General features: G+C 72.3%; 201 protein-coding genes, 5 tRNA genes, 2 pseudogenes and 2 riboswitches (2 of these 210 only partly in view). Of the genes and pseudogenes, 148 read left to right on the top strand and 60 right to left on the bottom strand.

The features are described from left to right. A protein-coding gene (locus tag D1J63_RS10820) for a disulfide bond formation protein DsbA (RefSeq protein ID WP_277601460.1) crosses the window boundary here: on the top strand, positions 1–239 show its end. It extends 418 nt beyond the left edge of the window; only the last 239 of its 657 coding nucleotides appear in the window; its start codon lies beyond the left edge, outside the window; its stop codon occupies positions 237–239. 223 nt (positions 240–462) lie between these two features. Here D1J63_RS10820 and D1J63_RS10815 read toward each other — a convergent pair whose 3' ends face one another. The 4 genes from D1J63_RS10815 to D1J63_RS10800 all read right to left on the bottom strand — a co-directional run bounded on the left by D1J63_RS10815 (position 463) and on the right by D1J63_RS10800 (position 7,790). Next, complete coding sequence (locus D1J63_RS10815) at positions 463–1,725, bottom strand: MFS transporter (protein WP_125628725.1); 1,263 nt, start codon at positions 1,723–1,725, stop codon at positions 463–465. Continuing rightward, positions 1,718–3,013: an ATP-grasp domain-containing protein gene (locus D1J63_RS10810; protein ID WP_125628724.1), complete on the bottom strand. Its 1,296-nt coding sequence runs from the start codon at positions 3,011–3,013 to the stop codon at positions 1,718–1,720. Before D1J63_RS10810 ends, D1J63_RS10815 begins: the two co-directional genes overlap by 8 nt. A 203-nt stretch (positions 3,014–3,216) precedes the next feature. Further along, positions 3,217–3,753, bottom strand: a complete 537-nt coding sequence (locus D1J63_RS10805; protein WP_125628723.1) for an NADPH-dependent FMN reductase — start codon at positions 3,751–3,753, stop codon at positions 3,217–3,219. Continuing rightward, entirely contained in the window at positions 3,750–7,790 is a 4,041-nt protein-coding gene (locus tag D1J63_RS10800; RefSeq protein ID WP_164712790.1) for an ATP-grasp domain-containing protein, read from the bottom strand. The genes D1J63_RS10805 and D1J63_RS10800 overlap by 4 nt, the downstream gene beginning before the upstream one ends. A 336-nt stretch (positions 7,791–8,126) precedes the next feature. On the opposite strand from D1J63_RS10800, the gene D1J63_RS10795 reads away from it, so the two are divergent. The 9 genes from D1J63_RS10795 to trxB all read left to right on the top strand — a co-directional run bounded on the left by D1J63_RS10795 (position 8,127) and on the right by trxB (position 18,278). Further along, on the top strand, positions 8,127–10,010 hold the full coding sequence (locus tag D1J63_RS10795; RefSeq protein WP_125628721.1) for a WD40 repeat domain-containing protein: 1,884 nt from the start codon (positions 8,127–8,129) through the stop codon (positions 10,008–10,010). Then, entirely contained in the window at positions 10,007–10,639 is a 633-nt protein-coding gene (ribA, locus tag D1J63_RS10790) for a GTP cyclohydrolase II (RefSeq protein WP_102930097.1), read from the top strand. The genes D1J63_RS10795 and ribA overlap by 4 nt, the downstream gene beginning before the upstream one ends. Further along, entirely contained in the window at positions 10,636–11,604 is a 969-nt protein-coding gene (locus D1J63_RS10785) for an SUMF1/EgtB/PvdO family nonheme iron enzyme (RefSeq protein ID WP_125628720.1), read from the top strand. Before ribA ends, D1J63_RS10785 begins: the two co-directional genes overlap by 4 nt. Further along, positions 11,601–12,731, top strand: coding sequence for a pyridoxal-phosphate dependent enzyme (locus D1J63_RS10780; RefSeq protein WP_125628719.1), 1,131 nt, complete (start codon positions 11,601–11,603; stop codon positions 12,729–12,731). The genes D1J63_RS10785 and D1J63_RS10780 overlap by 4 nt, the downstream gene beginning before the upstream one ends. Further along, the gene (locus D1J63_RS10775) at positions 12,715–13,401 is read left to right on the top strand and encodes a class I SAM-dependent methyltransferase (protein ID WP_125628718.1); all 687 of its coding nucleotides are present in this window, start codon (positions 12,715–12,717) and stop codon (positions 13,399–13,401) included. Before D1J63_RS10780 ends, D1J63_RS10775 begins: the two co-directional genes overlap by 17 nt. An 11-nt stretch (positions 13,402–13,412) precedes the next feature. After that, entirely contained in the window at positions 13,413–14,357 is a 945-nt protein-coding gene (locus tag D1J63_RS10770) for a 2-oxoglutarate and iron-dependent oxygenase domain-containing protein (RefSeq protein WP_125628717.1), read from the top strand. Between the two features lie 548 nt (positions 14,358–14,905). Further along, on the top strand, positions 14,906–15,598 hold the full coding sequence (locus D1J63_RS37110; protein ID WP_240798781.1) for a serine O-acetyltransferase: 693 nt from the start codon (positions 14,906–14,908) through the stop codon (positions 15,596–15,598). Between the two features lie 149 nt (positions 15,599–15,747). Next, positions 15,748–17,274, top strand: coding sequence for an FAD-binding oxidoreductase (locus D1J63_RS10760; RefSeq protein WP_125628716.1), 1,527 nt, complete (start codon positions 15,748–15,750; stop codon positions 17,272–17,274). A 47-nt stretch (positions 17,275–17,321) separates the two neighbouring features. Then, complete coding sequence (gene trxB / locus D1J63_RS10755; RefSeq protein ID WP_241235543.1) at positions 17,322–18,278, top strand: thioredoxin-disulfide reductase; 957 nt, start codon at positions 17,322–17,324, stop codon at positions 18,276–18,278. A gap of 106 nt (positions 18,279–18,384) precedes the next feature. Here the strand turns inward: trxB and D1J63_RS10750 are convergent, their stop codons facing one another. From D1J63_RS10750 to gcvT, 4 genes are all read right to left on the bottom strand, one after another. After that, on the bottom strand, positions 18,385–19,752 hold the full coding sequence (locus tag D1J63_RS10750) for an L-serine ammonia-lyase (RefSeq protein WP_125628715.1): 1,368 nt from the start codon (positions 19,750–19,752) through the stop codon (positions 18,385–18,387). A gap of 100 nt (positions 19,753–19,852) precedes the next feature. After that, positions 19,853–21,115 carry a serine hydroxymethyltransferase gene (gene glyA, locus D1J63_RS10745; protein WP_125628714.1) on the bottom strand — a complete coding sequence of 421 codons (1,263 nt, stop codon included), beginning with the start codon at positions 21,113–21,115 and terminating at the stop codon, positions 19,853–19,855. A 14-nt stretch (positions 21,116–21,129) separates the two neighbouring features. Continuing rightward, positions 21,130–21,507, bottom strand: a complete 378-nt coding sequence (gene gcvH, locus D1J63_RS10740; protein ID WP_102928483.1) for a glycine cleavage system protein GcvH — start codon at positions 21,505–21,507, stop codon at positions 21,130–21,132. A gap of 159 nt (positions 21,508–21,666) precedes the next feature. Continuing rightward, positions 21,667–22,800: a glycine cleavage system aminomethyltransferase GcvT gene (gcvT, locus tag D1J63_RS10735; RefSeq protein ID WP_125628713.1), complete on the bottom strand. Its 1,134-nt coding sequence runs from the start codon at positions 22,798–22,800 to the stop codon at positions 21,667–21,669. Between the two features lie 154 nt (positions 22,801–22,954). Next, positions 22,955–23,048: riboswitch (glycine riboswitch) on the bottom strand. 176 nt (positions 23,049–23,224) lie between these two features. On the opposite strand from gcvT, the gene D1J63_RS10730 reads away from it, so the two are divergent. From D1J63_RS10730 to D1J63_RS10690, 9 genes are all read left to right on the top strand, one after another. Further along, positions 23,225–23,893 (top strand): AAA family ATPase, encoded by a 669-nt coding sequence (locus tag D1J63_RS10730; protein WP_125628712.1) that lies wholly within the window; start codon positions 23,225–23,227, stop codon positions 23,891–23,893. Between the two features lie 101 nt (positions 23,894–23,994). Next, positions 23,995–24,762: an enhanced serine sensitivity protein SseB gene (locus D1J63_RS10725; protein ID WP_125628711.1), complete on the top strand. Its 768-nt coding sequence runs from the start codon at positions 23,995–23,997 to the stop codon at positions 24,760–24,762. 194 nt (positions 24,763–24,956) lie between these two features. After that, on the top strand, positions 24,957–25,754 hold the full coding sequence (locus tag D1J63_RS10720; RefSeq protein ID WP_102932670.1) for an enhanced serine sensitivity protein SseB C-terminal domain-containing protein: 798 nt from the start codon (positions 24,957–24,959) through the stop codon (positions 25,752–25,754). A gap of 313 nt (positions 25,755–26,067) precedes the next feature. After that, a complete protein-coding gene (locus D1J63_RS10715; RefSeq protein WP_102932669.1) occupies positions 26,068–27,075 on the top strand; it encodes an ABC transporter permease in 1,008 nt (335 codons plus the stop codon). A 70-nt stretch (positions 27,076–27,145) separates the two neighbouring features. After that, positions 27,146–28,948 (top strand): ABC transporter substrate-binding protein, encoded by a 1,803-nt coding sequence (locus D1J63_RS10710; protein ID WP_125628710.1) that lies wholly within the window; start codon positions 27,146–27,148, stop codon positions 28,946–28,948. 108 nt (positions 28,949–29,056) lie between these two features. Continuing rightward, positions 29,057–30,055, top strand: coding sequence for an ABC transporter permease (locus D1J63_RS10705; protein WP_102932667.1), 999 nt, complete (start codon positions 29,057–29,059; stop codon positions 30,053–30,055). After that, the gene (locus D1J63_RS10700) at positions 30,052–31,149 is read left to right on the top strand and encodes an ABC transporter ATP-binding protein (RefSeq protein WP_102932666.1); all 1,098 of its coding nucleotides are present in this window, start codon (positions 30,052–30,054) and stop codon (positions 31,147–31,149) included. The genes D1J63_RS10705 and D1J63_RS10700 overlap by 4 nt, the downstream gene beginning before the upstream one ends. Positions 31,150–31,172: 23 nt before the next feature. Next, positions 31,173–32,603, top strand: coding sequence for a dipeptide ABC transporter ATP-binding protein (locus D1J63_RS10695; RefSeq protein ID WP_241235542.1), 1,431 nt, complete (start codon positions 31,173–31,175; stop codon positions 32,601–32,603). A gap of 78 nt (positions 32,604–32,681) precedes the next feature. Continuing rightward, positions 32,682–33,341 carry a trimeric intracellular cation channel family protein gene (locus D1J63_RS10690; RefSeq protein WP_125628708.1) on the top strand — a complete coding sequence of 220 codons (660 nt, stop codon included), beginning with the start codon at positions 32,682–32,684 and terminating at the stop codon, positions 33,339–33,341. 12 nt (positions 33,342–33,353) lie between these two features. Here the strand turns inward: D1J63_RS10690 and D1J63_RS10685 are convergent, their stop codons facing one another. Continuing rightward, the gene (locus D1J63_RS10685) at positions 33,354–34,565 is read right to left on the bottom strand and encodes an erythromycin esterase family protein (protein WP_125628707.1); all 1,212 of its coding nucleotides are present in this window, start codon (positions 34,563–34,565) and stop codon (positions 33,354–33,356) included. 58 nt (positions 34,566–34,623) lie between these two features. Here D1J63_RS10685 and D1J63_RS10680 point away from each other — a divergent pair, with 58 nt between their 5' ends. Next, positions 34,624–35,373: a TioE family transcriptional regulator gene (locus tag D1J63_RS10680; RefSeq protein ID WP_125628706.1), complete on the top strand. Its 750-nt coding sequence runs from the start codon at positions 34,624–34,626 to the stop codon at positions 35,371–35,373. 25 nt (positions 35,374–35,398) lie between these two features. Then, positions 35,399–36,259 (top strand): thioesterase family protein, encoded by an 861-nt coding sequence (locus tag D1J63_RS10675; RefSeq protein ID WP_125628705.1) that lies wholly within the window; start codon positions 35,399–35,401, stop codon positions 36,257–36,259. Positions 36,260–36,271: 12 nt separating this feature from the next. Here D1J63_RS10675 and D1J63_RS10670 read toward each other — a convergent pair whose 3' ends face one another. Beyond that, positions 36,272–36,898, bottom strand: a complete 627-nt coding sequence (locus D1J63_RS10670; protein ID WP_125628704.1) for a TetR family transcriptional regulator — start codon at positions 36,896–36,898, stop codon at positions 36,272–36,274. 135 nt (positions 36,899–37,033) lie between these two features. On the opposite strand from D1J63_RS10670, the gene D1J63_RS10665 reads away from it, so the two are divergent. The 3 genes from D1J63_RS10665 (at position 37,034) to D1J63_RS10655 (ending at position 38,789) form a co-directional block, all read left to right on the top strand. Continuing rightward, positions 37,034–37,201: a hypothetical protein gene (locus D1J63_RS10665; protein WP_102932660.1), complete on the top strand. Its 168-nt coding sequence runs from the start codon at positions 37,034–37,036 to the stop codon at positions 37,199–37,201. A 34-nt stretch (positions 37,202–37,235) separates the two neighbouring features. Further along, complete coding sequence (locus D1J63_RS10660) at positions 37,236–37,529, top strand: DUF4190 domain-containing protein (RefSeq protein WP_102932659.1); 294 nt, start codon at positions 37,236–37,238, stop codon at positions 37,527–37,529. 90 nt (positions 37,530–37,619) lie between these two features. Beyond that, complete coding sequence (locus D1J63_RS10655) at positions 37,620–38,789, top strand: cysteine desulfurase family protein (RefSeq protein ID WP_125628703.1); 1,170 nt, start codon at positions 37,620–37,622, stop codon at positions 38,787–38,789. A gap of 87 nt (positions 38,790–38,876) precedes the next feature. Here D1J63_RS10655 and D1J63_RS10650 read toward each other — a convergent pair whose 3' ends face one another. Then, on the bottom strand, positions 38,877–39,605 hold the full coding sequence (locus D1J63_RS10650) for an N-acetylmuramoyl-L-alanine amidase (RefSeq protein ID WP_125628702.1): 729 nt from the start codon (positions 39,603–39,605) through the stop codon (positions 38,877–38,879). A gap of 60 nt (positions 39,606–39,665) precedes the next feature. Here D1J63_RS10650 and mnmA point away from each other — a divergent pair, with 60 nt between their 5' ends. Further along, positions 39,666–40,796, top strand: a complete 1,131-nt coding sequence (gene mnmA, locus D1J63_RS10645; protein WP_125628701.1) for a tRNA 2-thiouridine(34) synthase MnmA — start codon at positions 39,666–39,668, stop codon at positions 40,794–40,796. Positions 40,797–40,833: 37 nt separating this feature from the next. Here the strand turns inward: mnmA and D1J63_RS10640 are convergent, their stop codons facing one another. Further along, on the bottom strand, positions 40,834–41,613 hold the full coding sequence (locus D1J63_RS10640; RefSeq protein WP_125628700.1) for an alpha/beta hydrolase: 780 nt from the start codon (positions 41,611–41,613) through the stop codon (positions 40,834–40,836). A gap of 37 nt (positions 41,614–41,650) precedes the next feature. Beyond that, a complete protein-coding gene (locus D1J63_RS10635; RefSeq protein WP_164712789.1) occupies positions 41,651–41,983 on the bottom strand; it encodes a DUF427 domain-containing protein in 333 nt (110 codons plus the stop codon). 91 nt (positions 41,984–42,074) lie between these two features. On the opposite strand from D1J63_RS10635, the gene D1J63_RS10630 reads away from it, so the two are divergent. The 5 genes from D1J63_RS10630 to rmdB all read left to right on the top strand — a co-directional run bounded on the left by D1J63_RS10630 (position 42,075) and on the right by rmdB (position 49,173). After that, positions 42,075–42,614: a TIGR00730 family Rossman fold protein gene (locus tag D1J63_RS10630; RefSeq protein ID WP_164712788.1), complete on the top strand. Its 540-nt coding sequence runs from the start codon at positions 42,075–42,077 to the stop codon at positions 42,612–42,614. 27 nt (positions 42,615–42,641) lie between these two features. Next, positions 42,642–43,331 carry an SDR family oxidoreductase gene (locus tag D1J63_RS10625; RefSeq protein ID WP_164712787.1) on the top strand — a complete coding sequence of 230 codons (690 nt, stop codon included), beginning with the start codon at positions 42,642–42,644 and terminating at the stop codon, positions 43,329–43,331. 139 nt (positions 43,332–43,470) lie between these two features. Then, complete coding sequence (locus tag D1J63_RS10620; protein WP_125628697.1) at positions 43,471–44,466, top strand: methionine synthase; 996 nt, start codon at positions 43,471–43,473, stop codon at positions 44,464–44,466. A 14-nt stretch (positions 44,467–44,480) separates the two neighbouring features. Further along, on the top strand, positions 44,481–46,688 hold the full coding sequence (ligA, locus tag D1J63_RS10615) for an NAD-dependent DNA ligase LigA (protein ID WP_125628696.1): 2,208 nt from the start codon (positions 44,481–44,483) through the stop codon (positions 46,686–46,688). 256 nt (positions 46,689–46,944) lie between these two features. Continuing rightward, on the top strand, positions 46,945–49,173 hold the full coding sequence (gene rmdB / locus D1J63_RS10610; protein ID WP_125628695.1) for a cyclic Di-GMP phosphodiesterase RmdB: 2,229 nt from the start codon (positions 46,945–46,947) through the stop codon (positions 49,171–49,173). Positions 49,174–49,981: 808 nt separating this feature from the next. Here rmdB and D1J63_RS10605 read toward each other — a convergent pair. Next, entirely contained in the window at positions 49,982–50,572 is a 591-nt protein-coding gene (locus tag D1J63_RS10605) for a TetR/AcrR family transcriptional regulator (protein ID WP_125628694.1), read from the bottom strand. Between the two features lie 85 nt (positions 50,573–50,657). On the opposite strand from D1J63_RS10605, the gene D1J63_RS10600 reads away from it, so the two are divergent. The 12 genes from D1J63_RS10600 (at position 50,658) to D1J63_RS10545 (ending at position 62,833) form a co-directional block, all read left to right on the top strand. Beyond that, entirely contained in the window at positions 50,658–51,029 is a 372-nt protein-coding gene (locus tag D1J63_RS10600) for a DUF4267 domain-containing protein (protein WP_125628693.1), read from the top strand. Between the two features lie 55 nt (positions 51,030–51,084). Beyond that, positions 51,085–51,603 carry a cupin domain-containing protein gene (locus tag D1J63_RS10595; protein WP_125628692.1) on the top strand — a complete coding sequence of 173 codons (519 nt, stop codon included), beginning with the start codon at positions 51,085–51,087 and terminating at the stop codon, positions 51,601–51,603. Positions 51,604–51,721: 118 nt separating this feature from the next. Beyond that, positions 51,722–52,018 carry an Asp-tRNA(Asn)/Glu-tRNA(Gln) amidotransferase subunit GatC gene (gatC, locus tag D1J63_RS10590; RefSeq protein ID WP_003973500.1) on the top strand — a complete coding sequence of 99 codons (297 nt, stop codon included), beginning with the start codon at positions 51,722–51,724 and terminating at the stop codon, positions 52,016–52,018. A gap of 3 nt (positions 52,019–52,021) precedes the next feature. Continuing rightward, entirely contained in the window at positions 52,022–53,515 is a 1,494-nt protein-coding gene (gatA, locus tag D1J63_RS10585) for an Asp-tRNA(Asn)/Glu-tRNA(Gln) amidotransferase subunit GatA (RefSeq protein WP_102932641.1), read from the top strand. Beyond that, positions 53,512–53,751, top strand: coding sequence for a hypothetical protein (locus D1J63_RS10580; protein WP_030188427.1), 240 nt, complete (start codon positions 53,512–53,514; stop codon positions 53,749–53,751). The genes gatA and D1J63_RS10580 overlap by 4 nt, the downstream gene beginning before the upstream one ends. Before the next feature lie 15 nt (positions 53,752–53,766). Beyond that, complete coding sequence (gatB, locus tag D1J63_RS10575; protein ID WP_102932642.1) at positions 53,767–55,281, top strand: Asp-tRNA(Asn)/Glu-tRNA(Gln) amidotransferase subunit GatB; 1,515 nt, start codon at positions 53,767–53,769, stop codon at positions 55,279–55,281. A 249-nt stretch (positions 55,282–55,530) separates the two neighbouring features. Further along, on the top strand, positions 55,531–57,783 hold the full coding sequence (locus D1J63_RS10570; protein ID WP_125628691.1) for an MMPL family transporter: 2,253 nt from the start codon (positions 55,531–55,533) through the stop codon (positions 57,781–57,783). Then, complete coding sequence (locus D1J63_RS10565; RefSeq protein ID WP_125628690.1) at positions 57,761–58,345, top strand: GNAT family protein; 585 nt, start codon at positions 57,761–57,763, stop codon at positions 58,343–58,345. Before D1J63_RS10570 ends, D1J63_RS10565 begins: the two co-directional genes overlap by 23 nt. A gap of 35 nt (positions 58,346–58,380) precedes the next feature. Then, positions 58,381–58,974, top strand: coding sequence for a hypothetical protein (locus D1J63_RS10560; RefSeq protein WP_125628689.1), 594 nt, complete (start codon positions 58,381–58,383; stop codon positions 58,972–58,974). Between the two features lie 195 nt (positions 58,975–59,169). Next, positions 59,170–59,355: a hypothetical protein gene (locus D1J63_RS10555; protein ID WP_102932646.1), complete on the top strand. Its 186-nt coding sequence runs from the start codon at positions 59,170–59,172 to the stop codon at positions 59,353–59,355. Between the two features lie 116 nt (positions 59,356–59,471). Next, positions 59,472–62,597: a LuxR family transcriptional regulator gene (locus D1J63_RS10550; protein WP_164712786.1), complete on the top strand. Its 3,126-nt coding sequence runs from the start codon at positions 59,472–59,474 to the stop codon at positions 62,595–62,597. A 38-nt stretch (positions 62,598–62,635) separates the two neighbouring features. Continuing rightward, positions 62,636–62,833, top strand: a complete 198-nt coding sequence (locus D1J63_RS10545; protein WP_102927874.1) for a DUF6191 domain-containing protein — start codon at positions 62,636–62,638, stop codon at positions 62,831–62,833. Between the two features lie 8 nt (positions 62,834–62,841). Here D1J63_RS10545 and D1J63_RS10540 read toward each other — a convergent pair whose 3' ends face one another. Together D1J63_RS10540 and D1J63_RS10535 are read right to left on the bottom strand one after the other, a co-directional pair. After that, entirely contained in the window at positions 62,842–64,050 is a 1,209-nt protein-coding gene (locus D1J63_RS10540; protein ID WP_125628687.1) for a PQQ-dependent sugar dehydrogenase, read from the bottom strand. Positions 64,051–64,178: 128 nt separating this feature from the next. Next, positions 64,179–65,177 carry an aldo/keto reductase gene (locus tag D1J63_RS10535; protein WP_125628686.1) on the bottom strand — a complete coding sequence of 333 codons (999 nt, stop codon included), beginning with the start codon at positions 65,175–65,177 and terminating at the stop codon, positions 64,179–64,181. Positions 65,178–65,251: 74 nt separating this feature from the next. Between D1J63_RS10535 and D1J63_RS10530 the strand changes: the two genes are divergently transcribed. From D1J63_RS10530 to serA, 6 genes are all read left to right on the top strand, one after another. Beyond that, positions 65,252–66,196, top strand: a complete 945-nt coding sequence (locus tag D1J63_RS10530) for a 2-hydroxyacid dehydrogenase (RefSeq protein ID WP_125628685.1) — start codon at positions 65,252–65,254, stop codon at positions 66,194–66,196. Positions 66,197–66,610: 414 nt separating this feature from the next. Then, positions 66,611–69,706, top strand: coding sequence for an EAL domain-containing protein (locus tag D1J63_RS10525; RefSeq protein ID WP_164712785.1), 3,096 nt, complete (start codon positions 66,611–66,613; stop codon positions 69,704–69,706). A 241-nt stretch (positions 69,707–69,947) separates the two neighbouring features. Then, positions 69,948–71,789, top strand: coding sequence for an acetolactate synthase large subunit (locus D1J63_RS10520; protein WP_125628683.1), 1,842 nt, complete (start codon positions 69,948–69,950; stop codon positions 71,787–71,789). Positions 71,790–71,810: 21 nt separating this feature from the next. Further along, positions 71,811–72,335: an acetolactate synthase small subunit gene (gene ilvN, locus D1J63_RS10515; RefSeq protein ID WP_003973483.1), complete on the top strand. Its 525-nt coding sequence runs from the start codon at positions 71,811–71,813 to the stop codon at positions 72,333–72,335. 159 nt (positions 72,336–72,494) lie between these two features. Beyond that, positions 72,495–73,493, top strand: a complete 999-nt coding sequence (ilvC, locus tag D1J63_RS10510; RefSeq protein WP_019329769.1) for a ketol-acid reductoisomerase — start codon at positions 72,495–72,497, stop codon at positions 73,491–73,493. Positions 73,494–73,755: 262 nt separating this feature from the next. Beyond that, positions 73,756–75,345 carry a phosphoglycerate dehydrogenase gene (gene serA / locus D1J63_RS10505; protein WP_125628682.1) on the top strand — a complete coding sequence of 530 codons (1,590 nt, stop codon included), beginning with the start codon at positions 73,756–73,758 and terminating at the stop codon, positions 75,343–75,345. Between the two features lie 54 nt (positions 75,346–75,399). On the opposite strand, the gene D1J63_RS10500 is transcribed toward serA, so the two are convergent. Beyond that, positions 75,400–76,947 (bottom strand): MFS transporter, encoded by a 1,548-nt coding sequence (locus tag D1J63_RS10500; protein WP_176153636.1) that lies wholly within the window; start codon positions 76,945–76,947, stop codon positions 75,400–75,402. Between the two features lie 84 nt (positions 76,948–77,031). On the opposite strand from D1J63_RS10500, the gene D1J63_RS10495 reads away from it, so the two are divergent. After that, positions 77,032–77,625 (top strand): TetR/AcrR family transcriptional regulator, encoded by a 594-nt coding sequence (locus D1J63_RS10495; protein WP_125628680.1) that lies wholly within the window; start codon positions 77,032–77,034, stop codon positions 77,623–77,625. Here D1J63_RS10495 and D1J63_RS10490 read toward each other — a convergent pair. Then, entirely contained in the window at positions 77,603–78,883 is a 1,281-nt protein-coding gene (locus D1J63_RS10490) for a helix-turn-helix domain-containing protein (protein WP_176153632.1), read from the bottom strand. The two genes, D1J63_RS10495 and D1J63_RS10490, sit on opposite strands and share 23 nt — an antisense overlap. 144 nt (positions 78,884–79,027) lie before the next feature. Between D1J63_RS10490 and D1J63_RS10485 the strand changes: the two genes are divergently transcribed. The 5 genes from D1J63_RS10485 to D1J63_RS10465 all read left to right on the top strand — a co-directional run bounded on the left by D1J63_RS10485 (position 79,028) and on the right by D1J63_RS10465 (position 84,555). After that, the gene (locus D1J63_RS10485) at positions 79,028–79,954 is read left to right on the top strand and encodes a proline dehydrogenase family protein (RefSeq protein ID WP_125628679.1); all 927 of its coding nucleotides are present in this window, start codon (positions 79,028–79,030) and stop codon (positions 79,952–79,954) included. 47 nt (positions 79,955–80,001) lie between these two features. Next, the gene (gene pruA, locus D1J63_RS10480; RefSeq protein WP_102929837.1) at positions 80,002–81,642 is read left to right on the top strand and encodes an L-glutamate gamma-semialdehyde dehydrogenase; all 1,641 of its coding nucleotides are present in this window, start codon (positions 80,002–80,004) and stop codon (positions 81,640–81,642) included. 308 nt (positions 81,643–81,950) lie between these two features. Further along, positions 81,951–82,082, top strand: a complete 132-nt coding sequence (locus D1J63_RS37545) for a hypothetical protein (protein ID WP_102929838.1) — start codon at positions 81,951–81,953, stop codon at positions 82,080–82,082. A 76-nt stretch (positions 82,083–82,158) separates the two neighbouring features. Continuing rightward, a complete protein-coding gene (locus D1J63_RS10470) occupies positions 82,159–83,202 on the top strand; it encodes a 3-isopropylmalate dehydrogenase (protein WP_125628678.1) in 1,044 nt (347 codons plus the stop codon). Between the two features lie 264 nt (positions 83,203–83,466). Further along, positions 83,467–84,555: a branched-chain amino acid aminotransferase gene (locus D1J63_RS10465; RefSeq protein WP_125628677.1), complete on the top strand. Its 1,089-nt coding sequence runs from the start codon at positions 83,467–83,469 to the stop codon at positions 84,553–84,555. A 77-nt stretch (positions 84,556–84,632) separates the two neighbouring features. Here the strand turns inward: D1J63_RS10465 and D1J63_RS10460 are convergent, their stop codons facing one another. Continuing rightward, positions 84,633–86,063: a cytosine permease gene (locus D1J63_RS10460; protein ID WP_125628676.1), complete on the bottom strand. Its 1,431-nt coding sequence runs from the start codon at positions 86,061–86,063 to the stop codon at positions 84,633–84,635. 172 nt (positions 86,064–86,235) lie between these two features. On the opposite strand from D1J63_RS10460, the gene ureA reads away from it, so the two are divergent. The 6 genes from ureA (at position 86,236) to D1J63_RS10430 (ending at position 93,716) form a co-directional block, all read left to right on the top strand. Then, positions 86,236–86,958: an urease subunit gamma gene (gene ureA / locus D1J63_RS10455; protein WP_125628675.1), complete on the top strand. Its 723-nt coding sequence runs from the start codon at positions 86,236–86,238 to the stop codon at positions 86,956–86,958. After that, complete coding sequence (locus D1J63_RS10450) at positions 86,955–88,667, top strand: urease subunit alpha (RefSeq protein ID WP_125628674.1); 1,713 nt, start codon at positions 86,955–86,957, stop codon at positions 88,665–88,667. The genes ureA and D1J63_RS10450 overlap by 4 nt, the downstream gene beginning before the upstream one ends. A gap of 68 nt (positions 88,668–88,735) precedes the next feature. Beyond that, the gene (locus tag D1J63_RS10445) at positions 88,736–89,755 is read left to right on the top strand and encodes an agmatine deiminase family protein (RefSeq protein WP_125628673.1); all 1,020 of its coding nucleotides are present in this window, start codon (positions 88,736–88,738) and stop codon (positions 89,753–89,755) included. A gap of 16 nt (positions 89,756–89,771) precedes the next feature. Next, on the top strand, positions 89,772–90,374 hold the full coding sequence (locus D1J63_RS10440; protein WP_102929845.1) for a TetR/AcrR family transcriptional regulator: 603 nt from the start codon (positions 89,772–89,774) through the stop codon (positions 90,372–90,374). Positions 90,375–90,682: 308 nt separating this feature from the next. After that, the gene (gene cimA, locus D1J63_RS10435) at positions 90,683–92,287 is read left to right on the top strand and encodes a citramalate synthase (protein WP_102929846.1); all 1,605 of its coding nucleotides are present in this window, start codon (positions 90,683–90,685) and stop codon (positions 92,285–92,287) included. Between the two features lie 64 nt (positions 92,288–92,351). Further along, positions 92,352–93,716, top strand: coding sequence for a hypothetical protein (locus tag D1J63_RS10430; protein WP_125628672.1), 1,365 nt, complete (start codon positions 92,352–92,354; stop codon positions 93,714–93,716). Positions 93,717–93,731: 15 nt separating this feature from the next. Here the strand turns inward: D1J63_RS10430 and D1J63_RS10425 are convergent, their stop codons facing one another. Beyond that, positions 93,732–94,682, bottom strand: a complete 951-nt coding sequence (locus tag D1J63_RS10425) for a DMT family transporter (protein WP_125628671.1) — start codon at positions 94,680–94,682, stop codon at positions 93,732–93,734. Positions 94,683–94,765: 83 nt separating this feature from the next. On the opposite strand from D1J63_RS10425, the gene D1J63_RS10420 reads away from it, so the two are divergent. Together D1J63_RS10420 and D1J63_RS10415 are read left to right on the top strand one after the other, a co-directional pair. After that, positions 94,766–95,386, top strand: a complete 621-nt coding sequence (locus D1J63_RS10420; protein WP_125628670.1) for a TetR/AcrR family transcriptional regulator — start codon at positions 94,766–94,768, stop codon at positions 95,384–95,386. Positions 95,387–95,390: 4 nt separating this feature from the next. Beyond that, positions 95,391–95,966, top strand: coding sequence for an isochorismatase family protein (locus tag D1J63_RS10415; protein ID WP_125628669.1), 576 nt, complete (start codon positions 95,391–95,393; stop codon positions 95,964–95,966). Here D1J63_RS10415 and D1J63_RS10410 read toward each other — a convergent pair. Beyond that, complete coding sequence (locus D1J63_RS10410) at positions 95,953–96,510, bottom strand: YceI family protein (protein WP_061442381.1); 558 nt, start codon at positions 96,508–96,510, stop codon at positions 95,953–95,955. The two genes, D1J63_RS10415 and D1J63_RS10410, sit on opposite strands and share 14 nt — an antisense overlap. Before the next feature lie 147 nt (positions 96,511–96,657). Between D1J63_RS10410 and D1J63_RS10405 the strand changes: the two genes are divergently transcribed. The 3 genes from D1J63_RS10405 to D1J63_RS10395 all read left to right on the top strand — a co-directional run bounded on the left by D1J63_RS10405 (position 96,658) and on the right by D1J63_RS10395 (position 101,022). Continuing rightward, positions 96,658–99,069: a polysaccharide lyase 8 family protein gene (locus D1J63_RS10405; protein ID WP_125635358.1), complete on the top strand. Its 2,412-nt coding sequence runs from the start codon at positions 96,658–96,660 to the stop codon at positions 99,067–99,069. Positions 99,070–99,223: 154 nt separating this feature from the next. Beyond that, positions 99,224–100,807 carry an acyl-CoA carboxylase subunit beta gene (locus D1J63_RS10400; RefSeq protein ID WP_125628668.1) on the top strand — a complete coding sequence of 528 codons (1,584 nt, stop codon included), beginning with the start codon at positions 99,224–99,226 and terminating at the stop codon, positions 100,805–100,807. Between the two features lie 17 nt (positions 100,808–100,824). Further along, positions 100,825–101,022, top strand: coding sequence for an acyl-CoA carboxylase epsilon subunit (locus D1J63_RS10395; protein WP_011030299.1), 198 nt, complete (start codon positions 100,825–100,827; stop codon positions 101,020–101,022). Between the two features lie 293 nt (positions 101,023–101,315). Here the strand turns inward: D1J63_RS10395 and D1J63_RS10390 are convergent, their stop codons facing one another. The 8 genes from D1J63_RS10390 to D1J63_RS10355 form a co-directional block, all read right to left on the bottom strand. Further along, positions 101,316–101,897 (bottom strand): ATP/GTP-binding protein, encoded by a 582-nt coding sequence (locus tag D1J63_RS10390; RefSeq protein WP_030216560.1) that lies wholly within the window; start codon positions 101,895–101,897, stop codon positions 101,316–101,318. Beyond that, positions 101,878–102,450: a DUF742 domain-containing protein gene (locus tag D1J63_RS10385; RefSeq protein WP_061442377.1), complete on the bottom strand. Its 573-nt coding sequence runs from the start codon at positions 102,448–102,450 to the stop codon at positions 101,878–101,880. Before D1J63_RS10385 ends, D1J63_RS10390 begins: the two co-directional genes overlap by 20 nt. A 93-nt stretch (positions 102,451–102,543) precedes the next feature. Beyond that, positions 102,544–102,957 (bottom strand): roadblock/LC7 domain-containing protein, encoded by a 414-nt coding sequence (locus D1J63_RS10380; protein ID WP_004983065.1) that lies wholly within the window; start codon positions 102,955–102,957, stop codon positions 102,544–102,546. Between the two features lie 10 nt (positions 102,958–102,967). Continuing rightward, entirely contained in the window at positions 102,968–106,201 is a 3,234-nt protein-coding gene (locus tag D1J63_RS10375) for a nitrate- and nitrite sensing domain-containing protein (protein ID WP_164712784.1), read from the bottom strand. A 402-nt stretch (positions 106,202–106,603) separates the two neighbouring features. Next, on the bottom strand, positions 106,604–107,179 hold the full coding sequence (locus D1J63_RS10370) for an ATP/GTP-binding protein (protein WP_055469383.1): 576 nt from the start codon (positions 107,177–107,179) through the stop codon (positions 106,604–106,606). Beyond that, positions 107,160–107,558 (bottom strand): DUF742 domain-containing protein, encoded by a 399-nt coding sequence (locus D1J63_RS10365; protein WP_007387727.1) that lies wholly within the window; start codon positions 107,556–107,558, stop codon positions 107,160–107,162. The genes D1J63_RS10370 and D1J63_RS10365 overlap by 20 nt, the downstream gene beginning before the upstream one ends. 111 nt (positions 107,559–107,669) lie before the next feature. Continuing rightward, complete coding sequence (locus D1J63_RS10360; protein ID WP_003973453.1) at positions 107,670–108,083, bottom strand: roadblock/LC7 domain-containing protein; 414 nt, start codon at positions 108,081–108,083, stop codon at positions 107,670–107,672. Positions 108,084–108,092: 9 nt separating this feature from the next. Then, the gene (locus tag D1J63_RS10355; protein ID WP_125628666.1) at positions 108,093–112,058 is read right to left on the bottom strand and encodes a nitrate- and nitrite sensing domain-containing protein; all 3,966 of its coding nucleotides are present in this window, start codon (positions 112,056–112,058) and stop codon (positions 108,093–108,095) included. Between the two features lie 601 nt (positions 112,059–112,659). Between D1J63_RS10355 and D1J63_RS10350 the strand changes: the two genes are divergently transcribed. The 3 genes from D1J63_RS10350 (at position 112,660) to gltX (ending at position 115,205) form a co-directional block, all read left to right on the top strand. After that, positions 112,660–112,848 carry a hypothetical protein gene (locus D1J63_RS10350; protein ID WP_164712657.1) on the top strand — a complete coding sequence of 63 codons (189 nt, stop codon included), beginning with the start codon at positions 112,660–112,662 and terminating at the stop codon, positions 112,846–112,848. Positions 112,849–112,951: 103 nt separating this feature from the next. Then, on the top strand, positions 112,952–113,728 hold the full coding sequence (locus D1J63_RS10345) for a fumarylacetoacetate hydrolase family protein (protein ID WP_102929128.1): 777 nt from the start codon (positions 112,952–112,954) through the stop codon (positions 113,726–113,728). After that, a complete protein-coding gene (gene gltX, locus D1J63_RS10340) occupies positions 113,721–115,205 on the top strand; it encodes a glutamate--tRNA ligase (protein WP_125628665.1) in 1,485 nt (494 codons plus the stop codon). Before D1J63_RS10345 ends, gltX begins: the two co-directional genes overlap by 8 nt. A 72-nt stretch (positions 115,206–115,277) precedes the next feature. Here the strand turns inward: gltX and D1J63_RS10335 are convergent, their stop codons facing one another. Continuing rightward, positions 115,278–115,562, bottom strand: coding sequence for a hypothetical protein (locus D1J63_RS10335; RefSeq protein WP_125628664.1), 285 nt, complete (start codon positions 115,560–115,562; stop codon positions 115,278–115,280). A gap of 107 nt (positions 115,563–115,669) precedes the next feature. Here D1J63_RS10335 and D1J63_RS10330 point away from each other — a divergent pair, with 107 nt between their 5' ends. The 6 genes from D1J63_RS10330 (at position 115,670) to D1J63_RS10305 (ending at position 117,007) form a co-directional block, all read left to right on the top strand. Beyond that, positions 115,670–116,404, top strand: a complete 735-nt coding sequence (locus tag D1J63_RS10330) for an HAD family hydrolase (RefSeq protein ID WP_125628663.1) — start codon at positions 115,670–115,672, stop codon at positions 116,402–116,404. Positions 116,405–116,496: 92 nt separating this feature from the next. Beyond that, positions 116,497–116,568: transfer RNA gene (locus D1J63_RS10325), tRNA-Gln, on the top strand. A gap of 22 nt (positions 116,569–116,590) precedes the next feature. Further along, positions 116,591–116,663, top strand: a tRNA-Glu gene (locus D1J63_RS10320). A gap of 62 nt (positions 116,664–116,725) precedes the next feature. Then, a tRNA-Glu gene (locus D1J63_RS10315) sits at positions 116,726–116,798 on the top strand. Between the two features lie 20 nt (positions 116,799–116,818). Then, positions 116,819–116,890: transfer RNA gene (locus D1J63_RS10310), tRNA-Gln, on the top strand. A 44-nt stretch (positions 116,891–116,934) separates the two neighbouring features. Further along, positions 116,935–117,007, top strand: a tRNA-Glu gene (locus D1J63_RS10305). A 61-nt stretch (positions 117,008–117,068) separates the two neighbouring features. Here the strand turns inward: D1J63_RS10305 and D1J63_RS10300 are convergent. Further along, a complete protein-coding gene (locus tag D1J63_RS10300; RefSeq protein WP_125628662.1) occupies positions 117,069–117,713 on the bottom strand; it encodes a MerR family transcriptional regulator in 645 nt (214 codons plus the stop codon). A gap of 81 nt (positions 117,714–117,794) precedes the next feature. On the opposite strand from D1J63_RS10300, the gene D1J63_RS10295 reads away from it, so the two are divergent. Continuing rightward, positions 117,795–118,367 carry a DUF4188 domain-containing protein gene (locus D1J63_RS10295; protein WP_125628661.1) on the top strand — a complete coding sequence of 191 codons (573 nt, stop codon included), beginning with the start codon at positions 117,795–117,797 and terminating at the stop codon, positions 118,365–118,367. Between the two features lie 66 nt (positions 118,368–118,433). Here D1J63_RS10295 and ndgR read toward each other — a convergent pair whose 3' ends face one another. Continuing rightward, the gene (gene ndgR, locus D1J63_RS10290) at positions 118,434–119,150 is read right to left on the bottom strand and encodes an IclR family transcriptional regulator NdgR (RefSeq protein WP_011030305.1); all 717 of its coding nucleotides are present in this window, start codon (positions 119,148–119,150) and stop codon (positions 118,434–118,436) included. Between the two features lie 197 nt (positions 119,151–119,347). Here ndgR and leuC point away from each other — a divergent pair, with 197 nt between their 5' ends. The 4 genes from leuC to D1J63_RS10270 all read left to right on the top strand — a co-directional run bounded on the left by leuC (position 119,348) and on the right by D1J63_RS10270 (position 122,684). After that, positions 119,348–120,778 (top strand): 3-isopropylmalate dehydratase large subunit, encoded by a 1,431-nt coding sequence (gene leuC, locus D1J63_RS10285; RefSeq protein ID WP_125628660.1) that lies wholly within the window; start codon positions 119,348–119,350, stop codon positions 120,776–120,778. A 5-nt stretch (positions 120,779–120,783) separates the two neighbouring features. Continuing rightward, a complete protein-coding gene (gene leuD, locus D1J63_RS10280; protein ID WP_102929122.1) occupies positions 120,784–121,377 on the top strand; it encodes a 3-isopropylmalate dehydratase small subunit in 594 nt (197 codons plus the stop codon). A gap of 283 nt (positions 121,378–121,660) precedes the next feature. Beyond that, the gene (locus D1J63_RS10275) at positions 121,661–121,891 is read left to right on the top strand and encodes a hypothetical protein (RefSeq protein WP_102929121.1); all 231 of its coding nucleotides are present in this window, start codon (positions 121,661–121,663) and stop codon (positions 121,889–121,891) included. A 136-nt stretch (positions 121,892–122,027) separates the two neighbouring features. After that, complete coding sequence (locus D1J63_RS10270) at positions 122,028–122,684, top strand: HU family DNA-binding protein (protein ID WP_087807049.1); 657 nt, start codon at positions 122,028–122,030, stop codon at positions 122,682–122,684. Between the two features lie 136 nt (positions 122,685–122,820). Here D1J63_RS10270 and D1J63_RS10265 read toward each other — a convergent pair whose 3' ends face one another. Together D1J63_RS10265 and cofC are read right to left on the bottom strand one after the other, a co-directional pair. Further along, positions 122,821–123,096, bottom strand: a complete 276-nt coding sequence (locus D1J63_RS10265; RefSeq protein WP_125628659.1) for a hypothetical protein — start codon at positions 123,094–123,096, stop codon at positions 122,821–122,823. 9 nt (positions 123,097–123,105) lie between these two features. Further along, positions 123,106–123,744, bottom strand: a complete 639-nt coding sequence (gene cofC, locus D1J63_RS10260) for a 2-phospho-L-lactate guanylyltransferase (protein ID WP_125628658.1) — start codon at positions 123,742–123,744, stop codon at positions 123,106–123,108. Positions 123,745–123,886: 142 nt separating this feature from the next. On the opposite strand from cofC, the gene D1J63_RS10255 reads away from it, so the two are divergent. The 3 genes from D1J63_RS10255 (at position 123,887) to D1J63_RS10245 (ending at position 126,941) form a co-directional block, all read left to right on the top strand. Further along, positions 123,887–124,672, top strand: coding sequence for a lysophospholipid acyltransferase family protein (locus D1J63_RS10255; RefSeq protein ID WP_125628657.1), 786 nt, complete (start codon positions 123,887–123,889; stop codon positions 124,670–124,672). Then, complete coding sequence (locus tag D1J63_RS10250; RefSeq protein WP_125628656.1) at positions 124,669–125,679, top strand: NAD(P)H-dependent glycerol-3-phosphate dehydrogenase; 1,011 nt, start codon at positions 124,669–124,671, stop codon at positions 125,677–125,679. The genes D1J63_RS10255 and D1J63_RS10250 overlap by 4 nt, the downstream gene beginning before the upstream one ends. Before the next feature lie 92 nt (positions 125,680–125,771). Next, positions 125,772–126,941 (top strand): D-alanine--D-alanine ligase family protein, encoded by a 1,170-nt coding sequence (locus tag D1J63_RS10245; protein WP_125628655.1) that lies wholly within the window; start codon positions 125,772–125,774, stop codon positions 126,939–126,941. Positions 126,942–127,119: 178 nt separating this feature from the next. Here the strand turns inward: D1J63_RS10245 and D1J63_RS10240 are convergent, their stop codons facing one another. Further along, positions 127,120–127,353 (bottom strand): Lrp/AsnC ligand binding domain-containing protein, encoded by a 234-nt coding sequence (locus tag D1J63_RS10240; protein WP_003973433.1) that lies wholly within the window; start codon positions 127,351–127,353, stop codon positions 127,120–127,122. Between the two features lie 238 nt (positions 127,354–127,591). On the opposite strand from D1J63_RS10240, the gene D1J63_RS10235 reads away from it, so the two are divergent. Then, complete coding sequence (locus D1J63_RS10235) at positions 127,592–128,560, top strand: thiamine-phosphate kinase (protein ID WP_061442361.1); 969 nt, start codon at positions 127,592–127,594, stop codon at positions 128,558–128,560. Further along, positions 128,557–129,357 (top strand): bifunctional hydroxymethylpyrimidine kinase/phosphomethylpyrimidine kinase, encoded by an 801-nt coding sequence (gene thiD / locus D1J63_RS10230; RefSeq protein WP_125628654.1) that lies wholly within the window; start codon positions 128,557–128,559, stop codon positions 129,355–129,357. The genes D1J63_RS10235 and thiD overlap by 4 nt, the downstream gene beginning before the upstream one ends. Here the strand turns inward: thiD and D1J63_RS10225 are convergent. The 3 genes from D1J63_RS10225 to rpmB all read right to left on the bottom strand — a co-directional run bounded on the left by D1J63_RS10225 (position 129,338) and on the right by rpmB (position 134,197). Further along, positions 129,338–130,540, bottom strand: coding sequence for an FAD-dependent monooxygenase (locus tag D1J63_RS10225; protein WP_125628653.1), 1,203 nt, complete (start codon positions 130,538–130,540; stop codon positions 129,338–129,340). The two genes, thiD and D1J63_RS10225, sit on opposite strands and share 20 nt — an antisense overlap. A gap of 325 nt (positions 130,541–130,865) precedes the next feature. After that, positions 130,866–133,898, bottom strand: a complete 3,033-nt coding sequence (locus tag D1J63_RS10220) for a BTAD domain-containing putative transcriptional regulator (protein WP_125628652.1) — start codon at positions 133,896–133,898, stop codon at positions 130,866–130,868. 113 nt (positions 133,899–134,011) lie between these two features. Further along, complete coding sequence (gene rpmB, locus D1J63_RS10215; RefSeq protein WP_003993230.1) at positions 134,012–134,197, bottom strand: 50S ribosomal protein L28; 186 nt, start codon at positions 134,195–134,197, stop codon at positions 134,012–134,014. A gap of 266 nt (positions 134,198–134,463) precedes the next feature. Here rpmB and D1J63_RS10210 point away from each other — a divergent pair, with 266 nt between their 5' ends. The 9 genes from D1J63_RS10210 (at position 134,464) to mutM (ending at position 143,660) form a co-directional block, all read left to right on the top strand. After that, a complete protein-coding gene (locus D1J63_RS10210) occupies positions 134,464–136,197 on the top strand; it encodes a DAK2 domain-containing protein (RefSeq protein ID WP_125628651.1) in 1,734 nt (577 codons plus the stop codon). Positions 136,198–136,258: 61 nt separating this feature from the next. Continuing rightward, on the top strand, positions 136,259–138,487 hold the full coding sequence (gene recG, locus D1J63_RS10205) for an ATP-dependent DNA helicase RecG (protein ID WP_125628650.1): 2,229 nt from the start codon (positions 136,259–136,261) through the stop codon (positions 138,485–138,487). A gap of 55 nt (positions 138,488–138,542) precedes the next feature. Next, complete coding sequence (rsmD, locus tag D1J63_RS10200) at positions 138,543–139,130, top strand: 16S rRNA (guanine(966)-N(2))-methyltransferase RsmD (protein ID WP_125628649.1); 588 nt, start codon at positions 138,543–138,545, stop codon at positions 139,128–139,130. 26 nt (positions 139,131–139,156) lie between these two features. Next, entirely contained in the window at positions 139,157–139,636 is a 480-nt protein-coding gene (gene coaD / locus D1J63_RS10195) for a pantetheine-phosphate adenylyltransferase (protein ID WP_102932899.1), read from the top strand. Between the two features lie 133 nt (positions 139,637–139,769). Beyond that, positions 139,770–140,885, top strand: coding sequence for an ATP synthase F0 subunit B (locus D1J63_RS10190; protein WP_125628648.1), 1,116 nt, complete (start codon positions 139,770–139,772; stop codon positions 140,883–140,885). 144 nt (positions 140,886–141,029) lie between these two features. Further along, the gene (locus tag D1J63_RS10185) at positions 141,030–141,683 is read left to right on the top strand and encodes a YceD family protein (protein ID WP_102932897.1); all 654 of its coding nucleotides are present in this window, start codon (positions 141,030–141,032) and stop codon (positions 141,681–141,683) included. 2 nt (positions 141,684–141,685) lie between these two features. Then, positions 141,686–141,859: a 50S ribosomal protein L32 gene (gene rpmF / locus D1J63_RS10180; protein WP_003951102.1), complete on the top strand. Its 174-nt coding sequence runs from the start codon at positions 141,686–141,688 to the stop codon at positions 141,857–141,859. A 7-nt stretch (positions 141,860–141,866) separates the two neighbouring features. Continuing rightward, positions 141,867–142,697, top strand: a complete 831-nt coding sequence (gene rnc / locus D1J63_RS10175; protein WP_161377550.1) for a ribonuclease III — start codon at positions 141,867–141,869, stop codon at positions 142,695–142,697. A gap of 102 nt (positions 142,698–142,799) precedes the next feature. Next, positions 142,800–143,660 (top strand): bifunctional DNA-formamidopyrimidine glycosylase/DNA-(apurinic or apyrimidinic site) lyase, encoded by an 861-nt coding sequence (mutM, locus tag D1J63_RS10170; protein ID WP_125628647.1) that lies wholly within the window; start codon positions 142,800–142,802, stop codon positions 143,658–143,660. Here mutM and D1J63_RS10165 read toward each other — a convergent pair. Then, complete coding sequence (locus D1J63_RS10165) at positions 143,650–144,054, bottom strand: helix-turn-helix domain-containing protein (RefSeq protein ID WP_061442352.1); 405 nt, start codon at positions 144,052–144,054, stop codon at positions 143,650–143,652. The two genes, mutM and D1J63_RS10165, sit on opposite strands and share 11 nt — an antisense overlap. An 83-nt stretch (positions 144,055–144,137) precedes the next feature. Beyond that, positions 144,138–145,349 (bottom strand): CAP domain-containing protein, encoded by a 1,212-nt coding sequence (locus tag D1J63_RS10160; protein ID WP_125628646.1) that lies wholly within the window; start codon positions 145,347–145,349, stop codon positions 144,138–144,140. A 183-nt stretch (positions 145,350–145,532) separates the two neighbouring features. On the opposite strand from D1J63_RS10160, the gene D1J63_RS10155 reads away from it, so the two are divergent. The 4 genes from D1J63_RS10155 to D1J63_RS10140 all read left to right on the top strand — a co-directional run bounded on the left by D1J63_RS10155 (position 145,533) and on the right by D1J63_RS10140 (position 151,880). Further along, on the top strand, positions 145,533–145,814 hold the full coding sequence (locus D1J63_RS10155) for an acylphosphatase (protein ID WP_007444898.1): 282 nt from the start codon (positions 145,533–145,535) through the stop codon (positions 145,812–145,814). Between the two features lie 378 nt (positions 145,815–146,192). After that, positions 146,193–146,405, top strand: coding sequence for a hypothetical protein (locus tag D1J63_RS10150; protein WP_003973418.1), 213 nt, complete (start codon positions 146,193–146,195; stop codon positions 146,403–146,405). 274 nt (positions 146,406–146,679) lie between these two features. Then, positions 146,680–150,243: a chromosome segregation protein SMC gene (smc, locus tag D1J63_RS10145; protein ID WP_125628645.1), complete on the top strand. Its 3,564-nt coding sequence runs from the start codon at positions 146,680–146,682 to the stop codon at positions 150,241–150,243. A 218-nt stretch (positions 150,244–150,461) separates the two neighbouring features. Next, positions 150,462–151,880, top strand: coding sequence for a sugar porter family MFS transporter (locus D1J63_RS10140; RefSeq protein ID WP_125628644.1), 1,419 nt, complete (start codon positions 150,462–150,464; stop codon positions 151,878–151,880). Positions 151,881–152,098: 218 nt separating this feature from the next. Here D1J63_RS10140 and D1J63_RS10135 read toward each other — a convergent pair whose 3' ends face one another. Next, positions 152,099–153,550, bottom strand: coding sequence for a cytosine permease (locus tag D1J63_RS10135; RefSeq protein WP_125628643.1), 1,452 nt, complete (start codon positions 153,548–153,550; stop codon positions 152,099–152,101). Between the two features lie 218 nt (positions 153,551–153,768). Between D1J63_RS10135 and ftsY the strand changes: the two genes are divergently transcribed. Then, positions 153,769–154,977 (top strand): signal recognition particle-docking protein FtsY, encoded by a 1,209-nt coding sequence (ftsY, locus tag D1J63_RS10130; RefSeq protein WP_164712782.1) that lies wholly within the window; start codon positions 153,769–153,771, stop codon positions 154,975–154,977. Positions 154,978–155,665: 688 nt separating this feature from the next. Here the strand turns inward: ftsY and D1J63_RS10125 are convergent. After that, on the bottom strand, positions 155,666–156,337 hold the full coding sequence (locus D1J63_RS10125; protein ID WP_102927702.1) for a bifunctional DNA primase/polymerase: 672 nt from the start codon (positions 156,335–156,337) through the stop codon (positions 155,666–155,668). 445 nt (positions 156,338–156,782) lie between these two features. Here D1J63_RS10125 and D1J63_RS10120 point away from each other — a divergent pair, with 445 nt between their 5' ends. The 5 genes from D1J63_RS10120 (at position 156,783) to ffh (ending at position 164,556) form a co-directional block, all read left to right on the top strand. Next, complete coding sequence (locus tag D1J63_RS10120; protein WP_125628642.1) at positions 156,783–158,282, top strand: hypothetical protein; 1,500 nt, start codon at positions 156,783–156,785, stop codon at positions 158,280–158,282. Positions 158,283–158,597: 315 nt separating this feature from the next. Continuing rightward, complete coding sequence (locus D1J63_RS10115) at positions 158,598–159,944, top strand: ammonium transporter (protein ID WP_125628641.1); 1,347 nt, start codon at positions 158,598–158,600, stop codon at positions 159,942–159,944. After that, entirely contained in the window at positions 159,941–160,279 is a 339-nt protein-coding gene (locus D1J63_RS10110; protein WP_003973409.1) for a P-II family nitrogen regulator, read from the top strand. Before D1J63_RS10115 ends, D1J63_RS10110 begins: the two co-directional genes overlap by 4 nt. A gap of 26 nt (positions 160,280–160,305) precedes the next feature. Further along, positions 160,306–162,843 carry a [protein-PII] uridylyltransferase gene (locus D1J63_RS10105; RefSeq protein ID WP_164712781.1) on the top strand — a complete coding sequence of 846 codons (2,538 nt, stop codon included), beginning with the start codon at positions 160,306–160,308 and terminating at the stop codon, positions 162,841–162,843. 162 nt (positions 162,844–163,005) lie between these two features. Then, complete coding sequence (gene ffh / locus D1J63_RS10100) at positions 163,006–164,556, top strand: signal recognition particle protein (RefSeq protein WP_125628640.1); 1,551 nt, start codon at positions 163,006–163,008, stop codon at positions 164,554–164,556. Between the two features lie 60 nt (positions 164,557–164,616). Here ffh and D1J63_RS10095 read toward each other — a convergent pair whose 3' ends face one another. Further along, on the bottom strand, positions 164,617–165,219 hold the full coding sequence (locus D1J63_RS10095; protein WP_125628639.1) for a hypothetical protein: 603 nt from the start codon (positions 165,217–165,219) through the stop codon (positions 164,617–164,619). Positions 165,220–165,401: 182 nt separating this feature from the next. Then, positions 165,402–166,307, bottom strand: a complete 906-nt coding sequence (locus D1J63_RS10090; RefSeq protein WP_125628638.1) for an SAM-dependent methyltransferase — start codon at positions 166,305–166,307, stop codon at positions 165,402–165,404. Between the two features lie 671 nt (positions 166,308–166,978). Between D1J63_RS10090 and D1J63_RS10085 the strand changes: the two genes are divergently transcribed. The 17 genes and pseudogenes from D1J63_RS10085 to D1J63_RS10005 all read left to right on the top strand — a co-directional run bounded on the left by D1J63_RS10085 (position 166,979) and on the right by D1J63_RS10005 (position 180,742). Continuing rightward, positions 166,979–167,575, top strand: a complete 597-nt coding sequence (locus D1J63_RS10085; protein ID WP_030188620.1) for a hypothetical protein — start codon at positions 166,979–166,981, stop codon at positions 167,573–167,575. Between the two features lie 259 nt (positions 167,576–167,834). Beyond that, entirely contained in the window at positions 167,835–168,254 is a 420-nt protein-coding gene (gene rpsP / locus D1J63_RS10080) for a 30S ribosomal protein S16 (protein ID WP_125628637.1), read from the top strand. A 2-nt stretch (positions 168,255–168,256) separates the two neighbouring features. Beyond that, positions 168,257–168,496, top strand: coding sequence for an RNA-binding protein (locus D1J63_RS10075; RefSeq protein WP_003973401.1), 240 nt, complete (start codon positions 168,257–168,259; stop codon positions 168,494–168,496). A gap of 113 nt (positions 168,497–168,609) precedes the next feature. Next, on the top strand, positions 168,610–169,191 hold the full coding sequence (rimM, locus tag D1J63_RS10070) for a ribosome maturation factor RimM (RefSeq protein WP_102930709.1): 582 nt from the start codon (positions 168,610–168,612) through the stop codon (positions 169,189–169,191). Next, a complete protein-coding gene (gene trmD / locus D1J63_RS10065; RefSeq protein WP_125628636.1) occupies positions 169,191–170,024 on the top strand; it encodes a tRNA (guanosine(37)-N1)-methyltransferase TrmD in 834 nt (277 codons plus the stop codon). Before rimM ends, trmD begins: the two co-directional genes overlap by 1 nt. Positions 170,025–170,160: 136 nt before the next feature. After that, entirely contained in the window at positions 170,161–170,511 is a 351-nt protein-coding gene (rplS, locus tag D1J63_RS10060; protein WP_007444857.1) for a 50S ribosomal protein L19, read from the top strand. Between the two features lie 45 nt (positions 170,512–170,556). Then, a complete protein-coding gene (lepB, locus tag D1J63_RS10055; protein WP_176153599.1) occupies positions 170,557–171,354 on the top strand; it encodes a signal peptidase I in 798 nt (265 codons plus the stop codon). Further along, a pseudogene (gene lepB, locus D1J63_RS10050) lies at positions 171,347–172,426 on the top strand (signal peptidase I); the annotation flags it as partial. The gene lepB (D1J63_RS10055) and the pseudogene lepB (D1J63_RS10050), both read left to right, overlap by 8 nt. Then, entirely contained in the window at positions 172,320–173,336 is a 1,017-nt protein-coding gene (gene lepB / locus D1J63_RS10045) for a signal peptidase I (protein WP_241235541.1), read from the top strand. The pseudogene lepB (D1J63_RS10050) and the gene lepB (D1J63_RS10045), both read left to right, overlap by 107 nt. Positions 173,337–173,440: 104 nt before the next feature. Next, on the top strand, positions 173,441–174,217 hold the full coding sequence (gene lepB / locus D1J63_RS10040; RefSeq protein ID WP_125628633.1) for a signal peptidase I: 777 nt from the start codon (positions 173,441–173,443) through the stop codon (positions 174,215–174,217). Next, positions 174,207–174,737 carry an NUDIX hydrolase gene (locus D1J63_RS10035; protein WP_125628632.1) on the top strand — a complete coding sequence of 177 codons (531 nt, stop codon included), beginning with the start codon at positions 174,207–174,209 and terminating at the stop codon, positions 174,735–174,737. The genes lepB (D1J63_RS10040) and D1J63_RS10035 overlap by 11 nt, the downstream gene beginning before the upstream one ends. Positions 174,738–174,793: 56 nt before the next feature. Beyond that, positions 174,794–175,102, top strand: a complete 309-nt coding sequence (locus D1J63_RS10030; RefSeq protein WP_003965949.1) for a DUF2469 domain-containing protein — start codon at positions 174,794–174,796, stop codon at positions 175,100–175,102. Between the two features lie 88 nt (positions 175,103–175,190). Continuing rightward, complete coding sequence (locus tag D1J63_RS10025) at positions 175,191–175,553, top strand: YraN family protein (RefSeq protein ID WP_164712779.1); 363 nt, start codon at positions 175,191–175,193, stop codon at positions 175,551–175,553. Continuing rightward, entirely contained in the window at positions 175,553–177,184 is a 1,632-nt protein-coding gene (locus tag D1J63_RS10020; protein ID WP_125628630.1) for a YifB family Mg chelatase-like AAA ATPase, read from the top strand. The genes D1J63_RS10025 and D1J63_RS10020 overlap by 1 nt, the downstream gene beginning before the upstream one ends. 620 nt (positions 177,185–177,804) lie before the next feature. Beyond that, entirely contained in the window at positions 177,805–178,935 is a 1,131-nt protein-coding gene (gene dprA, locus D1J63_RS10015) for a DNA-processing protein DprA (protein ID WP_125635354.1), read from the top strand. Between the two features lie 279 nt (positions 178,936–179,214). Further along, positions 179,215–180,057, top strand: a complete 843-nt coding sequence (gene whiG, locus D1J63_RS10010; protein WP_061442316.1) for an RNA polymerase sigma factor WhiG — start codon at positions 179,215–179,217, stop codon at positions 180,055–180,057. 127 nt (positions 180,058–180,184) lie between these two features. Further along, positions 180,185–180,742, top strand: coding sequence for a TetR/AcrR family transcriptional regulator (locus D1J63_RS10005; RefSeq protein ID WP_061442315.1), 558 nt, complete (start codon positions 180,185–180,187; stop codon positions 180,740–180,742). On the opposite strand, the gene D1J63_RS10000 is transcribed toward D1J63_RS10005, so the two are convergent. Beyond that, a complete protein-coding gene (locus D1J63_RS10000; RefSeq protein ID WP_315979016.1) occupies positions 180,696–181,466 on the bottom strand; it encodes a M23 family metallopeptidase in 771 nt (256 codons plus the stop codon). The genes D1J63_RS10005 and D1J63_RS10000 overlap by 47 nt on opposite strands. Before the next feature lie 270 nt (positions 181,467–181,736). Here D1J63_RS10000 and rpsB point away from each other — a divergent pair, with 270 nt between their 5' ends. The 10 genes from rpsB to D1J63_RS09950 all read left to right on the top strand — a co-directional run bounded on the left by rpsB (position 181,737) and on the right by D1J63_RS09950 (position 192,535). Further along, entirely contained in the window at positions 181,737–182,633 is an 897-nt protein-coding gene (gene rpsB / locus D1J63_RS09995) for a 30S ribosomal protein S2 (protein ID WP_031039588.1), read from the top strand. 95 nt (positions 182,634–182,728) lie between these two features. Beyond that, positions 182,729–183,565: a translation elongation factor Ts gene (gene tsf, locus D1J63_RS09990; RefSeq protein WP_102929473.1), complete on the top strand. Its 837-nt coding sequence runs from the start codon at positions 182,729–182,731 to the stop codon at positions 183,563–183,565. Between the two features lie 206 nt (positions 183,566–183,771). Further along, a complete protein-coding gene (pyrH, locus tag D1J63_RS09985; RefSeq protein WP_007444937.1) occupies positions 183,772–184,530 on the top strand; it encodes a UMP kinase in 759 nt (252 codons plus the stop codon). Between the two features lie 180 nt (positions 184,531–184,710). Continuing rightward, the gene (gene frr, locus D1J63_RS09980) at positions 184,711–185,268 is read left to right on the top strand and encodes a ribosome recycling factor (protein ID WP_102929476.1); all 558 of its coding nucleotides are present in this window, start codon (positions 184,711–184,713) and stop codon (positions 185,266–185,268) included. Further along, positions 185,268–186,443, top strand: coding sequence for a phosphatidate cytidylyltransferase (locus D1J63_RS09975; RefSeq protein WP_125628629.1), 1,176 nt, complete (start codon positions 185,268–185,270; stop codon positions 186,441–186,443). Before frr ends, D1J63_RS09975 begins: the two co-directional genes overlap by 1 nt. A gap of 112 nt (positions 186,444–186,555) precedes the next feature. After that, positions 186,556–187,662, top strand: a complete 1,107-nt coding sequence (rlmN, locus tag D1J63_RS09970) for a 23S rRNA (adenine(2503)-C(2))-methyltransferase RlmN (protein ID WP_102929471.1) — start codon at positions 186,556–186,558, stop codon at positions 187,660–187,662. 38 nt (positions 187,663–187,700) lie between these two features. Next, positions 187,701–187,806: riboswitch (TPP riboswitch) on the top strand. A gap of 79 nt (positions 187,807–187,885) precedes the next feature. Next, complete coding sequence (locus tag D1J63_RS09965; RefSeq protein WP_125628628.1) at positions 187,886–188,974, top strand: thiamine ABC transporter substrate-binding protein; 1,089 nt, start codon at positions 187,886–187,888, stop codon at positions 188,972–188,974. Further along, entirely contained in the window at positions 188,950–190,632 is a 1,683-nt protein-coding gene (locus D1J63_RS09960) for an iron ABC transporter permease (RefSeq protein ID WP_164712778.1), read from the top strand. The genes D1J63_RS09965 and D1J63_RS09960 overlap by 25 nt, the downstream gene beginning before the upstream one ends. Positions 190,633–190,678: 46 nt before the next feature. Beyond that, entirely contained in the window at positions 190,679–191,707 is a 1,029-nt protein-coding gene (locus tag D1J63_RS09955) for an ABC transporter ATP-binding protein (RefSeq protein WP_125635350.1), read from the top strand. A 27-nt stretch (positions 191,708–191,734) separates the two neighbouring features. Beyond that, positions 191,735–192,535 carry a maleylpyruvate isomerase family mycothiol-dependent enzyme gene (locus D1J63_RS09950; protein ID WP_125628626.1) on the top strand — a complete coding sequence of 267 codons (801 nt, stop codon included), beginning with the start codon at positions 191,735–191,737 and terminating at the stop codon, positions 192,533–192,535. A gap of 58 nt (positions 192,536–192,593) precedes the next feature. On the opposite strand, the gene D1J63_RS09945 is transcribed toward D1J63_RS09950, so the two are convergent. The 7 genes from D1J63_RS09945 to D1J63_RS09915 form a co-directional block, all read right to left on the bottom strand. Then, positions 192,594–193,304 (bottom strand): LAETG motif-containing sortase-dependent surface protein, encoded by a 711-nt coding sequence (locus D1J63_RS09945; protein WP_125628625.1) that lies wholly within the window; start codon positions 193,302–193,304, stop codon positions 192,594–192,596. A gap of 156 nt (positions 193,305–193,460) precedes the next feature. Beyond that, entirely contained in the window at positions 193,461–194,579 is a 1,119-nt protein-coding gene (locus D1J63_RS09940; RefSeq protein ID WP_164713167.1) for an LOG family protein, read from the bottom strand. 101 nt (positions 194,580–194,680) lie between these two features. Next, on the bottom strand, positions 194,681–195,088 hold the full coding sequence (locus D1J63_RS09935; RefSeq protein WP_102928791.1) for a VOC family protein: 408 nt from the start codon (positions 195,086–195,088) through the stop codon (positions 194,681–194,683). 149 nt (positions 195,089–195,237) lie between these two features. Beyond that, on the bottom strand, positions 195,238–196,845 hold the full coding sequence (locus D1J63_RS09930; protein ID WP_125628623.1) for a hypothetical protein: 1,608 nt from the start codon (positions 196,843–196,845) through the stop codon (positions 195,238–195,240). After that, the gene (locus D1J63_RS09925) at positions 196,827–197,603 is read right to left on the bottom strand and encodes an ATP-binding cassette domain-containing protein (RefSeq protein WP_125628622.1); all 777 of its coding nucleotides are present in this window, start codon (positions 197,601–197,603) and stop codon (positions 196,827–196,829) included. The genes D1J63_RS09930 and D1J63_RS09925 overlap by 19 nt, the downstream gene beginning before the upstream one ends. Before the next feature lie 218 nt (positions 197,604–197,821). Beyond that, complete coding sequence (locus D1J63_RS09920; protein ID WP_102931878.1) at positions 197,822–199,195, bottom strand: aspartate aminotransferase family protein; 1,374 nt, start codon at positions 199,193–199,195, stop codon at positions 197,822–197,824. A 2-nt stretch (positions 199,196–199,197) separates the two neighbouring features. Beyond that, positions 199,198–199,713, bottom strand: coding sequence for an Lrp/AsnC family transcriptional regulator (locus D1J63_RS09915; protein WP_007444925.1), 516 nt, complete (start codon positions 199,711–199,713; stop codon positions 199,198–199,200). Between the two features lie 165 nt (positions 199,714–199,878). Between D1J63_RS09915 and D1J63_RS09910 the strand changes: the two genes are divergently transcribed. The 3 genes from D1J63_RS09910 to D1J63_RS09900 all read left to right on the top strand — a co-directional run bounded on the left by D1J63_RS09910 (position 199,879) and on the right by D1J63_RS09900 (position 203,323). Further along, positions 199,879–201,318 carry a gamma-aminobutyraldehyde dehydrogenase gene (locus D1J63_RS09910; RefSeq protein WP_125628621.1) on the top strand — a complete coding sequence of 480 codons (1,440 nt, stop codon included), beginning with the start codon at positions 199,879–199,881 and terminating at the stop codon, positions 201,316–201,318. Between the two features lie 232 nt (positions 201,319–201,550). Next, complete coding sequence (locus D1J63_RS09905; RefSeq protein WP_125628620.1) at positions 201,551–202,750, top strand: extracellular solute-binding protein; 1,200 nt, start codon at positions 201,551–201,553, stop codon at positions 202,748–202,750. A gap of 12 nt (positions 202,751–202,762) precedes the next feature. Beyond that, positions 202,763–203,323 (top strand): HXXEE domain-containing protein, encoded by a 561-nt coding sequence (locus D1J63_RS09900; protein ID WP_125628619.1) that lies wholly within the window; start codon positions 202,763–202,765, stop codon positions 203,321–203,323. On the opposite strand, the gene D1J63_RS09895 is transcribed toward D1J63_RS09900, so the two are convergent. The 3 genes and pseudogenes from D1J63_RS09895 to D1J63_RS09885 form a co-directional block, all read right to left on the bottom strand. Next, complete coding sequence (locus tag D1J63_RS09895; RefSeq protein ID WP_125628618.1) at positions 203,301–204,461, bottom strand: serine hydrolase domain-containing protein; 1,161 nt, start codon at positions 204,459–204,461, stop codon at positions 203,301–203,303. The two genes, D1J63_RS09900 and D1J63_RS09895, sit on opposite strands and share 23 nt — an antisense overlap. A 153-nt stretch (positions 204,462–204,614) precedes the next feature. Beyond that, positions 204,615–205,328, bottom strand: a complete 714-nt coding sequence (locus tag D1J63_RS09890) for a glycerophosphodiester phosphodiesterase (protein ID WP_125628617.1) — start codon at positions 205,326–205,328, stop codon at positions 204,615–204,617. Positions 205,329–205,358: 30 nt separating this feature from the next. Beyond that, positions 205,359–206,520: pseudogene (locus tag D1J63_RS09885) on the bottom strand (adenosine deaminase). 57 nt (positions 206,521–206,577) lie between these two features. Here D1J63_RS09885 and D1J63_RS09880 point away from each other — a divergent pair. Then, complete coding sequence (locus D1J63_RS09880; RefSeq protein WP_125628615.1) at positions 206,578–207,243, top strand: DUF4190 domain-containing protein; 666 nt, start codon at positions 206,578–206,580, stop codon at positions 207,241–207,243. A gap of 58 nt (positions 207,244–207,301) precedes the next feature. Next, complete coding sequence (locus tag D1J63_RS09875; protein WP_125628614.1) at positions 207,302–207,751, top strand: DUF4190 domain-containing protein; 450 nt, start codon at positions 207,302–207,304, stop codon at positions 207,749–207,751. Positions 207,752–207,854: 103 nt separating this feature from the next. Here D1J63_RS09875 and D1J63_RS09870 read toward each other — a convergent pair whose 3' ends face one another. Then, positions 207,855–208,439, bottom strand: a complete 585-nt coding sequence (locus D1J63_RS09870; RefSeq protein WP_206436762.1) for an NADAR family protein — start codon at positions 208,437–208,439, stop codon at positions 207,855–207,857. Between the two features lie 202 nt (positions 208,440–208,641). On the opposite strand from D1J63_RS09870, the gene D1J63_RS09865 reads away from it, so the two are divergent. From D1J63_RS09865 to D1J63_RS09830, 8 genes are all read left to right on the top strand, one after another. After that, complete coding sequence (locus tag D1J63_RS09865; RefSeq protein WP_125628612.1) at positions 208,642–210,177, top strand: gamma-aminobutyraldehyde dehydrogenase; 1,536 nt, start codon at positions 208,642–208,644, stop codon at positions 210,175–210,177. Positions 210,178–210,241: 64 nt separating this feature from the next. Beyond that, positions 210,242–211,489: a spermidine/putrescine ABC transporter substrate-binding protein gene (locus D1J63_RS09860; RefSeq protein WP_125628611.1), complete on the top strand. Its 1,248-nt coding sequence runs from the start codon at positions 210,242–210,244 to the stop codon at positions 211,487–211,489. A 5-nt stretch (positions 211,490–211,494) separates the two neighbouring features. Then, complete coding sequence (locus D1J63_RS09855; RefSeq protein ID WP_125628610.1) at positions 211,495–212,688, top strand: ABC transporter ATP-binding protein; 1,194 nt, start codon at positions 211,495–211,497, stop codon at positions 212,686–212,688. Then, positions 212,688–213,617 (top strand): ABC transporter permease, encoded by a 930-nt coding sequence (locus tag D1J63_RS09850; RefSeq protein ID WP_125628609.1) that lies wholly within the window; start codon positions 212,688–212,690, stop codon positions 213,615–213,617. The genes D1J63_RS09855 and D1J63_RS09850 overlap by 1 nt, the downstream gene beginning before the upstream one ends. Further along, on the top strand, positions 213,618–214,445 hold the full coding sequence (locus D1J63_RS09845; RefSeq protein ID WP_125628608.1) for an ABC transporter permease: 828 nt from the start codon (positions 213,618–213,620) through the stop codon (positions 214,443–214,445). Between the two features lie 35 nt (positions 214,446–214,480). Beyond that, a complete protein-coding gene (locus D1J63_RS09840; RefSeq protein WP_125628607.1) occupies positions 214,481–215,908 on the top strand; it encodes an FAD-dependent oxidoreductase in 1,428 nt (475 codons plus the stop codon). 129 nt (positions 215,909–216,037) lie between these two features. Continuing rightward, positions 216,038–216,505, top strand: a complete 468-nt coding sequence (locus D1J63_RS09835) for a hypothetical protein (RefSeq protein ID WP_125628606.1) — start codon at positions 216,038–216,040, stop codon at positions 216,503–216,505. An 87-nt stretch (positions 216,506–216,592) separates the two neighbouring features. Further along, positions 216,593–218,425, top strand: coding sequence for a glycoside hydrolase family 18 protein (locus D1J63_RS09830; protein WP_125628605.1), 1,833 nt, complete (start codon positions 216,593–216,595; stop codon positions 218,423–218,425). Here D1J63_RS09830 and D1J63_RS09825 read toward each other — a convergent pair. After that, positions 218,364–219,089, bottom strand: a complete 726-nt coding sequence (locus tag D1J63_RS09825) for a phosphatase PAP2 family protein (RefSeq protein ID WP_164712777.1) — start codon at positions 219,087–219,089, stop codon at positions 218,364–218,366. The genes D1J63_RS09830 and D1J63_RS09825 overlap by 62 nt on opposite strands. A gap of 44 nt (positions 219,090–219,133) precedes the next feature. Here D1J63_RS09825 and D1J63_RS09820 point away from each other — a divergent pair, with 44 nt between their 5' ends. After that, positions 219,134–219,943: a tetratricopeptide repeat protein gene (locus tag D1J63_RS09820; protein WP_240798801.1), complete on the top strand. Its 810-nt coding sequence runs from the start codon at positions 219,134–219,136 to the stop codon at positions 219,941–219,943. 517 nt (positions 219,944–220,460) lie between these two features. Here the strand turns inward: D1J63_RS09820 and gabT are convergent. Next, the gene (gene gabT, locus D1J63_RS09810) at positions 220,461–221,795 is read right to left on the bottom strand and encodes a 4-aminobutyrate--2-oxoglutarate transaminase (RefSeq protein ID WP_125628603.1); all 1,335 of its coding nucleotides are present in this window, start codon (positions 221,793–221,795) and stop codon (positions 220,461–220,463) included. Between the two features lie 267 nt (positions 221,796–222,062). On the opposite strand from gabT, the gene D1J63_RS09805 reads away from it, so the two are divergent. From D1J63_RS09805 to D1J63_RS09795, 3 genes are all read left to right on the top strand, one after another. Next, positions 222,063–224,192 carry an ATP-binding protein gene (locus D1J63_RS09805; protein WP_125628602.1) on the top strand — a complete coding sequence of 710 codons (2,130 nt, stop codon included), beginning with the start codon at positions 222,063–222,065 and terminating at the stop codon, positions 224,190–224,192. 153 nt (positions 224,193–224,345) lie between these two features. Then, positions 224,346–225,995, top strand: a complete 1,650-nt coding sequence (locus tag D1J63_RS09800; protein ID WP_125628601.1) for a PucR family transcriptional regulator — start codon at positions 224,346–224,348, stop codon at positions 225,993–225,995. A gap of 143 nt (positions 225,996–226,138) precedes the next feature. Next, positions 226,139–227,584, top strand: coding sequence for an aldehyde dehydrogenase family protein (locus D1J63_RS09795; protein ID WP_102928002.1), 1,446 nt, complete (start codon positions 226,139–226,141; stop codon positions 227,582–227,584). Between the two features lie 22 nt (positions 227,585–227,606). Here the strand turns inward: D1J63_RS09795 and D1J63_RS09790 are convergent, their stop codons facing one another. Both D1J63_RS09790 and D1J63_RS09785 read right to left on the bottom strand, forming a co-directional pair. Beyond that, positions 227,607–228,821, bottom strand: a complete 1,215-nt coding sequence (locus D1J63_RS09790) for a glycosyltransferase family 4 protein (protein WP_125628600.1) — start codon at positions 228,819–228,821, stop codon at positions 227,607–227,609. After that, a complete protein-coding gene (locus D1J63_RS09785; RefSeq protein WP_125628599.1) occupies positions 228,818–229,948 on the bottom strand; it encodes a glycosyltransferase 87 family protein in 1,131 nt (376 codons plus the stop codon). The genes D1J63_RS09790 and D1J63_RS09785 overlap by 4 nt, the downstream gene beginning before the upstream one ends. 142 nt (positions 229,949–230,090) lie before the next feature. Between D1J63_RS09785 and D1J63_RS09780 the strand changes: the two genes are divergently transcribed. Continuing rightward, a protein-coding gene (locus tag D1J63_RS09780) for a histidine kinase (RefSeq protein ID WP_125628598.1) crosses the window boundary here: on the top strand, positions 230,091–230,686 show its start. 646 nt of this gene lie beyond the right edge of the window; 596 of the gene's 1,242 nt are visible here — the first part of the coding sequence; it begins with the start codon at positions 230,091–230,093; its stop codon lies off the right edge, out of view.

Raw genomic sequence — 230,686 nt, 5'->3', positions numbered from 1 at the left:
CGGACGTGCGCGCCTCCCACCAGGAGGGCATCGACCACGTGGGGGAGGAGGTGGGTACCCCCGTGATCGCGCTGCCCGGACCCGACGGCACCCGCAGGGCGTTCTTCGGCCCGGTCGTCAGCCCCGCCCCGCGCGGCGAGGCGGCCACCCGGCTCTGGGACGGCCTGCTGCTCCTGGCCGCCACACCGGGCTTCCACGAACTCAAGCGCACCCGCACCCAGGGGCCGGTCTTCGACTGAGCGGTGGCGGGTGGGCGTCCACCGCTCACCGCACATCGCCGACCGGCCGACCGGCGACGGTGGAACGCGGCCGACGCGGCTCGGAGCCTTCGCCCCGGGCACGGGCCCCGCGCCCAAGGCTTCGCAGCCGCAGCCGCCCCCCACGGCCCGCGCCGCCCCGACCCCGTACCGGGCGGCGCGGACCGCCTGACGCGCCCCGGCCTCCACTACCGGGGCGCGCGTCTCATGCGCCGGCCGGCGCTGCCGCGGCCGGCCGGCGTTCCGGCTCCGGCTCGGACGCGGGCGGCGCCGGAACCCGCAGGGCGACCAGGCCGAGGACGGCGAAGAACAGCGCCCACCCCGCCCAGGCCGTCCAGTTCCCGCCCACCCCCACGCCGATCAGCGGCGGGCCCACCACCGTGGTGGCGGCGAACCCCATGTTGAAGGCGGCGAGATGAGCGGTGCGCCGGCCCTTCGGGATGTGCAGCAGCGCCGCCCCCGTGGACCCGGCGACGATCAGCAACTCGCCCAGCGACAGCAGCACCGCCGCCGCGACCACCACGGCCAGGTCCGGCCACCTCCCGCCCAGCACGGTCAGCGGCACCACCGCCGCGCCGAGCCCGGCCAGCAGACCGCCGCGGCACATCAGACCCCGGGCCCGCTGCAACCGCTCCGACCCCCGGCTCAGCCGTACCTGGAGCGCCACGACCAGCACCGTGTTCAGCAACTGCACCACCGTCACGCTCCACGGCGGCGCCTCGGTGCGCTGCACGATCCAGAGCGGCAGGCCGATGCCCAGCAGCAGCGCCGACAGCGTGAACGCCCCGTACAGGGCGGTGATCCCGAGGAACGCCCGGTTGCGCAGGATCCCGGCGCGCCGGTCGCCGGCCCGGCGCTCGGGCGCCACCGCCTCGGCGGGGAAGCTCCGGCAGATCACCGCGCAGCACAGGAACAGCACCGCGGACCCCAGCAGCACCGCCCGGTACACCCATGCCTCCCCGGCGGCGATCGCGACGCCCGCGGGCAGCGCCCCGGCCGCCATCCCGGCGTTGCGCAGCGTCCGCAGCCGCGCCAGCGCCCCGACCGCCCGCCCGTCCGGGACCCGGCTGATCAGCCCCGACTCGATCAGCGGGCCGATGCCGCGGCTGAGCAGCCCGGCGACCGCGGCGGCCAGCAGCGCCTGCCCGAAGGAGGCGACCGCGGCCAGCGCCACGAAGGCCGCGCACCGGACCGCGAACAGCACGCCCAGCACGGCGCGCACCCCGAACCGTTCGGCGGCCCGCGCGATGGGCATGGCGCCCAGCAGCGAGGTCACCCCCGAGGTGCCCAGCACCACGCCGACCTGGTGGTTGGTCAGGCCGGCCGCCTGGTCGAGGAAGAGCACCGACAGCGAGAGGTACATGCCGAGCCCGACCGCGTCGAACAGCCCGACGGCGTACAGCCCGCGCGCGGTACCGCCCCTGGGCGCGGCGGACGGCGCGGACCCGGGGACGGCCGCCTCACTCACGGTCGGCTCCGGTGGGCGCGTCGAACCCCGGCACCAGCCGGATGTCCAGGGCCTCCTCGACCCGCCGGGTCACCGCGCGGGCGGTGGCCACGTCCGGCGCCTTCACCAGGAAGCTGACCAGGTGCAGCGTGCCGTGCCGGCTCACCCGCTGGCCGGGCGAGAAGCGCGGGGCGACGTAGACCAGTTCGGGGAACGCCTCCAGCACCCGTTCGACGGGCGTCTGCGCGGCGATCCGCCACACGCCGACGGGGATCGGCACGAACCGGAGCAGGGCGACGCCGTCGAACTCCGGCAGCGCGCTGGGCGCCAGCCCGAGCGCGCTGCGCCCGATCTGGGCGGCGTAGTCGTACCCGGCCGCCGCCTCGAACATCACCGGCAGCGGGCCGCCCGCCCGCGCGTTGACCTCTATGATCTTCGGTCCCTCGTCGGTCAGCGCGATCTCGGTGTGCACCGCGCCCGAGGTCAGTCCGATCGCCCGGATCGCCCGGTCGGCGACGTCGGTGACGGCCGCCCTCGTGGCGGGGGCCAGCCGGCTGGGCAGCACCACGCCCTCCTCGGCGTAACCGTGCTCCAGCGGCAGCCGGTCGGAGACGGCGAGGTGGTACGCCGTCCCGGAGACCAGCAGCGACTCCACGCTGCAGTAGGCGGCGTAACCGCTGTCGCCGTCCGCCTCCAGCTCCATCCGCTCCTCCAGCAGGTACGCCTCGTCGGACTGGAGGAAGGCGGTTTTCTCGGCGCGGGCCGCCGTGAACGCGTGGATCAGTTCGGCGTACGTGGAGACCCGCCGCACGTTCTGGCTGCCCGCACCCAGCGAGGGCTTGAACACGCCGGGCAGGCCGACCCGGGCGGCGGCCGCCGCCAGGTCGCGTTCGCTGGTGATCACCTCGAACCCGGGGGAGGGGACGCCGCTTTCGGCGAAGAGCAGGCGTTGGCGCGCCTTGGACTGGGCGACGGTCACCGCCTCGGGCGAGTTGCCCGGCAGGCCCAGCCGGGCGGCTATCTCGGCCTGCGGGCGCAGCAGCAGTTCGGAGTAGGTGACCACGCCGTCCAGCGGCAGCCGGCCGTGCAGCGCGGCGGCGGCCTCGACGGCGGCCGGCAGATCGGCCGCGTCCAGGAACTCGCCCCGCAGCCCGCGCTCCTCCCAGGAGGCCCGCACGGGATCGGAGGGGCGCCAGGCGGTGACGTACACGACGCTGACGGTGTCGGTCAGGGTGGACAGTGAGTCGATGGCCTCGTCGGGGGCGAGGCCGCCGATCCCGGCGAGGAGCAGGAGGTGCGGGGAAGCCATGGGAGGGGACCTTTCACGAAGGGGCCACCGAAGGGGCCGACGGACGAGCCGCCGAAGGAGCAGGACAGGGCGGACGCGGGGACGACGGGGTGACGGGTGACGGGGCGGAGATGGACGACGGGGCGGACGGGGACACGGGGGGACGCGGCGGACGGGGACACGGGGGGCGCGGCGGACGTGGTGACGGGGCGCGGTCGAGTGGGTCAGGACGAGTCCGGCGCACGCGCCGGGAAGGACAGGAGCTCGGCGGCGAGCGCGTCCAGCCGCGCGTCGAGGAAGTCCAGCGCGGGTCCGGACACCAGGTCGGCCGCGGTGGTGGCCACATGGGTCGGAGCGGCCCAGCCGCCCAGCGCCCGCACCACCGTGCGCAACTGGTCGCAGGCGGTGCCCGCGCCGCGCGGACCGCCGCCCGCGGCGATCAGACCGACCGGACGGCCGGCCAGCGCGTCACCGGTCAGGTGGTCCAGGGCGTTCTTCAACAGCGCGCTGTACGAGCCGTGGTAGACCGGCGTCGCCAGCACCGCCGCCTCGCACCGGGCGGCGAGCGCCCGCAGTTGCGCGGTCTGGCTGCCGGGCGGCGGCTCGTCGTACTCCTCCAGGCGGTGCGCCTCGGGGAACTCCACCGCCAGGTCGACCAGCCGGAACCGGGACCCGCCCCGCGTCAGCCGCTCGCCCGCCCGCAGCAGGATCTCGCGGGACACCGAGTCCTTCGCCGCGCTGCCGAGGATGCCGAGGATCACGACCCCGCCTCCCCCGCCGCCGGTCCGGTCACGATCCGCACCTCGCGCTCGGCCCGGTCCACCAGCGCCGCCAGCCCCTCTGGGGTGTCGTGCGCGAAGACGTGGGTGCTGATGCCGGTGCCGGAGAACGTCGACGCGGGGACGGCGTCCCCGACCCGCGCCCGCACCGTGCGGGCGTGTGCGTCACCGGCCACCGCCGAGTCGTCGTACTCCAGCAGCCGGCCGCCGCCGCAGTAGTGCACCGTCCACCCGGCGTACGGGGCGACCGGTTCGCGGCGGCCGGCGAGGGGGTTCTCGCCGGCGTCCGCGAGGATCTTCGCGTGGCGCAGGTCCACGCCGTCGGTGGCCAGGAAGGCCTCGACGACACCGCCGCCGCCCGGCCGGGCGGCCACTTCGCAGAAGGTGAGGCCGCCCGCGGTGAGGAATGCCTCCAGGTGCAGGACGCCCGAGCGCACCCGCCAGGCGTCCACGACCTGGGCGAGCAGCCGCCCGGCCGCCGCGCGCACCGCCGGGTCGGCGACCGTGGCCGACGACAGGGGCCGGCCGCGTCGCAGCGCCATGGTGTCGCGGACGTAGGCGGAGACGTTCCACACCGGTTCGCCGTCGTGCACGACCGCGTCGATGTGGCACATCGGCGCGTCCACGAACTCCTCGCACAGGAAGGCGCCCGGCACGAAGTGCGCGCCCAGCCAGCGTTCCAGCTCCGCCCGGGTGGACAGGACGGCGACGCCCTGCGAGCCGGAGGCGGCGCGCGGCTTGACGACGATCCGGCCGTGCCGGCCGAACAGGGTGGTCACGTCCTCGGCGGTGTGGGCGAGGAGCCCGTCCGCGTGGCGGATGCCGTGGCGTCGCGCCAGGCGCTTCATCACCGCCTTGTCGATGAACCGACTTACCGCCTCCGGGCCCTCGCCCGGCACGCCCAGCAGCCGACGCAGCCGGGCGGCCGGCTCCAGCAGCCGCTCCGAGAGCGCGGCGACCCGGTGCACGGGGTGGGCCGCCCGCACGGCCCGGGCGAGGTGGCCGAGGGCGAAGTCGTCGTACAGGTCGGTGCGGACGACCAGGTCGGCGGGCCCGGAGGCGTCCTGAGCCGAGGTCAGGACGGACAGCCGGAAACGGTCCGCGGGCAGCACCGGCGAGGAACCGTCGGCGCCGGTCCAGGCGTCCGCGCCGAGCCGGTCCAGCAGCAGCACGTGGGTGCGGTCGTGCGGCGCGGTGCGCAGGACCACGGAGTCCGCCAGCCGGTCCGCCGCGGCCCGCGCCGCGTCGTGCCCGTCGGCCACCACGGTGTGGCGCAGCCAGGTGCCGGGCCCGCCCGCCCCGGTGACGTGCCCGGCGCGGGTGAGGACCCGCGCCCGGAACACGTCGGACCGGGCGCCCAGTTCGGCGGCGGTGCTCGCCTCCACGACCCGCAGCGGCCCGGCGGGCAGCGCCAGGGCGTGCTGCGCGGCGACCCGGTCACGGACCCTGCCGCGCGGCACCCGGCCGAGCGCGGCCTCGGCGACCGCGGCGACCAGACCGCGGGTGTGCACGGCGTCGTGGAGATCGATGACGGCCTCGTCGAGCCCGGGAAGCAGGAGGGGCCCGGCCGAGCCGTGCCCGACGCGGCCGCCTTCCGGCCCACCGCCCGCCACACCACCGGCCTTCGCGCCCCGTCCCGTGCCCCGGTCCGCCACGCCACGGTCTGCCACGGCAGGGGCCCCAGTGCCCCGGTCCGCCACGCCACGGTCTGCCACGGCACGGGCCCCAGTGCCCCGGTCCGCCACGCCCCGGTCCGCCACGGCACGGCCCCCAGTGCCCCGGTCCGCCGTGGCGCCGGTCCCGGTGTCGCCGTCCGCCGTGCCGTGGTTGGCGGTGGGGCTGGTTGCGGTCTCGGTGTCCGCCGTGCCGTCGTCCGCTGTGGCGCCGGCCTGTGCTCCGCCCTTTGCCGTGCCGTCGTCCGTCGTGGCGCCGGTCCCTGTGACGCAGTCCTCCCCGCCGCCGGCCCCCGTGCGGCGGGTCTTCGTGCCGCCCGCCGCGTCCTCGTCCGGCGCGACTTCGGCCGCCGCAGCCTCGTCCGGCGCGACTTCGGCCGCCGCAGCCTCGTCCGGCGCGTCCTCGCCCGCCGCGTCCCCACTCCCCGCGTCGGGCGCCTCCCCCGCAGGGAAGAAGCACCGCACCACCCCGTCGAGGCCGGCCTCCCGTACGGCGCGTACGGCGCGTTCGGTCAGTGTCGCGCGGGTCCCGGCGTCGAGTGCCGTAGGGCAGAGCCGTACGCCCGGCTTTTCGTCGATCACCGTGAGCGCCCGTACCTCGTCCCGGTGGGCGGTGACCACGACCGTGTGTCCGGGCACCGGGGGTGCGCCCGGCCGGGCGCCGGGACCGGGGGCGCCGTCCCGCAACTGCCGGGCGTACGGCGTCGCGGAGAGCGTGAGGACGCCGCGCACCGGCTCGGCGGCGTGCACCGCGCGGGCAGCGGCCCGGATTCCGGGGCCCGTGTCGGCGGTGTGCCACTGCCCCTCGCAGTGGCGGGCCCACAGCGCCCGCGCCTCCGCCTCGCCCTCCGGGCCCGACGTCCACACCACGCTGACCCGCGAGGTCACCGCACCCACGGCCGTCAGCGTCGCCTCGACCGGGTCGTCCGCGCCCAGCAGCACCAGCAGGTGTTCCCCGCCCGTGAAGCCGGCCGCGGGGGAGCCCTCGGAGACGGCCGGTGAGACGGCCGGTGAGACGGCCGGTGCGGCGGCGGTCACGGGGTCGGCCGCCGGACCGGCGGCTCCCCGCACCCCCTCCGCGACACCGGCGTCCCCGGCCGCTCCCGGAGCCTCGGCGCCCGCCTCCGGTGCCAGCTCCAGCGAGGCGAGGAGTCGACCCGCGGCCTCGGCGGCGGTCCGCGCCGCGTCCTGCGCCGTGGCGCCCCGGGCCAGTACGTAGCCGATCCGGTCGTGATTGGTGCGCAGCGCTCGTACCCGGTCCCCGGGCGCGACGGCGAGGTGGGTCTCGATGACGTCGGGCCCGAGCACGTCCGCCGGTTTGCCGCCGCGCACCACGGCCGCCACCGGGCTGTACAACTGGTGCAGCGCGACGACCGACTCGGGCGGCCCCGCCTCCTCCACCGGCTCCCCGGTGGCCAGCGCCATCAGGTCCCGGGTGAGCGAACGGCCCAGCGCGTACGACATCTGCCGGGTCACCACGTGCCCGGCGATCCGGCCGTTGAACTCGATCAACTCGGGTCCGGTCGGCGTGAGCAGGAACTCGGCGTGGACGGCGGAGCGGCGCAGGCCCAGCGCGCGGACGGCGTCCAGCACGAAGGCGCGGGCCGCCGCGTCCTGGTCGAGGCGGGCCGGGAAGTGCCCGCCGAGTTCGGCGGTCTGCCCGGTCGGCGCCGGGAGCCGCTCCGCGAAACCGAGCAGCACCGTGCGCCCGTCCGCCACCAGCAGTTCGGCGCTGACGTGCCGCCCCACGGCGTACTCCTCGACCAGGGCGCGCGGCGGAGCGCCGTCGCGGCCCGCCGGCACCCGGAGCAGCTCCGCCAGCGCGCGGGCGGCGTCTTCCCGGCTCCAGGCGACGGTGACCCCCACCGACCAGCCGCCCGCGGTGGGTTTGACCACCACGGGCAGGCCGATCTCGTCGACCGCGGCCAGCCCCTCGGCCCGAGTGGCCGCGACCCGCCAGCGCAGCGAGCCCACCCCGTGTTCGGTGAGCCGGGCGCGGACCGCGGACTTGTCGGCCAGGATCCGCGCCGCCGCCACCGACTCGTGGGGCAGACCGAGGTCCCGGGCCAGTTCGGCCACGGCGAAGGGGTGCACCTCGTCGCGGCAGATCACCCCGTCGGGCCTGGTCGGTCCGAGCCGGCCGCGCAGCCGCTCGGCGAGCCGTCCGGCGGCGGGATTCGCCACCTCCACCAGGCGGGCGGCGCGCGACGCCAGCTCGAATCCGGGATTTCCCCGATAGGCATCGAGATTGCCGGTGACGAAACTGACCTCGACACCCGCGTCCGCCATCTCCGCGACCATGTCGAATCCGCGGACGGACGTGGTCTCCACCAGAACAATGTGCACGCCGCTCAGCTCCCCGGCCCGATAGGTCCTGCGTTCCGCGCCAGCCTCCGCCCGGCCGTCCACACCTCTCAAGGCACCCCGGGGGAATGGGTCAAGTAGCCGCCGTGCAACCGCCCGTGACGAGCCAGGACACCCTTTTTCCGGTCCCGTCAACACCGCTGCCGGTAATTCCGCGAGTTGCCACATTGCTGGCTCCGGCTCGCACCGGGCCGGGCCGCCCGCCTAATTTCGGCGCACATCGCATTCGTTCGGAACATGCCCGTGAACGATCTCCGGAAGATCGCGGAGAACCCAGAGAAACAACCCACAGACATCCCGAGAAAGGGACGAGACGGCGTGCGAACCATCGACCTTCCGGCCTACGGATCAGGCCATTCCGCCCCCCTCACCCACGTGGGATTCCGGCCCGACGGCAAACGGCTGGCCACCTCTTCGTACGACGGCTCGGTGATCGTCTGGGACACCGGCGACCGGGCCCGCCCCGTCCCGCTGGCCCGACTGCGCCACCGCCGCCTGGTCAACGCCTCGGCCTGGAACCCGGTCGACCCCGAGGTGCTCGCCACCGCCTCCGCCGACAAGACGGTGGCGGTCTGGCGGGTCACCGAGGAGGGCCGCACCACCCTGCGCACCGTGCTCGCCCGGCACACCGACGACATCAACTCCGTCGCCTGGCTGCCCGACGGCGAACGCCTCATCTGCGTCTCCGAGGACGGCCGCGCCACCCTGTGGTCCACCGCCGACGGCAGCTTCCTCGCCGAGGTCGGCTCCCACGAGGCGCACTGCATGATGGTCTCGGTCGGCCCGCACGGCCTGGTCGCCACCGTCGGCGAGGACGGCCTGGTCGCCGTCTCCGACCCCGACGGCACCACCGCCCCGGCCACCCGCCGCTACGACTCCTCCATCGAGGGCTGCGCATGGTCGCACTCCGGCCGCCTCCTCGCGGTCGCCCGCGACGACGGCGCCGTGGACCTGCTCACCGCCGGCCTCGACGTCGTACGCACCGTCCCGGTCTCCACCTCGGCGGCGCGCGCCGTCGCCTGGGCGGAGGACGACTCCTCGTTCGTCGTGGGCGCCTACGACGGCGGCCTGCACTGGTTCGACGTGGTCGGCACCCGGCTGCACCGGGTCGAGGACCGCCGGGTGTGGCCCCGCTCGGTCGCCGTCGCCCACGGCGTCGTCGCCGCCGGCTCCTTCTGGAACGGCCCCCACCTCTACGACCTGACCACCGCCCGGCCGATCGCCGCCCCCGAGGACGCCACCCACGGCCCCAACGCCCTGGTCCAGCACGGCGACGAACTCCTCGTCGGCACCGACTCCGGCCTCGTCGTCGCCGTCACCGCCGACGCCGCCGCCACGCCCTCCGTCCGGCTGATCGACCTCACCGACGGCCCGATCCTCTCCCTCGCCAGCGACGGCGACACCCTCTACGCGGGCACCTACTCCGGGCAGGTCCTGCGCCACGACGGGCACACCCTCACCACCGGCGCCCCGCTCGGCGCGCCCGTGCCCTCCCTCGCCGTCCACGACGGCGCCCTCGTCGCCGGCACCTACAACGGGGAGTTCGTCCTCCTCGACCCCGTCTCCCTCGCCGAACGCGAGCGGATCGCCGCCCACGACGGCTCCGTGAAGTCCCTCGCACCCGTCGACGGCGGCTTCCTGTCCGCCGCCACCGACCGCACCGTACGGGCCGGCGGGCCGCACGCCCGCGCCACCCTGTGGGAGCACGGCAACCTCGTCAACGCGGTCGCCGCCCTCGGCACCGAGGCCGCCGCCAGCGCCTCCCGCGACCACACCGTCAAGGCCGGCCGGCTCGTCCGCCTGCCCGACGGCACCTGGCGCGCGCGGGACGTGCAGACCCTCCTCGGCCCCGACGAGTCCGTGAAGTGCGTGGCCCTGCTGGGCGACGCCGACCGGCCCGTCGTCCTGGCCGGCTCCTACGACTTCGGTCTCTACGCCTGGCAGGTCGACTGGCACGACTCGGCCGCCACCCTCGCCTCGGGCCGGCTCTTCGCCGAGTTCGGGCAGGGCCTGTCCTGCATGCTCCGGCTCACCGACGGCACGGTCGCCGTGGCCGGCTGGGACGGCCGCCTCCTCCTGGTCGGCCTCGACGCCGACGGCCGCCCCGCCGTCCGGCGCTCCCTGCACCTGGAGGAACTGCTCCACACCCCCGCGGCGACCGCCCCGGCCGCCGCCGACGCGACGGAAGGCAGGGCCGCATGAACACCCTCACGCCCCCGGAACGCCCCGCCACCGTGCGGGCCCGCGTCCCGGTCACCCTCGACCGGGCGGCCGGACGCACCGCGGAACTCGTCACCTTCCACGACCTCCCCGACGCCCAGGAACACCTCGCCTGCGTCCTGCCGCACGCCCCGCACACCGTCCCCCTGGTCCGGCTGCACAGCGAGTGCCTGACCGGCGACGTGTTCGGCTCGGCGCGCTGCGACTGCGGCCCCCAGCTCGACGAGGCGCTCGCCGCGATGGCCGACCAGGGCGGCGTCCTGCTCTACCTGCGTCAGGAGGGCCGCGGCATCGGTCTCTTCAACAAGCTGGACACGTACGTCCTCCAGGACCAGGACATCGACACCTTCGCGGCCAACCGGATCATCGGCCGCGGCGAGGACGAGCGCGACTACGTGGCCGCCGCCGCCATGCTCCGCGCCCTCGGCCTGACCCGGATCCGGCTGCTCACCAACAACCCGGACAAGGTCGCCCAGTTGCGCGACCTCGGCATCCGGGTCGACGCCGTCCTGCCCACCTCCGTCCACCTGACCGAGCACAACGCCCGCTACCTCGCCGCCAAGGCCGACAGCGGGCACACCCTGACCCTGCTGGAAGAGGCGAGCGCATGAACCTGGACGACATCACCCGCTCCCCGCACTTCCAGGAGCACGCCGACCTCGCCGACCCCGCCCGGGTGCACCGGGCACCGGGCCCCGGGCAACCGGTGAGTGCCGACCGGCTGCGGCTGGCCGCCGCCGTGGAGGACCCCTCGCTGCCGCTGGCCGAACGGCTCGCCGCCGGCGGCATGCTGGGCCTGCTCGGCGACCCCCGCCTCACCCCCGTACCGGTCACCTGCTTCGTCCCCGGTGCCACCGTCCCCGTCGGCCTGCCCGCCGACGAGGTCGAGTACGTCGTCCGGCACTGGGCCGACAAGGGCGTCGAGGAGTCCTGGATCGTCAAGGAGACCCCCGAACACCCCGTCCGCCTCGGCGACTTCTGGATCGCCCGCTATCCGGTGACCAACGGCGAGTGGCGGGACTTCCTCGCCGACGCGGGCCTCGCCGACCGGCCCACCACCTGGTACCTCGGCGCCTATCCGTGGGACCGCTCCAACCACCCCGTGGCGGGCGTCCGCGCCGAGCACGCCGACGCCTACGCGAGCTGGCTGAGCGAGCGCACCGGGCACCCCTGGCGGCTGCCCACCGAGGCCGAGTGGGAGTACGCCGCCAAGGGCCCGGAAGGACGCCCCTACCCCTGGGAGGGCGGCTTCGACCCGGACGCCGCCAACACCCGCGAGTCGGGCGTGCACACCACCACCCCGGTCGGCGCCTTCCCCGACGGCCAGTCCCCGTTCGGCGCCCACGACATGGGCGGCAACGTGGAGGAGTTCACCGCCGACGACTACGCGCCCTACCCGGGCGGCGTCGCCGTCGACGACCACCTCACCCAGTCGATGGGCACCTACCGGGTCGCACGCGGCGGCGGCTTCGCCCGCTTCGGCGACCTGACCCGCACCCGCCGCCGCCACGGCGCGTTCCCCGGCCCGCTCTACCCCGTCGGCTTCCGCCTCGCCACCAGTGAGCGCCCCTCATGACCACCTCACCGCCCCTCCTCGCCCCGACGACTCCGACCACCGCGACGGCTGCGACGACCCCGGCCGCCGCGGCGGCCACCCCCGTCCCCGACCCGCGGTTCGCGCACATCCTGCGCGCCCTGGCCGCCCGACGGCCCGACCGCGCGGACATCGAGGCCCCGTTCGCGCCCCTGGAGCGGACCGCCCACCGGCTGCACCCCGGCCTCGCCGCGCTCCGGCCCGCCGTCGGCTCCACCCCGCTCGTGCCGGTGCCCAGCCGGGGCGGCCGCGGCACCGTCTGGCTCAAGGCCGAAGCCGCCAACCTCACCGGCACCGTCAAGGCCCGCACCGCCTACGCCCTGCTCTGCGGCGCCGTGGCACGGGCCGGCTCCGGCCGCGTCCGGCTGGCCGAGTACTCCGGCGGCTCCCTCGCCGTGGCCCTCGCCCACATGTGCGGGCTGCTCGGCCTCGACCTGCACCTGGCCGTCCCGCACGGCGCCCCCGAGCGGCTGGTGGCCGCGCTGCGCCGCGACGGCGCCCGGGTCACCCGCGCCCCCGAGGGCACCGGCTTCCTCGGCGCGATGGACGAGGCCGCCCGCATCGCCGAGGACGAGGGCCGCCGGCTGCTGCTCCAGCACAGCGCCCCCGAGGCGGTCGCCGTCCACCGCGAACGCACCGGCGCGGAGATCGTCGCCCGGCTCACCGGCGAAGGCGTACGGCCGCACGCGCTCGCCGCCTCCGTCGGCTCCGCCGGCACCCTCGTGGGCACCGCCCAGGCCCTGCGGCTGCGCAGGCCGGACATAGCAGCCCACGCCGTCTTCCCCGCCGAGGCGCCCTACGGCGACCCGCACGCCCCCACGGCCGCACCCCGGATGAACGGCACCGGCGGTCTCGGCCACGGCCTGCGCCAGCCCCTGCTCGCCCCCTACGAGGACGAGTTCGCTTTCGCGGAGGTCGGCCACCGGGAGGCGCTGGACGGCATGCGGCTGCTGCACCGCACCCAGCGGATCGCGGTCTCCGCCAGCGCCGCCGGCGCCTGGCTGACCGCCTCCCGCGCCCTGGACGAGGGCCCGCGCGGCCGGCACGCAGTGGCCGTCGCCGCGAGCCGCGGAACCGTGGAGGAGTGGACCGATGCCGCCGACCACTGACCTGGGCGCCGGCCCGGCCGGCCCCACCGACTACACCGCCTACCGGAACGTCGTCGCCGACTCCTTCAGCGCCTGGTACGGCGCGGGACGCGACTCCTGGACCGCCGCCGACACCAACGAGCGCGTCACCCGGTTCGCCTGCGACCAGAGCCCGGCTCCCGTGCCCGGCCTCCGGCGCCGGGTCCTGGACGTGGGCTGCGGCCGGGGCCACCAGAGCACCGCGTTCGCCGAACGTCTCGAAGCCGACACCACCGGCCTCGACCTGCTCGACGTGTGGGACGCCCCGCCGCCGGCCCGTGGCACCGTCCGCTTCCGCCGGACCGACTTCCTGGACCACGTCGACGAGCCGCTGGACCTCCTGGTCGACAACGGCTGTCTGCACCACCAGCGCCGGGAGGACTGGCCCGGCTGGGCGGCCCACGGGGCGGAACTGCTGCGGCCCGGCGGCACCCTCGTGGTCAGCGTCTTCCTCAGCCCCGACGGCGAGATCACGGCACTTCCCCTGCAGGACGGCCGGCTGAACTGGTGGCTCACCGAGCGCGCCGTCACCGACCTGTACACCGCGGCCGGACTCGCGCCGCTGGACCGCCTGGTGATCGACCGCGATTTCGCGTACCGGGGCCACCGGCTCGCCTACCTGGCGCTGTCCTTCCGCAAGCCCCACCCGTGAAGGGACCTCACATGCTCAAGGCGATAGACCTGGACCGGCCCGGCAGCCACACGCACCTGCGCGCCGCTCTGCACGACGGGTTCTTCCTGGTGCGCAACACCGTGCCGGAGAGCCTGCTGGACGAGGCGTACGACTTCCTGCACGCCTTCTTCGCCCTGGACGCCGACGCCAAGCGGTCCTGCCGCGTCCCGGGCACCAACGGCCAGTCCGGCTACATCCCGCCGCTGGTGGAGCACGCCGAGAAGGGCGCCGTACCGGACTGGAAGGAACTCTTCCACTGGGGCCGGCCCCTCCCCGCCCACCATCCGCTGCGGCAGCGCTTCCCCGACCGCTACCCCGACCCCTACTTCCCCGACCACCTGGTCCCCGGCATCGGTTCCGCCCTGCGCGAGCTGCACGCCCGCATGCTGCGTTTCCAGCACGACGTCGTCCGCACCCTCGCCGACGCGCTCGGCGCCCACCCCGACTACTTCACCGACCTGCTGGAGGACGGCCCGGTCGTCAACCGCGCCACCTGGTACCCGCCGATGGCCGAGGCGCCCACCGACCGTCACGTCTGGGCCGTCGAGCACCAGGACTTCGACCTGATCACCATGCTGCCCCGGGCCACCTCGGCGGGCCTTGAGGTGCTGGTCGACGGGGAGTGGCTGAAGGTCGAGGCACCGCCCGGCCACGCCGTCGTCAACGTCGGCATGGTCCTGGACCGCCTCACCAACGGGCTGGCCCGCGCGGCCGTCCACCGCGTCGTGGCGCCCCCCGGACAGCGGGAAGGGCGGTTGTCCATCGTGCAGTTCTGCCACCCGGCGCCCTGGACCACCCTCACCCCGCTGCGCGTCCCCGGCGCGGAGGAGGGCCCGCAGCGCTTCGCCACCCTGACCGCCGACGAGCTGTTCCAGCGCACGATGTACCGCATCCGCCGCCTGGACTCCGCCCCGACCCCGGTCCCGGCCCGATGAACGGCACGGACACACCGCGCCCCGCGTCCACCCCCCGGGCCTCGGCGACCGGTACGGATGTGCCCCGCCCCAGGGCGTCGGCGGCGGGTACGGACGTGCCCCGTCCCGCGCCCGCCCTGCGGGCTCCGGCGGAGGCGTCCCGTCCCGTGCCCGATCCCCGGGCGTCGGCGGTCGGTACCGACGTGTCCCGTCCCGCGGCCGATCCCCGGGGCTCGGCGGTGGGTACGGACGTGCCCCGTCCCGCGCCCGCCCTGCGGGCTCCGGCGGAGGCGTCCCGTCCCGTGCCCGATCCCCGGGCGTCGGCGGTCGGTACCGACGTGTCCCGTCCTGCGGCCGATCCCCGGGGCTCGGCGGTGGGTACGGACGTGCCCCGTCCCGCGCCCGGCCTGCGGGCTCCGGCGGAGGCGTCCCGTCCCGTGCCCGATCCCCGGGCGTCGGCGGTGGGCACGGACGTGTCCCGTCCCGCGGCCGATCCCCGGGGCTCGGCGGTGGGTGCGGATGTGCCCCTTCCCGCGGCCGATGCTCGAACCTGGGCGGTGGGTACGGGCGTGCCCCGTCCCGTGGCCGGTTCCCGGGTCCCGGAGGCCGGCACGGACACGCCCAGGCCCGCCCCGGGCCCCCCGGCGTTCTCCCGGCGCGTCGTGGTCACCGGCTCCCCGGCGCCCTCCCGGCCGACCGCGGTCACCGGCGCCCCGGGCCGCTCGGAGGGGAGCCCAGGCCGCCCGGGACCCGGCGGCGACGCGCCCCGCCCGTCGACCCTGCGTCTCATCCGGGAGGACCTGCACGCCGTCCTGGCCCGCGACCCTTCCTGCGCCGGACGGCGCGAGGCACTGCTGCACCCCGGCTGGCAGGGGCTGGCCCTGTACCGGCTGGCCCACCGCCGCCACGTCCGCGGACACCGGCTGCGCGCCGCCCTGCTGACCCGGCTGGCCCGGCTGCTGACCGGCATGGAGATCCACGCCGGTGCCCGCATCGGACGCCGCGCCTTCATCGACCACGGCTTCGGCGTCGTCATCGGCGAGACCGCCGTCGTCGGCGCCGACGTGACGCTGTACCACGGGGTCACCCTCGGCTCCCGGGGCTGGCTGCGCGACGGAGCCGGGCAGGGCCGTCGGCACCCCGTCGTCGGCGACCGGGTCGTGATCGGCACCGGCGCCTCCGTCCTCGGCCCGGTCACGGTCGCCGACGGCTGCCGCGTCGCCGCCCACGCCCTCGTCCTGCGCGACCTGACCGCCCCCTGACCCCCACCACGACCCGGCCACCGCCCACCTTCTGACCCGCACCACGACTGCACCCGCCCACCATCCGCCCCGTGACCCACCCCCTGACCCCACCACGACCGCACCACGACTCCACCCGCCCACCACCTTCGACGGAGAGGGAAAACCGCATGCTCACCCGACGCTCCCTGATACGCGCCTCCGCGGCCACCGGCGCCGCGGCCGCCCTGACCACGGGCACCGGCGGCCTCGTCCTCGCCGCCGGCACGGCCACCGTCCCCTGGGCCGCCCTGGCCGACGCCCTCACCGGCCGCCTGGTGCTGCCCGGCGACGCGGGCTACGACACCGCGAGACAGCTCCAGCTCGCCCAGTTCGACGCCGTCCACCCGCAGGGCGTCGCGTACTGCGCCACCGAGGCCGACGTCACCACCGCCATCCGCTTCGCCCAGGACAACGGCCTCGCCACCGCCGTCCGCAGCGGCGGCCACAGCGCCGCCGGCTACTCCACCACCCCCGGCCTGGTCATCGACGTCTCCCGGCTCTCCGCCGTCCGCGTCGACGGCGCCACCGTCCACCTCGGCCCCGGCACCCAGGGCATCGACGCCCTGAACGCCCTCGCGCCGTACGGCGTGCAGATCGCCGGCGGCACCTGTCCCACCGTCGCGATGGGCGGCTGGCTCCAGGGCGGCGGCTTCGGTTACACCTCCCGCAAGTACGGCATGGGATCCGACCGTCTCGTCTCCGCCCGGGTCGTCCTCGCGGACGGCCGCATCGTGCGGACGAGCGCGACCGAGCACCCCGACCTGTTCTGGGCGCTGCGCGGCGCCGGCGGCGGCAACCTCGGCATCGTCACCGCCTACGAGGTCACCCCCGTTCCGATCCCGTCCCTGACCCTGTTCAACCTCAACTTCCGTTACACGGACGCCCACTCGCTGATCCTGGCCTGGCAGGACTGGATGGCCTCCGCACCCCGCGAACTCGCCTGCGAACTGATGTTCCTGCACTCCACCGACGCCCCCGCCGGCACCGAACCGACCGTCGTCCTCACCGGCGCGTACCACGGACCGAAGAGCGATGCCGACCGGCTCCTCGACCGTCTCACGACCGCCGTCGGCCACCCGGGCACCAGCCGCGCCGTCGACGAACTTCCCTACACCCAGGCGATGATGCAGGTCTACGGCTGCGGGGACCGGACCGTCGCCGAGTGCCACCGGGTCGGCTTCACCCCCGAGGCCCAGCTGCCGCGCGAGTCCCACACCACCCAGCGCAACCTCTACTTCGCCCAGCCCTGGACCCCGGCCGCCGTCCGCAGTGCCCTGGACGCCCTCACCGCCGACCCCCGCCCCGGCCAGTTCCGCTTCCTCGGTCTGTTCCCCTACGGCGGCCGGATCAACGAGATCTCCCCGACCGCGACCGCCTTCGTCCACCGCGACGCGGTGTTCAACGCCGGCTTCTCGGTCACCCTGCCCACCGCCGATCCCGCCGCGGAGGCCCGCGAAGCCGCCCGCGTCTGGGTGGACACCGCCCACACCACCATGGACGCGTACTCCAACCACGAGTCGTACCAGAACTACATGGACCCGGCCCTCACCAACTGGCGGCAGGCGTACTACGGCCGCAACCTGCGCCGCCTGCGCGCGGTCAAGTGCGCCTACGACCCGGACCGCTTCTTCCGCTTCGCCCAGTCCGTCGACTGACCTCCCCGGCCCGGCCGCGCCGCGGCCCTCACCCCGAAGGACCCACCGTGACCCGCACGGACGACCCCCTGCACGACGTCATCGTCATAGGCTCCGGCCCGGCCGGCTACACCGCCGCCCTCTACACCGCCCGCGCCCAGCTCCGCCCCCTCGTCTTCGCCGGTTCCGTCCTCGTCGGCGGCGCCCTGACCACCACCACCGAGGTGGAGAACTTCCCCGGTTTCCCCGACGGCGTCCTCGGACCCGACCTGATGGACCACATGCGCGCCCAGGCCGAACGCTTCGGCGCGGACATCGTCGACGACGACATCACCGCCGTGGACCTGACCGGCGAGGTGAAGACCGTCACCGACACGGCCGGCGCCGTCCACCGCGCCCGCACCGTGATCGTCGCCACCGGCTCCCAGCACCGCAAGCTGCACCTGCCCGGCGAGGACGCGCTGGGCGGACGGGGCGTCTCCTCCTGCGCCACCTGCGACGGCTTCTTCTTCAAGGACCGGGACATCGCCGTCGTAGGCGGCGGCGACACCGCCATGGAGGAGGCCACCTTCCTCACCCGGTTCGCCCGGTCGGTGACGGTCGTGCACCGCCGGGACACGCTGCGCGCCTCCAAGGTCATGGCGAACCGCGCCGCCCAGGACCCGAAGATCCGCTTCGTCTGGGACAGCGAGGTCGCCGAGATCCACGGCGACGACCGCCTCACCGGCCTGACCCTGCGCTCCACCCGCACCGGCGAACTGCGCCCCCTGCCGGTCACCGGCCTGTTCGTGGCCATCGGCCACGACCCGCGCACCGAACTCGTCAAGGGACAGCTCGACCTGGACGACGACGGCTACATCAAGGTCGTGTCCCCCTCCACCCGCACCAGCCTCCCGGGCGTCTTCGCCGCCGGCGACGCGGTCGACCACGCCTACCGCCAGGCCATCACGGCCGCCGGCACCGGCTGCGCCGCCGCCCTCGACGCCGAGCGGCACCTCGCCGCACTGGACGCCGGCGAACGCTGAGCACACCAGGGGGCCGGGGCAACCGGTGTGCCTGCCGATCCCCACCCGGAGCACACCGGCCGGGTGGGGACCGTCGTCGCCGAACGCGCCGGCCGGGGCCCGTCTCCTAACACTCGATGATGTTCACCGCGAGCCCGCCCCGGGCCGTCTCCTTGTACTTGACCGACATGTCGGCGCCGGTGTCCTTCATGGTCTTGATGACCTTGTCGAGGGAGACCTTGTGGGAGCCGTCGCCGCGCATGGCCATGCGGGCCGCCGTGACCGCCTTGACCGCGGCCATGCCGTTGCGCTCGATGCAGGGGATCTGGACCAGGCCGCCGACCGGGTCGCAGGTGAGGCCGAGGTTGTGCTCCATGCCGATCTCGGCGGCGTTCTCCACCTGCTCCGGGGAGCCGCCGAGCACCTCGGCGAGGGCGCCGGCCGCCATCGAGCAGGCGGAGCCGACCTCGCCCTGGCAGCCGACCTCGGCGCCGGAGATGGAGGCGTTCTCCTTGAAGAGCATGCCGATGGCGCCGGCCGCGAGGAGGAAGCGGACCACGCCGTCCTCGTCGGCGCCGGGGACGAAGTTCACGTAGTAGTGCAGGACCGCGGGGATGATGCCGGCCGCGCCGTTGGTGGGGGCGGTGACGACCCGGCCGCCGGCCGCGTTCTCCTCGTTCACGGCCATCGCGTAGAGCGTGATCCACTCCATCGCCAGGGCCTGCGGGTCGCCCTCGGAGCGGAGCTTGCGCGCGGTGTTCGCGGCGCGGCGGCGGACCTTCAGGCCGCCCGGCAGGATGCCCTCGCGGGTCATGCCGCGCTCGACGCACGCCCGCATCACGCGCCAGATCTCCAGCAGGCCCTCGCGGATCTCGTCCTCGTCGCGCCAGGCTCGCTCGTTCTCCAGCATCAGGGCGGAGATGGACAGGCCGGTCTCGCGGGCCAGGCGCAGCAGCTCGTCGCCGGTGCGGAAGGGGTACTTCAGGACGGTGTCGTCCAGGACTATGCGGTCCGCGCCCACCGCGTCCTCGTCGACGACGAAGCCGCCGCCGACCGAGTAGTAGGTCTTGGTCAGCACCTCGGCGCCCTCGGCGTCGTACGCCCACAGCGTCATGCCGTTGGCGTGGTAGGGGAGGGCCTTGCGGCGGTGCAGGACCATGTCGTCGTCGTAGGAGAAGGCGATCTCGTGGTCGCCGAGGAGGCTGATGCGGCCGGAGGATTTGATCTTCTCGACGCGGTCGTCGGCCGTCTCGACGTCCACCGTGCGCGGCGAGTCGCCCTCCAGGCCGAGCAGCACCGCCTTGGGGGTGCCGTGGCCGTGGCCGGTGGCGCCGAGCGAGCCGTACAGCTCGGCGCGGACCGAGGCGACGGAGTCCAGCAGCTTCTCGTTGCGCAGGCGGCGGGCGAACATGCGGGCCGCGCGCATCGGGCCGACCGTGTGCGAGCTCGACGGGCCGATGCCGATCGAGAACAGGTCGAAGACCGAGATGGCCACGGGGACTCCTCAGAACGGGGGTGGTGCGGAGGGGGTGCCGAGGGGCGGGGCGCCCGGCCGCTTGTGGCGGATGCGGCGTCCCACCCCTCGGGTGCGGTGTCTACTTGTTCAGACCCGGGTACAGCGGGTGCTTGTCGGCCAGGGTCTTCACCCGGGCCTTGAGGGCCTCCGCGTCGTAGGACGGCTTCAGCGCCTCGGCGATCACGTCCGCGACCTCGGCGAAGTCCTCGGCGGTGAAGCCGCGGGTCGCCAGGGCCGGCGTACCGATGCGCAGACCGGAGGTCACCATCGGCGGACGCGGGTCGTTCGGGACGGCGTTGCGGTTGACCGTGATGCCGACCTCGTGGAGGCGGTCCTCGGCCTGCTGGCCGTCCAGCTCGGAGTCGCGCAGGTCCACCAGGACCAGGTGGACGTCCGTGCCGCCGGTCAGGACGGAGACGCCCGCCGCCTTCGCGTCGTCCCGCACCAGGCGCTCGGCCAGGATGCGGGCACCCTCCAGCGTACGGCCCTGGCGCTCCTTGAAGTCCTCGCTCGCGGCGACCTTGAAGGCGACGGCCTTGGCGGCCACCACGTGCTCCAGCGGGCCACCCTGCTGACCGGGGAAGACGGCGGAGTTGATCTTCTTGGCCAGCTCGGCCGTGGAGAGGATCACACCGCCGCGCGGGCCGCCCAGCGTCTTGTGCGTGGTCGTGGTGACGACGTGGGCGTGCGGCACCGGGTTCGGGTGCAGGCCCGCCGCGACCAGACCGGCGAAGTGCGCCATGTCGACCATCAGGTACGCGCCGACCTCGTCCGCGACCTTGCGGAACGCGGCGAAGTCCAGCTGGCGCGGGTACGCCGACCAGCCCGCCACGATCAGCTTCGGCCTGGTCTCCTTGGCCAGGCGCTCCACCTCGGCCATGTCGACCTGGCCGTCGTCGCCCACGTGGTAGGGGACGACGTTGTAGAGCTTGCCGGAGAAGTTGATCTTCATGCCGTGGGTCAGGTGCCCGCCGTGGGCGAGGTTCAGACCCATGATCGTGTCGCCGGGCTTGAGCAGCGCGAACATCGCGGCCGCGTTGGCCTGGGCGCCCGAGTGCGGCTGCACGTTGGCGTGCTCGGCGCCGAAGAGCGCCTTGACCCGGTCGATGGCGATCTGCTCGACCACGTCGACGTGCTCGCAGCCGCCGTAGTAGCGGCGGCCCGGGTAGCCCTCGGCGTACTTGTTGGTGAGGACCGAGCCCTGGGCCTCCATGACCGCGACCGGGGCGAAGTTCTCCGAGGCGATCATCTCGAGGGTGGACTGCTGGCGGTCCAGCTCGGCGTCGACGGCGGCGGCGACGTCCGGGTCCAGCTCGTGCAGGGGTGTGTTCAGAAGGGACATGCGATCGTGACTCCTCAGGCGCCGGCGAAGGCGGTGTACTCGTCGGCGGAGAGCAGGTCGGCCGGCTCGTCCGTGACCTTCACCTTGAACAGCCAGCCGCCCTCGAAGGGGGCGCTGTTCACCAGCGACGGGTCGTTGACGACGTCCTCGTTGACCTCGGCGATCTCGCCGGAGACGGGGGAGTACAGGTCGGAGACGGACTTGGTCGACTCCAGTTCGCCGCAGGTCTCGCCCGCGGTCACCGAGTCGCCGACCTCGGGAAGCTGCACGAAGACGACGTCACCGAGCGCGTTGGCCGCGTGCTCCGTGATGCCGACCGTCGAGACGCCGTCCTCGGCGCCCGACAGCCACTCGTGCTCCTTGCTGTAGCGCAGCTGCTGGGGGTTGCTCATGGCCTGAATTCTCCTGTACGCGAGGAAGTGGCTGGTGAAGGGGGTGGTGGGGCGGTACGTCACACGGGACCGGACCCCGGGGACACGGGCGGCCGACGCCGCCGGGGACACGGGCGGCCGGTGCCGCCGGAAACACCGGGGGCCGGTGCCGCCCAGTGTCTACTTCTGGCGCTTGTAGAACGGCAGCGCCACGACCTCGTACGGCTCGTGGCTGCCCCGGATGTCCACGCCGACGCCTTCCGTGCCCGGGGCCGCGTGCGCGGGGTCGACGTACGCCATGGCGATCGGCTTGCCCAGCGTCGGCGACGGAGCGCCGGAGGTGACCTCGCCGATCACCTCGCCGCCCGCGACGACCGGGTACCCGGCGCGCGGCACCCGGCGGCCCTCGGCGACCAGGCCGACCAGCACGCGGGGCGGGTTCTGCTCCGCCCGGGAAGCGGCCTCGGTCAGCGCGGCGCGCCCGACGAAGTCGCCCTCCTTCTCGAACTTCACCACCCGGCCCAGACCGGCGTCGAACGGCGTCAGCGAGGTCGTCAGCTCGTTGCCGTACAGCGGCATGCCCGCCTCCAGGCGGAGCGTGTCCCGGCAGGACAGGCCGCACGGCACCAGCCCCGCGCCCTCGCCCGCGTTGGTCAGCGCCTGCCACACCTCGACGGCGTGCTCGGGCTTCACGAACAGCTCGAAGCCGTCCTCGCCGGTGTAACCGGTGCGCGCGATCAGCGCCGGGACGCCCGCGACCGTGCCGGGCAGACCGGCGTAGTACTTCAGGCCGTCCAGGTCGGCGTCGGTGAGCGACGCGAGGATGCCCGGGGACTCGGGGCCCTGCACGGCGAGCAGCGCGTAGGCGTCGCGGTCGTCGCGCACCTCGGCGTCGAAGCCGGCCGCGCGCTCGGTCAGCGCGTCCAGCACGACCTGGGCGTTGGAGGCGTTGGCGACCACCATGTAGTGAGAAGACGCAGCCTCGGACTCGCCCAGCCGGTAGACGATCAGGTCGTCCAGGATGCCGCCGTCCTCGCGGCAGATCATGGTGTAGCGCGCCCGGCCCGGCTTCACGGTGCCGATGTTGCCGACCAGCGCGAAGTTCAGCAGCTCGGCCGCCTGCGGCCCGGTGACGGTGATCTCGCCCATGTGCGAGAGGTCGAAGAGCCCGGCGCGGGTGCGCACCGCGACGTGCTCCTCGCGCTCGGAGCCGTAGCGCAGCGGCATGTCCCAGCCGGCGAAGTCGGTCATCGTCGCGCCCAGCGCGCGATGCGTGGCATCGAGCGCGGTACGGCGGAGTTCGGAACTGCTCATCGGTCGGTCGTCTCCCAGGACAGGACGTGGCGAGGTCGGTCCTCCCCATCTGTCATCGGAACCTGAGAGGTTCGCCACGGCCACCGGAGTACGGCGATCAGGGCTTGCACCTTGGGTGGGACCGCCCTCGGGGCGGTCCGCTTTTCAGATGTGCCTCGCCCGCGCGGTAACGGTGCCTGAGAGATTCAAGGGAGGGACTTGCTCCTTCGGCGCCCCGGCGCGGCCGGGGACTCTCCCGCGCGGATTCAAACGGCCGGTATGCAGTTGGCGCCGCCATCATTGCACGCCCGGCCCATCCGTGGCAGACCGTGATCTGTAACCGGCTTGTGGCAGTAAGCGAACGAAAACGCGAGACCCGCGCATTACCTTCTCTTTACACTCGACGGGGAGGTACTCGTGTACCGCCCAGGGGAGGACGATCACGGTGAACAGGACCACGGCGTACGCCACGACCTCGGGACTCGCGCTGCCCAAGCAGCCCGTCTCTCCCGCCCCGGAGGCCTGCGCCCCACTGCCCGCACCCGTCGTCCGGGACCTCAGGGACCGCGACGGCCGCAGCCCGCACGCCCTCCTCTTCGGGCCCCGCGACCTGGTGGTGATCACCGGTCTGCCCGGCAGCGGCAAGTCCACGCTGATGCGGCGCACCGTGCGCGGGCGCCGCATCGACTCCCAGGACACCCGCGACCGCTGGGACCGGCGCATGCCGCGCCTGCTGCCGTACGCGCTCTACCGCCCCCTGGTCCGCCTCGCCCACTACGCGGGACTGCGCCGCGCGCTGCGCTCCGGCGAGGGCGTCGTCGTGCACGACTGCGGCACCCAGGCCTGGGTGCGCGGCTGGCTGGCCCGCGAGGCCCGCCGCCGCGACGGCACCCTCCACCTGCTGCTCCTCGACGTCGCTCCCGACGACGCCCTGGCCGGCCAGCGCGAGCGCGGCCGGGGCGTGTCGCGGTACGCGTTCCTGCGCCACCGCGCGGCCAACTCCCGCCTGTTGCGCGCGGTGACCGGGGGCACCCTGCCCGCCGGCTGCGCCTCGGCGGTCGTCCTGGACCGGGCGGCGGCCGACACCCTGCGCCGGATCGCCTTCACGGGGTGACGCACGGTAGGGCCGCGGGGCCGAACGGGTTAGCCTTTCAGCCACGAAGCGGCCACGAAGCGGCCGTGAACGGCGGTACCAGGCAGGCGGTAGGCAGACAGATGGACTTCCCGGCACAGGCACACCCCCATCCGCACGGCGGGTGGCCCGGCAACGAGCTGGAGGAGGTGCTGTCCGCATCCCTCGGCGTCCCGACGGCCGGTGGCCGGATCGTGGAGGTCCTCGGCCGCAGCTTCCTGTGGATACCCCTGCCCAACGGCGGAGGCCCGCACAGCGGCCCCCTCGACCTGCCCTCGCTGGAGATCGACGGCCAGGCCTACGTACCGGTGTTCAGCTCCGAGGAACAGTTCCGCCAGGTCGCCGGGGCGCAGATGGCGTACACCGTCGCGCCCGCCGTGGAGTTCGCCCGCGGCCTGCCCCCGCAGGTCGGCATCGCGGTGAACCCGGAGGGCGTGGTCGGCATCCCGCTGCCGCCGCCCGCCGTGGCCGAGCTGTGCCGGGCCGGGCGCACCCCGCTGGACGGGCCCGCGTCCGGCGGCCGGGTCCGCCTCTTCGAGCCGGACTGGCAGGACGAGCCCGTGGACTTCCTGGCCGCCGCCTCCGCCGAGTTCGCCGCCACCGGCGTGGTCCGCACCGCACGCCGCTGCCTGGCCGCCGTCGAGACCGCCGACCCGGTCCTGTACATCGGCGTCGAACTCACCCACTGGGAGGGCGACGCCCGAGCCCTCCCCCTGGACGCCCTCGGCCGCGCCCTCACCAAGGCCCCCCTGAAGTACCAGGTCAACCTGGTCCTCCTGGAGGCGGCCCAGGACCCGGTCTGCGACTGGATGCGGGAGAAGGTCAGGCCCTTCTACGACCGGGACTTGTAGAGGCCGGTCAGGGTGAGCGACCCGAAAGGGGCGCGGGGCTGTGGCATGTGCGGCTCCGCCGCGTGGGCGCGACAAGCCACGACGGCGCCGCACCCGCCGACGGACAGCACACCCCGAGCTCATAGGCCCCCCGCACCCGGCGGAGCCGTAAGCTGGTCCCGACACCGGGGGAACTTCTCGAAGGGGCGATACGCGTGAGCGCCAGCGGCACCACGACCGGACAGGTCGAGCACATGCTGCGCCAGGTGACGCCCGGGCGCTACGACGCCTACGAGGCCCTGCTGCGCGCCCTCGCCACCCCCACTTCCGGCCAGGTCTGGATGCTGCTGTGGCACGGCCAGGCCGGCTCCCCGGACGCCCAGTACGGGAACATGGAGGTCGAGGGCTACGGCTACGCGCCCTGCGTGACCTCCGCCCAGGAGCTGTCGGCCAGTGGCTGGAACCGCTCGTACGAGGTGGTCGACGGCCTGGAGGTCGCCCGCGCCCTCTACCCGGACCACTACGGCCTGTGGCTCAACCCGCACGCCCCCGGCGGCGGCGTCGGCATCCCCTGGCTCGACCTGCGCCGTATCGCCTCCGGTCTGGACCGCCAGCCCGCCGGCCCGCTGCGGCTGTCCGAACCGGCCATCGAGATCCCCCAGTTCTACGCCCTGCTCGCGCAGAACGCCCACCGCACCCCGGCGGTCCGCGCGCTGCGCCGCGCCTGGGTGCAGCCGGCGCTCGGAGCGCCGTATCTCGCCATCGGCCTGGACGTGTACGACACCTCCCCGCCGGCCGTCGACGCGGTGCGCGCGATGATGCAGCAGTCCGTCGGCGCGGTGCCGGACGGGCTGCCGGTGTCGACGGTGGCGATGACCGACACGCACGACCCGGTCGCCCTGTGGCTGCGCGCCAACGCCCGACCGTTCTACGACCGCGAGGCCCACGCGGCCGCCCCCGCCCAGGCACCGGCGGGCGGGTACGGATACCCTCCGGCCGGTAGCCGGTACTGACAGTCAGGGGTCCGTCCGTCGCGTCGGAAGAGGGGATCTTCGCGCGTAGATGACGACGCAAAGCACCCCCATGTCCCCGATGTCCAACTCGCCCCTGTCCGGCCCCCGTTACCCACTGTCCGGATAACGGAACACCTCGAACAGCATCACGGTTGCGCATCCATTCCCCGTCAGCTCTGGCTACAGATCGCCAAAGCGTTGAAGACTCCCGCAACAAGGGGTGGATGCTCGCCCCTTTGTACGACGGACTGATCACGCCGCTACAGCGGCAAGTGCGGGCCGGCTACCGCCGGTTGAGAGGGGTCCCTGCCAGATGACGGCACCATTGCACGAGCCGACCGCGGAAGCGGCCCCGAGTGCGGCAGAGGAAGCGGCGGTCGCCGGCGCCGAGGCCAAGTCGGTACAAGGCCGCTCCCTGGGCCGGATCGCCTGGGAGCGCCTGAAGAAGGACCGGCTGGCCCTCGCGGGCGGCATCGTGGTGCTGCTCCTCATCCTGGTCGCCGTCTTCGCACCGCTGATCACCTCCCTGTACGGGCAGGAGCCCAACGCGTACAACGAGGACATGATCGACCCGCTGTTCGGCACCCCCACGGGCTCCCTGGGCGGCGTCAGCGGCGACCACTGGCTCGGCGTCGAGCCGGTCAACGGCCGTGACATCTTCGCCCGTATCGTCCACGGCGCCCGGATCTCGCTGCTCGTCGGCTTCCTGTCCGCCATGGTCGCCGTGGTCATCGGCACCGTTCTGGGTGTCCTCGCCGGCTTCTTCGGCGGCTGGGTCGACTCCCTCATCAGCCGGATCATGGACGGCCTGCTGGCCTTCCCGCAGCTCCTGTTCATCATCGCCCTGGTCTCCGTGATGCCGGACTCCATGCTGGGGCTGAGCGGCACGGGTGTGCGCCTGCTCATGATGATCGTGGTCATCGGCTTCTTCGGCTGGCCCTACATCGGCCGCGTGGTCCGCGGCCAGACCCTCTCGATGCGTGAACGGGAGTACGTCGAGGCGGCCCGGTCGCTGGGAGCCGGACGGTTCTACATCCTGTTCAAGGAACTGCTGCCCAACCTGGTGGCGCCGATCATCGTCTACACGACGATGATGATCCCGACCAACATCCTCACCGAGGCGGCGCTCAGCTTCCTGGGCGTGGGCGTCAAGCCGCCCACGTCGTCCTGGGGGCAGATGCTCTCGAGCGCGATCGACTACTACAAGTCCGACCCCATGTACATGGTGGTCCCCGGTGTGGCGATCTTCATCACCGTTCTTGCCTTCAACCTCTTCGGTGACGGCGTGCGCGACGCGTTGGACCCGAAGGGCTCCCGCTGACCTGCCGTACCGCAAAGCGACCCGTGGCACCTGCACGGGGTCTCTCATCTAATCCGGAGGATCCGAGATCGTGACTACCCAACGCACCTCAGGGCGGCGCAAGCAGGCTTTGGCCGCTGCCGCAGTGGTCGCCGCGCTGCTGACCACGGCGGCGTGCGGCGGCGGCGGCGACGACGACGGCGGCAGCGGTTCGAAGAACGGCGCGGCCGGCTTCGACGCCGCCAACAACAAGGTCGCCCAGGCCTCCGAGGCCAAGAAGGGCGGGACGCTGAAGTTCGCCAGCACGCAGGACGCCGACTCGTGGGACACCACGCGTGGCTACTACGGCTTCATGTGGAACTTCTCCCGCTACTACAGCCGCCAGCTCGTCACGAACAAGACGGAGCCGGGCAAGACGGGCGCCGAGGTCACCCCCGACCTCGCGACCGACGTCGCCAAGGTCTCGGACGACGGCAAGACCTACACGTACACCCTGCGTGACGGCATCACCTGGGAGGACGGCAAGCCGATCACCTCCAAGGACGTCAAGTACGGCATCGAGCGCGTGTGGGCGCAGGACGTGCTGTCCGGCGGTCCGACGTACCTCAAGGAGGTGCTCGACCCCAAGGACGAGTACAAGGGCCCGTACAAGGACAAGTCCAAGGACAAGCTGGGTCTGAAGGCGATCGAGACGCCGGACGACAAGACGATCGTCTTCCACCTGCCGCAGGCCAACTCGGACTTCGAGGAGATGCTCGCGCTGACCTCGGCGTCCCCGGTCCGCCAGGACAAGGACACCAAGTCCAAGTACGGCCTGCACCCGTTCTCCTCGGGCCCGTACAAGTTCGAGTCGTACAACCCGGGCAAGGACCTGACCCTGGTCCGCAACACCGAGTGGAAGCAGAGCTCGGACCCGATCCGCAAGGCGTACCCGGACAAGATCACGATCAAGTTCTTCACCAACGCCAACGACCTGGACGCCCGCCTGATCGCCGGCGACTACGACATCGACCTGGCCCAGACCGGTCTGTCCCCCCAGGGTCGTACCACGGCGCTGAAGGAGCACAAGGAGAACCTGGACAACCCGGTCTCGGGTTACATCCGGTACGCCGCGTTCCCGCAGAACGTGAAGCCGTTCGACAACATCCACTGCCGCAAGGCCGTGCTCTACGGGGCCGACCACGTCTCCCTGCAGACCGCGCGCGGCGGCCCGGTCGCCGGCGGTGACATCGGCACCAACATGCTGCCGCCCGCCGTCCCGGGCTCCGAGGGTCAGAAGTACGACCCGTACGAGATGGCCGGTGCCAACAAGAAGGGCAACGTCGAGAAGGCCAAGGAAGAGCTGAAGGCCTGCGGCCAGCCGAACGGCTTCAAGACCACCATCGCGGTCCGCAACAACAAGCCGGTCGAGGTCGCCACCGCCGAGTCCCTCCAGGCCTCGCTGAAGAAGGTCGGCATCAACGTCGAGATCGACCAGTACGACGGCTCGCAGTACGCCAGCGTCATCGGTAGCCCCACGAACGTGAAGAAGAAGGGCTACGGCATCATCATCATGGGCTGGGGCCCGGACTTCCCGTCCGTGCAGGGCTACGGTCTGCCGCTGTGGCACAGCGACTACATCCTCGACAGCGCGAACAACAACTTCGCGATGATCGACGACCCGAAGATCGACGGTCTCTTCGCCGACTACCTGACCGCGAAGGACGACGCGGGCAAGGAGAAGATCGCCACGGAGATCAACCACAAGGTGATGGAAGGCGGGTACTACCTGCCCTTCGTCTTCGAGAAGTTCATCAACTGGCGCTCCAGCAACATCGCGAACGTGTACACCACCGACGCCTACAGCGGTATGTACGACTTCGTGAACATCGGCCTGAAGAACCCCAAGAAGTAACCGGTACACCCGCCGTACGGCACGAAAGGCAGGTGAAGGCCGGCGCGGCGTGACCGCGGGCCGCCGGACAACCTCCGGCGGCCCGCGGGACGCAGCGGGCCGCAACCCGTGCTCGCTTACCTCATCAGGCGGCTGTTCGCCGCCGCAGTGATGCTCGTGGTCATCATCCTGGTGGTCTTCTGCATCTTCTTCCTCGTCCCCAAGTGGGCCGGGGTCGACATCGCCCTGAACTTCGTCGGCAAGCAGGCGGACCCCGCCGCCGTCGAGGGTGTGCGGGAGAAGCTGGGTCTGGGCGACCCGGTCCTCGTGCAGGCGTGGGAGTTCTTCAAGGGCATCTTCGCGGGTCGCACCTACGCGGCCGGCGGCGACGTGACCCACTGCGCCGCGCCCTGCTTCGGCTACTCCTTCAAGACCGAGCAGTCGGTCTGGCCGGTGCTGACCGAGCGTTTCCCGGTGACCCTGGCTCTCGCGCTCGGCGCCGCCGTGCTGTGGCTGATCTTCGGCGTGGCCGCCGGTGTGCTCTCCGCCCTCAAGCGCGGCACGCTGTGGGACCGCGGCGCGATGGTCGTCGCCCTGGCGGGTGTCTCCCTCCCCATCTACTTCACCGGTCTGCTCAGCCTGGCGATCTTCTCCTACGGACTGGGCTGGATCGACGGCGAGTTCGTACCGCTCGAGGACAGCTTCAGCGGATGGTTCGGAGGCATGATCCTGCCCTGGATCACGCTGGCCTTCCTGTACGCCGCGATGTACGCCCGGATCACCCGCGCCACCATGCTGGAGATCCTCGGCGAGGACTACATCCGCACCGCGCGGGCCAAGGGTCTCAAGGAACAGGTCGTCATCAGCAAGCACGCGATGCGTTCGACCCTGACCCCGCTGCTCACCATGCTCGGCATGGACCTCGGCGCCCTGATGGGCGGCGCGATCCTGACCGAGACCACGTTCAGCCTCCCCGGCCTCGGCCAGAAGGTGCTGGACGCGATCCAGAACCACGACCTGCCCTTTATCCTGGGCGTCGTCCTGATCACTTCTCTCGCGGTGCTGATCGCCAACCTCGTGGTGGACGTCCTGTACGCCGTGATCGACCCCCGAGTGAGGCTCGCATGACCGAACTGAGCAAGAGCGGGGCCGCGGTGGGCGAGCCCACCGCCACCTCGCCCGCGCCGACCGCCTTCCTGGAAGTACGCGACCTCAAGGTCCACTTCCCGACCGACGACGGTCTGGTCAAGTCCGTCGACGGGCTCTCCTTCCAGCTGGAGAAGGGCAAGACCCTCGGCATCGTGGGCGAGTCCGGCTCCGGCAAGTCGGTGACCTCGCTGGGCATCATGGGCCTGCACACCGCCGGCCAGTACGGCAAGCGCAAGGCGCGGATATCCGGCGAGATCTGGCTGGACGGCACCGAGCTGCTGTCCGCCGACCCCGACCACGTGCGCAAGCTCCGCGGCCGCGAGATGTCGATGATCTTCCAGGATCCGCTCTCCGCGCTGCACCCGTACTACACGATCGGCCAGCAGATCGTGGAGGCGTACCGCATCCACCACAAGGTGGACAAGAAGACCGCCAAGCGCCGCGCGGTGGAGATGCTCGACCGGGTCGGCATCCCGCAGCCCGACAAGCGGGTGGACAGCTACCCGCACGAGTTCTCCGGCGGTATGCGCCAGCGCGCGATGATCGCGATGTCGCTGGTCAACAACCCCGAGCTGCTCATCGCGGACGAGCCGACCACCGCCCTGGACGTCACCGTCCAGGCGCAGATCCTCGACCTCATCCGGGACCTGCAGAAGGAGTTCGGCTCCGCGGTCATCATCATCACCCACGACCTGGGCGTCGTCGCCGAACTGGCCGACGACCTGCTGGTGATGTACGGCGGCCGGTGCGTCGAGCGCGGTCCGGCGGAGAAGGTGTTCTACGAGCCCCGGCACCCCTACACCTGGGGCCTGCTCGGCTCGATGCCGCGACTCGACCGCGACCAGCAGGAACGCCTCATCCCGGTCAAGGGCTCGCCGCCCTCCCTCATCAACCTCCCGTCCGGCTGCGCCTTCAACCCGCGCTGCCCGTACGCCGACGTGCCCAAGGACGACGTCACCCGCACGGTCCGCCCCGAGCTGACCGAGGTCGGCAGCAAGCACTGGGCCGCCTGCCACATGTCGCAGGAGCAGCGGGAGCGTATCTGGACCGAAGAGATTGCGCCGAAGCTGTGAGCGACCAGGCAGAGGACAAAGCGGTGACCATCCCCGCACAGACCAGCGGTGCCACCCTGACCAAGGACGCCGCTCCCGGCGAGACGCTGCTCAAGGTGACCGGGCTGCAGAAGCACTTCCCGATCAAGAAGGGCCTGCTGCAGCGTCAGGTCGGCGCGGTCCGCGCCGTCGACGGCATCGACTTCGAGGTCCGCTCCGGCGAGACGCTGGGCGTCGTGGGCGAGTCCGGCTGCGGCAAGTCGACCATGGGCCGGCTGATCACCCGGCTCCTGGAGCCGACCGCCGGCAAGGTCGAGTTCCAGGGCAAGGACATCACCCACCTCGGGGTCGGCGGCATGCGTCCGCTGCGCCGCGACGTGCAGATGATCTTCCAGGACCCGTACTCCTCGCTGAACCCGCGCCACACCATCGGCACGATCGTCAGCGCCCCGTTCAAGCTCCAGGGCGTCCAGCCCGAGGGCGGGGTCAAGAAGGAGGTCCAGCGGCTGCTGTCGGTGGTCGGTCTCAACCCCGAGCACTACAACCGCTACCCGCACGAGTTCTCCGGCGGCCAGCGCCAGCGCATCGGCATCGCCCGCGCGCTCGCGCTCAACCCGAAGCTGGTCGTGGCCGACGAGCCGGTCTCCGCGCTCGACGTGTCGATCCAGGCCCAGGTCGTCAACCTGCTCGACGACCTGCAGAGCGAGCTCGGTCTGACGTACGTGATCATCGCGCACGACCTGTCGGTCGTCCGGCACGTCTCGGACCGCATCGCGGTGATGTACCTCGGCAAGATCATGGAGCTGGCCGACCGCGACCTGCTCTACAAGACGCCGATGCACCCGTACACCAAGGCGCTGATGTCGGCCGTCCCGATCCCGGACCCGGCCCGCAAGTCGGCCAAGAGCGAGCGCATCCTGCTCAAGGGCGACGTGCCCTCGCCGATCGCCCCGCCGAGCGGCTGCCGCTTCCACACCCGGTGCTGGAAGGCGACGCAGATCTGCACCACCACCGAGCCGCCGCTGAAGGAGCTGCGGCCCGGCCAGCAGGTGGCCTGCCACCACCCGGAGAACTTCGAGGACCAGGCCCCGCAGGACGTCGTCCTGCTCACCGCCGCGAAGGAGGCGGCGGAGCTGGTGTCCGAGGAGGCGCTGGCGGAGTCGGCGGCGACCTCGGCGGCAGTGGCCGCGGAGGTCGCGGAGGCCCAGAGCACGGACGCCGAGTCCACCGAGGCCGAGTCGACCGGGAGCGAGTCGTCCGAGGCCAAGTCCGGCGAGGCCAAGTCCGGCGAGGGCAAGTCCGCCAAGGGCGAGTCGTCCGAGGCCGAGTCGTCCGAGGGCGAGTCCACCGAGACGGAGTCGACCGAGAGCGAGTCCGCCGAGGCCGAGGCCGAGGCCGCTGAGGGCACCGCGTCGGACGATGACCGGCCCTCCGCCGAGAGCAGTGACGAGGAGCCCCCCGCCAAGGGGAAGTGACCTCACTCACCCACCCTGTCACTGAGCCCCTGCCTTCGTTTGTAAGGCAGGGGCTCAGTGACAGGTAAGAATGGAAGGGTGTACGAGCAACTCTTCAGCCCCACCGTCCAGCACACGCTGGACCTGGTCGGCATCTTCGTCTTCGCCATCTCCGGCGCGCTGCTGGCCGTACGCAAGAACTTCGACGTCTTCGGCATCGCCGTCCTCGCCGAGGTCACCGCGCTGGGCGGCGGGCTGTTCCGGGACCTGGTGATCGGCGCGGTGCCGCCCGCCGCCTTCACCGACCTCGGGTACTTCCTCACCCCGCTCCTCGCGACGCTGCTGGTCTTCTTCCTCCACCCCCACGTGGAGCGGCTCCAGACCGGCGTGAACATCTTCGACGCGGCGGGCCTCGGCCTGTTCTGCGTCGCCGGCACCACCAAGGCGTACGACTACGGCCTCGGCCTGACCGCCTCCGCCTGCCTGGGCCTGACCACCGCGGTCGGCGGCGGCGTCCTGCGCGACGTGCTCGCCAACGAGGTGCCCTCACTGCTGCGCTGGGACCGCGACCTGTACGCCGTCCCGGCGATCGTCGGCTCCGCGATGGTCGCCCTGTGCATCCGCTACGAGGCGCTCACCCCGTTCACCAGCGGGCTCGCGGTCGTCACGGCCTTCGTCCTGCGGCTGCTCGCCCTGCGCTACCACTGGCGGGCGCCGCGCGCCTGGAACCGCCGGTCGACGGTGGTGGAGGGGGACTGACCCCGGCGTCCTTCAGGGCCGCGTCATGTCCTTGACGAAGACGACGCCGTCGACCGTGTCCAGGTGGGCGGGGTCGAGCGGGGCGTAGCCGAACCAGGAGGACGCCCGGGGTTCGGGCCGCGGGTCGCCGAGGGCGTCGCCCAGCCGCGCGGGCTCGATCACGCAGGGGTCGTCGGGGAGCGCGTACAAGAGCCCCTCGACGGTCTCCGGCGGCGGGGTGTCCACGCCATGGTGCCGGATCGTGCCCAGAGCCGTGGCCACGAAGCCGTACTCCCCGCCGAGCCGGGCGCTGACGAGGGCCCCCGCGCTCCACCATTCCAGCCGGCCCTGCCACATCCGCATCGAGCTCTTCGCGCGCTGGAGGTGGGAGTTGTGGGCGTGGACGAAGGACGGCCCCCGCTCGGCGAGCGCGAGGAGGTTGGCGGCCATCATCCGGTCCCGCGCGCCCAGCATCCTGGTCATGCGGGCGGGGGAGTCGTCGGCCATCGCGTAGTGGTACGCCAGCAGGCCGGTGGCGGTACGTGCGTGCAGGCGGGCCCGCTCCCAGTCGTCCCGCGAGGCGGACGCGATCAGGTGCGGAGTCTGCTCGTCCAACAGTGACGCGAGATCGGCGGCGAGTGTCCGCAACCGGCCCGCCTCGGCCGACCGCCCCATGGACCGGGCGGGGTCCATCATGGCCTCGGACTCGGTCCACCGGTCGTCGGCGCCGAGCAGGCGGTCCAACGTCTTCGCGGTGCAGGGGAGCAGGTCCGGGTCCACCCAAGCCGAGAGGCAGCCGTGCAGGGCGGTGAGCGCCTGCCGGGGGCTCTCGGCGCCGGTGATCTCCAGCGGGCCGTCGAAGCCGGCGAAACGGATCCGCTCCCGCGCGGGCCGGCCCTCGTTGTACGCGCGCATCCAGCGCACGAGCTCCCGGTTGGGCGCGCTCGGGCCCCAGGGGTGGCTGAAGCCGCGTGCCACGACCTCGTCGAGGGTGCCGGCGCCCCAGGTGACGTAGTCGTCCACGACCAGTCCCCGCAGGCAGTCGCTCTCGATCGTGATCGTCCGGTAGCCGTACTGCTCGACGAGTTGCCGGAAGACGGCGTTGCGCACGTCGAGCAGGGCGTCCTCGCCGTGCGTGGGCTCGCCCAGGGCGAGCAGCCGGGGCGGGGCGGGGAACAACCGCATGACGGCGGCCGCGTCCAGGGGCTGGGCGATGTCGGCTGTGGTCTCGATGCGTTCGGCCATGACCTCAACGGTATCGTTGAAGTTCCGGTTGAAACTTGGTCGCAAAGACAGGGGAATCATGGCCGCAAACCCTCAAAGTGCGGGGAAGCTCAGGCCGGTCGACCTGGCCCGCGCGCACGGTCTGTCGGCGCAGGCCGTCAGGAACTACGAGGCGGCCGGCATCCTCCCGGCCGCCGAGCGCACGGAGCACGGCTACCGTGTCTACACCGCGCTGCACGCCCGGGCCCTGGACGCGTTCCTCGCCCTGCTGGCGGGCCACGGCCACCGGACGGCGGGCTCGGTGATGCGGGCCGTGAACGAGGACGCGCTGGACGAGGCGCTCCGCCTGATCGACGAGAGTCATGCCCGGCTGCTCGACGACCGGCGGACACTGGAGGCCGTGGAGGGTGCGCTGCGGGACCTGCTGCCCGAGCCGGCCGGGGAGGTGCCCGCGGCCGCCGGCGGGTTCATCGGGGCGCTCGCGGCGGAGCTGGGCCTCCGGCCCGCCACCCTGCGCAAGTGGGAGCGGGCCGGCCTGGTGCGTCCGCGGCGCGACCCGGTGACCGGATACCGCCGCTACGACGAGTCCGACGTCCGGGACGCCCGCCTCGCCCACCAGCTCAGGCGGGGCGGCTACCCGCTGGAGCGGATCGCGGCGGTCGTCGCCCAGGTCCGGTCGGCCGGGGGGGTGGAGCCGCTGGAGCCCGCCCTGCGCGAGTGGCGGGACCGGGTGACCGCCCGGGGCAGGGCGATGGTGGCCGGGGCGGCGGAGCTGGACGCGTATCTGCGCGCCCGGGAACGGACGCGGACGCGGAAAGCTACCGCTTAGTAGTTGCCTGTTGTACCGTGCAGTCATGCCAGAAGCAGCCTCCGCAGCGGCCGTACGGGCCACCATCGGCGATAGCGAGTTCGACCGGGACACCGCCGTCACCCGACGCGCCCCCGGCGTCTACGACCTCGACCTCTCGGCCGGCTGGACGATCATCAACGCCGTCAACGGCGGCTATCTGCTGGCCGTCCTGGGCCGGGCCCTCGGCGACGCCCTCCCGCACCCCGACCCCTTCACCATCTCGGCGCACTACCTCACCGCCTCCCAGCCCGGCCCGGCCGTCGTGCGCACCGAGACCGTCCGCACCGGACGCACCCTCTCCACCGGCCAGGCCTCCCTCTTCCAGTACGACGACGAGGGCAACGAGGTGGAGCGCATCCGCGTCCTCGCCTCCTACGGCGACCTCGACACGCTGCCGGACGACGTCCGCACCTCGGCGAAGCCGCCCGCGATCCCGCCGATGGACCAGTGCTTCGGCCCCGAGGACGGCCCCGCCCCGGTCGAGGGCAGCTCGGCCATTACCGACCGGCTGATGCTCAAGCTGGACCCCGCCACCCTGGGCTGGGCGCTCGGGCAGCCCTCGGGCCGGGGCGAGATGCGGGCCTGGTTCGGCCTCTCCGACGGCCGCGACGCCGACCCGCTGTCGCTGCTCCTCGCGGTGGACGCGCTGCCGCCGACCGCCTTCGAGCTGGGACTCAAGGGCTGGGTGCCGACGGTCGAGCTGACCGCGCACGTGCGGTGCCGTCCGGCGCCGGGTCCGCTGCGGGTCTCCATCACCACCCGCAACCTCGCCGGCGGCTTCCTGGAGGAGGACGCCGAGGTCTGGGACAGTGCCGACCGGCTGGTCGCGCAGTCCCGTCAGCTGGCCCGGGTGCGGCTCGGCTGACCCGGGGGCTGCTCAGTCCAGCCAGTGCGTGCGGCCGACGCTGATCAGCCGCAGTTGCCGCCGCGCCGTCTCGACGGCCCGGCGGCGCTCCTCTTCCGGGGCCTCCAGCGTCTCCAGGAAGAGGGACGCCGTGATCAGCATCTGGTCGACGTAGAGCCCCGCCAGCATCCGCAGGTCGGCGTCGCTCCAGCCCGCCGCCGACGCGTCCGTGGCCAGCTCGGCCTGCACCTCCTCGGCGAAGCGCGCCAGTTGCTCCCGTATCGCCCGGCGCACCGGCTGCACCCCGCCGTGCCGCTCCCGCGCGATGAAACGGACGTGGGCCGGGTGTGCTGCCACATGGCCGGCGATCAACTCCACGGCGCGGGCGATGCGTTCGTCGTCGTCCTCGGCCGGTGACATCGTGGTCCGGATCATCGGGTGCAGGCTGCCCAGCGCCTCCTCGACCAGCGCCACGCCGAGATCGGCCGTGGAACGGAAGTGCCGGTAGAAGGCGGCCGGTGCCACCCCCACGGCGCGTGTGACCTCACGCAGCCCCAGGCTGCTCAGGCTCTGTTCTTCCAGCAGGCCGAGCGCCGCGTCCAGGAGCGCCTGCCGGGTCTTCTGCTTCTGCGCCTGCCGAACGCCGGGGGCGTGACTCATGCCATGCAGTTAACAACTGTTCTCCGTAATTGAAAAGCCGTGCGGCGCGCTAGACTGAGAAGTCAGTGAACAACTGTAACTACAACCGTTCACCGAAGTCCGGAAGGAAGTCCGGAAGTCTGGGGGACCCACACCATGCTGTTTCTCGTCGTCGCACTCCTGATCCTCGGGCTGGTCATGGGCACCGTCGCCCACGCCCCGCTCACCTTCTCGGTCGCGGCCGGCCTGGTCATCGCCGTCTGGCTCGGCATCTTCGCCCTCCGCGAGCGGCACGGCCGCCGACGGAGCACCTCCGCCCACTGACGCACCTCCACCGACGTACGGCAGGGAGAACATCATGCAGCTCACCGCACCGGCCGACCGCACCACCGAAAGCCCTCGCACCACCCGTCGCACCGGCATCCACGACACCGACGGCATGGCCGTCGCCTCCTTCGTCCTCGGCCTGCTCGGCCTGCTCGTGCTCAACGTCTTCCTGGGCCCGATCGCCATCGCCCTCGCGAGCATCGCCCTGTGGCGCGGCACCGCCCGACGCGGCCGTGCCCTCCTCGGTCTCGGCCTGGGCGTCGCCGACCTGCTGGTCCTGGTCGCGTTCATGTCCGCGGACAACACGCTGTCCTGGAGCCTGTGAGCCACCGCACCGCCCCGCCGGGGCCACCGTGCGACGAGACCGGCCTTGGTCCGGGGCCGGGCGGAACCGCCCCGTAGAATCGGCCGCACCATGGCTTACCTCGACCACGCCGCGACGACCCCGATGCTTCCCGAGGCAGTCGAGGCACTCACCGCGCACCTGAGCGCCACCGGCAACGCCTCCTCCCTCCACGCGTCCGGCCGCCGGGCACGGCGCACCGTCGAGGAGGCCCGCGAGACCCTCGCCGAGGCGCTCGGCGCCCGCCCCAGCGAAGTGGTCCTCACCTCCGGCGGCACCGAGGCCGACAACCTCGCCGTCAAGGGCCTGTACTGGGCCCGCCGCGACGCCGACCCGGCCAGGACCCGGGTCCTGGCCAGCCCCGTCGAGCACCACGCCGTCCTCGACGCCGTCCACTGGCTCGGCGAACACGAGGGGGCGACCGTCGAGTACCTGCCGGTCGACGCCTACGGCCGCGTCCACGCCGAGGCGCTGCGCGAGGCCATCGCCCGCGACCCCGGCGACGTCGCCCTCGCCACCGTCATGTGGGCCAACAACGAGATCGGCACGATCATGCCGGTCCGTGAACTCGCCGACGTGGCCGCCGAGTTCGACGTGCCGCTGCACGCCGACGCGGTCCAGGCCTTCGGCCAGCTGCCGGTCGACTTCGCCGCCTCAGGGCTCGCCGCCATGACCGTGTCCGGCCACAAGATCGGCGGCCCCTACGGCATCGGCGCGCTGCTGCTCGGCCGGGAGTACACCCCGGTGCCCGTCCTGCACGGCGGCGGCCAGGAACGCCACGTCCGCTCCGGCACCCTCGACGTCCCCGCCGTCGCCTCCTTCGCCGTCGCCGGCCGACTCGCCGCCGAGCAGCGCGAGTGGTTCGCCCGTGAGATCGGCGCCCTGCGCGACGACCTGGTCGACGCGGTCCGCACGGCGGTCCCGGACGCCATCCTCGGCGGCGACCCGGCACCGGAGGGGCGCCTTCCCGCCAACGCCCACTTCACCTTCCCCGGCTGCGAGGGCGACTCCCTCCTCCTCCTGCTCGACGCCCAGGGCATCGAGTGCTCCACCGGCTCCGCCTGCACCGCGGGCGTCGCCCAGCCCAGCCACGTCCTGTTGGCCGCCGGCACCGACCCCGACCTGGCCCGCGGCACCCTGCGCTTCTCACTCGGCCACACCTCGACCGAGGCCGACGTGGAGGCCCTCGCCAAGGCGATCGGCCCCGCGGTGGAACGCGCCAGGGCGGCGGGGCTGTCGTAGGGCCGTCGTAGGTCCGTCGTGCGGGCGTTACGACCGCGGTCGTACGGTCTGCCGAATCGGCTCGGGCACCTTGATCCTGATCCTGGCTCAGGCCTTGGTCGGCGGCTTCGACGGGCCGCTCGTGGCCGCGCGCCGCACCAGCTTCAGATACCGGTCCCAGTCCCAGTGCGGCCCCGGGTCGGTGTGGTCGGTGCCCGGCACCTCGACGTGGCCGAGGATGTGCTCGCGGTCCACGGGTATGTCGTACCGCGCGCAGATCCCCGCCGTCAGCCGCGCGGAGGCGGCGTACATCGCGTCGGTGAAGTCCTGCGGGCGGTCCACGAAGCCCTCGTGCTCGATGCCGACACTGCGTTCGTTGTAGTCGCGGTTGCCCGCGTGGTACGCCACGTCCAGCTCGCGGATCATCTGGGTGATCCGGCCGTCCTGTCCCACGACGTAGTGCGCGGCCGCCTTGTGCCCCGGGTCCTGGAAGGCCCGCACCGCGCTGTCGAAACTGCCCTGCGTGACATGGACGATCACCATGTCGATGCCGAAGTCGTCCGGGCGGTCCGCCCGCCGCCAGTTCGCGTCCGACGCCGCGACCCAGCGGGCGCCCGCGTAGTCGACGGCGCCCTGCTCGCGGGGCCGCTCGACGCCCGGCATCCGCCACCACAGGCGGGACAGCTCGTCGCGGGCCAGCACACCGGTGCCCACGGCCGCCGCCGCGCCGCCGACGATCAGCGCCCGCCGCCCGATGCGCCGGTCGCCGTCCCCGGACCCGCCGCTCGCGGACCCACCCGGTGCGGATCCGCCCGCGGATCCCTGCTTGGCCCCCATACGATCTTCAACGCATACTCGCGCGCTCCGGTTCCCGCCTCCCCGTACTCTGGAAGGGCTATGACTGACACTCCGCAGCGCACCCGTCCCCTCCGCGTCCTCGCCGCCATGTCGGGCGGAGTCGACTCCGCCGTCGCCGCCGCCCGCGCGGCCGAGGCGGGGCACGACGTGACCGGCGTCCACCTGGCGCTCTCCGCCAACCCGCAGTCCTTCCGCACGGGCGCCCGGGGCTGTTGCACCATCGAGGACTCGCGGGACGCCCGTCGCGCCGCGGACGTCATCGGCATCCCCTTCTACGTGTGGGACCTCGCCGACCGCTTCCGCGAGGACGTGGTCGAGGACTTCGTCGCCGAGTACGAGGCCGGCCGCACCCCGAACCCCTGCCTGCGCTGCAACGAGAAGATCAAGTTCGCGGCCCTCCTCGACAAGGCCCTCGCGCTGGGCTTCGACGCCGTCTGCACCGGCCACTACGCCCAGGTGATCCTGCGCGAGGACGGCACCCGCGAGCTGCACCGCGCCTCCGACATGGCCAAGGACCAGAGCTACGTCCTCGGCGTGCTCGACGACCGCCAGCTCGCGCACGCGATGTTCCCGCTCGGCGACACCGTCACCACCAAGGACGAGATCCGCGCGGAGGCCGAGCGACGGGGCCTCGCGGTGGCCAAGAAGCCCGACTCGCACGACATCTGCTTCATCGCCGACGGCGACACCCAGGGCTTCCTCGCCGACCGGCTCGGCAAGGCCGAGGGCGACATCGTCGACGAGGCGGGCAACCGGCTCGGCACCCACGAGGGCGCCTACGGATACACCATCGGCCAGCGCAAGGGCCTGCGCATCGGCACCCCGGCCCCCGACGGCAAGCCGCGCTACGTCCTGGACATCTCCCCGGTGAACAACACCGTGACGGTCGGCCCGGCCGAGGCCCTCGACGTCGACGCCCTCACCGCCATCAAGCCCCGCTGGTGCGGCGCCGCCCCCACCGGCCCCGGCACCTACACCGCCCAGCTCCGCGCCCACGGCGGCGAGACCGAGGTACGGGCCGAACCGGTCGACGGCACCCTGGAGGTGACCTTCACCGAGCCGGTCCGCGGTGTGGCCCCCGGTCAGGCGATCGTGCTCTACGACGGCACGCGCGTGGTGGGTTCGGCGACGATCGCCTCCACGACGCGCGCGACGGCCGGCGCGGCCTGAGCCCCGAGCCGTCGCCGGGGCGGACGACGGCGCCGGTTCATCCGGCGAGGAACTCCGCCAGCACCGGCGCCAGTACGCCCGGCTCCACCATGTGGGTCTGCCGGTCCACGGTGCCGTAGGTGCCCTGCGGGGCGGCGTCGGCGACCGCGCGGGCGGCCTCGTGCCACCACGCGTCGCTCGCGCCGCCCGCCAGGACCAGCAGCGGCACGGTGATCGCGGCGATCTCGGTGCGCGGCACCCGGCTGTCGCCCAGCACGGCGTCGTCGTACGCCAGACTCGGCGCCACCGACTCCATCCCCGCCCACATGGGGGACTGCCGGGCACCCCGGATCATCTCCTCGCCCAGCCCCGTGTGCCGCAGGAACAGCTCCACCGCGTCCCCGCGCCGGCCCTGCCCCAGCACCTCGGTCAGCCGCTCGGTGTACTCGGCCGCGGCCCGCACGGCGGCGTCGTCCATGGCGTACGGCACCTCGTACACGGCGGCCCGGCGCACCGGCAGACCGCTCGCCGCAGCCCGGAGCACCAGCGCGCCGCCCGACGACATGCCGTACAGCGAGGCCTCGCCGCCCACCGCCCCGATCAGCGCGGCCAGGTCCTCGATCTCGCGTTCCACCGCGTAGGGCGCCGTGTCACCGCTCTCGCCGCGCCCTCGGCGGTCGTACACGACGACGTCGAAACGGTCCGACAGCTCGGCGGCCAGCGGCGCCGTCGTCGCACCCGTCGACATGGCGCCGCTGACGAGTACGACCGCCGGTCCCCGCCCGGAGCGCTCGTAGGCGATGCGGGTGCCGTCCCGCGAAACAGTCGTCATCTCCATGCCTGTGCAGACTGCCCTACGGCACCGGATTCATCGCTCAGGACACCTCGACTTCGTAGAAACAGAGGTGGTCCTTGATCTCCGCCACCTCCGGCTTCGGGTCCGGGTACGCCCAGGCCAGGTCCGCCGCGTCCGGCAGCGACCAGTAGGAGGCGTCGCCCTTGAAGGGGCAGTGGGTGTGCGTGCCGGACGGGGTCAGGAGGTCGAGGCGCACGTCGCTGGGCGGGATGTAGTACCGGTCGGGACAACCCGTCTCGTGCAGGACGAGCGCCGCGTCGCTCTCCGCCAGCACCTGATCGCCGTGCACCACGCGCACGTGCCGGTCGCTCGGTTCGACGGTGATGCGGTGGCCCACGAGTCCCTTGGTCACGATCGTCCTCCTCGATGGCAGTGTCCTTCGTCACTACAGCGTGCCCGAATCCCGGCTTCTTCCCGTTCCGGCGGGCCGTACGGTGGAGGCCATGAACATCTGCGTCTTCCTCTCCGCCGCCGACCTCGACGAGCGCTACACGGGCCCCGCCAAGGAGTTCGCCGAACTGCTCGGCAAGGGCGGGCACACCCTCGTCTGGGGCGGCTCCGACGTCGGCCTGATGAAGGTCGTCGCCGACGGTGTGCAGGAGGCCGGCGGACGGCTGCTCGGCGTCTCGGTGGACTTCCTGGCGGCCAAGGCGCGCGAGGGCGCCGACGAGATGGTGATCGCGAAGGACCTGGCCGAGCGCAAGCGGCTGCTGCTGGAGAAGGCCGACGCCGTGGTCATCATGGTGGGCGGCACCGGCACCCTCGACGAGGCCACCGAGATCCTGGAGCTGAAGAAGCACGGGCACACCGACAAGCCGGTCGTCCTGCTCAACACCGCGGGCTTCTACGACGGACTCAAGGTGCAGTTCCGCCGCATGGAGGACGAGGGCTTCCTGCCCCGACCCCTCACCGAGCTGGTCTTCTTCGCCGAGGAGCCGGTCGGCGCGCTCGCCTACCTGGAGGAGAGCCAGGGCATCGAGTAGGACGCCGGTGGTGCGAGCATGGCGGGCATGGCTACACATGTGATCACCGGAGCGGGCTCCGGCATCGGCGCGGCCGTCGCCCGCCGCCTGCACGAACGCGGCGACGAGATCGTGCTCCACGCGCGCGACGCGGGCCGCGCCAAGGAGCTGGCCGCCGCGCTCCCCGGCGCGAAGACCCTGGTCGGGGACCTCGCCGACCCGGCCAAGCTGTCCTGGGCCCTCTCGCACCAGTCGCTGCCCGACCGGGTGGACTCGCTGCTGCACATCGCCGGGGTCGTCGACCTCGGTCCGGTCGGGGACCTCACCCCGAAGACCTGGCTCAACCAGCTGAACGTCAACCTGGTCGCCCCGGCCGAGCTGACCCGCCTGCTCCTGCCCCAGCTCCGGGTCGCCCAGGGCCACGTGCTCTTCGTCAACTCCGGCTCGGGCCTCAACGCCCACGCCGGCTGGGCCGCGTACGGCGCCTCCAAGCACGGCCTGAAGGCCCTGGCCGACGCCCTGCGCCAGGAGGAGCACGGCAACGGCGTCCGCGTCACCTCCGTCTACCCCGGCCGCACCGCCAGCCCCATGCAGGCCAAGGTCCACCAGCAGGAGGGCAAGGAGTACGACCCCGAGAAGTGGATCGACCCCGAGTCCGTCGCCACCACCATCCTGATGGCCCTCGACCTCCCGAGGGACGCGGAGGTCAACGACCTGACGGTGCGCCCGGGAAGGTGATCCAGCCCGTCCGGCGCTTGAGGACGAGGCCCGTCCAGGGCCGAACGCGGGGGTCCGGGGGCGGCAGCCCCCGGGGACGGGACGGGAAGGGGCGGCGGGGGCGAAATCAAGCCCCGCGCCCCCTGCGTACGCTTCTCCCGTGAACGACACCTTCGCCCCCGCCACCGGCATCGGCAGCCTCCCGGGCCACGACGCCCGCGAGGCCGCCAAGACCGCCACCGGCAGCTTCGAGGACTTCCCCTTCCTCCCCGAGCTGCCCGCCCGCGGCCCCGGCGCCGACATGATCGGCCGTACCGCAGGGATGCTCGTCGAGCTGTACGCGCGCGTGGAGCCCAGCGGCTGGCGACTCGGCGACCGCCCGGGCCGGGACACCAAGCGCGCCCGCGCCTGGCTGGGCGAGGACCTCGACGCCCTGGAGGAGTTCACCCAGGGCTACGAGGGTCCGCTCAAGGTCCAGGCCGTCGGCCCGTGGACCCTCGCCGCCGCTCTGGAGCTGCGGGGCGGCGAGGCGGTCCTCTCCGACCCCGGCGCCTGCCGCGACCTCGCCGCCTCGCTCGCCGAGGGGCTGCGCCTGCACCTGGCCGAGATCCGCCGCCGCGTCCCCGGCGCCCGCCCGGTGCTCCAGCTCGACGAGCCGTCCCTCACCGCCGTCCTGCGTGGACAGATCCGCACCGCCAGCGGCTACCGCACCCACCGCGCCGTCGACCGCCAGGTGGTGGAGGCGACCCTCCGCGAGGTCGCCGGGGCGCACGACGGGGGCCCGGTCGTGGTCCACTCCTGCGCACCGGACGTGCCGTTCGCGCTGCTGCGCCGGGCGGGCGTCGCCGGCGTCTCCTTCGACTTCTCGCTGCTCACCGAGCGTGACGACGACGCGATCGGCGAGGCCGTCGAGGGCGGCACCCGGCTGTTCGCCGGTGTCGTGCCGGGCACGGACACCGCATTGTCGGACCCTGCCGGTAGCGTCATGGGTGTCAGAACGCTGTGGCGCAGGCTGGGGCTGCGTCCGGAGCTGCTCGCGGAGGCGGTCACCGTCACCCCCGCGTGCGGACTCGCGGGCGCCTCCCCGGAGTACGCCCGGCGCGCGCTCGCCCACTGCGTCCGGGCGGCACAATCCCTCGCGGACAACCCAGAGTAACGGGAGGACATACGGTGGCCGGCGACAAGCAGGGCGACAAGCAGGCGGAGACGACCAGCGTGCCCGCCGAGGCGCGGGAGCGGCACATGCGGCTCGCCGAGCAGATCGAGGAGCACCGCTTCCGGTACTACGTGAACGACGCCCCCGTCGTCAGCGACGCGGAGTTCGACCGGCTGCTGCGCACCTTGGAGGAGCTGGAGGAGCGGCACCCGGAGCTGCGCACCCCGGAGTCCCCGACCCAGAAGGTCGCCGGTTCCTACGAGACCGAGTTCACGGCGGTGCAGCACCCCACGCGGATGCTCTCCCTGGACAACACCTTCAACGACGACGAGCTGGCCGCCTGGTTCGACCGCATCGCCCGGGAGCTGGGCGAGCAGGAGTACCACTTCCTGTGCGAGCTGAAGGTCGACGGACTCGCCGTCAACCTCACCTACGAGCGCGGCCGTCTCGTCCGCGCCGCCACCCGCGGCGACGGCCGCACCGGCGAGGACATCACACCCAACGTCCGCACCATCGCCGAGATCCCCGAGCGCCTGGCCGGCGACAAGGTCCCCGACCTGGTGGAGATCCGCGGCGAGGTCTACTTCCCGATGGAGAAGTTCCAGGAGCTCAACACCCGGCTGAACGAGGCGGGGGACAAGCCCTTCGCCAACGCGCGCAACGCGGCGGCCGGTTCGCTGCGCCAGAAGGACCCGCGCGTCACCGCCTCCCGCCCGCTGCACATGGTCGTCCACGGCATCGGCATCCTGGAGGGCTACAAGGGCATGACCCGCCTCTCCCAGGCGTACGACCTGCTCAAGACCTGGGGCCTGCCCACCTCCCCGCACAACAGGGTGGTCGACGGCCTGGACGGCGTACGGGACTTCATCGCCTACTACGGCGAGAACCGCCACTCCGTCGCGCACGAGATCGACGGTGTCGTCGTCAAGCTCGACGAGATCCGGCTCCAGGGCCGGCTCGGCTCCACGGCCCGCGCACCCCGCTGGGCCATCGCCTACAAGTACGCGCCGGAGGAGGTCAACACCAAGCTCGTCGACATCAAGGTGGGCGTCGGCCGCACCGGCCGCGTCACGCCGTACGCGCAGGTCGAGCCGGTGACGGTGGCCGGCAGCGAGGTGGAGTTCGCCACCCTGCACAACCAGGAGGTCGTCAAGGCCAAGGGCGTGCTCATCGGCGACACCGTGGTGCTGCGCAAGGCCGGTGACGTCATCCCCGAGATCCTCGGGCCGGTCGCCGACCTCAGGGACGGCAGCGAGCGGGAGTTCGTGATGCCGGCGAAGTGCCCCGAGTGCGGGACGCCGCTGCGGGCCATGAAGGAGGGCGACATCGACCTCCGCTGCCCCAACGCCCGCGCCTGCCCGGCCCAGTTGCGCGAGCGCGTCGCCTACCTCGCCGGCCGGGAGTGCCTGGACATCGAGCACTTCGGCGGCGTCGTCGCGGCCGCGCTGACCGGGCCGCTGGAGCCGTCCGAGCCCCCGCTGGTGGACGAGGGCGACCTCTTCGACCTCACCCTCGAGAAACTGCTGCCCATCAAGGCGTACGTCCTCGACCCGGACAGCGGGCTGCCCAAGCGCGATCCCGAGACCGGCGAGGAGAAGATCGCCACGGTCTTCGCCAACAAGGCGGGCGAGCCGAAGAAGAACACCCTCGCGCTGCTCCAGCACATCGAAGAGGCCAAGACCCGCCCGCTGGCCCGCTTCATCAACGGCCTCTCCATCCGGTACGTCGGACCGGTCGCCGCCCAGGCCCTGGCCCGCGAGTTCCGCTCCATCGACCGCATCGAGCAGGCCACCGAGGAGGAGCTGGCGCGCCCGGACGGGGTCGGCGACATCATCGCCGCCGCCGTCAAGGAGTGGTTCGCCGTGGACTGGCACCGCGAGATCGTCCGCAAGTGGAAGGCGGCCGGGGTTCTGCTGGAGGACCGGTCGACGGGGGAGGACGAGGGCCCGCGCCCGCTCGAAGGCCTCACCGTCGTCGTCACCGGAACCCTGGAGAACTTCACCCGGGACGCGGCCAAGGAGGCCCTCCAGAACAGGGGCGCGAAAGTGACCGGATCCGTGTCCAAGAAGACGTCGTTCGTCGTGGTCGGTGACAACCCCGGTTCGAAGTACGACAAGGCGATGCAACTGAAGGTTCCGGTTCTGGACGAGGACGGTTTCACCGTGCTTCTCGAACAAGGAGCCGAAGCGGCGGCGGATGTCGCGCTTTCGGCTGAGGAATAGCGGTTGAAGGCCACCCGATCGGCGCATATCAGATGCATACGGGTGGCCGGGTGGCATTCGGGCAACCGTCGACGACCAGTGCCCCTGGAAGCCTTCCGCGGCCTACTGTTGAGGTGTGCGCCCGCCGTACCCAGCTGCGGTCGGGGCACCCCCTGCCCCGAGTGACAGGGGAAGGGGTCTCCCAGGCGGAGCCGTTGAAGGTGGTCGAGGCGGGGGCCGCGTGGCGTGGGCACCGCCGGCTGTGAGAGGGACGGGAATGGAACCGACCGAGAGCGCCGCCGCGGGCTCACGGCTGCGCCTGCGTCGCATGGTGGGCGCGTCGCACGTGAGCCGGTGGCTCGGGCAACGCGATGGCGGCGCCCCGCCTCCCACGACGGGCACCCGTGTGCCCCAGGCCACCGGCCACACCACGGGACACCTGCACGGCCCGGCCGACGCGGACGCCGAACGGCACCTGTCCTGGCCCGCGTTGCCCGCGGCGATCGTCGCGACCGCCGCCTTCGTGCTGGGCGCCGGCTTCTACCGGGCGTTCAGCGACGGCCACGCCCTCTTCCCGTCCGGCACCGTCGGCTGGTCGCTGGCCGTGCTGTCCGGCATCGTCGTCGGCCACCTGGTCATGCTCGGCCGCTCCCGCTGGTGGGGCGGCACCGGCTCGGGCGCCGCCCTCACCCTCGCGGTCCTGCTGCTGTACGGCTGGATTCCGGCCGGCATGGTCAGTCTCACCGTCGTCGTCCTGGTCGGCATAGCCCGCCGGGGCCGCTGGCGGCAGGGCGTCCTGCACGGCGCGGTGGACATCCTCGGCATCGCCGCGGGTGCCCTGCTCCTCGGCGTCTGCGGCTCCGTACCGTCCGTCGAGCACCCCTGGGACCCCGGCACCTGGGGGGTGTACGCGGCGCCCAAGGTGGTGCTCGTCGCCGTCGCCTACCTCGCCGTCACCCGCGCCCTGCTGTGGTACCTGCAGACCCCGCGCCCCGGTCTGCCCACCGCCGCCCGCACCGCCCTGGTCCGACAGGGCCTGGTCGCCGTCGCCCTGCTCGGCATCGCCCCGCTGGTCTGCGTCGTCGCCGTCGCCAAGCCGCTGCTGTTGCCGCTGTTCGCCATCCCGCTCATCGCGCTCGACTCCACGCTGTGGATCGCCCGCGCCCGCGCCGAGGAGCAGCTGCGCGACCCGCTCACCGGCCTGCCCAACCGGCAGTGGCTCCTGGAGCGCACCTGGAGCGCGCTGGACGACGCCGAACGCATCGGCGCCCGGGCCGCCCTGATGCTGATCGACCTCGACCGTTTCCGGTCGGTCAACGACACACTCGGACACCTCGCGGGCGACCGGCTGCTGCTGCAGACCGCCGACCGGCTGCGGCAGGCCCTGCCCCGCGGGGCGGAGGCCGCGCGGCTCGGCGGCGACGAGTTCGCCGTCTTACTGCCGGTCGCCGACTCCACCACGTCGGCGACCCGGGTCGCCCGGAGCCTCGTGTCCGCGCTCAGTTCACCGATGGACCTGGACGGACTCACCCTGGTCCTGGAAGCCAGCGCCGGCGTCGCCGTCTTCCCGGACCACGCGCTGGACGCCGAAGGGCTGCTGCGCCGCGCGGACGTGGCGATGTACCAGGCGAAGCGGGACCGCACCGGCGTGGAGGTCTACGAGTCCAAGCGGGACTCCAACACGCCGGACCGGCTCGGCCTCCTCGGCGATCTGCGCCGGGCCCTGGACGCCCACGAGGTCGAGCTGCACTACCAGCCCAAGGTCCGCTTCGACGGACAGGTGGCGGGCCTGGAGGCCTTGGTGCGCTGGGTGCACCCCGAGCGCGGCAAGGTGCCGCCGGACGAGTTCATAGCCATCGCCGAGTCCTCCGGGCTCATGCCCCACCTCACCGAGTACGTACTGGAGACGGCGCTCGGGCAGGTCGCCCGCTGGCGCGCCCAGGGCCTCTTCGTACCGGTCGCGGTCAACGTCTCCCCGCGCGACGTGCACACCCCCGGTTTCGCGGGCTCGGTGGCCGCCCGGCTCGCCCGGCACGGCGTTCCCGCGGGAGCGCTCCAACTCGAGATCACGGAACACGTCCTGCTCGAGGACCCGCAGCGCGCGGCCGACACCCTCAACGCCCTGACCGGGCACGGCGTCAAGATGTCCCTCGACGACTTCGGCACCGGCTACTCCTCCCTCGTCCACCTGCGCAGGCTCCCCGTCAGCGAGCTGAAGATCGACCGCTCGTTCGTCGCCCGGCTGGCCATCGACAACGAGGACGCCGAGATCGTGCGCTGCACCGTCGACCTCGCCCACTCCCTCGGCCTGCTCGTCGTCGCCGAGGGCGTGGAGGACGACGAGACCTGGGAGCGGCTGCGGGACCTGCGCTGCGACGCCGTACAGGGCTGGCTGGTCGCCGCCGCGATGCCCCCGGAGGAGACGACCGCCTGGCTGCTCGCCCGCGGTTCAAGGGGCTGGGTCCGGGCCGCCGCCGCACTGCCCGCGGCGGCGAGCGACGAGTGACCTGAGCGCCCCGAGCGCCTGAGCGCCGTCGCCCGAGGCGCCCTGCCCGCCCGCTCGCCGGTGCCGCCGCCCACCGGCACGGCTTCGCGGAACCGACGCGCCGCTGCTTCCGCGCCGCCCGGCCCGGTCCTTTCGCCCGGCCCGGTCCGGACAAACGCCCGGCCCGGACAAGCGCCCGGCCCGGACGAGCCGCCCGGCCCGGGCCAGCCGCCCACCGGCACGGCTTGGCGGGGCCGACGCGCCGCTGCTTCCGCGCCGCCCGGCCCGGTCCTTTCGCCCGGCCCGGTCCGGGCAAGCGCCCGGCTCGGGCAAGCGCCCGGCTCGGGCAAGCGCCCGGCTCGGGCAAGCGCCCGGCTCGGGCAAGCGCTCGGCCCGGACGAGCTGCTCGGCCCGGACGAGCCGCCCGGCCCGGACGAGCCGCCCCGCCCGGACGAGCCGCCCGGCCCGGGCCGGCTGCCCACCGGGACGGACTGGCGGGGCCGACGCGCCGCTGCTTCCGCGCCGCCCGGTCCGGTCCTTTCGTCCGGCCCGGCCCGGGCCGGCGCGCCCGCGCGCTCGCCAGGGGCGGACGCTTCGCCGTTCCCGCGTGGCCCGGACCGCCTCGTCCGGGCCCGCGCGCCACCCGCCAAGAAGAGTGCCGACGGCCTGCTGCCGCCCCGTACCCGGCTTCCGGTCCCAGGCGCGCACCGCGCGGCCGGCCCGGCACCTCCCGGGCCGCCTGTCGAGCGGCCCGGGACCGCTCTCCCCGGTCCGGCCCGCCCGCTCGGCCGGCCGGTTCGGGCCGCTCCGCCCGCCCCCGGCGGTCCGTTCAGGCCGTCGGGTCCTGCGGTGCGAACCGCTCGATCAGCAGGGCGAGGCGGCGGTCGTGGGCCTGCTCGGGCAGGCGTCCGCTGCGCATCAGCGTCACCAGGCCGTGCAGTCCCGCCCAGAACGTCTCCGTGAGCAGCGCCAGGTCCTCGCCCTCGCGGGCGAACGGTTCGACGGCCCGCAGCAGCTCGCCGAAGGCCTCCTGAAGCGGCGCCGGTGCCTCGGGCGTGGCGAACGGCAGGTCGACCAGGTACGTGAACATCGCGTCGTAGAGCGCGGGCCGCCGCCGTCCGAAGTCCGTGTACGCCCGGCCGACCGCCGCGATCCGCCCGTACGCGCCCGCCTCCGACGCGGTCGAGGCCCGCAGATCGGCCGTCAGCTCCTCGCAGCCCCGCACCGCGACCGCCGCCATGATCGCGCCCTTGCCCTTGAAGTGGCTGTACAGGACGGGCTGGCTGTACTCGATCTCGGCGGCCAGCCGGCGGGTGGTGACCGCGTCCCAGCCTTCCGCCTCGGCCAGGTCCCGCGCGGCCGTCACGATCAACCGCTCGCGTTCCGCTCGTTCGCGCTCCCGGCGCGTCTGAATCGACATGACCGAGATGCTAGCAGCGCTAGCCATGCTGTCGCCGCTCTGCTAGCGTCGTTCTTGTCCCTAGCGCTGCTAGCAAGGAGAAGCCGTGACCGTCACCGCGTACACCCTGGCCGTCGTGCTCAACCTGTTCTGCCTGTTCCTGGGGTACCGCTTCCTGTTCCAGTCCGGCCCGGCCGCCGCCGGCTACGGCGTCCCGGCCGACCCCGGCGGCGACGCCTCCGCCTACCTGACGATCAAGGGCGTCAGGGACGGTGCGCTCGGCGTGGTGGGGCTGGTGCTGCTCGCCTTCGCCGGTGCCCGGCCCGAGGCGTGGTTCATGCTCTGCGTCGCCCTGATCCCGCTCGCCGACACGCTCATAGTGCTGCGTCACGGGGGTACGAAAGCGGTGGCTTTCGGGATCCACTTCGCCACCGCGGTCGTTGTCCTGATCAGTGCCGGACTGCTCTTCGCGGTCTGAGCGCGCCCGGTGCACCCGGTACGTCCGTCCGCGGTTCCACCCAGGAGGTTCGAGAATGTCGCTGTTCGTTCCGAAGTTCGACGAGTCCGTGGTGGTCCGCGAGGCCGAGGCCGAGGTCGTCGGCCGCGCGCCCGCCACCGTGCGCCTGCTGGCCGACAGCAGCTCCACCGGCGGCGCCCTGACCACCCAGCGCGTCACCCTCGCCGCGGGCGCGGACGGTGCCAAGCCGCACTGGCACGACAACTCCGCCGAGATGTTCTTCCTCCTCGACGGAGCCGCCGACATCCTCTCCGGCGACGACGTCCTCACCGCCGGCCCCGGCGACCTCGTCGTCGTCCCACCCGGCAAGCCGCACGCCTTCGCCGCCGTGCCCGGAGCCGACGCCGACCTGCTCATCGTCCTCACGCCGGGCGTGGAGCGCTTCGAGTACTTCCGCCACCTCCAGCGCATCGCCCTCGGCGAGGCCACCCGGGAGAGCCTGCTGGAGGTCCAGGAGCTGTACGACAACCACTTCCTGAGCAGCCTCGCCTGGGACGCGCGACGCCGCGCGGGTGCTCCGGGGGAATCCGTTTAACGGCCCGGGGGCCCGGCCCCATAGGATTGGGCCAAACCCATTGGGCCATACCGACCCGGACAAGCGACTTGCCCCGGCCGATTCGCCCCGACCACACACTCACCCAGAGGAACGCTGCATGCCTGGCATCACGCGCGAGGAGGTCGCCCACCTCGCCCGGCTGGCGCGTCTGGAGCTGAAGCCCGAAGAGCTCGAGCACTTCGCGGGACAGCTGGACGACATCATCGGCGCGGTCGCCCGCGTCAGCGAGGTCGCCGACCAAGACGTACCGCCGACCTCGCACCCGCTCCCGCTGACGAACGTCATGCGGCCGGACGAGGTCCGTCCGTCGCTCACGCCCGAGCAGGCGCTCTCCGGCGCCCCGGCCCAGGAGCAGCAGCGTTTCAAGGTGCCGCAGATCCTGGGGGAGGAGTAAGCCATGAGCGACATCATCAGGCTCACCGCGGCCGAGATCGCCGCGAAGATCGCCTCCGGCGAGCTGACCGCCGTCCAGGTCACCGAGGCCCACCTGGCCCGCATCGAGGCCGTCGACGAGAAGGTGCACGCCTTCCTGCACGTCGACCGCGAGGGCGCGCTGGCCCAGGCCCGCGCCGTCGACGAGAAGCGCGAGCGCGGGGAGAAGCTCGGCCCGCTGGCCGGCGTCCCCCTCGCCCTCAAGGACATCTTCACCACCGAGGGCATCCCCACCACCGTCGGCTCGAAGATCCTCGAGGGCTGGATCCCGCCGTACGACGCGACCGTCACCGCGCGCCTCAAGGCCGCCGACGTCGTCATCCTCGGCAAGACCAACATGGACGAGTTCGCCATGGGGTCCTCCACCGAGAACAGCGCCTACGGCCCGACCGGCAACCCCTGGGACCTCACCAAGATCCCCGGCGGCTCCGGCGGCGGTTCCTCCGCGGCCCTCGCCGCCTTCCAGGCCCCGCTCGCCATCGGCACCGACACCGGCGGCTCCATCCGCCAGCCCGCGGCCGTCACCGGCACGGTCGGCGTCAAGCCGACCTACGGCGGCGTCTCCCGCTACGGCATGGTGGCCTTCTCCTCCTCCCTCGACCAGGGCGGCCCCTGCGCCCGCACGGTCCTGGACGCGGCCCTGCTGCACGAGGTGATCGCCGGGCACGACCCGATGGACTCCACCTCCATCGACGCCCCCGTCCCCGCGGTCGTCGAGGCCGCCCGCAACGGCAGCGTCGAGGGCATGCGCGTCGGCGTCGTCAAGCAGTTCCGCGGCGAGGGCTACCAGGCCGGTGTCGTGCAGCGCTTCGACGAGTCCGTCGAGCTGCTGAAGTCGCTGGGCGCCGAGATCGTCGAGCTGGACTGCCCGTCCTTCGACCTCGCGCTCTCCGCGTACTACCTGATCGCCCCGTCCGAGTGCTCCTCCAACCTCGCCCGCTTCGACGGCCTGCGCTACGGCGCCCGCGTCGGCGACGACGGCACGCACTCCGCCGAGGAGGTCACCTCCCTGACCCGCGAGGCCGGCTTCGGCCCCGAGGTCAAGCGCCGCATCATGCTCGGCACGTACGCCCTGTCGAGCGGGTACTACGACGCGTACTACGGCAGCGCCCAGAAGGTCCGCACCCTCATCAAGCAGGAGTTCGAGCGGGCCTTCGAGCAGGTCGACGTGATCGTCTCCCCGACGACCCCGACCACCGCCTTCGCGATCGGCGAGCGCGCCGACGACCCGATGGCGATGTACCTGGCCGACCTGTGCACCATCCCCACCAACCTGGCGGGCAACGCGGCCATGTCGCTGCCCTGCGGCCTCGCGCCCGAGGACAACCTGCCGGTGGGTCTGCAGATCATCGCCCCCGCCATGAAGGACGACCGGCTCTACAAGGTCGGCGCCGCCGTCGAGGCCGCCTTCGTGGAAAAGTGGGGCCACCCGCTGATCGAGGAGGCACCGTCGCTGTGAGCGCACTGTCCAAGGCCAAGGGCTTCAAGAAGTCCAAGTCCGGTCTGTACGTCTCGATGGCCACCTCGGCGTTCGGCGCCGTGGGGGTCTACAAGCAGATCAAGAAGGCGCGCGGCGAGAGTGACACGCTGCGGCTGCTCGACGCCGTCGTCACCGGCGCCGCGGTCGTCACCAACCTCGCCATCCTCTACCGCGAGCTGAAGCGCCTCGGCGACGACGACGTCCTGCTGGGCTGAGAGGGAAGTTTCACCGTGACCACCACGACCGACCTGGTGTCGTACGAGGACGCACTCGCGTCGTACGACCCCGTCATGGGCCTTGAGGTCCATGTCGAACTCGGCACCAAGACCAAGATGTTCTGCGGCTGTTCGACCGCGCTCGGTGCCGACCCGAACACCCAGACCTGCCCCGTCTGCCTCGGCATGCCCGGCGCGCTCCCGGTCGTCAACGCGACCGGCGTCGAGTCGGCGATCAAGATCGGTCTCGCGCTGAACTGCGAGATCGCCGAGTGGTGCCGCTTCGCCCGGAAGAACTACTTCTATCCGGACATGCCGAAGAACTTCCAGACCTCCCAGTACGACGAGCCGATCGCCTTCGACGGCTACCTCGACGTGCAGCTGGAGGACGGGGAGACCTTCCGCGTCCAGATCGAGCGCGCCCACATGGAGGAGGACACCGGCAAGTCGCTGCACGTCGGTGGCGCGACGGGCCGCATCCACGGCGCCTCGCACTCCCTGCTCGACTACAACCGCGCCGGCATCCCGCTCATCGAGATCGTCACCAAGCCGATCGAGGGAGCGGGCGAGCGCGCCCCCGAGGTCGCCCGGGCGTACGTCCGTGAGCTGCGCGAGCTCATCCGTGCCCTCGGCGTGTCCGAGGCCCGCATGGAGATGGGCCAGATGCGCTGCGACGTGAACCTGTCGCTGCGCCCGCACGGCACCGAGAAGTTCGGCACCCGCAGCGAGACGAAGAACGTCAACTCGCTGCGCTCCGTCGAGCGCGCCGCCCGCTTCGAGATCCAGCGCCACGCCGCGGTGCTGGGCGGCGGCGGCACGATCATCCAGGAGACCCGCCACTTCCACGAGGACACGGGGTCCACCACCTCGGGCCGCGTGAAGGAGGAGGCCGAGGACTACCGGTACTTCCCGGAGCCCGACCTGGTGCCCGTCGCCCCGTCCCGCGAGTGGGTCGAGGAGATCCGCTCCGCGCTGCCCGAGCTGCCGCTGGTGCGCCGCAACCGGCTCCGCGAGGAGTGGGGCATCTCCGGCAACGACATGCAGTCCATCCTCAACGCCGGAGCCCTGGACCCGATCGTCGCCACCATCGACGCCGGTGCCGACGCGGCCTCCGCCCGCAAGTGGTGGATGGGCGAGCTGGCCCGCAGCGCCAACGAGTCGGGCAAGGCGCTCGACGAGCTGGCGATCACGCCGGTCCAGGTGGCCCGCGTCGCCGAGCTGGTGACCAAGGGCGAGCTGAACGACAAGCTGGCCCGCCAGGTCATCCTCGGCGTCCTCGCCGGTGAGGGCACCCCGGACGAGGTCGTCGACAAGCGCGGCCTGAAGGTCGTCTCCGACGAGGGCGCGCTGACCGCCGCCGTCGACGAGGCCATCGCCGGCAACCCGGGCGTCGCGGACAAGATCCGCGGCGGCAAGGTGGCGGCGGCCGGCGCCCTGGTCGGCGCCGTCATGAAGGCGACCCGCGGCCAGGCGGACGCGGCCCGCGTCAAGGAGCTGATCCTGGAGAAGCTGGGCGTCACCGAAGGCTGACACCCGGTCCACCCGGCCCACAACGAGCCCTGGGGGAACGAGCCGAGCACGGCGAGTTCCCCCAGGGCCGTTGTTGTGAAGAACGACACTAAGTCCGCAAAGGATCTCTTCTGCCTGCAAGAGTGATTCCGCATTGCTCATGCGTTCTTTGCGGACCGTTCACACCATGGACGTCCCTTCCCGGTGTTCCCGGCTTTCCGGGTGTTCCCGGTCAAAGATCGACAATCAGACACCCCTGGGAGCACGTCCGTGGCAGCCCTCGCACGCTGGTGTGTACAGCATCGCCTCGCAGCCGTCCTGCTCTGGCTGCTCGCCTTCGGCGGTGTGGCAACGGCCGCCACGGTCGCCGGCTCCGCGTACTCCAACGACTACGGCATCCCGGACACCGGCTCCGACCGTGCCTACCGGCTGATGGAATCCCGCTTCCCCGACCTCGGCGGCGACAGCGACACCATCGTCTGGCACACCACGACCGGCACCGTCCGCGCCCCCGACGTCGAACAGGCCATGACCCGCACCCTGGACCGCGTCGCGGACCTGCCCGGGGTGGCCGCGGTCACCAACCCGTACCACGACCCCGACTCGCCCCTCGTCAGCGAGAACGCCGACACCGCCTACGCCACCGTCACCTTCGACGCCGCCTCCCAGGACATCGACCCGGACCGGGCCCGGGCCGTGGTCGACACCGCCGAGGCGGCCGAGACCGACGGGCTCCAGGTCGAACTGGGCGGCAGCGCCATAGCGCTCACCGAGTCCGGCGGCAGCCACCTCGCCGAGGCCGTCGGTGTGGCGGTGGCCGCGGTCGTCCTGTTCCTCGCCTTCGGCACCGTCGCCGCGGCCCTGCTGCCCATCGCCACCGCGCTGGTCTCCGTCGGCACCGCCTACGCCGGCATCACCCTGCTCGGTCACGCCATGACCGTCGCCGACTTCGCGCCCATGCTGGGCACCCTCATCGGACTCGGCGTCGGCATCGACTACGCCCTGTTCATCGTCACCAGACACCGGCGCGGACTGAAACGCGGCCTGTCCGTGACGGACGCCGCCGCCGAGGCCGTGGCGACCACCGGACGAGCCGTCGTCTTCGCGGGTGCCACCGTTTGCATCGCCCTGCTCGGCATGCTGATCCTCCGGCTGAGCTTCCTCAACGGCGTCGCCGTCGCCGCCTCGCTGACCGTGATCCTCACCGTCGCGGCCTCCGTGACGCTGCTGCCCGCCCTGCTGTCGTACATCGGCCCGCGCGCCCTGAACCGGCGCGAGCGGCGCCGGCTCGCCGAGCACGGGCCCGAGCCGGAGGTGCCGACCGGGCTCGCCGCCCGCTGGTCCGCCTTCGTCGAGCGCCGGCCCAAGCTGCTCGGCGCCCTCGCCCTCGTCGTCATCACCGTCCTCGCCCTGCCCACCCTCGGCCTGCGCCTGGGCACCTCCGACCAGGGCAACGACCCCAGGGGCACCACCACCCGCCAGGCCTACGACGTCCTCGCCGACGGCTTCGGCCCCGGCGTCAACGGGCCGCTCACCCTGGTCACCGAGGTCCGCGGCGCCGAGGACCGCCTCGCCCTGGACAACCTCGACGCCACCCTGCGCACCACCGAGGGCGTCTCCTCGGTGACCCCGGTGATGTACAACTCCGGCGGCGACGCCGCGTACCTCACCGTCGTACCCGAGTCGGCGCCCCAGTCGCAGCAGACCAGCGACCTGGTCGAGCGGCTGCGCTCCGAGGTGCTGCCGCGGGCCGAGGCCGGGACCGCGCTCGACGTGCACGTGGGCGGGGTGACGGCCGGTTACGACGACTTCGCCGACGTCATCGTCGGCAAGCTGCCCCTCTTCGTCGGCGTCGTCATCGGCCTCGGGTGTCTGCTGCTCCTGCTGGCCTTCCGGTCCGTCGGCATCCCGCTCAAGGCCGCCGCCATGAACGTGGCCGCCGTGGCCGCCGCCTTCGGCGTGGTCGTGGCGATCTTCCAGTGGGGCTGGGGGAGCGAACTGCTCGGCCTCGGCAGCGCGGGGCCGATCGAACCCTTCCTGCCCGTGATCATGGTCTCGGTGCTCTTCGGGCTCTCCATGGACTACCAGGTCTTCCTGGTCAGCCGGATGTACGAGGAGTGGCTGGAGACCGGCGACAACCGCCGCGCCGTCCGGGTCGGGCTCGCGGAGACCGGTCGCGTGATCAACTCCGCGGCCGTCATCATGATCTCGGTCTTCCTCGCCTTCGTCCTCAGCGGCGACCGGGTGATCGCCATGTTCGGCATCGCGCTCGCCGCAGCCGTCGCCCTGGACGCCTTCGTGCTGCGCACCCTCCTGGTGCCCGCCCTGATGCACCTGCTCGGCCGCGCCAACTGGTGGCTGCCGCGCCGCCTGGACGCCCTCCTGCCGCGCATCAGCATCGAGCCGCCCGAGTGCCGGGCCGCCCATGAGAGGCTGGCCGCGGCGACGGACGCCGAAGTGGCGGACGTCCTCGCGGAGGCGGAGGAGGAACGGCAGCGCGATGTACGCGATATCACTGGGTGACGACGGAGCCGAACTGCGACCCCTGGAGACCTGGCACGCCGAGGAGTTCCTGGCCCACCTGGACCGGGGCCGGGAGTTCATCACGCAGCACATCCCCTTCGGCGCGAAGGCGACCGACGTCGACTCCGCCCGCGAGGTGCTCCAGGCCTACGCCGACCGGCACGCCGCCGACAGCGGCTTCCTGCACGGGCTGTGGCTGGACGGCAAACTCGTCGGCGGCCTGCTCTTCCGCGTCTTCGACGCCGCCACCGGCGTCTGCGAGATCGGCTGCTGGCTCGAGCCCGCCGGAACGGGCCGCGGCCTGGTCACCCGCGGCGCCCGCGTGCTCATCGACTGGGCCTTCGACGAGCGCGGCATGCACCGCGTGGAGTGGCACGCCTCCTCGGCGAACACCCCGAGTGTCAACGCCGCGCGGCGACTCGGCATGATGCGTGAGGGCGTGCTGCGCGAGAGCGCCCCCTACCGGGGCGTGCGCCAGGACATCGAGGTGTGGGCGGTGCTCGCACCCGAGTGGCGGGAGGCACGCGAGGCACGCGCGCGTGCCGCTCAAAGGGATCATTAAGGGACCTCTCAGACAGCGTCCGTACGGTGCGAGGCATGGGAACGAAGACAGTGGACGAGACCGGCGTGAAGACCGACGAGCGCAAGACCGACGAGGAAACGAAGGCCGCCGGGTCCGCCGAGGCCGCTGAAGCCACCGAAGCGGCCGGGACCGACGCCCCCGACGGCGCCGGTCCGGAAGCGGACGCCGACGTCACCGGCAAGACCGACGACACCGACGCGACCGGGGCCGGGCCCACCGGCGTGGGCCAGGGTGCGGGCGCCGTCGTCTCCGCGGGACTCGGCATCGTCTCCCTGACCGGCAGCTGGGTCGGCACCGTGGCCTCCGCGCGCGAGTCGCTGATGGGCCAGCTGGAGACCTCCTCGTCCTCGAACGTCGGCACGCTGATCGAGAAGGGCTACGGCAACGCCTGGCAGGCCACCGCGATGTGGGGCGGCGTCTTCGCCCTGGTCGCGCTGATCGTCGGCGTCGTCGTGCTGGCCCGCCCCGCGTTCGGCGCGCCGGGCCGCCCGCAGGCCCCGTGGATCAAGTCGGTCGCCTGGGCGGGCGTCGCGCTCGGCGTCATCGGCCTGCTCCTTGCCGTCCTGAAGTACACGGACGTCCTGCTGGGGCTGCCCTCCACCGGCTGACCAGGCACTTGCGAGGGGTCTTAGGGCAAGCGCACACCCAGTGCGCGCGCCCTAAGACCCCTTACGCATGTCTAAGGCCCCGCGCGGCGCCGAAGATGCGGAACTTGCCCGATGTGGCGACACCCCCTGGGAGACGAAGGTTGAGGCATCGCGAACGAGCGAAGCCGAAACCGGCTCTCACCGAGGGGACACACCATGTACGAGTACGAGATCCAGCAGTACCGCTCCGCCGAGCTGATCCGCCGCGCCGACGAGGCCCGGCTGGCTCGCGAGGTGGTCCGGGCCCGCCGCGCCGCCCGCCGCCGGGAACGCCAGGGCGCCGCCGAGGCCGAGAGCCATACGCCGCGACAGCGCCGGCCCCGGTTCGCCCGGGTCGCGTGAACGGGGGAGCCGGGGAGGGAGGCCGCACGGCCTCCCTCTCCGCCGTCGTACCCGCCGCCGTCCCGGGGGTTGTCCGGCTGCCGAAAATCGGTGACCCGCTGTCGTACCCGCGTGCGATGCTCGGGTCCGTGGAGACCAGGTCCGTCAGTCCCGTGTTCGTCGGCCGCACCGGCGAACTGGACACGTTGAACGACGCGCTCGCCCGCGCCGGGGGCGGCGACACCCCCGGGGCGTCCGCCTCCGGGGGCGAGCCGCAGGCCCTGCTGCTCGGCGGCGAGGCCGGCGTCGGCAAGACCCGCCTCGTCGAGGAGTTCGCCCGCGCCGCCGGCCGGCGGGGCGCCGTCGTCGCACTGGGCGGCTGCGTCGAGATCGGCGCCGACGGGCTGCCCTTCGCGCCGTTCTCCACCGCACTGCGCGCCCTGCGCCGCCACCTGCCCGAGGAACTGGCCGCCGCTGCCGCCGGACAGGAGGAGGAGCTGGCCCGGCTGCTGCCCGAACTGGCCGAGGGCGCCCCGGTCACCGGCGGCGGCCGGCACGACGAGGAGAGCATGGCGCGGCTCTTCGAGCTCACCGCCCGCCTGCTGGAGCGCGTCGCCGCCCGGCGCACCGTCGTCCTCGTCCTGGAGGACCTGCACTGGGCCGACGCCTCCACCCGCCACCTGATCGCCTACCTGCTGCGCACCCTGCGCACCGGCCGCCTCGTCGTCCTCGCCACCTACCGCTCCGACGACATCCACCGCCGCCACCCGCTGCGCCCCCTGCTCGCCGAGCTGGACCGGCTGCGCACCGTCCGCCGCCTCGAACTCGGCCGCTTCACCCGCGACGAGGTGGGCCGCCAGATCGCCGGGATCCTCGCCCACGAACCCGACCCGCTCCAGGTCGACGCGATCTTCGAACGCTCCGACGGCAACGCGTTCTTCGTCGAGGAACTCGCCGTCGCCGCCCACGAGGGCAGCTGCACCGGCCTCACCGACTCCCTGCGCGACCTGCTCCTGGTCCGCGTGGAAGCCCTGCCCGAGAGCGCCCAGCGGGTCGCCCGGATCGTCGCCGAGGGCGGCTCCACCGTTGAGTACCGGCTGCTGGCCGCCGTCGCGGGGCTCGCCGAGGACGACCTCATCGAGGCGCTGCGCTCCGCGGTCAACGCCAACATCCTGCTCCCCGCGCCCGACGGCGACGGCTACCGCTTCCGCCACTCCCTGGTCCGCGAGGCCGTCGGCGACGACCTGCTCCCCGGCGAACGCTCCCGCCTCAACCGGCGCTACGCCGAAGCGCTGGACGCCGATCCCACGCTGGTGCCGGCCGCCGAGCGCGTGATGCGCCTGGCCAGCTACTGGTACCACGCCCACGACCCCGCCAAGGCGCTCCCCGCCGTCCTGGACGCCTCCGTCGAGGCCCGCCGCCGGCACGCCTACTCCGAGCAGCTGCGGCTGCTGGAACGCGCGATGGAGCTGTGGGACTCCGTCCCCGACGAGGTACGCGCCACCCTGCGCCCCGTGGACTGCGCCGAGGTCTACCCTCCCTGCGGCTGCGACCCGGCCACCACGCCCCTGCGCTACCTGGACCTGATGGCCGAGGCGGCCGTCGCCGGGCGGCTGTGCGGGGAGCGCGAGCGCGCGATGAAGATCACCAAGCGGGCGCTGCGGCTGCTGGAGGACGAGCAGGACACGGGCTCCGGGACGGGCGCGAGCGGCCGGGACCCGCAGCGCGCCGCCTGGTTCTGGACCCAGCGCTCGCTCCTGGTCCAGGCCCAGGGCCGCGGCGACGGCTGGCGGGAACTGGGCATCGCGCAGGAACTGGTCCGCGGGCTGCCGCCCTCGCAGGTGCACGCCGAGGTGCTGGCCATGGCGGCCAACTGGTCGATGCTCCACTCGCCCGGCCCCGACGCGATGACGGCCGCCGAACGGGCCGTCGAGTACGCGCGCATGGTGGGCGCCGACGAGATCGAGCTCAACGCCCGCCTCACGCTGGGCGGCCTGATGGTGGACGCGGGGCAGATCGACGCGGGGCTCGCCGAGATGTTCCAGGTCAGGGATCTGGTGGTGGCGCAGGACCGCTCCGTCGTGGTGGCCCGCAGCCACGTCAACCTGCCCTCGGCCCTGGAGAGCGTCGGCCGTTCCCGGGACGCGCTCGGCATCCTGCGCGAGGGCGTCGACCTCACCCGGCGGATGGGCCTGCTGGAGTCCGAGGCCTGGGTCTGGGGGAACCTCGCCGAGTCGCTGATCTCGCTGGGCCGCTGGGACGAGGCCCTGGAAGCGGCGGACCGGGCCGGGGCGCCGGGCCGCAGCCCCGCACCCCGCGGCGGCGCCGCGCTCAAACGCGCCGCCGTCGCCCTCGCCCGCGGCGAGCCGGCCGAGGCAGCCCGGCTGCTCGCCGAGGCCCGCGCCGCCTACGGCACCCACGACCCCATGCCGCAGTACCAACTGCCGCTGGCCGCCCTCGCCATAGGCATCGCCGAGGCCGAGGGCCGCCTCCCGGACGCCCGCGCCGAACTCGTCCGCGTCCTGGACGCGGGCTTCCCGCCCGGCACCCAGCGCTACGGCTGGCCCCTGCTGCTGTCCGCCGCCGCGGCGGAGGCCGACGCCCGCGCCCTGCCGGCCGCCGAGGAGGGCCGCGCCGACATCCTCGAACGCCTCGCCGGGGCCGCGAAGCACCTGACGACGGGCGCTCCGCTCTGGGCCGCCCACGAACGGTGGGTCCGCGCCGAACTCCACCGGGCCCACGGCCGCGACACCCCGCAGCTCTGGTCGGAGGTCGTCACCGCCTTCGAGTGCCTGGAGCGTCCCTACGACCTCGCCCGCGTACGGCACCGACTGGCCGGCGCCCTCCTGGCCACCGGCGGCGAGGACGAGCGCGCCCGCGCCACGGAACTGCTGCGACTGGCCCGTACCGTCGCCGACCACCTCGGCGCCCGCCCGCTGTCCGACGCCGTCGCCCTGCTCGGCCGCCGCGCCCGCCTCACCCTCGGCCACACCGGCGACCCGGGCGCCGCACCCGAGCCCACGGACCCGGCCGAGGCGCTCGGGCTCACCGGACGGGAGCGGGACGTGCTGCGGCTGGTCTCCGAGGGCCGCACCAACCGCCAGATAGCCGGGGAACTCTTCATCTCGCCCAAGACGGCCAGCGTCCACGTCTCGAACATCCTGGCCAAGCTCGGCGTCTCCGGCCGCGGCGAGGCGGCGGCCGTGGCCCACCGGCTGGCGCTGTTCCCCGCCGAACGGCTCACGTCCGGTTCGCCGGAGTGAGGCTTACGCTGTAAGGGACGCCGAGCGACGGAGGCACCGTGTTCAACGCGTTCGAGGAACTGTTCAACCCCGGCCGGAGACACACCCGCGACGAGCAGAACCGCCTGGAACTGACCCGCGAGGATGTCGGCGACGGCGACCCGGGCCACGGCCCGATAGACCTCAGTTCGGGCAAGGTCGTCGTCCACCGGCCGCGCGCCGACCGCACGGAGCGCACGGCGCCGGAGGACGAGTAGCCGGTCGCCTACTTCACCTCCAGCTCCAGGATCCGGTCGTCGTCGCCCTTCGCGTCGCCGCGCCCGTCCGTGTTGCTGGTGACCAGCCACAGCTTGTCGCCGCCCGCCGGCGCCACCGTGCGCAGCCGGCCGTACTCGCCCTCCAGGAAGGCCTGCGGCTCGGCCGAGGCCTCCGTGCCCTTCAGCGGGATCCGCCACAGCCGCTCACCGCGCAGCCCCGCCATCCACACCGAGCCCTCGACGTAGGCGATGCCGCTGGGGGAGGCCTCGTCGGTGTGCCACTGGGCGAGGGGGTCGTGGAACCCGGAGCCGCCGCCCTTGCCCTCCGCCTCGGGCCAGCCGTAGTTGTCACCCGGCTTGATCGCGTTCAGCTCGTCCCAGGTGTCCTGGCCGAACTCCGAGGCGAACAGCCGCTGCTTGTCGTCCCAGGCCAGACCCTGCACGTTCCGGTGGCCGTACGAGTACACGGGGGAGTCGGGGAAGGGGTTGCCCGGCGCCGGCTCCCCGTCCGGGGTCATCCGCAGGATCTTGCCGCCGAGGGAGTCCTTGTCCTGCGACAGGCCCGTGTCACCGCTCTCGCCCGTGCCCGCGTAGAGCATCTTGTCGGGTCCGAACGCGATCCGCCCGCCGTTGTGGATCACCCCCTTCGGGATGCCCCGGAAGACCGTGTCCGGCGCCCCCAGCTGCTCACCCGCCGGCTTCTTGTCGTCGTACAGCATGCGCACGATGCGGTTGTCGGAGGCGGAGGTGAAGTACGCGTAGACCATGTGGTCCGAGGCGTAGTCGGGGGACAGCGCGATGCCGAGGAGGCCGCCCTCGCCGGCCGGGGAGACGCCGGGCACCTCGCCCAGCTCCGTCTTCTTGCCCGTCTTCGCGTCGACGCGGGTGATCGTGGCCTCGTCGCGGGAGGAGACCAGCAGGTCGCCGCCCGGCAGCGGAGCCAGACCCCAGGGGCTGTCGAGCCCCGTGGCGACCGTGCGGAGCACCTTCACCGAGCCCTTCGCGGGCGGGGCCTCCTCGGTGGGCGACCCGCTGGGCGACCCGGCGGGCGAGGACCGCGTCGCCGTACCGGACGGGGTGGTGCCGTCCGCTCCGGACGGGTCCCCGCCGTCCGAGGAGCAGCCGGCCGTCAGCAGGAGAGCGGCGGCCAGCACGGCCGGCACGGCTCGACGTCGCACGATCTTGGTCCCTTCGACGCGGCGGGTTCTCCCTGTCATACACCGCAGGAGCTCCCCAGGTTCCCGATCGCCGAATCCCGAATCCGTCGGCGGCCCGCACGAGGCACCGCACGCCTCAGTCCCACGGGCCCGCCGCACGCCTCAGTCCCATGGCCCCCCGGCGCACCTCAGTCCCACGACCCCTGCGCCGGCGGCAGCGCCCGCAGTTCCGCCAGGTCCCGCTCGGTCAGCCGCAGCCCCGCCGCACCCGCGTTCTGCGTCACCCAGCGCTCCTGCTTGGTGCCCGGCACCGGCACCACGTGCCGTCCCTGGGCCAGCACCCAGGCCAGCGCCACCTGCGCCGCGCTCACCCCGTCGCCGTGCCGGGCGGCGATCCGGCGCAGCGTGGCCACGATCGGCTGGTTGGCGGCCATCATCTCGGCGGTGAAGCGGGGGTGGCGGGCCCGCAGGTCCTCCGGTTCGAAACCCTCGCCCGGCGTCAGCGTGCCGGTCAGATAGCCGTTGCCCAGGGGCATCGCTGCCAGGAAGCCGACGCCGCGCGAGACGCACCACGGCAGCAGCGTCCGCAGCGCCTCCGGCGACCACACCGACAGCTCGGCCTCGACCGCGCTCACCGGGAACACCTGCTGCACCCGCTCCAGCTGACGGACCGTCGCGTCGTGCAGCCGCGCACCCGGACGCCGGGCCGAGCGCGCGCCGACCGCACAGAGGCCCAGTGCCCGCACCTTCCCGGCCCGCACCAGCTCCGCCATCGCGCCCCAGGTCTCCTCGACGGGTATCTCCGGGTCGGCGCGGTGCAGTTGGTAGAGGTCGATGACGTCCGTCTGGAGCCGGCGCAGGGACGCGTCGCAGGCACGTTTCACATAACCGGGGCGGCCGTTGGCCACGATGTGCTGCTCACCCACCAGCAGACCGACCTTGGTCGACACGAACGCCTCGGACCGCCGCTCCTTCAACACCCGCCCCAGCAGCAGCTCGTTGGTGAACGGGCCGTACATGTCCGCCGTGTCCAGCAGGGAGACGCCGAGGTCGAGGGCCCGGTGCACGGCCCTGAGCGACTCGTCGCCCCGCTGCCGCGAGGCGCTGTACGCCCAGTTCATCGGCATGCACCCGAGTCCGACGGCCCCCACCGCGAGTGCCGTCGCGCCGATCGTCCTGCGCTCCACCGGTCGTGACCCTCCCTCGTCAGGCCACCCAACCTAACCTCTGCCTCTTCGCCCCCTGACATAGCCTCCTGACCATGACTGCTGACGTGTGGCTGCCCATCCCCCCGGACGAGATCGAGGGCCTTCCCGAGGGCCCCGCATACCGCCACTGGGACGGCGAGGAGACCTATCCCGCCGACCCGGCCGACTGTGCGTTCTACGTCGTCCCCTACATGAAGCCCCCCGGGGTCGGCGTACGTCCGCTGCCCGAGATGCGCTCCGTCCGGGTCGTCCAGACCCTCTCCGCCGGCATCGACCACGTCGAGCCCGGCCTGAAGCACCTGTCCGCGGGCGTACGGCTGTGCAACGCGCGCGGTGTGCACGAGGCCAGCACGGCGGAGCTGACCCTCGCGCTGATCCTGGCCTCGCTGCGCGGCATCCCGGACTTCGTGCGGGCGCAGGACCGGGGCGAGTGGCTCGGCGGAGGGTTCCGGCTCGCGCTCGCGGACCGGACGGTCCTGATCGTCGGATACGGATCGATCGGCGCCGCGATCGAGGACCGGCTCGTGCCGTTCGAGGTCGCGCCGGTCGTGCGCGTCGCGCGCTCCGCCCGTGCCACGGAGCGCGGCCCCGTGCACCCGCTCACCGAACTCCCCGACCTGCTCCCGCAAGCCGACGTCGTCGTCCTGGCCACACCGCTCACCGAGGCCACCCGGAGCCTGGTCGACGCCACTTTCCTGGCCCGCATGAAGGACGGCGCCCTGCTCGTCAACGTGGCGCGCGGACCGGTCGTGGACACGAAGGCGTTGCTCGCCGAACTGGAGAGCGGACGCCTCACCGCGGCCCTCGACGTGACCGACCCCGAACCGCTGCCGCCGGGCCACCCCCTGTGGAATGCTCCCGGCACAGTCGTCAGCCCGCACGCGGGCGGGCCGACCTCGGCCTTCCTGCCGCGCGCCAAGCGGCTGCTGGTGGACCAGTTGAACCGTTTCGTGAACCGGGAGCCGCTGCGCAACGTGATCCTGACGACGGGCGCGTAATCCGTTTCGGGCACCCTCCGCAACCCCCCGGCTGCGGTGGGTGCGCGCATATCCGCTGGTCGTCACGGAGCGTAGAGAACCTATGTCCCTGAGTGACGAGACTGGTGTATCGTCCGACAGGGGATGCGCCGCGCACGGGTACGGCGCCGGGGATGGACATCTCAGACTGTGAGGGGGGCGACGGGCGATGCACGGCCTATGGACCAACGATCCGACGCGGCGGAGCCGCCGCCGGCGACCCTGCCGCACGACGGCCGCGACCGCGCGCGAACGGGGCCGGCACGGCCACCCCGGCCGCCCGGACCCGCGCTGCCCCCACCCGCGCCGGCCGGGCGAGCGCGGGAGGCAGCAGCGGCCGGCCCGCCGGTGCCGGTGCGCGCGGGACGCGGGAGCGGTGCGGACCGGGAGGCCGCGGTGAGTCCGCCCCCCGTTCCCACGCTGGACGGAGCGCTGCGCGGCCAGGCCCCGCCCGGCCCGCTGCTGCCCCGGCCGTCCGCCGGCGCCGGCCCGACGCCCCTGGTCCGCCAGCTCGTGCTGGCCCTGGTCTGCGCGGGCTACGCCGTCGGAGCCGCGCTCGGCTGGGGCTCCGAGTACGTCGCCAAGATCATGGGCGACTTCGGGCTGAGCGCCGCCGCCGCTGCCGCCGCCGTCTCCTGCTTCCTCTACGCCCGCGGGCGCCGGGTCCGCTTTCGACCGGCCTGGCTGCTCTTCGCCCTCTCCTCGGCGATGGCCTCCCTCGGCAACGCGGTCTGGGGGTGGTACGAGGTCGTCCTGCGGGTGCCGGTGCCCAGCCCCAGCTACGCGGACCTGTTCTTCCTGTGCTTCGCCCCGCCGGCCATCGTGGGACTCCTCGTGCTGGCCAAGCGGCCGGTGACCAAGGCCGGCTGGATCTGTCTGGGCCTGGACGCCTGGCTGATCGGCGGCTCGCTGCTGACCCTGGCCTGGAGCCTGGCGCTCGCCCAGGCGGCGAAGGCCGAGGGCGGGTCCAGCGTGGCCCACTCCGCGCTCTCGGTGGCGTATCCGCTGCTCGACATCGCCCTGGTCAGCATGGTGCTCGCGCTGCACTTCCGGCGGTCGCCCGTCTGCCGGTCCGCCGTCAACACGGCCATCGGCGCGCTCGCCCTGACGGTGATGTGCGACGCCCTGTTCACCTCACCGCTGCTGCACAACAGCTACCGCTCAGGGCAGTTGCTCGACGCGGGCTGGTTCGCCGGTTCCCTGCTGCTCGCCTACGCCCCCTGGGCCGCCTCCCGGCGCGGGCGGCGTTCGGCGGACGAGCAGGGCTCCGGCGGACACACCCGCGTGGTGCGCGAACACGTGCCCGGCCAGCGCGGCGCCGGTCACCAGCCGGCGCCCCCGGCCGTGCCGAGCGCCGCGTCCCCCGCCCTGCCCGGCCCCGGACAGGGCGGCGAGCGGGGCCGCTACCCGGCCGCCCGGCCCATCGCCGGGTCGCTGGCCGCGCTCACGCCGTACCTCGCGGCCGCCGTCTGCACCCTGGGCATCCTCTACAACGTGCTCAACGGCCGCAGCGTCGACCGCGTGGTGCTGCTGACCGGCGGCACCGTCGTGCTCGCGCTCGTCGTCCGGCAGGGCATCATGCTGCTCGACAACATCGTCCTCACCCAGGAACTGGCCCAGAAGGAGAACCACTTCCGCTCCCTGGTCCAGGGTTCGAGCGACGTCATCATGATCGCCGCGCCCAGCGGCATCCTGCGCTACGTCTCCCCGGCCGCCGCCGGGGTCTACGGACGCCCGGCGGAGGAACTGGTGGGCAGCGAACTGGCCGGTCTCATCCACCCCGAGGACCTCGGCTGCGTGGTGCACGAGGTACGCCGGTTCCTTGCCGCCAGTCCGGTCGAGGAACCCACCACGCGCATCGAGTGCCGCTTCCGCTCCGGAGAGGGCGGCTGGCTCAACGTCGAGTCGACCGTCAACCGGCACCACGGCGGCCTCATCTTCAACAGCCGGGACGTCACCGAAAGAGTGCGCCTCCAGGCACAGCTCCAGCACAACGCCGAGCACGACCCCCTCACCGACCTGCCCAACCGCGCCCTGTTCACCCGGCGCGTCCAGCAGGCGCTCTCCGGCCGCCGCGCCTCCGACCGGGGCGCCGCCCTGCGCGGCACGGCGGTGCTCTTCATCGACCTCGACGGCTTCAAGGGCGTCAACGACACCATCGGACACCAGGCCGGGGACGAGCTGCTCGTCCAGGCGGCCCGTCGGCTCCACGAGGCCGTCCGCAAGGGCGACACCGCCTCCAGACTCGGCGGCGACGAGTTCGCGGCCCTGATCGTCGGGGACGGCACCCGGGACCGGGCCGCCCGCGAGGGCCACATCCGGGAGCTGGCCGACCGCCTCAGACTGACCCTCTCCCAGCCCTACCTCATCGACGGCAACGAAGTGCGGGTCAACGCCTCCATCGGCGTCGCCTTCGCCGAACCGGGCCTCGGCGCGGGCGAGTTGCTGCGCAACGCCGACCTCGCCATGTACCGGGCCAAGGCGGGCGGCAAGGGACGCGTCGAGCTGTACCGGCCCCAGATGCAGCAGGACGTCGTACGCAAGGCCGAGCTGGCCACGCGGCTGCGGGCCGCACTGCACGACGGGGAGTTCGCGCTGCTGCACCAGCCCGTGGTCTCCCTGACGGACGGCCGGATCACGTCGGTCTGCGCCCAGGCGCGGTGGCGCTCCTCGCAGGGCGTGCTGTTCACCCCCGCCGAGTTCCTGCGGGTGTCCGAGGACGGCGACAGAACCGCCGAACTGGACCGGTGGGTGCTCCGCGAGGCCGTCGAACAGGCCGCCGAGCGCGCGGCGGCAGGGCTCTCCGCGACCGTGGCCATACGCATCGGCGCCCGCCGCCTGCTGGACCGCTCGATGCCGCTGGGCTCCGTGGAGGCCCTGCTGACCCGCCACGGGCTGCCCCCGGGCTCCCTGGTGATCGAGCTGTCGGACATCGACCCACGGGTCGGCCTCGACGAGCTGGACCGCCGGCTGAACGCCCTGCGCAGGGTCGGCGTCCGGATCGCGCTGGACGGCTTCGGCAGCGGCTACGCGGCGATCACCGCACTGCGGCGCCTGCCCGTGGACGTCCTCAAGCTCGACCGGAGCCTGGTCGAGGGCGTGGTGGAGTCCGCGCGCCTGCACAAGATCACCAGCGGGCTGCTGCGCATCGCCACCGACCTCGGGCTGAAGTCCGTGGCCGACGGCGTCGACCTGCCGGAGCAGATCGTCGCCCTGCGCGCGATGGGCTGCACCCACGGACAGGGCATGGCGTTCTCCGGCGCGCTGGACGAGTACCGGCTGCGCAGAGCGCTCGGAACCGGCCACTACCCGGTGCCGCACGGCCCGGCCGAACCGGCCTTCGCGGGCGGTGGCGCCGGGGTGTACACCAAGAGTGTCGGCGGTCCCGCCGCCGGGCAGGTGGCCGGCGGTGTCGCCTCCGGACTGCCGGCCGTCCTGAGTGGTGGCACGGCCCTCCGCTCACATAATGAGACTCCCGTCCCACCCACTTGACAGTGAGTGTGCGCCGGAGGGAAGGTCAGTGCCATGCGCACCCGAATTCTCGTACTTGGAAAGCGCGTCGGCTGAAGCTGGTGACGTCCGGACCGACCCGGACTCCCCGCGACCCCCACCGACGCGCTCCCCTCGCTTGCCTTATGGCACGAGGGGTTTTTTGTTGCACAGGCACCTGCCGAGCAGCAGCACAGTTCGCCCAAACCTCGCAAAAACCCTCAGCATCGAGAAGAGAACGCCGATGACCGAGCAGGCCACCGGGGCTCACCCGCAGCCCCGGCCCCGATCCGGAGGACAGTCCGCCCCCGAGCACGTCACGGGTGCGCAGTCCCTCATTCGCTCTCTCGAGGAGGTCGGCGCCGACACCGTATTCGGCATTCCCGGTGGCACGATCCTTCCGGCCTACGACCCGCTGATGGACTCCACCCGGGTGCGCCACGTCCTGGTCCGCCACGAGCAGGGCGCCGGTCACGCGGCCACCGGGTACGCGCAGGCCACCGGCAAGGTCGGCGTCTGCATGGCGACCTCGGGCCCGGGCGCCACCAACCTGGTCACCCCGATCGCCGACGCCAACCTGGACTCCGTGCCGCTGGTCGCGATCACCGGACAGGTGGTGTCCTCCGCGATCGGCACGGACGCCTTCCAGGAGGCGGACATCGTCGGCATCACCATGCCGATCACCAAGCACAGCTTCCTGGTCACCAAGGCCGAGGACATCCCCCGGGTGATCGCGCAGGCGTTCCACATCGCCTCCACCGGCCGCCCCGGTCCCGTCCTGGTCGACATCCCCAAGGACATCCTCCAGAAGAAGACCACCTTCTCCTGGCCGCCGGTCATGGACCTGCCCGGCTACCGCCCGGTCACCAAGCCGCACGCCAAGCAGATCCGCGAGGCGGCCAAGCTGATCTCCGCCGCCAAGCGCCCCGTGCTCTACGTCGGCGGCGGCGTCCTCAAGGCGAAGGCCACCGCCGAGCTGAAGGTCCTCGCCGAACTCACCGAAGCGCCCGTCACCACCACCCTGATGGCGCTCGGCGCGTTCCCCGACAGCCACCCGCTGCACGTGGGAATGCCGGGCATGCACGGTGCGGTCACCGCCGTCACCGCGCTGCAGAAGGCCGACCTGATCGTCGCCCTCGGCGCCCGCTTCGACGACCGCGTCACCGGCAAGCTGGACAGCTTCGCCCCGCACGCCAAGATCGTCCACGCCGACATCGACCCGGCCGAGATCGGCAAGAACCGCGCCGCCGACGTCCCGATCGTGGGCGACGCCCGCGAGGTCATCGCCGACCTCGTGCAGGCCGTCCAGAAGGAGCACGACGAGGGCAACAAGGGCGACTACAGCGCCTGGTGGAAGGACCTGAGCCGCTGGCGCGAGACCTACCCCCTCGGCTACGACCAGCCCGAGGACGGCTCGCTCTCCCCGCAGCAGGTCATCGAGCGCATCGGCCGGCTGGCACCCGAGGGCACGATCTTCGCGGCCGGCGTCGGCCAGCACCAGATGTGGGCCGCCCACTTCGTCCAGTACGACAAGCCCGCCACCTGGCTGAACTCCGGCGGCGCCGGAACCATGGGCTACGCCGTCCCGGCCGCCATGGGCGCCCAGGCAGGCATGCCCGACCGCACGGTGTGGGCGATCGACGGCGACGGCTGCTTCCAGATGACCAACCAGGAACTGACCACCTGCGCCCTGAACAACATCCCGATCAAGGTCGCCGTCATCAACAACGGCGCCCTCGGGATGGTCCGCCAGTGGCAGACCCTGTTCTACAACCAGCGGTACTCCAACACGGTGCTGCACTCCGGCCCCGACGACGTCAACCCGGAGGCCCGCGGCACCCGCGTCCCCGACTTCGTGAAGCTGTCGGAGGCCATGGGCTGCTACGCCATCCGCTGCGAGGACCCCGCCGACCTCGACAAGGTGATCGAGGAGGCCAACTCCATCAACGACCGCCCCGTCGTCGTCGACTTCATCGTCCACGAGGACGCGATGGTGTGGCCGATGGTCGCCGCCGGCACCTCCAACGACGAGATCATGGCCGCCCGGGACGTCCGCCCCGACTTCGGCGACAACGAAGACGACTGAGCGAGAGAGACCGAAGAGACCATGTCCAAGCACACGCTCTCCGTCCTGGTGGAGAACACCCCCGGCGTCCTGGCGCGGATCACCGCCCTCTTCTCGCGCCGCGGCTTCAACATCGACTCGCTCGCCGTCGGCGTCACCGAGCACCCCGACATCTCCCGCATCACCATCGTGGTGAGCGTCGAGGACTTCCCGCTCGAGCAGGTCACCAAGCAGCTCAACAAGCTCGTCAACGTGCTCAAGATCGTCGAGCTGGAGCCCACCCAGGCCGTCCAGCGCGAACTCGTTCTGGTGAAGGTGCGCTCCGACAACGAGACGCGCTCCCAGATCGTCGAGATCGTCCAGCTGTTCCGCGCCAAGACCGTCGACGTCTCCCCGGAGGCCGTCACCATCGAGGCCACCGGGAGCAGCGACAAGCTGACCGCCATGCTCCGGATGCTGGAACCGTACGGCATCAAGGAACTGGTCCAGTCCGGCACGATCGCCATCGGGCGCGGCGCCCGTTCGATCACGGACCGCTCGCTGCGCGCACTCGACCGGTCCGCGTAGCAACGCAAACGGTCCGTACTGCGACACGAACGGTCCGCCCCACGACGGAAGCGGGCGGCCGCGGTCACTCCGGCCGCCCGCATTCCGAGACCCCGAGACTTCCCTTCCCCTCACCGGCATACGGTGGGACGCAACACCTGCACACAAGGAGATAACCCAGTGGCCGAGCTGTTCTACGACGCCGACGCCGACCTGTCCATCATCCAGGGCCGCAAGGTCGCGGTCATCGGGTACGGCAGCCAGGGCCACGCCCACGCCCTGTCGCTGCGCGACTCCGGTGTCGACGTGCGCGTCGGTCTGCACGAGGGCTCCAAGTCCAAGGCCAAGGCCGAGGAGCAGGGCCTGCGCGTGGTGAGCCCGTCCGAGGCCGCCGCCGAGGCCGACGTCATCATGATCCTGGTCCCGGACCCGATCCAGGCCGAGGTCTACGAGAAGGACATCAAGGACAACCTGAAGGACGGCGACGCGCTGTTCTTCGGTCACGGCCTGAACATCCGCTACGGCTTCATCAAGCCCCCGGCCGGCGTGGACGTCTGCATGGTCGCCCCCAAGGGCCCGGGCCACCTGGTGCGCCGTCAGTACGAGGAGGGCCGCGGCGTTCCCTGCATCGCCGCCGTCGAGCAGGACGCCTCCGGCAACGCCTTCGCGCTCGCCCTGTCCTACGCCAAGGGCATCGGCGGCACCCGCGCCGGCGTCATCAAGACGACCTTCACCGAGGAGACCGAGACCGACCTCTTCGGCGAGCAGGCCGTCCTGTGCGGTGGCACGGCCGCGCTGGTCAAGGCGGGCTTCGAGACCCTGACCGAGGCCGGCTACCAGCCGGAGATCGCCTACTTCGAGTGCCTGCACGAGCTGAAGCTGATCGTGGACCTCATGTACGAGGGCGGCCTGGAGAAGATGCGCTGGTCGATCTCCGAGACCGCCGAGTGGGGCGACTACGTCACCGGCCCGCGGATCATCACCGACGCCACCAAGGCCGAGATGAAGAAGGTCCTCGCCGAGATCCAGGACGGCACGTTCGCCAAGAACTGGATGGACGAGTACCACGGCGGCCTGAAGAAGTACAACGAGTACAAGAAGCAGGACTCCGAGCACCTGCTGGAGACCACCGGCAAGGAGCTGCGCAAGCTCATGAGCTGGGTCGACGAGGAGGCGTAAGCCTCACTGCCGGGGGCCGGGGCGACGCCGCTCCGGCCCCTTCGGCGAACCCGGGACGACGCCGGCGTCACGGTGTTGTCCATCCCGTCCGGCCACGGACGGGTGATCCTTCCGCAGAGGCGCAGGACGACCCGCGTCACGCCACTAGACTGCTGCACAACATACGCGTCAGGCCCACAGCGTCGTGCGTCTTCCACGCGGCTCAGCGACACCGAATGCGGCCGTCGGGACGGCCGTCCGCATTGGACTTGTGAGGACTCACGTGAGCTCGAAACCCGTCGTACTCATCGCCGAAGAGCTGTCGCCCGCGACCGTGGACGCGCTCGGCCCCGACTTCGAGATCCGCCAGTGCAACGGCGCGGACCGGGCCGAACTGCTCCCCGCCATCGCCGACGTGGACGCGGTCCTGGTGCGCTCCGCCACCAAGGTCGACGCCGAGGCCATCGCCGCCGCCAAGAAGCTCAAGGTCGTCGCCCGCGCCGGGGTCGGCCTGGACAACGTCGACGTCTCCGCCGCCACCAAGGCCGGCGTCATGGTGGTCAACGCCCCGACCTCCAACATCGTCACCGCCGCCGAGCTGGCCTGCGGTCTCCTGATCGCCACCGCCCGCAACATCCCGCAGGCCAACGCCGCGCTGAAGAACGGCGAGTGGAAGCGCAGCAAGTACACCGGCGTCGAGCTGGCCGAGAAGACCCTCGGCGTCGTCGGCCTCGGCCGCATCGGCGCGCTGGTCGCCCAGCGCATGTCCGCCTTCGGCATGAAGGTCGTCGCCTACGACCCCTACGTGCAGCCCGCGCGGGCCGCGCAGATGGGCGTCAAGGTGCTGTCGCTGGACGAGCTGCTCGAGGTCTCCGACTTCATCACCGTCCACCTGCCCAAGACCCCCGAGACCCTCGGCCTGATCGGCGACGAGGCGCTGCGCAAGGTCAAGCCGAGCGTCCGCATCGTCAACGCCGCCCGCGGCGGCATCGTCGACGAGGAGGCGCTGTACTCGGCGCTCAAGGAGGGCCGCGTCGCCGGCGCCGGCCTCGACGTGTACGCCAAGGAGCCCTGCACCGACTCGCCGCTGTTCGAGTTCGACCAGGTCGTCTGCACCCCGCACCTCGGAGCCTCCACCGACGAGGCCCAGGAGAAGGCCGGCATCGCCGTCGCCAAGTCGGTGCGCCTGGCCCTCGCCGGTGAGCTGGTCCCCGACGCGGTCAACGTCCAGGGCGGCGTCATCGCCGAGGACGTCAAGCCGGGCCTGCCGCTCGCCGAGCGCCTCGGCCGCATCTTCACCGCGCTCGCCGGCGAGGTCGCCGTCCGCCTCGACGTCGAGGTCTACGGCGAGATCACCCAGCACGACGTGAAGGTGCTGGAGCTGTCCGCCCTCAAGGGCGTCTTCGAGGACGTCGTCGACGAGACGGTGTCGTACGTCAACGCCCCGCTGTTCGCCCAGGAGCGCGGTGTCGAGGTCCGGCTGACCACCAGCTCGGAGTCCCCGGAGCACCGCAACGTCGTGACCGTGCGCGGCACCCTCGCGGACGGCGAGGAGGTGTCGGTCTCCGGCACGCTGGCCGGCCCCAAGCACCTCCAGAAGCTCGTCGCCGTCGGCGAGTACGACGTGGACCTCACCCTCGCCGACCACATGGTCGTCCTGCGGTACGAGGACCGTCCCGGTGTCGTCGGCACCGTCGGCCGCGTCATCGGCGAGGCCGGCATCAACATCGCCGGCATGCAGGTCGCCCGTGCGACGGTGGGCGGCGAGGCGCTGGCCGTCCTGACCGTGGACGACACGGTGCCGGCCGGGGTTCTGGCGGAGGTCTCGGCGGAGATCGGCGCCAACTCCGCCCGGTCCGTCAACCTGGTGTGAGGCCCGGGGGCGCTGCCCCCGGACCCCCGCTTAGGCCCTGAACGGGCCTCGTCCTCAAACGCCGGACGGGCTGAGTCGATCAGCCTCTCCGGCGTTTGCCGTCTCCGCCTCCGGGCGCACCCGGACGTGCCGCAGGCCCAGCGCCGCCAGCACCGCCGCCCCGAGGAGCAGCAGCGCCCCCGCGATCGCGGCGCCCTGCATGCCGTCGGTGAACGCCTCGCGTGCCGCCGTGGCCAGGGCGTCTCCCGCGCGCCCGGGGAGTTCGGCGGCGACGGACAGCGCGCCGCCCAGGGTTTCCCGGGCCGGGCCGGGCGCGTCCGAGGGGACGCCGTGGCGGTAGAGGGCCGTACCGATGGAACCGAGGGTGGCCATGCCCAGGGCGCCGCCGAACTCGGTACCGGTCTCCAGCAGCGAGGAGGCCGCGCCCGCCTTCTCGACCGGCGCCGAGCCGAGGGCCAGGTCGGTCAGCTGGGACATCACCACGACGATGCCGGCGGCCAGGACGCCGCACGCGGCCAGCACCAGCCACAGGGAGTCCGTACCGGCCAGGGCGAGGAGTCCGTAGCCGCCCGCCGCGACGACGAATCCGGCCGTCACGAGGTACGCGCGCTCGACACCGCGCTGGGCCAGCTGGGTGGCGACCGGTGCGGCGGCGCCGATGAGCACCGACGGCAGCAGGCTCCACAGCGCGGCCTCCAGCGCGCTCTTGCCCAGGACCGACTGCAGGTACTGGGTGGTGAAGTACGCCGAGCCCAGCATCCCGAAGGCCGACAGGGTGTTGAGGACCAGCGCCGGGGAGAACCCGTGCCCGCGGAAGAGGGCGGGCGAGATCATCGGCGAGGCCGAGGTGCGCTGTCGGTGCACGAACAGCGCCGCGAAGAGCAGTCCCACGGTGATCGAGACGACGTAGCGGACGTTCCAGCCCTCGGAGGGCAGCTCCTTGAGGCCGTAGACCACGGGGAGGACCGCCGCCATCGACAGCGGGACGCTCAGCCAGTCGAAGCGGCCGGGGGACGGGCTCTTCGACTCGGGGAGCAGTACCGGGCCGAGGATCAGCAGCAGGGCCATCGCGGGCAGGTTGACCAGGAAGACCGAGCCCCACCAGAAGTGCTCCACGAGGACGCCGCTCATCACCGAGCCCAGCGCGATCCCAGCCGTCATCACCCCGGACCACAGCCCGATCGCCTTCGCCCGCTGGGCTGGGTCGGTGAACATCGTGCGGACCAGCGCCATCGTCGACGGCATCAGGGTGGCGCCGCCGATGCCGAGGACCGCACGGGCGGCGATCAGGGTCTCGGCGGTGTGCGCGTAGGCGGCGAGCACGGAGGCGGCGCCGAAGGCCACCGCGCCCAGCAGCAGGAGCCTGCGCCGGCCGATGCGGTCTCCCAGCGCCCCCATCGTCATGAGCAGACCGGCCAGGACGAAGCCGTAGATGTCGAAGATCCACAGCTGTTGGGTGCCGCTCGGGTCCAGGTCGGCGCTGATCTGCGGGATCGCGAAGTAGAGGACGGAGACGTCCATCGAGACCAGCAGCAGCGGAAGCATCAGTACGCCCAGCGCGGTCCACTCGCGACGGCCGGCCCGGGACGGGTTCGTTGTCATGCCGGAGACTGTACGCACGTCTTATACGGTTGTCTAGGACGATTGTTTAAGACGTTCGTATGGACAGATGGGTAGGCTGGCGTCATGGGACACCGCGAGGATCTGCTCGAAGGCGCCAAGCGCTGCCTGCTGCACAAGGGATTCATGCGCACCACGGCGCGCGACATCGTCAAGGAGTCGGGGACCAACCTGGCGTCGATCGGCTACCACTACGGCTCGAAGGACGCCCTGCTGGCGCAGGCCTACGTGGCGCTGGTCGAGGGCATGGCCGACGCGTTCGAGGGCGGCGAGAAGACGGGGCCGGCCACCGAACCGGGCTCCGTCGAGCGGTTCCAGGAGGTCTGGTCGAACGTCATCGCCACCATGCGGGAGCCCGGCTCCCTGTGGCGGCTCAGCATGGAGATCATCGTCATCGGCGACCAGCTGCCCGAACTGCGCGACCACCTCGCGAAGGCCCAGCAGGAGGCCGGGCGCGGCTTCATTCCCCTGCTCATGGGCGGGCGGGAGGAGGACGTCTCCGACGAGGAGCTGGGCACCCTCGGCATGTTCTACGTGACGCTGATGACCGGGCTCATCGCGCAATGGACCTTCGACCCCAAGATCGCGCCCGGTGCGGACCAGATCACCGCAGGCCTCCGCCGGGTGATCGAGGCCGCTACCGGAGGCGGTGCGCCTTGAGCGCCATGTGCAGCAGCAGCCGGTCCTCGCCGTCGTCCAGGTCCAGGCCCGTGAGCTGCTCGACGCGCGAGAGGCGGTAGTACAGCGTCTGGCGGTGGACGCCCAGCTCGGCGGCGGTGCGGCCGGCCTGGCCCGCGCAGTCCAGGTACACCTCCGCCGTGCGGGCGAGTTCGCGGTGGGCGGGGGAGAGCAGCGCCCGCACGGCGGGATCGCCGGCGGCGCGCGGGGGCAGCGAGGTCAGCAGGCGGAACGCCCCGATCGAGGTCCACTGCGCGACCGGCCCGAACCGCGACTCCGCACGCGCCGCCCGGGCCGCCGCCGACGCCTCCGCCCAGGCCGTCCCCAGGTCGGCCAGGCCCGTGCGCGGCGCGGAGACACCGGCCGCGACACCGCCCGGCGCGCCCGCGGACCCGCCCGTGGCGCCCCGGGCCCCCGCCCGCTCCAGCAGCCGCCCCGCCGCCGACGTCGCCGGGGTCTGCACGTCCGCCGAGCGCAGCCGGACCAGCAGCGCCAGCGACACGCCCGAGCTTCCCCACGGCACCGTGCACAGAGCCGTGGCGCCCGGCACCGTACGGACCGAGGGCGCGTCGTCGGGGTCGGCCGAGGGCCAGAGCGCCACGCAGACCACCGCGTGCGGCGTCTCGGCCCGGGTGCCGAGCGCGCTGCGCAGCTCCGCCACCGCCATGTCCCGCTGCCAGTCCCGCTCGGCCGTGAGCACCGCCCGCAGCTCCCGGCTCAGGTCCGCGCCGTGCTGCGCCTCGTCGGCGAGCAGCGCCCCGATCCGCGCCGTCACGGTCATGGCCGCCGCCAGCTGCGGCTCGGTCGGGCCCGGGTCGGTGTCCAGGAGCCACACGTAGCCGAGGACCACACCCCGATGGCGTACCGGCAGACAGGTGCGTCCCCGGTACACGCCCGCCTCGGGAGTCGGCGGGATGCGGACCGGGCCGGTCGCGCGGGTGATGCCGAAGCTCTCGAACCACGCCCGGACCGCCGCCGTGGAGCGCCGGGTGAGGATCGAGCGGGTGCGCACCGGATCCAGGGCGGAGGGATCCAGGTCCCCCTCGCTGTCGTAGGCGCCGAACGCGATCAGCTCGAAGTCGCGGTTCTCCAGGGTCGCGGGCGCGCCCAGCAGCTCCGACAGCTCGTCGATCAGCTCCTGGTAGTCGCCGCGGGCCCCGCCGGAGCCGGCTCCTGTGGCACCTCTGGAATCGGACGTCACCCGGGCATTCTGCCGTATTTGTGCGCCCTCTTCATACATCTGTCTGAGATCCGCGGCACGGATGCGTGACAGCTGTCGATGGCCGACGATCGGGGTCATCCTTAGATTTCACGGTGGTTCTCCGTGCCGTTCCCCTTACGTCGGGCAGCGGCCCCTGTGTTGGTTGGTAAGTGGAGGTGCCCCGTGCTGGGTCCCGTGATTCTCGCCGCGTCGCGCAGCGACCGGATGCGTCGTCTCGTCTCGGCCGCGCCCGTGACCAAGCCGGTCGTCGACCGGTTCATCCCCGGCGAGACGGTCGACCAGATCGTGCCGATCATCCGGGAGCTCACCGATCAGGGCCTGGAACTGACGATGGACGTCGTCGGTGAGGACATCACCACCCCCGCGCAGGCCGAGGCCGCCCGCGACGCCTACCTGGAGCTGATCGACCGGCTCAAGCCGCTGGAGCTCGGCACCCGCGCCGAGATGTCGGTGAAGCTGTCGATGTTCGGCCAGGCGCTGGAGGGCGGCCACGAGCTGGCCCTCGCCAACGTCCGCCCGGTCGTCGAGGCCGCCGCCGAGATCGGCACCACCGTCACCCTCGACGCCGAGGACCACACGACCCTCGACTCGATGTTCGCCATCCACGAGGAGCTGCGGAAGGACTTCCCGCAGACCGGCTGCGTCATCCAGGCCTACCTCTTCCGCACCGAGGCCGACGCGCGCCGCCTCGCCGACAGCGGCTCTCGCGTACGGTTGGTGAAGGGCGCCTACAAGGAGCCCGCAGAGGTCGCGTACCAGCAGCGCCACGAGATCGACAAGGCGTACGTGCGCATCCTGCGCACCCTGATGGAGGGCGAGGGCTACCCGATGATCGGGTCGCACGACCCGCGCCTGATCTCCATCGGCCAGGAACTGGCCCGCACGGCCGGACGCAAGCTCGACGAGTACGAGTTCCAGATGCTGTACGGCATCCGGAGCGACGAGCACCTGCGACTGGCCGCCGAGGGCCACCGCATGCGCGTCTACACGGCCTACGGCACCGACTGGTACGGCTACTTCATGCGCCGTCTGGCGGAGAAGCCGGCCAACCTCCGGTTCTTCGCCCGCTCGATGGTCAGCAAGGGCTGAGCCCGCACCCGCTCGCACAACCCGCTCAGTAAGGAGTTACGGAACCCATGGACGCTGTGACCCAGGTCCCCACCCCCGTCAACGAGCCGGTGCACGGCTACGCGCCCGGTTCGCCCGAGCGTGCCCGTCTGGAGGCCAAGCTCAAGGAGCTGGCCGACAACCCCGTCGACCTGCCCTGCACCATCGGCGGTGTGAAGCGGATGGGCGGCGGTGAGCGCTTCGACGTCGTGCAGCCGCACAACCACAAGGCGCGCCTGGGCACCTACGCCAACGCCACCCAGCAGGACGCCCAGGACGCGATCGACGCCGCCCTGGCCGCCGCCCCCGCGTGGCGCGCGATGTCCTTCGACGACCGCGCGGCGATCATCCTGCGCGCCGCCGAGCTGCTGTCCGGCCCGTGGCGCGAGACCATCGCCGCCTCCACGATGCTCGGCCAGTCCAAGACCGCCCAGCAGGCCGAGATCGACAGCCCCTGCGAGCTGATCGACTTCTGGCGCTTCAACGTCCACTACGCCCGGAACATCCTGGCCGAGCAGCCCCCGGCCAACTCCCAGGGCGTGTGGAACCGCATGGACCACCGCCCGCTGGAGGGCTTCGTCTACGCGATCACCCCGTTCAACTTCAGCGCGATCGCGGCCAACCTGCCCACCGCCCCGGCCCTGATGGGCAACGTGGTGGTCTGGAAGCCGTCCCCGACGCAGACCCACGCCGCCGTGCTGCTCATGCAGCTCCTGGAGGAGGCCGGGCTGCCCAAGGGCGTCATCAACCTGGTCACCGGCGACGGCATCGCGGTCTCCGAGGTCGCCCTGGAGCACCGGGACCTCGCGGGCATCCACTTCACCGGCTCGACCAAGACCTTCCAGCACCTGTGGAAGACGGTCGGCAACAACATCGAGAAGTACCGCACCTACCCGCGCCTGGTCGGCGAGACCGGCGGCAAGGACTTCCTCGTCGCCCACCCGAGCGCCGACCGCGCCGTGCTCAAGACCGCGCTGACCCGCGGTGCCTTCGAGTACCAGGGCCAGAAGTGCAGCGCCACCTCCCGCGCGTACATCCCGGCGTCCATCTGGAACGACGGGTTCAAGGAGGAGTTCGCCGCCGAGGTCGACTACCTCACCATGGGTGACGTCACCGACCTGTCGAACTTCATCGGCGCCGTCATCGACGAGCGGTCCTTCGCCAAGAACAAGGCCGCCATCGACCGGGCCAAGGAGGACGAGACCTGCACCATCGTCGCGGGCGGCTCCTACGACGACTCGGTCGGCTACTTCGTCCGCCCGACCGTCGTCGAGTGCACCGACCCGGAGAACGAGGTCTTCCGCACCGAGTACTTCGGTCCCTTCCTCGCCGTGTACGTCTACGACGACAGCAAGGCCGACGCGTACGACGAGATGCTGACCCAGATGGAGTCGGTGTCGGACTACGCGCTCACCGGCTCGGTCATCTCCAACGACCGTGCGGCGGCCGCGTACACGATGGAGAAGCTGCGCTACGCGGCCGGCAACTTCTACATCAACGACAAGTCGACCGGCGCCGTCGTCGGCCAGCAGCCCTTCGGCGGCGGCCGTGCCTCCGGCACCAACGACAAGGCCGGCGCCCCGCAGAACCTGATGCGCTGGACGCTGACCCGCGCCATCAAGGAGACGCTGGTCGCGCCGACCGACTACACCTACCCGCACATGGGCTGACACCCGCGCGCGAAACGCCCGGCGGGCCAGGTCGACCGACCTGGCCCGCCGGGCGTTTTCGCAGGCCTAGGCGGTGTGAGCGAAGGCACCGTCTCAGATAGTAGGAAGTCCGAGTAATTGTGCAGACAGACGCGGCGGGCTCCCTTAACTTTGTAGGAGCCGAACGTCCCGCTCGATCGAGCGAAGGGCGGCCGTGAGACCGTGCCCGTGCAGGCAACCCCTGCGGCACCGCGCTCCCCGCCCCTTCCGGCCTCATGCAATCCCCTTTCTCCGCACCCCCGTGTGCTGTGCCGAAGGAGTCGATTCCCATGGCCGAGACCACCGCCCGCCGCCGAGTCCGCCACCTCTCCCGTACCGGCGACTCCGACCGCAAGAACGCCGCGGCCGCCCTCCAGCGCGCCCTCGACCGCCGGGACAACGGCGGCGCCACCGGCCACTGAGCGGCCCGGGACAACAGTGGCGTCCGCATGGCGGACGCCGCATGTCATCCCGTGGGACGAGCGATAGGGTGCCGTCATGTCTCGCAGCCTCAATCTCGCAGTGATTCCCGGTGACGGCATCGGCCAGGAGGTCGTGGCCGAAGGCCTGAAGGTCCTCTCCGCCGTCCTTCCGCAGGATGTGAAGCTGGAGACCAAGGAGTTCGACTTCGGCGCCCGGCGGTACCACGCCACCGGTGAGACCCTCACCGACGCCGACCTCGACGCCCTCAAGGGCCACGACGCCATCCTGCTCGGGGCGATCGGCGACCCGTCGGTGCCGTCCGGCGTGCTGGAGCGCGGCTTCCTGCTCAAGCTCCGCTTCGCCTTCGACCACCACGTCAACCTGCGCCCGAGCAAGCTCCTGCCCGGCGTCGCCACCCCGCTCGCCGGCCAGCCCGAGATCGACTTCGTCGTCGTCCGCGAGGGCACCGAGGGCCCCTACACCGGCAACGGCGGCACCATCCGCAAGGGCACCGAGCACGAGGTCGCCACCGAGGTCTCCGTCAACACGGCCTACGGCGTCGAGCGCGTCGTCCGCGACGCCTTCGCCCGCGCCCAGGCCCGCCCCCGCAAGAAGCTCACGCTGGTCCACAAGAACAACGTGCTGACCTTCGCGGGCCACCTGTGGACCAACGTCTTCAACAAGGTCGCCGCGGAGTACCCCGAGGTCACCACCGACTACATCCACGTCGACGCCGCGACCATCTACCTGGTCACCGACCCGGCCCGCTTCGACGTGATCGTCACCGACAACCTCTTCGGCGACATCATCACCGACCTCGCCGCGGCCGTCTCCGGCGGCATCGGCGTCGCCGCCAGCGGGAACATCAACCCGTCCGGCGCCTTCCCCTCGATGTTCGAGCCGGTGCACGGCTCCGCGCCCGACATCGCCGGCCAGGGCAAGGCCGACCCCACCGCCACGGTCCTGTCCGTCGCCCTGCTGCTGCGCCACCTCGGCTACGAGGCCGAGGCGGCCCGCATCGAGGAGGCGGTCTCGGCCGACCTCGGCGAGCGCGGTGGCCTGCCCGCCCGCTCCACCTCGGAGATCGGCGACGCACTCGCCGTACGAGTAGCCGGCTGACACCCGCCGCGCCACTCGATCGAATCCGTTTCGAAGCCGCCGGGTCCAAAAACAAGGCACCCGGCGGCTTTCTCCTGCGTCCGCCAGGTGCGACCATCGAATCCTGGGCCGCATTCACCCCGTTTCACCCACCGTGGGCCGCGCGCGATAATCGAACGCGAAGCCGCGACGTGAGGGAATGCTCGGACGTCCTAGCACCGGCCACCGGCCGTACGGGCGTGATCGCGGCCCGTCACAACCCATACCGGTGAAGGACAGCCACCCATGACGACGCCCACGATCGAGCTCAAGCCCTCCGCCAACCCGCTCTCGGACTCCGAGCGCTCGGCGATTCTGGCCAACCCCGGGTTCGGCCGCCACTTCACCGACCACATGGTGACGATCAAGTGGACCGAGGGCCGCGGCTGGCACGACGGCCAGCTCGTGCCGTACGCCCCGCTCTCCCTCGACCCGGCCACCATGGTCCTGCACTACGCGCAGGAGATCTTCGAGGGACTGAAGGCCTACCGGCGGCCCGACGGCTCCGTCGCCACCTTCCGTCCGGAGAAGAACGGCGCCCGCTTCCAGGCCTCCTCGCGCCGCCTGGGCATGCCCGAGCTTCCGGTCGACACCTTCATCGAGGCCTGCGACGCGCTGGTCAAGCAGGACGAGAAGTGGGTCCCCGCGCACGGCGGCGAGGAGTCCCTCTACCTGCGCCCCTTCATGATCGCCACGGAGGTCGGCCTGGGCGTCAAGCCGGCCAACGAGTACCTCTTCCTCGTCATCGCCTCCCCGGCCGGCGCCTACTTCCCGGGCGGCGTCAAGCCGGTGTCCATCTGGGTCTCCGAGGACCGGGTCCGCGCCGTCCCCGGCGGCATGGGCGACGCCAAGACCGGCGGCAACTACGCGGCGTCGCTGCTCGCGCAGGCGGAAGCGGCGACCAAGGGCTGCGACCAGGTCTGCTACCTCGACGCCATCGAGCGCAAGTGGGTCGAGGAACTGGGCGGCATGAACCTGTACTTCGTGTACGGCAACAAGATCATCACGCCGTCGCTCACCGGCTCCATCCTGGAGGGCGTCACCCGCGACTCCCTCCTCACCGTCGCCCGCGACCTCGGCTACGAGGCTCAGGAGGGCCGAGTCTCGGTCGACCAGTGGCAGCGCGACTCGGAGAACGGAACCCTCACCGAGGTCTTCGCCTGCGGCACCGCGGCCGTGATCACCCCCGTCGGCACGGTCAAGCGGACCGGCGCGGAGTGGCAGCAGAGCGGGGGCGAGACGGGTGAGGTGACGCAGCGGCTGCGGGACGCGCTGCTGGACATCCAGCGGGGGACCGCCGAGGACACGCACGGGTGGATGCACACGCTGGCGTGACGCGGCCCCGGCGTGGGGGCGGGCCGGCTGGGGGCTGCCGCCCCCAGACCCCCGCTTCGGCCTGAACGGCCTCGTCCTCAAGCGCCGGACGGGCTGAGTTCCTCGACCCCGGGCTCCTCCGACGAGGCGGCCCGGGGCTGCGGCAACAGCACGTACACCACCCCGCCCACCAGCCCCGACAGCAGGAAGCTGCAGTCCACCCCGCCGGTGAGGGACAGCAGCGGGCCCTCGTACGACGGCAGGGAGACCGCCAGTACGCCGACCACCGCGCCCACGGCCCAGGCGGCCGTCGCGGGGATGTTCCAGCCGGAGCGGTACCAGTAGATCCCGCCCCGCGCCCGGCGGTTGAAGACCTGGAGGGCGTCCGCGTCGTAGACCCCGCGGCAGCGGACCGAACCGATCATCGTGATGACCGCCCACGGGGTGCCGATCGCCGTCAGCAGCAGCACGAAGGACGTCATCGCCGACTGCGCCTCCCAGGCGTAGTGCCCCGCGAAGACGCAGGCCGTGGCGACGACGGCGACGGCGCAGGTGGCGCGGGCCCGGGAGGCGCGCGGCAGGATCGCGTCGAGGTCCAGGCCCATCGAGTACAGCATCAGCCCCGCGTTGCCGACCGAGCCGGCCGAGGCGGCCAGCAGCAGCGGCACCAGGTACCAGGTGGGGGCGGCGTCGACCAGCGGGCCCGCGTAGTCCAGGGCGGCCCGGGCGGCGTACGCGGTGAAGGTGCCGAAGAGCTGGGGGACCAGCAGACCCAGCATCAGCCCCAGCCAGGTCGCGTGCAGCACCCGGCGGGAGGAGAAACGGGCCGGTGAGATGTAGCGGGTGTAGTCGCCGAGCAGCGTGATGAAGGCGATCGGCCCGGACAGTCCCGCGGCCACGGCGGCCAGCAGCCACGTCGGCCAGAACCCGCCCAGCAGATACCCGCCCGCCTCCGGCAGCGCGGCGGTGGTGAAGTCGGGGGCGTAGGCGATCACACCCAGCACCAGCAGGGCCGTCATGCCGTAGGCCAGCACCCGGGACATGGCGAGCAGCACCCGGTAGCCGTAGACCGCGCCCGCGACGGTCGCGGCGGCGAGCAGGCCGTAGACGACGGCGTACGTCGCACCGCCCTGGGGCAGGCCGAACAGCCGGCCGAGCACGCCCGCCATCACGTCCCCGCCGATCCACACGGTCAGCGCGGTGTAGCCGAGGGCCAGGAGCAGCCCGACCACCGAGCCGACCAGGCGCCCGCGCACACCGAACTGGGCGCCGGAGGACGTGGACAGGTTGGTGCCGGTGCGCAGGGAGATCAGCGCCAGCGGGGCCGTGAAGACCGTGCCGACGACCGTCCCCGCGACCACCGAACTCACCGACGCCCACCAGCCGAGGCCGAAGGACGGCGGCAGCCAGCCGAAGACGATCACGCCCAGGCAGAGGTTGGACCCCAGCAGGATCGAGACCAGGTCCCGGGGACCGCTGGTGCGTTCGGCGTCCGGGATGGTGTCGACTCCGCGCTGTTCTATCGGCATGGCTGGTCTCCTTCGACGGCCGTCCGAGGTGTTCCGAGGGTTAGAGCGACGTTCAATGTGACGTGCGCCCCGGGTGCTCGTCAACGGTTCCGCTGCGTGAATCCCGTGTTTAGAGTGATGTTTACGTTTAGAGTGTTGCTCTAAAATCGGGAAGGCAAGGAGGTGTCGCGTCGTGAGACTGACCCCCACGGAACGTGACCGGCTGCTGCTCTTCGGGGCGGCCGAGCTGGCTCGCGCCCGCCGGGCCCGCGGACTCAGGCTGAACGTGCCGGAGGCGACGGCGCTGATCGCGGACACCGTGTGCGAGGCCGCCCGCGACGGAGCGCGGCTCGCCGAGGCCATCGAGCGCGCCCGGTCCGTACTCGGCCCGGACGACGTCCTGCCCGGCGTCGCCGACGTGGTCACCGAGGTGCACGTGGAGGCCGTCTTCGACGACGGCTCCCGCCTCGCGGTCGTCACCGACCCCGTCGGGGGCGGCGGACTCGGGGGCGACGCCCCCGGTGCCCTGCTGCCGGGACCCGAACACGCCGAACCCGAGGCGGCGGTGCGTCTCCCGGTCACCAACACCGCGACCGTGCCCGTCTCCGTGACCTCCCACTTCCACTTCTTCGAGGCCAACCCGCGGCTCGACTTCGACCGCGCGCGGGCCTACGGCATGCGCCTCGCCGTTCCCGCCGGGTCCTCCGTCCGCTTCGGCCCCGGCGAAAGCGCCGAGGTGGGACTCGTGCCGATCGGCGGCGCCCGCGTCGCCATCGGGTTCGCGGGGCTGGTGGACGGCCCGCTGGACGCGCCGGGCGCCAAACAGGAGGCGCTGCGCCGGGCCGCCGTCTGCGGCTACCTGGGAGCCGCCGGAGAGGAACACCCGGGAGCGACCGGAGAGGAGGGACGGCGATGAGCCGCCCCGGAGGACACCCCGCCGAGGCCCGCCGCCTCACCCCGTACGAGTACGCCGCCACCCACGGCCCCCGGGCCGGCGACCGGCTCCGCCTCGGCGACTCGGGACTGGTGATCCGCGTCGAGTCCGACGCGCAGCGCCACGGCGACGAATTCCTCGCCGGCTTCGGCAAGACCGCCCGCGACGGACTGCACCTGAAGGCCGCCGCCGTCCGCGAGACCTGCGACGTCGTGATCAGCAACGTGGTCGTGATCGACGCCGTGCAGGGCATCCGGAAGGTGTCCATCGGCATCCGCGAGGGGCGCATCCACGCCATCGGCCGGGCCGGCAACCCCGAGACCCTCGACGGTGTCGACGTGGTCGTCGGCACGGGCACCTCGGTCGTGTCCGGCGAGGGGCTCATCGCCACCGCCGGGGCCGTGGACACCCACGTCCACCTGCTCTCCCCGCGCATCATGGAGGCCTCGCTCGCCTCCGGCGTGACCACGGTCATCGGGCAGGAGTTCGGCCCCGTCTGGGGCGTCGGCGTCAACTCGCCCTGGGCGCTGAAGCACGCCTTCGGTGCCTTCGACGCCTGGCCGGTCAACATCGGCTTCCTGGGCCGGGGTTCCTCGTCCCACGAGGCGCCGCTGATCGAGGCGCTGGCCGAGGGCGGGGCGAGCGGCTTCAAGGTGCACGAGGACATGGGCGCCCACACCCGCGCCCTCGACACCGCGCTGCGCGTCGCCGAGGAGCACGACGTCCAGGTCGCCCTGCACAGCGACGGGCTGAACGAGTGCCTGTCCGTCGAGGACACCCTCCGGGTCCTGGAGGGCCGCACCATCCACGCCTTCCACATCGAGGGCTGCGGCGGGGGACACGTCCCCAACGTGCTGAAGATGGCCGGCGTCCCGAACGTCATCGGCTCCTCCACCAACCCCACCCTGCCCTTCGGCCGGGACGCGGTCGCCGAGCACTACGGCATGATCGTCTCCGTCCACGACCTCAAGACCGACCTGCCGGGCGACGCCGCCATGGCCCGCGACCGCATCCGCGCCGGGACCATGGGCGCCGAGGACGTGCTGCACGACCTGGGCGCCATCGGCATCACCTCCTCCGACGCGCAGGGCATGGGCCGGGCCGGCGAGACCGTGCGCCGCACCTTCGCCATGGCCGGGAAGATGAAGGCCCAGTTCGGCGCCCCGGACGCGGACCACGACAACGAACGCGTCCTGCGCTACATCGCCAAGCTGACCATCAACCCCGCCATCGCCCACGGCCTCGCCCACGAGGTCGGATCCCTGGAGGTCGGCAAGCTCGCCGACATCGTGCTGTGGCGCCCGGACCACTTCGGCGCCAAGCCGCAGCTCGTCCTCAAGTCGGGCTTCCCGGCGTACGGCGTGGTCGGCGACCCCAACGCGGCCACCGACACCTGCGAACCCCTCGTCCTCGGGCCCCAGTTCGGCGCGCACGGCGCCACGCCCGCCGAGATATCGGTGGCCTTCGTCGCGCAGGCCGCCCTCGACCAGGGACACGACACCATGCCGACCCGCCGCCGTCGGGTCGCCGTGCGCGGCACCCGCGGCATCGGCCCGGCCGACCTGCGGCTGAACTCCCGTACCGGCGCGGTCGACGTCGACCAGCGCACCGGCCTGGTCACCCTCGACGGTGACCCGCTGCGCTCCGAACCCGCCGACTCGGTCTCCCTCAACCGCCTCTACTTCCTCTGACGCTCCTCCTCCTCCGACGCTCTCCGACGTTCCTCCTCCGACGCTCCTCCGACCCCTGGGACACCTCCATGACCTTCCGCATGCCGCCCGAGTGGGCCCCGCACGAACGCACCTGGATGGCCTGGCCCGGCCCCAACCCGACGTTCACGAACGACGAGGAGCTGGCCGAGGCCCGGGCGGCCTGGGCGGCCGTGGCCCGTGCGGTGCGCCGCTTCGAGCCGGTGACGATGGTGCACGGACCCGGCCAGGGCGACACCGCGCGCGAGCTGCTGGGCCCGGACGTCGACCTGGTGGAGCGCGAGCTGGACGACGCCTGGATGCGTGACATCGGCCCGACCTTCGTGACGGACGGGCAGGGCCGGCTGGCCGCCGTGGACTGGGTGTTCAACGGCTGGGGCGCCCAGGAGTGGGCCCGCTGGGAGCACGACTCCAAGATCGCCCGCCATGTCGCGGACCTGGCCGGCACGCCCGCGCTGAGCAGCCCGCTCGTCAACGAGGGCGGCGCGATCCATGTCGACGGTCAGGGCACGGTCCTGCTGACCGACACCGTCCAGCTCGGCTCCGGCCGCAACCCCGGCTGGACCCGCGAGCAGGTCGAGGCGGAGATCCACGCCAGGCTCGGCACCACCAAGGCGATCTGGCTCCCGCACGGCCTGACCGGCGACTACGGCAGGTACGGCACCCAGGGCCACGTCGACATCGTCGCGGCCTTCGCCCGGCCCGGCACCGTCGTCGTGCACAGCCAGCGCGACCCGCGCCACCCCGACCACGCCCGCTCACGGACGTACCTGGAGATCCTGCGCGGCCAGACCGACGCCAGGGGACGGCGCCTCGAGGTCGTCGAGGTGCCCGCCCCGACCGTCCTGAAGGACGAGAACGGCGACTGGGTCGACTACTCGTACATCAACCACTACCTGTGCAACGGCGGCGTCGTCCTGTGTTCCTTCGGCGACCCGAACGACGAACTCGCGGCGGGCGTCTTCCGCCGGCTGTTCCCCGAGCGGACGGTGACCCTGGTGGACGCGCGTACGATCTTCGCGGGTGGCGGAGGCATCCACTGCATCACGCAGCAGCAGCCGAAGATCTAGAGGACCGGGAGTGGACATGGCCGGTGGTGGGCGCAGGCAGGCCCCGCCGCGCGAGGACGTCCTCGCCGCCGCCATGGAGATGATCGCCGAGCGCGGCCTGGAGAAGCTCACCATGGCCGCCCTCGGCCGCGAGGTCGGCATGAGCAGCGGCCACCTCCTGTACTACTTCGGCTCCAAGGACGAACTGCTGCTGCGCACCCTGGAGTGGAGCGAGGGCCGCCTCGGCGCCGAGCGCGGCCGCCTGCTCACCCGGCCCGGCACCGCCCGGGAACGCCTCGACGCCTACGTCGACCTGTACGTCCCCGACGGCCACCGCGACCCGCACTGGACGCTGTGGCTGGAGGTGTGGAACCGCTCGCAGAACGCCCCCGACGAGGCCCGCGACCGGCAGGCCGCCATCGAGGGCGCCTGGCACCGCGACCTGGTCGCGCTGCTCGCCGAGGGCATCTCGCGCGGCGAGTTCCGCGCCGTCGACCCGGACCGGTTCGCCTCCCGGCTGCGCGCCCTCCTGGACGGCTTCGCCATCCACGTGGCGATCGGCCTGCGGGGCACGGACCGGGAGCAGGTGCTCGGCCACGTACGCGAGTTCCTCGCCGACGGACTCCTGGCACCGTCCTGATCCGGACGCCCGGCGCTCGCATCCTGAGACGCGCGGTGGACCGGAGGCGGAATGTGCCAGACTTCCCCCGTGCTCTCGTTCGCCATGATTATTGGCAGCAGGCGCGCCGGTCCGCAGTGACCACCACGTACGACCAGGTACGGGTGGACACCGTCGTCCTCGACCCGCGCGCAGACCTCTCGCACCCGCGAGAGGTTTTTCGCTTTCCTGGCCCACCCCGAGCCGGGAAGGGAGCGCGAGGGATCATAGAGGAACGGTGGAACCGGTCATTCCGGTAGACCGAGATCCCATACAGGAGCCTTCAGATCATGACCGCAACCAGCGAACTCGACGATTCGTTCCACGTCTTCGACACCACCCTGCGCGACGGCGCGCAGCGCGAGGGCATCAACCTCACGGTCGCGGACAAGCTGGCCATCGCACGGCACCTGGACGACTTCGGTGTGGGCTTCATCGAGGGCGGCTGGCCCGGCGCCAACCCGCGGGACACCGAGTTCTTCGCCCGGGCCCGCCAGGAGATCGACTTCAAGCACGCCCAGCTGGTGGCCTTCGGCTCCACCCGCCGCGCGGGCGCCACCGCCGCCGAGGACCACCAGGTCAAGGCGCTGCTGGAGTCGGGCGCCGAGGTGATCACCCTGGTCGCCAAGTCGCACGACCGGCACGTCGAACTGGCGCTGCGCACCACGCTCGACGAGAACCTGGCGATGGTCGCCGACACGGTCTCCCACCTCAAGGCGCAGGGCCGCCGGGTCTTCGTCGACTGCGAGCACTTCTTCGACGGCTACCGCGCCAACCCCGAGTACGCCAAGGCGGTCGTACGCGCCGCCTCGGAGGCCGGCGCCGACGTCGTCATCCTGTGCGACACCAACGGCGGCATGCTCCCGGCGCAGATCCAGGCCGTGGTCGCCACGGTGCTGGCCGACACCGGCGCCCGGCTCGGCATCCACGCCCAGGACGACACCGGCTGCGCCGTCGCCAACACCCTCGCCGCGGTCGACGCCGGCGCCACCCACGTCCAGTGCACGGCCAACGGCTACGGCGAGCGGGTCGGCAACGCCAACCTGTTCCCCGTCGTGGCCGCGCTGGAGCTGAAGTACGGCAAGCAGGTGCTGCCCGAGGGCCGGCTGCGCGAGATGACCCGCATCTCCCACGCCATCGCCGAGGTCGTCAACCTCACCCCCTCCACCCACCAGCCCTACGTGGGCGTCTCCGCCTTCGCCCACAAGGCCGGCCTGCACGCCTCCGCGATCAAGGTCGACCCGGACCTCTACCAGCACATCGACCCCGAGCTGGTCGGCAACACCATGCGGATGCTCGTCTCCGACATGGCAGGCCGCGCCTCCATCGAGCTCAAGGGCAAGGAGCTCGGTATCGACCTCGGCGGGGACCGCGAGCTGGTCGGCCGGGTCGTGGAGCGCGTCAAGGAGCGGGAGCTGGCGGGCTACACCTACGAGGCCGCGGACGCGAGCTTCGAGCTGCTGCTGCGCGCCGAGGCCGAGGGCAGGCCGCTGAAGTACTTCGAGGTCGAGTCCTGGCGCGCGATCACCGAGGACCGCCCCGACGGCAGCCACGCCAACGAGGCCACCGTCAAGCTCTGGGCCAAGGGCGAGCGCATCGTCGCCACCGCCGAGGGCAACGGCCCGGTCAACGCCCTGGACCGCTCCCTGCGCGTCGCCCTGGAGAAGATCTACCCCGAGCTGGCAAAGCTCGACCTGGTCGACTACAAGGTCCGCATCCTGGAGGGCGTGCACGGCACCCAGTCCACCACCAGGGTCCTGATCTCCACGTCGGACGGCACGGGGGAGTGGGCCACGGTGGGCGTCGCGGAGAACGTCATCGCCGCCTCCTGGCAGGCCCTGGAGGACGCCTACACGTACGGGCTGCTGCGGGCGGGGGTCGCGCCCGCCGAGTGAGCGGAGCGCTCGATACCGAATGCACCTTATGTCTGATTGAGGTGCATTCGGGTACGCCCATCGTATGAGTGGCGTTCGTATGCACCTCCTCATACGCCTCCTGGTCGCGCCGGTCGTCGCCGCACTGGCCCTGCTGTTGGCCGGCGCGTCCGGTGCGCCCGGCGCGCAGGCGCAGACCGACGTCTCCGAGATCGGCGCCGCTTTGCGCGAGAGTCCCGTGTACGTGGACCCGGCCGCCTCCGACCTGCTGTCCAAGTCGGACGCGGACGCCCTCGCCAACAAGATCGAGGACGCCGGCGAACCCGTCTTCGTCGCGGTCCTCCCGGCCGGCTATCCGACCGCGAACCTCTTCCAGAACCTCCGCACCGAGACCGGCATCACCGGTCTGTACGGCATCCGCCGCGGCGACCGCTTCGACGCCCGCGCCGACAGCAGCGTGCTGAGCCGCCAGGGCGTGCAGAACCTGGTCACCGCGGTCCAGGGCGCGGGCGACCCCAAAGCCCAGCTGAACGACTTCGTCGACGACGCGGTGCGCAGCGTGCGCGGCTCCGCCCCCTCCTCCTGGGACTCCGGCGGTGCGTCCGCGCCCACGGGCGCCCTCATCACCGCGGGCGCGGTGGTGGTCATCGGCGGTGCGGGCGTCTACGCGCTCTCCCGGCGCAACCGCCGGCGCCGCGAGGCCGAGCAGCGGGAGTCGCTGGAACGGCTGCGGGTGGTGGTCGACGAGGACATCACGGCGTTCGGCGAGGAGCTGGACCGGCTGGACTTCCACCCGGCGGAACCGGGTGCCGACGACGCGATGCGGGCGGACTACGAACGCTCCCTCGATGCCTACGAGCAGGCCAAGGCGTACATGGCGGACGCCCGCAAGCCGGAGGACGTGCGGGCCGTCACCCAGGCGGTGGAGGACGGCCGCTTCTCGCTCGCCCAGCTCGCCGCCCGCCGCGAGGGCAGGCCGCTGCCCGAACGCCGTCCGCCCTGCTTCTTCGACCCGCGCCACGGCCCGTCGGTCGCCGACGCCACCTGGACCCCGCCGGGCGGCGCCACCCGCCAGGTCCCGGTCTGCGCGGCCGACCGGGCCCGGCTGTCCGACGGGCGGGCCCCGATGATCCGCGAGGTGGACACCGAGTACGGCCGCCGCCCCTACTGGGACGCGGGTCCGGCCTACGGCCCCTGGGCGGGCGGCTACTTCGGCGGCGGCATCCTGCCCGGCCTGCTCGTCGGCACCATGCTGGGCGGCATGATGGCCGGTCCGGCGTACGGGGCCGGTTACGGCACCGGCTACGGCGACTTCGGCGGCTACGAGGGCGGTGACGTCTCGGGCGGCGACTTCGACCCCGGTGACTTCGGGGGCGGTTTCGGCGGCGGCGACTTCGGCGGGGGCGACGGCTTCGGCGGCGGAGGCGGCGACTTCGGCGGCGGCTTCTGAGGCACCCGGCGGGCGTCAGCGCCTGTCCGCCGGCGGCCGCGCGACCGCCGGACGGTCCGTGCGGGACCGCGCGAGCCGCGAGGGCCGCCGCGTCCGGTCCGCCCCGTTCCCGCGCCGGACGACGACCACGGCGGCGAGGCCGGCCGCCAGGCCGAGGGCGGTCTGGACCCCGAAGGGCTCGCCGAACATGAGGGCACCCCACACCGCCGTGACCGGGGCCATGAGGAACATGAGGGTGTTGACCTCGGTGATGCCGGACCGGCGCAGGATCAGCCAGTACAGGCCGTAGCCGCCGAAGGTGGGCAGCACCACGAGCCAGCCGGTCGCCAGCCAGAACGAGGAGTCGGCGGGCGGGACGGCGGTTCCGAGCGAGGCCGCCAGGACCGCGAAGAGGACGGCGCTGGTCGTGCAGTGGATCGTCATCGACACCCGGGGCGGCACCGGCGCGCACGAGCGGCGTTCCAGGAAGGTGGCCGCCACCAGCGACAGCATGCCGAGGAAGGGCACGAAGTACGCCCACCAGGGCACGTCCGCGCCCGCCGCGCCGGCGTCGGCCAGGGTGACCGTGGCGACGCCGGCCAGGCCCAGCCAGAGGCCGAGCCACTGCCGGCGCGAGACGTACTGCCGCAGCAGCGGCCCCGCGAGCGCGCCGGCCACGAGCGGCTGGACGCCGTCGATCAGGGCGGTGGTGCCGCTGGAGACGCCGAGCTGGACGGCGTAGAACACGCCGAGCATGTAGCCGCTCTGGGAGAGGGCGCCGACGGCGATCTGGCGCCCGGCGTCGCGGAGCGTCAGGCCCCGCCATGCCGGGCGGGAGAAGGCCGCGGCGGCCAGCAGCACCGCGGCGAGCGGCAGGAAGCGCCACATCAGGAGCGTGCTCGCGTCGGCGGTTCCCGCGCCGAGCTTGGCGCCGATGAAGCCGGAGCTCCAGCACAGGACGAAGGCGACCGAGAGCAGGGCGTTCACGTGGACCACATCCAGAGTCCGGAGTAGACAGATCGGTTTACTCGTCTCAGGTGCCCACTATACAGACCGGTATACTTGGCGTCATGGGTCCAGAAGAGAAACCGCACCGCGTCCGGATGACACCCGGCGCCCGGCGGGTGCTGGCGGCCGCCGAGCGGCTGTTCTACGAGCACGGCATCCATGCCGTGGGCGTCGACCTCGTCGCGGCCGAGGCGGGGGTGACCAAGAAGACGCTGTACGACCGGTTCGGCTCCAAGGAGCAGATCGTCGTGGAGTACCTGGCCGGACGCGACGAGCGCTGGCGCGAACTGCTGGCCGGCCGGCTGGAGGCGGTCGCGGAGCAGGGGCCGGCCGCCCGCATCCTGGAGGTGTTCGAGGCCTCGCGCACCTGGGCCGGGGAGTACGGGCGGAAGGGGTGCAGCATGATCAACGCGCACGCCGAGATCAGCGACCCGGCCCATCCGGCGTACCCGGTCATCACGGGGCAGAAGCGGTGGATGCTCGGCCTGTTCACCCGTCTGGCCGGGGAGCTCGACGCGGCCGGCGCGGAGCGCCTCGGGCGCACGCTGATGCTGCTGCACGAGGGCGCCCTGGTCTCGTACGGGCTGGGGGTCCTGCCCGACCCGTTCGGCCAGGCCCTCGGCCAGGCGCGGGAGTTGCTGGAGAACGCGGCGGCGCCCGGGCGGGGCGCACCCCTAGAGTGAGGGCATGCCGCCCACTGCCGCGCTTCTCGTCATCGACATGCAGAACACCACGGTCGCCATGGCGCACCGGGCCGCCGAGACGGTCGCCGCGATCGCGGGGCTGAGCGAGCGGGCCCGCGCGGCCGGAGTGCCGGTGGTCACCGTGCGCCAGCGGGACGAGGGCATGGTGCCCGGCACCGAGGGCTGGCAGGTCGTGCCCGAGCTGGCCCCGCGGGAAGGAGAACCGGTCGTCGACAAGACGACCCCGGACAGCTTCCTCGGCACGGGTCTCGACGAGACCCTGCGGGCGCTGGGCGTCACCGAGGTGATCGTCACCGGGTTCGCCACGGAGGTCTGCGTGGACACCACGGCGCGGCAGGCGCTGAGCCGGGGCTACGACCTCGTGGTCGTCGCCGACGGGCACACCACGTCGGTGCGGACCGAGGAGGACGTCGACCTCGTTCCGGCGGACCGCTCCATCACGCAGGCCAACGCCGTCTACCGCATGATCGGCTGGCCCGGCCGCCGTATCCGGGTCCGGGCCGCCGCCGATGTGGACTTCGCCGCCCCCGAGGGGGCACCGGGCGTCAGGCCTGCCTGATCGCCGAGATGTCGAAGTTCAGCTTGATCTTGTCGGAGACCAGCACGCCGCCCGTCTCCAGGGCCGCGTTCCAGGTGAGCCCCCACTCCGAGCGCTTGATCTCCGCCTTGCCCTCGAAGCCGACGCGCTCGTTGCCGAAGGGGTCCTTGGCGGCGCCGTTGAACTCCAGGTCGATGGTGAGCGGCTTGGTCGTGCCGAGGATCGACAGGTCGCCGGTGATGCGGTAGTCGTCGCCGCCCAGGGACTCCGCCTTGGTGGAGCGGAAGGTCATCGTCGGGTACTCGCCCGTGTTGAAGAAGTCGGAGCTCTTCAGGTGGCCGTCCCGGTCGGGGGAACCCGTGTCGATGCTGTCCATGGTGATGTCGAGCGAAGCCGTGGACCGGGACGGGTCGGTGCCGTCCAGGTGCAGCGTGCCGGTGAAGTCGAGGAACTTGCCCTTGACGTTGGTGACCATGGCGTGCCGCGCCGTGAAGCCGATCGTCGTGTGGGCGGGGTCGACGGTGTAGTCGCCGGTGAGCGTGGAGAGGTCGGGGGTGGTGGTCATGGTGTCCTCCGGGAACACTTGAAGTTGAATGTTCAACCAGTCCAACGGACTCGACTCTAGACCTATTCCATGCCGCCTTCAACCGCTTCGCAGCACGTGTCGCGACACCGTTCCCCTCCCGCCCCCGGCGTGATAGACGGCATGAGCATGACCCCACAGCGCCCCACCGCACCGACCCGCCGCGCGATCCTGCTCACGGCGGCCGCGACCGCCGCCCTCGCGGCCGTCCCCCGCCCCGCGGCAGCGGCGGCCGACCCCTACGACACCCTCCGCCGGCGCTGGCTCGAGATCGCCCTCGGCGCCGGCTACGACCCGGCCGCCGAGCCGTACGCCTCCCGCCTCGCCGGGACCGGTGAGCGCGCCCGCGAGCACCGCGCCACCATGACGCCCACCCCCACCTCCCTGTGGCCCGGCCACCCCTTCGACCCGCCCGCCGGCATCACCTTCGCCTACGGCCGCCTGTGGACGATGACCGAGGCGTACGTCCAGGAGGGCACCGGCTCCACCGGCGATCCCGCCCTCCTCGCCGACATCCTGCGCGGCCTCGACCACCTGTCGGCAACCGTCTACAACCCGGCCACCACCCGCTACGGCAACTGGTGGGAGTGGCAGATCGGCAGCCCCCGCCTCCTGATGGACATCACGGCCGCCCTGTACGACCACCTCGGCACCGACCGCGTGGCCGCCGCCTGCGCCGCCGTCGACCACTTCGTCCCCGACGCGATGCTCGGCGACTACTCCGGCACCTCCACCGGCGCCAACCGCGTCGACCTGTGCCGCTCCGTCGCCCTGCGCGGCATCCTGGGCCGGGCCCCCGCCAAGATCGCCCTCGCCCGCGACGCCCTCTCGCCCGTCTTCCCGTACGTCACGAAGGGCGACGGCCTCTACGCCGACGGCTCGTTCGTCCAGCACACCTGGGTCGCCTACTCGGGGACGTACGGCCAGGTCATGCTGGACGGACTGGGCCGGCTGTTCACCCTGCTCGCCGGCTCCGAGTGGGCGGTGACGGACCCGGGCAGGCAGATCGTCCTCGACAGCGTCGAGCGCGCCTACGCACCGCTGATCCACGACGGCCTGGTCATGGACGTGGTCAACGGCCGCGCGATCAGCCGGGGCTACCTCAAGAGCGACGACCTGCACGTCATGCGCGGCGACCACTTCCACGGCCGCCAGCTGATCGCCGCCGTGGCGGTCCTCGCGGGCGGCGCGAGCGACGCCGAGCGGCAGCGCTGGCACGCCCGCATCAAGGGGTGGATCGCACGCGACACCGTCACCCCGATCCTCACGGCACCGGAGTTCCCGGTCGCCGACCTCGCCCGGCTGCACGCCATCGCCGACGCACCCGGCGCGGCCGCCCCCGAACCCGCCGGGCACCACCTCTTCGCCGCGATGGACCGCGCCGTCCACCGCCGCCCCGCCTTCACCGCGGGCCTCGCCATGGCCAGCGACCGCATCGCCCACTACGAGTGCGGCAACGGCGAGAACCCGCGCGGCTGGCACACCGGCGCGGGGATGCTCACCTGGTGGGCGAACGGGAGCGATGCGGACCGGTCCGCTCGGTCCGACCGGTCCGCTCGGTCCGACCGGTCCGCTCGGTCCGACCGGTCCGCTCGGTCCGACCGGTCCGATCAGTACACAGACTGGTTCTGGCCCACCGTCGACTGGTACCGGCTGCCCGGCACCACCGTCTCCACCAAGCGCCTGCCCGACCGCGCGGGCGGCGAATGGGGCGAGCCCAAACCCGACGTGCGCTGGGTCGGCGGCACGACCGACGGCGTGTACGCGGCCGTCGGCCAGCACCTCAAGGGCCTCGGTTCCACCCTTCAGGCGCGCAAGTCCTGGTTCTTCCTCGACGACGAGGTGGTCTGCCTCGGCGCCGGCATCACGTGCGCGGACGGCGTCCCGGTCGAGACGGTCGTGGACAACCGCAACCTGGGGGAGGGCGGCAACAGGGCCCTGGTACGCGGCCGGCACTGGGCCCACCTGGAGGGCCACGGCGGCTGGATCGTGCCCGAGGGCGACCTGCGGACCCTGCGCGAGGACCGCACCGGCGCCTGGTCCGACATCAACACCACCAGCACGACCGAGCGCCGCACCCGGCGCTGGCAGACCCTCTGGCTCGACCACGGCACCGACCCCTCCGACGCCGACTACGTCTACCTCGTCATGCCGGGCGCCTCCCGGGGCGCGGTGGCCCGGCGCGCCGCCGACCGGAGCCGGCTGAGGATCCTCGCCAACGACGCCCGCCGCCAGGCGGTCACCGTCCCCTCCCTCGGCCTCACGGCCGCCAACTTCTGGCAGGCCGGCACGGCGGGCCCGCTCACCGCGTCCGCCGGGGCGAGCGTGCTGGTCCGCCGCAGCGGCCGTACCGCTACGCTCTGCGTGAGCGAACCGCCGCGCACCGGACAGCCCCTGGAGATCGTCTGGGACCACCCCGTGAGCGCGGTGTCGCGGGCCGACGAGACGGTCGAGATCCTCGCCACGGGCCGCCGACTGCACCTCCGCGTCACTCCGGGGATGGCATGTACCACCCATGAATGTGAGGTGACTCTCAGCTGACGGGTTTGTTAGACCCCTACAAGCCAGAGGCCCTCTGAACAGTCGGAAAGGCTGCACGGGGTGGGGGTTCTGTTCAGTGCTACCAGGAAAACGGGCCGGAGACTGTACGGAGTCGACGGCTCGCAATCCTTGGTCGGCTTCGTAGAGTCGCTACATGACCGTTTTGGATGAGGCGCCGGGTGAGCCGACGGACGCGCGCGGGCGAGTGGCCGAGCTGCACGAGATTCGTGCGCAGGCGCTGGCCGGACCGAGCGAGAAGGCGACGGCGGCGCAGCACGCCAAGGGCAAGCTGACGGCGCGTGAGCGGATCGAGCTGCTCCTGGACCCGGACTCCTTCCGCGAGGTCGAGCAGCTGCGCCGGCACCGGGCGACCGGGTTCGGCCTGGAGGCCAAGAAGCCGTACACCGACGGTGTCATCACCGGCTGGGGCACGGTCGAGGGGCGCACGGTCTTCGTCTACGCCCACGACTTCCGGATCTTCGGCGGCGCGCTGGGCGAGGCCCACGCCACGAAGATCCACAAGATCATGGACATGGCCATCGCGGCCGGTGCCCCGCTGGTCTCGCTCAACGACGGTGCCGGCGCCCGCATCCAGGAGGGCGTCAGCGCCCTCGCCGGTTACGGCGGCATCTTCCAGCGCAACACCAAGGCGTCCGGCGTCATCCCGCAGATCAGCGTGATGCTCGGCCCGTGCGCGGGCGGCGCGGCCTACAGCCCCGCCCTCACCGACTTCGTCTTCATGGTCCGCGACACCTCGCAGATGTTCATCACGGGCCCGGACGTGGTCAAGGCCGTCACCGGCGAGGAGATCACGCAGAACGGCCTGGGCGGCGCCGACGTGCACGCCGAGACGTCCGGCGTGTGCCACTTCGCCTACGACGACGAGGAGACCTGCCTCGCCGAGGTCCGCTACCTCCTCTCCCTGCTGCCGCAGAACAACCGGGAGAACCCACCCCGCCACGAGTCCTCGGACCCCGTGGACCGGCGCTCGGACGTGCTCCTCGACCTGGTCCCGGCGGACGGCAACCGCCCGTACGACATGGCCAAGGTGATCGAGGAACTCGTCGACGAGGGCGAGTACCTGGAGGTCCACGAGCGCTGGGCCCGCAACATCATCTGCGCCCTGGCCCGCCTCGACGGTCAGGTCGTCGGCATCGTCGCCAACCAGCCGCAGGCGCTGGCCGGCGTGCTGGACATCGAGGCGTCGGAGAAGGCCGCGCGCTTCGTCCAGATGTGCGACGCCTTCAACATCCCGATCGTCACCCTTCTGGACGTACCCGGCTTCCTGCCCGGCGTCGACCAGGAGCACGGCGGCATCATCCGCCACGGCGCCAAGCTCCTCTACGCGTACTGCAACGCGACGGTGCCCCGGATCTCGCTCATCCTGCGCAAGGCGTACGGAGGTGCTTACATCGTCATGGACAGCCAGTCCATCGGCGCCGACCTCACCTACGCCTGGCCGACCAACGAGATCGCCGTCATGGGCGCGGAAGGTGCCGCCAACGTCATCTTCCGCCGGCAGATCGCCGACGCCGAGGACCCCGAGGCCATGCGGGCGCGCATGGTCAAGGAGTACAAGTCCGAGCTGATGCACCCCTACTACGCGGCCGAACGCGGGCTGGTCGACGACGTCATCGACCCCGCGGAGACCCGCGAGGTGCTGATCAAGTCCCTGGCGATGCTCCACACCAAGCACGCCGATCTGCCCTCCCGCAAGCACGGCAACCCGCCGCAGTGACCCGAGGAGCCACTTCCATGTCCCCTGCCGACATCCGCGTCGAGAAGGGCCACGCCGAGCCCGAGGAAGTCGCCGCCATCACGGCCCTCCTCCTGGCCCGTGCCGCCGCCCGCCCCGCCGAGATCGCCCCGACCCACGGCGGCGGCCGCGCCCGCGCGGGCTGGCGCCGCCTGGAACGCGAGCCGGGTTTCAGGGCGCCACACAGCTGGCGCTGACCTCAGCACACGTACAGATCGAGGCCCCTCCACTTCGGAGGGGCCTCGACCTGTGTGTGGGGTCTCTGCTCGACGCCGGGCCGGGGAACTCACTCAGGGGCGCGGGGAACTGCGCGACCGGCCACGTACTGCCCGCACCCGGCAACGAAACCGCCCCCGGCAGCTCGGTGGCCGCAGGGGGCGTGTCGCAGCCCGGCGTAGCGGGGTGCCGCCTGCGCCCACCCGTGCCGCCCCAGCGGCACGACTGCCCGCAGGCTGGGGCGCGGCACGGCTGCCGCAGGCTCGGCGGCGCGTCAGCGCAGGCGGGCCATCAGGGCGTGCTCCACGAGAGTGATGAGCGCGGACTTCGCGTCGGCGCGATGCCGCGCGTCCGTCGTGATGATCGGCGTGTCCGGGCCGATCTGCAGCGCCTCGCGGACCTCGTCCGGCTGGTACGGCTGCTGCCCGTCGAAGCCGTTGAGCGCGATCACGAACGGCAGGCCGCTGTTCTCGAAGTAGTCGACGGCCGGGAAGCAGTCGGCCAGACGCCTCGTGTCGACCAGGACGATCGCCCCGATGGCACCGCGCACCAGGTCGTCCCACATGAACCAGAACCGGTCCTGGCCCGGCGTACCGAAGAGGTACAGGATCAGGTCCTGGTCGAGCGTGATGCGGCCGAAGTCCATGGCGACCGTGGTGGTCGTCTTGTCCCCCGTGTGGGTGAGGTCGTCGATGCCCGCCGAAGCGGATGTCATCACGGCCTCGGTGCGCAGCGGATTGATCTCCGAGACAGCGCCGACGAACGTGGTCTTGCCCACGCCGAAGCCGCCCGCCACCACGATCTTCGCGGAAGTGGTGGAGCGGGAAGGACCGCCGCTAGAGCTTGCGAAGTCCACTGAGCACCCTTTCGAGCAGTGTCACGTCTGGCTGGCCGCCGGCGCTCTCGTCGCCGCCGGGCTGATGGATGGCGACCAGTCCCGCCTCCGCCAAGTCGGCGACGAGGATCCTGGCCACGCCGAGAGGGATCGTCAGGAGGGCCGAGACCTCGGCCACCGACTTGATCTCCCGGCAGAGGTTGCAGATCCGCTGATGCTCGGGCAGCTGGCCCTGCATCTGGTGCGGCTGCGCGGTGGTGTGCACCAGCGCCTCGATGGCGAGCTGGTACCGGGGCCTGGTGCGGCCGCCCGTCATGGCGTACGGGCGCACCAGGGGATTGTTCGACGCCCCGGCGGGCGCCGGCTCAGGGGTGCGGCGTTGCGGCTGCACGGGCTGGATGCGCGGAGCCTGCGGCTGGTCGTACGGCGAAGGGCCGGGGCCCTGCGGCGCGTACGGCTGCCGGTGGTTCGGCACGGAGGGGTAGCCGTACCCGTTCGCCGAGCCGTCGCCCTGGCCCTGACCGGGGCCGTACGACCAGTTGCCCGTTGACGGACCGCCTGGGGGTGTTGCCACTTCTTCCTCCTCCGACTGTGCCTGGCACCATCGCTGTGGAGCCGCGTCCCGAAACTTTACGGCCACGGGACGCCAAAACGCACCGTCTGTCCTTTAGTTGAGAAGGCTCCCTTGGAGCTCGGCCCGCAGATCGGGGGTCAGAACCGTGCCCGCACGGTCCACCAGAAGGGCCATCTCGTACCCAATGAGACCGATGTCCGCCTCGGGGTGTGCGAGAACCGCGAGGGACGAGCCGTCGGAGATGGACATGATGAAGAGGAATCCGCGCTCCATCTCCACAACCGTCTGGTTCACGCTGCCGCCCTCGAAGATGCGCGAGGCACCCGCGGTCAGCGAGGTCAGGCCGGAGGCGACGGCCGCGAGCTGATCGGCTCGGTCGCGGGGGAACCCTTCGGACATCGCCAGAAGGAGTCCGTCGGCGGAGACCACCACCGTGTGGGACACCCCCGGGGTGTTGTCCACGAAGTTGGTGATCAACCAGTTCAGGTTCTGCGCCGCCTGGCTCATCGGGCTCACACTAACGCTCCTGGTTGTAGGTGCTGTCAGGACCACGGTGTTCATTCCTTGTGTCCTGGCCGTTCGTTTCACTGCCTGCGTTGCGGCCCCGTTCGACGCCGCGCCGCAGGTTGCTCAGCCTGCCCCGGACGTCCTCCGGAGCGCGGGAGACCTGGGGGCCTCCCTGGGGAGTGGTCTCGGCCGCGCCCTCGACCAGGTTGGCCTTGGGCACCCGCCGCGGCAGTCCCGAGGAGGTCACCCCGCCCGCCTTGGGCCTGCGCAGCGCCGAAGCCTGCTGCCAGCGGTCGTCGTTGGCCGACCGCCAGGTGTCCTCGCCGCCCGCCCCCGGTGCGGCGGCCGGCGTCTCCTGGCCCACGTGCCCCGCATCGCCCGCGCCGCTCGCGGTGGATCCGCGGCGGGGAAGACCGGCGTCGGTCAGCTCGTGGGCGGCGGAGGGGGCCGGCCCCGGACGGTCGAAGCCTACGCGGTCCGCCTCGTTCACGTCAGCGGCCTGGGCGGATTGCGCCTGCGGGGCACCGGCGGAGTACTGGTCCGGATATCCGTTCTGGTATCCGTCCTGCTGCGGCCAGTCGTCCTGGTGGCGCCGCTGCTCGAAGGGGGAATAGTTCCCGTTCTCCGGCAGGCCGTCGTTCGGTGCGTAGTACTGCTCGTCGTACGACGCCTGCTGCGGTTCCTGGTACGCCTGCTGCTGGTCGGCGTACGCCGCCTGCTGGTCGTACGCGCCGTTCGGCGACTCCTCGTACGCGCCGTTGGGCGACTCCTGGTACGTGCCGTTCGGCTGCTGCTGGTAGCCGTCGAGACCCTGGTCGTAGCCCTGCTGCTGACCGGTGAACTGGTCCTGGAAGCCGGTGGCCTCGGTGTTCCCGCCCGCACCGCGGTCCGCCGGACCGGGCAGCTCGGGCTGCGACTGGGCCTCCAGGGCCGCGCGCCGCTCCTCGCGCATCAGCGAACGGCCGACCGGGTCGAGTTCGCGGATGTCGTCGGGGATCTCGGCGTACCGGCTGTCGTCGAAGCCCAGCTCCGCGGCGGTCCGCATGGGCTGGCCGACCTGAGCGAAGCTCTCGCCCCGGAAGTTCTGCTCCGGGATGATCTGCGAGACGGTGAACTCGTCGCGCTGCTGCTGCTCGCCACCGCCACCGTGGGTGATGGCGTCCGGGAGCATGACCAGCGAGGTGGTACCCGCCTGCTCGCCGGAGGGGCGCAGCTGGACGCGGATGCCGTGCCGGTCGGACAGCCGGCCGACCACGAACAGGCCCATGCGCTGCGAGATCGCGGCGTCCACGGTCGGCGGGTTGGCCAGCTTGTGGTTGATGTCCGCGAAGTCCTCGGCGGTCAGGCCGATGCCCTTGTCGTGGATCTCGACCATCACGCGGCCGTCGGGCAGCCGGGTCGCGGTGACGCGGACCTTGGTCTGCGGCGAGGAGAACGTGGTGGCGTTCTCCAGCAGCTCGGCGAGCAGGTGCACGAGGTCGGTCACGGCGCGGCCGTGGATCTCGGCCTCCGGCACGCCGGACAGCTCGATGCGCTCGTACTGCTCCACCTCGGAGGAGGCGGCGCGCAGCACGTCCACCAGCGGAACCGGCTGGTCCCAGCGGCGGCCGGGCTCCTCGCCGGCGAGGACCAGGAGGTTCTCGCCGTTGCGGCGCATACGGGTGGCCAGGTGGTCCAGCCGGAAGAGGTTCTCCAGCTGGTCGGGGTCGGCCTCGTTGTTCTCCAGGTCGGTGATCAGGCTCAGCTGGCCCTCGATCAGCGACTGGTTGCGGCGCGACAGGTTGGTGAAGATCGCGTTGATGTTGCCCCGCAGCAGGGCCTGCTCGGAGGCGAGCCGGACCGCCTCGCGGTGCACCTGGTCGAAGGCGCGGGCGACCTCGCCGATCTCGTCGGTCGAGGTGATCGGGATCGGCTGCACCTTGGTGTCGACCCGGCCCGGGTCGGTGCGGGAGAGCTGGTCGACCAGCATCGGCAGGCGCTGTTCGGCGATGCCGAAGGCGGCGTTGCGCAGCTGCCGCATGGAGCGGCTCATTCCGCGGGCCACCATGCCGGCCAGGACGAACGCGGCGAGCAGCGCGATCACGACCGCGGCACCCGTGATGTAGGCGTCGCGCTCGGCGTCGTCGGCGATCGTGGACGCCTCGGACACCGCCTTGTCCGCGAGGTCCGACTCGATCTTCTGGTACGCGTCGAACTTGAGGGTGTTGACCGCCCACCAGTTTTCCGGCGTGATGCCCTGCTGGGCCAGGTCCGCCCGCGCGCTGGTGTCCGTGGACTCGAGGCCGGCCAGCTCGGAGATCATCGTCGTCGGGTTGGACGGCGGCGGGACGTAGTCCGGGTCCTTGGCCTTGGCCTCCTTGGCCATGGCCGCGCCGTCCTCCTTGAGCTTCGCCTCGGCGTCCTCGAGCTTCTGCGCGTCCGCCTCGGTGCCGCCGCCGATGTACTCCTCGATCGCGATGCGCTCCAGGTAGGCGTACGAGGAGAGCGCGACGCGCTGGCTGGCGAGGTGACCGGGCTCCGGACCCGGCTTGACCAGCATGTGCATGCCGATGGAGCGCTCCAGGGAGAGCGCGGCCTTGGTCAGCGAGATCGCGTAGACGGTACGGCCGTAGGAGGTGATGTTGCCGGTGCCCAGACCCAGCTCGTTGGCGAACTCCATCAGGGGGTGGGCGACACCGGTGTAGCCCTCCTCGGTCTCCACGCCCTTGAGCTTGGAGGTGTACGCCGCCGCCCGCAGCGTCTGGAGCTTGGGCTCCTGCTCGCGGAACACCTTCAGCCGGCGTTCCAGGCCCGCCTTGTCGGGCATGTCCTGGGCCGCCCGGTCGAAGACGTCGGCCGCCGCGTCGGTGGCCTGGCGGGCCTTGACGACGGTGGCGTCCTTCTCACCCTTGCCCTGCAGCAGCGGGGCCGCCGTGACGTCGCGCTCGTTGTAGAGGGCGGTGGCGTAACCCAGGGAGGCGCGCACGAGACGCGCGGTGCTCTCGGCGTCCTCGGCGTCCTGCCAGGTGTCGATCGAGCTCTTCACCTGGAAGCCGCCCATGACGAGACCGACCAGCACGGGTATGAGCAGGATCGCGTTCAGCCGGGTGGTCACCCGCCAGTTCCGCGGCGTGAAACGGCCACCACCGGGCGCGGGCTCGGGCTGGGGTTCCGCAGCGGGGGCGGGGGCGGGCGCCGCTGTGCGCGGCGGCGGGGTGAAGTTGCCCCGGGCCGATGGCTCGGGACTGTTCTTGCTTCGCCTCACTCGACCAACAACCTCTCGGCGGTCGGCACCTGTGTCGTGCCGCTGTGTCTCAGAACCCAGTCCGTCATCGAGTACGCGCTACTGCTGAGTACGTCTTTGACCATTGGGCAGTTCTGGCATTCCAGCACGGCGACCAGCGCTCTTCCAAACAGTGGAACGCGGGGGTTACACGTGATGTAAGCCCCACGTAAAACGGTCATAAAGAGCGAGGCCCGTCAAAAGACGGGGCCTTCGTGCGCGCAGCGAGACCACCTGACCGCGTCGCGTGTCGGTACCACCCGATTCCTCTGCCGAAACGTTATGAACAGCGGAGCCGACCGTGTCAAAGGACACAGCCGGCTCCGAACCGTCTACGACAAGTGCCGTAGCACCCCGCCGACTTGGCTGCGACGGTTGACGGACCTACCGCAGGCGGGCCATCAGCGCGTGCTCGACCAGCGTGATCAGTGCGGACTTCGCGTCGGCGCGGTGCCGGGCGTCGGTCGTGATGATCGGAGTGTCCGGGCCGATCTGCAGCGCCTCGCGGACCTCGTCCGGCGTGTACGGCTGCTGCCCGTCGAAACCGTTGAGCGCGACGACGAACGGCAGGCCGCTGTTCTCGAAGTAGTCGACGGCCGGGAAGCAGTCGGCCAGCCGACGGGTGTCGCACAGCACGACCGCGCCGATGGCACCGCGCACCAGGTCGTCCCACATGAACCAGAACCGGTCCTGGCCCGGCGTACCGAAGAGGTACAGGATCAGGTCCTGGTCGAGCGTGATGCGGCCGAAGTCCATGGCGACCGTCGTGGTCGTCTTGTCCCCGGCGTGCGTGAGGTCGTCGATCCCCGCGCTGGCCGAGGTCATCACGGCCTCGGTGCGCAGGGGGTTGATCTCGGAGACGGCGCCCACGAACGTGGTCTTGCCGACGCCGAAGCCGCCGGCCACCACGATCTTCGCGGAGGTGGTCGCCCGCCCTCCGTCAGAGCTTTCGAAGTCCACTGAGCACCCTTTCGAGCAGTGTCACGTCCGGCGCACCGCCGTTGTTCTCGTCGCCGCCGGGCTGGTGGACCGCGACCATCCCGGCCTCCGCGAGGTCCGCGACCAGGATCCGCGCCACACCGAGCGGCATCGCCAGCAGGGCCGACACCTCGGCCACCGATTTCACCTCGCGGCACAAGTGGCAGATCCGCTGGTGCTCGGGGAGCAATCCCATGAGCGCTGCCGGGTCGGCCGTCGTGCTGATCAGCGCCTCGATGGCGAGCTGATAGCGCGGCCTGGTCCGGCCACCGGTCATCGCGTAGGGACGTACCAGCGGCTGGTCGCCCTCGTCCTCGTACGGCTCCGCGTACGGATCATGAGAGGCGGTGGGCGGGGTCATGAATCCTCCGGGCGGGACAGCAGGTTGGTCAGTCGTGCCGTCTGACGAGGCCGGTGGGGGGATTGTGGCGGCCGGACGGTGATTTGGTAACACGGGTGGTGCCGGGGCCGATCAGTGGAGCAGACTTCCTTGTAGTTCGGCGCGCAGGTCGGGCGTGAGGACCGCGCCCGCGCGGTCGACCAGGAGCGCCATCTCGTAGCCGACGAGGCCGATGTCGCACTCCGGGTGCGCGAGGACGGCCAGGGACGAGCCGTCCGAGACGGACATGAGGAAGAGAAACCCCCGCTCCATCTCCACGACCGTCTGCGCGACGTTGCCGCCCTCGAAGATCCGGGACGCCCCGGCGGTCAGCGAGGTCAGCCCCGAGGCGACGGCCGCGAGCTGGTCGGCGCGGTCACGAGGGAAGCCCTCGGACATCGCCAGGAGGAGTCCGTCGGCGGACACGACGACGGTGTGGGACACCCCCGGGGTGTTGTCCACGAAATTCGTGATCAACCAGTTGAGGTTCTGTGCCGCCTGGCTCATCGGGCTCAACTAACGCTCCTGCTGGTGAGTGGGCCGCGGGTAGCTGCCGGTCTGGTTGGTACCGGCCTGCCGGCCCTGTGCGATTCCCCGACGGAGATTGGTCAGCCGGCCGCGCACGTCGTCGGGCGCACGCGAAACCGCCGGACCGCTCTGGTGCGACTGCTGCTGAGCCGTCCCCGGGACGAGGTTGGCCCGGGGTACCCGGCGCGGGAGGCCGGAGGTGGTGACCCCGCCCGCGGCCGGCTGCCTGACGCGCTCCGCCTGCCGGACGAGGTCGTCGTTCGGCGAGCTGCGCCAGGAGGAGGTGGCCGGTCGCTGGGGGGCCGCCGGGGTCTGGGGCTGGGGAGCCTGCGGCTCCGGGGTGGCGGCCGGGGCGGCCTGCGGCGCCCTCGACTCGCGGTCCCCGTGGAACCAGTTGGTCTCCAGCGTGTCGTACAGCGGGGTACGTCCGTCACCGGGACCGGAGGCCGGGGGCAGGGCCCATCCGTCCTGGGGCCGCTGCGGGGGAGTCCCGTTGGTGTTCTGGGCCGCGGGCTCCGGCTGGACCGGCCGCTGCGGGGCCGGCGGACGCGGGGCGCCGAAGTCGTTGCCGCCCTGCGTGCCGCCCACCTGGGGCCGCTCGAACTGCCCGGTGGTCGCCGGGTTCTGACGGTGCGACAGGTCGTGCTGTCCGGTCGAGCCGTTGTCGTAGCCCTGGGCGCCGGCGAACCGGTCGGCCGAAGGCCCGTTCGGGGCCGCCGGGCCGGGCTGTCCGCCGAAGACGTCCGAGCGGACGAAGGGGCTGCCGCCCTGCTGCGGAGCGGTCGGCTCGGGCCGGGTGAACTGGTCGCCGCGCGCGGCTTCCTCGCCGGACCGGCCTCCGTCGTACTGGCCCTGGCCGTACTGACCCTGCCCGAACTGGTCCTGTCCGAACTGGTCCTGTCCGAACTGGTCCTGTCCGAACTGGTCCTGCCCGAACGGGTCCTGGTACTGGTTCCGGCCGTCGTACTGGTTCTGGCCGGGCTGGGCGAACCGGCCCGTGTCCTGCGGCTCGTCCCCGCGCGGCGCCGGGGCGTCGAAGTCGGGGCGGGCGAACTCGGCCGTGGCGGCGGGGGACTGGGGCTCGCCGAACCGCGGCACCGCCGGCATCTCCGCGGTCGAGCCCGGACCCTGCCTCTCGTCGAGGCGCGGGGTCGGGTCGGTGCGGGAGCTGTCCGGCTCGTCGTGGCCGCGCGGGGCGTCCAGCGAGGCGCGCGGCACGGGCGGCTGCGCGTTCTCGTCGCTCCAGCTGGGCACACGGGGCTGCGGGTTGCCGCCGGGCAGCTCGGCCCGCGGACCGCCGCGCGGCGGCAGCTGCGGACGACGGCCCTGCTCGGCGTCGCCACCCGCCCCGCGCTTGCCGCGCTGCGGGGGCGCGGCGGGGGTGCGGGTGCCGCCGAACATGTCCTGGCCCTGCGAGGCGTTGTTCGCAGGCGCGTTGCCCTGCGGCGCGTTCATGCCCGCGGCCTGCAGGCCCTGCGGAGCACCGGGCGCCTGACCGGCACCGGCACCGGCACCGGCCGGAGCCGGACGGTTCTGCTGTCCCGGACCGGCAGGGGACTGGGGCCCGCGCGCGCCGCCCGGCGCACCCGGGCGACCGCCCGCGTCGCGCCCGGGCAGTGCGGCCCGCGGTCCCTGACCGGCACCGAGCCGGCCGCCCGGCGCACCGGCGCCGAAGGCACCGCCGCCACCGAGGGCGCCGCCGCCCTGACCGCCGCGGCGGGCCGCGGCGACACCGGCGGCCGCCTGCGCGGCGGCCGGACCGCCGCCGCCCGCGCCGGGCTGGCCGGGCTTGGGCTGCGGCTTGCGGCCGCCCTGGGCGACGTCGACGGGCAGCATGACCAGCGCGGTCGTACCGCCGGAGTCGGACGGGCGCAGCTGGATGCGGATGCCGTGGCGCTGCGAGAGGCGGCCGACCACGAACAGACCCATGCGGCGGGAGACGGAGACGTCCACGGTGGGCGGCGAGGCGAGCCGCTCGTTGATCGCGGCCAGGTCCTCCGGCGAGAGGCCGATGCCGGTGTCGTGGATCTCGATCAGCACCCGGCCGTCGGGCAGCGCGTGACCGGTGACCTTGACCTTGGTCTGCGGGGAGGAGAACGAGGTGGCGTTCTCCAGCAGCTCGGCGAGCAGGTGCACGAGGTCGTTGACCACGCGGCCGGCGACCTCGGTGCTCGGCACGGAGGCCAGCTCGATGCGCTCGTACTGCTCCACCTCGGAGGCGGCGGCACGGAGCACGTCGACCAGCGGCACCGGACGCGTCCAGCGTCGGCCCGGCTCCTCACCGGCGAGGACGAGGAGGTTCTCACCGTTACGGCGCATGCGCGTCGCGAGGTGGTCGAGCTTGAACAGCGAGGAGAGCTGGTCCGGGTCGGCCTCGCGGGACTCCAGTTCGGAGATGAGCGACAGCTGACGCTGGATGAGGCCCTGGGAACGGCGCGAGAGGTTGGTGAACATCGCGTTGACGTTGCCCCGCAGCAGGGCCTGCTCGGCGGCGAGGCGGACCGCCTCGCGGTGCACATCGTCGAAGGCCGCGGCCACTCGGCCGATCTCGTCCCGGGAGTGCACACCGACCGACTCCACCGAGGTGTCGACGTCCTGCGGGTCGGTCTCGGAGAGCTGCTTGACCAGCTCGGGCAGGCGGTCCTGGGCGACCTTGGTCGCGGTGTCCTCCAGGCGGCGCAGCGAGCGGATCATGGACCGGGCCACGACGAACGCGCCGACCAGGGAGACGCCGAGCACGAGCAGGATGAGGACACCGGAGATGATGGCCTCTTGCTCGGACTCGTTGCGCAGCTCACGGGCCTGCTGCTCCATGTCCTCCAGCAGCTTCAGCTCGATGTTCTTCATCTGCTGGATCTTGGTGGAGCTGTCGTCCAGCCAGTCCTGGTAGGACCGGGACTTCAGGCTCTCCAGGCCGTGTTCCTTGCCGAGGGCGCGGCCCGCGTACTGGTCGGACGCCTCGATCACCGGGTTGCCCTCGGTGATCGGCTTGAGCAGGTCCTCCGCGCCCTCGCCGTAGATGCTGCTGAAGCTGCGGATCTCGGAGGTCTGGCTCTGCAGCGCGGACTGGGCGTACAGCCGGTCGTTCTCGGCGAGGTCGCTCTTGTCCGTGTTGTTCGCGGGGAGGGCCGCGGCGAGGACCGCGCGCTGGATGGACGCGTACTCCTTGGCCGAGGAGAAGGCCGACAGGGCGCGCGTGCGCTGGATCATGTCGGAGTTGCTGGTCGCCTCCGCCATGTCCTGCGAGAGGTCGAGCAGGTGGGTGATCAGGCGGTGGTAGGACTCGACCGTCTGGGTCGAGTTGTCCTTCGCCGTGTACGCGGTGCTGCGGATCTTGGTCAGGTCGTTCAGGTCGCTCGCGATGCCGACGAGGCTGTCCCGGACGCCGACGAGCTGGCCGTCCTTGCTCGCCGCGTCGATCTGCTCGGACTTGTCGAGGAAGTTCTTCAGGGCCCGGTCGGTCTGCTCGCGGTCGCCCTTGACGGCGATGGCGCTGGACTTCGAGCCGTGGGCCAGCGGGCCGGCGGACTGGTCGCGCTCCTCCTGGAGGGCGTGCGCCAGCTCGGTGGCCTGCTTGGTCATCTCGGTCAGCAGCTTCATGTTCTCGAGCTGCTGGATGTCGTCGATCGACTGGTTGATGCGCAGCGCGCCCAGCGAGGTCGCCGCGACCACCGGAAGCGCCAGCAGCGAGACCAGACGCGTGGAGATCCGCCAGTTGCGCAGGGCTATTCGCGGGCCGGGGCCGGTCGGGCCCTTGGCCGGCTTCGCGGGCTGCTGCTGGCCGGGTGCGGACGGGTCCGCGGCCTGACCGGCGCGCTCCCCGCTGTCCCCGGGCTGGGTCTGACCCGGGTTCTGGGCGTGCTGGGGCGAGGAGCTGACGGCCTTGGGGCCAGTCCCGCCCTGCGGCTCCGGCTCCGCCGAAGCGCTGCCATCCCTCTTGAAACGTCCCTGCACTAGCGTCGCAACCTCTGGACCAGGCGCCCCTCCGCGTGAACGGCCGGGCACGGTGTCGGCGTCAAAGGGGCGCCCTGAATACGCCCCTGTGTTGGTCGTGAGTGACCGGCGCTGGTTCCCCCTTCTCGCCGCCGCTCGGCGCTGGTGTGCGCCCCCTGTGCGCCGGCTCGATCCTGCGGCGGTCCGTGGAATTCCAGCACAGTGCAGGATCTCCAACAAGGCCCGTGGGGCAGGCCGTGAGATACGTGACAGCACGTGAGGGTCGAGTCACCTGACGTAGAAGATGATCACCCGCAAACCGGACGTATGCGTGCGAGTCGCCGAGGTGGGGCGGGTGTCCCAGTCGCCATGATCAGCAGCGGAATGATGGCTTCAGGTGTGCAATGTCTGATTGGTCGGAGTGGCGGCGGCGTCGCAATTGACCGGTTTGACCCTTGATAAGTGAGCAAACTCACACCCGGTTCGTGGACTCCCCCGCGGGTTGCGGGGAATCGCGTGTTTAGCCTGACGCTTTACAGAGAAGGCAAAACCGACAACCCGCGCCCTCGCAGGGGCTTTCCACGCCCTCGGGCGCCCGGACACGACAGGGCCTCGAACAACCGTGAAGACGACGATGATGTTCCACAAGATCGCCAACCCGCGGCGCACGACGCTGGCGCACCTCAAGGACGCCGACGACCTGCAGACGCCGGAGCAGCCGGAGCACGCCGTCGAGCTCCCCACCCAGACCGCCAACCCCCGCCGCACGATCCTCATGGAGGCCCCGGTCGCGGCGTCGGTCGCAGAGTAGTACGACGCCGAGCCGCACCCTGTTCAGGGACCGTCCCGGCACCTTGCCGAGTTAGCCTGGAGCGTCAGACTCCAGCCAGCTCAGTCAAGGGGCCAAGCAACCCGTGCGCATCGCCAGGTTCTCCATCGACGGGAACGTCGCCTTCGGCGCGGTCGAGGGCGACCAGCCGGACCAGCTCGTCCTCGACATCATCAAGGGCATCCCGTTCGCGGACTACGAGCTCTCCGGCACCAAGGTGCCCCTGAGCAAGGTGCGGCTCCTGCCGCCGGTACTCCCCAACAAGGTCGTCGCCTTCGGCCGCAACTACGCCGAGCACGCCCGCGAACTCGGCAACGAGGTGCCCGACGCCCCGTTCGCCTTCTTCAAGCCGTCCACCTCCGTGATCGGCCCCGGCGACGCCGTCCAGTACCCCTCCTTCACCGAGGAACTGCACCACGAGGCCGAACTCGCCGTCGTCATCGGCCGCATGTGCCGCGAGGTCCCGCGCGAGCGCGTCAAGGACGTGATCTTCGGCTACACATGCGCCAACGACATCACCGCCCGCGACGTCCAGCGCCGCGAGAAGCAGTGGGCCAGGGCCAAGGGCTTCGACTCGTCTTGTCCACTGGGCCCCTGGGTGGAGACCGACCTGGACCCGAGCGACCTGACCATCCAGCTCACGGTCAACGGCGGCCAGCGCCAGCTCGGCCGCACCAGCGAGATGATCCACTCCATCGAGGATCTGATCGTCAACATCTCCGAGGCGATGACGCTGCTTCCCGGTGACGTGATCCTCACGGGCACCCCGGCCGGCGTCGGCCCCCTCAACGTCGGCGACGAGGTCGCCGTCACCATCGAAGGCATCGGCACTCTCACCAACAAGGTTGTCAAGCGTGGCTAGCGCATCCGGCTCCTCCGTACGCGTCCGTTTCTGTCCGTCCCCCACCGGCAACCCCCACGTGGGCCTGGTCCGCACCGCCCTGTTCAACTGGGCCTTCGCGCGCCACCACCAGGGCACGCTGGTCTTCCGCATCGAGGACACCGACGCGGCCCGCGACTCCGAGGAGTCGTACAACCAGCTCCTGGACTCGATGCGCTGGCTGGGCTTCGACTGGGACGAGGGCCCCGAGATCGGCGGCCCGCACGCGCCGTACCGCCAGTCGCAGCGCATGGATCTCTACAAGGACGTCGCCCAGAAGCTCCTGGACGCCGGTCACGCCTACCGCTGCTACTGCTCCCAGGAGGAGCTGGACACCCGCCGCGAGGCCGCCCGCGCCGCCGGCAAGCCCTCCGGCTACGACGGCCACTGCCGCGACCTCAGCGCCGCGCAGGTCGAGGAGTACGTGGCGCAGGGCCGCGAGCCCATCGTCCGCTTCCGGATGCCCGACGAGGCGATCACCTTCACGGACCTGGTCCGCGGCGAGATCACCTACCTCCCGGAGAACGTCCCGGACTACGGCATCGTCCGCGCCAACGGCGCGCCCCTCTACACGCTCGTCAACCCGGTCGACGACGCCCTGATGGAGATCACCCACGTCCTGCGCGGCGAGGACCTGCTCTCCTCCACCCCGCGCCAGATCGCCCTGTACAAGGCGCTGATCGAGCTGGGTGTCGCCAAGGAGATCCCCGCCTTCGGCCACCTGCCGTACGTGATGGGCGAGGGCAACAAGAAGCTCTCCAAGCGCGACCCGCAGTCGAGCCTCAACCTCTACCGCGAGCGCGGCTTCCTCCCCGAGGGCCTGCTCAACTACCTCTCCCTGCTCGGCTGGTCGCTCTCCGCCGACCAGGACATCTTCACGATCGAGGAGATGGTCGCGGCCTTCGACGTCAACGACGTCCAGCCCAACCCGGCCCGCTTCGACCTGAAGAAGTGCGAGGCGATCAACGCCGACCACATCCGCCTCCTGGAGGTCAAGGACTTCACCGAGCGCTGCCGCCCCTGGCTGAAGGCCCCCGTCGCCCCCTGGGCGCCGGAGGACTTCGACGAGGCCAAGTGGCAGGCGATCGCGCCGCACGCGCAGACTCGCCTGAAGGTGCTCTCCGAGATCACCGACAACGTCGACTTCCTGTTCCTGCCGGAGCCGGTCTTCGACGAGGCGAGCTGGACCAAGGCGATGAAGGAGGGCTCGGACGCGCTCCTGACCACGGCCCGCGAGAAGCTGGACGCGGCCGACTGGTCCTCCCCGGAGGCCCTCAAGGAGGCCGTCCTGGCCGCCGGCGAGGCGCACGGCCTCAAGCTCGGCAAGGCCCAGGCCCCGGTCCGCGTCGCCGTCACCGGCCGCACGGTCGGCCTGCCCCTCTTCGAGTCCCTGGAGGTCCTGGGCAAGGAGAAGGCCCTGGCCCGCATCGACGCGGCGCTGGCACGGCTCGCGGCATAACGCCCGCGTCCTCAGAGAGACAGCAGCAAGGGGCGGCACCCGGAACTACGGGTGCCGCCCCTTGCCACTCGGTCACTGCGCGTCGGCCTCGTCGATGAGATAGGCGCTCTCGTCGAAGATCTCCAGGACGACGACGACCATGACCGCACCGGCCACCATGTACTCCAGCATCACTCCAGGGGCGACGTAGGCCTTGCGCAGATGCTCGTCCGGGCCGAGTTGTGCGGTCGCGTTCTTGCGGAACGGGTCGCGGGCCAGTATCCGCACGGCCCGATCCAACTGATCCCGGCGCTCGCCGGGCAGCGCGTCGTACGCCGCGCGGGCCTCAACGGTGAACTGAACGCGATATTCGGTCATGGCGGGCTCGGTCTTTCGCTCGTCGGTCTCCCCACGCTACGGCATCCGCCGTCTCCCGGACCGCCGAAAGGCACCCGGACCACCCGTCCCGGCGTTACCGTCGGATCATGAGTATCCGCGCCGTGGTCTGGGACGTCGACGACACGCTCTTCGACTACACCACCGCCGACCGCGAGGGCATGCGTGCCCATCTGGTCGCCGAGGGGCTCCTCGCCGGGTACGGGTCGGCCGAGCAGGCCCTCGTGCGCTGGCGGGAGATCACCGACCAGCAGTGGGCGCGCTTCTCCGCGGGCGAGGTGGACTTCGTCACACAGCGCCGCGACCGGACCCGGGTCTTCCTGGGCCGCCCGGAGCTGACGGACTCCGAGGCCGAGGACTGGTTCCAGCGCTACGTCACGCACTACGAGGCCGCCTGGTCCCTCTTCCCGGACGTGATGCCCGTCCTGGACGCGCTCGCCGGCAGCCACCGGCACGCCGTGCTCTCCAACTCCAGCCTCACCGTCCAGGACCGCAAGCTGCGCGTCCTCGGGGTGCACGACCGCTTCGAGGCCGTCCTGTGCGCCGCCGAGCTGGGCGTCTCCAAGCCGGCGGCCGGTGCCTTCCTCGCGGCCTGCGACGCCCTGGCCCTCCCGCCGTCCGAGGTCGCCTACGTCGGCGACCACCCGGAGATCGACGGACGCGGCGCCGCCGACGCCGGGCTGCTCTCCGTCTGGATCGACCGCGGCGGCGTCTGCGCGACCGTCGACCCGCCGGCCGGACCGCGCCGTATCGCCTCGCTCTCCGAACTTCCCGCGCTCCTCGGCGCCGATACCCGTTTTGGAGCCCCGTCCACCTTCAGGTAATGTTCTTCCTGCGCCGCCGGAGAGCGGGCCGAAGGGCCGGGAACCGGAAGCGCAACGCTAGAACAAGAACCCCTCCGGGGCTTGCGTTCCAGTGGCCTATGGTGTAATTGGCAGCACGACTGATTCTGGTTCAGTTAGTCTAGGTTCGAGTCCTGGTAGGCCAGCTCGCAGAGCTAAATCTGCAAAGCCCCCGTTGTGTAGCGGCCTAGCACGCTGCCCTCTCAAGGCAGTAGCGCCGGTTCGAATCCGGTCGGGGGTACAGATCCTTCCCGCGAGGACAGCTCGGGTCGCTCCCACTGTCGTCGATGCAGGATCGCTAGGGCCCCCGTTGTGTAGCGGCCTAGCACGCCGCCCTCTCAAGGCGGTAGCGCCGGTTCGAATCCGGTCGGGGGTACGAACTGGTCTAAACCACATTGGTCTATGGTGTAATTGGCAGCACGACTGATTCTGGTTCAGTTAGTCTAGGTTCGAGTCCTGGTAGACCAGCTCGGATCTGCGGCGATGCAGTATGGATCGCCTGCAGGATCCACGCCCCCGTTGTGTAGCGGCCTAGCACGCCGCCCTCTCAAGGCGGTAGCGCCGGTTCGAATCCGGTCGGGGGTACTCGAAGCCCGAAAGGGGGCTTCCGCCGAGGCGGAAGCCCCCTTCGGCGTTCACCCGGTGCTCACTCGATGCCGTACCGCCGCGCCGACTCCTCCTCCTGCGCCAGCCGGTGCAGGGCCCGCAGCACCGGCTGGAAGAGCACCGCCGAGGCGACCGCCATCTCCACCTGCTCCGCCTCCGAGGCGTGGGTCTCCATGAAGTCCAGGTCCCGCCGGGCCACCTCCATCATCAACTCGCCGTAGGGCGCCATCAGTTCCGCGTTCCACGGATAGCCGAGCCGGCGCAGCGCGGCCACCGCCACCACCAGGGAGCGGTGCACGGGGGAGAGCGGCGCCAACTCCTGGGAGGTCTCCCAGCCCAGCAGTTCGAGGAGCTGGTCCACCTCGGTCCGCGCGGCGGCCACCGCCGGGTCCGCCTCGTCCGGCTCGGCGTCCTGCGGCAGCGCCCACAGGGCCGCCCCCAGCCGGATCGTGCGGCCCAGCGACTCGTCGTCGACGTGCCCCAGGACCTCCCGGGCCGTCGCCACCGGCACCTTGCCCACCTGGATCAGCGCCCGCACCAGCCGCAGTCGGCGCAGATGGCTCTCGTCGTACTCGGCGGTGGTCGCGTTGAGCTGCCGGCCCGGCGGCAACAGCCCTTCCCGCAGGTAGTACTTGATCGTCGCGGTGGACACCCCGCTGCGGTTGCTCAGGTCGGCCAGTCGCATCCCTTGCGCCCTCCTTCGGATAGCGCCACTATCTAAGCAGCGCCACTTGGACAGTGCAGCTCGCCAACAGGGGGAGGCATCATGCCGGGCAAGAACGCGACCGCGACCCGCACCACCGCTGCCGCCGAGGGGGAGGTGACCGTCCTGCTGATCGGCATGCGGATCAACCACTTCTGGGCCGTGCACCACTGGCTGCCGGTCCTCCTGGCCATGCCGCGCATGCTCCGCGAACTGGCGAAGGCACCGGAGCGCGGGCTCCTGAACCACGTCCTGCTGACGGCCTCGCCGCGGACGTACTACGTCGTCCAGTACTGGGAGTCCAAGGAGAAGCTCTACCGGTACGCGCACTCGCCCGACATGTTCCACCACCGGGCCTGGGCGATCATCAACCGCAAGGAGCGCAAGGGGCAGGTACGCGGGCACGTGGGGCTGTGGCACGAGGCGTACGTCGTGCCGGAGGGGTCCTACGAGTCGATCTACGCCGACATGCCCGCGTTCGGGCTCGCGGCGGCACACGGACAGGTGCCCCTGGAGCGACGGGGCAAGCGCGCCCGCGACCGCTACGCGTACCGGTCGCCGAAGGCGGCGGACCCGGCGGCGAAGCGGGCCGAGAAGCGCGTCGTCGCCCCGGGGAAGGCCCCCGACGGGCTCTGAGAACGGCGCCGGACCCGCCGCGGCGTTGAGGCGGGCCCGGAACCGGTCGGACGTGTCCGGGGACGGTCAACCGTTGCGGCGCAGCGCCTCGGAGAGGCGGCCGGCGGCGTCGATGATGGCCTGCGCGTGCATGCGGCCGGGGTGGCGGGTCAGGCGCTCGATGGGCCCGGAGACGGACACGGCGGCCACCACGCGGTTGGAGGGGCCGCGCACCGGCGCGGAGACGGACGCGACGCCGGGCTCACGCTCGCCGATGGACTGGGCCCAGCCGCGGCGCCGCACGCCGGACAGCGCCGTCGCCGTGAAGCGGGCACCCTGGAGACCGCGGTGGAGGCGCTCGGGCTCCTCCCAGGCCATGAGGATCTGCGCCGAGGAGCCGGCCTTCATGGTGAGCGTGGAGCCGACCGGGACCGTGTCCCTCAGGCCCGACAGCCGCTCGGCCGCGGCCACGCAGATGCGCATGTCGCCCTGGCGGCGGTAGAGCTGGGCGCTCTCGCCCGTCACGTCGCGCAGGTGGGTGAGGACCGGACCCGCCGTGGCGAGCAGGCGGTCCTCGCCGGCCGCCGCGGCCAGTTCGGCCAGGCGCGGGCCGAGGATGAAACGGCCCTGCATGTCGCGCGCCACCATACGGTGGTGTTCCAGCGCCACGGCCAGGCGGTGGGCCGTGGGTCGTGCCAGTCCGGTCGCACCGACCAACCCCGCGAGGGTGGCCGGGCCGGACTCCAGAGCGCTCAGGACGAGGGCCGCCTTGTCCAGAACGCCGACGCCGCTACTGTTGTCCATGACACGATACTCCCGTCTCACTCTGTGAAACGCAAGTTCAATTTTCCATGGAACGCGCCACTCTGGACGGCAGGAAGTCACAACGGCCCGTGACGAAAGGGCCTGGTGGCGGTTGCCCGGAAACACAGGGGTGCGGGCACCGCTTCCCCAAGATCTCTAGTTGGGTCGGCGCTTCGTCGTCGACCGAAGGGAAAGCGATGGGTAGGACACTCGCGGAGAAGGTCTGGGACGACCACGTCGTCCGGCGCGCCGAGGGCGAGCCCGACCTCCTCTTCATCGATCTGCACCTGCTGCACGAGGTGACCAGCCCGCAGGCCTTCGACGGCCTCCGCAAGAGCGGCCGCCCGGTGCGGCGGCTCGACCTGACCATCGCCACCGAGGACCACAACACCCCCACGCTCGACATCGACAAGCCCATCGCGGACCCGGTCTCCCGGGCCCAGCTGGAGACGCTGCGCAAGAACTGCGCGGAGTTCGGCGTCCGGCTGCACCCGCTGGGCGACGTCGAGCAGGGCGTCGTGCACGTCGTCGGCCCGCAGCTCGGTCTGACCCAGCCCGGCACGACCGTGGTCTGCGGCGACTCGCACACCTCCACGCACGGCGCCTTCGGCGCGCTGGCGTTCGGCATCGGCACCTCGCAGGTCGAGCACGTGCTGGCCACCCAGACGCTGCCCATGGCCCGCCCGAAGACCATGGCGATCACCGTCAACGGCGAGCTGCCCGAGGGCGTCACCGCCAAGGACCTGATCCTGGCGATCATCGCGCGGATCGGCACCGGCGGCGGCCAGGGCTACATCCTGGAGTACCGCGGCGAGGCCATCGAGAAGCTCTCGATGGAGGCCCGCATGACCATCTGCAACATGTCGATCGAGGCCGGCGCCCGCGCGGGCATGATCGCCCCCGACGAGACCACCTTCGCCTACCTCCAGGGCCGCCCGCACGCCCCCGAGGGCGCCGACTGGGACGCGGCGGTGGAGTACTGGAAGACGCTGCGCACGGACGACGACGCCGAGTTCGACGCCGAGGTGGTCATCGAGGCCGCCGAGCTGGCGCCGTTCGTCACCTGGGGCACCAACCCCGGCCAGGGCGCGCCGCTTTCCGCCGCCGTCCCCGACCCGGCCTCGTACGAGGACGCCTCGGAGCGCTTCGCCGCCGAAAAGGCCCTGGAGTACATGGGCTTGGAGGCCGGGCAGCCGCTGCGCTCCATCAAGGTGGACACCGTCTTCGTGGGCTCCTGCACCAACGGCCGCATCGAGGACCTGCGCGCCGCCGCCGAGATCGTCCGGGACCGCAAAGTCGCCGACGGCGTACGCATGCTGGTCGTCCCGGGCTCCGCGCGGGTCGGTCTCCAGGCCGTCTCCGAGGGCCTGGACGTGGTCTTCAAGGAGGCCGGCGCCGAATGGCGGCACGCGGGCTGCTCGATGTGCCTGGGCATGAACCCGGACCAGCTGGCCCCCGGTGAGCGCTCCGCGTCCACCTCCAACCGCAACTTCGAGGGACGCCAGGGCAAGGGCGGCCGCACCCACCTGGTGTCGCCGCAGGTCGCCGCCGCGACGGCGGTCCTGGGCCACCTGGCCTCCCCGGCCGACCTGTCCGCCGCCGACGCCCCCACGCCCGCTGGAGTCTGAGAGTCATGGAAGCGTTCACCAAGCACACCGGCCGGGCCGTCCCGCTGCGCCGCAGCAACGTCGACACCGACCAGATCATCCCCGCCCACTGGCTCAAGAAGGTGACCCGGGACGGGTTCGAGGACGGGCTCTTCGAGGCCTGGCGCAAGGACCCCGAGTTCGTGCTCAACCGGCCCGAGCGCGAGGGCGCCACCGTCCTGGTCGCCGGCCCCGACTTCGGCACCGGATCCTCCCGCGAGCACGCCGTCTGGGCGCTGCAGAACTACGGCTTCAAGGCCGTGATCTCCTCCCGCTTCGCCGACATCTTCCGCGGCAACTCGCTGAAGAACGGCCTGCTCACCGTCGTCCTCGACCAGAAGATCGTGGACGCGCTGTGGGAGCTGGTGGAGAAGGACCCGCAGGCCGAGATCACGGTCGACCTGGAGGCCCGCGAGGTCCGGGCCGAGGGCGTCACCGCCTCCTTCGAGCTGGACGAGAACTCCCGCTGGCGGCTGCTGAACGGGCTGGACGACATCTCGATCACTCTCCAGAACGAGGCGGACATCGCCGCGTACGAGGCGAAGCGCCCGTCGTTCAAGCCGCAGACCCTCCAGGTCTGATCCCGGAGCCCCCACGCGTCTCCGGGGGCTTCGCAAGGTCGAGTTTCGGCCACCCAACACACCCGCCGTACCCCCGATCGGCCCGATCGGGGGTACGGCCGTTTTCGGATCCGCCCGAGGCCGCCGATGCCGGGCGTGACGCACAACTTCCCACGTTAGAGGCGTTGTTGCCGGGGTACGCGAGGTCTTGAGGACCGGATTCCGGATGCGCCAGGAAGGCCGTTCGGGGCGGCAGTTGCCCCCTGCGCAGGCGACAACTCGCCCCAGATGGCACAATCTGTGCATGGAACACGACGGCCAACTCGAGCTCTATACGGCGGTCGCGGTCCGGCTCAAGGAAGCGCACACAAGAGTGCGCGCACTGCAAGTCCCGGAGGGCGTACGGATGGCGCTGACCCGGAAGCTGCTGGTCATTACGGCCGCGGCCAAACACGATCTCGCCGGTGCGGCACGGCGCCTGGACCGGTTCACCGCCGACCTCGACGCGGGTCGATTCCCCGACGAGGAAGGCTGAACCGGCCGGACTGCCCGAGTCCGTTGCGGCACAAGGGTGATTAGCCCGTTTCGTGTTTGATTTGCGGTATATATCTGCCTAACGTGCGAAAAAGCTTGAACACATTCGTTCTGGCGAGGTCTCCGAAGGGGAAGACGTGAACAAGGCGCAGCTCGTAGAAGCGATTGCCGACAAGCTGGGAGGCCGGCAGCAGGCCGCCGACGCCGTCGACGCGGTCCTGGACGCCCTCGTCCGTGCCGTCGTCGCGGGTGACCGGGTCTCGGTCACCGGCTTCGGCTCCTTCGAGAAGGTCGACCGCCCCGCCCGCTACGCCCGCAACCCCCAGACGGGCGAGCGGGTTCGGGTCAAGAAGACCTCCGTGCCGCGCTTCCGTGCGGGCCAGGGCTTCAAGGACCTGGTGAGCGGCTCGAAGAAGCTCCCGAAGAACGACATCGCGGTCAAGAAGGCCCCCAAGGGCAGCCTGTCCGGCCCGCCGCCCACCATCTCCAAGGCCGCGGGCAAGAAGGCCGCCGCCAAGAAGGCCACGGGCGCCGCGAAGAAGGCCACGGGCGCGGCCAAGAAGACGTCCGCGGCGGCGAAGAAGACCACCGCGAAGAAGACCACCGGCGCCGCGAAGACCACGGCGAAGAAGACCACCGCCAAGAAGTCCGCCGCCAAGAGCACCACGGCGGCCGCGAAGAAGACCGCCGCCAAGAAGGCGCCGGCGAAGAAGGCGACCGCCAAGAAGGCCCCGGCCAAGAAGTCGACGGCCCGCAAGACCACCGCCAAGAAGGCCACCGCCCGCAAGAAGTAGCAGGCAGCCGCAGACCCTGCGAGCGGCGGCGAACAGCAGCAGGCGAACGGGCACAGGGCACTCACGCGCCGGGCCGGACTCCCTCTCGGAGTCCGGCCCGCGGCGTGTCCGGGGGCGGCGCGAGGGCCCCCGCGGATCAGAACGTCTGCAGCGTCACCAGCGTGATCCGGAGTCCCGCGCCCCGGGTGCCGCCTCCGGCCCCGGCCTCGCCGTCCGCCTCGCCCTCGCCCTCGCCCTCGCCCTCGGTCCCGGCCTCGGTCTCGGTCTCGATCCGCACCCGCTGCCCCGGCCGCAGCAGCCTCAGACCCCCCGCGTCGAACGCCGCCGCGTCGAAGGGCACGGGCGTTCCGTCGTCGAGCAGCACCTGCCCGGTGCGGCTTTCGGGGTCGTACGTGTACGCGGTCGCCTGCATGCGCGCAGCCTACTGCCCGGCGATCAGCAGCCGCGCCGCCACCGCGGCCGTACGGGGCCCCACCCCGAGCGCCAGCGCGGAGCGGAGATCACCGCCGGTGTCGACGTCCTGCCGTACGGAATCCACCGCGCCCAGACGCAGTTCCACCGCGCCGGACGCACGGTGGCGGGCCCGTGAATCCGTACCGAATGCGGGGGCCAATTCGCGGCCCGGTGCCACCGCCAGCAAGGTGGTGCCGATTCCGGCCGCGTCCGGGAGAAAAGCGCGCGGGAATTGCGTGGCCGCGGCCAGCACCCGCGCCAATTCCGCCGGCCGCAGCGCGGGAAGATCGGCGTTCAGGGCGGCCACCGGGCTGTGCGGCCGGGCCGCCCGTACCGCGGCGGCTCCGTGCGCCAGCGCGGCGTTCAGGCCGCCGCCTGGCTCGTCCGGGACGATGCCCGCGCCGAGCGCCGCCAGCTCCCGCCCGGCCCGCGCGTCGTCCGTGACGACTGCCACATCCACGACCGCCGGGCAGGCCAGCGCGGCCGCCACGGTGTCCTGTGCGAACGCCAGCGCGAGCCCCGGCCGCACCCCGTCGTGCGCGGTGTCCGCCAGCCTGCTCTTGGCCCGGGCGAGGTGTTTCACGGGTACGACCAAGGTCCACTGCACGAGGTTCCGTCCTTCTCTCGTCGCCGTCATTGTCACCTGCGAGACCTGGCGGTTCACTCTTCGGGGCGTACGGTGTTCTCGACAGACGGGCGGCCCGGGGCGACACTTGTCCGGCCCCAGGCCCTGGAGGAAAGGTGTCAGCGTGCCCCGCCGCAGAATCGGCTTCTGGTACCGCTTGGCCGCGGTGATCTGCAAACCGCCGCTGGTGGTTCTGATCAAGCGGGACTGGCGGGGAATGGAGAACATTCCGGCCGAGGGTGGATTTATCACCGCCGTGAACCACAATTCGCACGTCGACCCCTTCGCGTACGCGCACTACCAGTACAACACCGGACGCGTCCCGCGATTCCTGGCCAAGAGCGGCCTTTTCAAGAAGGGCTTCGTCGGCGCCGCGATGCGCGGGACCGGACAGATCCCCGTCTACCGCGAGAGCACGGACGCGCTCAGCGCCTTCCGGGCCGCGATCGACGCCGTGGAGCGCGGCGAGTGCGTCGCGTTCTACCCCGAGGGCACCCTCACCCGCGACCCGGACGGCTGGCCCATGACCGGCAAGACCGGTGCCGCGCGCGTCGCCCTGCAGACCAAGTGCCCGGTGATCCCGGTCGCCCAGTGGGGCTGCAACGAACTGCTGCCGCCGTACGCCAAGAAGCCGAACCTCCTGCCGCGCAAGACCCACCAGGTGCTCGCCGGCCCGCCGGTGGACCTGTCGCGGTTCTACGACCGGGAGATGACCGCGGAGGTGCTCAAGGAGGCCACCGAGGTCATCATGGCCGCCGTCACTCGCCAGCTGGAGGAGATCCGCGGCGAGAAGGCACCCGAGACCCCCTACGACCCGCGCCGCGAGCGGATCGAACAGCGGCGCCGGACGCAGGCGCAGGCGCGCGCGCAGGCGCAGCAGGCAGAGCAGGCAGAAGGGCAGAGCACGTGAGCAAGCCGGTCAAGGCGGCAGTCTTCGGCACCGGATCCTGGGGCACCGCCTTCGGCACGGTCCTCGCCGACGCGGGCTGCGACGTCACCCTGTGGGGGCGCCGCGCCGCACTCGCCGACGCCGTCAACTCCACCCGCACCAACCCGGACTACCTGCCCGGCGTGGAACTCCCCGATAACCTGCGGGCCACCACGGACGCCGCCGAGGCCGCGCACGACGCCGACTTCACCGTCCTCGCCGTCCCCTCCCAGACGTTGCGCGCGGGACTCGCCGACTGGACGCCGCTGCTGGCACCCGGCACCGTGCTGGTCTCGCTGATGAAGGGCGTCGAACTCGGCTCCGCGATGCGGATGAGCGAGGTGATCGGGGACGTTGCCAAGGTCGGCCCCGAGCGCATCGCCGTGGTCACCGGGCCCAACCTGGCCCGCGAGATCGCCGCCCGGATGCCGGCCGCCGCCGTGGTCGCCTGCCCCGACGAATCCGTCGCCCAGCGGCTCCAGACCGCCTGCCACACGCCGTACTTCCGCCCCTACACCAACACCGACGTCGTCGGCTGCGAACTGGGCGGCGCCGTGAAGAACGTGATCGGTCTCGCCGTCGGCATCGCGGACGGCATGGGCCTCGGCGACAACGCCAAGGGCTCCCTGATCACCCGCGGTCTCGCCGAGACCACCCGCCTCGGCGTCGCGCTCGGCGCCGACCCGCTGACCTTCTCCGGACTCGCCGGGCTCGGCGACCTGGTGGCGACCTGCTCCTCGCCGCTGTCCCGCAACCACACCTTCGGCACCAACCTCGGCAGGGGCATGACCCTGGAGGAGACCATCGCGGTCACCAAGCAGACCGCCGAGGGCGTCAAGTCCTGCGAGTCGGTGCTGGACCTGGCCCGCAGGCACGGCGTCGACATGCCGATCACCGAGACGGTCGTCGCGATCGTGCACGAGGGCAAGTCCCCGGTGGTCGCCGTGAAGGAGCTGATGTCGCGCAGCGCGAAGCCCGAACGACGCTGAGCGACCCCTCCCGGGACGATCCGGAACCCGCGCGCCACGCGGCCCCGCCGACGCTGTCTCACGGCCCTACGGGCGGGTACTCTCAACGCGATATGAGCACCGAGAACCTCCCCCAGAACCCTGAGCAGAGCCCCGCGCGGCCGCCCCGCAAGCCGCGTGTGGCCGTCGTGTTCGGCGGGCGCAGCTCCGAACACGGGATCTCCGTGGTCACCGCCGGCGCCGTCCTCGCGGCCATCGACCGGACGCGCTACGACGTCCTGCCGATCGGCATCACCCGGGACGGCCGCTGGGCCCTCACCGCCGACGAACCGGAACGCATGGCGATCACCGAACGCCGTACGCCCGACGTCGAGGAGCTGGCCGAGTCGACCGAGGGCGGCGTGCTGCTGCCCGTCGACCCCGCCAACCGCGAGGTCGTCTACAGCGAACCGGGCTCGGTGCCCAAGGCGCTCGGCGAGGTCGACGTCGTCTTCCCCGTGCTGCACGGCCCCTACGGTGAGGACGGCACCCTCCAGGGCCTGCTGGAGCTGTCCGGTGTGCCCTATGTCGGCGCGGGCGTGCTCGCCTCCGCCGTCGGCCAGGACAAGGAGTACATGAAGGCGGTCTTCGCCTCCTACGGCCTGAAGGTCGGCCCCTACGTGGTGGTACGGCCCCGCGAGTGGGAGCAGGACCGTTCCGGCGCCCGCAAGAAGATCGTCGACTTCGCCGGGGAGCACGGCTGGCCGCTGTTCGTGAAGCCCGCGCGCGCGGGTTCCTCGATCGGCATCACCAAGGTCGACGACCTCTCCGGCCTCGACGAGGCGATCGAGGAGGCCCGGCGCCACGACCCGAAGATCCTGGTCGAGGCGGCGCTGCGCGGCCGGGAGATCGAGTGCGGGGTGCTGGAGTTCGAGGACGGCCCCCGTGCCTCCGTCCCGGCCGAGATCCCGCCGCCCTCGGAGCACGCGTACTACGACTTCGAGGCCAAGTACATCGACTCCACCCCCGGCATCGTGCCGGCCCCGCTCACGGCCGAGGAGACCGCCGAGGTCCAGCGCCTCGCCGTGGCGGCGTTCGACGCGGCCTCCTGCGAGGGGCTGGTGCGCGCGGACTTCTTCCTCACCGAGGACGACGAGTTCGTCATCAACGAGATCAACACCATGCCCGGCTTCACGCCGATCTCCATGTACCCGCAGATGTGGCAGGCGAGCGGCGTGAGCTACCCGGAGCTGGTGGACCGGCTGGTCCAGGCGGCGCTGCGGCGGTCCACCGGACTGCGCTGACGCGCTTCGCGCCGTGACCACAGAGAAGGCGACTCCCTCGGGGGTCGCCTTCTCGCAGTATGATCAGCGGGTTTCCTGTCCGGTCCGGGAACCGTCATCGACTCGCCGTCGTCTGCTGAGGAACAGCACGCGGCGGCGATCAACAGGACGGGACCGAGCGGCGGAGAGGGGGCAGGAGCTAGAGATGGACGACCGGACAGGTCAGGGTGCGGGTGATGCCGTCCACTTGCTGGACCTTGGCGACCACCATGCGACCCAGTTCGTCGACGGTGTCCGACTGGGCACGGACGATGACGTCGTAGGGTCCTGTCACGTCCTCGGCCTGGATCACGCCGGGGAGCTTGCTGATCGTCTCGGCGACGGTCGACGCCTTGCCGACCTCCGTCTGGATCAGGATGTACGCCTGTACCACGGAACCTCCAGAGCGGCCACGAGGATCATGTGGGGAAAGGAACGCCACGGTATCGCGTAGCCGCTCTCCGAGGGGAGACCCGCGGGCCGCGGACCTCGCGCGTCGGGGTGCCCGAGGGACACGAGTTGACGATCACGCCGACCGTGGCGACGGTCCATTCGACCGTAACGAGGACAGAGATGACGCGCGACCGGGCACGGACGCGGACAGGGACCGGGACAGAAGGGGAGCCAAGGCGATGAAGGGCACTGTTGGTGAGCTGGGGGAGTTCGGGCTCATCAGGGAGCTCACCTCCCGTCTCACCACCACCCCCGCGGTCCGGGTCGGACCCGGCGACGACGCCGCGGTGGTGGCCGCGCCCGACCGCAGGGTGGTGGCCAGCACCGACATCCTCGTCGAGGGGCGGCACTTCCGCCGGGACTGGTCCACCGCGTACGACGTGGGCCGCAAGGCGGCGGCGCAGAACCTGGCCGACATCGCGGCCATGGGCGCCGTGCCGACCGCGCTGCTGCTCGGCCTGGTCGTGCCCGCCGAACTGCCGGTGACCTGGCCGACCGAGCTGATGGACGGGCTGCGCGACGAGTGCCAGGTCGCGGGCGCCTCCGTGGTCGGCGGCGACGTGGTGCGCGGCGACACCATCACCGTCTCCATCACCGCCCTCGGCGACCTGCGCAACCAGGAGCCCGTCACCCGGGCCGGCGCCCAGCCCGGCGACCTCGTCGCGGTGACCGGCTGGCTGGGGTGGTCCGCCGCCGGGTTCGCCGTCCTGTCCCGCGGCTTCCGCTCGCCGCGCGCCTTCGTCGAGGCCCACCGCCGCCCCGAGCCGCCGTACCACGCTGGTCCGGCCGCGGCCGGCCTGGGCGCCACCGCCATGTGCGACGTCAGTGACGGCCTGATCGCCGACCTGGGACACATCGCCGAGGCCAGCAAGGTCAGGATCGACGTGCGCTCCGGGCAGATCGACATCCCCTCCCAGATGAACGACATCGGGCAGGCCGTCGGCGTCGACCCCATGCAGTGGGTGCTCACCGGCGGCGAGGACCACGCCATCGTGGCGACCTTCCCGCCGGACGTGAAGCTGCCCGCCCGCTGGAAGGTCATCGGCGAGGTCCTCAACCCCTCCGCGCTGCCCCAGGTGACGGTGGACGGTGCCCCCTGGACCAGCAAGGGCGGCTGGGACCACTTCGGCGGGGACGTGGAAGCGTGACCGCGCCGCCCCTGGTCCTCACCGTGGCGGGCTCCGACTCCGGCGGCGGCGCCGGCATCCAGGCCGACCTGAAGACGATGCTCGCCCTCGGCACCCACGGCATGAGCGTCCTCACCGCCGTCACCGCGCAGAACTCCCGCGGCGTGCAGGGCGCCTGGGAACTGCCGGTGGAGGCGGTGCGCGCCCAGTACCGCAGCGTCGTGGACGACATCGGCGTCCAGGCGGTCAAGACCGGGATGCTGTCCTCCGCCGAACTGGTCGAGACCGTCGCCGAGTTGCTCGCCGGCACCGACGCGCCGGTCGTCATCGACCCGGTCGGCGTCTCCAAGCACGGGGACGCACTGCTCGCCGCCTCCGCGCTGGACGCGGTGCGCACCCGGCTGCTGCCGGTCGCCACCGTCGCCACGCCCAACCTCGACGAGGTCGCCCAACTCACCGGCGTACGCGTCGAGTCCGACGCCGACCTGTGCCGGGCCGCGGCCGCCGTCCTCGCGTTCGGACCGCGCTGGGTGCTGATCAAGGGCGGTCATCTGGCCGGCGACGCCGTCGACCTGCTCACCGACGGCTCCGAGGAACACTGGCTGCGCGCCCCCCGCCTCGACAACCGCCACACGCACGGCACCGGCTGCACCCTCGCCTCGGCCGTGGCCTGCGGGCTGGCCAAGGGGCAGTCGGTGCCGGACGCGGTGCGAGCGGCCAAGGAGTACGTCACCGGGGCGATCGCGGCCGGGTTCCCGCTCGGCGGCGGCATCGGCCCCGTGGACCACGGCTGGGCGCTCAGGCGGGATACTCCCTGAGTTCGATGTCGGTGGCCGCCTTCTCCGTGAGCCGCTTGAAGAAGCCGGCCATCAGGCGGTGGCTGAGCAGCCGGTACATGCGGTCCCGGCTGCGGATACGCCGCTCGGTGGGCGGGGCGAAGAACGGGCCCGCGTTGCCGGAGATCTTCTGACAGCCCTTGGCGAAGTCCCGGATCCGCGTCTCGTACTCGGCGAACGCGGTCCGGTGGTCGCCGCCGGCCAGGGCGAGTTCCCCGGCGAGGACGTACGCCCCGACGACCGCCACGCCCGTGCCCATGCCGCCCATGGTGGCGCCGTACCCGGCGTCGCCGAGCAGAGCGACGCGCCCCTCGGTGAGCCGGTCGACGTGGATCTGCGCGATCGCGTCGAAGTACAGGTCGTCGGCCTCCTCCAGCGCCTTCAGCACGCTCGGCGCCTCCCAGCCCATCCCCGCGAAGCGTTCCCGCAGGATCCGCTTCTGCGCGGCCACGTCCCCGCGGTCGTACACCAGCCGCTCCGAGCGGAACACGAGGAGGGCGCCCGCGTGGTCCGGGTCCCCGTCGTAGTTGCCGACGCAGACCGCGCGGCCGGGCTCGCTGTACAGGCGGCCGGTGCGGTCGAGGCCCAGGTGGTTGGGGACGCCGAAGCCGGCGACGTAGTGGTCCTGGAAGCGCAGGTACCGGGACTCGTCGCCGAAGACCAGGCGGCGGGTGCGCGAATGCAGGCCGTCCGCGCCGACGACGAGGTCGAAGCGGCGGGGCGCACCGCGCTCGAAGGTGACGTCCACTCCGTCCCCGGTGTCGGTGAGCGTGGCGACCGAGTCCCCGAAGACGTACTCGACGGTGTCCTCGGTGCGCTCGTGCAGAATCTTCGCCAGTTCGCCGCGGAAGATCTCCACGTCCCCGCTCATCATCTCGGCGGGCAGGTCCACGCGCGGGGTGCCGTCGGCGTCGACTACGGTCTGCCGGCCCATGTGGGTCCGGCGGGCGTGGATCTCGTCCCAGACGCCCAGGGCGGTGAGCACCCGCCGGTGCACATGGCCCCGGAAGTCGACGGCGAAGCCGTCACCGCGCAGCGCGGGTGCCTTCTCGACAACGGTGACCCGGGCGCCGTACCGGGCGAGACAGAGGGCGAGGGCGGGCCCGGCGACGCCGGCGCCGGAGACGAGGACGGTGAGGTGGCCGAGGCGGTGTGTGTGCGTCATGACAATGACCCTCGGCGGCCCCGCTTACCGTTCACCCACCGTCCGCTTACCGCGGGCTGACGGGGGCTGACGGGCGCCGGACGCGGGGCAGCCGCAGGGGCGGGTGCGCGGGGCGGGTGCCCGACGCCGGCCCGGGGCCCGGGCGAAGGGCCTGGCGGGGGTGTCCCGCCGCTGCCTGCGCCCGGATCCGAGCCGCAGGTCTTCGCACGGCCCGCCCAAGGCACACGACCGCACCCTCCGAGCAGAGACGGAGGCCCCGCACATCGGCGGTGAGCGCACAGTAGGCACGCGCACACCGACGACCGCCCACCTGCCCTGCGGGTGGCTACCGTGCGCCCACCGCCGCCGCGCGCAGCCTCCGTCCGCGTGCGAAGGCGTGGTCGTACGCCTCGGGGGCGAGCCGGGCGCGGACCTCCCGCTCGGTGCGCGAGGCGTCCGGGTCGCCGAGGGCCGGGGCGCCGCGCAGACCCGTGGCGGCGCCGAGGAGTTCGGCGGCGCGCTCCGGGGCGGGGGCCATGACGGCCAGGGACTCGGCGACCTCCGCCAGGGCGAGTACGTCGGGGGAGTCGAGGGCGAGCAACCGGGCCTGCTCCAGCCAGTCCGCGGCAGCCCGCGCGTCGCCCTCCGCGGCGGCCGTGCGGCCCAGACCCACCAGGATGCGGACCGACTCACCGGTACTGAACCAGTTGTCGGCGCACAACCGCAGCGCGTGCTCGTACTCCCCGCGCGCGCGTGCCGTGTCGCCGGAGAGCCGGGCCACGTCGCCGAGACCCCGCCGGGCGCTCGCCACCTTGTCACCTGCCCCCACCGAGCGGGCGAGGGCCGCGGAGTGCGTGAAGTGCCGGGCGGCCTCCTCGGTCTCGCCCCGGTGCAGCAGCACGAGCGCGCGCGAGCGCAGCAGGTCCGCGGTCTCCTCGGGCGACCCCAGCTCCCGGACGTGGGCCAGCCCCTCGTCGAGGAGTTCCAGCGCCCGGTCGTACGCGCCGCGCCGGTTGGCGAAGCCGCCCAGCGGGTCGAGGCAGTTGGCCATGCCCCAGCGGTCCCCGGTGGCACGGAAGCCGGCCAGGGACCGGGCGAACGCGGCCTCCGACTCGGCCGCCCGGCCCCCGAACAGCTCCTGGTAGCCGATGCCCATGTCGAGCAGGGCGAGCCCCCAGGGCCCCTTGCCGACCTGAACCCTCGGCAGGGCGTCCGCCACGAGCGTGGGCCCGCAGGTGAGCGAGTGCAGGACGACCGTGAACGGCAGCCGCAACGGCCGGTCCAGCGACGCCATCAGCGCCGACACCCGCGCGAGCCGACCGGCCTCGGCCGGGTCGCCCTCCCCGTCCCCGGAGACCGCGTTCATCGCGCACAGCGCGTACTCCTCGGCCAGCCCCTCGGGAGGCTCGTCGCCGACCGCCGTCATCAGCGCGCGGGCCCGCGGCACCTGCTCGCCATGGAGGCCGCGCAGCCGGTGGAACCAGGTCAGCGCGGCCATGAGCCGCAGGGCCTCGCGCGGGTCGGTCTCCGTGAGGTGACGCTGGGCCGCGTCCAGGTTGCCCCGTTCGGCGGCGAGGCGGGACAGCCAGGGCAGCTGGCCGCCGGTGCGCAGATGCGGCTCCGCCCGCTCGGCCAGGTCCAGGAAGTACGCCGCGTGCGCGTCGCGCAGCCGGTCGCGGCCGGTCAGTTGCTCGGCCGCGAACGCGCGGAGGGTCTCCAGCATCCGGTACCGGCCCTCGGGCAGATGCTCCAGGAGCGACTTCTCCACCAGCGAGGCGAGCAGGTCCTCAGGGTGCGGCACCCCGCACACCGCCGCCACTGCCTCCAGCGTGGCGCCCCCGGTGAAGACCGTCAGCCGCCGGGCCAGCTCACGCTCCTCGTCGTCCAGCAGCTCCCAGCTCCACTCGACGACGGCGCGCAGCGTGCGGTGGCGGGGTGCCTTGGCGCGGTCGCCGCGGCTGAGCAGCCGAAATCGGTCGTCCAGGCGGTCGGCCAGCTCGTCCGGGGCGAGGGTGCGCAGCCGGGCCGCCGCCAGCTCGATGGCCAGCGGCAGCCCGTCCAGGGCCGCGCAGATCTCCGGCACGCGCGCGTGGCCGTCGAACCCGGGACGCACCGCACGGGCGCGTTCCAGGAACAGTTCGGCCGACGGGCGCGGCGGCAGCGGTTGGACGGGCACCAGGGCCTCGCCGGTGATCTGGAGGCTTTCCCGGCTGGTGGCCAGGACCCGTACCCCGGGGCAGGCGCCCAGCAACAGCGCCGTCAGCGCGGCGGCCGCGTCGACGAGGTGCTCGCAGTTGTCGAGCACGAGCAGCGTCCGACGGTCCTCCAGAGCGGTCAGCAGCCGCTCCGTGGCGTCCGTGCCCGGTGTGCGGAATCCCTCGCGCACCCCGAGCGCCGTGAGCACGGCGTACGGCATCTGCCCGCCGTCGGTGAGGGGCGCCAGCTCGACGAAGCAGACGTCGGCCGGGGCGTCCGGAGCGCCGCACCGGCTCGCCGCCTCGATCGCGAGCCGGGTCTTGCCGGTGCCGCCGGGCCCGGTGAGCGTGACGAGGCGCGCTTCGGCGAACAGGGCTGCGATGCGGTCCAGCTCGGCGTCCCGGCCCACGCAGCGGGTCAGCTGGGCGGGCAGCCGGGGCCGTCGCGGGGCGGCGGCGGTGTGTCCCCGGAGCAGTTCACCGTGGAGGGCGGACAGCTCGGGCGACGGGTCGGCGCCGAGCTCCTCGGCCAGCGTGCGCCGTGCCTCCTCGTACACCGTCAGCGCCTCGGCGGGACGGCCGCCCGCGTGCAGGGCCCGCATCAGTTGCCCGTACAGCCGCTCGCTCAGGGGATGCGCGGACAGCAGCGCCCGCAACTCGGGCACCAGCTCGGGACCGCCCCCGAGTGCCAGATCCGCCTCGACCCGGTCCTGTACGGCGGTCAGCCGCAGCTCCGTCAGCCGGTCCGCCTCCGCGGGCGCCCGCGGAAGGTCGGGGAGTGCGGGGCCGCGCCACAGTGCGAGTGCCGCGCGCAAGGCGGTCGCCGCGCGCGCGTGGTCACCGGCGGCGAGGGCGGCGCGACCATCACCGCACAGACGTTCGAAGATATGGCTGTCGACGGATTCGGGCGGAGTGACGACGCGGTACCCGGCGCTGCCGCCCTCCACGGGGACGTCCGGGGCGAGTCGCCCGCGAAGCCGGGAGATCTGCGACTGGAGGGCGTTCGCGGCACCGGCGGGCGGCTCGCTGCCGTACAGGCCGTCGATCAGCCGGGCCGGGGAGACCGTGCGGCCGGCGTCGAGGAGCAGCAGCGTCAGGAGTGCTCGGGGCCGGGGACCGCCCGGGTCGACGGGGGTTCCGTCATCGGTGCGGACGTCCAGGGGGCCGAGTATCCCGAAGCGCATTTCCGGGATTCTGGCACGGCGGGTGTCCGGGTACGGCAAAAAGCCGGCCCACACGAGGTGGACCGGCTCCGTACAGCGGACCAGGCAGTGGCCGCGCGCTCAGCTGAGACGCGTCAGCGCGAGACCTTGCCGGCCTTGATGCACGAGGTGCAAGCGTTCACGCGCTTCGGCGTCCCGCCCACCACGGTACGCACACGCTGGATGTTCGGGTTCCAGCGACGGGACGTACGGCGGTGCGAGTGCGAGATGTTGTTGCCGAAGCCCGGCCCCTTGCCGCAGACGTCGCAGTTGGCAGCCACGGGTCACTCCAAAGACTTCAGATGCACTTACGGTTGATCCCGGCATGCCGGGATCAAGCTCTCGGACTCGCGAACGGGCCGGGATCTGAGTGGCGGTGCCAGGGGGGTGGCCCGATCGGGATCGGGCAACCGGAGCAGCATACAACGGCTGCTCCCGTACAACGAAACTACCACGGCAGCTCAGGGGCCCGTCCCGGCCCTGTTCCGGTGGGCCGGCGGCCCAAGGTCTACGCTGCCAGCCACGTCCGCACTCCAGGGAGGCGCAGGTGGCGCAGGTGCCGCAGAGGTTCTTCGACGCTCTGTCGGTGCGTACCTGGTGCGGTCTGTCGCTGCGCGCGCTGGGACGGGCGCGCGAGGAGATCGACGCGATCAACGTCTATCCCGTCGCCGACGGGGACACCGGCACGAACCTGTACCTGACCGTCGAGTCGGCCGTCGCCGCGGTGGAGGCCGTCTTCGCGGCGCACGAGGTGGACGGCGGGACGCGGGACGCGTCGGAGGACCGGGACACGTCGGAGGCCCGGGACACGGCCGACGGGCCCTCGCTGGCCGACGCCGTGGGCGCCATGGCGCACGGGGCGCTGATCGGCGCGCGGGGCAACTCCGGCACGATCCTCGCGCAGCTGCTGCGCGGGATGGCCCAGGTGCTCACCGAGCGGGGTGACTCCGCCCACACCGAGGGCCCCGGCCTGCGGCTGGCCCTGCGGCACGCCGCCACGTCCGCCCGGCAGGCCGTGGCCCACCCGGTCGAGGGCACCGTCCTGACCGTCGCCTCGGCCGCCGCCGACGCGGCCGACGGCGCGGAGGGCGACTGCGCCGAGGTGGCCCGCGCGGCGTACGAGGGCGCCCGCGCGGCGCTCGTCGCCACCCCGGGCCAGCTGCCCGTCCTGGAGCGCGCCGGAGTGGTCGACGCGGGTGGGCACGGTCTGGTGACGGTCCTCGCGGCCCTGGTGGAGACGTTCACGGGCCGGGCACCGGGACCGGTCGCCGTGCCGCACGCGCGCGTGGAACCCGGCGGCGCGGGCCCCGGGGAGGAGCGGGCGACGGGGGAGTGCGCCGAGGAGGGCGGCGAGGGCGGCCCCGCCTTCGAGGTGATCTACCTCCTGGAGGCCGAGGACGCGGCCGTGGCCCGGCTGCGGCGGCGGCTCGACGCCCTCGGGGACTCGCTCGTCGTGGTCGGCGGCGACGGGCTGTGGAACGTCCACGTGCACGTCGACGACGCGGGCGCCGCCGTGGAGGCCGGCGTCGAGGCCGGGCGGCCGTACCGGATCCGCATCACCCACTTCGGGCACGGCGACGCGCACACCACCGGCGCCGAGCGCCCGCCCCGGGAGCGGACCCAACGCGCCGTGGTGGCCGTCGTACCGGGGGAGGGGCTGGCCGCGCTGTACACCGAGGCCGGCGCGACCACCCTGCTCGCGCGCCCCGGGGAGCCGCCCGCGAGCGGCGAACTGGTGCAGGCCGTACGGCGGGCGCACGCGCGCGAGGTGGTGCTGCTGCCCAACGACGCCGACCTGCGCCACACCGCCGCCGCGGCGGCCGAGCAGGCCCGTACCGAGGGCGTCCGCGTCGCTCTCATCCCGACCCGTTCCGCGGTCCAGGGCATCGCCGCGCTCGCCGTGCACGAGCCCGAGCGGCGCTTCGACGAGGACGTGGTGGCCATGACCTCGGCGGCCGGCGCCACCCGCCACGCCGAGGTCACCGTCGCCGAACGCCAGTCCTGGACCACGGCGGGCATCTGCCAGGCCGGGGACGTCCTCGGCCTCATCGACGGCGACGTGGCCGTGATCGGCGCCGACGTCTCCGAGGTCGCCGCGACCGTCCTGGACCGCATGCTGTCGGCCGGCGGCGAGCTGGTCACCCTGGTCCTCGGCGACGAGGCCCCGCAGGCCGTCGCCGACCGGCTGGAGGCCCGCGTCCGCGAGGCGTACCTCGCCGTCGACACGGTGGTCTACCGGGGCGGCAGGCAGGGCGCGCTGCTGCTGGTCGGCGTCGAGTAGGGGGACGCGCACCGGGCCGGTACGGCGCTTCCCCGGCACGTTGTCAGTGGCGTGGTGTGCAATGGATCTCGTGCCCGCACTGCAAGAACCCCTGAAGAAGGTGCTCGGCCCCGCCACCGCGAAGGTGATGGCCGAGCACCTCGGCCTGCACACCGTCGGCGACCTCCTCCACCACTACCCCCGGAGATACGAGGAGCGCGGCCAGCTCACCCACCTCGCCGACCTGCCCATGGATGAGCACGTCACCGTGGTCGCGCAGGTCGCCGACGCCCGGCTGCACACCTTCGCCTCCTCGAAGGCCCCGCGCGGCAAGGGGCAGCGTCTCGAAGTGACCATCACGGACGGCAGCGGCCGCCTCCAACTGGTCTTCTTCGGCAACGGCGTGCACAAGCCCCACAAGGAACTCCTGCCGGGCACCCGCGCGATGTTCGCCGGCAAGGTCTCCGTCTTCAACCGCCGCCTGCAACTGGCGCATCCCGCGTACGAGTTGCTGCGCGGTGACACCGAGGGCGAGGAGACCGTCGAGTCCTGGGCGGGCGCCCTCATCCCCCTCTACCCGGCCACCGCCAAGCTGGAGTCCTGGAAGCTCGCCAAGGCGATCCAGACGGTGCTGCCCAGCGCCCAGGAGGCCGTCGACCCGCTCCCCGACTCCCTGCGCGAGGGCCGGGGCCTGGTCTCCCTGCCCGAGGCCCTGCTCAAGATCCACCGCCCGCACACCAAGGCCGACATCGAGGACGCCCGCGCCCGCCTGAAGTGGGACGAGGCCTTCGTCCTCCAGGTCGCCCTCGCCCGCCGCCGCCACGCCGAGACCCAACTCCCCGCCGTCCCCAGGAAGCCCGGCCCGGACGGCCTGCTCACCGCCTTCGACGACCGTCTCCCCTTCACCCTCACCGACGGCCAGCAGCGGGTCTCCCGCGAGATCTTCGACGACCTCGCCACCGACCACCCGATGCACCGGCTGCTCCAGGGCGAGGTGGGCAGCGGCAAGACCCTGGTCGCCCTGCGCGCCATGCTCGCCGTCGTCGACTCCGGCGGACAGGCCGTGATGCTGGCGCCCACCGAGGTGCTCGCCCAGCAGCACCACCGGTCGGTCGTCGAGATGATGGGCGAGCTGGCCGAGGGCGGGATGCTCGGCGGCGCCGAGCACGCCACCAAGGTGGTGCTGCTCACCGGCTCCATGGGTGCCGCCGCCCGCCGGCACGCCCTGCTCGACCTGGCCACCGGCGAGGCGGGCATCGTCATCGGCACCCACGCGCTGATCGAGGACAAGGTCCAGTTCCACGACCTCGGCCTGGTCGTCGTCGACGAGCAGCACCGCTTCGGCGTCGAGCAGCGCGACGCCCTGCGCGGCAAGGGCAAGCAGCCCCCGCACCTGCTCGTCATGACCGCCACACCCATCCCGCGCACCGTCGCCATGACCGTCTTCGGCGACCTGGAGACCTCGGTCCTGGATCAGCTCCCCGCCGGCCGGTCCCCGATCGCCAGCCACGTCGTCCCGGCCGCCGACAAACCCCACTTCCTCGCCCGGGCCTGGGAACGGGTCCGCGAGGAGGTGTCGAACGGCCACCAGGCCTACGTCGTCTGCCCGCGCATCGGCGACGAGGACGACGACCCGAAGAAGGGCGCGAAGAAGAAGGCCGCACAGGGCGAGCCGCCCGAGGGCGACGCCGAGAAGCGCCCCCCGCTCGCCGTCCTCGACGTGGCCGAGCAGCTCGCCAAGGGGCCGCTCCAGGGCCTCAAGGTGGAGGTCCTGCACGGCCGTATGCAGCCCGACGACAAGGACGCGGTCATGCGCCGCTTCGCCGCCGGGGAGACCGACGTCCTGGTCGCCACCACCGTCATCGAGGTCGGCGTCAACGTCCCCAACGCCACCGCGATGGTGATCATGGACGCCGACCGCTTCGGCGTCTCCCAGCTCCACCAGCTGCGCGGCCGGGTCGGCCGCGGCTCCGCCCCCGGCCTGTGCCTGCTGGTCAGCGAGATGCCCGAGGCGAGCGCGGCCCGGCAGCGGCTGAACGCCGTCGCGAGCACCCGCGACGGCTTCGAGCTCTCCCGCATCGACCTCGAACAGCGCCGCGAGGGCGACGTCCTCGGCCAGGCCCAGTCCGGTGCCCGCACCTCCCTGCGGGTGCTCGCCGTCATCGAGGACGAGGAGATCATCGCGGAGGCGAGACAGGAGGCCGCGGCCGTCGTGGCCGCCGATCCGGAGCTGACCGGCCTGCCGGGTCTGCGCACGGCCCTGGAGGCACTGCTGGACGACGAGCGGGAGCAGTACCTGGAGAAGGGCTGACAGACTGGCAGCGGACACCGTCCGTCCACCCGAGCACACCGACAAGGACGCAGACATGACCCGCGTGATCGCCGGCAAGGCCGGCGGACGTCGCCTGGCCGTCCCGCCGGGAACCGGTACCCGCCCCACCTCCGACCGCGCGCGCGAGGGCCTGTTGTCCACCTGGCAGTCCCTGCTCGGCGGCCCGCTGGACGGTGAGCGGGTCCTCGACCTGTACGCGGGCTCCGGCGCCGTCGGCCTGGAGGCGCTCTCCCGCGGCGCCGGGCACGTCCTGCTCGTCGAGGCCGACGCCCGCGCCGTCCGCACGGTCCGCGGGAACGTCGCGTCCCTCGGTCTGCCCGGCGCCGAGGTCAGGTCGGGCAAAGCGGAACAGATCATCCGTACCCCGGCCCCGGCGGAGCCGTACGACGTCGTCTTCCTGGACCCGCCGTACGCCGTCTCGGACGACGATCTTCGGGAGATCCTGCTCACACTCCGCACTCAGGGGTGGCTCGCGCCGGAAGCGCTCGTCACCGTGGAGCGCAGCACCAGAGGCGGCGAATTCCACTGGCCGGACGACTTCGAGGCGATCCGGTCCCGTCGCTACGGCGAGGGAACGTTTTGGTACGGTCGCGCCGCCTCTACGTGCGAAGACGCACGATGACCGGACCGGAGAGCGAGGGAACACAAGTGCGCCGTGCCGTCTGTCCCGGGTCATTCGACCCGATCCACAACGGACACCTCGACATCATCGCCCGTGCCTCCAGCCTCTACGACGAGGTCTACGTCGCGGTGATGATCAACCGGTCCAAGAAGAGCCTGTTCGAGATCGAGGAGCGGATCGACCTCATCCGCCGGGTCACCGCCGAGTACGGCAACGTCCGCGTGGAGTCCTTCCACGGCCTGCTGGTCGACTTCTGCAAGCAGCGCGAGATCCCGGCCATCGTCAAGGGCCTGCGCGCGGTCAGCGACTTCGACTACGAGCTGCAGATGGCCCAGATGAACAACGGCCTCTCGGGTGTGGAGACCCTCTTCGTCCCCACCAACCCGACCTACAGCTTCATGTCGTCCTCCCTGGTCAAGGAGGTCGCGACCTGGGGCGGCGACATCTCCCACCTGGTGCCGCCGCTGGTCCTCGAAGCCCTCACGGAGCGCCTGAGGAACCGCTGACCGCTCCGTCGCGCGAGAACCGCCACCGCCCGCGGGGACTGACAATCCGTCACCCGGTGTCCGCCGGACATCCCGGGGTCGTACAGTCGTCCCGTCCGTCTCCAACACAGCAGTAGAGAGTGGCGAGCACACGGTGGACGTGCAGAACAAGCTCGACGAGATCACCGCGATGGTCTCCGGCGCCCGCGCCATGCCCATGTCGGCCTCGTGCGTGGTCAACCGCGCCGAACTGCTCTCGCTGCTGGAAGAGCTCCGCGCCGAGCTGCCCGGCTCCCTCGCCCAGGCACAGGAGCTGATCGGCGACCGTGAGCAGATGGTCGCGCAGGCCCGCCAGGAGGCCGACCGGATCATCGAGAGCGCGCACGCCGAGCGCGGCTCCCTGATCGCCGACACCGAGGTCGCCCGCCGCTCCCGGGCCGAGGCCGACCGGATCCTCGCCGAGGCCCGCCAGGAGGCCGAGGAGGTCCGCGCCGAGGCCGACGACTACGTCGACTCCAAGCTCGCCAACTTCGAGGTCGTCCTCACCAAGACCCTCGGCTCCGTCGGCCGCGGCCGCGAGAAACTCCTCGGCACCGGACCCGGCCTCGACGAGAACGGCTACGAGGACGAGGACGCCCCCGAGCGCAGCCACGACCCCGAGACCCTGCGCCGCGACGCCGACACCTACGTCGACACCAAGCTCGGCGCCTTCGAGGCCGTGCTGGCCAAGACGCTGGAAGCGGTCGGCAAGGGCCGCCAGAAGCTGCACGGCCGCATCGCCACCGACGATCTCGGCGCCCTCGCCGACGACATGACCACCGTCCAGCACTCCAGCGACGCCGACTACCTCGCCGACCTGGCCGGCCTCGCCGACGCCCCGGCCGCCCCCGCCGAGCGGCCCCAGTACGGCGAGCCGCAGCCCGCCGCCGCCCAGGTGCCCGCGCAGACCGTGCCGGAGATGCCGGCCCAGGAACCGGCGTACGGCTTCGCGGCGCAGCAGCAGCCGGACCCGTACGCGGCGTACCAGCAGACCTACGACGGCGGGCAGGACCCGTACGGCTACCAGCAGCAGGGCACCGACCCGTACGGCTACCCGTACGACGGCGGGCAGCACACGTACGGCGGGCAGCAGGGCTACCCGCAGCCCCCGGAGCAGCCCCCGCACGCCCCGCAGGCCCAGCCGCAGGCGCTCGACGAGACCAGCCTCTTCGACACCAGCATGATCAGCGCCGAGCAGCTGAGGGCCTACGAACAGGGCCGCGGACTCTGAGGAGCGAGGGGGTCGCCCGGCCCGGATTGGGACGAGAGCGAATGGTCCAGTATCCTGGCTCTTCGGTCGCGCGTACGTCCGCGATCGCCGCTGCCCGGGAACACCGAAGGGCGGCGCCCCCCACCACGAAGACCGAAAGCAGGAATGGTTCTGAACGCGCGCCTCGACCACCGCGACCCCCTCGTGTTCGACACGCACGAGCTGGGACGGCGGCCCGGTGCGCTCCAGCGCCTGACCCGCACGGTCGACGCCCCCAAGGACTTCGGTCTCCAGGGGGTCATCGGAGTGCCGGAAGGTGCCCCGGTGGAGCTCGATCTCCGGCTCGAGTCGGTCATGGAAGGTGTGCTCGTCACAGGCACCGCCCGTGCCAGGGCCGAGGGAGAGTGCGTAAGGTGTCTGGAGCCGCTCGAGCAGCAGCTCGTAGCGGACTTCCAGGAACTGTTCTCGTACCCTGACGCCGACGACCGTGGCCGCCCCGTGGCGGAACCGGGCGACGACGCCGAGGACGACGAGGACAGGCTCTTCGTCGAGGACGGACTGATCGGCCTCGAACCCGTGCTGCGCGACGCGGTGGTGCTCGCACTGCCGATGCAGCCGGTGTGCCAGGAAGACTGCCCGGGTCTGTGCTCCCAGTGCGGAGTGCGCCTGGCGGACGACCCGGACCACCACCACGACGCCGTCGACATTCGTTGGGCGGCATTGCAGGGACTCGCCGGTTCACTCGGAGACGGCGAGAAGGACGAGATGAGCGGCGACGGGTCGGATTCCGCGGACGCCGCCGAGAAGCAGGAGAAGTAGCCGTGGCTGTTCCGAAGCGGAAGATGTCGCGCAGCAACACGCGCCACCGCCGGTCGCAGTGGAAGGCTGCGGTCCCCACCCTGGTTGCGTGCGAGCGCTGCCACGAGCCCAAGCAGCAGCACATCGCGTGCCCGTCTTGCGGCACTTACAACAAGCGCCAGGTCCTCGAGGTCTGAGCGGCTGGTGAGAGGCACTGTGTCAGTCCCCAAGAAGGCGGAAGACGCCAAGGCGGACCCACCCGCCAAGAAGAAGGCGGACACCCAGGCCTCGTCCCACACGCTTCTGGAAGGGCGGCTCGGCTATCGGCTCGAGTCCGCCCTTCTGGTGCGTGCACTGACCCACCGTTCCTACGCGTACGAGAACGGCGGTCTGCCGACGAACGAGCGGCTGGAGTTCCTCGGTGACTCCGTGCTCGGCCTCGTCGTCACGGACACGCTGTACCGCACCCACCCCGACCTGCCCGAAGGCCAGCTGGCCAAGTTGCGGGCCGCGGTGGTCAACTCGCGTGCGCTGGCGGAGGTGGGCCGCGGGCTCGAACTCGGCTCCTTCATCCGGCTCGGCCGCGGTGAAGAGGGCACGGGCGGCCGGGACAAGGCGTCCATCCTCGCCGACACCCTCGAAGCGGTGATCGGCGCGGTCTATCTCGACCAGGGCCTCGACGCGGCCTCCGAACTGGTGCACCGCCTGTTCGACCCGCTGATCGAGAAGTCCTCCAACCTCGGTGCCGGCCTGGACTGGAAGACCAGCCTCCAGGAGCTCACCGCGACCGAAGGGCTCGGCGTCCCCGAGTACCTGGTCACGGAGACCGGCCCCGACCACGAGAAGACCTTCACTGCTGCCGCCCGCGTCGGAGGCGTCTCGTACGGCACCGGCACCGGCCGCAGCAAGAAGGAGGCGGAGCAACAGGCCGCGGAATCCGCGTGGCGGTCCATCCGGGCCGCGGCGGACGAGCGTGCCAAGGCGACGGCCGACGCCGTCGACGTGGACCCCGACGAGGCGTCCGCCTCCGCCTGACCCACCCACCGCACGGTCCGAACGCCCGTCCCGCCTCAGGGGCGGGCGTTCGGCCGTCACCCGTTCACCGGTCCCGTCCACCGGCCCACCCGAGGGGAAGCCATGCCCGAGTTGCCCGAGGTAGAGGTCGTACGACGCGGCCTGGAACGCTGGGTCGCCCACCGGACCGTCGCCGACGCCGAGGTCCTGCACCCGCGCGCGGTGCGCCGGCACATCGCGGGCCCCGACGACTTCGCCCACCGCCTGGCGGGCCACCGCATCGGCACCCCCAGCCGCCGGGGCAAATACCTGTGGCTGCCCCTGGAGGACACCGACCAGGCGGTCCTCGCCCACCTCGGCATGAGCGGCCAGCTCCTGGTCCAGCCGCACGAGACCCCCGCCGAGAAGCACCTGCGCATCCGGGTCCGCTTCGCCGACGCCCTCGGCACCGAACTCCGCTTCGTCGACCAGCGCACCTTCGGCGGCCTCTCCCTGCACGACACGTCCGCCGACGGGCTGCCCGACGTCATCGCGCACATCGCCCGCGACCCGCTGGACCCGCTCTTCGACGACGAGGCCTTCCACCTCGCCCTGCGCCGCAAGCGCACCACGATCAAACGGGCCCTGCTCGACCAGTCCCTGATCAGCGGCGTCGGCAACATCTACGCGGACGAGGCCCTGTGGCGCGCCCGCCTGCACTACGAACGCCCGACGGCCACCCTCACCCGCCCCCGCACCACGGAACTCCTCGGCCACGCCCGGGACGTGATGAACGCCGCCCTCGCCGTGGGCGGCACCAGCTTCGACAGCCTGTACGTCAATATCAACGGCGAGTCCGGCTACTTCGAGCGCTCACTCGACGCGTACGGCCGCGAGGGCCTGCCCTGCCGCCGGTGCGGCACACCGATGCGCCGCCGGCCGTGGATGAACCGCTCCAGCTACTTCTGCCCGAAGTGCCAGCGACCGCCGAAGGTCACGCCGTAGGCGTCCGGCGCTCGTCGTACCGCTCGCGCGACGCCAGGACCTCGTCCATCCGTCCCTCGACGCACTCGATGAGCGCGAGCAGCCGCCCGGCCACCTCGCGCCCCAGCGCCGTCAGCTCGTAGTCCACGCGGGGCGGGTTGGTCGGCTGCGCCTCGCGGTGCACCAGCCCGTCGCGCTCCAGCGCGTGCAGGGTCTGCGCGAGCATCTTCTCGCTGACGCCGTCCACCCGGCGCCGCAGCTCGTTGAACCGGAACGACCCCTCGTACAGCGCGCCCAGCGTCAGCGCGCCCCAGCGCCCCGTGACGTGCTCCAGGGTGCCGCGCGAGGGACAGGCCCGGGAGAACACGTCGTACGGCAGATCCTGCTCCGCCGTCCGCTCCTGCGTGGTCGACATGCCCCCAGCGTACGTGAGCACAGCGCTGCGCCGCAGAGTGCGCAGGGTGGTGGACAGCGCCGGGCGGGGGTGTTTCCGACCGGTCAGTAGCCGAAGTCCTGTGTCCACCACGGGCCGCCGGAGCCGAAGTGGACTCCGACGCCCAGGGTCTTGAAGTCGCAGTTCAGGATGTTGGCCCGGTGGCCGGGGCTGGCCATCCAGGCGTCCATCACGGCCTGGGCGTCGGCCTGGCCGCGGGCTATGTTCTCGCCCCCGAGGCCGCTTATGCCGGCCGCGGCCGCCCGGTCCCAGGGGGTCGCGCCGCTGGGGTCGGTGTGGTCGAAGAAGCCCTGGGTGGCCATCGCCCGGCTGAAGTCCTCGGCCAGTTCGCGCAGGGCGCTGTTCGCGGCCACCGGGCTGCAGCCCACCTTGGCCCGTTCGTCGTTGACCAGCTTGAGCACCTGGGCCCCGGCGACGGCTTCCTCCGAGACGGCCGCGGGCGTGCCGGGCCCGGCGGGTTCCTTGGCGGCCGGGCGGGAGGGCGTGGGCTTCGGCTTGGCGCTCGGGGGCGTCTTCGGTGTCCTGGTCTTCGACGGCGTACCGGCCGGGGCGGCGGGCTTCGAGGCCGGTGCCGAGGTGGCGGGGGAGGACTGCGAGGGGGACGGGGAGTCCTTGGCGGACTCCTTCTGCGACTCCTTCGACTCCTTCGACGCGGACGGCGACGAGGACGACCGGGAGGGCGAGGCGGAGCGGTCGGTGCCGCGGCTCGTGGCGGCGTCGTCGCCCCGGCCCGGGCCGGCGCTGCCCGAGGTGCCGCCCTGCTGGGACGGGGTGTTCGTCGGGGCCTCCTGGGCCCGCACCGGATCGCCGCCGGTGCTGCTGTCGCCACCGATCCGGTAGTTGTCGAGGCCGGGGACCGCGCCCGTGGCCACCGCCACCGTGCCGATGGCGACCGCGGCTGACACGCCGAGGAGACCGGTGCGGACACCGGCTGCCGCCTTCTTGCGACGGCGACGGCGTCCCCCGCCGGGCCCCGACCCGGCGTCGGGCGTGTACCCCTCCGCGGGGAAGGCGACGGTGCGGCCGGCCTGCGGGGCCTCGCCGTCCGGGCCGTCCGCGAACAGGTAGGCGTCGCTCTTGGCGCGGACCTCGGCGTACGCCTCGGGGTTCAGGTAGGGGGCGATCCCCATCGCGGGGGTCTCGTCCGGCGCCTGCGGGCCGCGGCCCCGTCCCGTCGTCGTACCGGGCGTCTCGTGGCCCCCCGCGGCGCGGCCCGTGGCGGCGCGGCCGGCGGCGGAGCGTCGGTGGCGTCCCATGTCCTGGCCTTCCTCGTCCTCGTCCTCGCGCGGGGGAGTGCCCTGCGGTCGACTGTGCTCAAGATCAACACGGAACTCACACGATCGAGTGAGTTTCATGTGGGATTCATTGGACCGGGACGGTACCGCATGGCGCCTGGGGGTGAAGTGTCGCGCGGGACATTGACTGGTTAGGTTGCAGTCATGAGCGAGGATGTACGACTGGTCGCGTGGGTGCGCGGACAGGTCCAGGGCGTGGGTTTCCGCTGGTTCACGCGGGCCAGGGCGCTGGAACTCGGCGGGATGAGTGGTTTTGCTCTCAATTTGGGCGACGGCCGGGTCCAGGTCGTCGCGGAGGGCCCCCGCGAGCGCTGCGAGGGGCTGCTCGACTGGCTGCGCGGTGACGACACGCCCGGACGCGTGGACGGAGTCACCGAGATCTGGGACACACCTCGCGGCGGCTACGACGGCTTCGCCATCCGCTGACGACCCGCCGCGCGACGGCCCCCGGACACCGGAAGGACCCCCTCCCGCAGGGGTGGCCGGGACGAAAACGGGCAGGTGGTTGCCAAGGGCGGCCGCTCGTGGGAGGCTCCGCACGCAGAATGATCGCCACGCCCCCAGGGGCCCGCAGGAGTCGCAGCGTCGCCGTTTCCCGGCCGCATGCCCCCGGGCGCCCGCCAATACGGGGCGTGATCGTGTTGACCGTCAAACTTTTTGGTGAGACGCTGAAAGCCCCGCGCACCTTAGCTGTTTGGCATGGTTGAACGGCAGCAAAACTCCAAAGTGCCAAGCACCGCGGGTGCGATTCCCTGACGACCCACACCGCTTCGGTCGGTCACTCATTGTGGAGGACCATCCATCATGGCAAAGGCGCTTCTCGGTTACGTCGGCGGCTCCGACCCTCGACTCCTCGCCGAGATGCGACGGCTCCAGCAGCGCGTCCAGGACCTGGAATCCGAGCTCGGACGAATCCAGGCGGAGAACGACGCGCTGGCGGCTGCCGCTTCTCACGACAGGATCATGGAGAGCATGGAGAGCGTTGACGCACACCAGGCGGAGCCTGCGCTCACCTGATCACTGCATCGCTCCACCACGGCACAGCAGTGGTTGGGACCGCCCGTACAACCGCTCAGGTGTCAGAGTCTGCAAGGGACGCTTCGGCGTCCCTTCTTTCTTTCCCGGCCCCCGTCCCTGTCTCGCCGCTCGCCCCGCCGTCTCGCCCCGTCCCTGCCCCGCGCAACCTTTCACCCTCTTCAACGTCTGATGTGCCCTGCCCGTTCACCGGTGAAACCGCGACGGTTCACCGGTTCGTGGAGTGAGACGGACCCGAAAGGTAGAGTCCGACGGCGTGCACCTGAAGGCCCTGACCCTCCGCGGATTCAAGTCGTTCGCCTCGGCGACCACGCTCCGGTTCGAGCCGGGCATCACCTGTGTCGTCGGCCCGAACGGCTCGGGCAAGTCCAACGTCGTCGACGCGCTCAGCTGGGTCATGGGCGAACAGGGCGCCAAGTCGCTGCGCGGCGGCAAGATGGAGGACGTCATCTTCGCCGGCACCACCGGCCGCCCGCCACTCGGCCGGGCCGAGGTGTCGCTGACCATCGACAACTCCGACGGCGCCCTGCCCATCGAGTACGCCGAGGTCACCATCACGCGGATCATGTTCCGCAACGGCGGCAGCGAGTACCAGATCAACGGCGACACCTGCCGCCTCCTCGACATCCAGGAACTGCTCTCCGACTCCGGCATCGGCCGCGAGATGCACGTCATCGTCGGCCAGGGCCAGCTCGACTCCGTCCTGCACGCCGACCCGATGGGCCGCCGCGCCTTCATCGAGGAGGCCGCCGGCGTCCTCAAACACCGCAAGCGCAAGGAGAAGGCGCTCAGGAAACTGGACGCGATGCAGGCCAACCTCGCGCGCGTGCAGGACCTCACCGACGAACTGCGGCGCCAGCTCAAGCCCCTCGGCCGGCAGGCCGCCGTCGCCCGCCGGGCCGCCGTCATCCAGGCCGACCTCCGCGACGCCCGGCTCCGGCTCCTCGCCGACGACCTGGTCCGGATGCGCGAGGCGCTGCAGGCCGAGATCGCCGACGAGGCCGCCCTCAAGGAGCGCAAGGAGACCGCCGAGCAGGAGCTCGGCCGGGCCCTGCGCCGCGAGGCCGACCTGGAGGACGAGGTGCGCCGGCTCACCCCGCGCCTCCAGCGCGCCCAGCAGACCTGGTACGAGCTGTCCCAGCTCGCCGAACGCGTGCGCGGCACGATCTCGCTCGCCGACGCGCGCGTGAAGAGCGCCACCTCGGCGCCGCCCGAGGAGCGCCGGGGCCGCGACCCGGAGGAACTGGAGCGCGAGGCCGCCCGCGTCCGCGAACAGGAGGCCGAACTCGAAGCGGCCCTGGAGGCGGCCGAACACGCCCTGGAGGACACGGTCGCCCACCGCGCCGACCTCGAACGCGAACTCGCCGTGGAGGAGCGCCGCCTCAAGGACGCGGCCCGCGCCATCGCCGACCGCCGCGAAGGACTTGCCCGGCTCAGCGGCCAGGTCGGCGCCGCCCGCTCCCGCGCCGCCTCCGCCCAGGCCGAGATCGAACGGCTGGCCGAGGCCCGCGACGCGTCGCGCGAGCGGGCCGCCGCCGCCCAGGAGGAGTACGAAACCCTCCGGGCCGAGGTCGACGGACTCGACGCCGACGACCGGGAACTCGCCGAGCGCCACGACACCGCCAAGCTGCGGCTGGCCGAGGCGGAGACCGCGCTGAGCACCGCCCGCGAGGCGGCCACCGCCGCGGAACGCGAGCGCGCCGCCACGCAGGCCCGCCACGAGGCCCTCGCCCTCGGCCTGCGCCGCAAGGACGGCACCGGCGCACTGCTCGCCGCCAAGGACCGGCTCACCGGACTGCTCGGCCCGGCCGCCGGGCTCCTCACCGTGACGCCGGGCCACGAGGCCGCCCTCGCCACCGCGTTCGGCACCGCCGCCGACGCCCTCGCGGTGACCTCCCCGGCGGCCGCCGCCGACGCCATCCGCCTGCTGCGCAAGCAGGACGCGGGCCGCGCCGCCCTGCTGCTCGCCGGCGCCCCCGACGCCGTACCGGACGAGACGCGCGACACGCGCGCGGACGGGTTGCCGTACGCCGCCGACCTGGTCCAGGGTCCCGCCGAGCTGATGCCCGCCGTACGGCGGCTGCTGCGGGGGATCGTCGTCGTCGCCACCCTGGAGGACGCCGAGGATCTCGTCTACGCCCGCCCCGGGCTGACCGCCGTCACCGCCGAGGGGGACCTGCTGGGCGCCCACTTCGCGCAGGGCGGGTCCGCGGGGGCGCCCAGCCTCCTGGAGGTGCAGGCGTCCGTGGACCAGGCCGCCGCCGAGCTGGAGGAGCTGGGCGTGCGGTGCGAGGAGCTGGCCGGGGCACAGGAAACGGCCGTCGCACGGCGCCGGGAGTGCGCCGCGCTCGTCGAGGAGCTGGGGGAGCGGCGCCGGGCCGCCGACCGGGAGAAGTCGTCCGTCGCCCAGCAGCTGGGCCGGCTCGCGGGACAGGCACGGGGCGCCGCCGGCGAGGCGGAACGGTCCGCCGCCGCTGCCGCCCGGGCGCAGGAGGCGCTCGACAAGGCGCTCATGGAGGCCGAGGAACTGGCGGAGCGACTGGCGGTGGCCGAGGAGATGCCGGTCGAGGAGGAGCCCGACACCGCCGCCCGCGACCGGCTCGCCGCCGACGGGGCCAACGCCCGCCAGACCGAGATGGAGGCCCGGCTCCAGGTCCGTACGCACGAGGAGCGGGTCAAGGGGCTCGCCGGCCGGGCCGACTCCCTCGACCGGGCCGCCCGCGCCGAACGTGAGGCACGCGCGCGTGCGGAACAGCGGCGGGCCAGGCTGCGGCACGAGGCCGCCGTCGCCGAGGCGGTCGCCACCGGCGCCCGGCAGCTGCTCGCCCACGTCGAGGTCTCCCTCACCCGCGCCGACGAGGAGCGCACCCTCGCCGAGGCCGCCAAGGCCCGCCGCGAACAGGAACTGACCGCCGCGCGCACCGCCGGACGCGACCTCAAGGCGGAGCTGGACAAGTTGACGGATTCAGTTCACCGGGGCGAGGTACTCGGCGCCGAGAAGCGGCTGCGCATCGAGCAGCTGGAGACCAAGGCGCTGGAGGAACTCGGTGTGGAACCGGCGGGGCTCGCGGCCGAGTACGGCCCCCATCAAGAGGTGCCGCCCTCGCCCCCCGCCGAGGGCGAGGTGCTCCCCGAGGACCCGGACCACCCGCGCAATCGCCCGCGGCCGTTCGTCCGCGCCGAGCAGGAGAAGCGGCTGAAGGCCGCCGAGCGCGCCTACCAGCAGCTCGGCAAGGTCAACCCGCTGGCGCTGGAGGAGTTCGCGGCGCTGGAGGAGCGGCACCAGTTCCTCAGCGAGCAGTTGGAGGACCTGAAGAAGACCCGCGCCGACCTGCTCCAGGTCGTCAAGGAGGTCGACGAGCGCGTCGAGCAGGTCTTCACCGAGGCCTTCCGGGACACCGCCCGGGAGTTCGAGGGCGTCTTCGGCCGGCTCTTCCCGGGCGGCGAGGGACGGCTGATCCTGACCGACCCCGACAACATGCTCACCACGGGCGTGGACGTCGAGGCCCGGCCCCCGGGCAAGAAGGTCAAGCGGCTGTCGCTGCTCTCCGGCGGGGAGCGCTCGCTGACCGCGGTGGCCATGCTGGTGTCGATCTTCAAGGCCCGGCCGAGTCCGTTCTACGTGATGGACGAGGTCGAGGCGGCCCTCGACGACACCAACCTGCAGCGGCTGATCCGGATCATGCAGGAGCTGCAGGAGGCCTCACAGCTGATCGTGATCACGCACCAGAAGCGCACGATGGAGGTCGCCGACGCGCTCTACGGCGTGTCCATGCAGGGCGACGGTGTGTCGAAGGTCATCAGCCAGCGGCTGCGCTAGTCCGAACCCTTTCGGTTCAAGGCCGCCCGACCACAGTTAACTTCAACTCTTGAACGAGTAACCCTGCTCGGCATCCTCAAACTCACACCTCTCGCCCTATTGACTTCGAAACTTGAAGGCATAGTCTCTGCAACGTTGCTTTTACCTTCAGGTCCCTTCAGTGGCACCTCGAAGGGCGAACCGCCCCGGCAGCGTTGCCGGTAGCCCGAGGAGTACACGTGGCCAGCACATCGCAGGCACCCAGTCCAGGAGCCAGGACGGCTCATCCCGATCATCTCGGGCACGTCATCTTCATCGCGGCGGCGGCCGCGATGGGCGGTTTCCTGTTCGGTTACGACAGTTCCGTGATCAACGGTGCCGTCGAGGCCATCCGGGACCGCTACGACGTCGGCTCCGCGGTACTGGCCCAGGTCATCGCCGTCGCCCTGATCGGCTGTGCCATCGGCGCCGCGACGGCGGGCCGGATCGCCGACCGCATCGGCCGTATCCGCTGCATGCAGATCGCGGCGGTCCTCTTCACCGTCAGCGCCGTCGGCTCCGCGCTGCCCTTCGCGCTGTGGGACCTGGCGATGTGGCGCATCATCGGCGGTTTCGCCATCGGCATGGCCTCGGTGATCGGCCCCGCCTACATCGCCGAGGTCTCCCCGCCCGCCTACCGCGGCCGGCTCGGCTCCTTCCAGCAGGCCGCGATCGTCATCGGCATCGCCGTCTCCCAGCTGGTCAACTGGGGCCTGCTGAACGCCGCCGGCGGCGACCAGCGCGGCGAGCTGATGGGCCTGGAGGCCTGGCAGGTCATGCTCGGCGTCATGGTGATCCCGGCCATCCTCTACGGCCTGCTGTCCTTCGCCATCCCCGAGTCCCCCCGCTTCCTGCTCTCGGTGGGCAAGCGCGAGCGGGCCAAGGAGATCCTGCGGGAGGTCGAGGGCAAGGACGTCGACTTCGACGCCCGGGTCGCCGAGATCGAGCACGCGATGCACCGCGAGGAGAAGTCCTCCTTCAAGGACCTGCTGGGCGGCAGCTTCTTCTTCAAGCCCATCGTCTGGATCGGCATCGGCCTCTCCGTCTTCCAGCAGTTCGTCGGCATCAACGTCGCGTTCTACTACTCCTCGACGCTGTGGCAGTCGGTCGGCGTCGACCCGACGCAGTCGTTCTTCTACTCGTTCACGACGTCGATCATCAACATCGTCGGCACCGTGATCGCGATGATCTTCGTGGACCGCGTCGGCCGCAAGCCGCTCGCCCTGATCGGCTCCGTCGGCATGGTGATCGGCCTCGCGCTGGAGGCGTGGGCCTTCTCCTTCGACCTGGTCGACGGCAAGCTCCCGGCCACCCAGGGCTGGGTCGCGCTGATCGCCGCCCACGTCTTCGTCCTCTTCTTCGCCCTGTCGTGGGGTGTGGTCGTCTGGGTCTTCCTCGGCGAGATGTTCCCCAACCGCATCCGCGCCGCCGCGCTGGGCGTGGCCGCCTCCGCGCAGTGGATCGCCAACTGGGCCATCACCGCGAGCTTCCCGTCGCTGGCCGACTGGAACCTCTCCGCCACCTACGTGATCTACACGGTCTTCGCCGCCCTCTCCATCCCCTTCGTGCTCAAGTTCGTGAAGGAGACCAAGGGCAAGGCCCTGGAGGAAATGGGCTGACACCCGCCCGCCCCGAACCCGGGGAGGAGGGCCAAGTCCCCGCTGCCCCTCTCCCCGCACCGTCCGCCGCCCCGCCCGGTCTTTTTCCGGGCGGGGCGGCGGTGTACCGGGACCCGTTCGGCAGGCGAGCGCGAGCACGAGCGTGAGCGCCGACGCCCCCACTCCCGCGGCGTGCGGGAGCGGGGGCGTCGGTAGGCGTACGTCAGTACGTCAGTACGTCAGACGGTCACGGCCTCGGGCTGCTCGGCCCGCTCCGTGCGCGCCGCGGGGGCGACCAGCGCCGGCTTCGGCAGGACTGCGTACAGCAGACCGGAGATCACCACCGTGGCCACCCAGCCCAGGCCGTACTCGCCCACGAAGTTGTTCGTCGCGAGCGGGCCGGTGAACCAGTCGGACGTGGTGAACATCAGACCGGCGGCCAGGCCCACCGCCCAGGCGGCGACGGCGGCGGGGGAGAAGCCGCCCCGGTACCAGTAGGCGCTGGTGCGCGAGGTGTCGGCCATCGCCTCGCCGTCGTACTCCCGCCCGCGCAGCATGTCCGCGCCGAAGACGCCGACCCAGGCGGAGAAGGCGACCGCGAGCAGGGACAGGAAGGCGATGAAGGAGCCCATGAAGCTGGTCGCCACCAGCATCAGCACGCCGCCGAAGACCAGCGAGATCACGGCGTTGACCGAGACCGCCCAGTGCCGCGGGACCTTGAAGCCCAGGGTCTGCGCGGTGAAGCCGGCCGAGTACATCGACATCGAGTTGATCAGCAGCATGCCGATCAGCGCGATCAGCAGGTAGGGCACCGCGATCCAGGTGGGCAGGATCTCGCCCAGGAAGGAGACCGGGTCGGCGGCCGAGGCCAGGTCCGGGGTGGAGACGGCCATGATCATGCCCATCAGGACCATGGGCAGGACGACGATGCCGGCGCCGCCGACCGTGACGCCCACGATCCCCCTCGAAGAGGCCGTACGCGGCAGATACCGCGTGAAGTCGGGCGCGGACGGGATCCAGCTGACGCCGCCGGCCGCGATCAGCCCGACGCCCGTGATCATCGCGGCCACCGAACCGGCGGACCGGTCGAAGACCGCGGACCAGTCCGTGTCGACGACCAGATAGCCGAGCACCAGCACCGAGAAGGCGCCGAAGAGATACGTCGCGTACTTGTTGCACTTCTGCACGGCGTTGATGCCCAGCCCCGAGATCGCGAACGTCGCCACGACGAAGGCCAGCAGCGTCACCATGTCCAGCACGCTGTTCGCCCGCATGCCGAACACGATGTCCAGCACGGTGAGCACGGCATAGGCGCCGGTCACCGCGTTGATCGTCTCCCAGCCCCAGCGGGCGACCCAGATCAGCGAGCCGGGCAGCAGATTGCCCCGCTGCCCGAACACGGCACGGGACAGCGCCATGCCCGGAGCGCCGCCGCGCTTGCCGGCTATGCCGATCAGGCCCACCAGGCCGTACGACACGACGGGCGCCGCCGCCGCGACGACCAGGGCCTGCCAGAAGTTGAGGTGGTACGCCACGACGAGGCTCGCGCCCATCGTGAGCAGCAGCACGCTGATGTTGGCGCCGACCCAGGTCGGGAACAGCTCGCGGGTCCGGGCGGTGCGCTCGTGGTCGGGCACCTGCTCGATGCCACGGGTTTCCAGGGCGCCTTCGTTCTCGGCGGTCTTGCTCATGTGGGGGGTCCGTGCCTCGATCGTGGGGAAGAGGGGCCGGTCGGGACTCTACGCGCGTTGACGCGTCCTCCTCCATCGTACTTTGCTCCGACTCGTTCCTTCCAGGGCCCTTTGTCCTTCGGACGAAACCACAAGCGCAACGACAGCGAGACCACAAGCGAAACCAGAAGGGCCGACAGCGGGGGCCCGTGCCGGGGGTCACGCATACTGGACCCGTTATGGAAATCGTCATCCTTGCTGTAGTCATCGCCGTGGTCGTGATCGGCGCGCTCGGCGGGCTGGTCGTCGGCAGTCGCCGCAAGAAGCAGCTGCCCCCGCCGCCCCCCGCCACGCCCGACATCACCGCCCCTCCGGCCGAGCCGCACGTCGGTGAAGAGGCCGAGACGCCGCGCGACGAAACGCGCCGGACGATAGAGGAGGTCGACCTCCCGGACGGCGGCACCGCCACCGTCGAGGAGCCGCCCGTCGTCGAAGAGCTCGAGATCCCGCAGATCGAGGTTCCCGAGCCCACCGCCGGCCGACTGGTCAGGCTCCGCGCCCGCCTCTCCCGCTCGCAGAACGCCCTCGGCAAGGGCCTGCTGACCCTGCTGTCCCGGGAGCACCTCGACGACGACACCTGGGAGGAGATCGAGGACACGCTGCTCACCGCCGACGTCGGCGTGCAGCCCACCCAGGAGCTGGTCGAGCGGCTGCGCGAACGGGTGAAGGTGCTCGGCACCCGCACCCCCGAAGAGCTGCGCGGCCTGCTGCGCGAGGAGCTGATCAACCTCGTCGGCCCCGACATGGACCGCGAGGTCAAGACCGAGCCCGCCACCGGCAAGCCCGGCATCGTGATGGTCGTCGGGGTCAACGGCACCGGCAAGACCACCACCACCGGCAAGCTCGCCCGCGTCCTGGTGGCCGACGGCCGCAGCGTGGTCCTCGGTGCCGCCGACACCTTCCGTGCCGCCGCCGCCGACCAGCTGCAGACCTGGGGCGAGCGGGTCGGCGCCCACACCGTGCGCGGGCCGGAGGCCGGCGACCCGGCGTCCGTCGCCTTCGACGCGGTCAAGGAGGGCAAGGAGCTGGGCTCGGACGTCGTGCTCATCGACACCGCAGGCCGCCTGCACACCAAGACCGGCCTCATGGACGAGCTGGGCAAGGTCAAGCGCGTCGTGGAGAAGCACGCCCCGCTCGACGAGGTGCTGCTCGTGCTCGACGCCACCACCGGCCAGAACGGCCTGATCCAGGCCCGGGTCTTCGCCGAGGTCGTGGACATCACCGGCATCGTGCTCACCAAGCTGGACGGCACGGCCAAGGGCGGCATCGTGGTCGCCGTGCAGCGCGAGCTGGGCGTGCCGGTCAAGCTCATCGGGCTCGGCGAGGGTGCGGACGACCTGGCGCCGTTCGAGCCCGCGGCCTTCGTGGACGCCCTCATCGGCGAGTGACGCCGCGCCGCGCGCGGCGTCCCGCATACGCACGCACGCGAGAAGCGCCCGCCTCCCGGACCACCGGGGGACGGGCGCTTCGCCGTGTCGGCGGCGGGCGGGGGCGATGAGCCCGGGGCGGCAAACGCGCCGGGGCGCGCGCCGGGGTGGGGCCGTACGTGCGCCGGGGCGCGGGGGACGGGCGCGGCCGGACGGGGCGCCGGAATGGCGGCGGGCGGGCGCGGCGGGGCTCGGTGCCGGTGTGCCGTCGGCGGGGTATTCGGTGCCACCTCGCAGGTGGCGTCCGGCATGAGTGCCGGAATGGCGGCGGGCGGGGGACGCCCGTCGGTGCCGATGCGGCGCCCGTGGGGGCGGCTGTCGCGCAGGCGGGCCTGACGGCGGTTCGGGTGCGGGTGACTCGGATGCGTGTGAGCAGGGTTGCCGCCTGTGTCCGCCGGGTGGCGGGCCAGCAGGCGCGCCAGGCACGCGGCCCGCGCGCGAGCGGGAGTGGCCCGGCGGCGCTCCTTTCGGGAGCCGGACGCGCTCGGCGTACGGGTGTAGGGAGGGGCGCGTGCCGGCCGTACTGCGGGTGCCGGGCGAGCAGGCGTGCCGACCGCACTGGGGAGTGCCGGGCGTGCCGGGCGAGCAGGCGTGCCAGCCGTACGGGGCGTGCCGGGTGGGCGGCGTGACGGGCGTGACGGGTGGGCGGTTACGCGCGGGACCGGTGGGCGACGTACGCCAGTGTCCCCAGGAGCAGCCGGGCCGCCGGTGGCCTCGTGGCCGAGTCCAGGGCCGGGGGCCGCAGCCAGCGCACCGGCCCTCGGCCGCCGCGGTCGGAGGGCGGGGCGGTGATGTACGTACCCGGGCCGAGGCCGCGCAGGTCGAGGGCGGACGGGTCGTCCCAGCCCATGCGGTACAGCATCCGGGGCAACTCGGCGGCGGCGCCCGGCGCGACGAAGAAGTGGGCGCGGCCCTGCGGCGTCGCCGCGACCGGGCCCAGCGGCAGGCCCATGCGCTCCAGCCGGGACAGCGCCCGCAGGCCGGCGGGCTCGGCCACCTCGATCACGTCGAAGGTCCGCCCGACCGCCAGCATCACCGCGGCGCCCGGATACCGCCCCCACGCCTCACTCGCCTCGTCGAGCCTCGCCCCGGCGGGCACCTCGGGCGCGAAGTCCAGAGGATGCGCGCCCGGCGCCGGACAGTCCGGCAGGCCGCACGAGCAGGCACCCGCGGCGGTCCGGGCGCCCGGCACCACGTCCCAGCCCCACAGCCCGGTGTACTCGGCCACGACGGTGCACTCCGAAGCGCGGCCGCGGCGGCGCGCGCCGGACCGGATCTCCCGCATGCCCCGACTGCTGCCGATACCGATCGTGAAGCCCATGCCCCCTCCAACGGGTCCGACCCAGCGGCGGTTACGCAGCGGACGTGAAACGTGACTCTCCGCTTCCAACTCCCCAGTCCGATGCCGTTCAGACAGCGTCCGGAAGCACTCCGGGTGGTGTGTCCGACCGCGCACGCCCCGGTGCGCACCGTTGCACCGACTCCCGGCTGGCCTATGTCAAGTGAATCGCGTCCCGGCCACCGTGAGTTCATTCGAAGGGGTGGCGAATGGTGGCGATTCCGCAATCGCCATGGCTGAACGAGTGATCGCGGGACTACTTTGTGTGCATGGAGCCTTGGGGCACATGCACTTGTGGGTATGCCGGAGGCAACCCGGTCCTCCGTGCGAAGGGTGTCAACCACCGGACGGCGGGCCGCAACCACCGGCATTCTGATAGGGCTTGGCGCACTCGGCGACAGGTGGTCTCAGGGATGGGGGCGTTCCAGTGAGTGGCAACGGCGGAAGCGGTACGAGCGCGGGGAGCGCGTCGCACGCTGACAAGCGCCCGAACGAGCTGCTCACCTCCTGGTTCGCCCGCAGCGGCTGGTCCAAGGGTGAGCTGGCCCGCCAGGTCAACCGCCGGGCCCGCCAGCTGGGCGCCAACCACATCTCCACCGACACCTCACGCGTGCGCCGCTGGCTCGACGGGGAGAACCCGCGCGAGCCGATCCCGCGGATCCTGTCCGAGCTGTTCTCCGAGCGTTTCGGCGTCGCCGTCTCCGTCGAGGACCTGGGCCTGCGTTCCACCCGCCCCACGCCCTCCGCGACCGGCGTCGACCTCCCCTGGACGGGCCCGCAGACCGTGGCCCTGCTCAGCGAGTTCTCGCGCAGCGACCTCATGCTGGCGCGGCGCGGCTTCCTCGGGAGCTCGCTGGCCCTCTCCGCGGGCCCGTCCCTCATCGAACCCATGCAGCGCTGGCTCGTCCCCACGCCCTCCGCCGGCCCGTCGGCGGAGGGCGAGTCCGCCGCCCCCGCCTCCCGCGCGCGCGGCCGACTGTCCAGGCCGGAGCTCGACCTGCTGGAGTCCACGGCCGTGATGTTCCGCCGCTGGGACGCCCAGTGCGGCGGCGGTCTGCGCCGCAAGGCCGTGGTCGGCCAGCTGCACGAGGTCACCGACCTGCTCCAGGAACCCCAGACGGAGACCACCCGCGCCAAGCTCTTCAAGGTCGCCGCCGAGCTGGCCGAGCTGGCCGGCTGGATGTCGTACGACGTGGGGCTCCAGCCCACCGCCCAGAAGTACTTCGTGCTCGCCCTGCACGCCGCCAAGGAGGCGGGGGACCGGCCGCTGGGCTCGTACATCCTCTCCAGCATGAGCCGCCAGATGATCCACCTCGGCCGGCCCGACGACGCCCTGGAGCTGATCCACCTCGCGCAGTACGGCAGCCGCGACTGCGCCGGCCCCCGCACCCAGTCGATGCTGTACGCGATGGAGGCCCGCGCCTACGCCAACATGGGGCAGCCCGGCCGCACCAAACGCGCGGTGCGGATGGCGGAGGACATCTTCGCCGAGGCCGACGAGTGGGACGAGCCGGACCCCGACTGGATCCGCTTCTTCTCCGAGGCCGAGCTGTACGGCGAGAACAGCCACTCCTTCCGCGACCTCGCCTACGTGGCCGGCCGCAGCCCCGCCTACGCCTCCCTCGCCGACCCGCTGATGCGCCGGGCCGTGGAGCTGTTCGCCAAGGACGAGGAGCACCAGCGTTCCTACGCGCTCAACCTGATCGGCATGGCCACCGTGCACCTGCTGCGCCGCGAACCCGAGGAGAGCGCCGTCCTGGCCAAGGAGGCCATGGGCATCGCCAAGAAGGTCCGATCCGAACGCGTCAACACCCGCATCCGCAAGACCGTCGACACGGCCGTACGCGATTTCGGCGACCTCGGCGAGGTCGTCGACCTCACCGAACGGCTCGCCGTCGAGCTGCCGGAGACCGCCGAAGCGGTCTGAACCCCCACCAGCCCCGGCCGCGGCCGGCCCTCCCGAACTGCCCGACTCGGCTCCCCCATGCCAGGTCATTCGGAGGCCGCCGCGGCCGGTTCGCGTCCCGGTGCGGACCGTCCCGGCACCACGCGACCCCATCCGTCCGCACCCGGCCGTTCACCCACGCGTAACACGTACCGCGCCTTCGTCACGGCGGCGAAACAACGAGGGGCCTCCACCGAAACCGCGCTGCGCCAATCTCATGGCGCATAACCGGCCCACCCCTCACCGCCCGCCCAGGCTTCGCCCGCACGGGGCCGTACCAACGACGAGGAGACGCCGATGGCTCCAGCCATCACGCTCGCGGCAGAGACCGAGCTCTCCGCAGCCAACACCGGCTTCATGCTCATCTGCTCCGCCCTGGTGATGCTCATGACGCCCGCCCTGGCCTTCTTCTACGGAGGCATGGTCCGTGTCAAAAGCACCCTGAACATGCTGATGATGAGCTTCATCAGCCTCGGCATCGTCACCGTCCTGTGGGTGCTCTACGGCTTCTCCATGGCGTTCGGCACCGACTCCGGCAGCCTCGTCGGCTGGAACTCCGACTGGGTGGGCCTGAGCAACATCGGCCTGACCGAGCTGTGGGACGGCTACACCATCCCCGTCTTCGTGTTCCTGGTCTTCCAGCTGATGTTCGCCGTCCTCACCCCGGCCCTGATCAGCGGCGCCCTCGCGGACCGCGTGAAGTTCACGGCCTGGGCGCTGTTCATCGCCCTGTGGGTCACGATCGTCTACTTCCCCGTCGCCCACTGGGTCTGGGGCGCCGGCGGCTGGGCCTTCGAACTGGGCGTGATCGACTTCGCGGGCGGCACGGCCGTGCACATCAACGCCGGTGCCGCCGCGCTCGGCGTGATCCTCGTCATCGGCAAGCGGGTCGGCTTCAAGAAGGACCCGATGCGCCCGCACAGCCTGCCGCTGGTCATGCTCGGCGCCGGACTGCTCTGGTTCGGCTGGTTCGGCTTCAACGCCGGTTCGTGGCTCGGCAACGACGACGGCGTCGGCGCGCTGATGTTCGTCAACACCCAGGTCGCCACCGGCGCCGCCGTCCTCGGCTGGCTCGCCTACGAGAAGATCCGGCACGGCGCCTTCACCACCCTGGGCGCGGCCTCCGGCGCCGTCTCCGGCCTGGTCGCCATCACCCCGGCCGGCGGCGCCGTCTCCCCGCTCGGCGCGATCGCCGTCGGCCTGATCGCCGGCGTGGTGTGCGCCATGGCCGTCGGACTGAAGTACAGGTTCGGCTACGACGACTCCCTCGACGTGGTCGGCGTCCACATGGTCGGCGGCATCCTCGGCTCGCTGCTCGTCGGCCTCTTCGCCAGCGGCAAGGGCCAGTCCGACGCCCAGGGCCTCTTCTACGGCGGCGGTCTCGACCAGTTCTGGAAGCAGTGCGCGGGCGTCTTCGGCGTCCTCGCCTACTCCCTGGTCGTCTCCGCGGTCCTCGCCTTCCTGCTGGACAGGACGATCGGCATGCGAGTGTCGGAGGACGTCGAGGTGGCCGGCATCGACCAGGCCGAGCACGCCGAGACCGCATACGACTTCAGCGGCGCCGGGGGCGGCGCCGCCCGGACGACCGCCACGCCGGCCGCCTCCACGGCCGGGTCGGCCCCGAGCAAGAAGGTGGACGCATGAAGCTCATCACCGCCGTCGTCAAGCCGCACCGGCTCGACGAGATCAAGGAGGCCCTCCAGGCCTTCGGGGTCCACGGCCTGACCGTCACCGAGGCCAGCGGCTACGGCCGCCAGCGCGGACACACCGAGGTCTACCGGGGTGCCGAGTACACCGTCGACCTGGTGCCCAAGATCCGCATCGAGGTCCTGGTCGAGGACGACGACGCCGAGCAGCTGATCGACGTCGTCGTCAAGGCGGCCCGCACCGGCAAGATCGGCGACGGCAAGGTCTGGGCGGTCCCGGTCGACACGGCCGTACGGGTCAGGACCGGCGAGCGCGGACCCGACGCGCTCTGACACCACCGAAGAACAGGAGTCGCCGGGTGACGCGTACGGACGTGACCGAAGAAACAGAAGGCTCGGAACCCGGCGGCTACGCGGCGGCCCGGCTGCGCCTCCTCACCGAGGGGGCGCGGTCCGGGCCGCCGCGCCGCAGGGCGCTGGCCGAACTGACGGACGACTGGCTGGCGGGCCTCTTCGGCTCCGCCACCGGCGGACACACGGGCGTCTCGCTCGTCGCCGTCGGCGGCTACGGGCGCGGCGAGCTGTCCCCGCGCAGCGACCTGGACCTGCTCCTGCTGCACGACGGCCGCGACGACAAGGCCGTCGCCGCACTCGCCGACCGCCTCTGGTACCCGGTCTGGGACCTGGGCCTCGACCTCGACCACTCCGTACGCACCCCGCAGCAGGCCCGCAAGACCGCGGGCGAGGACCTGAAGGTCCAGCTCGGACTCCTGGACGCCCGCCACCTCGCCGGAGATCTCGGCCTGACCTCCGCCCTGCGCACCGCCGTCCTCGCCGACTGGCGCAACCAGGCCCCCAAACGCCTCCCCGAACTCCGGGACCTGTGCGCCGAGCGCGCCGAACGCCAGGGCGAGCTGCGCTTCCTCCTGGAACCCGATCTCAAGGAGGCCAGGGGCGGCCTGCGCGACGCCACCGCCCTGCGCGCCGTCGCCGCGTCCTGGCTCGCCGACGCCCCGCGCGAGGGCCTCGCCGACGCCCGGCGCCGGCTGCTCGACGTGCGCGACGCCCTCCACCTGGCGACGGGCCGGGCCACCGACCGGCTGGCCCTGCAGGAACAGGACGAGGTGGCGGCCGCCCTGGGCCTGCTGGACGGCGACGCCCTGCTGCGGCAGGTGTACGAGGCGGCCCGCGTCATCTCCTACGCGGGCGACGTCACCTGGCGCGAAGTGGGGCGCGTGCTGCGCTCGCGGTCGGTACGGCCGAGGCTGCGCGCCATGATGAGCGGAAGGAACGGCGGAAAACCGGCCGCCGAACGCTCCCCGCTCGCCGAGGGCGTCGTGGAGCAGGACGGCGAGGTGGTGCTCGCCCGCACCGCGCGCCCCGAGCGCGATCCCGTACTCCCGCTGCGCGCCGCGGCCGCCGCCGCGCAGGCCGGCCTCCCGCTCTCCCTGCACGCCGTACGGCGCCTGGCGGCCACCGCGCGTCCCCTGCCCACGCCCTGGCCCGCCGAGGCGCGTGAGCAACTGGTGACCCTGCTCGGTTCGGGGCGCCCCACGGTGCAGGTCTGGGAGGCGCTGGAGGCCGAGGGCCTGGTCACGCGGCTGCTGCCCGACTGGGAGCGGGTCCGCTGCCGTCCGCAGCGCAACGCCGTGCACCTGTGGACCGTCGACCGGCACCTGATCGAGACGGCCGTCCGCGCCGCCGGGTTCACCCGCCGGGTGCACCGCCCCGACCTGCTCCTGGTCGCCGCGCTGCTGCACGACATCGGCAAGGGCTGGCCCGGCGACCACTCCGTGGCCGGCGAGACCATCGCCCGGGACGTCGCCGCCCGCATCGGCTTCGACCGCGCGGACGCGGCCGTCCTCGCCACCCTCGTACGCCACCACCTCCTGCTCGTGGAGACCGCAACCCGGCGCGACCTCGACGACCCGGCCACCGTGCGCTCCGTCGCCGCCGCGGTCGGCACGGAGCGCACGCTGGAACTGCTGCACGCCCTGACCGAGGCGGACGCACTGGCCACCGGGCCGGCCGCCTGGTCGTCCTGGCGCGGGTCCCTCGTCGCCGACCTCGTGAAACGGGTCGCCGGGGTGCTGGCCGGGGAGCCGGCGGCCGAGGCCGAGGCCGCCGCGCCCACCGCCGAGCACGAGCGGCTCGCGGTCGAGGCCTTCCGCACCGGCGGTCCGGTCCTGGCGCTGCGCGCCCAGACCGAGCCGCCGGCCGATCCGGCCCAACCGTCCGATCTGTCCGATCCATCCGGTCCGGCGGACGCGTCCGGGCGCGGACCGGGCGATCCCGGGGCGGTCGATCCGGCCGGCACCGTTTCCGAGCCGCTCGGCGTGGAGCTGCTGATCGCCGTACCCGACCAGGCGGGGGTGCTCCCCGCGGTGGCCGGCGTCCTGGCCCTGCACCGCCTGACCGTCCGCACGGCGGAGCTGCGGTCCCTTCCGCTGCCGGACGGTGTCGACGGCTCCGTCCTGCTCCTCGACTGGCGGGTCGCCGCCCAGTACGGCTCCCTGCCCCAGGCCGCCCGGCTCCGTGCAGACCTGGTCAGGGCCCTGGACGGCACGCTGGACATCGCCGGACGCCTGGCCGAACGGGACGCCGCCCATCCCCGGCGCCGGGGCGTGGAGCCGCCCCCGCCCCGCGTGACCGTCGCCCCGGCCGCCTCCCGGTTGGCCACGGTGATCGAGGTCCGCGCCCAGGACGCGCCGGGGCTGCTGTTCCGGCTGGGGCGCGCACTGGAGGCGGCCGGGGTGCGGGTGCGGAGCGCGCACGTGTCGACGCTGGGGGCGAACGCGGTGGACGCGTTCTATGTGACGCGGGGCGAGGGGGTGCCGTTGCCGGGGGAGGAGGCGGCCTCCGTCGCGCGGGAGGTGGAGGAGTCGCTGCGGGGGTGACCGCGAGCCGACGCCCTGCCCCGTACCCGCGAGCCGACGTTCCGTACCCGCGGGGCGTCGGTCCTCGTCCGCTCTCTGCCGCGGGCAGGGACGATTTGCTTGCCGGGCCGGATACCCTGGAGGGCGACCCACACCAACGCCGACGCGAGGACCTACGCCGCCGTGTTCGATACTCTCTCCGACCGCCTGTCAGCCACCTTCAAATCCCTCCGGGGCAAAGGACGGCTGACCGAGGCGGACATCGACGCCACGGCCCGCGAGATCCGCATCGCGCTCCTCGAGGCCGACGTGGCACTGCCCGTCGTGCGCGCCTTCATCAAGAAGGTCAAGGAGCGTTCCCTGGGCGCCGAGGTCTCCAAGGCGCTCAACCCCGCCCAGCAGGTCCTCAAGATCGTCAACGAGGAGCTGGTCGGCATCCTCGGCGGCGAGACCCGCCGGCTGCGCTTCGCCAAGCAGCCGCCGACCGTGATCATGCTGGCGGGTCTGCAGGGTGCCGGTAAGACCACCCTCGCGGGCAAGCTCGGCCGCTGGCTCAAGGAGCAGGGCCACTCGCCGCTCCTGGTCGCCTGTGACCTTCAGCGCCCCAACGCCGTCAACCAGCTGAGCGTCGTCGCCGAGCGCGCCGGTGTCGCGGTCTACGCCCCCGAGCCGGGCAACGGCGTGGGCGACCCGGTCAAGGTCGCCAAGGACTCCATCGAGTTCGCCAGGACCAAGGTCCACGACCTGGTCATCGTCGACACCGCCGGCCGCCTGGGCATCGACCAGGAGCTGATGCAGCAGGCCGCGGACATCCGTGACGCGGTGTCGCCGGACGAGATCCTCTTCGTCGTCGACGCGATGATCGGTCAGGACGCGGTCAACACCGCCGAGGCCTTCCGCGACGGCGTCGGCTTCGACGGCGTCGTGCTCTCCAAGCTCGACGGCGACGCCCGCGGTGGTGCGGCCCTGTCGATCGCCTCGGTGACCGGCAAGCCGATCATGTTCGCCTCGAACGGCGAGAAGCTCGAGGACTTCGACGCCTTCCACCCGGACCGGATGGCCTCCCGCATCCTCGACATGGGTGACCTGCTCACCCTGATCGAGCAGGCGGAGAAGACGTTCAGCCAGGAAGAGGCCGAGAAGATGGCCTCCAAGCTGGCGTCCAAGAAGGGCCAGGACTTCACCCTGGACGACTTCCTGGCCCAGATGGAGCAGGTCCGGAAGATGGGCAGCATCTCGAAGCTGCTCGGGATGCTTCCCGGCATGGGCCAGATGAAGGACCAGATCAACAACCTCGACGAGCGCGACGTCGACCGCACGGCCGCCATCATCAAGTCGATGACCCCGGCCGAGCGTCAGGAGCCGACGATCATCAACGGCTCGCGCCGCGCCCGTATCGCCAAGGGTTCCGGCGTCGAGGTCAGCGCCGTCAAATCACTCGTCGAGCGGTTCTTCGAGGCCCGCAAGATGATGTCCCGCATGGCCCAGGGCGGCGGCATGCCCGGGATGCCGGGGATGCCCGGCATGGGCGGCGGGCCCGGCCGGCAGAAGAAGCAGCAGAAGAAGGCCAAGGGCAAGCAGCGCTCCGGAAACCCGATGAAGCGCAAGCAGCAGGAGCAGGAGGAGGCCGCCCGCCGGGCCGCCGCCGCGCAGGGCGGCGGTGCCCTCGGGCTGCCGCAGCAGGGCGGTCAGGACTTCGAGCTGCCCGACGAGTTCAAGAAGTTCATGGGCTGACGGCCCTTCTCGTACCGCACCACCGGGGCGGCCCTTCGATCGAGGGGCCGCCCCGACGGGTTACTTCTGCGGGAACTTCCAGACGTAGGGCTCGCCGTCCTCCTCGGACCAGTGCACCTCTACGCTGGCGGCGCCCGCGGGAATCACGTAGGTCTCGCAGAAGACGTGGCTCTCGCCCTGCTTCCAGCTCTCGACGTCGTACGGGTCCTCGCAGCCCGGCGCGTCCTCGGAGGCGCCGATGAGGACGCCGCCGCGCTGTCCGTCGGCGAAGACCGTGGCGCCGTCGTGCACGTCGGAGCCCTCGGTCAGCGCGGGGCCGCTCTTGTGCGTGTACTTGATGTGCGCGGTGGCCAGCACCTTGCCCTTGGCGTCCGCGGCGTCCGCCACCGCCTTCGCGGCCTCCGCCTCGGTGCCGACGTCGACCTTCTGGGCCAGGACCTCGTACGTGACCTCGCCGGGGTCCTCCGCGACCTTCCCCGTCGCGCTCTCGCCCGTCGCCATGTCGCCGCCCGACGCGGGCTGGGACGGCGACGGCGAGGCCTCGGTGGTCGCCGGGCTCTTCGCGTCGGCGTCGGTGTCGTCGCCGCCCCCGCAGGCGGTGAGGGCCAGGGCGAGGACGGTGACCGGCGCGGCGAGGCGCAGTGCGGTCTTGCGGTGCGGCACTACAGGCTCCTGTATGCAGATGTGTCTGTTCCCCCGAACGGTGGATCAGCGTAGAGGCCCAAGATCCACCAGGGGAAACCGCGGAAGCCCCGGCCCGGCTTCTTCACACCATTCACACCCGCACCGGAAGAAGTGCGTCACGAACCGATCGCGTACCGCGCACATCCGATCGGAAGCGGCCGTCAAGGCACCCGGGCGATCAGGTAGCGGAACACGTTCGGCATCCACACGGTCCCGTCCGGCCGCTGGTGGGGATGGAGGGCCTCCGTCAGCTCCTTGTCCACCTGTTCCGGGTCGGTCGCCTCGACCGCCGCGTCGAACAGCCCGGTGGACAGCAGCCCCCGCACCGCGCTGCCGGTGTCGGCGTAGCCGAACGGGCACGCCACTCGTCCCGAGCCGTCCGGCCGGAGCCCGGCCCGCTGGGCGACCTCCTCCAGGTCGTCACGCAGGGCGGGGCGCCAGCTGCCGGCAGCGCGCAGCGGGTCGGAGAGCTTGGCGGCCACCCGCAGCACCGACGTCGTGGCGCACCGCTCGGGCGGCCCCCAGCCGGCCAGCACCACGGCCGCGCCCCGCGCGGCGAGCGGCGTCGCCCGGGCGAGCAGTGCGCCGAGCCCTTCCGCGTCGCCGGCAAGGCACCCGGTGGGCTCGAAGGCGGTCACCAGGGTGAACGCCGGTGCCGTCGGGTCCGCCGCGTTCTCGGGTGGGCCGTCGATGATCCTCGGTGCGCCGGCACGCGCGCGCGTGCCGCCCGTTCCGGGGGTCCGCGGCCCCTCGTACGCCTCCGGTTCCTCGGGCACCCCGGTCGCCAGGCGTCGGCGGGCCAGGGCCAGGAGTTCCGGGGAGCGGGAGTCGACCCCGGTCACCGCGGCGCCGCGCGCGGCCGCCATCAGCAGCGCGAGACCGGAACCGCAGCCCAAGCCCAGCATGCGCGTGTCGCCGCCCACGTCCAGTCGCTCGTAGACGGCCTCGTAGAGCGGTACGAGCATCCGCTCCTGTATCTCGGACCAGTCACGCGCGCGTGCACGCGGGTCCACGTGAGGTGCCGCCCCCGCGTGAGACGAGTGCTGCCGCACGAGCGTAGGTGTCATAGGAAAGCGCCCCAATCGCCGAGTGTTGCCGCCGTGCCCGATTCCATGGCCCCCGTGCAGTGCGCTCGCACTCCCCCCGTATGCCAGGTAACTCCGGGCTCGCCGTGGCGTCCAGTGGTAGCGGGGCCCGGTTTGCCCGATCCCCGGCACCCTGGCGAGATTTCACTTCCCGGCAATGTGGGCCTGGCCGCGTGGTACCCGGGGTAGCCCCGTCCGGTGCCCTTGGCCGGATGGCCGGATCGTTTCGCCCGGCGATGACCGTGGGTGGCCGCGGCGCCGAGGGGGCGGTTCCGGCCAAGGTCGGCCGGTCCGGCGGCCACCGCGCGGGGCCCGGACGCGCCGGGAGGCGGGGCGGTGCCGCACGCGGGCGGGGCACCGGGTAACGTCGCTTCCGCCGACGCGCCCACTCGGACGGCGCTCCTCCGGCGCGACAGCGGCCGAAACGCCCCTTGCGCCCGCGCGGGTCGCCCGCACTCCGGCGCGTGGACGGCTGCTACACGCCGGCGCGTACGTCGGACTACGCACCAGCTTGGTACGAGCTGTGCGGCTTCTCCGCAGATCAGCGCACCCGCCCTCGTCGGGACGCATCAGCGGCAACTGACTGGTACGTGCAAATTATTTGGGATGCCCCGGAATAGGAACACAGCGGCACCCCGGCTCGTTGTCATTACGTGAGCACGACACCACCTGTTCTCGCCGCAGAGCTGGCGCAGGCGTGGGCCGACATTCAGCGGCACCACACCGAGCTGCCCGATCTTGCCGCGCCCGAGTCCCTGATCGGAGAGTCGTCGTCCGCCTGCGGGCACGAGCTCTCCTTCGAGCGACTGCTTCACGAGGCAGTCCACGGCATCGCCGCCGCGCGCGGAGTACGCGACACCTCCCGCGCGGGGCGCTACCACAACCGTCGATTCCTCGCGATCGCCGAGGAGCTGGGCCTGGACCACCCCGAGGAGCCGCATCCCAGCAGTGGCTTCTCGCTGGTCACGCTCACCCCCGAGGCGAAGCGCCGCTACCGCCCGACGATCGAACGCCTCCAGCGCGCGCTGAAGGCCCACACCGCCGCCACCGCGACCGACACGGCCCGCAGCTTCCGCGGTCCGGCCGCCCGCCACGGCTCCTCCGGGGGAGGGGTGCGCGTGAAGGCCGTCTGCGACTGCGGGCGCAACGTGCGCGTCGTCCCGTCGGTGCTGGCCCAGGCCCCGATCATGTGCGGCGGCTGCGGCAAGCCGTTCCGCATCCCGGAGGTGGTCGGTGCGGGAGTGAGCTGACGGTCCGGCTGCTCGTGGCAGCCGGACCGGGGCCGGGGCCCGTCGCCGTCCGGAGCCGAGTGGTCCGCCCGCGTGGCGGATCCGGTGCCCTCGGTCCGGCGGGCCCGGCCGCGTGTGGCACAATGGCTAGCTGTACTCGACAGTCGCACAGGACCCCTCTCTCCTCCGGCTGACGCGTCCATCGGGCACTCGGGTACCGCAACCCCACGCGGCTCTCTCGCCGTGCCCACCCACGTCAAAACCAGGAGAACCCACTCCCGTGGCAGTCAAGATCAAGCTGAAGCGTCTGGGCAAGATCCGTTCGCCTCACTACCGCATCGTCGTCGCCGACTCCCGTACCCGCCGTGACGGCCGGGCCATCGAGGAGATCGGCAAGTACCACCCGACGTACAACCCGTCGGTGATGGAGGTCGACGCCGAGCGTGTGGCGTACTGGCTCGGTGTCGGCGCGCAGCCGACCGAGCCCGTGCTCGCCATCCTGAAGAAGACCGGCGACTGGCAGAAGTTCAAGGGCGAGCCCGCCCCGGCTCCGCTGCTGCAGCCGGCCGAGAAGGCGGCCCGCCCGTCCTTCGAGGCGATCGGTGGCGAGGACGAGGGCAAGGGTGAGGCGATCACCCAGAAGAAGAAGGCCGACAAGAAGGACGAGGCCGCCGCCGACTCCTCCGCGTCCGAGGCCTGAGCATGCTCGAGGAGGCTCTCGAGCACCTCGTGAAGGGCATCGTCGACAACCCTGACGATGTGCAGGTCGCCTCGCGCAACCTGCGCCGCGGACGGGTGCTCGAGGTCCGGGTCCACCCCGACGACCTCGGCAAGGTGATCGGCCGCAACGGCCGCACCGCACGCGCCCTGCGTACCGTCGTGGGCGCCATCGGCGGTCGCGGTGTCCGCGTCGACCTCGTCGACGTGGACCACGTCCGCTGACGCCAATCGCAGCACCGGCTCGGGCCGGGGAAGGCCACTGGGCCGTCCCCGGCCCGCAGTCGTATGAGCCCGTCGTGCGGGCTCGTCGCAGTTCCGACAGGAGATCAAGCACAGTGCAGCTGGTAGTCGCGCGCATCGGCCGCGCCCACGGGATCAAGGGCGAGGTGACCGTCGAGGTCCGCACGGACGAGCCGGAGCTGAGGCTCGGGCCCGGTGCCGTACTGGCCACCGACCCTGCCTCCGCCGGACCGCTCACCATCGAGACCGGCCGGGTGCACAGCGGCCGCCTCCTGCTGCGCTTCGCCGGCGTCCACGACCGCACCGGCGCCGAGGCGCTGCGCAACACCCTCCTGATCGCCGACGTCGACCCGGACGAGCGGCCCGAGGACGAGGACGAGTACTACGACCACCAGCTGATCGACCTCGACGTGGTGACCGCCGACGGCACCGAGGTCGGCCGCATCACCGAGATCTCCCACCTGCCCACGCAGGACCTGTTCGTGGTGGAGCGCCCCGACGGCAGCGAGGTCTACGTGCCGTTCGTCTCCGAGATCGTCACCGACATCGACCTCGACGAACAGCGGGCGGTCATCGACCCGCCGCCCGGCCTGATCGACGACCGGGCCGAGATCGCCTCCGCGCGGGACGCCGCTGCCGAGGACGGCGCTGCCGAGGACGCCGGGGACGAGGCGTAATGCGGCTCGACGTCGTCACGATCTTCCCCGAGTACCTGGAGCCGCTGAACGTCTCCCTCGTCGGCAAGGCACGCGCGCGTGGGCAGCTCGGCGTCCACGTGCACGACCTGCGCGAGTGGACGTACGACCGCCACAACACGGTCGACGACACCCCCTACGGCGGCGGCCCCGGCATGGTCATGAAGACCGAGCCGTGGGGCGACGCACTGGACGCCGTCCTGGCCGACGGCTACGAGAGCGGCTCCGGCGAACCGGCGCTGATCGTGCCCACGCCCAGCGGCCGGCCCTTCACCCAGGAACTCGCCGTCCACCTCTCCGAGCGGCCCTGGCTGATCTTCACCCCCGCCCGCTACGAGGGCATCGACCGCCGGGTCGTCGACGAGTACGCGACCCGGATGCCCGTGTACGAGGTGTCCATCGGCGACTACGTCCTGGCCGGCGGCGAGGCCGCCGTACTCGTCGTCACCGAGGCCGTGGCCCGGCTGCTGCCCGGCGTGCTCGGCAACGCCGAGTCCCACCGGGACGACTCCTTCGCCCCCGGCGCCATGGCCAACCTGCTGGAGGGGCCCGTTCACACCAAGCCGCCGCAGTGGCGCGGGCGCGGTATCCCGGACGTGCTGCTCAGCGGCCACCACGGGAAGATCGCCCGTTGGCGCCGCGACGAGGCCCTGCGCCGCACCACGGCCAACCGGCCCGACCTGATCGAGCGGTGCGAGCCCGCCGCCTTCGACAAGAAGGACCGCGAGATGCTCTCCATCCTGGGCTGGCAGCCGGATCCGGACGGGGAACCCTACGGCCGATTTTGGCGCAGGACCCCGGGCATGGAAGAATAGGCCGCTGTTGTGCGTCCGTCCGGAGCGCGCCCCTGCCACAGGGGGAGACGACGCCCGTCCCGACCCGCACGACCCTGATTCCGAAACACCTAGTTTCCGTCGATGACCTGTGGCATCGGCGAAGAAAGCAGACGAAATGTCTCACCTGCTCGACTCCGTCGACGCCGCGTCGCTGCGCAGCGACGTCCCGGCCTTCCGCCCCGGCGACACCGTCAACGTCCACGTGCGCGTCATCGAGGGCAACCGCTCCCGTGTGCAGCAGTTCAAGGGCGTCGTCATCCGCCGTCAGGGCGCCGGCGTGCGCGAGACCTTCACGGTCCGCAAGGTCTCCTTCTCCGTCGGCGTCGAGCGCACCTTCCCGGTGCACACCCCGATCGTCGAGAAGATCGAGCTCGTCACCAAGGGTGACGTCCGCCGCGCCAAGCTGTACTACCTGCGCGAGCTGCGCGGCAAGGCCGCGAAGATCAAGGAGAAGCGCGAGAGCTGAGCGCCCTCCGAGGTCCGTGCCGGGGCCGGATAGCATCTGGCCCCGATGGACACCGAAGCACAGCACACGGAGCGCGACCGCTCCTCCCGCCCCTCCGACTCCGAGCAGCCCTCGGATCCGGAAGGCCCGGAGGACCGGTCGCGTTCCGCGTTCGCGGGACGGATCACCGACTGGGTGCCGGGCGGCCGGATCACCGTGACCCTGCTGGTCCTCCTGCTGTTCCTGCTGCTGCTCAGCACCTTCGTGCTGCAGCCGTTCCAGATCCCGAGCGGATCGATGGAACGTGGATTGAGGATCGGTGACCGCGTTCTCGTAAACAAGTTGGCGTACCGTTTCGATGGCCGCCCGCAGCGGGGCGACATCGTCGTCTTCGACGGCACCGGGCTCTTCGGGCACGGCGACTACATCAAACGCGTTGTCGGTGTGGGCGGGGACCACGTGGTGTGCTGCGACGAGGAGGGGAGGATCCGGGTGAACGGCCAGTCGGTCGACGAGTCGGCCTTCCTCTACCCCGGCGACCGTCCGTCCACGGTCCCCTTCGACGTGGTCGTCCCCGACGGCACCCTCTTCGTGCTCGGCGACCACCGGGCCGACTCCAGCGACTCCCGCGACCACCTGGGCTCCCCGGGCGGCGGGATGGTCCCCCTGGACGAGGTGATCGGCCGCGCCGACTGGATCGTCTGGCCCTTCGGCCACGCCACCCACCTCGACCGTCCCGACGCCTACGCGCGCGTGCCGGACGCGGAGACAGGCGGCGGGGAGGCTTCCGGGGCCGGGGCAGGGTCCGCGGCTGGTGCTGGTGTCGGTGCTGGTGCGGCGCGCGCCAAGGACGCCGATGGGTAGCCGGGGCAAGCCGCGGGGAGCGCCCAGCAGCCCCACGGAGAACCTGCTGCCCACCGGTTCCAGGCGCACCACGGCGCCGTCCGGCGGCCGCTCGCGCGCCGAGCGCCGCAAGCTCCAGCGCAAGGTCAAACGGCGGCGCAGACGCGGCGCCGTCAAGGAGATCCCGCTCCTCGTCGGCGTCGCCGTCCTCATAGCGTTGGTACTGAAGACCTTCCTCGTCCAGGCCTTCGTGATCCCGTCGGGCTCCATGGAGCAGACCATCCGGATCGGCGACCGGGTCCTGGTCGACAAGCTCACCCCCTGGTTCGGCTCCGAGCCGCAGCGCGGGGACGTCGTCGTCTTCCGGGACCCCGGCGGCTGGCTCCAGGGCGAGCAGACCACCAAGAAGGACGACCCCGTCGTCGTCAAGCAGGTCAAGGAAGGCCTCGCCTTCATCGGGCTGCTGCCGTCCGACGACGAGAAGGACCTCATCAAACGGGTCGTCGGCGTGGGCGGGGACCACGTCAAGTGCTGCGACAAACAGGGCCGCGTCACCGTCAACGGCGTTCCCCTGAACGAGGACTACCTGTACCCCGGGGATGTGCCGTCCCGGACGCCGTTCGACGTCACCGTCCCCGAGGGGCGGCTGTGGGTGATGGGCGACCACCGGTCCAACTCCGCCGACTCCCGCGTCCACCAGGAGACCGACTTCGGCACGGTGTCCCAGGACGAGGTGGTGGGCCGGGCCATGGTGATCGCATGGCCGTTCGGCCACTGGACCACCCTGGACGAACCGAAAACGTACGCTGCCGTGTCCGACTCGGCCTCCGGTTCGACCGCCGCTCCCGGGCTGTCGCATAGGGTTGCCCCCTACGATCCGAACGCGATGGTGGAACTCCCGACCCCTGCGGAACTCCCGCTCGTTATGGGAGTGGTGGGCCTGCGCCGTATCCGGGGCAGGCGGCGGCAGAGAGTGAGGAGTTGGCGTGGGGGATGTGGCGGTTGGCGCACGGTCCGGACACGACGGCGAGGAGAACCGCGGACGCCCCGAGGAGACGGCCGGCCCGGCGGCGGTCGGCGCCCCGGACTCCGGGTACGGCTCCGGAACCGAGGACGGCAGGGTGACGAACGGACAGAGCGGCCAGGACGGGCACAACGGCGGGACCGAGGAGGAGGGGGTCGGCGGGACGCCGCCCGCGACACCTCCCGCGGCCAAGAAGCAGCGCTCCTTCTGGAAGGAGCTGCCGATCCTGATCGGCATCGCGCTGGTGCTCGCCCTGCTGATCAAGACGTTCCTGGTGCAGGCGTTCTCGATCCCGTCCTCCTCGATGGAGAACACCCTGCAGATCGGTGACCGGGTCCTGGTCGACAAGCTGACCCCCTGGTTCGGATCCGAACCCGAGCGCGGTGAGGTCGTCGTCTTCCACGACCCGGCCGACTGGCTGGCGGGCGAGCCGACGCCCGACCCGAACGCGCTCCAGACCGTCCTCAGCTGGATCGGCCTGATGCCGTCCGCGGAGGAGAAGGACCTGATCAAGCGCGTCATCGGCGTCGCCGGCGACACGGTCGAGTGCAACAAGACCGGCCCGCTCAAGGTCAACGGCAAGGCGCTGAACGAGCCGTACGTCTACCCGGGCAACACGCCGTGCTCGGACGACGACCAGGGCGGCCGGTTCAAGGTCACGGTGCCCGAGGGCAAAATCTGGGTCATGGGCGACCACCGGCAGAACTCCCGGGACTCGCGCTACAACCAGTCGGACAAGAACGGCGGCATGGTCCCGGTGGACGAGGTCGTCGGCCGCGCCATCGTGGTCGCCTGGCCGATGGACCGCTGGAGCACCCTGCCGGTCCCGGACACCTTCGGCCAGGACGGCCTGCAGTCCCAGGCCCAGTCCTCGGCCGCCGCCGCGCTGTCGGTCGCTCCCCAGGGCCTGGCCCTGGCCGGCGTGGCCCCCTTCGTCTGGTGGCGCCGTCGCCGCACCGCCCCGGTCGAGACCCGCTGAGCCCACCGCAGCCCGCTGAGGTTCGAACAGCCCCCTTCCGGCCGTCTTCCGGTCGCCGGGAGGGGGCTGCCCCGTTGGCGTACCGCCGGGTAAGGTGCGGCTCCATGGGTGGCGAGAGCACGACACGTACGGTCCCGCGCGGCGGCGCGGCGAACAGGCGTCCGGCGGGCGGCCGGACCGGGCAGCGGCTGTCCGGCATCGCCGTGGCGCTGGGTCTGGTGCTGTTCCTCGGCGGGTTCGGCTGGGGCGCGGTGGTCTACCGGCCCTACACCGTGCCGACCAGCTCCATGACGCCGACCATCGACGCCGGTGACCGGGTGCTGGCGCAGCGCATCGACGGCGCCGACGTCCGCCGCGGCGACGTCGTCGTGTTCAACGACGCGTCCTGGGCCAACGCGCCCATGGTCAAGCGGGTCGTCGCCGTCGGCGGGGACACCGTCTCCTGCTGTCAGAAGGGCAGGCTGAAGGTCAACGGCAAGGTGATCGACGAGCCGTACCTGCCCGCCGGCACCCCGGCCGAGATCAGCGACTTCCAGACGGTGAAGGTCCCGGAGGGCCGCCTGTTCCTCCTCGGCGACGAGCGCGACAACTCCGTGGACTCCACCGCCCACCTCACCGACGCGGCCCGCGGCACCGTGTCGCGCGGCGCCGTGGACGCCCGCGTGGACGCCGTGGCCTGGCCGATGAACGGCATGCTGGAGCGGCCGACCGGCTTCGAGACGCTGGGCGACCTGTCCTCGCCGGGCCCGCTGCGGACGGTCGTTGTGCTGGTGATCGCCGGGGCGGTGCTGATCCTGGGCGGCGCGGCCTACGGTCCGCTCGCCAAGCGGGCCGGGGCCTCCCGCGCCCGAAGGGGAGCGGAGCCCACCGGTGCCCGCTGAGGAGACCCCGGCGGCACCGGACACCTACGAGGGCGGACTGCGCCGGGTCGCCCGGGTCGTGCTGCTCGACCCAGACGACCGCATCCTGCTTCTGCACGGGCACGAACCGGACGACCCCGCCGACGACTGGTGGTTCACGCCCGGCGGAGGTGTGGAGGGCGACGAGACCCGTGCCGAGGCCGCCCGGCGCGAGCTTCGGGAGGAGACCGGCATCACCGACGTCGAACTCGGCCCGGTGCTGTGGCGGCGCAGGTGTTCCTTCCCCTTCGCGGGTCGCCGCTGGGACCAGGACGAGTGGTACTACCTGGCCCGCGCCGCCCGGACCGCCGCCGAGGCGGTCGGCCCCGGCCTCACCGAACTGGAGCGGCGCAGCGTCGCCGGAGCGCGCTGGTGGACGTGTGAGGAACTGACCCGGGCACATGAGACGGTGTATCCGACCAGACTCGCCGAGCTGCTGCGCACGCTGCTCGACGAAGGTCCCCCGGCCGGCCCGGTGACCCTGGACACCGAAATCGTCTAGGGGCGCACGGGACTGGCGCACAATGGGGGGACCGCACGGCTGAAGGGGAACATGCCATGAGCGCCGAGGACCTCGAGAAGTACGAGACCGAGATGGAGCTCAAGCTCTACCGGGAGTACCGCGATGTCGTCGGTCTGTTCAAATATGTGATCGAGACCGAGCGGCGTTTTTACCTCACCAACGACTACGAGATGCAGGTGCACTCGGTCCAGGGCGAGGTGTTCTTCGAGGTCTCCATGGCTGATGCCTGGGTGTGGGACATGTACCGGCCCGCTCGGTTCGTCAAGCAGGTGCGAGTGTTGACGTTCAAGGACGTGAACATCGAGGAGTTGAACAAGAGCGACCTGGAGCTCCCGGGCGGGTGACGGAGTTTTCCACAACCGGTGAGTATTTCACCGTGAGTGACGGGATTCGCCCGTCTGCGTGATGGTTGGCGCCGGAGGTGGTGCCGACATGAACGCACGAGGTGCGATGGGCAGGTACGGCGAGACGCTCGCCGCCCGCCGGCTGACCGGGGCCGGAATGACCGTGCTGGAGCGCAACTGGCGCTGCGGCAGGACCGGCGAGATCGACATCGTGGCCCGGGACGGAGACGTCCTGGTCGTCTGCGAGGTCAAGACGCGCAGGGGCGGCTCCTTCGAGCACCCGATGGCCGCCGTGACCCCGGACAAGGCGGAGCGGCTGCGGCGGCTCGCGGAGCGCTGGATCCAGACCCACGGAGGGGCCGCGCCCGGCGGCGTGCGCATCGACCTGGTCGGCGTCCTCCTCCCGCAGCGCGGCGCCCCCGTGGTCGAGCACGCCCGGGGGGTGGCGTGATGGGGTTCGCGCGTACGTGCTCGGTGGCGCTCGTCGGCGTCGAGGGCGTGGTGGTGGAGGTCCAGGCCGACCTGGAGCCGGGCGTGGCCGCCTTCACGCTGGTGGGACTGCCGGACAAGAGCCTCACGGAGAGCCGGGACCGGGTGCGGGCGGCCGTGGTCAACTCGGGTGCGGAATGGCCGCAGAAGAAGCTGACCGTGGGACTCAGCCCGGCCTCGGTGCCCAAGAGCGGCAGCGGCTTCGACCTCGCCGTCGCCGCGAGCGTCCTGGGCGCCGCGGAGCGGATCGACCCGCGGGTGCTCGCCGACATCGTGATGATCGGAGAGCTGGGACTGGACGGCCGGGTGCGACCGGTGCGCGGCATCCTGCCGGCGGTCCTGGCCGCGGCCGAGGCCGGCTACGAACAGGTGGTCGTGCCGGAGTGCGCCGCGGCCGAGGCGTCCCTCGTCCCGGGGGTGTCGGTGCTCGGCGTGCGCAGCCTGCGCCAGCTGATCGCCGTCCTCGCCGACGAACCCGTGCCGGAGGAGGACCAGGAGCAGGCCCAGCAGGGCCGTCCCGACCCGCTCCTGGCCGGTCTGCGCATGCCCGGCACCGGCGCGGCCACCGGAATGCGCAGCATGGGAGCGGCCCAGCACGACCACGGCCACGACCTCGCCGACGTCGTCGGACAGGAGTCGGCGCGCACGGCGGTGGAGGTCGCCGCGGCCGGCCGCCACCATCTGTTCCTGGAAGGCCCGCCCGGCGCCGGCAAGACCATGCTCGCCGAACGGCTGCCCGCCATCCTGCCCCGGCTGTGCCGTGCGGAGTCCCTCGAGGTCACCGCCGTGCACTCCGTGGCGGGGCTGCTGCCGCCGGGCAAGCCGCTGATCGACGTGGCCCCCTACTGCGCTCCCCACCACTCCGCCACGATGCAGGCCCTCGTCGGCGGCGGCCCGGGCATCGCACGGCCGGGAGCCGTGTCGCTGGCACACCGAGGGGTCCTGTTCCTGGACGAGACGCCGGAGTTCAGCAGCCACGCGCTGGACGCGTTGCGTCAGCCGCTGGAGGCCGGGCACGTCGTCATCGCGCGCAGCGCGGGGGTGGTGCGCTTCCCGGCGCGGTTCCTGATGGTGCTCGCCGCCAATCCCTGCCCCTGCGGGCGGTTCTCGCAGACCGACGAGTTGTGCGAGTGCCCGCCCTCGGCGATCCGCCGCTACCAGGCCAGGCTGTCGGGGCCACTGCTCGACCGCGTCGACCTGCGGGTCGAGGTGGACCGGGTCACACGCAGCCAGCTGGCGGGCAACGGCCCCCGGGGCGACGCCACCGCGACGGTCGCCGACCGGGTGCGCGCGGCCCGGGAGCGGGCGGCCACCCGCCTCGCGGGCACCCCGTGGCGGTCGAACAGCGAGGTGCCCGGCAGGGAGCTGCGCAGCCGCTGGCGCGCCGCGCCCGGTGCGCTGGACGAGGCGGAGCGCAGTCTGGAACGCGGTGTCCTGACCGCCCGCGGACTCGACCGCGTCCTGCGCGTCGCCTGGACCGTCGCGGACCTCGTCGGTCACGACCGCCCCGGACCGAGGGACGTCGCCCTGGCCCTGCAACTGCGCACCGGGGTGCCGCGCGGCGTCCCGATGGCCCTGGGAGCACTGACATGAGCGAGGACACGGTGCCCCCGCAGAACGACGCCCTGTTCGCCGACGACGCCGCGTCTCTCGGCGGCGTTCCGCCCGCAGGGCACGCGCAGGAGTGGGACGAGGCACGGCGCGTTGCCCCACCGGGCGGCGACACGTCGGACGTTGGCGCCGCGGCCGGGCCGGACCTCACAGCTGGAAGGCACGGCCCGGCGGGGGAGCACGGGCCGACCGGAGCGGGCTGCGAGGTTGGAGAGTACGGCTCGGCCGCAGGGGACGGCTCGGACGGGCCGGACCTCGCGGGCGGGAAGCGCGTCGTCGTGGTGAGGCCCGGCCCGGCCGGGCCGGATCTCGCGGCAGGGAGGGAGAGCACTGTCGGGCACCGCGGCTCGGCGGGAAGGGACGGGAAGGCCGGGCCGGGCCTCGCGGCCGGTGGGGAAGGCGCGGGTGGAGACGGCGGCGCGGTCGGGAAGGGCAGCCCGGTCGGGGAGGAGGGCCCGGCGGGAGGAGGTGGCCGGGACGTACGGGGAGTCGCTGCCGGGGTCCGCGCCGTCGGCGGGCCAGGTGCTCCGGACTCGGGCACCTGCCCGGGCTGCGGTCCGGACTCGGGCGGGGCCTGGAGCGACGGGCCGGCGGATGCCGAGCTGCTCGGGCGGGTCTTCCTCGCCCGGGTTCTCGAGCCCGGGGACGAGGTCGGAGGGCGGTGGATGCGGGAGCGCGGTGTCGTGGAAGTGGTGCGGCGCCTGCGCGAGGGCGGACGCGCCCTGCCGGGAGCGAGCGAGAAGCGGTGGGCCGGCCTGTGTGCCCGGGCGGTCAAGGCCGACCCGCAGCGTGACCTGGCCGCCGCCCGGTCCGCGGGGGCGCGGTTCGTGATCCCCGGGACCGCCGAGTGGCCGGGGCAGCTCGACGACCTCGGTGACGCCCGCCCACTCGGGCTGTGGGTGCGCGGCGGGCCCAGTCTGCGCATGTGGGCGCTTCGGTCGGTCGCCGTCGTCGGTGCCCGCGCCTGCACCGAGTACGGCGCCCACATGGCCGCCACCCTCGCCGCCGGCCTGGCGGAGCGCGGCTGGGTCGTGGTGTCCGGCGGCGCCTACGGCGTCGACGGCGCCGCACACCGGGGCGCCCTCGGCGCCGGCGGCGCCACCGCGGCGGTCCTCGCCTGCGGCGTCGACCGCCCCTACCCTCCCGGACACACGGCACTGATCACCAGGATCGCCGAGCAGGGCCTGGTCGTCGGGGAGCTGCCACCGGGCGATCATCCGACGCCGAGCAGATTCGTCCTGCGCAACCGGGTCATCGCCGCGCTCACCCGGGGCACCGTGGTGGTCGAGGCCGCCTACCGCAGCGGTTCTCTGGTCACCGCCCGGGCGGCCCGGCGGCTGGGCCGGCACGTGATGGGCGTGCCCGGACCGGCGACCAGCGCGCTCTCCGCGGGGGTGCACGAGTTGCTGCGCGGCGACGCGGTGCTCGTCGGCGACGCCGCCGAGGTGGTCGAACTGGTCGGCGCCATGGGAGAGCTGCCGCCGGAGCGGCGCGGGCCGGTCCTGCCCACCGATCTCCTGGAGCCCCGGACCCGCCGCACACTGGCCGGGCTTCCCGGACGGGGAACGGCGACGGCGGCCGAGGTGGCACGCAGCGCCCAGACCACCGAGGACGACGCGACCGCGAGACTGTACGAGCTTCGAGCGCTTGGTTACGTCGAACGACACGGCGACGGCTGGAAGTTGACACGCCAGGCGATGATCTCGATTCGCGGCGGTCGCAACCCGTGCTGACGCACCGTGTTCGGCCGTCCGGGGGAAGCCCGACGCCCGTGGGGATTCCGGCAGTTGGGGTATTCGAGTGATCACTCAGAGCGATGGCGATCCCCCCGGTAGAGCGTCAGCGGAACGTATCTGCGTAGGGTCACCACCCGCTCCTTCGCACACCGCGACAGCTCAGTCACGCTACGCTCACGATGCCCCCACGCAGACGGCCGACAGCAGGTGACCACCAGAAAGCAGAGCGGCGGCCTCAAGCGCACGACATCACGGCAGAACGGCACTAGGCGACGAATGCCCCAGCACACCTCCGGGTCCGACCGGGCGGCGATCCCCCCAGCCGCCCGCGACGGTGGCAGCGTGCGACCGTCCGCCCCCTCGACGCTCGACGAGCTGTGGCGGTCGTACAAGGCGACCGGCGACGAGCGGCTGCGGGAACAGCTGATCCTGCACTACTCGCCCCTCGTGAAGTACGTGGCGGGCCGGGTCAGTGTGGGACTGCCGCCCAATGTCGAGCAGGCCGACTTCGTCTCCTCCGGAGTGTTCGGGCTGATCGACGCCATCGAGAAGTTCGACGTCGACCGCGAGATCAAGTTCGAGACGTACGCGATCACCCGGATCCGGGGCGCGATGATCGACGAACTGCGTGCGCTGGACTGGATCCCGCGGTCGGTGCGGCAGAAGGCGCGCAATGTGGAACGCGCGTACGCGACCCTGGAGGCACGGCTGCGCCGCACCCCGTCGGAGAGCGAGGTCGCCGTGGAGATGGGGATCGCCGTGGAGGACCTCCACGCGGTCTTCAGCCAGCTCTCGCTGGCCAACGTGGTGGCCCTGGAGGAGCTGCTGCACGCGGGTGGCGAGGGCGGCGACCGGCTGAGTCTGATGGACACGCTGGAGGACACCGCCGCCGACAATCCGGTGGAGGTCGCCGAGGACCGGGAGCTGCGACGGCTCCTGGCCCGCGCGATCAACACGCTGCCGGAGCGGGAGAAGACGGTCGTCACGCTGTACTACTACGAGGGCCTCACGCTCGCCGAGATCGGGAACGTGCTGGGCGTGACCGAGAGCAGGGTCAGCCAGATTCACACCAAGTCGGTGTTGCAACTGCGCGCCAAGCTTGCCGGTTTCGGCCGCTGACCTGGGCCTACGGCACGAGAACGCCCCGGCCGGCCCGCCCGTCGGTACGCGTCCGGCCGACGCGTGACTCCCGTCCGGGGGGCCGCGTCCGTAAAGTGGTGACGTGCCAAGGATTCGAGCGGCCTCCGTGGCCGAGCACCGGTCGATGCAGCGTGCCGCCCTGCTGGACGCGGCACGCTCCCTGTTGTCCGACGGCGGGACGGAGGCGCTGACCTTCCCCGCCCTCGCCGAACGCACGGGTCTCGCCCGGTCGTCCGTCTACGAGTACTTCCGGTCGCGGGCGGCCGTCGTCGAGGAACTGTGCGCCGTCGACTTCCCCGTCTGGGCCGCGGAGGTCGAGGCGGCCATGGAGCGCGAGACGGCTCCCGAGGCCAAGGTCGAGGCGTATGTGCGCACCCAGCTCGACCTGGTCGGGGACCGGCGGCACCGGGCCGTCGTGGCCATCTCCGCGAGCGAGCTGGACGCCGGCGCGCGGGAGAAGATCAGGGCCGCGCACGGCGGGCTGATCGCGATGATCGTCGAGGCGCTCGGCGAGCTGGGGCACGACCAGCCGCGACTGGCGGCGATGCTCCTCCAGGGCGTCGTGGACGCGGCCGTACGGCGGATCGAGCTGGGCGCGGCCGAGGAGCCGGCGGCGATCACGGAGGCGGCCGTCTCCATGGCGCTGCGGGGCGTACGGGGCTGACCTCCGCGCGGCCGGGCAACGGCACCCCCAGCACGGGCAGCAGCCTCGACGGACCGGCGTCCAGCAGCCACGGCGGGAGCAGGGACAGCGGGTTCAGGTAGACGTCACCCCGCAGCAGGCCCCAGTGCAGGCAGCCCGTGCAGTGCGAGCCCGCCGGCTGAACCCAGCCGAGCACCTCCCCGGCCGCCACCACGTCGCCCTCCTCCACCACCGCCTCGACCGGCGCGTACGTCGTCCGCAGGGGCGGATCACCCGTCCCCGCCAGCTCCAGCGAGACCACGCCCCGGCCCGCGACCGGCCCCGCGAACGACACCCGCCCCGCGGCCACCGCCCGCACCGGCGTCCCGCCCGCGGCGGCGAGGTCCACGCCGCGGTGGCCCGGTCCGTAGGGGGTCGCCGGGGGCTCCCAGCCCCGCAGGACCGCGGGCCGGACACCGACCGGCCAGTTGCGGGCCACAGCCGGTACCCCCGGATCGGGCACCCTCCGTGTGCCCTCCGGTGCCGCGCCCCTTGGTGCCTCGGCCGCCCCACGGCCCGACACGGCGGCCGCGACCGCCACCGCCCCCGCCGCCCTCGGAGTCCGACCCGGCGGCCCCGCGGCCAGTACGCCCAGTACGCACAGCACGCCCACTACGGCCAGGACGGTCATGACCGACATGACGGCCGGCGCGGCCGGCAGCACCGGCAGCCGGGTCCGTCCACGCACCCATCGCCTCGTTCGCATGCGTGCACCGTCCCGCACCGGGGCCGATCCCCGCCCGGCCCTGTGGACCGCGTACCGCTTGTGGACAGCCGCGTCACCCGGTACCCCGCGGGTCCCGTACACTTCTGGTGGCGATCCGGGTCACCGGGTCGACTTCGCACGCCCCGACACGAGGCCCGCACAGGTCCGTGTCAGCGCCCCTCGGTCCCTAGTGGCAGGCGCATCCGGGCGTCAGGCGCGGGAGCCGTCCGGCTCACGCGGCACAACCGAGAAACTCGAGGAGATACGGCCATGGCCGTCGTCACGATGCGGGAGCTGCTGGAAAGCGGCGTCCACTTCGGTCACCAGACCCGTCGTTGGAACCCGAAGATGAAGCGCTTCATCTTCACGGAGCGCAACGGCATCTACATCATCGACCTGCTCCAGTCGCTGTCGTACATCGACCGCGCCTACGAGTTCGTCAAGGAGACCGTCGCCCACGGCGGCACGGTCATGTTCGTCGGCACGAAGAAGCAGGCGCAGGAGGCCATCGCCGAGCAGGCCACCCGCGTCGGCATGCCCTACGTCAACCAGCGCTGGCTGGGCGGCATGCTCACCAACTTCTCGACCGTCTACAAGCGCCTGCAGCGCCTCAAGGAGCTCGAGCAGATCGACTTCGAGGACGTGGCCGCCTCCGGCCTCACCAAGAAGGAGCTGCTGGTCCTCTCCCGCGAGAAGGCCAAGCTGGAGAAGACCCTCGGCGGTATCCGCGAGATGTCCAAGGTGCCCAGCGCCGTCTGGATCGTGGACACCAAGAAGGAGCACATCGCGGTCGGCGAGGCCCGGAAGCTCAACATCCCGGTCGTCGCCATCCTCGACACCAACTGCGACCCCGACGAGGTCGACTACAAGATCCCGGGCAACGACGACGCGATCCGCTCCGTCACCCTGCTCACCCGCGTGATCGCCGACGCCGTCGCCGAGGGCCTCATCGCCCGCTCCGGTGCCGCCGGTGGCGCCAAGGGCGAGAAGGCCGCCGGCGAGCCGCTCGCCGAGTGGGAGCGCGACCTGCTCGAGGGCGAGAAGGCCGAGAAGAAGGACGACGCCGAGGCCGCCGAGAAGCCCGCCGAGGCCCCGGCTGCCGAGGCCGCCCCGGCTGCCGAGGCGCCCGCCGCCGAGGCTCCGGCCGCGGACGCCGAGCAGGCCTGACCCCTCACCACCTTCGGGTGCCGGACGGCGGGGGCCCACGAAGCCCCCGCCGTCCGGCCCGTAGATCTTCAGACTTCGAGAGAGATTCCGGAATCATGGCGAACTACACCGCCGCCGACGTCAAGAAGCTCCGCGAGCTCACCGGCGCCGGCATGATGGACTGCAAGAAGGCGCTGGACGAGGCCGAGGGCAACGTCGAGAAGGCCGTCGAGGCGCTCCGCATCAAGGGCCAGAAGGGCGTCGCCAAGCGCGAGGGCCGCTCTGCCGAGAACGGCGCCGTCGTCTCGATCATCGCCGACGACAACACCTCGGGTGTCATCGTCGAGCTGAAGTGCGAGACGGACTTCGTCGCCAAGGGCGAGAAGTTCCAGACGGTCGCCAAGACCATCGCCGAGCACGTCGCCAAGGTCGCCCCGGCCGACCTCGAGGCCCTGCTCGCCTCCGAGATCGAGGCCGGCAAGACCGTCCAGGCGTACGTCGACGAGGCCAACGCCAACCTCGGCGAGAAGATCGTCCTGGACCGCTTCGCGCAGTTCTCCGGCGGCTACGTGACCGCGTACATGCACCGCACGATGCCCGACCTGCCCCCGCAGATCGGTGTCCTCGTCGAGCTGGACAAGCCCAACGCCGAGATCGCCAAGGGTGTCGCCCAGCACATCGCCGCCTTCGCGCCGAAGTACCTCTCCAAGGAGGACGTGCCGGCCGAGGTCGTCGAGACCGAGCGCCGCGTCGCCGAGGAGACCACCCGCGCCGAGGGCAAGCCCGAGGCCGCCCTGCCGAAGATCGTCGAGGGTCGCCTCAACGGCTTCTTCAAGGACGCCACCCTGCTCGGCCAGCCCTACGCCCTGGACAACAAGAAGTCCGTCCAGAAGGTGCTGGAAGAGGCCGGTGTCAGCCTGAAGCGCTTCTCGCGCATCAAGGTCGGCATCTGAGTCCGTACCGCGACGGACGTACGACCCCGGTAGGGTCGACAGCAGTCGTCGGCGCCGTTCGCGTATGCGGTTGCGTACGCGCGCGTGGCGGCGGACGACAGCAGATCTGACGAGGAGGCCATTGCCGCGTATGGGATGCGAAACCCGCCCCCGCCGGCAGTGGCCTTCTTCGTGTGTGTGACCCACGTAAAAGAGGCGAGATCTCCATGACCACCAAGGCCGAGAAGAGCGACGACGGCAAAGTACGCGGCCGCTTCATGCTGAAGCTGTCCGGAGAGGCCTTCTCCGGCGGTGGGGGCCTGGGCGTCGACCCCGACGTGGTGCATGCCATCGCCCGCGAGATCGCGGCCGTCGTCCGGGACGGCGCGCAGATCGCGATCGTCATCGGCGGCGGCAACTTCTTCCGCGGCGCCGAGCTGCAGGTGCGCGGCATGGACCGCGCCCGCTCCGACTACATGGGCATGCTCGGCACCGTGATGAACTGCCTGGCCCTCCAGGACTTCCTGGAGAAGGAGGGCGTCGACTGCCGTGTGCAGACCGCCATCACGATGGGCCAGGTCGCCGAGCCCTACATCCCGCTGCGCGCCGTGCGTCATCTGGAGAAGGGGCGCGTGGTCATCTTCGGTGCCGGTATGGGCATGCCCTACTTCTCCACCGACACCACCGCCGCGCAGCGCGCCCTCGAGATCGACGCCGAGGCCCTGCTCATGGGCAAGAACGGCGTGGACGGGGTCTACGACTCCGACCCGAAGACCAACCCGGACGCCGTGAAGTTCGACGCGCTCGGCTACGGCGAGGTCATCACCCGCGACCTGAAGGTCGCCGACGCCACGGCCGTCACCCTCTGCCGCGACAACAGCCTCCCCATCGTGGTCTTCGAGCTGTTGAAGGAGGGCAATATCGCCCGCGCCGTCAAGGGTGAGAAGATCGGCACGCTTGTGGGTGACCAGGGCAGCCGGGACTGACCGGAGAACACCCCCCGTCCGCGGACGCCACCTGTCCGGGGGACGGACGGGACGGGACCGGGCCGGGGGATGGACAATGTCCCGCCGGTCGGGAACCGTGCAGGAAGAACGCGACGCAGCCGGCCGCAGCTCCGACAGGGGACCGCAGCCGGGCCTACTCAAGACACGCAGGAGCAAGTGGTGATCGAAGAGACCCTCCTCGAGGCCGAGGAGAAGATGGAGAAGGCCGTCGTGGTCGCCAAGGAGGACTTCGCCGCGATCCGCACCGGCCGTGCGCACCCGGCGATGTTCAACAAGATCGTGGCCGACTACTACGGCGCGCCGACGCCGATCAACCAGATGGCCTCGTTCTCCGTGCCCGAGCCGCGCATGGCCGTGGTGACCCCCTTCGACAAGAGCGCCCTGCGCAACATCGAGCAGGCGATCCGCGACTCCGACCTGGGCGTCAACCCGAGCAACGACGGCAACATCATCCGAGTGGTGTTCCCCGAGCTGACCGAGGAGCGCCGCCGCGAGTACATCAAGGTCGCCAAGGGCAAGGGCGAGGACGCCAAGGTCTCGATCCGCTCGGTGCGCCGCAAGGCCAAGGACGGCATCGACAAGCTCATCAAGGACGGCGAGGTCGGCGAGGACGAGGGCCGTCGTGCCGAGAAGGAACTCGACGACACCACCGCCAAGTACGTCGCGCAGGTGGACGAGCTCCTGAAGCACAAGGAAGCTGAGCTGCTCGAGGTCTGATGAACGACTCTTCCTGGGGAGCGCCGCCACAAGCCGGGTACTGGGGGCCGTCCGACCAGGGACCCGTCCAGGGCGCCGCCCCGGCGGGTCCCGCGTACGATGCGCACTACGCGCAGCAGACTCGCCCCATGCCCATCGTGCCCGACGTACCCGAACACGGCGGAGACCAGGACGACGACCAGGGGACCGCTCGGCTGGGCGGTCCCCTGTTCCGGGACGAGCCGTTCCACGACCAGTCCGGTCGCGTCGAGCCGTATCGCGACCAGAACCCGTCGGCGCAGCCGTATGCGGCGGTGCCGCAGAATCCGGAGCCCATGCCCGACGCCCCGCAGCCGGCGCAGCCCCAGCCGCCGCAGAAGAAGAGCGCGGGGCGCGACCTGGGGGCCGCGATAGGGGTCGGCGTCGGCCTCGGCGTGGTGATCATCGCGTCGCTGTTCGTCGTCAAGGAAGTCTTCGTCGGCGTGATCGCGGTCGCCGTCGTCGTGGGCCTGTGGGAGCTGACCAAGCGGCTGGAGGAGCGCAAGGGCATCAAGGCGCCCCTCGTGCCGCTCGCCATCGGCGGCGCGGCGATGGTGGTCGCCGGTTACGCGCGCGGCGCCGAGGGTGCGTGGGTCGCCATGGCGCTGACGGCTCTCGCGGTCCTCGTCTGGCGGATGACCGAGCCGCCCGAGGGATACCTCAAGGACGTCACCGCGGGGCTGTTCGCCGCCTTCTACGTGCCGTTCCTGGCCACGTTCGTCGCCATGATGCTGATGGCCGACGACGGGGCCTGGCGCGTCCTGGTCTTCCTGATACTGACGGTCGTCAGCGACACCGGGGCCTACGCCGTCGGCTGGCGCTTCGGCAAGAAGAAGCTCGCCCCGCGCATCAGCCCCGGCAAGACCCGCGAGGGGCTGCTCGGTGCGGTGGCGTTCGCGATGGTGGCGGGCGCGCTGTGCATGCAGTTCCTGATCGACGACGGCACCTGGTGGCAGGGCCTCCTGCTCGGCCTCGCGGTCGCCGTCAGCGCCACCCTGGGCGACCTCGGCGAGTCCATGATCAAGCGGGACCTCGGCATCAAGGACATGGGCACCCTCCTGCCGGGCCACGGCGGCATCATGGACCGGCTGGACTCCCTGCTGCCGACGGCACCGGTGGTGTGGCTGCTGCTGGTGATCTTCGTCGGGTCCGGGTGATCCGGTCGGTGCCCCCTGCACGGTGGGCCTGATCTGCTGGTTTCTCGGAGAGGGACCCGTTGTCCACAGGGCGGCGGGTCCCTCTCCGTATGTCTGCGACACTGGTATGGCCATGCCTAAGCCCGGAGAACTCACATTCGTCGCGCCGCGCGGAGCCAAGAAGCCGCCGCGGCACCTTGCCGATCTCACGCCTGCCGAGCGCAAGGAGGCTGTCGCCGCGATCGGTGAGAAGCCGTTTCGCGCGAAGCAGCTCTCGCAGCACTACTTCGCGCGGTACGCGCACGCCCCCGAGCAGTGGACCGACATCCCCGCCGGTTCCCGCGAGGGGCTGCGGGAAGCGTTGCTGCCCGAGCTGATGACGGTCGTGCGGCACCTGTCCACCGACCAGGGGACCACGCGCAAGACGCTGTGGAAGCTGTTCGACGGGACGCTCGTCGAGTCCGTCCTCATGCGTTACCCGGACCGGGTGACCATGTGCATCAGCTCCCAGGCGGGCTGCGGGATGAACTGCCCGTTCTGCGCCACCGGCCAGGCCGGCCTCGACCGCAATCTGTCCACGGCCGAGATCGTGCACCAGATCGTGGACGGCATGCGGGCGCTCAGGGACGGCGAGGTCCCGGGAGGCCCCGCGCGGCTCAGCAACATCGTGTTCATGGGCATGGGCGAGCCCCTCGCCAACTACAACCGAGTCGTCGGCTCCATCCGCCGCCTCACCGACCCCGAGCCGGACGGTCTCGGGCTCTCCCAGCGCGGCATCACCGTCTCCACGGTCGGCCTGGTCCCGGCGATCCACCGTTTCGCCGACGAGGGCTTCAAGTGCCGCCTCGCCATCTCCCTGCACGCCCCCGACGACGAGCTGCGCGACACCCTCGTCCCCGTCAACACGCGGTGGAAGGTGCGCGAGGTGCTGGACGCCGGGTTCGAGTACGCGGCGAAGTCCGGGCGCCGGCTGTCCATCGAGTACGCCCTGATCCGCGACATCAACGACCAGGCCTGGCGCGGTGACCGTCTCGGCAGGCTCCTCAAGGGCAAGCCCGTGCACGTCAACCTGATCCCGCTCAACCCCACGCCCGGCTCCAAGTGGACCGCGTCCCGGCCCGAGGACGAGAAGGCGTTCGTGGAGGCGATCGCGGCGCACGGTGTGCCGGTGACCATCCGGGACACCCGCGGACAGGAGATCGACGGGGCGTGTGGTCAGCTCGCCGCGAGCGAGCGGTAACCTGACCGGCGGAAGTACAGCAGCACAGTCACATCTTCATATTCCGACAGGGGAGCGCCACAGCGCTGAGAGTGCGGCACCGGCCGCAGACCCTCCGAACCTGGCCCAGGTCATTCTGGGTAGGGAGATCGGTCACCACTCGAGCTGTTGCGCCCTGCCCGGGACCCTCGCCAGGGGTTCCGGGCGGGGCCGCGTCTTCTCCTGGTCACCCAGGAGGAATTCAGTGAGCATCACCAAGAAGGTCAGTGTCCTGGCCGTCGGCCTCGGCATGGTCGGCACCCTGGCCGCCTGCGGATCGTCGTCCGACGACGCCGGGAGCGGCTCCGGCGGCGCCAAGACCGTGACGCTGGTCAGCCACGACTCGTGGGCCGCGTCGAAGGACGTCATCGCCGCCTTCGAGAAGGAGTCCGGCTACAAGGTCGAGGTCCTCAAGGACGGCGACGCCGGGCAGGCCGTCAACAAGGCCATCCTGACCAAGGACAACCCGCAGGGCGACGTCTTCTTCGGCGTCGACAACACCCTGCTCTCCCGCGCCCTCGACAACGGCCTGTTCCAGCCGTACGAGGCCAAGGGCTCGGACCGGGTCCGGCCCGAGTACCGGACCGACCGGGACAAGCACCGGGTCACGCCCATCGACACGGGCGACATCTGCGTCAACTACGACAAGGCGTACTTCAGCAAGCACAAGCTGACCCCGCCCAAGTCCTTCGACGACCTCGTCAAGCCCGAGTACAAGGACCTGCTCGTCACCGAGAACGCGGGCAGCTCCTCGCCGGGTCTCGGGTTCCTGCTCGGCACCGCCGCCCAGTACGGCGACGGGGGCTGGGAGGGCTACTGGAAGAAGCTCAAGGCGAACGGCGTCAAGGTCGTCGACAGCTGGGAGCAGGCGTACAACGAGGAGTTCTCCGGCTCGGCCGGCGGCAAGAAGGCCAAGGGCGACCGGCCCCTCGTCGTCTCCTACGCCTCCTCCCCGCCCGCCGAGGTCGTCTACGCCGACCCGCAGCCGGACACCGCCCCCACGGGCGTCGCCGACGGCACCTGCTTCCGGCAGGTCGAGTACGCGGGCCTGCTCAGCAACGCCAAGAACCCCGAGGGCGGCAAGGCGCTCCTCGACTTCATGCTGAGCAAGTCCTTCCAGGAGGACATGCCGCTGAACATGTTCGTCTACCCGGTGCGGGAGGGCGCGCAGGTCCCCGAGGCGTTCTCGAAGTTCGGGCCGCAGGCGAAGGACCCGCAGACCCTCGACCCGGCGAAGATCGCCGACAACCGTGACCAGTGGGTCAAGTCGTGGACCTCGCTCGTACTGAAGTGAGCCACCCGGGCAAGCAGGCGGGCACCGCGCGCGGGAGCGCGGCGCGGCTCGGTCTCATGGCCGTGCCCGTCGCGTTCTTCGCGGTGTTCTTCGCCTACCCCGTCGCCGCCATCGTCGCGCGGGGCCTCAAGGTCGACGGGGTCTGGCGGCTCGGCCGGATCGGGGACGTGCTCGCGCAGTCCGACGTGCGGCACGTCCTGTGGTTCACCACCTGGCAGGCGCTGGCGTCCACCGCGCTTACGCTCCTGATCGCCCTGCCCGGCGCGTACGTCTTCGCCCGCTTCGACTTCCCCGGCAAGCAGGTGCTGAGGGCCGTGGTGACGGTGCCGTTCGTGCTGCCGACGGTCGTCGTCGGCACGGCCTTCCTGGCGCTGGTCGGGCGCGGCGGGCTGCTCGACGAGCTGTGGGGCGTACGTCTGGACACCACGGTGTGGGCGATCCTGCTCGCGCACGTCTTCTTCAACTACGCCGTCGTCGTCCGCACCGTCGGCGGCCTGTGGGGGCAGCTCGACCCGCGGCAGGAGGAGGCCGCGCGGATGCTGGGCGCCTCGCGGCTGCGGGCCTGGCGGCAGGTGACGCTGCCCGCGCTGGCGCCCGCCGTGGCCGCCGCCGCGCTGATGGTCTTCCTGTTCACCTTCACCTCCTTCGGCGTCGTCCAGATCCTCGGCGGCCCCACCTTCTCCACCCTCGAAGTGGAGATCTACCGCCAGACCTCCCAGGTCTTCGACCTGTCCACGGCCGCCGTGCTGACGCTGATCCAGTTCGCGGCCGTCGCCGCCGTCCTCGCCGTGCACGCCTGGACGGTACGGCGGCGCGAGAGCGCCCTCCGGCTGGTCGACGCGGCCACGACCGCGCGCCGGCCGCGCGGAGCCGGGCAGTGGGCGTTGCTGGCCGGGGTCCTGGGCGTCGTCGTCCTCCTACTGGTGCTGCCGCTCGCGGTGCTGGTCCAGCGGTCACTGGGCGCCTCCGGGTTCGGTTACTACCGCGCGCTGACCCGGGAGGACGGCGGCACCTTCCTCGTCCCGCCGATCGAGGCGATCGGCAACTCCCTCCAGTACGCCGCCGCCGCGACCGCGATCGCCGTGGTGATCGGCGCGCTGGCCGCGACCGCGCTCACCCGGCGCGACGCGGGCCGCTTCGTGCGCGGGTTCGACGCGCTGCTGATGCTGCCGCTCGGGGTGTCGGCGGTGACGGTCGGCTTCGGTTTCCTGATCGCGCTGGACGAACCCCCGCTGGACCTCAGATCGTCCTGGATCCTGGTGCCGCTCGCACAGGCGCTGGTGGGCGTCCCCTTCGTCGTACGCACGATGCTGCCGGTGCTGCGGGCGGTGGACGGCCGGCTGCGGGAGGCGGCGGCGGTGCTGGGCGCGTCGCCGTGGCGGGTGTGGCGCGAGGTGGACCTGCCGATGGTGCGAAGGGCGCTGCTGGTCGCGGCCGGGTTCGCCTTCGCGGTGTCGCTCGGCGAGTTCGGGGCGACCGTCTTCATCGCACGGCCCGACAACCCGACCCTGCCGGTCGCCGTGGCGCGGCTGCTGGGCCGGCCGGGAGAGATGAACTACGGCCAGGCGATGGCCCTTTCGACGATTCTGATGCTGGTGTGCGCCGTGGCCCTGGTGGTGCTGGAGCGGCTGCGGACCGACCGGAGCGGGGAGTTCTGACATGCCGTCCATGCCGTCCAAACCGTCCGTGCCGTCGGGGCCGCCCATGCCGTCGAGCCTGCTGAGCCTCGAAGGCGCCACCGTCCGCTTCGGCGGGCGGGCCGTGCTCGACGCCGTGGACCTGGCGGTCGCCGAGCACGAAGTGGTGTGCGTGCTCGGGCCCAGCGGCAGCGGCAAGTCGACGCTCCTGCGGGCGGTCGCCGGACTCCAGCCGCTGGACGCCGGGCGGGTGGCGCTGGACGGACGGGACCAGACCGGAGTGCCCGCGCACCGGCGCGAGGTCGGGCTGATGTTCCAGGACCACCAGCTCTTCCCGCAGCGTGACGTGGCCGGGAACGTCGCCTTCGGGCCGCGGATGCACGGCGCCTCCCGGGCCGAGCAGCGGGACCGGGTGGCGGAGTTGCTGGAGCTGGTCGGGCTGCCGGACGCCGCCCGTCGGTCCGTCGCCGCGCTCTCCGGCGGTGAGCAGCAGCGAGTGGCGCTGGCCCGGGCCCTGGCGCCCCGGCCGCGGCTGCTGATGCTGGACGAGCCCCTCGGCCAGCTCGACCGCTCGCTGCGGGAGCGGCTCGTGGTGGAACTGCGGGAGCTGTTCGGGCGGTTGGGCACCACGGTGCTGGCCGTCACGCACGACCAGGGCGAGGCGTTCGCGCTCGCCGACCGGGTCGTGGTGATGCGGGACGGTCGGATCGCCCAGTCGGGGACGCCTCTGGAGGTGTGGCAGCGGCCGGCGGACGCGTTCGTGGCCCGTTTCCTCGGATTCGACAATGTGACCGAGGCGTCAGTCTCCGGGCAGGCCGCGGACACCCCGTGGGGCAAGCTGCCGGTCCCCGAGGACGCCCCGCAGGGCACCCGGACGGTGCTCGTCCGGCCGGCCGGCGTCCGCGTCGTCCCCGCCGACGAGGGCCTGCGCTGCACGGTCACGGCCCGTACCTTCCGCGGCACGCACGTCGCCGTCCACCTTCAGCCCGAGGGCGCGCCGCGCCTGGAGGCGGCGTGTGCGTTGCGGGCGGCGCCGGAGGTCGGGGACGCGGTGGGGGTGGAGTTCGACGCGGCCGAGATCGTCGTGCTCGGGTGAGGGCCGTTCCGCTCGTAGGGTGACCGCATGACATTCCTCCCACATGACCGCTACTGCGACGAAATCCTTCACCAGGTGGGCCGGCTCAGGGCGGTGGTCACGTCCGGCGCGGACCTGGCCGCCACCGTGCCGACCTGCCCGGAGTGGTCCCTGGAGGACCTGGTGCGGCACGTGGGAGGGGCGTTGCGCTGGACCGGGCTGATCGTCGGCACCCGCGCCGAGGAGAACGTCCCGATGGACCGGGTGCCGGGCGCCGAGGGCCCCGCGGCGACCGGGGACGCGGCGGCGCTGGACGCGTGGCTGGCGGAGTCCGGCGAGGTGCTCGTGGGCGCGCTGCGGGAGGCCGGCCCGGACACGAGGGTGTGGTCGTGGTCCGGCGACGACCGGGCGGGCTTCTGGGCGCGGCGGATGACCCACGAACTCGTCGTGCACGGCGCCGACGCGGCCCTGGCGGCGGGCCTGCCCGTCCAGCCGGTCGCGCCCGAGGTGGCGGCCGACGCGATCGACGAGTGGCTGGACATCGTACGCTTCGTACAGCGGGCACTTCCCGGCGCGGCGGCGAAGGAACTGCGCGCCCCGGGCAGCAGCATTCACCTGCACGCCACCGACACCCCGGCCGAACTGAACGCCGAGTGGTTCGTCGAGCTCCCCGAGGAGGGCATCGTCTGGCGCCGCGGCCACGAGAAGGCCTCCGTGGCGCTGCGCGGCCCGCTCACGGACGTGCTGCTGGGCTTCTACGGCCGGCTGCCGCTGGACGACCCGGGACTCGAAGTGCTCGGTGACCGCAAGCTGCTCGAACTCTGGCTGGAAAGGGCGACGTTCGGCTGACACGACGGTGGCCCGCCCCGGACCGGGACGGGCCACCGAGTGAACCGGTGTGCGGGCGTCAGCGGTTGCTGTTCGCTCCGCGACGGCGCAGGCCGAAGAAGACGGCACCGCCACCGACGACGACCAGGGCCGCCGCGATACCGGCGATCATGCCGGTGTTGGAGTTGGCGCCGGTCTCGGCGAGGTTGGAGTCACCGGCCGCCGGGGACGGGGCGTTGTCGCTCGGCGCGGCCGCCGGCGCGCTGCTCTCCGGCTGCGACGGCGCGGGGGCCGACGTGGACGGCTCGGGCGCCGGGGACTCCGTCTCGTCGGACGGGGTCGAGGAGCTCTCCGACGGGGTCGGCGTCGGGGACGGGGTGTCCTCGGTCTTGCAGGGCGTCGACGGGGTCGTGACGTCCGGCTTGATGTCCTCGTCGACGTACCGGTCGGCCTTGACGTGGATGCGGTACGTCGTGTTCGGCTGCCAGTCCACGGGGAAGCTGACGGTGGTGCCCTCCTTGGAGCCCTTGACCGTCTGCTGACCCACCTGCTTGTCGCCGTCCTTGAGGTAGACGGTGATGGTAGCCGGGATGCCGGCGGGGTCCACGTCGGTGACGGTGATGACACCGTTGTCGCCATCGCACTGGGCCTTGGCGGAGAACTCGTTGATGTTGCACGCGAGGGCGGATCCGGAGGCGCTGAGCGCCAGGGCCGCGGAGGCGGCGACGACGCCGAGGGCGCGGACGCCGCGGCGGGATGCCGTACGGCTGATTATGGACAGGACTGCCACGTTTGTCCTTTACGGGAGCGCGAATGCGGGGGGTGGTGAGGGCGCCGACGCTCGATGACGCGGCATCAGCACCCCCATGAGCCTCACTGGTCTATAAGCGGGGCGTAAGAAGTGTCAACGCATATGCCGCTCAACGCTGTTGACTTTGCCGTCTTATTAACCGCCGACACGTTTCAGCGCCTCGGGAGCCTCATCGATCCGGCCAACCAGCGCGATTCGCGCCTCCATCGTCCGCCCCTTCGCCAGGGACCGCAGCAGCGGCCACGCCGGCAGGGTCTCGGTCCAGTGCTCCCGGTCCACGAGCACCATGGGAGTGGGCTCGCCGCGCGACTCGTAGTAGTTCGGCGTCGCGTTGTCGAAGATCTCCTGCAAGGTGCCGGCCGCTCCCGGCAGGAACACCACACCCGCCGTGGAGCGGGCCAGAAGACCGTCCTCGCGGGTGGCGTTGGCGAAGTACTTGGCGATGTGCGTGGCGAAGGCGTTGGGCGGTTCGTGGCCGTAGAACCAGGTCGGGATGCCGATCGAGGCGGCGCCGTCGGGCCAGCGTTCGCGCACCTCGAACGCGGGTCGCGCCCAGTCCGTGACCGAGGGCGCGAACGACGGGACCTTGGCGAGCAGCGTCAGGGCCTCGTCCAGCATGCCGTCGTCGAACGGGGCGGCGTACGCGCCGAGGTTCGCGGCCTCCATCGCGCCGGGACCGCCGCCCGTGGCCACCATGAGCCCCGCACGGGCCAGTTCACGGCCCAGACGCGCCGCACCCGCGTACTCCGCGGTGCCGCGCGCCATGGCGTGGCCGCCCATGACGCCCACCACCCGGGCGCCGGCGACGAGTTCGTCGAGCGCGTCCGAGACGGAGTCGTCGTGGATCGCGCGCAGCATGGAGGCGAACACGTCCCCGTCGGCCTTGGTCTGCTGGAACCAGTCGTACGCGAGGGCGTCCGGTGTCGCCTCGTAGCCCTCGCCGAGGTGGGCGAACAGCTCGTCGGGGGAGTAGACGCGCCCCCGGTAGGGGTCGAAGGGGAGACCCGGTATGGGAGGGAAGACCAGGGCGCCGGCGGCGCGGACCCGGGCGGCCGCGTCGGGGTCCATCGGACAGCCGAGGAAGACGGCGCCCGTGGGATCGGCGGCGAGCAGCGCGTCCGTACGGCCCGTCAGGTCGACGGCCTGGACGCGGTGGTGGGCGAGGGAGCCGGGTGCCGAGACGACGCGGTCGAACTCGTCGAGGCTCTCGATCTCCCGGTCGTGCGAGGCGTGGTGGGACTGGAACTGTGACAGTGACGGTGACCCGTGCGGTGACCGGGCCCTGCGCCGGGCGGGTGTCTGATCGGGTGTCTGATCCACCCGCCCATGCTAGGCGTGCCCCTGATCAGCCCTGATCAGCCCTGGACCGCCGCCGGGTCCATCCACACGACCTCGAAGGTGTGGCCGTCGGGGTCGTCGAAGGCCCGGCCGTACATGAAGCCGTGGTCCTGCGTCTCGCCGGTGACCGAGCCGCCGGCCGCGACCGCCTTCTCCACCAGCTCGTCGACCTTTTCGCGGCTCTCGGCGCTCAGCGCGATCAGCACCTCACTGGTCTTCGTCGAGTCCGCGATCTCCTTCTTGGTGAACTGGAGGTACTTCTGCGGCGTGTGCGCCATCACGACGATCGTGTCGCTCACCGGGAAGGAGGCGGTGCTGTCGTCGCTGAACTGGGCGTTGAGTTCCCAGCCCAGCCCGGTGAAGAACTTCTTGGAGACGTCGAGGTCGTTGGTGGCCAGGTTCACGAAGATCATCTGCTGGTACATGGGGCCTCTCCCGTTTCATGCGCTGCGGTCGTCGTGCCGTTCGAAGAGGTAGACGGGAGGCGGCCCCGGAACTCATCGCCGGACCGCGGACTTTCTCGAAAAGATTTTTTTCGGTCGGGGGTACGGCCGCGGTTCGCCTCGGTCGTGGCTCAGTGGTCCAACGGCAGCGCCGCCAGCACCGCGACGATCAGGGTCAGCGGACCGAACAGGGCGAGCAGCGCGGCGGCGCGTACGGCGGCGGCGCCGCGCAGGGTCGACGGGGGCGCGCCGAGCCGCAGCAGGGCGTCAGTGGTGTCGGCGCGGGCGTGTTTGGCCGCGACGGCCGCGGTGAGAAGGGTGGCCACCGTGCAGCCCGCCACGAGGAGGGCGCCCAGGGTGGCGAGGGGGCCGAAGGCCGGTCCGTCCCCGTCGTACACCGTGGCGGCCACGTAGGCCGCGGCGGCCACGGCGGCCACGACGCCGAGGGGGCGGCCGATGCGGTGGGACTCCTCCATGAGGACGCGGCCGGCCAGCAGGCGCAGGGCGCCGGGGCGGGCGGCCTGCAGCAGCCTGCCGCACAGGTGGGTGAGGCCCGGGCCGGCCAGGGCGAGACCCAGGGCGGTGAGGGCCCAGCCGACCAGGACGCCGGCGGAGGGGGCGGTGCCGGGGGTGGGGGCGGCGGAGGCGTTGCCGGTGTAGGTCTCGACGGTGAGGCCTGCGGCGAGTACGGCGATGCCCCAGGGGAGGGCGGTGGTGTTCGGGGAGTGGGGGGTCGGCGCCGGGGTGGGTTCGGGCTGCGGGTCCAGCGTCTGAGTGCTGCCCGGTGTCTCCGCCGCGCCGTCCGTCGGGGTTGGCGGGCGGGGGTCACTCGCCTGCGTTTGCAGGGTGCCGCCTGCGCCCACCCGTGCCGCCCCAGCGGCACGACTGCCCGCAGCGATGGCGTCGGCGGCAGGACTGTCCGCAGCGATGGCGTCGGCGGCACCACTGCCCGCAGCGATGGCCCCGGCGGCACGACTGCCCGCAGCGATGGCGTCGGCGGTACCGCTGCCCGCAGCGATGGCGTCGGCGGTACCAGTGCCCGCAGCGACGGCCCCGGCGGCATGGCTCCCCGCAGCGATGGCGTCGGTGGTACCAGTGCCCGCGGACACCGGGGCGGTGCGGGAGCCGAAGCGGCCGTAGGCGCCGAAGGTTTCGCGGGCCTTGCCCCAGCCGTAGGCGCCGAAGCGGCCGTAGCCGCGCGGGGCGGTGGCCGTGGCGGGCCGGGGGTCGCGGGGGCGCAGCGTGTGGGCCACCGCGGCCGAGGCGAAGACCGGCACGAGGACCAGCAGGGTCAGCACGGCCGGGGCGGGGAGGGACTGGCCGACGGCCAGGGCGTCGCCCGCCACGCGGCCGGAGGGCGGGCCGCCCGTCAGGTCGCCGCGCAGGTGGAGGAAGAGGAACAGGGCCGCCACCGAACCGAGCACGGCGGACAGGGCCGTCGTCGTCGCCGAGACCGCCATCAGCCGGCCGGGGCCCAGGCCGATCGCCGACAGCCCCGAGCGGGGCCGGGTCCCGGGGTCCGTACGGGCCACGGCGACCGCGAGCTGTACCGCGGCGGCCAGCGGTGCCGCGCACCAGGCCAGGCGGAGGGCGGCGGCGCCTGGTGTGTCCGGGTGGCTCAGCGCGTAGCCGAGGGCGCACAGCAGCAGGAAGCCCGTGCCCGCCGAGGCCACCGCGACCAGCAGGCGGCGCAGGTGGACGGCGAGGTGGGCGGTGCGGGTCAGGCGGAGAGCGAGCACGCCGCCCGGCCTTCCGTTCCGGGAGTCCCGGCGGCACCCGTGGCCACCGCGGTCTCGGTGAGCGGGGGCAGGTGCACGGTGCGCACCCGCCGTCCGTCGAGCAGGGCCACCGCGCGGTCCGCCAGGGCGGCGGTCTGCGCGTCGTGCGTGGCGAGCAGCACGGTGATGCCGTGCGAGCGGGCCGCCGTGGTGAGCGTCCGCAGCACCTGGGCGCGGTCGGCGCGGTGCAGCGGGGCCGTCGGCTCGTCGGCGAAGAGGACCGCCGGGGCGACGGCGAGGGCGCGGGCGATGCAGACGCGCTGCCGCTCGGCCTGCTGGAGTTCGTGCGGGCGCCGGCGTGCCTTGCCGCCGACGTCGAGGCGGTCCAGCCAGTCCAGGGCCGCGGTCTTGGCCCGGCGCCGGCCGGTGCCGCGCAGCATGAGGGGGAGCGCGGCGTTCTCCCAGGCGTTCAGCTCCGGGACGAGCGCCGGGGCCGGATCGATCCAGCCGAAGCGGTCGCGGCGCAGCCGTTCGCGGCTGAGCGGCCCCATGGTGTGCACCGGCACGCTGTTGAACCACACCTCGCCCTCCTGGGGTTTGACCAGGCCGGACAGGCACCGCAGCAGCGTGGTCTTGCCGCTGCCCCGCGGGCCGCTGACGGCGAGGATCTCGCCCTCGCGCACGCCGAGTGACACGCCTTGCAGGGCGGGGGAGCCGTCGTGGTGCTGGAAGTGCAGGGCGCGGGCCCAGAGCACGTCGTTGTCCGGCGGGGCCTCCATGGGCGTACACCTCGGTTCTGATCCGTATTTCCCCGGTCGTGTCGTCCCCCTTCCGGGGGAACGAAGACGGGGCCGATCGGTCACTGGGCACGCTAGGCAGTCCCCGCGCGGGGGCCGGACAGCACGAGGCCCCGGGCCGCCGTGTCTCACTCGAACGGGCGGCACCGGGGCCGGTGATGATCGTCCCAAAGGATGATCGGAAGGTGATCAGAAAATGATCAGAGCTTCGTCCACGCCTCCGTCAGCGTGGCGCGCAGGATCTGCTCGATCTCGTCGAAGGTCTCCTGGTTGGAGATCAGCGGCGGGGCGAGCTGGATGACCGGGTCGCCGCGGTCGTCGGCACGGCAGTACAGCCCGTTCTCGAAGAGCTTCTTGGAGAGGAAGCCGTACAGGACGCGCTCGGTCTCCTCCTCGTTGAAGGACTCCTTGGTGGCCTTGTCCTTGACCAGCTCGATGCCGTAGAAGAAGCCGTTGCCGCGGACGTCGCCGACGATCGGCAGGTCGTGCAGCTTCTCCAGGGTGGAGCGGAAGGCGCCCTCGTTGTCGAGCACGTGCTGGTTGAGGCCCTCGCGCTCGAACAGGTCGAGGTTGGCGATGCCGACCGCGGCGGAGACCGGGTGGCCGCCGAAGGTGTAGCCGTGCAGGAAGGTGTTGTCGCCCTTGTAGAACGGCTCGGCCAGGCGGTCGGAGATGATGCAGGCGCCGATCGGGGAGTAGCCCGAGGTCATGCCCTTGGCGCAGGTGATCATGTCCGGCACGTAGCCGAACTTGTCGCAGGCGAAGGTGGTGCCGAGGCGGCCGAAGGCGCAGATGACCTCGTCCGAGACGAGCAGCACGTCGTACTGGTCGCAGATCTCGCGCACCCGCTGGAAGTAGCCGGGCGGGGGCGGGAAGCAGCCGCCCGCGTTCTGCACCGGCTCCAGGAAGACGGCCGCGACCGTCTCCGGGCCCTCGAAGAGGATCTGCTGCTCGATCTGGTCGGCGGCCCAGCGGCCGAAGGCCTCGGGGTCGTCGCCGAAGAGCGGGGCGCGGTAGATGTTGGTGTTCGGTACCTTGTGCGCGCCGGGGACCAGCGGCTCGAAGGGGGCCTTCAGGCCCGGCAGGCCGGTGATGGACAGGGCGCCCTGCGGGGTGCCGTGGTAGGCCACCGCGCGGGAGATCACCTTGTACTTGGTCGGCTTGCCGGTGAGCTTGAAGTACTGCTTGGCGAGCTTCCAGGCGGTCTCGACCGCCTCGCCGCCGCCGGTGGTGAAGAAGACCTTGTTGAGGTCGCCGGGGGCCTCGTTCGCCAGGCGCTCGGCCAGCTCGACGGCCTTGGGGTGGGCGTAGGACCACACCGGGAAGAAGGCGAGCTCCTGCGCCTGCTTCGAGGCGGTCTCCGCGAGCTCCTGGCGGCCGTGTCCGGCCTGGACCACGAACAGGCCGGCGAGACCGTCGAGGTAGCGCTTGCCCTTGTCGTCGTAGATGTGGGTGCCCTCACCGCGGACGATGGTGGGGACGGGGGCGTTCTCGTACGACGACATGCGGGTGAAGTGCATCCACAGGTGGTCGTACGCGGCCTTGCTGAGGTCCTTGGGGCTGTCGGTGCTCACGATTATCGGGTTCCCCACATATAGGTCTGCTTCTTGAGCTTGAGGTAGACGAAGCTCTCGGTGGAGCGCACGCCGGGCACGGCCCGGATGCGTCGGTTGATGACCTCCAGGAGGTGGTCGTCGTCCTCGCAGACGACCTCCACCATCAGGTCGAAGGAGCCCGCGGTCATCACCACGTACTCGCACTCGGACATGGCCGACAGCGCCTCGGCCACCGACTCCACGTCGCCCTCGACGTTGACACCGACCATCGCCTGGCGCCGGAAGCCCACCGTGAGCGGGTCCGTGACGGCGACGATCTGCATCACGCCCTGGTCGAGCAGCTTCTGGACGCGCTGGCGCACGGCCGCCTCCGACAGGCCCACGGCCTTGCCGATGGCGGCGTACGGCCTGCGGCCGTCCTCCTGGAGCTGCTCGATGATGGCGAGGGAGACGGCGTCCAACTGGGGACCGCCGTTCCTGGACTCGCGGGAGTCCTTCTGGTCTGCGCTTCGACTGGCCACGGCTTCACTGTGCACGACGTATCGACAGTTTCGCAAGCCCGGATCGATGAAATTCGTTGTTTCGATCGCTTCAAGCTGCGGATATCGCAACCTCGGGGGGAGCGGGGGTGTTGAAAACGTCGGCACTCCGTCTAGGGTGGGTGTCTCAGTCAATGGACACCCGAACTTGGAGGGCCGGCAGTGAGCACCGAGCTGCGTCGTCTGCGCAATTACATCGACGGTGAGTTCCGGGACGCCGCCGACGGACGGACCACGGAAGTGGTCAACCCCGCCACGGGCGAGGCGTACGCGACCGCCCCCCTCTCCCGGGAGGCGGACGTGGACGCCGCGATGGCGGCCGCCGCGGCGGCCTTCCCGGCCTGGCGGGACCTGGTCCCGGCCGAGCGGCAGAAGGCCCTGCTGAAGATCGCGGACGCGTTCGAGGAGCGGGCCGAGGAGCTGATCGCGGCCGAGGTGGAGAACACGGGCAAGCCCATCGGGCTCACCCGCTCCGAGGAGATCCCGCCGATGGTCGACCAGATCCGCTTCTTCGCGGGCGCGGCGCGGATGCTCGAAGGACGCGGTGCCGGCGAGTACATGGAGGGGCTGACCTCCTTCGTGCGCCGCGAGCCGATCGGTGTCTGCGCGCAGGTCGCGCCGTGGAACTACCCGATGATGATGGCCGTGTGGAAGTTCGCCCCGGCGCTCGCCGCGGGCAACACGGTCGTCCTCAAGCCCTCGGACACCACCCCCGCGTCCACGGCCCTGATGGCCGACATCATCGGCTCGATCGTGCCCAAGGGCGTCTTCAACGTCGTCTGCGGCGACCGCGACACCGGCCGTCTGATGGTCGAGCACGAGACCCCGGCGATGGCCTCCATCACCGGCTCCGTGCGGGCCGGCATGTCGGTCGCCGAGTCGGCGTCGAAGGACCTCAAGCGGGTCCACCTGGAGCTGGGTGGCAAGGCCCCGGTCGTGGTCTTCGAGGACACCGACATCCCGGGGGCCGTCGCGGGCATCTCGGAGGCGGGCTACTTCAACGCCGGGCAGGACTGCACGGCGGCCACCCGCGTGCTCGTGCACGAGTCGATCCACGACGAGTTCGTGAGCGCGCTCGCGAAGGCCGCGTCCGAGATCAAGACCGGGCAGCCCGACGACGAGGACGTGCTCTACGGCCCGCTCAACAACCCCAACCAGCTCAAGCAGGTCTCCGGGTTCATCGAGCGGCTGCCCGCCCACGCCAAGGTCGAGGCGGGCGGCCACCGGGTCGGCGACAAGGGTTACTTCTACGCCCCGACCGTCGTCTCCGGCCTCAAGCAGGACGACGAGATCATCCAGCAGGAGGTCTTCGGCCCGGTCATCACCGTCCAGTCCTTCCGCGACGAGGACCAGGCCGTCGAGTGGGCCAACGGCGTCGAGTACGCGCTGGCCTCCTCGGTGTGGACCAAGGACCACGGGCGCGCGATGCGGATGTCCAAGAAGCTCGACTTCGGCTGCGTGTGGATCAACACCCACATCCCGCTGGTCGCCGAGATGCCGCACGGCGGCTTCAAGAAGTCCGGCTACGGCAAGGACCTGTCGGGGTACGGCTTCGACGACTACACGCGGATCAAGCACGTGATGACGTCGCTGGACGCCTGACGACGCCGAACGCCGGACGCGTGAAGCCTGACGGCTGAAGCCCCCGGCTCGTGTGCGGCCCGGCTCGTGTGCGGCCCCGGACGGGAACCCCCCGTCCGGGGCCGCACCGCGTGGACGGCTGGACGGCGTGGGCCGTGAACTCGCCCCGGTCGACAGGGTGTCGGGCCTGTACGGGTGCGCTCGACGCAGCGTCGATTGTCCCGGCGGGCGCGGGGGCGGGATCCTTCGTGCCATGCCCCTGCTCCCGAAGACGCCCCCGCTGTCCCGTCGTACCCTGCTGCGCGGCCTGGGCGGTTCCGCCGCGCTCGGTGCGCTCGGCACGCTGGCCGGCTGCGGTGTGCCCGCCGCGTACGTCGCCCCGGGCGACCGCGCCGCCACCGACCGGTCCGCCACCGAGCACCGGCTGACCTGGGCCAACTGGCCGCTGTACATCGACACCGACGACGAACACCCGAGCCGGCGGCCCACGCTGGAGGCGTTCGAGGAGGAGACGGGCATCTCCGTCGAGTACGTCGAGGAGATCAACGACAACGACGAGTTCTTCGGCAAGATCAGCCCGTCCCTGATGAACCAACAGCCCACCGACCGCGACCTGATCGTCATCAGCGACTGGATGTGCGGCCGGTTCGTACGGCTGGGCTGGGTCCAGGAGATGGACCGGGACCGCCAGTCGAACGTCACCAAGTACCTGGACCCGCTGCTGCGTTCGCCCGCCTTCGACCCCGGCCGGAAGTTCACCGTGCCCTGGCAGTCCGGCATCACCGGCATCGCCTACAACCGGCGCCGGCTCGGCCGGGAGATCCGGCACGTGTCCGACCTGTGGGCGGCCGACCTCAAGGGCCGCGTGACGCTCCTGTCGGGCATGGACGAGGCCTTCGCGCTGCTGATGCAGGGTAACGGCGTGGACATCACCGACTGGAAGGCGGACGACTTCCACCTGATCTGCGACCAGGTGGAGAAGCAGGTCGCCAAGGGGCAGATCCGCCGCTTCACCGGCAACGACTACATCAAGGACCTCTCCAGTGGCGACGTCCTCGCCTGCCAGGCGTACTCCGGCGACGTGATCCAGCTCCAGGCGGACGACCCGGACATCGAGTTCGTCGTCCCGGAGGAGGGCGCCGAACTGTGGGCGGAGTCCCTCATGATCCCCAACCTGGCCCGCCACAAGACCAACGCCGAGCGGCTGATCGACTACTACTACCGGCCCGAGGTCGCCGCCGAGCTGGCCGCCTGGGTCAACTACGTCTGCCCGGTCCCCGCCGCCCAGGACGTCCTCGCCTCCTCCGACGACGAGGAGACCGCGGCCCTGGCCGAGGACCCGCTGATCTTCCCGGACGCGGCGATGCGCGAACGGCTGGCCATCGCACGGGACATCGCGGCGGGGGAACGGTCGGAGTTCGCGAAGCGGTGGAACGGGATCGTCGGCGTGTAGCAGACTGATCATGTGACGAATTCATCGAGCGATGAACAGGCGGTCGGGGGCGCGGTCACGCTGGGACTGCTGGTGGCCTGGGCCCTGCACGACCTCGAGGAGCTGGCGACCGTGCCGGGCTGGTGGCGGCGCAACCTCCCCGCGCTGCGCGAGCGGTACCCGGCCGTGCCGGAGGCCGTGTGGCGGCGGGCCGGGGCGGTCGAGGGGCGCGAGTTCGCGGTGGCGGTCGGCGCGATGGCAGCGGTCGTGGCCTCCGCGTCCGTCGCCGGGCGGCTGACCGGCGGCCGGTCGGCCGCGTACCAGACCGCGCTGGACGCCTTCGGCCTGCACGGTCTGGTCCACCTCGCCCAGGCGGGCCTCGCCCGCGGCTACACGCCCGGTTCGGCGACCTCGCCCCTCGTCGTCGTCCCCTTCACCCTCTGGGCCCGCCACCGTCTGCGCCGCGCCGGCGTCCTGCGCGCCACCCGCCCGCGCGACCTCGCCGTGGGGCTCGGCCTCGCGGGGGCGGCGACGGTCGGCGCGCACGCGGTGGCGCGGCGGCTGACGGGGGCTACCGCAGCGCGGCCGCGGTGATCGCGTCGGCGACCGGATTGCGCGCCGTGCCCTTCGCGTCGGTGGAGTTGACCGAGTAGACCAGGGTGCGCCTCAGGTCGCGGGTGCCGCCGATGAAGGCGCTGTAGCCGTAGCGCGCCCCCGACTTGCCCCAGAAGACCTGGCCGTCGGCCTCCTGGTACTGCAGTCCGGCGCTGTGGGTCGCGCCCGGGACGCCCGCCGGAGTCGTGAACATCTCCTCCAGCTCGGGCTGCGGCACGATCTTCCCGCGGAACAGCTTCGTGAGCAGTCTCTCCAGGTCGGCGGTGGTGGAGATCATGTCGCCCGCCGCCCAGCGGTCCGCCTGGTTCCACTCGGTCACGTCCACGAGTTCCGTCGTGCCGTCCGGCCGCTCCACCGCCTGGTAGCCCCGGTTGTGCGGGCCCCGGATGCGGGGGTCGGTGCCCGGGAAGTACGTGTGGTGCATGCCGGCCGGGCGCAGGACGAGACGCGTGGCCTGCGAGGCGTACGAGCGTCCCGTGACCTTCTCGATCAGCAGGCCGAGGATCGTGTAGTTGATGTTGAGGTACTGCTGTCGCGTCCCCGGGACGAAGTCCTCCGGTCCCTTGGCGATCGCCGACGCCGCGACCTGCTGCGGGGTGAGGGTCTCGTAGCGGTGCGCGTACAGCTCCGCGAAGTCGTCGCCGAAGCCGTCGCCCGGCTTGATGCCGCTGGTGTGGTTCAGCAGGTGGCGCACGCTGATCGGCTGCTCGAACTCCGGCGTGAACAGGTCGGGGAGGTAGCTCTGGACGGGTGCGTCCAGGTCGATCTCGTCCTGCGCGGCGAGGCGCAGGACGGTGGCCGCGGTGACGACCTTCGTGATCGAACCGGCCCGGAAGCGGGCGTCGGGGCGGGCCGGTCCGTCACCGGTCAGGTCGCGCACCCCCGCGCTGCCGTGCCAGTCGCCGCCGGGGGTGCCGACCCGCACGAGTGCGGCGGTGGCGTACTGGTTCGGCAGTCCCGCGATGGCGGCACGCAGCGCCTCCTCGGCCGGTCCCTTCCGATCGGCGGAGCTGGAGACCGGGGCGGACGGCGCGGCGAAGGCGGGGGCCGCCAGCGGGCCGGCGGCCAGGGCGAGGACGACTGAGGCGGCGAGAACCGCAGGGGTACGGGCACGCATCGACTGCTCCAGGTGAAGGCGGTTGCGGCGGAAGGATCGTGATCATCCTTGTGTGCCGCGCCCCACGGCGGATCGTCGCTGAGTAGGGTGCCCGTCCCCGAGCCGGACTCGGGGAACGCCCCCACGAAGAGCGGGAGTCGTGAGGGTCGCCCCTTACGGGACCGGAGCGGTTCGGTGGGCGTCGCGCAGCGCGCACAGGACGTCGACGCGGTTGGTCGTGATCGAGTCGACGCCCAGGGCGCGCAGCCGGCGCATCGTGCGGCGGGTGTCCGGGGTCCAGGCGGACAGCAGCAGGCCGTCGGCGTGGACGCGCTCGGCCAGGGCGCGGTCCACCAGCCCGAACCGGTAGTTGAGCCACCGCGGCCGGACCGCCGCCAGGAGCGCGGGCCGGGGCGGGGCCGCCGTCGTCCAGGTCATGGCGATCTCGGCGGCGGGGTCGGCGGCCCGCACCGCGAGCATCGCGGCGGCGCCCGCCGTGTAGTACACGCGGTCCCGCGCCCCGCACTCGCGCACCACGTCCACGATGCGCCGGACCGCCCGCTCGCCCGGCCCGCCCGGCAGGTCGAGCATCAGCCGGCTGCCGTCCGTGGCCGCCAGCGCCTCCGCCAGCGTCGGCACCCGGCCAGCCGTCAGACCGCGCACCTCCTCGGCCGACAGGGACCGCAGCGGCCGGTCGTGCCGCCACAGCCGCTTCAGCGTCTCGTCGTGCAGCAGCACCGGCACGCCGTCCCGGGTGAGGCGCACGTCGGTCTCGACCGCGTCCGCGCCGCGGTCCAGGGCGGAACGCAGCGACTCGATCGTGTTCTCGCGGTGCCGGTAGGGGTCGCCGCGGTGGGCGACGGCGGTCAGGGCGCGCGGGGTGTCCATGGTGGGGGCAACTCTCGGTGGGCGCGGTTCTCAGGAGGCGAGCCAGGCGGCGGTGTACGTGTCGATCTCGTCGATGATCCGTGCCTTGCCCGGCGCGTCGAGGAACGACGCCTCGACCCCGTTCTTCGCCAGGCCGGCGAGGCCCCGCTCGTCGAGGCCCAGGAGCCGGGCGGCGACGGCGTACTCGTTGTTGAGGTCGGTGCCGAACATCGGCGGGTCGTCCGAGTTGATCGTGACCAGGACGCCGGCGCGGGCGAACTCCTTGATCGGGTGCTCGTCCAGGGTGCGCACCGCGCGGGTGGCGATGTTCGAGGTCGGGCACACCTCCAGCGGGATGCGCCGCTCGGCGAGGTGGGCGAGGAGCTTCGGGTCCTGGGCCGAACTGGTGCCGTGCCCGATGCGTTCGGCGCCCAGGTGGGTGAGGGCGTCCCACACCGTCTGCGGCCCCGTGGTCTCACCGGCGTGCGGCACCGAGTGCAGGCCCGCGGCGATCGCCCGGTCGAAGTACGGCTTGAACTGCGGGCGGGCCACCCCGATCTCGGGTCCGCCGAGTCCGAAGGAGACCAGGCCCTCCGGACGCAGCCGGTCGTCGGTGGCGAGCCGGGCCGTCTCCTCGGCGGACTCCAGACCGGCCTCGCCCGGAATGTCGAAGCACCAGCGCAGTACGGTCCCGAACTCGGCCTCGGCCGCCTTGCGCGCGTCCTCGATCGCGTCCATGAAGGCGCCCTCGTCGATGCCGCGCCGGGTGGAGGAGAACGGCGTGATGGTCAGCTCGGCGTACCGCACCTGCTGGCGGGCCATGTCCCGGGCCACCTCGTAGGTGAGCAGCCGGACGTCCTCCGGGGTGCGGATCAGGTCGACCACGGACAGGTACACGTCGATGAAGTGCGCGAAGTCCGTGAAGGTGAAGTAGTCCACCAGCGCCTCGGGGTCGGTGGGGACCTTGGAGTCGCGGTGGCGCGCGGCCAGTTCGGAGACGATGCGCGGGGAGGCGGAGCCGACGTGGTGGACGTGCAGTTCGGCCTTCGGCAGCCCGGCGATGAAGGCGTGCAGGTCGCGCGGGACGTCGGGGTCGACGAGATGCTCGGTCAAGGGTTCCTCCCCGGGGCGGCGCCCGGGCCGCGCGCGGCGGCGGTGGGGCGCGGGTGATCGGCTGATCGGTCGTTCGGGGATCATCGTAGGCCGGTCTCACGCCCGGCGGCCCGGGACCGTAGCATGGCGGGCACGAACGACCCCGGGGGGACGAGAGATGACGGACGCGATACGGCCCGACGGGGATCCCGCCGGTGGTCACGACCCCTGGGCTCCCCCGGAGAGCGGGCCCTCGCTGGACAAGGGTGCCGGCGCCGGACCGGCGCAGGAGCCGCCCGCGCCGCCCGCCTCCGACACACCGCCGCCCTGGCAGCCACCGCCCGGCGTGCACGACCAGGCCACGGTCACCTCGATGCCGGGCGCCGGATACACCGCGCCCGACTCCGCGGTGCCGCCTCCGCCGGTCGCGCCCGACGGTGCCGGTGCGCCGGTCGGGTACGGCTATCCCGGGTACGGCCAGGGCTACGGCTGGCCCGGCATGCCGATGGCCCCGCAGAACGGCATGGGCACCGCCTCGATGGTGCTCGGCATCCTGGCCTGTGCGCTGTTCTGCATGTACGGCGTGGTCTCCCTGGTGCTCGGCGTGCTCGCCATCGTCTTCGGGGTCAAGGGCCGCCGGAAGGCGGAGGTCGGCCTGGCCAACAACCACGGGCAGGCGCAGGCCGGCTTCGTCATGGGCATCATCGGTGTCGTCCTCGGCATCGCCGTGATCGTCCTGATCGCCGTCGGCATCACCGCCGCGATCAACGACGACTCGTACTACGACGATCCCTACTACGGCTCCTCGCGCCCCGCGCCGGTCTCCGTGACGGCGGAAAGCTGAACACCTCCCCCCAGCAGTGCCTCTACGATGTCAAGCGCCAACGAGGGGAGAGCAGTTCATGTCGTACTCCAATCCCGGACCCGGGGGATACGGGCCGCCACAGCAACCGAGCCAGCCGCCCGCCGGGGGCTACGCCTACCCGCAGTCCGCGCCCGGCTACGGCTACCCGAACCAGGGGGCGTCCTACCCGGCCGCCCCGCCGGTGGGATATCCGCAGGCCCCGGGCTACGCCATGCCGATGCAGCCGAGCAACGGCATGGGCACCACGGGACTGGTCCTCGGCATCATCGGCGTGGTGTGCAGCCTGACCTTCTTCCTCTGGTTCTTCGGCGTGATCCTGGGCATCCTCGGGATCATCTTCGGCGCGGTGGGCCGGGGCAAGGCCACCCGGGGCGAGGCCACCAACAAGGGCGCCGCGACCGCCGGTCTGGTGCTCGGCATCACGGCCACCGTGATCCTGCCGCTGCTCGGCTTCCTCGCCTTCGCGAGTCTGATGAGCGTCGCCTGAACCCTGCCGTGCGGGAAGGGGGCGGCCCTCGGGTCGCCCCCCTCGCCTCCTCGCCCCCTCGGCCGGCTCGGGTGCCGCACGGCGGACATCCGGGTGTCGTCGCTCAGCAGGCGTCCGCGCGCAGCCGCTCACGGGCCGCCATCAGCGCGAAGCCCAGCAGATTCGGCCCCCGCCAGCGCTCCGGGTCTCTCGCCGCCTCGTCGTCCGCGGCCAGACCGATGCCCCACACCCGGTCCACGGGGCTCGCCTCCACCAGCACTCGGTCGCCCGTGTTCAGCAGGAACTCCCGCAGCGCCGGGTCCGAGGCGAACTTGTGGACGCTGCCCTCCACCACGATCCGGAACCGCTCCCGCTCCCACACCGTCTCGTCGAAGCCGCGCACCAGCCGGCCCGCCTTCTTCGCCTCGGCGGGATGAGCGGCCGCCAGCACCCGCCGCTCGGCGTCCGGGTCCGCGAAGAGCCGGGCCTTGCCCGCCATCATCCAGTGCTCGGCCGTCCGGTACACCACCCCCGCCACCGTGAACGGCGACGGCCACCACTGGCTCAGGCAGCTCGGTCCGAGTCTGCCGTCGGGGAGCGGCCGGTGCCCCCAGAAGCACAGGTACTTGATCCGCTCGCCCGCGCGGACCCGCCCGATCAGCGCTTCCCGGTCCGTGCCCGCCACCGCTGCCCCCGTGATCCTCTCCATGCACGCGAGTGTGGCACGCGCCACTGACACTCCGTCCGCCCTTTTCCGTGGCGACTCGACACCTGGTCGACAGATTCCGTCGCGTAACCAAATGGCAACAACGGAATCACTTGTTGGAGGCCTACTGCTCTGCCAGGATCGGCACTCACATCGAGCCTGAGCCACGCCGGCCCCCGTCACGGGGAGACCGAGGAGAGCCGACATGCACAACCCGGGCAACGCCACCCCGGACCGATTCCCGGCCCAGGACCGCTTCGCGGACGGGGCCCAGTACATCGCGGGCCGCCTGACGAAGGGCACCTCCGGACGCACGCACACCGTCGTCGACCCGGCCACCGGCGCGGACGTCCTGACCTACGAACTGGCCGGCCCCGACGACGTCGACGCGGCCGTCGCCGCCGCGCGGGCGGCGTTCTCCGGCTGGGCCGGCGCCACCCCCGGCGAGCGCTCCGACGCCCTGCACCGGTTCGCCGCCGTCCTCGCCGACCGCGCCGAGGACTTCGCCCGCGCGGAGTCCCTGCAGTGCGGCAAGCCGCTGAAGCTGACCCGTGAGTTCGACGTGCCGGGCACGGTCGACAACGCGGCCTTCTTCGCCGGTGCCGCCCGGCACCTCCAGGGGCAGTCGGCGGGGGAGTACTCCGGCGACCACACCTCGTACGTGCGCCGCGAGCCCATCGGCGTCGTCGGCTCGATCGCGCCCTGGAACTACCCCCTCCAGATGGCCGCCTGGAAGATCCTCCCGGCGATCGCCGCGGGCAACACCATCGTGCTGAAGCCCGCCGAGATCACCCCGCTCACCTCCCTGATGTTCGCCCAGGCGGCGACCGAGGCCGGCGTCCCGGACGGCGTGATCAACATCGTCAGCGGCACCGGACGGGAGGCCGGCGAGCACCTCGTCGCTCACCCCGACGTGGCGATGACCTCCTTCACCGGGTCCACCGCCGTCGGCAAGCGCGTCGCCGAGGTCGCCACCGCCACCGTCAAGCGCCTCCACCTGGAGCTGGGCGGCAAGGCCCCCTTCCTCGTCTTCGACGACGCCGACCTGGACGCCGCCGTCAACGGCGCGGTCGCGGGCGCGCTCATCAACACCGGCCAGGACTGCACGGCCGCCACGCGCGCGTACGTGCAGCGGCCCCTGTACGAGGCGTTCGTCGAGAAGACCGCCGCCCTCATGGACACCGTCCGGGTCGGCGACCCCTTCGCCCCCGGTACCGACCTCGGCCCGCTGGTCAGCCACGTCCAGCGGGACCGCGTCGCCGCCTTCGTCGACCGCGCCCGCTCCTACGCGCGCGTGGTGTGCGGCGGCGAGGCGCCCGAGGGCGACCTGAAGGGCGGGGCCTACTACCGGCCCACCCTCGTCGCGGACGCCGCCCAGGACAGCGAGGTCGTCCAGTCCGAGATCTTCGGTCCGGTCCTGGTAGTCCTGCCCTTCGACACCGACGACGAGGGCATCCGGCTGGCCAACGACACGCCGTACGGGCTCGCCGCCTCCGCCTGGAGCCGGGACGTGTACCGCGCGAACCGCGCCACCCGCGAGATCAAGGCGGGCTGCGTGTGGATCAACGACCACATCCCGATCATCAGCGAGATGCCGCACGGCGGGTACAAGGCGTCCGGCTTCGGCAAGGACATGTCCGCCTACTCCTTCGAGGAGTACACGCAGGTCAAGCACGTCATGTTCGACAACACCGCGGTGGCGGCCAAGGACTGGCACCGCACCGTCTTCGGGGACCGATAGGACCGAGAGCCACCACGCCAGGCCGCCGACCACGGCCGACCCACCCGAAAGGGCAACCACGCGCATGGAGCAGTACGAGCCCGACCGCCTGTCCCCGGCCCAAGTGGCCGCCGTGCGGCGCTCACTCAGGAGCGGCAGGGCCGCCCTCACCCGCCGTTCGCTGCTGCGCGCCTCCACCGGCGGCGCGCTCGCGGCCGGCGGCCTCGGCCTGCTGAGCGGCTGCGGCATCCCGGCGGCCGGCAAGACCGAGGGCGGCGTCTCCGCCGAGGACCACTCCAAGGAGGAGAAGCAGGTCCGCTTCTCCAACTGGACCGAGTACATGGACGTCGACGAGAGCGGCCGGCGCCACCCCACGCTGGAGGCGTTCACCAAACGCACCGGCGTCAAGGTCACGTACACCGAGGACATCAACGACAACAGCGAGTTCTTCGGCAAGATCCAGCCGCAGCTCGCCGCGGGCCAGGAGACCGGCCGCGACATCATCGTCCTCACCGACTGGCTGGCCGCCCGCCTGATCCGGCTCGGCTGGGTGCAGAAACTGGACCCGGCCAACCTGCCGCACGCCTTCGCCAACCTGTCGCCCCAGTTCCGCAGCCCCGACTGGGACCCCGGCCGGGCCTACTCCTACCCCTGGCAGGGCATCTCCGCCGTCATCGCCTACAACAAGAAGGCCCTGGACGGCGTCGAGGTGAAGTCCGTCTCCGACCTGCTCGACAACCCGAAGCTCAAGGGCCGGGTCGGCTTCCTCACCGAGATGCGCGACACCATGGGCATGACCCTGCTCGACATGGGCAAGGACCCGGCCCGGTTCACCGACGACGACTACGACGCCGGGATCGCCCGGCTCCAGAAGGGCGTCGACCGCGGCCAGATACGCCGCTTCACCGGCAACGACTACACGTCCGACCTCAGCAAGGGCGACTTCGCGGCCTGTCTGGCCTGGGCCGGCGACGTGGTCCAGCTCAAGGCCGACAACCCGGACATCGACTTCGTCATCCCGGACAGCGGCTACGTCACGTCCAGCGACAACATGCTGATCCCCAACAAGGCACGGCACAAGACCAACGCCGAACGGCTCATCGACTACTACTACGAACCGGGCCCGGCCGCGGAACTCGCCGCCTACATCAACTTCGTCTGCCCGGTCGACGGCGTGAAGGACGACCTGGCGAAGATCGACGAGGACGCGGCGAACAACCCGCTGATCATTCCCGACCAGGCCATGCAGGCCAAGTCGCACTCCTTCCGCTCCCTGAGTGCGAAGGAAGAGACGGCATACGAAGAGAAGTTCGCGAAGCTCACCGGGGCGTGACGACGATGACGACCAACACGACGAAGAACCAGCAAGCCGCGACGGACGGCGGCGGCGACGTCCGCCTCGCCGGCATCAGCAAGACCTACGGCTCCTTCACCGCCGTGCACCCGCTCGACCTGACGGTGCCCCAGGGCTCCTTCTTCGCCCTGCTCGGCGCCTCCGGCTGCGGCAAGACCACGACCCTGCGCATGATCGCCGGACTGGAGGAGCCGAGCGGCGGCACCGTCCACCTCGGCGACCAGGACGTGACCGCGCTGCCGCCCTACAAACGGCCGGTCAACACGGTCTTCCAGTCCTACGCCCTCTTCCCGCACCTCGACATCTACGAGAACGTCGCCTTCGGACTGCGCCGGCGCGGCATCAAGAGCGTGAAGAAGCAGGTCGGCGAGATGCTCGACCTGGTGCAGCTCGGCGAGCAGGCGCGCAAGAAGCCGCACCAGCTCTCCGGCGGCCAGCAGCAGCGCGTCGCCGTCGCCCGCGCTCTGATCAACCACCCCAAGGTGCTGCTCCTCGACGAACCCCTCGGCGCCCTCGACCTCAAGCTGCGCCGCCAGATGCAGCTGGAGCTCAAGCGCATCCAGACCGAGGTCGGCATCACCTTCGTGCACGTCACCCACGACCAGGAGGAGGCCATGACGATGGCCGACCGGGTCGCCGTGATGAACGCGGGCCGCGTCGAGCAACTGGGCGCCCCCGCCGACCTGTACGAGAACCCGCGCACCACCTTCGTCGCCAACTTCCTCGGCACCTCCAACCTCATCGAGGCCGAGGTCGACACCCGCAGCGGCGACGACGTCGTCGTGAAGGCGGCCGGCGACAAGCTGGTGCTGCCCGGCGCCCGCTGTTCCGCCCCGGCGAAGGCGGGCGGCAAGGTCCTGGTCGGGGTCCGCCCCGAGAAGATCAGCCTCACCCACGCGGACGACGCGGGCGCCATCCCCGAGGGCCGCAACCGCATCACCGGCAGGATCGCCAACACCAGTTTCATCGGCGTCTCCACCCAGTACGTCGTGGACTGCGCCGCGTGCCCCGAGTTCGAGGTCTACGCCCAGAACATCGACCGCGACCCCCGCCTCGCGCCCGGCGCCGAGGTCGTCCTGCACTGGAGCCCGGCGCACACCTTCGGGCTCGACGCGGACCAGTCCGTGCTTGCAGGGACGATGGGCGACGCGGGCGTCGCCGAGGGCGAGGCCGCCTGATGTCCACCCTCACCGAGGCACCACCACCGCTGACCCCGACCGCGCCCGAGACGAAGCCCCCGCGCAAACGCGGGCGATGGACGCCGTACTGGCTGCTGCTGCCCGGCATCCTGTGGCTGGTCGTCTTCTTCGCGGCGCCGATGGTCTACCAGGCCTCCACCTCCGTGCAGACGGGCTCGCTGGAGGAGGGCTACAAGGTCACCTGGCACTTCGTGACCTACTGGGACGCGGTGTCCGAGTACTGGCCGCAGTTCCTGCGCTCGGTCGCCTACGCCGCCTCCGCGACCGTGCTCTGCCTGCTGCTCGGCTACCCGCTCGCCTACCTCATCGCCTTCCGCGCGGGCCGCTGGCGGAACCTGATCATGATCCTGGTGATCGCGCCGTTCTTCACCAGCTTCCTGATCCGCACCCTGGCCTGGAAGACGATCCTCGCCGACGGCGGCCCGGTGGTCGGCGCCCTGAACACGCTGCACGTCCTGGACGTGACCAGTTGGCTCGGCTGGACCTCCGGCGACCGTGTGCTGGCCACCCCGCTCGCGGTGGTCTGCGGTCTGACGTACAACTTCCTGCCCTTCATGATCCTGCCGCTCTACACCTCTCTGGAGCGCATCGACGGCCGGCTGCACGAGGCGGCGGGGGACCTGTACGCCAAGCCCTCCACGGTCTTCCGCAAGGTCACCTTCCCGCTGTCGATGCCGGGCGTCGTCTCCGGCACGCTGCTGACCTTCATCCCGGCCACCGGCGACTACGTCAACGCCTCCCTGCTGGGCTCGGCCGACACCGGAATGATCGGAAACGTGATCCAGTCGCAGTTCCTGCGGGTGCTGGACTATCCGACGGCGGCGGCACTCTCGTTCGTTCTGATGGCGGCGATCCTCGCCATGGTCACCTTCTACATCCGCAAGTCCGGGACGGAGGATCTGGTTTAAATGGACGCGCGACGGAGTCGCATATTCGGCACGAGTGTCAACTGGTTCAAGCGCCATGTGGTCGTCATCGCCGGGCTGCTGACACTCGCTTATCTCCTGCTGCCCAATGTCGTCGTCACGGTGTTCTCGTTCAACAAACCGAACGGGCGCTTCAACTACGAATGGCAGCAGTTCTCCACGGACGCCTGGAAGGACCCGTGCGGGGTCGCCGGGCTGTGCGGCTCGCTCTCGCTCAGTCTGCAGATCGCCCTCTGGGCGACGCTGGGTGCCACCGCGCTCGGCACCGCCATCGCCTTCGCGCTGGTCCGCTACCGCTTCCGCGCACGGGGCGCGATCAACTCGCTGATCTTCCTGCCGATGGCGATGCCCGAGGTCGTGATGGCCGCCTCGCTGCTCACCCTGTTCCTCAACATGGGTGCTCAGCTGGGCTTCTGGACGATCCTGATCGCCCACATCATGTTCTGCCTCAGCTTCGTCGTGACGGCCGTCAAGGCGCGCGTGATGTCGATGGACCCACGCCTGGAACAGGCGGCGCAGGACCTGTACGCCGGTCCGTTCCAGACCTTCGTCCGGGTCACGCTGCCCATCGCCGCCCCCGGCATCGCGGCCGGCGCGCTGCTCGCCTTCGCGCTGTCCTTCGACGATTTCATCATCACCAATTTCAACGCGGGTTCGACCGTCACCTTCCCCATGTTCGTGTGGGGATCGGCCCAGCGCGGAACGCCCGTTCAGATCAATGTCGTCGGTACGGCCATGTTCGTGATCGCCGTACTGTTCGTCCTGGTCTCCATGGTCATCGGCAACCGCCGAAATCGCCGCAAGGCATAGAGCATCTCAGTGTGTCTTCGTAGGGAGTTGAAATCATGGCCCCTAGCGCCATGAGCCGCAGCAACGACTGGACGAAATCGCTTTCCGACGCCCAGCCGGTCCCGTACTGGCTGGACGACCCCGGCCGCCCCCGCCCCGAGGCCGCCCTCACCGGTGCCGAGACCTGCGACCTGCTGGTCGTCGGCGGCGGCTACAGCGGACTGTGGACCGCGCTGATCGCCAAGGAGCGCGACCCGGAACGGGACGTGGTGCTGATCGAGGGCCGCGAGGTGGGCTGGGCCGCCTCCGGCCGCAACGGCGGATTCTGCGCCGCCTCCCTCACCCACGGGCTGTCCAACGGCCTCACCCGCTGGCCCGACGAGATCCACCGGCTGGAGGAACTGGGCGCCCGCAACCTCGACGCCATCGAGGAGGCGGTCGCCCGCCACGGCCTCGACTGCGACTTCGAGCGCACCGGCGAGATCGACATCGCCACCGAGCCCTACCAGGCCCGGGAGCTGGAGGAGTGGTACGGGGAGATCCGCGCCAAGGGGCTCGCCGAGGGCATCGAGTACCTGGACGCCGACGCCGTGCGGGAACAGGTCGACTCACCCACCTTCCGGGCCGGCCTCTGGGACCGGCGGGGCGTGGCGATGGTCAACCCCGCCAAACTGGCCTGGGGCCTCAAGCGCGCCTGCCTCGCCCTCGGCGTCCGCGTCCACGAGCACACCCCCGCGCTCACCCTCAAGCCCTACGGTGCCGGCATGGCCGTACGCACCCCTTACGGCGGGGTCCGCACCCGCACGGTCGCGCTCGGCACCAACATCTTCCCGAACCTGGTCCGGCGGGTGCGCTCGTACACCGTCCCCGTCTACGACTACGCCCTGATGACCGAGCCGCTCACCGACGCCCAACTCGCCTCGGTCGGCTGGAAGAACCGGCAGGGTCTCGGGGACAGCGCCAACCAGTTCCACTACTTCCGTCTTTCCTCCGACAACCGCATCCTGTGGGGCGGCTACGACGCCATCTACCCCTACGGCGGCCGGGTGCGCGCCGAGTACGACGACCGCCCCGAGACCTACGCCAAGCTCGCCGGGCACTTCTTCACCTGTTTCCCGCAACTGGAGGGCGTCCGCTTCACCCACGCCTGGGGCGGCGCCATCGACACGTGTTCGCGCTTCTCGGCGTTCTTCGGCACCGCGCACCAGGGGAAGGTGGCGTACGCGGCCGGGTACACCGGCCTGGGCGTCGGCGCGACCCGGTTCGGCGCCGAGGTGATGCTGGACCTGCTCTCGGGGGAGCGGACGGAGCGCACCGAGCTGGAGATGGTGCGCAGGAAACCGCTGCCGTTCCCGCCCGAGCCCTTCGCCTGGACCGGCATCGCCCTCACCAAGTGGTCGCTGGCCCGCGCGGACGCGCAGGGCGGCCGGCGCAACCTGTGGCTGCGCACGATGGACCGGCTGGGGCTCGGCTTCGACAGCTGAGCCGCGCCGGTGAGCGGGTGTGTGACCCGGTTCACCCCAACGAGGCACGACAACCCGCGTAATGCGGCCGGGAGACCTCCCTCTCCCTCGTGACGCACCCCGCGTCGACGAGTGAAAGGGAGGTTTCACATGCCTGGTGCGAAGACGGCGGTCGCGTGGCTGGCATCCGTCGCACCGGATCCCGGGTCCTGCCGCCGGGACTGGGAGCGCGACCCCTCGGGCGTCGCGCTGCTGCCCGCCGGCAAGGCCTGGGACGTGCTCATCCTGCCGAGCCGGCTCGGCTATCCGACCCTGGACGTGCTCTCCCGCGTGCTGGACCAGCCCGGCCCGGTGCTCGCCGACTTCGGCGACGCGCGCACGGGCTTCTTCGTCCCGCCCGGCACGGCGGCCCGCTGGGTCGGCACCGGCATCCGGACCGCCGGGCTCGGCACCTGGATCGTGGTGCCCCACCCCGGTGGACTGTCGACCGGAGGCACCCGCTGGCTGATCCCGCCGGACGGCACCGGCAACCTCACCGATCCCTCGCTGCTGGAGCTGGCGATGCACGAGGCGGCGGCGGCCCTGGCGGGGGAGGAGGGCGAGGCGCGACGGGAGTGACGTGCGCAAGGGGTTGACAACAGAATTGGTCTGGACCAAATTGGGCGCGCTCCACCCTCCCCATCTCCCCCATGTCCGGAGGCACTTGTGGAACGCGCACGCGTACAACGCGCCAGACCCCTCGTCCGTCGCCCCCTCGTCACGGTGCTCACGGCCGCGGCCCTCGCCGCGTCCGGTATGACCGCGCTCACGTCGGCCGCCCGTGCGGCCGACGCGGACCTCGCCCGCAACGGCGGCTTCGAGTCCGCCCTCGACGGCTGGACCTGTACGGCGGGCACGACGGTGACCTCGCCCGTGCACGGCGGCACGGCGGCCCTGAAGGCCACCCCGGCGGGCGCCGACAACGCCCGCTGCGCCCAGACGGTGTCCGTCAAACCGGACTCGCAGTACACGCTCTCCGGCTACGTCCGGGGCACCTACGTCTACCTGGGCGCGAGCGGCACCGGCACCACCGACGTCTCCACCTGGGCCCAGTCCGCCCCCGACTGGCAGCAGCTGACCACCACCTTCCGTACCGGCCCGTCGACCACCAAGGTCACCATCTACACCCACGGCTGGTACGGCACCGGCGCCTACCACGCCGACGACATCTCCCTCACCGGCCCCGGCGGCGAGACGCAGCAGCCCCCGGCGGTCCCCGGCGGCCTGAGGACCGGCTCGGTGACCTCCTCCAGCGTCGCCCTGTCCTGGTCACCGGTGCCGGGCGCGACGGGCTACGCCGTCTACCGCGACGGCGTCAAGGTCAGCACGGTCACGGGCACCTCCACCACCGTGTCCGGCCTGACCCCCTCGACGGCGTACTCCTTCCAGGTCACCGCGGTCAACGACGCGGGCGAGTCGGCGCGTTCGGCCACGGTCACCGCGACCACCGCCCAGCGCCCGGACGACGGCGGCGGCTCCTCCGACCTCCCGGCCCACGCCCTGGTCGGCTACCTCCACGCCAGCTTCGCCAACGGCTCCGGCTACACCCGCATGGCCGACGTGCCCGACAGCTGGGACGTCATCGACCTGGCCTTCGGCGAACCCACCTCGGTCACGTCCGGGGACATCCGCTTCGAGCGCTGCCCGGTCGCCGAGTGCCCGAACGTGGAGAGCGACGCCGAGTTCAAGGCCGCGATCAAGGCCAAGCAGGCGGCCGGCAAGAAGGTGCTGATCTCCATCGGCGGCCAGAACGGCCAGGTGCAGCTCACCACCACCGCCGCCCGCGACAAGTTCGTCTCGTCCGTCTCCGCGATCATCGACGAGTACGGCCTGGACGGCCTCGACATCGACTTCGAGGGCCACTCCCTCTCCCTGAACGCCGACGACACGGACTTCAAGAACCCGAAGACCCCGGTCATCGTCAACCTCATCTCGGCCGTGAAGACCCTCAAGGCCAAGTACGGCGACGGCTTCGTGCTGACCATGGCGCCCGAGACCTTCTTCGTCCAGCTCGGCTACCAGTACTACGGCACCGGCAAGTGGGGCGGCCAGGACCCGCGCGCCGGGGCCTACCTGCCGGTCATCCACGCCCTGCGCGACGACCTGACGCTGCTGCACGTCCAGGACTACAACTCCGGCTCGATCATGGGCCTGGACAACCAGTACCACTCCATGGGCGGCGCCGACTTCCACATCGCCATGACCGACATGCTGCTCACCGGCTTCCCGGTCGCGGGCGACGCGAACAACGTCTTCCCGCCGCTGCGCCCGGACCAGGTCGCCATCGGCATGCCGGCCTCCACCCAGGCGGGCAACGGCCACGTCTCCCCGGCCGAAGTCACCAAGGCCCTGAACTGCCTGACCAAGAAGACCGACTGCGGCTCGTACGCGACCCACGGCACCTGGCCCGCCCTGCGCGGCCTGATGACCTGGTCGATCAACTGGGACCGCTACTCGAACTGGGAGTTCCAGAAGAACTTCGACGCGTACTTCGGCTGACCCCCGGCGGGGTCCGGCCGTCGTCCGGGGTCCGGCTGCCGTCCGGGTTTCGGCGGGCCGCCAGCCGGACCCCGGCGAGCAGCACCACGCCCAGGCACCAGCTCGCCACCACGTCCAGCGGCCAGTGGTAGCCCCGCCGTACCAGCCCGTAGGAGGTGCCCAGCACCAGCACGGCACACAGCACGACCAGCGTCCGGCGCACGGCGGGCGAGCGCAGGAGCGGGAACAGCAGCAGCGCCGCCGTGCCGTACGCGACGACCGCCGTGGCGGTGTGGCCCGAGGGGTAGTAGCCGACCGCGGGCGGCACCGCCGGGGTGCCGGGGCGGTCGGTCCACTCCTTCAGAGGCGCGACCAGCGCCGGCACCAGCGCCATCGCCACCACCCCCGCGAGGGGCGGCACCCACCAGCGGTCCACACCCGAGGCCCGCCCGTGCCACGCCGCGTACACCAGCGCCACGACCAGGACCGGCACGGCCACCTGCACATTGCCCAGGTCGGACAGCAGCTCGGAGATCCGGTCCGGGTGGACGAGCGCCCCGCTCAGCCGCTCGTCCACCCCGACCAGCGGGCCGTCGGCGACGACCTGCCAGGTGATCAGCGCGAAGAGGAGGACGGGCAGCCCGACGAGGGCGGGCAGGGCGCGGGAGCGGGCGGAGACCGGCATGACGCCCAGCTTCGCAGGTCCGCCCTCACGTATTCTCACCGCCCGTGACGACCATACGAACGGCACGGGACAGTCGGTGGGGAGAGACCTTCGCCCGGCTGAAGGCGATGACCGGCGAGGGGCGGTACGAGGAGGTCGAGGCCGAGGCACGGGCCCTGGCCGCGCTCCCGCGGCGCCCCTGGCGCAGGCGTCCGCCGCACTGGGAGGCGAGGGTGCTGGCCACCGGAGCGGCCGTCATGCACGGCCGAGTGGCCGAGGCGCTGGACGAACTGGACACACTGATCGCGGAACTGGAGCCGGTCGGCCTCAACTCGCGGATGCTGCGACTGATCGCCCGCAGCAACCGCGTGGTCGCCCTGTCCGCCCTGCGACGGTACGCGGAGGCGGAGACCGAGGCGAACGGCGTCCTGGGGGAGCTGAACCAGATCGCCCACCGTGCCCCGGTGGCGGCGCTGGAGATCAACACCCTGGGGCACCTGGCCGTCGTGCTGTGCGGGCTGGGCCGCCACGCGGAGGCGGAGGCAGTCGCCCGCGGCAACCTGCCCCGGGCGAACGGCCCCGCCGTCGGCGTCCTGCACACCACGCTGGCGCGCGGCCTGAACGGGCAGGGCCGCTACGAGGAGGCGCTGGCCGAGCTCCGCCAGGACCTGCCGCAGCCGCCCCGCTACGCCGGCGGGTACCCGGACCTGGTCACCGCCGAGGCCCTGTACGGACTGGGACGCCGCACCGAGGCGGCGGAGGCCGCACGACGGTCGCTGGCCGACTGTGAACGGCGGCTGCACCCGTCCCATCCGCGCACCGGCGAGGCCCGCGCGCTGCTCGCCCGCATCACCGGGGAGGAACCAGGGGCGTGATGCCGGGGGAGGGAACACCGAAGGGCCGGCACAAGGGGGGGAGTGTGTCGGCCCTTCGGTGAACCACCGTCCCGAGTGCCGAGGCGGCCGTCCTGACCGGAACGCCGCGCGCCCCGGGGGGTTTGGGGCGGGCGACCGTCCGATCGGTGAGGAAGCCGGAACCCGCGGGTCCCGGTTGTGTGCGCGAGGCACGACCAGGTCGAAGCTGGGGAGGCCCCGTCCTGATGATCCGCCCACAGTCCCCTGTGGGCGGGTCCATCTCTCATCTGCGTAGAACCTACGGCAGGGGGTGCGCTCAGGACAGGGACATCGGCGTCCTGACATCCACCTCGCACACGTTCTTCACACGCTCTGCCGGTCACTGCGCCAGGCGTGCGAAGCCCAGCTCAGATGCGCGTTCGACCCCTCGCGCAGATGCTCGCCCGCGCCTGGGCGCACGCGCCGGCGCACGGCCGGCTCCCGGTCTCGCGGGCGGCCCCGTCCACGGGATCGCGCATGGCCTCGCGCACGGTCTCGCTCAGATACCGGCGAAGGCCTGCTCGATGATGTCGAGGCCCTCGTTCAGCAGGTCCTCGCCGATCACCAGCGGCGGCAGGAACCGCAGCACGTTGCCGTAGGTGCCGCAGGTCAGGACGAGCAGCCCCTCCTGGTGGCAGGCCTTGGCGAGCGCGGCCGTCGCCTCCGGGTTCGGCTCCTTGGTGTCGCGGTCCTTGACCAGCTCGATCGCGATCATCGCGCCGCGGCCCCGGACGTCGCCGATGACGTCGAACTTCTCCGCCATGGCGGCCAGGCGGGACTTCATGACCGCCTCGATGTTCTTCGCCCTGGCGTTGAGGTCCAGCTCCTTCATCGTCTCGATGGCACCGAGCGCGCCCGCGCAGGCCACCGGGTTGCCGCCGTAGGTGCCGCCGAGGCCGCCGGAGTGCGCGGCGTCCATGATCTCGGCGCGGCCGGTGACGGCGGACAGCGGCAGACCGCCCGCGATGCCCTTCGCCGTCGTGATCAGGTCCGGGACGATGCCCTCGTCCTCGCAGGCGAACCACTGGCCGGTACGGCAGAAGCCGGACTGGATCTCGTCCGCGACGAAGACGATGCCGTTGTCCGAGGCGAACTCGCGGATCGCCGGCAGGAAGCCCTTGGCCGGCTCGATGAAGCCGCCCTCGCCCAGCACCGGCTCGATGATGATCGCGGCCACGTTCTCCGCGCCGACCTGCTTGGTGATCTGGTCGATCGCCTGGGCGGCGGCCTCCGGGCCGGCGTTCTCGGCGCCGGTCGGCCAGCGGTAGCCGTAGGCGACCGGCACGCGGTAGACCTCGGGGGCGAAGGGGCCGAAGCCGTGCTTGTACGGCATGTTCTTCGCGGTCAGGGCCATCGTCAGGTTGGTCCGGCCGTGGTACCCGTGGTCGAAGACGACGACGGCCGGCCGCTTGGTGTACGCACGCGCGATCTTGACGGCGTTCTCGACGGCCTCGGCGCCGCTGTTGAACAGCGCCGACTTCTTGGCGTGGTCGCCCGGCGTCAGCTCGGCCAGCGCCTCGGCGACGGCGACGTAACCCTCGTACGGCGTGACCATGAAACAGGTGTGGGTGAAGTTGGCGAGCTGCGCGGACGCCTTGCGCACGACGGCCTCGGCGGAGGCGCCGACGGAGGTCACCGCGATGCCGGAACCGAAGTCGATCAGACGGTTGCCGTCGACGTCCTCGATGACACCGCCACCGGCGCGCGCCACGAAGACGGGCAGCGTGGAGCCCACACCCTGCGCGACCACGGCCGTACGGCGGGCCTGCAGCTCCTGCGACTTCGGGCCGGGAATGGCGGTGACGACGCGGCGCTCCTGCGGAAGTGCGGTCATGAGGGCTCCTGGGGTCTTGCGCGATCTGCGGGATCTTACGAACGCTTGCCTTCTTTTCTCGCAGGCTAGGACCGGCGAAGTGGGGTGGGCATGCTCCATGTGGGCGTTGTCCGGGCGGCCGGTTGTCCGACATGGACAGGTGGCGCGAGGGGCGACATGTGGACACGTCGACGCGGGCCCGGCCGCGTAAGCGGTGAACTCCCCTTGGGAGCGCGTTAGATTGGCTCGCTGATGGTGGACGGAGCGGCAGGTCAGGGGGCAAGGGCGATGGACGGCGACGGGACCCGGGACGCGCGGGGCACGCATGCGAATCCGGTACCGCGCCCCGCGGGGCCTCCCGAGATGCCCGCGGAGGCGCCGACGGTGCCGCCACGGCCGACGCGGGCGCCGGGGAGCCCGGACGGCTCGGCCTTCCTGACCTGGCTGCGCACGCCGCGTCCGCAGGCACTGCCCGGCGTGTGGCGGTTCGGACACCGGCCGCGGCCCGAGGAGGAGCCCGAGCGGGTGCCGGGCCGGCAGTTGCTGAGCGGTGCGGTGATCGCGTTCCTCGTCGGCTGGCTGGTCTGGTCGCTGCTGTGGAACGGCTACCTCGGCGGCTGGTGGCTGCTTCCCCTCTACGCGATGATCCCGGACTCCTGGGCCGAGCCCCACAGCTTCGCCTCGGTCGTGGTCGTCTACGCCTACTACGTCCTCGTCGCCGGCATCATCATGGTCGCCGTCGGCCGGCTCGGCCGCTGGGGCGAGATCTGGCGGCGCTACGGCCCGCCCGCCTGGCGCGGCGCCGCCACCGCCGGCGCCGGTCCCGCGCCCGCCCCCGAGGAGGACCCCGCCGCCTGGCCCGCCCTGCGCGCCGCCGGTGCCCACGACGCCGCCGAGCGGCTCGCCGCCGAGGCCCGCTCGGGGCTCATGCGGGACGTCGACCACGCCCGCATCGCCCGCGCCTGGCAGGGAGTGCAGCGCGGACGGCACAGCCTGGCCACCTTCACCGGCGCGGTGCTCAGCCACGGCGCCGCCGCCTGCCCGCACCCCTCCGGCGCCCGCGACCTGCCCGTCCGCAGGGCCCGCCACGACCTCGTCACCGGCCAGGTGCGCATCGGCGCGGCCGCCGACGACGCCCGCAACCCCTACGCCTACCGCGGCGCCGGCCTCGCCCTCGGCCCCGATCTGCTCGGCACCTCGCTGCTGGCCGTCGGACCCGCGGGCTCCGGCAAGACCGGCAGCCTGGTGCGCCCGCTCACCGAATCGCTGTGCCTGCACGCGCTCGCCGGCCGCGCCGCCGTCGTCGTGGTCGGCGCGGCGGGCGCGGACCTCGGTCCGGCCGACGCCTACGACGTCGTCGTACGGATCGGCCACCCGGACTCCGTGTACGACCTCGACCTGTACGGCGGCACCACCGACCCCGACGAGGCCGCCGTCGTGCTCGCCGAGGCCCTGGTCGGCGACCTGACCGACCAGCACCAGGGCGGCGACACCCGCCGCTCCACCACCGTCCTCGCCCAGCTGCTCGGCCCCTTCCGCGCGGTCCACGGCCGCTTCCCCGGCGTGCCGGAACTGCGGCAGCTGCTGGAGGGCGCGCCCGGACCGCTGGCCGAGCTGCGCGAAGGGCTGCGCGCGGCCGGGCAGGACTCCCTGCTGCGCGAGCTGGACGCGCGCGAACGGCAGATGGACCGCCCCGGGGACGTCGGCGGCGTCCTGGCCGACCGCGTGGCGCTCCTGGACCGCCCCGCCTTCGCCCCCTTCTTCGACACCTCCGGGCAGTCCCGGCCCTTCTCGCTCAAGGCCCTCGACCACCCGGTGCGGGTCCGTGTCGACCTGCCCCAGCGCGGCCACGCCGACGCCTCCCGCATGCTGGCGCGGCTGGTGCTCGCCCAGTTCACGGCGAGTGTCTCGGTGCGGGAGGACCGGTCGCTGTTCGCCTGCCTGGTGCTGGACGACGCGAGCGGCGTGGTGACCCCGGAGGCGGTACGGGCCGTGCAGCGGCTGCGCTCGGCCGGCGCCGGCGTGGTCCTGACCCTGCGCACCCTGGACGACGTACCGCGCCCCCTGCGCGGGCCGCTGCTCGGGGCCATCGGGTGCCGGATGGCGCTGTCCGGGCTCACCCCCTGGGACGGGCAGGACTTCGCCGAGGTGTGGGGCAAGGAGTGGACCGAGGCCCGCGACGTCACCGACCGGCAGATCATCGCCGAGACCCCGGCCGGCAAGGCCGTGCACATGCTCCGCCGGGTGATCACCGGAAAGGCGCCCACCGCGCGCGCGGTGACCGTCCGCCAGGTCGAGCGGGAACGCTGGTCGGCCTCCGAGCTGGCGCACGCCGTGCCGGCCGGGCATGCCGTGCTGTCGCTGACCAGTGTCAAGGGGGAGCACGCGCCGCCGCTGCTGGTCGACCTGCACGGGTGAGCCCCACGGGCCGGGGCGGGCACCCGGGGACCGTACAGTGAGGCAGAATCGACACAGGTCGTTCATACGCGGCGGCCAAAAGATCACAGCGACTCCACACCGACCCCGCGACCGCCTCACGCCCCCGACGCAGACCCGAAGGCCAAGGCCCCCATGCCCCCGACGCTCGCCTCGCTCGTCCACCACTCGGCGCTCAAGCTGACCGTGCGCGCCGGCGAGGACCGCCTCGACGTGCCGGTGCGCTGGGCCCACGTCAGCGAGCTCGCCGACCCCGTGCCCTACATGGAGGGCGGGGAGCTGTTGCTGATCACCGCCCTCAAGCTGGACGCCGAGGACCCCGAGGTGATGCACCGGTACGTGAAGCGGCTGGTGGGCGCCGGAGTGGTGGGCCTGGGCTTCGCCGTCGGGGTCAACTACGACGACATCCCCCAGGCCCTGGTGGAAGCGGCCCGGCAGGAAGGGCTGCCGCTCCTGGAGGTGCCGCGCCGCACCCCCTTCCTCGCCATCAGCAAGGCCGTCTCCGCCGCCATCGCCGCCGACCAGTACCGCGCGGTCACCGCGGGCTTCGCCGCCCAGCGCGAGCTGACCCGGCGGGCCCTGACCGAGGGCCCGGAGGGCCTGCTGGCCGCGCTCGCCGCCCAGGTCGACGGCTGGGCGGCGCTGTACGACGCCTCGGGCGCCGTCGTCGCCACCGCGCCGGAGTGGGCGGGCCGCAGGGCGGCGCGGCTCACCGCGGACGTGCAACGGCTGCGCGAGCGCCCCGCTCCCGCCTCCTCCGTCGTCGGCGGCACCGGGAACGCCGAGCACCCCGAGAACGCCGACCGGGTCGAGCTGCACTCCCTGGGCACCTCCCGCCGCCCCCGTTCCGCGCTCGCCGTCGGCACGGCCGCCGCCCCCGGCACCGCCGAGCGGTACGCCGTCCACTCCGCCATCGCCCTGCTGACCCTCACCACGGAGCGCTCCCGTTCCCTGCACGAGGCGGGGCTCCGCATCGACGGGGCCGTACTGCGCATGCTGCTGGCCGGCGAACCCGACCACGCGCGCACGGTCGCCGGCGACCTGTACGGCGGCCTGCTGGACGCGCCGTTCCGGATCGCCGTCGCCGAGTCCCCGACGGCCAGGACCAGGGCCTCCACGGCCCCGCAGACCACCGGTGACCCGGGCGGCGAGGCGGGCGGCGACCCCCTCGGCACCCTCACCGAGGTCGTGGAGTCCGCCGCGGCCCGGGCCGGCGAGGCGGTCCTGGTCGTCCCCGAGGGCGAACGCCTGGTGATGCTGGCCACCGACGGGGGCGCGGCCGTCGCCGCCTGCGTCGAGCACGCCTCGGCCCTGGAGGCCGCCCGACCGGCGTCCGAGTCCCTCGCGGGCGGCGACGAGGAGAGCCTGGTCGTCGGTCTGTCGGCACCGTCCGGGCCCATCGCCGCGTCCGCCGCGTACAAGCAGGCCGAACAGGCACTCTCGGTGGCGCGCCGGCGCGGCCGGGTCTGCGTGGAGCACGAGCACCTGGCGGCGGGCTCCGTCCTGCCGCTCCTCGCCGACGACGCGGTACGCGCCTTCGCCGACGGCCTCCTGCGGGCGCTGCACGACCACGACGCCACCGGCCGCGGCGACCTCGTGGCCTCCCTGCGCGCCTGGCTCTCCCGCCACGGCCAGTGGGACGCGGCCGCCGCCGACCTCGGCGTCCACCGCCACACGCTGCGCTACCGGATGCGCCGCGTGGAGGAGATCCTCGGCCGCTCCCTGGACGACCCGGACGTACGCATGGAGCTGTGGCTGGCCCTGAAGGCCACGGCCCCGGACTGACACCCCACCTGGCCACCACGTCGAACACCCCGCCCCCACCACTACACCCCGGACAAACGCCCCCCGCCCCGCCCCGCCCTACCGTGGACCCGCACCCGCAGTCACCACCATCACCCCCAACGCGGAAGGGCCGGGACTCGACAATGACTTCCACCCACGCCTTCTGGCTCGCCGGCCGCCAGGCCACCGGCGAGTCCGGCTTCGACGTCACCTCTCCCTGGGACGGCACCACCGTCGGCACGGTGAGCCTGCCCACCGACGCCCAGGTCGAAGAGGCCGTGGCCGCCGCGTACGCCGTCCGCGAGGACTTCGCCGCCACCCCCGCCCACACCCGCGCCGCCGCGCTCGACCACGTCAGCCGCCGCCTCGTGGAGCGCACCGAGGAGATCGCCCGGCTGATCTCCGCCGAGAACGGCAAGCCGATCAAGTGGGCCCGCGGCGAGGTCGGCCGCGCGGTCTCCGTGTTCCGCTTCGCCGCCGAGGAGGCCCGCCGCTTCAACGGCGGCGAGGCCCAGCGCCTCGACACGGACGCCGGCGGTCAGGGCCGTCTCGCCCTCACCCGCCGCTTCCCGAAGGGCGTCGTCCTCGGCATCGCGCCCTTCAACTTCCCCCTCAACCTGTGCGCCCACAAGATCGCCCCCGCGATCGCGGCCGGCGCCCCCATCATCCTCAAGCCGGCCCCCGCCACCCCGCTCTCCGGCCTGATCCTCGGCGAGCTGCTCGCCGAGACCGAGCTGCCCGCCGGCTCCTGGAGCATCCTCCCGGTCCCCAACGACCGCATGCCCGCCCTCGTCCAGGACGAGCGCCTCCCGGTCATCTCCTTCACCGGCTCGGAGACCGTCGGCTACGCGATCATGGACTCGGTGCCCCGCAAGCACTGCACCCTGGAGCTGGGCGGCAACGGCGCGGCCGTCGTCCTCGGGGACTGGGCGAGCGACGAGGACCTGGACCGGGCCGCGACCCGCATCGCGACCTTCTCCAACTACCAGGGCGGCCAGTCCTGCATCTCCGTGCAGCGCGTCATCGCCGACGCCGCCGTCTACGACCGCCTGCTGCCCCGCATCGTCGCCGCCGTCGAGGCCCAGGTCACCGGCGACCCGAACGACGACGCGACGGACGTCGGCCCGCTGGTCAGCGAGGCCGCCGCCGAACGCGTGGAGGCGTGGGTGCGGGAGGCCGTCGACGCGGGCGCGAAGCTCCTCACCGGCGGCAAGCGCGACGGCGCCTCCTACGCGCCGACGGTCCTCGCCGACCTGCCCGCCGACACCACCCTCGCCCGCGAGGAGGTCTTCGGCCCGGTGCTCAGCGTGCAGAAGGTCTCCGGCGAGGCCGAGGCCTTCGCCGCCGTCAACGACTCCAAGTACGGCCTCCAGGCGGGCGTGTTCACCCACGACCTCCAGGCCGCCTTCCGCGCCCACCGCGCCTTGGAGGTCGGCGGCGTGGTCATCGGCGACGTCCCCTCCTACCGCGCCGACCAGATGCCGTACGGCGGCGCCAAGCAGTCCGGCGTCGGCCGCGAGGGCGTGCGCTTCGCGATGGACGACTACACCTACGAGCGGGTGCTGGTCCTCACGGGGCTGGCCCTCTGACAGCGGTCCACACCCCGCCCCGTCAGGCGCCGGGGGCGGCCGGCCGGTGCGCGGGCGGGAGCCGCGGCCCCACGGTGCGGCAGCCCGCCGTACGCCCCGCCAGCAGGTCCCGCAGCGTCGCGTACGAGTGGTCCCACGACCACTCGTACGCGGCCCGTCGGCGCCCCGCGTCGCCCATGGCCCGGGCGAGCCGGGGATCGCGCAGGAGCCTGATCAGCCGGTCCGCCGTCGCCGCGACCGAACGGCCGTCGACGACGTACCCGGTCTCGCCCTCGCGCACCGTGTCGGGCGCGCCGCCCGAGTCGCCCGCGACCACCGGCAGCCCGGAGGCGGCGGCCTCCAGGTACACGATGCCCAGGCCCTCCACCTCCAGACCGGCCCTGCGCGTACGACAGGGCATCGCGAAGGCGTCGGCGGCGGCGTAGAACGCCGGGAGCGCGTGGTGGGGATGGCCGCCGGCGAAGAAGACCGCGTCCAGAACGCCCTCCCGCAGGGCCAGTTGCCGGAGCCCGGGGCCGTAGGGGCCGTCACCGACCAGCAGCAGTACGGCGTCCGGGACCGCCCTGCGTACCCAGGGCAGCGCCCTGATCAGGGTGTCCTGGCCCTTGCGCGGGACCAGCCGGGCCGCGCACAGGACCACGGGACGGTGTCCCAGGCCGTACCTCGTGCGGACCGGGGTGCCGTCGACGGCCGGATGGAAGGCCCCGGTGTCCACGCCGGGGACCAGGCGGGCGGTCCGGGTGCCGGGGGCGAGTGCCGCCTCGATCGGGCCCCGGGTGCTGTCGCCCAGCCAGGTCAGCGTGTCCACCCGGGTGCCGATGCGGCGCAACAGGCTCCGGGGTCCCGGAACGCGGGCCCACCACACCTCGTGGCCGTGGGTGGTGGCGACGACGGTGCGGATCCCCGCCGTACGGCGCAGTCGTCCCGCCATCAGCGCGAGGGGCGCCGCCGCGCCGAACCACACCCGGTCGCAGCCGTACCGGCGGGCCACCTCCGCGGCGTGCGCGGTCGCGCGCGGGGTGGGCAGAAGGGTGCGGGCCGGGTGGCGGACCACCGGGTGGCGGGAGCGGGCGCCGTGATCCGTCGGGGCCGTCGGCGTGGAGGTGAGGACGACCACCTCGTCGGGCGGGAAGCGGTCGGCCAGCTCCCGGACGAAGGTCTCGATGCCGCCCTGCCGGGGCGGGAAGTCGTTGGTGACGATCAGCGTGCGGCCACCGGTGCGGGCGTCGTCGGTCATGCGGGGTTCCTCTCGACGGGGCGGCCGGTGACCTCGGTGTCGCGGTGTCCCGCCCCGTGCGCCAGGGCCGCCAGCACCATCGGGTAGACCAGGTAGCCGAAGCGCGTCGCCGGCATCAGGACCGTCGCCAGGCCCACACCGAGGGCGAGCCGCCCGGCCGCCGCCCGAAGGGTCTCCGGCGGGCGTACCGCGAGCGAGACACCGGTCAGCAGCGCGCCGACCGCCAGGAGGGCGAGCGTGATCACCGTGCCGCCGGGGACGTGCGCCGCGAGCAGGTGACCGGGCAGCGGGCTGTCGGCGGGCGAGGCGGTGGCGGTGAGCCCGAACGGGAAGGCGACGACGTTCCGGAAGAAGCCGGCGGGATCGATGAGCGCGAAGGGCAGGACCACCGCCGCCCCGGTGCCCAGGCACGTGCCCGCACACCGCAGCGCGGGCCGGCCGCCCTGCCGTACGGCGATCAGCGCCAGGGCCACGGGCAGCGCGAGCCAGCCCGTCCACTTCAGGGCGGCGGCGGCTCCGAGCGCGAGACCGGCCCCGCCCGCGCGACCCCGCCCGGCCTGTGCGAGGCCCAGGCACATCAGTCCCGCCACCGGCAGGTCGACGCCGCCCACCGCGAGAGGCAGCGCGACCAGGGGGCAGGCGAGCAGCGGTCCGGCACGGCGCACCCCGGCGGCGACGAGGGCGCCGAGGAACGCGCCGCCCGTCCACCAGCGCGGATCACCCGGCAGGACGCCGAAGAGCGCCATCCCCGGCAGGTAGGGGTTGAAGTCGCCCACGGCCGCGGGGGCCGTGACGTACGGGCTTCCGGTGGCGGCCAGCAGGTGCCCGGACCGCTCGACCACGGCCACTTCGGACTGCCCGAGCCCCGCCGCCACCAGGCCGACGAGCGGCAGTACCACGCTCCCCGCGACCGCCACCGCGCGAGCCGCCCGGAGCGGCCCGGAGCCCCGGGCAAGGAGCGCCGCGAGCGCGTACCCCGCCCCGGCCGACCATCCCCACACCCGGTGCGTCGCCGGGCCGGAGACCAGCGCGAAGCCCGTCGCCGCCACCGCGCACCCGGCCCACACATACCGTTCGACGGGCCGCGGTGCGCACCCGGCGACCCGTTCCCCAAAGGTCTTCCCCATGTCCGTCGACGCTAGGAATCCGCAGTTCGCAAGGCGTCAACCGAGGCTCCGCACCCGGGACTCAACCCGTGGTACGACATCCGCACCGAGACTCCACCCGAGCGGTGACGCGCCCCTCGGCCACGGCCGGGATCATGGAGGGATGAGGACGTCGCCCCAACAGCGGCTGCGCGAGTGGATCGCGGCACCCGCCTACCCCTGGGTCACCGGCGGCGCCGTCACGGCGGGCGCGGTCGTGGAACTGATCGCCATCCCGGGCGGTGTGACGACCACCGTCGGAGCGCTGGTGTCCGCGGCCTCGCTGATGTGGCGGCGCTCCTTCCCGCCCGTCGCGATGCTCACGGTCGCGGCGGGGCTGATCGGCTTCGCCGGTGACGTCAACCTGTATGTCTCGATCATGGTGAGCGGACTGACCGGCTGCTACTCGCTGGGCCGCAACCGGGTGCTGCACCCGGCCCTCACCGTCGCGGGCGGCGCGCTCGGCGCGCTGTGCGTCAACCTGGTCCACATCAACACCTGGTCGCGGATGGACCTGCCGGTGCCGGCGCTGTGGGAGAAGGGGTCGCTGAGCCTGTTCGCCGAGTCGTTCCTGCTCACCGTGGTCGTCTTCGGGGCGGTGATGATGGGCGACGCGGTCCGCTCCCGGGAGGAGACGCGCATCGAACGCGGCCTGGCACAGGCGAAGTTGATCGCGATGGAGCGGCAGCAGGCCGCCGAGGCGGAACGCGCGGCGATCGC

The organism is Streptomyces sp. KPB2, from assembly GCF_003950055.1.
GTDB classification, from domain to species: domain Bacteria; phylum Actinomycetota; class Actinomycetes; order Streptomycetales; family Streptomycetaceae; genus Streptomyces; species Streptomyces salinarius.
The sequence above is the reverse complement of the archived record's forward strand: the minus strand, read 5'-3'. Positions and strand labels throughout refer to the sequence as shown.

Bases quoted from the DNA above. Each gene is read 5' to 3' on its own strand.
- glyA (WP_125628714.1), bottom strand. From the start codon at position 21,115: ATGTCCCTTCTGAACACACCCCTGCACGAGCTGGACCCGGACGTCGCC.
- gcvH (WP_102928483.1), bottom strand. From the start codon at position 21,507: ATGAGCAACCCCCAGCAGCTGCGCTACAGCAAGGAGCACGAGTGGCTG.
- D1J63_RS10625 (WP_164712787.1), top strand. From the start codon at position 42,642: ATGGCTACACATGTGATCACCGGAGCGGGCTCCGGCATCGGCGCGGCC.
- D1J63_RS10415 (WP_125628669.1), top strand. From the start codon at position 95,391: ATGCCGCCCACTGCCGCGCTTCTCGTCATCGACATGCAGAACACCACG.
- D1J63_RS10550 (WP_164712786.1), top strand. From the start codon at position 59,472: ATGCTCGGGTCCGTGGAGACCAGGTCCGTCAGTCCCGTGTTCGTCGGC.
- rsmD (WP_125628649.1), top strand. From the start codon at position 138,543: ATGACCCGCGTGATCGCCGGCAAGGCCGGCGGACGTCGCCTGGCCGTC.
- D1J63_RS09950 (WP_125628626.1), top strand. From the start codon at position 191,735: ATGACATTCCTCCCACATGACCGCTACTGCGACGAAATCCTTCACCAG.
- D1J63_RS09880 (WP_125628615.1), top strand. From the start codon at position 206,578: ATGACGGACGCGATACGGCCCGACGGGGATCCCGCCGGTGGTCACGAC.
- rpsB (WP_031039588.1), top strand. From the start codon at position 181,737: ATGGCCGTCGTCACGATGCGGGAGCTGCTGGAAAGCGGCGTCCACTTC.
- pruA (WP_102929837.1), top strand. From the start codon at position 80,002: ATGGACGCTGTGACCCAGGTCCCCACCCCCGTCAACGAGCCGGTGCAC.
- recG (WP_125628650.1), top strand. From the start codon at position 136,259: ATGGATCTCGTGCCCGCACTGCAAGAACCCCTGAAGAAGGTGCTCGGC.
- lepB (WP_176153599.1), top strand. From the start codon at position 170,557: ATGGACACCGAAGCACAGCACACGGAGCGCGACCGCTCCTCCCGCCCC.
- D1J63_RS10650 (WP_125628702.1), bottom strand. From the start codon at position 39,605: ATGGGGGCCAAGCAGGGATCCGCGGGCGGATCCGCACCGGGTGGGTCC.
- pyrH (WP_007444937.1), top strand. From the start codon at position 183,772: ATGACCACCAAGGCCGAGAAGAGCGACGACGGCAAAGTACGCGGCCGC.
- D1J63_RS09875 (WP_125628614.1), top strand. From the start codon at position 207,302: ATGTCGTACTCCAATCCCGGACCCGGGGGATACGGGCCGCCACAGCAA.
- D1J63_RS10125 (WP_102927702.1), bottom strand. From the start codon at position 156,337: ATGGGCTTCACGATCGGTATCGGCAGCAGTCGGGGCATGCGGGAGATC.
- D1J63_RS10360 (WP_003973453.1), bottom strand. From the start codon at position 108,083: ATGAGCCAGGCGGCACAGAACCTCAACTGGTTGATCACGAATTTCGTG.
- D1J63_RS09870 (WP_206436762.1), bottom strand. From the start codon at position 208,439: ATGGAGAGGATCACGGGGGCAGCGGTGGCGGGCACGGACCGGGAAGCG.
- D1J63_RS10595 (WP_125628692.1), top strand. From the start codon at position 51,085: ATGTCGCTGTTCGTTCCGAAGTTCGACGAGTCCGTGGTGGTCCGCGAG.
- D1J63_RS10365 (WP_007387727.1), bottom strand. From the start codon at position 107,558: ATGACCCCGCCCACCGCCTCTCATGATCCGTACGCGGAGCCGTACGAG.
- D1J63_RS10470 (WP_125628678.1), top strand. From the start codon at position 82,159: ATGTCTCGCAGCCTCAATCTCGCAGTGATTCCCGGTGACGGCATCGGC.
- D1J63_RS10715 (WP_102932669.1), top strand. From the start codon at position 26,068: ATGACGGCACCATTGCACGAGCCGACCGCGGAAGCGGCCCCGAGTGCG.
- mutM (WP_125628647.1), top strand. From the start codon at position 142,800: ATGCCCGAGTTGCCCGAGGTAGAGGTCGTACGACGCGGCCTGGAACGC.
- D1J63_RS10380 (WP_004983065.1), bottom strand. From the start codon at position 102,957: ATGAGCCAGGCGGCGCAGAACCTGAACTGGTTGATCACCAACTTCGTG.
- D1J63_RS10640 (WP_125628700.1), bottom strand. From the start codon at position 41,613: ATGGAGATGACGACTGTTTCGCGGGACGGCACCCGCATCGCCTACGAG.
- D1J63_RS10165 (WP_061442352.1), bottom strand. From the start codon at position 144,054: ATGTCGACCACGCAGGAGCGGACGGCGGAGCAGGATCTGCCGTACGAC.
- D1J63_RS09825 (WP_164712777.1), bottom strand. From the start codon at position 219,089: ATGCCGGTCTCCGCCCGCTCCCGCGCCCTGCCCGCCCTCGTCGGGCTG.
- D1J63_RS10030 (WP_003965949.1), top strand. From the start codon at position 174,794: ATGAGCGCCGAGGACCTCGAGAAGTACGAGACCGAGATGGAGCTCAAG.
- gabT (WP_125628603.1), bottom strand. From the start codon at position 221,795: ATGACCGCACTTCCGCAGGAGCGCCGCGTCGTCACCGCCATTCCCGGC.
- D1J63_RS10295 (WP_125628661.1), top strand. From the start codon at position 117,795: ATGCCGGGCAAGAACGCGACCGCGACCCGCACCACCGCTGCCGCCGAG.
- D1J63_RS10665 (WP_102932660.1), top strand. From the start codon at position 37,034: ATGCTGTTTCTCGTCGTCGCACTCCTGATCCTCGGGCTGGTCATGGGC.
- D1J63_RS10680 (WP_125628706.1), top strand. From the start codon at position 34,624: ATGGCCGCAAACCCTCAAAGTGCGGGGAAGCTCAGGCCGGTCGACCTG.
- D1J63_RS10495 (WP_125628680.1), top strand. From the start codon at position 77,032: ATGGGACACCGCGAGGATCTGCTCGAAGGCGCCAAGCGCTGCCTGCTG.
- D1J63_RS10000 (WP_315979016.1), bottom strand. From the start codon at position 181,466: ATGCGAACGAGGCGATGGGTGCGTGGACGGACCCGGCTGCCGGTGCTG.
- D1J63_RS10185 (WP_102932897.1), top strand. From the start codon at position 141,030: ATGGTTCTGAACGCGCGCCTCGACCACCGCGACCCCCTCGTGTTCGAC.
- D1J63_RS10075 (WP_003973401.1), top strand. From the start codon at position 168,257: ATGCTCGAGGAGGCTCTCGAGCACCTCGTGAAGGGCATCGTCGACAAC.
- D1J63_RS10775 (WP_125628718.1), top strand. From the start codon at position 12,715: ATGCCGCCGACCACTGACCTGGGCGCCGGCCCGGCCGGCCCCACCGAC.
- D1J63_RS09785 (WP_125628599.1), bottom strand. From the start codon at position 229,948: ATGGGGAAGACCTTTGGGGAACGGGTCGCCGGGTGCGCACCGCGGCCC.
- cimA (WP_102929846.1), top strand. From the start codon at position 90,683: ATGACCGCAACCAGCGAACTCGACGATTCGTTCCACGTCTTCGACACC.
- D1J63_RS10235 (WP_061442361.1), top strand. From the start codon at position 127,592: ATGAAGGGCACTGTTGGTGAGCTGGGGGAGTTCGGGCTCATCAGGGAG.
- D1J63_RS10780 (WP_125628719.1), top strand. From the start codon at position 11,601: ATGACCACCTCACCGCCCCTCCTCGCCCCGACGACTCCGACCACCGCG.
- D1J63_RS10660 (WP_102932659.1), top strand. From the start codon at position 37,236: ATGCAGCTCACCGCACCGGCCGACCGCACCACCGAAAGCCCTCGCACC.
- gatA (WP_102932641.1), top strand. From the start codon at position 52,022: ATGAGCGACATCATCAGGCTCACCGCGGCCGAGATCGCCGCGAAGATC.
- D1J63_RS10565 (WP_125628690.1), top strand. From the start codon at position 57,761: ATGTACGCGATATCACTGGGTGACGACGGAGCCGAACTGCGACCCCTG.
- D1J63_RS09845 (WP_125628608.1), top strand. From the start codon at position 213,618: ATGGACGCGCGACGGAGTCGCATATTCGGCACGAGTGTCAACTGGTTC.
- D1J63_RS10405 (WP_125635358.1), top strand. From the start codon at position 96,658: ATGACCCCACAGCGCCCCACCGCACCGACCCGCCGCGCGATCCTGCTC.
- D1J63_RS10245 (WP_125628655.1), top strand. From the start codon at position 125,772: ATGAGCACCGAGAACCTCCCCCAGAACCCTGAGCAGAGCCCCGCGCGG.
- D1J63_RS09895 (WP_125628618.1), bottom strand. From the start codon at position 204,461: ATGCGTGCCCGTACCCCTGCGGTTCTCGCCGCCTCAGTCGTCCTCGCC.
- D1J63_RS10530 (WP_125628685.1), top strand. From the start codon at position 65,252: ATGACTGCTGACGTGTGGCTGCCCATCCCCCCGGACGAGATCGAGGGC.
- D1J63_RS09850 (WP_125628609.1), top strand. From the start codon at position 212,688: ATGTCCACCCTCACCGAGGCACCACCACCGCTGACCCCGACCGCGCCC.
- D1J63_RS10395 (WP_011030299.1), top strand. From the start codon at position 100,825: ATGTCCCCTGCCGACATCCGCGTCGAGAAGGGCCACGCCGAGCCCGAG.
- D1J63_RS10500 (WP_176153636.1), bottom strand. From the start codon at position 76,947: ATGACAACGAACCCGTCCCGGGCCGGCCGTCGCGAGTGGACCGCGCTG.
- D1J63_RS09925 (WP_125628622.1), bottom strand. From the start codon at position 197,603: ATGGAGGCCCCGCCGGACAACGACGTGCTCTGGGCCCGCGCCCTGCAC.
- D1J63_RS09860 (WP_125628611.1), top strand. From the start codon at position 210,242: ATGGAGCAGTACGAGCCCGACCGCCTGTCCCCGGCCCAAGTGGCCGCC.
- D1J63_RS10025 (WP_164712779.1), top strand. From the start codon at position 175,191: ATGAACGCACGAGGTGCGATGGGCAGGTACGGCGAGACGCTCGCCGCC.
- D1J63_RS10630 (WP_164712788.1), top strand. From the start codon at position 42,075: ATGAACATCTGCGTCTTCCTCTCCGCCGCCGACCTCGACGAGCGCTAC.
- D1J63_RS10265 (WP_125628659.1), bottom strand. From the start codon at position 123,096: ATGCAGGCGACCGCGTACACGTACGACCCCGAAAGCCGCACCGGGCAG.
- D1J63_RS10785 (WP_125628720.1), top strand. From the start codon at position 10,636: ATGAACCTGGACGACATCACCCGCTCCCCGCACTTCCAGGAGCACGCC.
- leuD (WP_102929122.1), top strand. From the start codon at position 120,784: ATGGAAGCGTTCACCAAGCACACCGGCCGGGCCGTCCCGCTGCGCCGC.
- D1J63_RS10465 (WP_125628677.1), top strand. From the start codon at position 83,467: ATGACGACGCCCACGATCGAGCTCAAGCCCTCCGCCAACCCGCTCTCG.
- mnmA (WP_125628701.1), top strand. From the start codon at position 39,666: ATGACTGACACTCCGCAGCGCACCCGTCCCCTCCGCGTCCTCGCCGCC.
- D1J63_RS10330 (WP_125628663.1), top strand. From the start codon at position 115,670: ATGAGTATCCGCGCCGTGGTCTGGGACGTCGACGACACGCTCTTCGAC.
- D1J63_RS10440 (WP_102929845.1), top strand. From the start codon at position 89,772: ATGGCCGGTGGTGGGCGCAGGCAGGCCCCGCCGCGCGAGGACGTCCTC.
- D1J63_RS09840 (WP_125628607.1), top strand. From the start codon at position 214,481: ATGGCCCCTAGCGCCATGAGCCGCAGCAACGACTGGACGAAATCGCTT.
- D1J63_RS10490 (WP_176153632.1), bottom strand. From the start codon at position 78,883: ATGTATGAAGAGGGCGCACAAATACGGCAGAATGCCCGGGTGACGTCC.
- D1J63_RS10685 (WP_125628707.1), bottom strand. From the start codon at position 34,565: ATGGCCGAACGCATCGAGACCACAGCCGACATCGCCCAGCCCCTGGAC.
- D1J63_RS10450 (WP_125628674.1), top strand. From the start codon at position 86,955: ATGAGCCGCCCCGGAGGACACCCCGCCGAGGCCCGCCGCCTCACCCCG.
- D1J63_RS10460 (WP_125628676.1), bottom strand. From the start codon at position 86,063: ATGCCGATAGAACAGCGCGGAGTCGACACCATCCCGGACGCCGAACGC.
- D1J63_RS10135 (WP_125628643.1), bottom strand. From the start codon at position 153,550: ATGAGCAAGACCGCCGAGAACGAAGGCGCCCTGGAAACCCGTGGCATC.
- D1J63_RS10725 (WP_125628711.1), top strand. From the start codon at position 23,995: ATGGACTTCCCGGCACAGGCACACCCCCATCCGCACGGCGGGTGGCCC.
- D1J63_RS10540 (WP_125628687.1), bottom strand. From the start codon at position 64,050: ATGACAGGGAGAACCCGCCGCGTCGAAGGGACCAAGATCGTGCGACGT.
- rmdB (WP_125628695.1), top strand. From the start codon at position 46,945: ATGGAACCGACCGAGAGCGCCGCCGCGGGCTCACGGCTGCGCCTGCGT.
- D1J63_RS10220 (WP_125628652.1), bottom strand. From the start codon at position 133,898: ATGCGCTTCGGGATACTCGGCCCCCTGGACGTCCGCACCGATGACGGA.
- D1J63_RS10420 (WP_125628670.1), top strand. From the start codon at position 94,766: ATGGGTCCAGAAGAGAAACCGCACCGCGTCCGGATGACACCCGGCGCC.
- D1J63_RS09865 (WP_125628612.1), top strand. From the start codon at position 208,642: ATGCACAACCCGGGCAACGCCACCCCGGACCGATTCCCGGCCCAGGAC.
- D1J63_RS09835 (WP_125628606.1), top strand. From the start codon at position 216,038: ATGCCTGGTGCGAAGACGGCGGTCGCGTGGCTGGCATCCGTCGCACCG.
- gcvT (WP_125628713.1), bottom strand. From the start codon at position 22,800: ATGAGCAGTTCCGAACTCCGCCGTACCGCGCTCGATGCCACGCATCGC.
- whiG (WP_061442316.1), top strand. From the start codon at position 179,215: ATGCCCCAGCACACCTCCGGGTCCGACCGGGCGGCGATCCCCCCAGCC.
- trmD (WP_125628636.1), top strand. From the start codon at position 169,191: ATGCGGCTCGACGTCGTCACGATCTTCCCCGAGTACCTGGAGCCGCTG.
- D1J63_RS10770 (WP_125628717.1), top strand. From the start codon at position 13,413: ATGCTCAAGGCGATAGACCTGGACCGGCCCGGCAGCCACACGCACCTG.
- D1J63_RS10110 (WP_003973409.1), top strand. From the start codon at position 159,941: ATGAAGCTCATCACCGCCGTCGTCAAGCCGCACCGGCTCGACGAGATC.
- D1J63_RS10225 (WP_125628653.1), bottom strand. From the start codon at position 130,540: ATGACGCACACACACCGCCTCGGCCACCTCACCGTCCTCGTCTCCGGC.
- D1J63_RS10115 (WP_125628641.1), top strand. From the start codon at position 158,598: ATGGCTCCAGCCATCACGCTCGCGGCAGAGACCGAGCTCTCCGCAGCC.
- D1J63_RS10700 (WP_102932666.1), top strand. From the start codon at position 30,052: ATGACCGAACTGAGCAAGAGCGGGGCCGCGGTGGGCGAGCCCACCGCC.
- ftsY (WP_164712782.1), top strand. From the start codon at position 153,769: ATGGAAATCGTCATCCTTGCTGTAGTCATCGCCGTGGTCGTGATCGGC.
- leuC (WP_125628660.1), top strand. From the start codon at position 119,348: ATGGGTAGGACACTCGCGGAGAAGGTCTGGGACGACCACGTCGTCCGG.
- D1J63_RS10150 (WP_003973418.1), top strand. From the start codon at position 146,193: ATGGCAAAGGCGCTTCTCGGTTACGTCGGCGGCTCCGACCCTCGACTC.
- ilvN (WP_003973483.1), top strand. From the start codon at position 71,811: ATGTCCAAGCACACGCTCTCCGTCCTGGTGGAGAACACCCCCGGCGTC.
- D1J63_RS10810 (WP_125628724.1), bottom strand. From the start codon at position 3,013: ATGGCTTCCCCGCACCTCCTGCTCCTCGCCGGGATCGGCGGCCTCGCC.
- D1J63_RS10605 (WP_125628694.1), bottom strand. From the start codon at position 50,572: ATGTCGATTCAGACGCGCCGGGAGCGCGAACGAGCGGAACGCGAGCGG.
- D1J63_RS10445 (WP_125628673.1), top strand. From the start codon at position 88,736: ATGACCTTCCGCATGCCGCCCGAGTGGGCCCCGCACGAACGCACCTGG.
- D1J63_RS10520 (WP_125628683.1), top strand. From the start codon at position 69,948: ATGACCGAGCAGGCCACCGGGGCTCACCCGCAGCCCCGGCCCCGATCC.
- D1J63_RS10020 (WP_125628630.1), top strand. From the start codon at position 175,553: ATGGGGTTCGCGCGTACGTGCTCGGTGGCGCTCGTCGGCGTCGAGGGC.
- D1J63_RS09790 (WP_125628600.1), bottom strand. From the start codon at position 228,821: ATGACCGACGACGCCCGCACCGGTGGCCGCACGCTGATCGTCACCAAC.
- D1J63_RS09855 (WP_125628610.1), top strand. From the start codon at position 211,495: ATGACGACCAACACGACGAAGAACCAGCAAGCCGCGACGGACGGCGGC.
- D1J63_RS10335 (WP_125628664.1), bottom strand. From the start codon at position 115,562: ATGACCGAATATCGCGTTCAGTTCACCGTTGAGGCCCGCGCGGCGTAC.
- D1J63_RS10090 (WP_125628638.1), bottom strand. From the start codon at position 166,307: ATGACACCTACGCTCGTGCGGCAGCACTCGTCTCACGCGGGGGCGGCA.
- D1J63_RS10655 (WP_125628703.1), top strand. From the start codon at position 37,620: ATGGCTTACCTCGACCACGCCGCGACGACCCCGATGCTTCCCGAGGCA.
- rplS (WP_007444857.1), top strand. From the start codon at position 170,161: ATGTCTCACCTGCTCGACTCCGTCGACGCCGCGTCGCTGCGCAGCGAC.
- ndgR (WP_011030305.1), bottom strand. From the start codon at position 119,150: ATGGACAACAGTAGCGGCGTCGGCGTTCTGGACAAGGCGGCCCTCGTC.
- D1J63_RS09905 (WP_125628620.1), top strand. From the start codon at position 201,551: ATGCCCCTGCTCCCGAAGACGCCCCCGCTGTCCCGTCGTACCCTGCTG.
- rlmN (WP_102929471.1), top strand. From the start codon at position 186,556: ATGCCTAAGCCCGGAGAACTCACATTCGTCGCGCCGCGCGGAGCCAAG.
- gatC (WP_003973500.1), top strand. From the start codon at position 51,722: ATGCCTGGCATCACGCGCGAGGAGGTCGCCCACCTCGCCCGGCTGGCG.
- D1J63_RS10410 (WP_061442381.1), bottom strand. From the start codon at position 96,510: ATGACCACCACCCCCGACCTCTCCACGCTCACCGGCGACTACACCGTC.
- D1J63_RS10430 (WP_125628672.1), top strand. From the start codon at position 92,352: ATGAGTGGCGTTCGTATGCACCTCCTCATACGCCTCCTGGTCGCGCCG.
- D1J63_RS10560 (WP_125628689.1), top strand. From the start codon at position 58,381: ATGGGAACGAAGACAGTGGACGAGACCGGCGTGAAGACCGACGAGCGC.
- D1J63_RS10275 (WP_102929121.1), top strand. From the start codon at position 121,661: ATGGAACACGACGGCCAACTCGAGCTCTATACGGCGGTCGCGGTCCGG.
- D1J63_RS09975 (WP_125628629.1), top strand. From the start codon at position 185,268: ATGAACGACTCTTCCTGGGGAGCGCCGCCACAAGCCGGGTACTGGGGG.
- D1J63_RS09955 (WP_125635350.1), top strand. From the start codon at position 190,679: ATGCCGTCGAGCCTGCTGAGCCTCGAAGGCGCCACCGTCCGCTTCGGC.
- D1J63_RS09800 (WP_125628601.1), top strand. From the start codon at position 224,346: ATGCCCCCGACGCTCGCCTCGCTCGTCCACCACTCGGCGCTCAAGCTG.
- D1J63_RS10675 (WP_125628705.1), top strand. From the start codon at position 35,399: ATGCCAGAAGCAGCCTCCGCAGCGGCCGTACGGGCCACCATCGGCGAT.
- D1J63_RS10760 (WP_125628716.1), top strand. From the start codon at position 15,748: ATGCTCACCCGACGCTCCCTGATACGCGCCTCCGCGGCCACCGGCGCC.
- ribA (WP_102930097.1), top strand. From the start codon at position 10,007: ATGAACACCCTCACGCCCCCGGAACGCCCCGCCACCGTGCGGGCCCGC.
- D1J63_RS10670 (WP_125628704.1), bottom strand. From the start codon at position 36,898: ATGAGTCACGCCCCCGGCGTTCGGCAGGCGCAGAAGCAGAAGACCCGG.
- D1J63_RS09805 (WP_125628602.1), top strand. From the start codon at position 222,063: ATGGACGGCGACGGGACCCGGGACGCGCGGGGCACGCATGCGAATCCG.
- D1J63_RS09795 (WP_102928002.1), top strand. From the start codon at position 226,139: ATGACTTCCACCCACGCCTTCTGGCTCGCCGGCCGCCAGGCCACCGGC.
- lepB (WP_125628633.1), top strand. From the start codon at position 173,441: ATGGGTGGCGAGAGCACGACACGTACGGTCCCGCGCGGCGGCGCGGCG.
- D1J63_RS10555 (WP_102932646.1), top strand. From the start codon at position 59,170: ATGTACGAGTACGAGATCCAGCAGTACCGCTCCGCCGAGCTGATCCGC.
- D1J63_RS10160 (WP_125628646.1), bottom strand. From the start codon at position 145,349: ATGGGACGCCACCGACGCTCCGCCGCCGGCCGCGCCGCCACGGGCCGC.
- D1J63_RS10155 (WP_007444898.1), top strand. From the start codon at position 145,533: ATGAGCGAGGATGTACGACTGGTCGCGTGGGTGCGCGGACAGGTCCAG.
- D1J63_RS10400 (WP_125628668.1), top strand. From the start codon at position 99,224: ATGACCGTTTTGGATGAGGCGCCGGGTGAGCCGACGGACGCGCGCGGG.
- D1J63_RS10300 (WP_125628662.1), bottom strand. From the start codon at position 117,713: ATGCGACTGGCCGACCTGAGCAACCGCAGCGGGGTGTCCACCGCGACG.
- D1J63_RS09935 (WP_102928791.1), bottom strand. From the start codon at position 195,088: ATGTACCAGCAGATGATCTTCGTGAACCTGGCCACCAACGACCTCGAC.
- tsf (WP_102929473.1), top strand. From the start codon at position 182,729: ATGGCGAACTACACCGCCGCCGACGTCAAGAAGCTCCGCGAGCTCACC.
- D1J63_RS09890 (WP_125628617.1), bottom strand. From the start codon at position 205,328: ATGGACACCCCGCGCGCCCTGACCGCCGTCGCCCACCGCGGCGACCCC.
- D1J63_RS37545 (WP_102929838.1), top strand. From the start codon at position 81,951: ATGGCCGAGACCACCGCCCGCCGCCGAGTCCGCCACCTCTCCCGTACC.